Source organism: Pyxidicoccus xibeiensis (genome assembly GCF_024198175.1).
Taxonomy (GTDB): Bacteria; Myxococcota; Myxococcia; order Myxococcales; family Myxococcaceae; genus Myxococcus; species Myxococcus xibeiensis.
This window is the reverse complement of the sequence record NZ_JAJVKV010000002.1, coordinates 287,924-518,609: the sequence shown is the minus strand read 5'-3', so window position 1 is coordinate 518,609 and position 230,686 is coordinate 287,924. Positions and strand designations below refer to the sequence as shown.

Here is a 230,686-nt window from a genome sequence, read left to right as displayed (position 1 = left end):
CGCGTCACCGCGCAGGAGGACGGCACCCACCGGCTGGAGACGCTGGAGGGCCGGGTGGCGCTCATCGCGAAGAAGGGCGACCTGGACGTCATCGAGGGCTACGGCTCGCGGGCACTGCCGGACAGCGCGCCGGAGCCGCCGCGTCCGCTGCTGAAGGCGCCGACGATGGTGGACCCTCGCGACGGCACCTTCGCCGCGCCGCCCCGGCTGACGTGGGGTGCGGTGAGCGGCGCCCGGGCGTACCGGGTGGAGCTGGCCCGCACGGCGGACTTCGCCGCGGGCGTGCGGACGCACGAGGCCCCGGCCGCGGAGCTGGCGGTGACGAACCTGGACCAGGGCAAGTGGTTCTGGCGGGTGGTGGCGTTGGATGGCGAAGGCTTCGTGGGCTTCCCCTCGAAAATCTTCGCCTTCGACGTCCGGCCCTGAGCGTCCCCATGCCTCCCAGCCCCGCCGAGCCTTCCCGCAGCTCCAGCCCCAGGCCCCCACGCCCCGCCGTGCCGCGGGCGCTGGGCGCGCTGGCAGGCCTGGCCCTGGCCGTGGTGACGGCGGCGACCGGCGGCGCGCCCGGCTTCCTCGAGCGGGAACTGTACGACCAGGCGGTGAGCCGGCTGCTCCCGGCGGTGCCCCCGAGCGCGGACCTCGTGCTGGTGGAGGTGGATGACCGGGCGCTCGCGGCGCTGGGCGAGCGCTGGCCGCTGTCGCGTGCGACCTGGGCCCGGGCCTTCCGCGCCTTGGCGTCGCGGCGACCGGCGGCGGTGGCGGTGGACGTCATCTTCGACCAGCCCGGCCCTCGCGACGCGCTGGAGCTGGGCGAGGACGTGCTGGCGGCCCTGCGCGCCTCCGGACTGGCGGACCAGCCCGCGGGCGCGGCCCTGGTGGCGGACCTGGAGGCGCGCGTGCACGCCCAGGACGGGGACGCCCGGCTGGCCGAGGCGCTCTCGGAGGGTGCCGGTGTCATCCTGGGGGCAGCGGCATTGACGGACGACGTGCCGGCGATGACGCCCGTGGACGACGCTGCCGCGGCCGGTGCTTCCCTGCCCCTGCCCGCGGACGCGCTGCGGCTCCAGGCCCGGAGCCTGGCGGGCAGCCTGGCCCCGCTGCGCATGGCGGCACGCGGCAGCGGCACGCTGAACATGCTGGTGGACGGTGACGGCGTCATCCGTCGCTACCCCTACGCGGTGGGCGTGGACGGAAGGGCCTGGCCCTCGCTGGCGCTGGCCACCGCGCTGCACCTGACGCCGGAGCGGGCCGAGTCGCTGCGAGCGCTGGCTGCCACGGACCAGGGCGCGCCGCTGATGCGGCTTCCCGCGCCGGACTGGCTGCCCCGGGTGAGCCTGGCGGACGTGCTGCACGCGGACCCGGACTCCGTGGGGCTGGACCTGGCGCTGCGGGGGAAGACGGTCTTCGTGGGCGTCACCGCGACGGGCCTGCACGGCCAGAGCACGCTGCCCGGACTGGTCGCGGTACCCGGCGTGGAGATTCACGCCTTCGCCCTGGACAACCTCCGCTGGGGGCGGCTGATGCTCTCTTCGGGCCTCGTGGCGGGGGTGGGCGTGCTGGAGACGGCGGCGGTGCTGCTGGCCTTCATGCTGTTCTGCCGCCGCGCGCGCTCCCTGGGCGCGGTGCTGCGAGCGGCGCTGCTCCTGGGCCTGCTCCACCTGGCACTCGTCGGCTGGCTGGCGGCGGACCTCGGCTGGGTGGTGCCGCTGGTCCCCGTGTGGGTGGGGCTGACGCTGATGCTGCTGGTGGACTCGGTGACGCGCGCCGACGAGCTCGTCCGGCAGCGGGGCGCGCTGCGGCGGCTGTTCGTCCGCTACCCCCAGTCGACCTCGGCGGGTGCGCCCACGGTCTCCGCAGCCGCGGGCACGGCGTCGGATGACGGCAGCCGACACTGAGCCGCGCGGCTCGCGATTCCGCCGTAATCGCGAAACTCTCGTAAGCCGAGATGTTCAGGCGCCTGTCGGCCCGGCTGGTAGCGCCTGCAACGGGCCATCCGTGGCAGCATCCAACAGTCATGGCTCTGTATGCCCTCATCGCCGAGCCCGACCCTGCTCGTGCCGCCGGTCTCCTCTCGCTCATCCAGGGGGAAGGACTGGAAGGCGTCGTGGTCCGCGATGGGGCGGAGGCGCAGGAGGTGGTGCGCCAGCGCAGCGCGCCCACGCTGCTCGTCACGGACCTGGCCCTGCCCCGGGTGGACGGCTTCGCGCTGCTGACGTGGCTGCGGGAGCGTGACGACGCGGCCGGCACCCACGTCGTGGTGGTGACGGCCTTCGATGAGCTGCGGGTCCGCGCGTGGCAGCTCAAGGACGCGCTGGGCATCCACTCGCTCCTGAGCCGCCGCGCGTCGGTGGACCTGATGCGGGACACGATGCGGCGGGTGATTGCAGGCCAGCGCGCGCCCCCTCCTCCACCGCCGGAGTCCTCGGCCGAGCTGGAGCAGCAGCGGCTGGCGCGAATCGAGACGCTGAAGCTGGTGGACGAGGGGCCTCCGGAGGCGGAGCTGCAGGCGCTGGTGACGGAGGTGGCGCAGGCCTTCGGCGTGCCGGTGGCATTGCTGTCGCTGGTGCTGGGCGAGCGGCAGTGGTTCAAGGCGCACGTCGGGCTGCCGCCGTCGCTCGCGCAGGACCGGGGCACGCCGAGGGACTGGGCCTTCTGCCACCACGTGGTGCAGGGCCGCGAGCCGCTGGTGGTGCCGGACGCGACGCGACACCCGGTGTTCCGCGACAACCCGCTGGTGCGCGACGGCATCGTGGGCAGCTACGCGGGGGCGCCACTGCTGACCTCCAGCGGAGAGGTGCTGGGCTCGCTGTGCGTCATCGACACGCGCCCCCTCATGCTGGGCGCCGAGGACCTGTCGGCCCTGCGCGAGCTGGCCGGGCGCGTGGCCGGGGACCTGGAGCAGAAGGCGCGCGTGAGACAGGCGGCCCAGGGGCGGCGGGACACCGGACGCGCTCCCCTGGAGCCGGCGCTCACGGAGGCATCCGCGCTGGCGCTGCTGCGTGACGCGGTGCAGGCGCTGGATGTGGCCGTGCTGCTGGTGGCCCCCGGGCGGCGTCCCTTCGCATGCAACTCCGCGCTGGCGGAGCTGCTGGGCCTGCCCGCGGAGCGCATCCCGGCGCTCTCGTTCGAGGCGTTCTGCCAGCACGTGGCGGGCCTGACGGCGGACCCGGCGCTCGCGCTGCGGCAGCTCGACCTGGCCTCCGAGTCCTCCCGAGGCTTCCACCTCACGGTGGCCCTGGAGCGGCCCCGGCCCCGGAGGCTGCGGTGGGTGGCGCGCCCCTTCCCGGTACCGGGTGGCATCGCTCAGCTCCTGACGCTCTCCGACCTGGGCAGCGCCGCCCCCGCCCGAGACGAGCGGGAGCGGCTCTTGCGCGTGGATGCGCTGACGGGCCTGGACACGCGGCGCTCGGGCGAGGAGCGGCTGCTGCGCGAGATTGGCCGGTGCCGCCGGGACGGCGTGCCCTTCACCCTGCTGCTGGTGGACCTGGTCGGGCTGGGCACGCTCAACGCGACGCGCGGCTTCGACGCGGGAGACGCCGCGCTCCGCGACGTGGCCCGCCGCGTGGAACGCTTCGGTGCGCCATCCGGCTTCGCGGTGCGCTGGGAGGGCGGGACGCTGCTGGTGGCGCTCCCTGGCGTGGACGCGTCCGGCGCGGAGGGCCTGCGCCAGCAGCTCCGTGCCGATCCGGGCGCGCCGGAGGTGGTGACCGCGGCCATCGGCGTGGAGGGCGAAGAGGACCCACAGGGCACCCTGGCCCGGGCACGTGCGGCGCTGGCCCGGGCGAAGGCGGAGCGGAAGCCCGCCCACCCGGGGTGAGTCGACCCGGGCGGAGGGTGTATGAAGGAGGCAGCCTCCGCACGTGCCGCGGAAGGGGAGCCTCCATGTCGTCATCGGTGCCCGACCGCCTCCGCCTGCCCTTCCGCTTCGACGTGGCGGGGCTCCAGGCGGACCTCGCGAGCCTGCCGCCCGGCACCTGGGTGCCCCACTTCAACAAGGGCTACTACGAGGGCGACTGGAGCGGCGTCCCGCTGCGCTCCATCGGCGGCATGGAAGGGCGCATCTACCCCGACCCTACCGGGAGGGAGAGCTACGCGGACACGCCGCTGCTCTCACGGTGCCCGGCGTTTCGCGCCGCGCTGGCCGCATTCCAATGCCCCATCGGCTCCGCGCGGCTGCTGAAGCTGGCCGCGGGCGCGCGCATCCGCGAGCACACCGACTACAACCTGGGCTTCGACGACGGCGAGGTGCGGCTGCACATCCCCATCGTCACCCACCCGGACCTGGCCTTCTTCCTCGCGGGCCAGCGCGTGGTGCTCCAGCCGGGCGAGTGCTGGTACCTGGACTTCAACCTTCCCCACCGGGTGGAGAACCCCAGCGACACGGACCGCGTCCACCTGGTGCTGGACTGCGTGGTGGATGACTGGCTGCGCGCCGTCTTCGCCGACGCCATCTCCCAGCGAGGCCGGGAGGGCGCGAATGCCGCCTGACGACTTCGAGCGCTTTCGCCGGCTCGTCCTGGAGGACAGGGCACTGCAGGTGGCCCTCGAGGCGACGGCGGAGGTGCCGGCCTTCATCGCGCTGGCGCGGAAGCTGGGCGCCGAGCGCGGCTGCCACTTCACCGAGGTGGACATCCGGGAGGCCATCCGCTCCGCCCGTCGCGAGTGGAACGAGCGCTGGATATGACGGTGCTGACCGACGCCACGCGCCTGGAGGGCTGGGGGCCCGCTCGCATCCACGAGGACGCGGACGGCCTGCGCGTGGACTGGTGCCACCTGGGAGCGCGGCGCTTCACGGACCCGTTCTTCGACCAGACGCTGGAGCGCCGCCTCCGTCATCCCTTCGCCCTGCTCTTCCGTCACCAGACCTCGATGGAGGAGCTGGTGGCGCGGCACGCTGTGAGGCCGGGGCTGCCGGTGCGGGGGCTCGTCTTCCACATGTCCCGCTGCGGCTCCACGCTGGTGGCGCAGCTCCTCGCGGCGCTCCCGCGCCACATCGTCCTGTCCGAGGCCGGCCCGGTGGACACGGTGCTGCGGTCCCACCTGCGCAGGCCGGACATCACGGAGGCGCAGCGCATCGAGTGGCTGCGAGCGGTGGTGGGGGCGCTCGGCCAGCGGCGACATGCCGAGGAGGAGGCCGTCTTCCTCAAGCTGGACGCGTGGCACACGCTGGAGCTGCCGCTGCTGCAGCGGGCATTCCCGGGCGTGCCGTGGCTCTTCCTCTACCGGGATCCGGTGGAGGTCATGGCGTCGCACCAGAACCACCGCGGTGCGCACATGCTGCCGGGGCTGCTGGAGCCCACGCGGCTCGGCGTGGAGCGCGAGTCGCTGGAGGGAATGCCCCTGGAGGAGTACGGCGCGCGCGTCCTCGCCCGCATCTGCGAGGCCGGGCTGCGGGGCTACCGGGAGCGGCAGGCACCGGCGCGACTGCTGGACTACCGCCAGCTCCAGACAGAGGGCACGGCGCTCCTCACGGACCTCTTCGGGGTGGAGCTGACAGCGGAGGACACCGGGCGCGTGCGCGAAGCGGCGGAGCGCGATGCGAAGAACCCCGTGGTGCCCTTCGCGGATGACACCGAGGACAAGGCCCGCCGGGTCTCCGAGCGCTCACGCGAGATGGCGGAGCGCTTCCTCCGCCCCGTCTACGCTGCCTTGGAGGCAGAGCGCCTCGGCTCGGGCACCGCGCGGTAGGAGACGCCGCACGGCTTCCTTTCAGGAAGGGGCAGCGAGCGCGGGATGCGCCCCGTCCCAGCTGCGCGGAAGGCCGAGCACTTCGGGACGCGTACAACGCCGGACGCCTTCATGCGGCTCACATCCGGGCCCCGTCGGGAGACAGCGCCACGGGACCGAGCCGGGCGAGGCGGGACTCCACCTGGTCGCGGGTGGGCAGCCCCCCGAAGGCGCCCAGCCGCATCGTCGCCAGCGCGGACGCCTCGTGAGCGAAGCGCGCCGCCTCCGCCAGCGTCTTCCCCTCCGAGAACGCGACGGCGAGCGCCGCCGAGAAGGCATCCCCCGCGCCCGTGGTGTCCGCCAGCTCCACCCGCCTGTCGGGCAGCCACAGCTCACCCTCGGAGGACAGGACGAGGCTGCCACCCGGAGCGGCCACCACCGCCGCGCCCACTCCGCGCCGCAGCAGGTTCTCCGCCGCGCGCCGTGCCGAGGTCCGGTCGACGACGTCCACGCCTGTCAGCACCCGGGCCTCGTCCGCGTTGGGGCGGATGACATGCACGGCCTCCAGCAGGTCCTCCGACAGCTCTCGTGCGGGTGCCGGGTCCAGCACCACACGCAAGCCCGCCGCACGGGCGATATGGACCGCGGCGCTCACCGCCTCCAGCGGCACCTCCAGCTGGACGAGCAGCACGCGCGCCAGGGAGATGCGCTCCTCCGCCCGCAGCACATCGTCGCGCGTCAGCCGCCGGTTGGCGCCCGGCGCCCCGAGGCTCTGCGTCCCGCCCTCCTCGTCCACCATCTCCAGGGACACGCCGGTGGTGGCGCCGGGGTCTCTCACCACGGCCCCGGTGTCCACGCCCTCGCCCTCGAGCTGTTCCAGCAGCGCGCGCCCGCGCGCGTCCATGCCCACGCGCCCGACCAGCGCTACACGGGCGCCCAGCCGCGCCGCCCCCACGGCCCCGTTGGCCCCCTTCCCTCCGAGCCCTTCCAGGAAGAGATGCCCCTCCGCATGCTCTCCAGGTCCAGGGAGGCGAGAGCCCTGGACGAGGAAGTCCGTGTTGATTCCACCGACCACGACGATGTCGGCCCGCACGTCAGAAGCCATGAGGCCACCTCCCTCCAGCCCACCGCGCTCCCGGGACCCGCCACGGCCGGACGCCACGAGGGCATGCGACAGCCCTCAACGTACGCACGGCATCAGCGCGAGCCCCGGAGGGCAGCCCCCGTCGCTCCGGCTCCAGCGGACGGGACAGGGGCCTCCTCGCCTCTCCCCTCCGAAGCTCAGGTCCTGGCTTCCTCCTGAGCCACAGGCGCCGTCAGTCGCAGCATCACGAAGCCCTTCACTCCGGACAGGAGCGACCCCAGGAGGATGCCCACCTTCGCCGCGTCCAGCAGGCGCGGCTCGGGAACGCGAGCCCGGCGATGAAGAGCGCCACGGTGAAGCCGATGCCCGCCACCACACTGACGCCGTAGAGCGTCCTCGACGTCAACGCCTTCTCCTGGCTGTGGCCACCGCCTCCTGGAGCAGCTCCGCCACGCGGGTGAGGTGCTGGGGTTCACGGCGGGAGAGCACGCGCCAGGCGCCTCCCCGCGTGTTCAGCACGAGCTGGTACGAGTCCTCCGCCAGCACGAGCCGGGCGATGGAGCCGAAGACGGTCAGCGCGGCCAGGACCAGCGCTCCTTCATAGAGCCCCCTCGGCCCCGTCCCCGAGACGGAGAGCGCCGAGAGCGCGGGCAGCCCCACCGTCACGCCCAGCACCAGCGCGAGGAGCACCGGCTTCATCCGGGGCGAGCGGCGGACGGTCTCCACACTCAGCACCTCCGCCAGGGCCTGCGTGCGGCCACGGGCCACCACCCGCTCGGACGTGACGAGCACGCCACCTTCCTGGAGGAGCTGCACCTCGCCCGGGCTCGCGGGTGCGGCCTTCGCGTGTCGGGGGAACGGGAAGAGCGAGGGCAACAGCGGAACAGCCAGACGCTCCATCATGACTCGTCTCCTGGGGACGGCGGCACGGCCCCGCCGGAAGTTCTGGAAGAGAGGGCCCGCAGGCCCGGAACGTGAGCGCACAGCACCCGGCTCAGCTCGGCGAGCGGCTGGCCCAGCGCGAAGCAGTCCCGCGCGCCCAGCTTCAGCGCCAGCTGCACCAGCCGCTCATCGGCGAAAGGCACCAGCACGATGAGGGGCCCATCGCCCGTCAGCGCCCGCGCCTCCCCCAGCAGCCGGAGGATGCCTTCGCCCCGCTCCACGTGGACCAGCGTGAAGTCGGGCTGGCCCCCGTCGGGCACACCCAGGTCCAGGGCGATGCCCAGCTCCCCCAGCACGTCCGAGAGGAGCGAGGTGAGCGACGCGTCCCCTCCCAGCAGGAGGGCACGGGCTGTGTGCGCGGGCGACACGCTTTGAGCTCAAGCAATGCCCATGCCCGGCCCCCGCCCCGGGGGATGTGGCCCCCTGGCCGCGCGCCATGGCATCGCGCCACACCGGCGTGGCGGAATGCCACGGTGCCCTACCCCCGCTCGCGCTCCCGGCGGTGGATGGTGGAGACGTCGATGCCGAGCAGCTCCGCGGCGCGCGTCTTGTTGCCCCCACAGCGCCCCACCATCCACGCGATGTACTCCGCCTCCAGCCGGCGCAGCGACCACAGCTCCTGCTGGGCCAGCGCCAGCGGCTGGGACTCAGGCGTCTCGGGCGGCAGGTGTGGGCGGAGATCCTCCAGGCCCGCCGTCTCTCCCGGTGCCAGCACCACCAGCCGCGCCACCAGGTTCTCCAGCTCGCGCACGTTGCCCGGCCAGGGCATGGCGGCCAGCGCGGCCACGGCGTCGGGTGACAGGGCCTGCAGGCGTGAGCGCGGGTTGCGCGCGCGGGCGCGGGTGATGAAGTGCTCCACCAGCATCGGGATGTCCTCGCGACGCTCGCGCAGGGTGGGCAGGCGCAGGGTGACGACGTTGAGGCGGTAGAAAAGGTCCGCGCGGAAGCGGCCCTCGCGCACGCGGGCCTCCAGGTCCTGGTGCGTGGCGGCGACGATGCGCACGTCCACGGTGCGGCTGGCGTCGGCGCCCACCGCGCGCACCTCACCATCCTCCAGCACGCGCAGCAGGCGGGCCTGCAGCTCCATGGGCATGTCGCCAATCTCGTCGAGGAAGAGCGTCCCCTTGTCCGCCTCCACGAACAGTCCCCGCCGCGCCGAGGTGGCCCCGGTGAAGGCGCCCTTCACGTGGCCGAACAGCTCGCTCTCCAGCAGGTGGTGCGGCAGCGCCGTGCAGTTGACCGCCACGAAGGGCCCGGCGGCGCGCGGCCCCTCGAAGTGGAGCGCCCGCGCCACCAGCTCCTTGCCGCTGCCGCTCTCGCCGCGCACCAGCACCGCCGCGCCGGAGTGCGCCACCCGCTCGATGAAGTCATACAGCGTCCGCATGGGGGCGCTGCGGCCCACCAGCGCGCCCAGGCTGCCGCGCTCGGCCGCGGCCTGGCGCAGGGCGCGGTTCTCCGCGCGCAGGCGGCGCTCCACCAGCGCCCGCTTCAGGAAGACGAGCACCTCGTCCAGGCGGAAGGGCTTGGTGAAGTAGTGGTAGGCGCCGCGCTTCATCGCCTCCACGGCGCTCTCCACGCCGCCGAAGGCCGTCATCAGCAGCACGGGCATCTCCGGGTCCACCCCGTGCACCGCCTCCAGCACGTCCAGCCCGTCCACCTTCTCCATGCGCAGGTCGCTCAGCACCGCGTCGTACAGGCGCGTGCGCACCAGGCGGATGGCCTCCTCGCCGCCCGTGGCCAGGTCCACCGTGTAGCCCTCGTCCGTGAGCGGGTCGCGCAGCATGCGCCCCATCTCCACATGGTCGTCGACGACCAGGATGCGTCCCTCAGCTGGCATGTCTCTCCTCGACGGCCGGGGTGGCGGCGGGCCACAGCACGGTGACGCACGTCCCCTGCCCCGGCTCGCTCTCCAGCTCCAACCGTCCGCCATGGTTGCGCACGACGTGCGCCACCATCGTCAGCCCCAGCCCCGTGCCCTGCCCCCGCTTCTTCGTGGTGAAGAACGGGTCGAACACCTGGTTCAGGCTCTCCTTCGGAATGCCGCAGCCGTTGTCGCGCACGGTGACGGACACCAGCCCCCACGTGCCCGCGGCGGCGCCATCCGACGCCGAGGCCGACAGCCGCACCCGGCCCCCGTCTCCGCAGGCGTCACACGCGTTGAGCGCCAGGTTCACCAGGACCTGCTGCAGCTGGTCCGGGTCCGCGGCCACGGGCGGCAGCGTGTCCGGCACGTCCAGCTCCAGGGACACGCGGCGGCGCTCGGCCTCCAGGCGCAGCAGCTCGTACACGTCGCGGGCGATGGGCCCCAGCGCCACCGGCCGCACCGCCGTGGGCTGCAGGCGCGAGAAGTCCAGCAGCTGCCGCAGCGTGCGGCTCACCCGGTCTATCTGCTCGATGATGACCGCCACGCCCGCACCCTGCGGGTGGCCCTGGCCCAGCTTGCCGAGCACGTACTCCGCCCGCCCGCGCACCACGCCCAGCGGGGTGCCAATCTCGTGGGCGATGCCCGCGGCGAGCACGCCCACGGTGGCCAGCTTCTCCGCGCGCAGCAGCTGCGTCTCCAGGGCGCGCACGTTGCTCAGGTCCTCCACGACGAGCAGCGTGCGCACGTCCGGCTCGCGCGCCTCCAGCGGCACGGCGTGGAGGTTGAAGCGGCCTTCCTCGCCGAAGAGGGCCAGGGGCTCGCCCAGCAGGCTGCGCGTCAGCGACTCGCTGGTGGCGGCCTCCACCAGCGCGCGCAGCCTGGCCACCACGGGCTCAGGCGCCTGGGGGAAGGCGGCGGCCAGGGGCGCTCCGACGGCGCTCGCCGGCATGCGGGCACGGAGCACTTGGTTGACGGCGCTGATGCGACCGTCCTCGGTGAGGGCGAGCACGCCGGCGGGGATGTGGTCGAGGATCTTCTGCGTCTTGTCGTGCAGGTGGGCGAGCTGGTGCGCGTGGCGGCGGCTCTCGCGCAGGGCCGCCTTGCGGCGCTGGGCCACCACCACGTACACGGCGAACGTCACCAGGAAGAGCGCCACCAGCAGGGCCGCACCCGACAGCCGCCAGATGAGCCCCTGCTCGTGCGAGCGGAGCGTGGCGGTGGACACCAGCGTCGCCGCGGACCAGTGGCTGCCGCCCCGGACGCGGATGGGCGTGAAGACGGCGACGGCCTCGGCCTTTCCAAGTCCCAGCCGCTCGGCCTCCTCCTCCCGGATCGGAATGGAGCCCCGCAGCCCCTGCTTCATCCGCTCCGCCAGGGACGCGAAGCCGGGTACGAGCGCCGCGTCCGTCTCCAGCCGGCGGTGCCAGTCCGCCAGCGTGGCATCACTCGCGGAGGTCACCTGCCCGTGCGAGCCCACCAGGAGCAGGCGGGCCTCCGGGTCCGACGTGACGATGCGCAGCGGGGCGAAGAAGGACTCGGTGTCCACCAGCACCGCCACGGCGCCGGCCGGCCGGTCCTTGACCACGGGCAGCGCGGTGGCCATGACGCGAAGCCAGGCCTGGGACTCGCCCAGCGGCGGCGAGGTGGTGATGTCACCGGGCACACGCTGGAGCGAGCGCCGGGCGGCCTCCGCCATCTGCGGCAGGACGGCGCCGCGAGACACCTGACGGCCGGAGCGCCGGTCCAGCAGGCGCAGTCGCTCCGTGCCCGCCGCGTCGTACGCGACGATGACCTTGTACTGGCCCACCGCCTCCAGCAGGGCCCGCAGCTCGCGCCGGTGCTCGGCGGGAGTGCCCGGCTGGGACATCAGCTCGCCCGCGAAGCGCAGGTCCTCTCCCACGTCCTCCAGCGCCTCCGTCACCCCGCGTGTGGCCTCGTCCAGCTGGGCCTGCCGCTCCACCGCGAACTGGTGGGCCAGCGCGGCGCGGTTGCGCTCCAACAGCGTCAGCACGCCCATGCCCACGCTGGTGAGCGCGGCGCACAACAGCAGGATGGGGAGGAGTGCGTACCGCATGGGGCCGGCGAGTCTACCGACTCACGCCGGGCCCGGGGCGGTATCCCGAGGTGCCCCGCGACATCTCCGAGCAGCCCAGGGCAGGTCGCCTGCACGGCGGAGCGGGAGGCCCGGCCTGGAGTGATGTGCCCCAGAGCCGAGCAGACCTGCGCAGGTCGCCTGCGGGACCTGGCGGCATGCCCAGCCTGGAGTGATGGGCCACCGACCGGACCTCGGCGCTGGCATCCGGGCCGCCACCGCGAGCAGGCACGGTGGCGGCCCGCCGGGCGGCCTGCCCTGTACCGGGACACCCGGGCGGAGAGGCCCCCTGAAAGGGCCTGCTCCGGGAGGCTCAGCAGCCCGCGCCGTAGGCGATGAGGAACGTGGTGCGGTCGGTGCTGTCCACGGTGCCGCTGCCGTTCACGTCCGCGTTCAGGTGGCCCGCGTTCCAGGCATTGAGGAACGCATCGCGGTCCGCGGCACCCACCGTGCCGTTCGCGTCGTAGTCGGCCGGGCAGAAGAGCTGGAAGTCCAGCACCCACGTCGCGGAGGCCGTGCCGGCGACGTTGCTCCGCGCGTCCACCAGCGCGGACACGTCACCCTGCAGCGTGTACGGCCCCGCGTTCAGCCAGCCCCGGCGGCGCACCGAGTCCGTGTCCGAGTTGCCGATGTCGATGGAGATGGCGGGGACGCCGGTGTCCAGGTTGGCGATGTGCACCAGCGACGCGGAGCCGCCGAAGACCCGGCCGGCAGCGCTCGCATCCGAGTCGGCCGTCGCGTCACCCGCCGCCACGAAGCGCACGAGGCGGTTGATGCGGAACGTCAGGTAGAAGTCCGCATTGCCCGTCGCGTAGCCCCGCGCGGTGGAGGTCTGCGAGCTGCCCTCGGCGGTGGCCGACACGGACGCGGTGATGCGCGAGCCGGTGATGGCCGACGTCTGCGTGCCGGAGCCACTCGCCTCCACGTGGCTGTGCGTGTCGTCGTACTGCGGATGGGTGTTGGCGTTCAGGACGATGCTGTCCGTGAAGTCCTCGAAGCCGTACGTCCGATGGGTGTCCTCGTCGACGATGTTCGTCCCCGTATCGGTGGCGGAAATCGTCGCGCCCACCGAGCGGCTTCCCTCGACGGGCGTGAGGAACTGCGCATGGGCGGACGCGGCCGCGAACAGGGGGATGGCACCGGCCCACAGGGGGATGTGACGCATGGACTCCTCCGTGCTGCATGTCGGGGTGAGCGGCGGACGATAGGCCCCCTGCCCGACACGCTCCCTGCCAACCCCGTGACGAAGCCCCTCGCCCGGCAAGCTTCCGTAACTCCTTGAAAGTCCTTGAAAATCAGGACCCGGTGTCCCAGGCCCCCACACCGCAAGGATTGACTGCCCGCGTCGCCACGTGTTACCTACCGGTCGGTAGGCAATTGCATCCAGGAATTTTACAGCCTTACGGAAGGACCACACGTGACGCCGAGCGGACGGAAGCCGGATGAGGGTGAGCGCTACAAGGCCATCCTGGAGACGGCGGCGCGGCTCATCTGCGAGCGCGGCTACGAAGGCACGTCGATGCAGGAGATCGCCGCCGCGTGCCGCATGACGAAGGCGGGGCTCTACCACCACATCCAGAACAAGGAGCAGCTGCTCTTCGCCATCATGAACTACGGGATGGACCTGTTCGAGGAGCAGGTGCTCTCGCGCGTGCAGGACATCGCGGACCCGGTGGAGCGGCTGCGCGCGTGCATGCGCCACAACATCCTGCTGGTGACGCGGGGGTGGAGCAAGGAGGTCATCATCATCCTCCACGAGCACGCCACGCTGACCGGTGAGGCGCGCGCGTTCATCGACGCCCGGAAGAAGAAGTACGTCGACTTCCTGGAGGAGGCCTTCGCGCAGGCGTCGGCGCAGGGGCGCGTGCGCCCGGTGGACCCGACCATCGGCGCGTTCTCGTTCCTGGGCATGGTGCTGTGGGTCTACAAGTGGTTCAAGCCGGACGGGCGGCTCACCGACGAGCAGATCGCCGACGGCATGGTGGACCTGCTCTTCCCGCCCATCGTCGCCGCCGCCGTGGAGGGCCAGCCGGGCACGTCCTCGCTGCGCGTCGTTCCGCGCTCCCCTTCCGCCACCGGCACGGACGACTCCAGCTCCGGCTCCGGCCCGACGGAGAAGCCATGAAGACGGCGCGCTGGTGCTCGCTGGAGGAGGCGGTGGCCTCCATCCCAGATGGGACGTTCCTGGCCACCGGGGGCTTCATGCTCGGCCGCGCGCCCATGGCGCTGGTGATGGAGCTCATCGCCCAGGGCAAGCGGAAGCTCGGCCTCATCTCGTTGCCCAACCCGCTGCCCGCCGAGCTCCTCGTCGCGGGGGGCTGTCTGGACCGCGTGGAGCTTGCGTTCGGCGCGCTCAGCCTGGAGGGCAAGGTGCGGCCCATGCCCTGCCTCAAGCGGGCCATGGAGCAGGGCACGCTGTCCTGGCGCGAGCACGACGGCTACCGCGTGGTGCAGCGGCTGCGCGCGGCGTCCATGGGGCTGCCCTTCATCCCCGCGCCGGACGCGGACGTGTCCGGGCTGGCAGAGGCGGAGCCGCCGCGCATGGTGGTGGACCCGTTCACCGGCCAGAGCGTGGCGGTGGAGCCGGCCTTCTACCCGGACGTGGCGCTCATCCACGCGCGCGCCGCGGACGAGCGCGGCAACCTGTACATCGAGGACCCGACGACGGACCTGCTGGTGGCGGGCGCCGCCAGGCGCGTCATCGCCACGGTGGAGGAGCGCGTGACGCGGCTGCCTCGCGCCACGGTGCCGGGCTTCCAGGTGGACCGCATCGTGCTGGCCCCGGGCGGCGCGCTGCCCACGGGCTGCACCGGGCTGTACCCGCATGACGACGCGATGCTCGCGCGCTACCTGCAGCTCGCCGAGACGGGCCGCGAGGCGGAGTTCCTCTCGTCGCTGGTGGCGCGGAGGGCGGCATGAGCGCGGCGCTCGACGTGACGCCGGCGGAGACGGTCGTCTCCCTCCTGGCCCGGCAGATTGAAGACGGCGCCGTGGTGGCCACGGGCGTGGCGTCGCCGCTGGCCATCCTCGCCATCGCCGTGGCGCGGGCCACGCATGCGCCGGGCCTGACGTACCTGGCCTGCGTGGGCTCGCTGGACCCGGACATCTCCACGCTGCTCCCCTCCTCCGAGGACCTGGGCTACCTGGATGGGCGCTCGGCGGAAATCACCATTCCGGACCTCTTCGACCATGCGCGGCGCGGACGGGTGGACACCGTCTTCTTCGGCGCGGCCGAGGTGGACGGCGCCGGCTGCACCAACATGACGGCGAGCGGCAGCCTGGACAGGCCGCGCACGAAGTTCCCCGGCGTGGCGGGCGCGGCCACGCTGCGGCAGTGGGTGCGGCGGCCGGTGCTGCTGGTGCCCCGGCAGTCCCGCCGCAACCTGGTGCCTGAAGTCCAGGTCGCAACCACGAGAGACCCCCGCCGGCCGGTGACGCTCATCTCCGACCTGGGCGTCTTCGAGCTGGGCGCGGCCGGCGCCCGCCTGCTGGCTCGCCACCCGTGGGCCACGGAGGAGTCCATCTCCGAGCGCACCGGCTTCGAGTTCTCGGTGGCGGAGTCACTTCCCGTCACCTCGCTGCCCGACGCACGCACGGTGGCCGCCATCCGGGCCATCGACTCGCGCGGCTACCGCGACCAGCTCGTCGGCACCTGACACATCCACACGAAGACTTCTGGGAAGCACGGAGGCATGGAGATGAAGGCTGTCGTTCTGCGCAGCTTTGGTGAAGCGGGCAACCTCAAGATGGAGAACGTCCCCGTGCCCCGGCCGGGCCGCGGCGAGGTGCTGCTGAAGGTCCACGCGTGCGGCGTCTGCTACCACGACGTCATCAACCGCCGGGGCAACCTGCCCCGCACCAGCGTGCCGGCCATCCTCGGCCACGAGGCGGCGGGCGAGGTGGTGGAGGTGGGCCCGGAGACGCCGGGGTGGAAGACGGGCGACCGCGCGGCCACGCTGCAGCGCCTGTCGTGCGGCGAGTGCGCGCTGTGCAAGGTCGGGCGCAACAGCCTCTGCAAGAACGACAACCGCTTCTTCGGTGAGGAGCTGCCCGGCGGCTACTCGCAGTTCATGGTGGCCCCGGTGGCAGGGCTGGGTCGGGTGCCCGCGTCGCTGCCCTGGGAGGAGGCCGCGACGGTGTGCTGCACCACGGGCACTGCGGTGCACACGGTGCGCACCCGGGCGAAGGTCCGCGCGGGCGAGACGGTGCTCATCACCGGCGCCAGCGGCGGCGTGGGCCTGTCCTCGGTGCAGCTGGCGAAGCTGGACGGGGCGCGCGTCATCGCGGTGACGTCCGGCGAGGCCAAGGTGCAGGCGCTGAAGGACGCCGGCGCGGACGAGGTCATCCTCTCGCGCGGGCTGGACTTCGCGGCGGAGGTGCGCAAGCGGACGAAGGGCGCGGGCGTGGATGTGGCGGTGGAGATCGTCGGCAGCGCCACGTTCGACCAGACGATGAAGTCCATGGCGCCGGGCGGCCGCGTGGTGGTGGTGGGCAACCTCGAGTCCGGGCTGGTGCAGCTCAACCCGGGCCTGGTCATCGTGAAGGAGCTGGAGATTCTCGGCGCGTACGCCACGACGCAGCAGGAGCTGGACGAGGCGCTGCGGCTGACGGCCACGGGCGGGGTGCGGCAGTTCGTCACGGACAAGGTGCCGCTGGCGGAGGCGGCGCGGGCGCACTTCCGGCTGGAGAACCGCGAGGTGGCGGGCCGGCTGGTGCTGGTGCCGCCCGAGGCGTGAGCGCGGGCGGGGGCGCGGGTGTCTGGGATTCGAGAACGAGCCTGAGGAATCGAGGAGTGCGATGAAGAAGCGCGTTGGAATCGAAGCGTTGGCGGTGGCGGTGCCTTCCCGGTACGTGGACATCGAGGACCTGGCGCGGGCGCGCGGGGTGGACCCTGCGAAGTTCACTGCGGGCCTGGGTGCGAAGGAGATGGCCGTCACGGACCCAGGCGAGGACACCGTGGCCCTGGCGGCCTCGGCGGCGGCGCGGCTCTTGCGCCAGCAGGACGTGGACCCCTCGCGCATCGGCATGCTGGTGGTGGGCACGGAGACGGGCATCGACCACTCGAAGCCGGTCGCCTCGCACGTCCAGGGGCTCCTGAAGCTGCCGCGCACCATGCGCACGTACGACACGCAGCACGCGTGCTACGGCGGCACGGCTGGCCTGATGGCGGCGGCGGAGTGGATTGCCTCGGGCGCGGGCGCGGGAAAGGTGGCTGTCGTCATCTGCTCGGACATCGCGCGCTACGGGCTGAACACGGCGGGCGAGCCCACCCAGGGCGGCGGCGCGGTGGCGCTGCTCGTCTCGGAGCAGCCGGACCTGCTGGCGATGGACGTGGGCCTCAACGGCACGTGCACGATGGACGTGTACGACTTCTGGAGGCCGGTGGGCCGCCGGGAGGCGCTGGTGGACGGGCACTACTCCATCAACTGCTACCTCGAGGCGCTGTCGGGCGCGTACCGGGGCTGGCGCGAGAAGGCGCTGGCGCACGGGCTGGTGCGCTGGTCGGGCACGATGCCCGGCGAGCAGCTGGCGCGAATCGCCTACCACGTGCCCTTCTGCAAGATGGCGCGCAAGGCGCACACGCAGCTGCGGCTGTGTGATTTGGAGGACGCGGTGGGCCCGGGGCCCGGGACGCCGGAGGCCCGCGAGGAGGTGGCGAAGTCCTCCGCGAGCTACGACGCGCAGGTGGCCACGTCGCTGGGGCTGAACGCACGCATCGGCAACGTGTACACGGCGTCGCTGTACCTGGCGCTGGCGGGCCTGCTCCAGCGCGAGGGCGCGCAGCTCGCGGGGCAGCGCATCGGCCTGCTGTCATACGGCAGCGGCTGCATGGCGGAGTTCTACTCCGGCCTCGTCGGGGAGAAGGCCGCCGAGCGCATGGCGAAGGCGGACCTGGAATCCGTGCTTGCGAAGCGCGAGCGCGTCTCCGTGGAGGAGTACGAGCGGCTGATGAAGCTGGCTCCCGATGCTCCCGAGCCCGTGGCCCCGGCTCCGGGCGCGTTCCGGCTCACGGAGATTCGGGACCACAAGCGGCTGTACGCGGAAGGCGGCGCGGCCTGACCGGCCGCTGAAAGACGCCAGGGCCCGGAAGGGCACGACTCCCTGCTACGACGCAGGCAGGGAGTCCTGGCGGCCCCGCACCCCGGCGGCAGGCTCGGCCCCGGGGGCGGGCAGGATGCAGTGGACCAGGAGGACCCGAAGCACCGTGTCGAGGGCGAATGAAACGTCGATGCCCTCCACGGTCGTCACGAAGCCCTCCTCCGTCCGCTCCAGGCGGGACAGGAGGTGCTTCAGCGGCACGGTGCTCCCCATCAGGAGCGCCAGGTTCTCCAGATGGGTTTCGAGGTGGATTCGCACCTCGCCCGGAAGCCGCCGGAGCTGACGCTCGGCGCGCCGGGAGAACAAGAGCCGGGACATGGGAACACGCTAGGCATTGCCTGGCGCACCGTCCGCGCGGCGCCGACGCGCGTCTCCTGAGCAGGCAGGTAGGCGCCCTGCCCACGGGCAGGGGGTAGACGGCCATGACGCTCCATTCACGGCGCGGTCCCCTTTCTCGCGGGCACGATCCACTGCTCCCCTGAGCCGCCAAGAAGGCGGGTACCCCGCTGCATGCCGAACGGCATGACAGGAGCGAGAAACCATGTCCTGGAGTCACAGTGTCCCCGCAGTGGCAGTGATGCTCACCCTCGGAGGCTGCGATGGTGGCCTCGCCCTGGAGTCCGATTCACGGGGTGGCGATGGGGCACTTCGCACCCGGCGTGAGTCGCTGGCACCGCCGCCCACCGGCCTGGACCTCGCTGCGGTGGACCTGAGCGGCTCCTGCCAGGCCACCACGCTGAGCCTCTCCGCGGCCGTGAAGAACCATGGCCTCACGGGCATCGCCGCGTCCCGCGCGGGCATCTACGCAGGTGAGCCCGCCACGGGCGGCACCCTGCTGACCAGCGTGGAGGTCCCCTGGCTCTACGGCGCCGAGGCCTATCCCTTCCAGCGCACGCTCACCGTGCCGGAGGGCACCACGCAGGTCTTCGTCGTCGCGGACGATGACCGGTTCTATCCAGAGGACGACGAGGTCAACAACACCGCATCCCTCACGCTGCCTGCCCCGTGCGTGACCGACCCGGGTGAGCTGAACCAGCCTCCCGTGGCCCGCTGCCAGGACGTCACCGTCGTCGCGGACGACCTGTGCCAGGGCAGCGCCACCATCGACCAGGGCTCGTTCGACCCGGACCAGGGCCCCGGCCCGCTCACCGTCGCCCAGAGCCCCCAGGGCCCCTACCCGGCCGGCACCACGCCCGTGCAGCTCGCCGTGTCGGATGGCGAGGCCTCCAGCACCTGCACGGCCCACGTCACCGTGGTGGACACCACGGCCCCGGTGCCCGGTGCCCGCAAGGACCGTGTCCTCGCCCCCTCCGCCAGCTCCGGCTACGTCCAGGTCAACCTGAGCGACTGCGCCCTGCCCGCCAGCGACAACTGCGGCGGCACGCTGGACGTGCAGCAGTTCGGGACGTTCCTCCGCGTCACCTCCGACGAGACGGATGACGCCCTCTCCCTCCTGCGGGTGCTGGCCTGTGATGACATCCGGCTCAGCGCGGATGGGAAGTCCGTCCGCGTGCGCGCGGAGGCCGCGCTGCTGGGCAATGGCCGTGTCTATACCCTCACGTACGCGGTGAGCGATGCGGCGGGGAACAGCGCCATCGGGACATGCAAGGTCAGCGTCCCCGCGCTGCTGGGCAACCCGGCCGTCGACTCCGGCACGGCCTACTGCCAGGGCACCGACTGTCCTCCGCACACCGGCTCCGGCGGGCTCTGCTCGCTGCTGTAGCGGACCCGGGCGCGCGAGGCTGGCCAGTCTGTACGAACAGCGCGTGAGCTCATCGTGGCTCGGCGCGGGCCCCGAGGGCGTCATCTGCACTGAGCTGGGCCACCAGCGCCCGTGCCTCCCGGAGATCGGCCGAGTCCTCGCCCGCGTCGAACCGGGCGAGGACGCGCGCCAGGGGATTCCGGGCAGCCTCCGGATGCCCCATGTCTCGCAGCAGCCGCGTCAGCCCCACCATCGCGCGCAGCTCGAAGAGGAGCATCCCCTGTGCGCGCGCGACGGCGATGGCGAGGAAGAACGCACTGCGTGCTTCGCGCTCCTGGCCCCTGGCGCGCAGCAACTCCGCCAACAGGCGGCGCAGCTCGGACTCGAAGCACCGCTCTCCCGTCTTCTCCGCCTGGCCAAGCGCCTCGTTCACCTCCCTCACCCCATGACCGACCTGCCCCAGCTTCAGGTGAATCCCCGCGAGCACCGCCAGGTCGAGGGTCCATGAGCATTGGACCCCGCGTGCTCTCAGTCGCTCCAACTGACGTGACACGAGCGCCAGGGCCTCCTGCGACTGTCCCAGCTCGGCCAGCGCCCAGCCGCGGATGACTCGGGCCCAGTCGGGCCACAGCCAATGGCTTTGCTCGCTGGAGATGGCGATGACCTCGTCCGTACAGCTCAGCGCTTCCCGGACATCCCCACGCATCAAGCTGGCCAGGGCCGTGAGGGTCGTCGACATGATCTGCGTGGCGGGCTCGCCCATGCGCCGGGCCAGCAGCACCGCCTCCCGGCCGTGCTCCCGGGCCCGCTCCAACCGGCCCAGAGCCGAATGGGCCAGGCTGGAATGGGCCAGCGCCTCCACCCATAGACGCTTGTCCTCTTGGGGCACCTGCCCCCCATGCCGGGCGATGTTCGGACGAGCGAAGGCCAGCGCGCGCTCACTCGATTCCACGGCAGCCCGCGGACGTCCCCAGTAGGTACGGACGAACGCCTGCATCTGATGACTCCGGGAGAGCAGCGCCGGATCCTCGTGGCGCTCGCCATGGCGCATCACCTCCACCGACAACTCGTGGCCCCGAGAGAGGTCGGCGCGGATCGTGTAATAACTGAAGATGAGCGAGTAGCTCACCGTGAGCTGGGACGTCTCCTCCTCGACGCGAGGCAGCAGCGAACACGCCTGGGCAACCGTGCCCTCGGCCTCCGGCGAGTCGAACCCTTGAATCAACGCCTGGGAGAAGCCCAGGAAGGCCAACACCGGCAGCTCTTCCTCGGGCCTTGCGTGCGCCTCCGGCGAGCCGCGCAGGAGCTCCAGCGCCCGGAGCAGATGGCCTTCCGCTTCTGGAATGGTCTTGTGCCTGAAGGCGCGTAGGCCGGCCCTGCTCCAGAAGAGGGTGGCTGACGCGGGCTCTCCCCCTTCCGAGAAGTGGTGCGCGACGGCCTCGGGCCAGTCCTCCACCACATCCGGGAAGTGCTCCACCAGCACCTGGGCGATGCGGCGGTGATGGGCCCGCCGATCGCCACGCGTCAGGGACTGGTACGCCGCATCCTGAAAGAGCGCGTGCCGGAACCTGTACCCGGGCGCCCCCGCCTCCACCGGCTCCTCCTGGAGCAACCCCACATCCATCAGCCCCGCGAGCTCTCGTCGCACGTCGGCGGGCTCACGCCCCGTGACGATCGCGAGCAACTCCAGACAGCAGCTCCGTCCCACCACCGCGCAGAGCTGGGCCAGCGCCTTCTGTCGCGAGGGCAGCACGTCCAACCGCGACAACAGCAGGTCATGCAGGGTGGCGGGAATGGACGTCACCGCCCCACCCTCCAGGACCCTGCGAGTCATCTCCTCGATGAAGAGGGGAATCCCATCCGTCTTCTCCACCAGCTTCCGCACCGTCTCCTCTGGCAGGTCCGAGCCGTGGGCGACTTGCTTCACCAGCGTCGTCGCGAGCCCGGCCGGCAGGCGCTCCAGGGTGAGCTCGTGCACCCGAGCACGGGCCGGCTGACACCGCTGGAACTCCGGGCGGGCGCTGAGGACAACGAGCAGGGCCGCTCCTTCGATGCGCTCGACGAGGGCACCCAGGAACTCGAGCCAGGAGGCGTCAGCCCAGTGCACATCCTCGACGACCAGGAGCATGGGGCGCTGTCGGGCGAGGCGCAGGAGCAGCTCCACCAGGGCCACATGCGTCAGCTCCCGCCACCGCTCGCATGTGAGCTGGAAGACCGGGGCGCCCTTGGGAACGGGCAACCCCAGGAGCAGGCCCAGCAGTTGCGCGTCCATCCCAGGCATTCCGACCGTGTCCAGCCAGGCCTCCAGTTGCTCCAACTGCCGCTGCGGTGAGTCCTCCGGGGCGAAGCCGAGCAGGCGCTGGAGCAGCTCGGCGGCAGGGTGCTGGCCAATGGCACTGAACTGGGACCAGCACTGGAGCCGCACCCGGATGGCCGTCTCCGGGGGCACGCGCTCATGCAGCTCCTGGATGAGGCGGGACTTGCCGATGCCCGCCTCGCCGCGCACCAGGACGAACGCCCCCCGACCGTCCCGGGCCGCCTCCCAGAGCGCCAGCAGTCGTTGCAGCGCCTGCTCCCGCCCCACCAGCGGCGTGAGACCGCCCGCCACGAGCGTCCGCTCGAAGCGGACCCGGGCCTCCCGCTCGCGCAGCACGCGGTGGAGGGACAGGCTTGCCGTCCCCGCGATGCCCGAGAAGTCACGAGCACCGAGGTCCTCTGTCTCGAAGGCCCCGCGCACCTGCTTCCAGGTCGTCTCCCCCGTGAGCACCTCTCCCGGCGCGGCCTGGCGCGCAATCCAGGAGACCACCCTCGGGGCCTCGCCATGGAGCGCGCGTGTGTCCAGGACGATGCGGTCCGTGTGGAGGCCCACCCTCGTGCCCAGCCCGGAGAGGGACAGGTGCGTCAGCCTCCTCTGGAGGAGTTCCGGCAGCTCGCGCGCCAGGGACAGCGCGGCACGTGCCGCCCGCTCCGCGTCATCCTCCCGCACCTGGCGGCAGCCGAAGCAGGCGTACACCTCGCCGCCCATGTACATGTTGACGCTGCCTCCGTAGCGCTGGAGTGCCTCCACACAGCCCTGGTGGAAGGCCGTCTCGAGCTCCCCCAGGTCCTCGGCATCCAGCCGCCGCGCGAGGTCGGCGAAGCCCGTGAGCTGACAGGAGAGGAGCACCAACTGCCGGCGCTGCCTGGACAGGGGCCCCGTCTCCTCCGCTCCGGGCCTGGCCAGGCGCGCTCGCAGCTCGCGCACCTCGCGCCGGAGCTCCACCGCCGACGGGAAGCGCCGCACCGGGTCCTTCGCCAATGCGGTCGCCAGGAGCATCTCCACTTCCGGCGGCACCTCCGGGTTGCAAACGCGCACCGGGGGCATGGGCTCCGCGGACATCACCCGCGTCCGCAGCGCTGACAACGTGGGCTCCGAACACTGCACCACTCCGGTGAGCATCTCGTACAACACCAGGCCCGCCGCCCATACATCGGTGCGCGCGTCCTGCGTCTCGCCCCGCCACTGCTCGGGAGCCATGTACGCCGGTGTCCCTCCCGTGGACAGCTGCGGCACGCCCGGAGCGCCCAGGTGCGACAGGCCGAAGTCCAGCAGCTTCACCACACCCGTCGGGGTGAGGAAGACATTGCTGGGCTTCAGGTCGCGGTGGATGAGGTGGCGCTCGTGCGCATGGGCGAGCCCCGCGGCGATGCCATCGAGAATCTCCAGCGCGCGCCGTGCGTCCAGGCGGCCCCGCTTCAACAACGCGGCGAGCGACTCGCCCTCCAGACACTCCATGACCAGGAAGGGCACCTGGGGCAGCTCCGGTGAGCCCATCCACTCGGACACATCGAAGATGCGGACGATGTTGTCGTGGTCCAGCCGGGCAATCGCGCGCGCCTCCCTCAGCACCTCCGCGTCGAAGCCCTGGTGCGACAGGAGGAACTTGAGCGCCACCTCACGCTGCAGCGTCTCGTCCCGGGCGCGGAAGACCTGCCCCATTCCCCCGCCGCCCAACCAGTCGAGGACCTGATACCTGCGCCCGTCTGCTCCCCCGAGCGACTCCCCGGGGACCGGGAACCAGGCCGGCGGCGCCTCCCAGCGCAGCTCCCTCAAGAGGGAGTCGTCGAAGTCCGAATCCTCGCGGGAAGGCTCACGACCGAGCATGGGGAGCCCCTCCGACCTGCCCTCCTGATAGACGTCCTCGCGCATTCCGCTTCCCACCAGTCCTTTGGATGGAGATGGAGCCGGGGACGCCTGGATGTGACGCGACACCTTCCCGGACAGCAGTCACCGCGTTGCGTCAAACCCGCGGCTCCCGCCCCCAATGCCTCGCAGATATCGGCGGAATGGCCTTACGCAGCGTGTCATCACCCTCGACATTCCGCCTTGCGAAACACAGTCAAAGCACTCACCAGCGCGTTCCGCACTGCGAAACACAGCCATCGAATTGGCGGCTGATTGCTTTTGATTTTCTTGCGACTGTGGCTAATGTGCGCAGCGAATCTGACAGGGAGGGTGCATGCGACGGCTTGTAGTCGGACTCCTGACGGCGGCTCTCGGTTTCACGGCGTGCAAGAAGGAAGAATCAGCTGCGCCGAAGTCAGATGGCGCGCAATCGCAAGCCAAGCCTGTCTCGGACATCAAGACAGACAAGGGCGTGGACCTGGAGAAGAAGGTCGTCTACATCGGCACGCTCAACGACGAGAGCGGGCCCGGTGCCGCCATTGGCAAGCCTTTCGCCGCCGGGAAGCGCCTCCTCGTCCGGCAGGTAAATGCTGGCAACAGCGGATTGCTACCGGATGGCTGGAAACTCGAGCTCGTCGAGCGGGACCACGCCTACAACCCGCAGAATGCCGTCCAGGCGTACAGCGACATCCAGGAGCAGATCCTCTTCCTGGGCACCAGCTTCGGCACGCCCAACACGCTACCGCTGCGCGACAAGCTGGCGGCGGACGGCGTGGTGGCCTTCCCGGCCTCGCAGTCCTCGGAGATGGCGCGCAACCAGTACACGCCGCCCATCGGCGCCTCCTACAAGCTGGAGGCCATGCGCGCCATGGACTTCGCCGTGGAGCACGCGGGCGGCGCGGACAAGGTGAAGGCGGCCATCGTCTCGCAGGGGGATGACTACGGGAAGGACGGCGTGGACGGCTGGAGCGAGGCCGCGAAGTTCCACGGCGTCACCATCGTCGCGCGCGAGACGGTCGCCCCGGGCCAGAAGGACTTCGCCGCCGTCGTCACCGCGCTGAAGCAGTCGGGCGCCAACTACGTGCTCCTCACGGTGCTGCCCAGCGCGTCGGGCCCCATCCTGGGCACGGCCGCCCAGCTCAAGTTCATGCCCACCTGGCTCGGCCAGACGGCCACCTGGGTGGACCGCTTCTTCGACCCGAAGGTCATCCCTCCCCCCGTCTTCACCAACTACTACTGGGTGACGGGCCTCACCTACTGGGGCGACGACGTCCCGGGCATGAAGGACTTCCTGTCGCTCCACGCGCAGCACGCTGACGTGCCGAAGGACTTCTACACGCTGTCCTCGTACATCCAGGGCCGCGTCCAGGTGGAGGCGCTCAAGAACGCCCTCGAGTCCAAGGACGTCACCCGCGCCGGCTACCTCAAGGCCCTCAAGGCCATCAGCCGCACCAGCGCGGGCGGCATGGCCGCGGAGCCGGTGGACCTGTCCAAGTTCCCCTACGAGACGTCGGTCAGCGTCCGCATCCTGAAGCCGGACCTGGCCAACGGAAGCTGGAGCGTCGTCTCCGGCTTCGCGCCGCCGAAGGCGCTGGGGGGCTCTCCCGCGAAGGCCGCCGATGTCGGCAACAAGTAGCCCGCCGCTGCTGCGGGTGCAGAACCTCCAGGTCGTCTACCACTCGGTCGTCCGCGCCCTCCGCGGCGTCACGCTGGAGGTCCCCCAGCAGGGTGTGGTCGCCCTGCTGGGCCCCAACGGCGCCGGCAAGTCGACCGCGCTGCGCGCCATCAGCGGCCTGCTGGAGCTGCACGACGGCACCATCACCAAGGGGAAGATAGAGCTGTCCGGCAAGGACCTGCTGCCCCTGCCCGCGGACGGCAGGGTGCGCGAGGGCGTGGTGCAGATCCTCGAGGGCCGCCGCATCCTCAACGAGCTGTCCGTGGAGGAGAACCTGCTCGCGGGCGGGTTCGGCATGGGCGCCCAGGCGCGCGCGGAGCTGGTGGAGTCCGCCTTCACGCGCTTCCCGGTGCTCAAGGAGCGGCGGCGGCAGAAGGCCGGCTACCTGTCCGGCGGCGAGCAGCAGCTGCTGGCCATCTGCCGGGGGCTGATGCGGCGCCCGAAGATGCTGCTGCTGGACGAGCCCTTCCTGGGCCTGTCCCCGAAGGCCGTGGGCGAGGTGTCGGAGCTCATCCAGCGCGTCAGCGCCGAGGGCGTCTCCGTGCTCCTCGTCGAACAGAACGCCATGGTGGCGCTGAAGCTGGCCCGCTACGGGTACGTGCTGGAGACGGGCAAGGTCGTGCTGGACGGCCCGGCGGACACGCTGCGCGAGGACCCCGACGTCCAGGAGTTCTACCTGGGCTTCGGACGTGAAGGGCAGCGTGGCTACCACGAGCTGAAACGGTACCGCCGCAAGCGGCGCTGGCTGTCGTGAGGGTTGAGGGATGGCACTGCTCGAGCTCGACAACGTAGGCCTCTCCTTCTCCGGAGTGCGGGCCCTGGATGGCGTCACCTTCTCCATCGAGGCGGGGACGCTGCATGCCGTCATCGGCCCCAACGGCGCGGGGAAGAGCAGCCTCTTCAACTGCATCAGCGGCATCCACCGCCACATGGAGGGACGGGTGCGGCTGGGCGGCAAGGACCTCACGGGCGTGGAGCCCACGGAGATTGCCCGCCTCGGCGTGTCCCGGATGTTCCAGAACCTGGCGCTCTTCGAGCACCTCACCGTGCTGGAGAACCTCCTGCTCGGACGACACCAGCGCTACCAGTCGGGGCTGCTGGCCAACCTGCTGTGGACGCGCAAGGCGCGCGCACAGGAGGTGCTCCACCGCGAGAAGGCCGAGCAGGTCATCGACTTCCTGGACCTGGAGCACTTCCGGCTCATGCCCGTGTCGGTGCTGCCCTACGGCATCCGCAAGCGGGTGGAGCTGGGCCGCGCTCTGTGCATGGAGCCGAAGCTGCTGCTGCTGGACGAGCCCACGGCGGGGCTCAACCAGGAGGAGACGGAGGACATGGCGAACTACCTGCTCGACATCCGCTACGAGCTGGGCGTGACGCAGGTGCTCATCGGCCACGAGCTGCGCTTCGTGATGGACCTGGCCACGCAGGTGACGGTGCTGGACCGCGGCCGGGTCATCGCCAACGGCCCGCCGGCGGCCCTGCGCGAGGACACCCGCGTGCTGAGCGCCTACGTGGGCGGGGCGGTGGCGGCATGACCCCTGCCCTGCCCATGAGCCTGCCAGGCCAGCTCTGGCAGAAGGCCGAGCTGCACCCCGACGCCGTCGCCATCCGCGAGAAGCGGCTGGGCATCTGGCACGAGCTGTCCTTCCGCCAGTACCTGGAGCGCGTCGGCCACGTGGCCCGCATGCTGTGGGAGCTGGGCGTGCGCCCGGGGGACTCGGTCGCCATCATCAGCGACAACCGGCCGGAGTGGCTCTACGCCGACCTGGGCACCCAGGTGCTGGGGGCGCGGACGGTCGGCATCTACCAGACGAACCCGCCCCCGGACGTCGCGTACATCCTGAACGACGCGCGCTGCAAGGTCGTCATCTGCGAGGACCAGGAGCAGTACGACAAGGTCGTCACGGTGGCCGCCGAGACGCCCGCCGTCGAGCACGTCATCGTCATCGAGCCCCGCGGCCTGCGCGGCGTGAAGGACGCCCGGCTGCGCACGTGGGACCAGTTCCTGGAGCACGGCCGCGCGCTGGCCGCGCAGGACCCGTCGTGGCTGCGGGAGCAGCTCGCCCAGCGCGACCCGGATGACGCGGCGATGGTCATCTACACGTCCGGCACCACGGGCTCGCCCAAGGGCGCGCTGGTGTCCAGCCGCAACATGCTCCAGGGCTCGGCGTCCTTCACGGAGCAGCTGGGCCTGAACACGACGGACAGCGTCGTCTCGTACCTGCCGCTGTGCCACGTGGCGGAGAAGCTGTTCAGCCTGCTGCTGCCGCTCGTCGTCGGTGGGAAGGTCCACTTCGGCGAGGCGCTGGAGACGGTCCAGAAAGACGTGGCCGAGGTCTCCCCCACGGTGTTCCTGGGGGTGCCGCGCATCTGGGAGAAGATGCACGCCACGGTGGTGGTGAAGATGCGCGACGCCTCGTGGCTCAAGCGCACCCTCTTCGACACCTTCATCCGGCTGGGCGGGCAAATTCGCGAGCGCGAGCGCACCGGCCAGCGGCGCTGGTGGGACGGGCTGGCCTGGTTCGTGGGGGACCTGCTCGTCTACCGGCCGCTCCAGGAGAGGCTGGGGCTGCGCCGCTGCCGCTTCCCCATCTCCGGCGCGGCGCCCATCTCCCAGGAGCTGCTCACCTGGTTCGACAGCTTCGGCGTGCGCATCTTCGAAGGCTACGGGCAGACGGAGAGCGCCGGCACCAGCCACCTGAACATCCCCGGGGCCACGCGGCTGGGCACCGTCGGGCGCCCCGTCCCGGGCGTGGAGTGCCGGCTCGCGGAGGACGGCGAGGTGCTGGTGCGCGGCACCAACGTCTTCCTGGGCTACCTCAACAAGCCGGAGGCCACGGCCGAGGTGCGCAAGGACGACGGCTGGCTGCACACCGGCGACATCGGTGAAATCGACGCCGAGGGGTACCTGCGCATCACCGGCCGCAAGCGCGAAATCCTCATCACCTCCGGCGGGAAGAACCTGTCGCCCGAGCGCATCCAGAACGCGCTGAAGAACAGCCCGTACATCAAGGAAGCGGTGGCCATCGGCGACCGGCGCCCGTTCGTCACGGCGCTCATCCAGATTGACGCGGAGACGGTGACGGACTGGGCGCTGCGCCGGAAGCTTGCCTTCACCTCCTATACGGACCTCACCACGCGGCCGGAGGTGGTGAAGCTCATCGACGAGGAGGTGGCCCGCGCCAACGAGGGCCTGGCCCGCGTCGAGCAGGTGCGCGCCTTCCGGCTCCTCGCGCGAGAGATGACGCAGGACGCGGGCGAGGTCACCGCGTCGCTGAAGGTGCGGCGCAAGGCGGTGCTGGAGCTCCATTCCCAATTGGTGGACGAGCTGTACTCGAGGACACGCGAATGACGCAGTTGCTACAGCTCAGCATCTCGGGACTGGCGCTGGGGGCGAGCTACGCGCTCATCGCCCTGGGCTTCTCGGTGGTGTACCGGGCCTCGAAGCTCTTCAACTTCGCGCACGGCGAGCTGCTCAGCCTGGGCGCCTTCCTGATGACGGTGCTGGTGGACGTGCTGCCCTGGTGGCTCGCGCTCGCCGCCTCCGCCTGTCTCACCGGCGGGCTGGCCGCGCTCCTGGAGCGCACGGTGCTGCGGCGCATGGTGGGCCGCCCCGTCTTCACCACCATCATCCTCACCCTGTTCCTCGGGCTGCTGCTGCGCGCCGCCATCGTCATCGCCTTCGGCACGGACACGCGAGGCATGCCCACCCCGTGGGAGTCCATGGCGGAGGTACAGGTGGGTGACGCCACGGTGCTCCTGTCGTCGCTGGTGTCGCTGGGCGCGACGACGGCGGTGCTCGTCATCCTGCACACGCTGGTGCAGCGCACGCCGCTGGGCGTGGCGATGCGCGCGGCGAGCGAGAACCAGGAGGTGGCCCTGGCGCTCGGCATCCCCGTGGGCCGCGTGCTGGCCTTCACCTGGTTCCTGGCCGGGGCCACGGCCGCGGTGGCCGGCATCTTCCTGGGGATGTTCCCCCGCTCGGTGGACTCGAACCTGGGCTACGTGGCGCTGCGGGCCTTCCCGGCCATCATCGTCGGCGGGCTGGAGTCCGTGGCGGGCGCGGTGGTCGCCGCGTTCATGCTGGGGCTGCTGGAGGTGCTGTCCCAGGCGTACGTGAATCCGCACCTGGGCAACTTCGGGCACAACTTCCACGCCGTCTTCCCCTACGCCGCGATGATCCTCTTCCTGGTCCTGCGCCCGCGCGGACTCTGGGGCGAGCACGAGGTACGTCGGGTCTGAGCGCCCGAGAGACGACACCATGCCAACCCGCCCCCTGGTGATTCGCTACGAGGACGACCTCAAGCTGCTGCCGGGCCTGTGGCAGAAGGCCGGCGCCACGCTCGCGGTGGTCATTGCCCTGAGCTATCCGTGGCTCGTCAGCTCGCGCTGGCTCACCGTGGGCAACCTGGGCCTGGTGGCCATCGTCGGCGCCGCGGCGCTGATGGTGCTCACGGGCTTCGCGGGCCAGGTGAGCCTGGGCCACGCGGCCTTCCTGGCGCTGGGCGCTTATACCGTCGCGGTGCTCGGCCAGAAGTGGGGCTGGCCCTTCTGGCTGGCGCTCCCGCTGGCGGGCGCGGTGTCCGCCTTCGTCGGGGTGGTCATCGGAGCCTTCGCCCTGCGGCTCAAGGGGCTGTACCTGGCCATCGTCACGCTGGGGCTGGTGTTCCTGACGCAGCACGTGCTGCTCGCCTACCCGGAGGTCACGAACGGGCTGAGCGGCACGTCGGTGCCCATGTACTGGTGGTTCCGCGACGAGGCGGGCCAGGCCGCCACGGTGGCGGGCACCTGGCTGCTCGGGCCGGTGGTCGTCACCTTCGAGCGCAAGCTGTACTTCCTCTTCCTGCTGCTGGCCGGCGGCACGGTGTGGCTGACGAAGAACGTCCAGCGCTCCAACAGCGGCCGGGCGATGATGGCGGTGAGGGACCAGGACCTCGCGGCGGAGGTGCTCGGCGTCGCCACCACGCAGGCGAAGCTGCAGGCCTTCGGCGTCTCGTCGTTCCTGGCGGGCGTGGCGGGCGCGATGTTCGCGTTCCAGCAGCAGTACATCACCGTCGAGCCGCCGTTCGACCTGAACCTGTCCATCCAGTTCATCGCCATGATCGTGCTCGGCGGCGTGGGCACCGTCTTCGGCGCGGTCAGCGGTGCGCTGGCCTTCACCTTCTTGAGCCCCCTCGCCGAGTCGGTGGGGCACTCCATTCCGCTCATCAACCAGCTGACCTCCGCGCAGCAGGCGACGGTGCTCCTGTCCGTGGTCGTGGTGCTGGTGCTGGTGCTCGAGCCCCTGGGCCTGTTCGGCGTGTGGCTGCGGGTGAAGCGGTATTTCCAGGCGTGGCCATTCCGCTACTGAGGCCACGCGGTACCCGACGTTGAAAACGATGGAGGGAGTCACACCATGAATCGCGTACTGCTCGCTGTCCTGTTCGTGTCACTCGTGTCGGCTTCCGGAGCCCAGGCCCAGCAGGCGGACCTGCGGGACTACGAGGGAGGCTTCTACATCCCGCACCGCGGAATCGTCGCGCACACCTACCTGCGCCACGTCTCCGCCTCCGGCGATCGGGACTTCTCGCAGCTGCAGGCGGCCTTCCGGGCCACGTACGTCCTCAAGTTCGGAGACTTTGTCGTAGTGCCGTTCGACGTCAGCCTGCCGGTGGTCGACGTGACGGTGTTCCAGGCCAACCCGGCCTCGCCCGCCGCGCCCAAGACGGCGCTCCGGGCCTCGGGCGTGGGCGACATCACGTACATCCCGACCATTGGCTACGGCATCGTCCAGAACGCCGAGACGGGCACGCACACCTGGTTCGCCTTCACGCCCTACCTCACGCTTCCGACGGGCAGCTACAACAGCGACCGCTTCCTGAACATCGGCTCCAACCGGTGGACCGTGCGTCCCCAGCTCGTCGTCGGCCAGCGCTTCATGAAGGCCTTCACCCTCGAGGCAATGGCGAACGTGGCCATCCACGGGGACAACGACGAGTTCCCGGTGCTCGCCGGGGCGACGGTCTCCAAGCTCAACCTGAAGCAGGCGCCCTCCTTCGGCGCCATCCTCGCGGCGGGCATGGACCTGTCGCCCACGTTCTTCACGGGCGCCGGCTACTACCTCGACGCGGCCGGCGAGCGCACCCTCGAAACGCCTGCCGGTGAGGTGCAGGCCGGCCCGGGGACGACCACCCACGCGCTGCGCCTGACGATGGGCGTCCGCCTGGAGAAGGCGTCGACGCTGATGCTCCAGTGGCAGCCGGACATCAAGGTGTCCCGAGGCCTCACCAAGAGCCAGTTCGTCGGCGCACGCTTCACGCACGTCTTCTTCTAGAGAGCGTGCGGTGACAGCCGTCGGCGGGCAGTGAGCCGCCCGCCGACGGACGCGGCATCACTACTCGATGGCCATGGGGACGCCACAGATACGAGGACCGCCGCGAACCTTGGTCTTGATCTTCATGTCGTGCTCCTGGTGTGGGTACTGCGTGGTCTCCAGCGCGCCTTGAAGCAAGCTCCTCCGCGCGCGGAGCGGCGGAAGTAGAAGCAAGTCGCGCGGCACGCTCAAACCCAGGGGCCGGGCAACCGTTCAATGGCAAACGCCGCGCCGCGGCAGACTCGGGAGCGCTTCGGGGGCGCCTGCTTCACCAACGGAGAGGGAACAACCGCCGGCGGGCAGTGAGCCGCCCGCCGACGGACGCGCTATCAGAACTCGGCGAGAACGGGGATCGGGCCGCAACCACGGGGACCGCCACGAACCTTGGTCTTGATCTGCATGTCGTGCTCCTGGTGTGAGTGCTACGTGAGCTCCAGCACGCGGAGGAGCAAGTCCTCCACGCGTTGAAGCAGGCAGCATCCAAGCAACGACCTGCGGCGCGTTCAAGCATGTGGCAGGTAGGTCCGCGCTGAGGGACCCGCGGAGCGCCGGGACAACGTAGGGCGTCACCGCTCAGAAGAGGATGACGCCGCGGGCATTCACCCCGCTCTTCATGTCGGCGAACGCCGCGTCGAGCTGGTTGAGTGAGTAGGTGGTCGTCACCAGCTCGTCGAGCTTCAGCTTCCCCTGCGTGTAGAGGTCGAGCAGCCGCGGCATGTCCTTGTGGACGTCGGCGGTGCCGAACCAGGAGCCGAGCAGCCGCTTCTCGAACAGGGGCAGCACGAAGACGTTCAGGCTGATCTGCTCCTTCACGCTCCCCACGCCGACGACGACACAGGTGCCCGCCTTGCGCGTGGAGAGGTACGCCTGCTCGATGGTCTCCTTCCGGCCGACGGCCTCGTACGCGTAGTCCACGCCCCGGCCGCGCGTCAGCTCGCGGATGGCGGCCGTCACGTCCTTGCCGTTCGCGTCCACCACGTCCGTGGCGCCGAACGTCTTCGCGAACTCCAGCTTCCGGGGGTGGACGTCCACCGCGATGATGCGCTCGGCCCCGGCAATCACCGCGCCCTGGATGATGTTGAGCCCCACGCCTCCGGCGCCGAACACCGCCACCGTGGCACCCGGCGGCATCTGGGCCGTGTTGAACACCGCGCCCACGCCCGTCGTCACCGCGCAGCCAATCAGCGCGGCCTTGTCCAGCGGCGCGTCCGGAGGCAGCCGCACCGCCGCGCGCGCGGGCACCACCGCGTACTCCGCCAGGGCGCCCAGCGCGGAGAAGACGTTGAGCTCCTTCTCGTCCTTGCGAAGCCGGGTGCTCCCGTCCGGCATGCGGTTGGTGGCGTTGATCTTCTCGCCCAGCTCACACAGGTTCGGGCGCTGGATGCGGCAGTAGTAACATTCGCCGCACTGGGCGACCCACGAGAGGACGACCTTGTCGCCCTTCTTCACGTGGGTGACCTCCTCGCCGACCTCCTCGACGATGCCGGCGCCCTCGTGGCCCAGCACGCATGGGAGCTTCATCTTCACGGTGCCGTTCAGCACGGACAGGTCCGTGTGGCACACGCCGCACGCGGACATGCGGACCAGCACCTCGCGCGCCTGCGGCGGGGAGAACTGGATGTCGTCGACGGTCAGCACGTCCTTCTCGAAACACACAGCAGCCTTCATGGTGGCTTGCTCCAGGTGCATTGAGGAACAGCAGAGGGTCCGACTACGCGCGGCGGGCGAAGCTCAGAGCTGCATCGCCTTGTGCTCCAGGAACTCTTCCAGCCCGTACCGGCCGAACTCGCGGCCATGGCCGGACTGCCGGTAGCCACCGAACGGCGCCAGCGGGTTGAAGCGGCCGCCGTTGATGTCCACCTGGCCGGTGCGCATCCGGCGGGCGACCCGCTTCGCGCGCTCCACGTCGTTGGACCACACGCCGCCCGACAGGCCGTAGACGGTGCTGTTGGCGATGCGGATGGCGTCGTCCTCGTCCTCGTAGGGCATGACGACCAGGACGGGGCCGAAGATCTCCTCCTGGGCAATGGTCATCTCCGGCGTGACGCCCGCGAACACCGTGGGCTTCACGTAGTAGCCCTTCGTGAGTCCCTCGGGCTGCTCCGGCCCACCGGCGACGAGCCGGGCGCCCTCGCGGACGCCCTGCAGGATGTACTCGCGGACTCGCGCGCGCTGAGTGTCGGAGATGAGGGGCCCGAGCTTCGCCTCGCCCTTGAACGGGTCGCCCACGGTGAAGCCGGCGGCCAACTCGGCCGCGAGCTGCGAGGCCTCCTCATGGAGCGAGCGGGGCACGAGCATGCGCGTGTGCGCGGAGCAGGTCTGCCCGGAGTTGAGGAAGCAGTTGCTGACCACCCGCTTCACGGCGTTCTTGAGATTCACGTCGTCCAGGAGGATGGAGGCCGACTTGCCGCCCAGTTCCAGGGCCACCCGCTTGATGGTGGCGGAGGCCAGCTCCGACACCCGGCGCCCCGCGCGCGTGGAGCCCGTGAAGGACACCATGTCCACGTCGGGGTGTCGCACCAGCGCCTCGCCCACGATGGGGCCCGTGCCCGAGACGAGGTTGAAGACGCCCGCCGGGACACCTGCCTCATGAACAATCTCCGCCAGCATGAAGGCGTTGAGCGGTGCGACCTCGCTGGGCTTGAGGACGACGGTGCAGCCCGCGGCCAGCGCCGGGGCCACCTTGGCGATGATTTGATGGAGCGGATAGTTCCAGGGGGTGATGCAGACCACGACCCCCACCGGCTCGCGCACCACCAGCGAGTTCCCCACCTGCTCCTCGAAGGAGTACTCCTGGAGGAGCTGCACATAGGTGCCCGTCACGGTGATGGGCGTGCCGACCTGGATGGGCTTCGCCAGGGCGAGGGGCATGCCCAGCTCGCCGGTAATCGTCCTGGCCAGCTCGTCCTGCCGCGCCGTCAGTCCCTGCTGGAGCCGCTGCAGCACCTGCGCGCGCTCGGCGGCGGGCCGGGTGGACCAGGCCTCGAAGGCCTTACGGGCCGCACGCACCGCGAGGTCCGCGTCCTGCGCGGTGCCCTCGGGGATACGGCCGATGACCTCCTCGGTGGACGCGGACAGCACGTCGATATGCCCCGAGCCTCGGGGCGCCACCCACTCACCGTTGATGTAGAGCTTGTCGAAGTTCTGCATGGTTTCTCCCGAAGGCGAAGGAGGGCCTGAAGTCAGACCCGCTCCAGGATGGCGGCGATGCCCTGCCCCACCCCGATGCACATGGTGACGAGCGCGTACCGGCCACCGCTCACCTGGAGCTGCCGCGCGGCCGTCAGCGCCAGGCGGGCCCCCGAGGCGCCCAGCGGGTGACCGACGGCGATGGCGCCTCCGTTCGGATTCACCCGGCTGTCGTCCTCGCTCACTTCCAGCAGCTTGAGGCAGCCGAGCACCTGGACGGCGAAGGCCTCGTTGACCTCGATGACGTCCATGTCCGCGAGCGTCAGCCCCGCCCGCTCCAGCGCCTTGCGCGAGGCAGGCACCGGCCCCAGCCCCATGGTGCGCGGCGGCACCCCGGCGACGGCGGCGGAGACGATGCGTGCCAGCGGCTTGCACCCGGCCCGCTCCCCCACGCCCAGCGTCCCGACGAGCAGGGCCGCGGCCCCGTCGTTGATGCCGGAGGCACTGCCCGCGGTGACGACGCCGTCCTCGGCCAGCGGCTTCAGCGCCATCAGCTTGTCGAGCGTGGTCTCCGGGCGCGGATGCTCGTCCACCGCCACCGTGGTGACCGCGCCCCGCCGGCCCGGGAGCTCCACCGGCACCAGCTCGCCGGAGAAGAACCCACGGGCCAGGGCGGCGGCGTACTTCTGCTGGGAGCGCAGGGCGAAGCGGTCGCTCGGCTCGCGTCCGATGCCCAGGTCGCGGGCGACGTTGTCCGCCGTCTCCGGCATGGTGTCGCCGCCGAAGCGGGCGACGAGGTGCGGGTTGGGAAACCGCGCGCCCATCGTCGTGTCGTAGATGCGGGCGTCGCGGCTGTAGGCGGACTCGGCCTTGGCCATGGCGAAGGGCGCGCGGCTCATGCTCTCCACGCCGCCCGCGACGAACAGCTCCCCCTGCCCCGCCGTGGCCGCCCGGGCCGCGTCCAGCACCGCCGCCAGCCCGCTGCCACAGAGGCGGTTGACCGTCACGCCACCGACCTCGATGGGCAGTCCGGACAGCAGCGCCGCATGGCGGGCCACGTTGCGGCTGTCCTCACCGGCCTGGTTGGTGCAGCCGATGACCACGTCCTCGACGTCACCGGGCTCGAAGGGACCCCGGGCGAGCAGCGCCTTGATGACGCCGGCGAGCAGGTCATCGGGCCGCACTGGCGCCAGTGCGCCGGCGTGACGGCCGAAGGGGGTGCGCAGACCATCGTAGATGAAGGCACTCATGAGGTTCAGCGCTCCGGGGTGAGGAGGGACACGCCGAGCCGGGCCCGGCGGGACAACCAGGGACTGGCGCGGTAGCGAGGATCGCCAGAGGCGGCGTGCATGGCGTCCAGCGCCTTGAGCAACCGCCGGGGGCCGATGGCATCGCCCCAGGCCAGCGGGCCTCGGGGGTACCCGAGGCCGAGCGTGACGGCGGCGTCGATGTCCTCCGGGCTGGCGATGCGCTGCTGGGCGATGTCGCAGGCGATGTTGACGATGGTGGCGAGCACGCGCTGCGCGACGAAGCCCGTGCTGTCGTGGATGCGGGACACCGCCGTGCCATCCGCCGAGAGCAGGGCCAGCGCCGAGTCCAGGAACGCGGGCCGCGTCACCGGAGTGCTCATCACCGTGCGGCGGCGCTCGGGCCCCAGCAACAGGTCCACGGCCACCGTGCGCTCGGCGTCCACCCCGAGCATCAGCGCGGTGGTGGTGGCATCGCGGCCCAGCGGAGCGACGAGGCACAGCGACTCCGGACCGGGTCGCTCCCCGTCATCGAGGGACCAGCCCGCGCCGGGCACCAGGGACAGCAGCGTGTCTCGCCAGCCCGCCTCATCGGCGGCGACCCACACCGGCCGGCGCTCGCCCTTCGGCACCGAGGGCGCGGGGACGGGGTGCTGCTTGCCACCTTCGTATGCGTAGAACCCGTGGCCGCTCTTCCGGCCGAGCAGCCCCGCGGTGAGCCGCTGGCGCAGCACGTAGGACGGGCGGAATCGGGGCTCCTGGTAGAACTGCTCGTAGACGGACTCCATCACCGGGTGTGAGACATCGAGCCCCGTGAGGTCCAGCAGCTCGAAGGGCCCCATCCGGAACCCAGCGGCCTCGCGCAGGATGCGGTCGACTTCGTCGAACGAAGCAATGCCCTCCTGGAGGATGCGCAGCGCCTCCGTCCCGAAGCCGCGCCCGGCGTGGTTGACGATGAAGCCCGGCGTGTCCGCTGCACGCACCGGGCGGTGCCCCATCCGCTGAGCGAGCGCGACCAGCTTCTCGCCGACCCATGGCTCGGTGCGCGCGCCCTCGATGACCTCCACCACCTTCATCAACGGCACCGGGTTGAAGAAGTGGAAGCCGCCCACCCGGCCGGGGCGCTCGCACGCGGAGGCGATGGCCGTCACGGAGAGCGACGAGGTGTTGGTGGCCAGGAGGCAGTCGGGCCCGACGATTCCCTCGATGCGCGCGAACAGCTCCTGCTTCGCCGAGAGGTCCTCGACGATGGCCTCCACGACGACGTGGCAGCCAGCGAGCGCCGCTTCACTGGGGATGGGCTGGAGCCGGCCCGTCGCCTCGCGCGCTTCCTCGGGAGACATGCGCCCCTTGGTCGCCAGCGAGCTGAACATCGCGCCGACGGCCTCGCGCGCTTCCTCCGCGGCGCCAGGACGGGTGTCGAACAGACGCACTGCAATGCCAGCCTGGGCAGCGAGCTGCGCGATTCCCCGGCCCATGATGCCGGTGCCGACGACGCCCAGGATGAGCTCAGTCTCAGCCATGCGGGTTTTCCCTAATTTCGCTGTGCGAAATTGAGTTTCGCAAACGCTTGACCCGTAAATACCGTCTGCCTATCGTTCTGGCAATCCCGCTCTTTCAGGATGGCCATGCCCCGCTTCTCCCCCCTCTCGTCCCCTCCGAATGAAGTCGGCGCCGCCTACGTGGAGTCCCTGGAGCAGATAGGCGAGGAGGAGGTGAAGGACCGGCAGTTCGTGACAGCGCTGGCCCGCGGGCTGGAGATCCTGCGTGCCTTCACGCCGCAGCGGCCGATGCTGGGGAACCAGGAGCTGGCGGCCAGCACGGGGCTGCCAAAGCCAACCATCTCCCGGCTGACCCACACGCTGACGCGGCTGGGCTACCTCAACTACTCGGAGCGGCGCGGGAAGTATCAGCTGAGCACGCGGGTGCTGGCGCTCGGCTTCGCGGCGCTCTCCAACATGGGCGTGCGCGACGTGGCCCGGCCGCTCATGCAGGAGTTGGCGGACTACGCCAACGTCCCGGTGTCCCTGGGGAGCAGGGACAGACTGAACATCGTCTACGTCGAGCACTGCCGCTCCACCGCCGCGGTGACGCTGCGGCTGGACGTCGGCTCGCGGCTCCCGATGGCCACCACGGCCATGGGACGCGCGCTGCTCGCCGCCCTGCCCGAGGGGGAGCGGCGCTACCTGATGGGCCACATGGCGAAGCGCGAGCCGGAGAAGTGGCCGCGCATCCAGGCGGGCATCGAGCAGGCGCTCGACGAGTACCACACGCACGGCTTCACCCTGTCCATCGGTGACTGGGACCGGGACGTGAATGCGGTGGGCGTGCCCCTCATCTCTCCGGACGGAAGCGGCATCCTGGCCTTCAACTGTGGGGGCCCGTCGTTCCTGCTCCCCCGCCAGCGGCTGCTGCTCGACGTGGGCCCCCGCCTGGTGAACCTGGTTCGCAATGTGGAAGCGGCCCTGCTGCGGCGCTGACGAGGAAACACATCCATGGCCTGTGATGATGAGACGCTCGCCCAGCTGCTCTCCACGCTGGACCGCTTCGTGAAGGAGCGGCTGGTGCCCAACGAGCACCGCGTCGCGGACGACGACGCCATCCCCAGGGACATCGTCGGGGAGATGCGCGACCTGGGACTGTTCGGGCTGTCGACACCGACGGACTACGGCGGCATCGGCCTGAACATGAGCCAGGAGGTGCAGGTGGCCTTCGTGCTCGGGCAGACGTCGCCCGCGTTCCGCTCGCTGATTGGCACGAACAACGGGATTGGCTCGCAGGGCATCATCCTGGACGGGACGGAGGAGCAGAAGCGCAAGTACCTGCCCCGCCTGGCGTCCGGAGAGATTGTCGGCGCCTTCGCGCTGACGGAGCCCAACGCGGGCTCGGACGCCTCGGCGCTGAGCACCACGGCCCGGCGTGAGGGCGACCACTACGTGCTCAACGGCACCAAGCGCTACATCACCAACGCGCCGGAGGCCGGGCTGTTCACGGTGATGGCGAGGACGAACACCGAGGACAAGGGCGCCAGCGGCATCTCCGCCTTCCTCGTGGAGGCGGGCACGCCGGGCCTGCACATCGGTCCGGTGGACCGGAAGATGGGCCAGAAGGGCACGCACACCGCCGACGTGATGTTCGAGGACTGCCGCGTGCCGGCGACCCAGCTCCTGGGAGGCAGGGAAGGCCAGGGCTTCAAGACGGCGATGAAGGTGTTGGACAGGGGCCGGCTGCACATCGCGGCCGTCTGCGTCGGCGTCTCCGAGCGCCTCATCCGCGAGAGCCTGCGGTATGCGATGGAGCGGCAGCAGTTCGGCAAGCCGATTGCCGAGTTCCAGCTCATCCAGGCCATGCTGGCCGACAGCCGGATGGAGGCCTACGCCGCGCGCTGCATGGTCCTGGACGCGGCGCACAAGCGCGACCAGGGGCAGAACATCAGCACCGAGGCCTCCTGCTGCAAGCTGTTCGCGAGCGAGATGGTGGGCCGCGTGGCGGACCGGGCGGTGCAGATCTTCGGTGGCGCGGGCTACATCGCGGACTACGGCATCGAGCGCTTCTACCGGGACGTGCGCCTGTTCCGGCTGTATGAGGGCACCAGCCAGATTCAGCAGCTCGTCATCGCGCGCAACATGATGCGCGAGGCGACCTGAGCCGCCCTCCCCTCCCCTACTGGAGAGACCCCATGTACGTCGCCCTCGGAGTCGCCGCCGGCATCGCCATCCCCGTGCTCGCCCTGCGGCAGTGGCTGCTGCACAGAGAGTGTGAGCCGGCCAAGGCGGAGCCCTTCGAAGGGGACGTGTACCGAGTCGGCAAGGCGGCCATCGCCGAGCGGCGCGTCGAGAACCCGAAGGCCACGGTCATCTGCATGCACGGCTTCGTCTCCGACATGCGGTACTTCACGCACCACTACACCGACCCGGACCTCCAGCTCATCCTGCTGACGAGCTGCGACTACCACATCCCCATCACCAACCCGCGGTACAAGGACGCCCCCTGGGCGAAGGTGCCGACGGAGCGGGAAGGCACCATCTCCTACGACGCCGCGGTGCTGGTGCAGGCGCTGGAGCACCTGCCGAGGACGGACACCATCCGGGTGCATGGCCACTCGCGAGGAGGCGCCGTCATCCTGGAGGCCGCGTCGATGCGGCCCGACCTGTTCAAGCGCGTGGAGGTGGTGCTGGAGGCACCGGTGCTGCCCCAGGCGAAGCCCTACGCGAGCACCTCGGCCGTGCAGCTCTGGCTGCTGTCCTTCTTCGTGCCGCTGTGGCGCAGGGAGCCCATCTCGAAGCGCAACCGGGGTGCCTGGGGCCCGCTGGAGAACGAGCGGAAGAAGGAACTCATCATGGCCTTCCCGTTCAACCCGAAGCGGGTGGCCACGATGGCGGCCAACCTGCAAGGAATTGGTCACTGGATGATGGGGCGCGACACGTCCCTCTACCGGAACCTCGTGCGTGGCACGGTGATTGTGCCTGGGAAGGACCGGGTACTGGACACGCACTCCATGCTGGAGAGCGCCCGAAAGGCGGAGCCGACGCTGAACGTGGTTCAGCTGGATGGGTGCAGCCACTTCCCGCTGTGGGACCGACCCGAGTCGATTCCGCCGCTGGAGCGCACGACGGGGCACGCCGCCGCGCGCGGGTGAGCGAGCGACGAGCCTCGCGACGCTCTTGGCACGGGAGACTCCGGACAGGGCGCTGCGAGTCCCTTCGCAACGCCCACGGCACGGTGAACGGGCTCTTGGTAGGGCATAGGGCGCGGCGGAGCCCCGCTCCTCGTCACGGACCGAGCCGCTGCGGGGCGCTCAGGAGCAGGACGTGCCTTTGCCCGAGAGGGTGCCGCTCGTGCGCATCGTCGCGGCGTAGATGCGCCACGAAGAGGAGCCGCCGAAGCTCCAGCTCAGCGTCGGGCCCATGCCGAGGCCAATCGCCGAGCCATAGGCGATGTAGAAGCCGCCGCCCGACTCGTAGGACACGTACTGCGTCTCGATGGTGCCCGAGCCCGCCCAGTTGCTGGTCAGCCCCTGGCCCCGGGTGCAGGTGTAGCTCGGCGCGGGCGCGTACTGGTTGACGTTTCCAGAGGACGCCATGGCGCTGGAGTCGCCCGAGCCCATCGCCTCCGGGCCCCGCTCACACGAGCGGTACGTCTCCGTGGCGAGGAAGGGCTCATGGCCCGGGGCCGACACCTCGGACTGCACCGTCCGCACCGTGCACCGGCCCAGCGACGCGTGCTGCTCTTCCTGCTCCTGGACACGGATGACTTTCAGCTGCGCGACGATGGGGTTCTCCTTCGAGCCCGGCGCGCCCGCGGCCACCCTCTCCGGGCCCTCCGGCGACACGCCCGCCTCCAGCCCCTCGCCGCATCCCACCCCGGCCAGGACGACGCTGGACACCACCAGGAAGCCAATCCGCTTGTGCATGAGCGTTCCTCCAACTGGAGCGCGCCCCGTCATGGGACGCCGCTCCAGCAAGGATAGGCCAGAACCGACGAATACTGGTAAAACATGGAAAACAACTTTAAAAGTTCAACCTGCCAGGAACGAGTTGGCAGCTCGTTCGCAATCTACATTGAGTTTCTTTTGCTGGTTTCGGCGCACTCCGCGGCGAGCGACGGAGGCCGCGCCGAAAGGGAGGCCGTAGGCCCCGGCGGTGGTAGTCTCCGCGCCGCTCATGCTCATCAAGCGCCGACTCAAGGAGCTGCTGGCCCAGGGACTGGTCAACGGAGGCCGCCGGCTCGGGCTGCTCGATGACCCTCGGATGTTCCAGGTCTTCGAGCGGAGCGGCTACCACGTCACGCCGAACCACTTCTATCAGCCCATCCCCGACACGGGCTCGCTGCCGGAGTCGCTCTGGGGCGCGCGCTCGGAGATGGTGGGCGTGGACCTGCGCGCCTCGAGTCAGCTCGAGCTGCTGGAGCGCATCTCCGCGAAGTACCGCGACGAGTACACGGCGTTTCCGCGCGGTCCCACGGGCGCGCCGCATGAGTACCACCTGGACAACAGCGCGTTCGGGACGGTGGACGCGGAGCTGCTGTACTGCCTCGTGCGGGAGCTCAGGCCGCGCCGGCTCTTCGAGATTGGCTCGGGCTGGTCCACGCGGCTGGCCGCCCAGGCGTGCCGGATGAACGCGTCACAGGGCGCGCCCGCGTGTGAGCTGGTGGCGTTCGAGCCGTATCCGAGCGACGTGCTGCGCGCGGGCTTCCCCGGGCTGACGCGCCTGGAGCCGGTGAAGGCGCAGGACATCCCGTTGTCGGAGGTGGCGAGGCTGGAGGAGAACGACATCCTCTTCATCGACTCCAGCCATGTGCTGAAGGTGGGCAGTGATGTCCAGGTGGAGTTCCTGGAGCTGCTGCCCCGACTGAAGAAGGGCGTGGTGGTGCACATCCACGACATCTTCCTGCCAGCGGAGTATCCGCGGGACTGGGTGCTGGAGCACCGCCGCTTCTGGACGGAGCAGTACCTGCTCCAGGCGTTCCTGTCCTTCAACGACAGCTTCGAGGTGCTCTGGGGCAGCAGCTTCATGCACCTGACGCAACCGGAGCGGCTCCGTCAGGCCTTCCCCTCCTACCGGGGCGCTCCCGTGGACTGGCCCGGCAGCTTCTGGATTCGCCGGGTGAAGTGAGTCGCGCTGCCGTCTAAGTGGATTCACTTAGCACCCCCACCACAAGCATTGAAATTCATTGAAAGCCCCGAGGGGCTCGGTAATCCCTTACGCACGCCGAGTGAAAAACTCCGCCCGATACAAAACCATGCCAAACCGCGTTAAAGCGGATGTTTTATAATTTCGCGAATACTCCGTTGACTGCGAAGGAGGTCTCGCGTATTTCGTCTGTCCATTCCCGCAACCTCTTCCCGCGCTCGCCTCCTATGATGCGAGCCATTGCCGAGGTGTCACATGGTGACTGTCGAGCTGGACATCTTCTCGGGACGTCCCAACCCGAAGTGGACGCTGTCAGAGAGGGAAGTGCGGCAGCTGGCCGAGCGCATCCGCGCGGACCCCTCGCTGCTGTTGCCGCTCGACGCCGACACGGGCGGCCTGGGCTACCGCGGCTTCGTCCTGCGCGCGGAGGACACCGGGGCGGTCGATGACTGGAAGCGCCTCGGGCTGCCGTCGACGGTGCGCCTGGGTGGGCGCTTCCAGCCGGAGGCCGCGGAGAGCGCCGCGTTCCTGCTGCACACGGCGGAGAGCGCGCGGCTGGACCTGAAGGACCCGGGGCCGGTGCTGGGCGCGGCGGAGCAGACCATCATCGAGACGATGGACCTGCAGGGCCTCGCCCCCTCCTACTGCTACCCCGCGGCCCTCTCCAGCGACACCGACTTCACGTTCTGGAACGGCGCGTCGTACATGCGGTACAACAACTGCTACAACTTCGCGAGCAACTACCGCAGCAACACGTTCGCGCAGCCGGGCCGCGCCGCCGGGCAGATGTACACCGCCATCGACTGTACCAACGTGGGTGCCGCGGCGCTGCGTGACGGCTGGCTCACGACCTGCCGCTCGGACGCCAACTACAACGTCTGCCTCGTCATCTGGCCGGGCTACGACTACCACTGGTACCGGTTCTGCGCGAACAACCACTGGTGCCACAAGCCGGGCCAGACGGCGGCGCGCAACACCGACAACTCGAACCAGCTCATCACGAACCCCGAGACGTGCAACCGCGGCGGCTACACCATCTTCTGCGGCTACTACCGGGGCTTCAACCTGGTCGTGTCGTGAGGCCATCACCTCCCTTCCTGGGGCTTGCCCTGGGGCTGGGAGTGATGGCAGCCCTGGCGTGCTCCACGGGTGGAGAGCCCCCCACCCCCACGCCCGCGAGCATGGAAGAGAGGGAGGCCTTGACCCAGGCGCGAGCCAGTGTGGACATCTTCAGCGGCCGGGAGGCGCCCACGTGGGCGCTGTCGGCCGAGGACGCGCGCGCGCTGCGCCAGTCCGTCCAGGCGCTGCCGAAGGGCTCTCGGCCCATCCCCGACGTGGGGCTGGGCTACCGGGGCTTCACGGTGACGTGGGCGGACGGTGCCCAGGCGCGGGCGTACACGGATGTCATCGAGTACACCGAGGCCGGGCGCACCGTGCTGCTCGAGGACTCGGGACGGAAGGTGGAGCAGCGGCTGCTGGCCGGAGCCAGGCCCCACCTGGCGCCGGAGCTGTTCACGACCGTGGAATCGCAGGTGCAGTCAGCCAAGCCATGAGACCTGTCGGCGGGCGCTGCCGGCCCGCCGTGAGATGTTCCAAGCGAAGGAGAGAGCCATGTCTGGAGACTCGTCGAACCGCCGTAACTTCCTCAAGGCGATGGGCCTCGCCACCGCCTCCGTGATGGTGCCCGCAGGCTTCGGCGCCAGCGTCGTCAGTGCTGCTCCCGCGGCGGCCCCAGGCCTGGGCGCCCTGGAGCTGTGGCTGCTCGACACCGGCGCGAGCACGCTGGACGCCGGCCTGTACGGGGTGGCGCGCCAGGACCTGATGACCTCCCTCGCCGCGCGCAGCTAGGCGCCGCGCCGCGGAGGTGACACCGCGCGCCGGGTGGCCGTGTCCTCTCTGGAGAGGGCATGGTCACCCGTGCGCGCATTCCGTGCTTTCGCGTGCGGCCTCGCCTGGCCAGGGAAATCTTCGAGAAACCCAGGCAAGGATTCGGACGGTGCGCGTCTCTTCCGTGAGCCAAGAGCTGACGCACGGTGCGTAATGGCAATTGATACTCCGCGTAAAGTCTGATATTGGCAATCCACTCTACTTACCCAGAGGCAGAGAGGGGCGGCCCGGGAAGTATTCATGAGCTGTCGCTGATTGCTCGGGCGGATGGAGCACCTATCTGGGGGCCGCAGAGTCGTCACAGACAATGATTTCCTTCACAAGGAGCATGAGCCATGAAGCTTCCATTGTTGCCGTGGGTCAGATCTCTTGCCGTGGCGGTGCTGTTGTTCACCGGGGCCACTGCGTCCGCGCAGGTGCCCAACGAGGGCCGGTGCGCCTCGGATCAGCTCTTCAGCAACGCCGCGGCGAATGAGCGCATCGAGTGGGCGCTGCGGTGCGGGTACATCAACTCGCAGGCCGCCTTCAGCTACAGGTACTACTTCGATGTCGCCGCCTCGGCGGTGAAGCCCAAGGACCTCTTCACCTACCCGCTGTTCGGGTGGTTGACGAATATCTACAATACCCTGGTCTGGGTCGCGCCCACCGACCGGAATGCGTCATGCACGGTGCCGTACAACGCGACGTATGGTGGTAACGCCCACGTCGTGGATGAGTGCCTGGTGGGCTGCTACACGCCGGAGCAGAAGCTGCGCTTCTCCACGGGCGAGGTGGCCATCAAGGAGGCGATGCAGACGCATCGCACGGACGTCGTCACCCTGTCTCCGGACGCCACCATGGACCGGCTGTCCTTCCAGACGGGCCAGGTGGTGGCCTACGTGGCGGACGTGGTGGACGCCGAGCAGCCCATCCTCAACATCCGCACCCGGAAGGGCGGCCACCTGCGCGTCACCACCAACCACCCCGTCCTGGACAGCTCCGGCGTGATGAAGCAGGCCGATGAGTTCCGGGAGGGCGACGAGCTGGTCCGCGAGGACGGCTCGCTCGACCCCATCGACTCCATCGAGAAGGAGCTGTACTTCGGGAAGACGTACAACCTGAAGCCTTCCACGTACGACCCGGTGACCAACATCGTCGTGGCCCAGGGCTTCCTCAATGGCTCTGGCCGCTACCAGGACAAGTCGGTCACCGAGAACAGCCGGGCCCTGCTGCGCAAGAACATCCCGGACTCTGTCTTCGTGCCGTAACCCTCTGGCGCGGTCCTCCGCGCGGGGTTTGGAGGGCACCCGGACCCGTGGCAGCAATGCCGCCCCGGTTGCCCTCGCATCGTCAGCTGACGCATTGGACGGGCCGGCTTCAACGCGTCGGAGAAACAGCTCGTGCTGTTGCGTGAGCGAAGCCTCTCGCCGTCCACAAGGAGCCAGTCATGAGTATCCGTCACCTTCCGTGGGGGAAGTCGCTGCTCGTGTCTCTGCTGTTGGGGGGTACTGCGTCCGCCCAGGTGCCCAACGAGGGCCGGTGCGCCGCGGATCCGCTCTTCAACAATGCCCAGTCCAACGAGCGCATCGAGTGGGCGCTGCGGTGTGGGTACATCACCCCGCAGATGGCCTGGGGATACAGATACTACTTCGATGTGAGCACGAGCACGGTCAGGCCCAAGGCCGTCTACACCTACCCGCTGTTCGGGTGGTTGACGGATCTCTACACCTCCCTGGTCTGGGTCGCCCCCATCAACCGGAGTGCGTCGTGCCAGGTGCCGTATAGCGCGGCGCATGGTGCCTACGCCCACGTGATCACGGAATGCATCATGGGTTGATGAGCTCCAGGAGCGCGACGAGCTCATCCGCGAGGACCGCTCGCGCGCCCCCATCGTCTCCCAGGACTCTCACCGGGAAGAACCGGGTCCTGCTGCGCCAGAACATCCCGGACTCTGTCTTCGTGCAGTGACCGCGTCGCAGAAACAACTGTCGTGCTGTTGAGTGAGCGAAGTCTCTTGCCGTCCAATAGGAGCCAATCGTGAATATCCGTCACATTCCGTGGGGGCAGTCGCTGCTCGTGGTGATGCTGTTGGGAGCAACCGGAGCCTCGGCCCAGGTCGTGGAAGGAAGGTGCGCCTCGGATCAGCTCTTCAACAATGCCCAGGCCAACGAGCGCGTCGAGTGGGCGCTGCGGTGTGGGAAGATCACCGCGCAGCAGGCCTTTGACTACAGGAGCTTCTTCGATCCCAGCTCGGGCACGATCCAGCCCAAGAGCCTCTACACCTACCCGGTGTTCGGGTGGGAGGCCTCGGCGACGGCGAACGCCGCGGTCTGGGTCGCGCCCACCGACCGGAATGCGGCGTGCACGGTGCCGTATAGCGCGCCGCACGGTGGCGGCGCCCGCGTCGTGACGGACTGCGTGATCGGCTGCTACACGCCGGAGCAGCAGCTGCGCTTCTCCACGGGCGAGCTGGCCATCAAGGAGGCGATGCAGTCGCAGCGCACGGACGTCGTCACCCTGTCGCCGGACGCCTCCATGGACCGGCTGTCCTTCCAGACGGGCCGGGTGGTGGCCTACACGGCGGACGTGGTGGAGGCCGAGCAGACCATCCTCAACATCCGCACCCGGCTGGGCGGCCACCTGCGCGTCACCACCAACCACCCCGTCCTGGACAGCTCCGGCGTGATGAAGCAGGCCGACGAGTTCCGGGAGGGCGATGAGCTCATCCGCGAGGACGGCTCGCTCGACCCCATCGTCTCCGTCGAGAAGGAGCTGTACTTCGGGAAGACGTACAACCTGAAGCCTTCCACGTACGACGCGGTGACGAACATCGTGGTGGCCCAGGGCTTCCTCAATGGCTCCGGCCGCTACCAGGACAAGACGGTGACCGAGAGCAACCGGGTCCTGCGGCGGCAGAACATTCCAGACTCTGTCTTCGCCCCGTAGGCCTGGCGTAGTCTTCGGCGCGGGGGGCATGGTGAATCCGGCCCCCCGCGCGTTTGATGAGCCCCATTCACTCGTCCGTGACTCAGTCCAACACGAAGTCACAAGGGCAGGCATGATCGTGGAGCACACTCAATCCAGTTCGAGTCAATGGTGGAAGTGGGGACTTGCCGTGGTGGTGTGCGTGGCAGGCGGCGTGACGTGGGTGCAGCTCCAGGACCCCGCGCGGGATTCCCAGCCAGCGCCAACCCATGCACAGACGGTCGAGGCACCGCCTTCGGCGCCGGCACCCTCGCCGGAAGCACGGGAGCGAAGTGCCAGCCAGCTGCCCTCGGGCCAGGCGCCTGGGAGCCCCTCGCCCGTGCCGGACGCCCCCGCCCCGGGGACGCCCGCGGCGCTACCGCCCGAATACATCGGCAGCCGGGACTATGTTCGCAGGAAGGTGCTCGCGGAGAACAAGGACCTGGAGGACTACAAGTTCTTCGAGCAGAAGATCCTCCGCACGCCCGGGGAGACCCAGACCTTCCAGGCCATGCTGGCCTCGACGGAGCGGCTCGACCGGGCCTTCTCGCGCCTGACGTCCTCCGGCGAGACGGCCTACTCCAGTGAGGTCGAGCTCGAGAGGATGTACCAGGTGGACTACCTGGAGCAGGCGCTTCGCTGGAAGGAGAACCCGGAACGGGCGCGGGTGCTCGAGCTCGCGGAGCAGATCATCCTGGCCGACAACCTCGCGCCCGCGCTCCCCATCGAGCTGCGGCGCTCGCTGGCCGGAGACAAGCTCGAGCTGTACGCCGTGCTCCAGGCGGTAGCCCCGGAGCGGGCCCAGCGCATCGCTGAGCGTGCACGGGGCACCCGGGTTGAAAGACTCCTGGCCTTCGCGGGCTCGCCCCCCGCCCAGTGAGTCCAGTTGACACACGTCCACACAGGGAAATCCACCATGCGCATGAGCTGGCTTCTCCTCACCACGGGCCCCCTGGTCATCGCGACCGCCTGTGGCGGTCATCCAGACGACCCACCGCCCGTGGACGCGGGGTGTCTGGTCTCCGCCGCGGGCTCGGACTGCGTGAGCGGCCCCCCCGTGGAGTGCGCGGTGGAGCGGCCCGCCGCTGAAGGCGGCTCGCCAGTGGCTTCAGGCGCGGGGGATTCGGACGCTCCCGCCCTCATGCGCATCCACCCATGCTCGGGCGCGGTCGGGGTGGACGTGCACCCCACGGTCCGCATCGAGTTCACCAAGGAGGTGGATGGCGCCTCGCTGACGGCGGCGACCTTCGTCCTGCTGCGGGAGGGGCAGCCGGTGGAGGGAGAGGTGGAGACCCAGGGGACGACCGCCACCTTCAGGCCGCGGGAGAAGCTGGCACTGGAGCAGCCGTACGAGGTCCTCGTCACGAGCGGGGTCCGTGGCATCGATGGAAGCACGCAGGGCTCGGAGTATCGCTGGTCCTTCACCGTCAGGAGCGGCCTCTGGGTGGCCCCCATCCCGCTGGAGACGGATGATCGCGGCAGCGCCTATGACCCGCAGCTGGTGGCGGACGCACAGGGCAACGTCGTGGCGGCGTGGATGCAATATGACGGCAGCCACACCAACCTCTACTCCAGGCGCTACGACGCGGTCACCGGTTGGGCGGGACAGCGCACCATCGGAGAGGAGCGTGGGAGCGCGACCCGGTTCTCGCTCGCGATGAACGCCCGTGGAGAGGCGCTCGTCCTGTGGACCCAGTGGTATCAGTCCTTGAGCCGCCTCTGGACGAGCCGTTCCTCCCAGACCACGCAATGGACGGCGCCCGCGGTCCTGGAGCCGGAAGCAAGCCAGTCCGCCTCGCCGGGGCTGGCCATCGACCGGCACGGCAACGGCATGGCCATCTGGCTGCGGGGCAGCGCGCCCGCCCACCTGTGGTCGGGCCAGTATCTCAACAACGTGGGGTGGGTGGAGGTGCATGCCTCGGCCCCCCTCGACATTGGAGGGGCCGAGGAGCCCCAGGTCGCCTCGGATGGCTTCGGCAACATCACGGTGGTGTGGTTGCAGCGGGAGGGGACGCAGAAGGCCATCTGGATGAGGCGCTTCGCTCCCGACATCGGCTGGGGGGACGTGCAGCGGATGAAGCATGCGGAGTCACTCAATGCCATCACTCCGCGGCTGTCCGTCGACGCCAGCGGAACCGCCACCATCGTCTGGCTGAGTGTCGGCTCCCAGCAGGTGTGTGCCAGCCGGTACATGCCCGGCGTGGGCTGGGAGGCGGTCCATTGCTTCTCGCAGGGCGGGGGGCAGCTCGCCGGGCTGGCCATCGCGGGAGAGGCGGGGGGACGGGTGATGGCGGTGTGGGAGCAGCACCAGAGCCCGCGGGTGAGCGCCTGGACCGCCCGCTACGTGGCCGGTAGCGGCTGGGTCGGCGCCAGGAGCCTGGGCGCGCCTGAGATAGAGCGTTCACAGGAGCCCGCTATCGCCATGGACGGCAATGGCAATGCCGTGGCTGCGTGGTTCCAGATACATGGCGCCGTGCCCCAGCTGTGGGCAGCCCGCTACACGCCGGCCACCGACTGGGGGGCGCGTGTGCGTCTGGACACGAGCGGAAACGCCATCAGGCCCCGGGTGGTGATGGACAGCAGTGGCCGTGCCACGGTGGTCTGGTCCCAGTATATCGGCAACAACTTCGACCTCTGGACCAGCCGCTTTGAATGAAGCCTGACGGACAGGGTCGCGGCGCGGTCGTCCAGCTCATGGAAGCTCACCCGTTCATGAAACTCCTCTGGTCCATGAAATCCTCCTGGAAGCGAAGCCTCGTGGTGGTGGTGTCGAGCCTGGCCGCGGTGGGTTGTCACGACCGGGAGCCTGCGCCCGTCACGGAGGTGGACGAGCCCATCGAGCATCCGAGGAGTCCGGATGACGATGTCGAGGAGGCGCTACGCCGCCTCCCGGATGCCCAGGTGCTGGGGATGGGGGCGGCGGGAGTCCCCACCTTCGTCCGTGGTGACCTGGGAAAGGTGGACGGGGCGCGCGGGGTGGACTCCGCGCTGGAGCACATTGCCCCGGTGTTCCGGCTCTCCACCCGGGACCTCGACCTCACGCGCGCCGACTCGGACGTGCTGGGCTTCCAGCACGTCTACTATGCGCAGACGAAGAACGGCCTCCCGGTGGTAGGGGGCGAGCTGGCGCTGCACATCAACGCGGAGGGCGTCATCTACGCGGTCCATGGGACTGCCCATGACGGCGTGCCCCTGCCCTCCTCTCCCCTCGTGACGGCGGAGCGTGCGGCATGGGCGGCCCAGCGCGACTCGCTGGACCTCTCGTCCGCCAGCGTCGGCCCCTCGCGACTGGTGTACCTGCTCACGGGGGATGGAGGGATGCAGCTGGCCTGGGAGCAGGAGCTGACCGGCCTGCGAGCGCAGGAGCCTGTCCACGACGCCGTCTATGTGGATGCCCTGAGCGGGCAGGTGCTGGAGCGCCGCCCACGGATCCACTCCGCGCGCGTGCGGCAGGTGCACGACCTGGCCCAGGGAACGAGGCTGCCCGGCGGACTGGCTCGCAGTGAGGGGGCGGAACCCGTCGCGGAAGCGGCCGTCAACGTGAACTATGACCGGCTGGGTGACACCTACGACTGCTACAAGACGCTCTTCAACCGGGACTCCTTCGACAACCAGGGCGCGGCGCTGATCAGCAGCGTCCACTATGGAAACAACTTCGTGAACGCCTTCTGGAATGGCACCCAGATGGTGTTTGGCGGCGGCGATGGCGTGAAGTCAGAGAACCTGGCGAGGTCCCTGGACATCACTGCCCATGAGTGGACCCATGCCGTCATCCAGCGCACGGCCAACCTTGCCTACTCCGGTGAGCCTGGTGGCTTGAATGAGTCCATGGCGGACGTCTTCGCCAGCGTCTGCGAGTCCTTCCGCGAGGGAGGCGTCACCGGGAAGACCTGGACGATAGGAGAGGACGTCTGGACGCCGAACATCGCCGACGATGCGCTGCGCTACATGAGTGATCCCCGGAGGGATGGCGTATCGATTGACTACTACATGGACTACTACTCGGGCCTGGATGTCCATTACAGCTCGGGCATCGCCAACCTGGCCTTCCATCTCCTCTCGCAGGGGGGCACCCATCCCCGTGGGCGCTCCAGCGTGGTGGTTCCGGGGATAGGCATCGGGAAGGCACGGTGGATCTGGTACTGGGCCCTGACCACTTACATGACCTCGGGGACCGACTTCCTGGGGGCGAGGAATGCCACCCGGCAGGCCGCGGCCGACTTCTTCACGCTCGCCGAGGTGGCTGCCGTGGAGAAGGCCTGGAGCGCGGTGGGAGTGCCGCCCATCGCAGCCCCTCCCGACCATGTGATTCCCCTGAGCAACGGGGTTCCCCTGCCCGGCCTCGCCGGTGCCACGGGCAACAAGAAGTACTTCTCCCTCGAGGTCCCCGCCGGCGAGGCGGAGGTCCGGTTCGAGCTCAGCGGGGGTGTCGGCGACGCGGACCTGTACGTCAAGTTCGGCTCCTCGCCGACCATCAGCCACTACGATTGCCGGTCATCGCTCTCGGGCAACGGGGACACGTGCAGGTTCACCAACCCACCCCAGGGCACCTGGCACGTCATGGTCCATGCGTACAATGCCTATTCGGATGCCAGTGTGCGTGGGACCTTTTCCAACCCCCTCCAGGTGGTGGGCACGCTCACGAGCGGTGTCCCGGTGCCAAACCTCGCGGGCGCCGCGGGCTCGAAGAGCTACTGGAAGCTGTCGGTGCCCGCCGGACAGCCCCGCGTCACCTTTGCCATCACCGGGGTGGCCGGTGTTTCTGGCGATGCCGACCTCTATGTGCGCCGCGGCACCGAGCCCACCCTGACCACCCATGACTGCGCCCCACGCCTCCAGGGCAATCAAGAGACGTGCACCCTCACCAACCCGGCCGCTGGCGACTACTTCGTGATGCTCCACGGGTACCTCTCGTACTCCGTCGTCTCGTTGAGCGCGCAGTACCCGTGAAGCGGGCGTGCTACAGCCGCGCCCCCAGTGACACGAGGAAGCGCCGCGGGAGCACCGGACGGGCCAGGAAGAGGTCCGCCTGTGCGCCCTGTGTCTCGTCCACGCGCGGGTTGCCCTCGGTGAGGCCGGTGCTGTTGAGCGCGTTGAGCAGCTGCAGGCTCAAGGTGAACTTCTCATAGGTGTACCCCGCGCTCACGTTGAACTGGCCAAAGCCGGGCAGGTCCACCGTGTTGGCGTTGTTGGAGAAGCGGTGCCCCACGTAGCTCCAGTTCACGGTGAGGCTGGCGTTCTCGTACATGAAGGTCCCCGCCAGGTCGGCGATGACCTGCGGAATGCGGCGGATGCGGTTGCCCGAGAAGTCCTCCTCGCCTTCGAAGAACTCCGAGTAGCGAGGGCGCTGCAGCGTCAGCATTCCCTGCCCGCGGAAATACTTGATGGGCTGGACGGCCGCCTCCAGCTCCAGGCCCAGCGTCCGCGCCTGCCCCGCGTACGCGGTGACGAAGCGCGTCTCGCCCGTGTCCGGGTCCACCCGGGCATCCTGGCTGGGGAAGTTCTGGATCTGCATCCAGTAGGCCACGGCCGCCAGCGCGTACCAGGGGCCACCCACCTTGAGGCCCGCCTCGTTCTGCCAGAGGGACTCCGGCGTCCGGGGGAAGGAAGGGTCGCTCGGGTTGGTGGCGGTGAGCAGCTGGTCGAGCAGCGGCATCTTGTACCCCCGGCTGCTGCGGGCATAGACGGAGGCCGAGTCGGACAGGGCGTAGTTCACGCCGCCCGACAGCGCCCAGTCGGTGAATGACACCCCCACGCGCTGGATGCTGCCCGTGCCAGAGGTCACACTGTCATCCGCCGAGGTCGTGGGGTCCCCGAGGTCGGTCCTGGCCGTGCGCTCCACGAACTGGGTGTAGCCGTTGCGCTCGACACGGCCCGCCAGGTCGACACGCAGCTTGTCGCCCACCTTGACCTCGTCCCCGAGGAAGGCGGCGGCGATGGTCGCGTTACCGTCGCCGTTGGTGTAGTTGCTCAGGTAGTTCCGGAAGCCGTTCTGGGTGACGCTGCGAGCCACGGCGCCCGTGTCATCCAGCACCTGGAGGTCCAGGTAGTGCGGACGGTTGCGCACGTCGGTGACGACGTCGTTGAAGTACCACCTGTTCCCCGCCGTGTAGTAGCCGAGGTAGAGGCCGCCGGTGAACGTGTGCTGGGTGGGCCCCAGGTCCGCGTACTTGGTGAGCTTGAGCTGGTTGGAGATGTTGCTCATGGGCTTCTGCACCAGCCACTGCCCGCCGAGCGCCACGAGGTTGTTCTGCGACGCGCAGCCCTCGCTGCCGAGCTCGGGGTTGCCCTCCAGCCGGCTACAGACAATCCGGTAGGGCGTTCCTTCTCCCACGACGCTCCGGGCCCAGACGTCCGCGTCCTGCAGCGAGAACGGGAGCACCGCGTTCCAGCTGTGGTCGAACTGCATCGCCCGCGTGTTGTTCTGCACCTCGAACCGCCCCTCGGGGAAGTAGAAGCGCAGCTCGGCCATGGCCGAACCACCGACCTGCTGCTGGCCATTGTCCAGCGGGAGGGCGAGCCGGCCGCCGTCCGGCAGCGGCACCTGGGCATTCACGCCATCCGGCGAGGTCAGCGTGCCCTCCAGCGGGAAGCCCTCCACGAAGTCGGAGTCCGTCAGCTTGCCCTCGGAGTCGAAGCGGCCCCGCAGCGGCAGCGGCAGGTAGAAGGTGTTGCGGTCGTTGAGGTACTTCAGCGACACGCGCGCATGGCCCGTCGCGCTGTTCAGGTTGATGTTGCGCTGGACGTTGGCCTTGACCTGTCCGCCATTGGATGACGGAAAGCCCGGGTAGCGCACGCCGTTGTCGAAGCGGTAGAAGCCACCGACGGAGAAGTACCAGTCATTGCCGAGGGGCCCGTTGAGGTTGGCGTCGTAGCGGTACAGTCCGCCCGTGGCGCTGGAGGCCTTGAAGGAGCCGGCCAGCGTGTCGCCGCCCGTCTTGTTGATGAAGTTGACCACGCCGCCGGGCGCGTTGCTGCCGTACAGGGCCGAGTTGCCACCACGCACCGCCTCCACCCTGTCCAGGTTCTCGTCCACGCGCACGAAGATGTCGTTGTTGACGAAGAAGAGCTCCGTCGAGTCGAAGACGGGCATCCCGTCTTCCATCAGCGCCACATAGCGGTAGGAGCCGTCCGCGGGGAGGCCACGCACGAACAGGTTGCCGCCCACCTCACCGCCCGAGCTCTCCACGTAGAAGCCGGGGACGATGCGCATCAGGTCCGCGGTGCTGCGCGGCATGCGGGCCGCGATCTCCTCGCTGGTGAGCGTGGAGATGGCGTTGCTGGAGCGCACCTTGCGATCCGGCACCTGCGCCGTCACGACGATCTCCTCGGAGTTCAACAGGTCCATCTCCAGCGAGAAGTCGAGGGTGGCCGGGGCCTGTCCCACCGTCACCTTGCTGCGCTGGCCCTTGAAGCCGTCAGCCTGCACCTCCACGGTGTACTGCCCCGGAGGCAGGTCCTTCACGGCGTAGACACCGTCGTAGTTCGTCACGGCGCTGCGCTTGGCGCCCTGCACCACCACGATGACGCCCGGGAGCGGGTCTCCATACGAGGTGGTGACCTTGCCCTGCACCGCTCCGCCCGCGCCCTGCACTGCTCCGGCCTGCGCGGTCGTTCCCGTGCCCTGCGGTGCTTCGCCCTGAGCGCCGCCTGGCTCCTGGGCCCATGCCCCTCGAGCAGGGAGCAGCATCACCGCGGCGGCCATGCACGAAGCCATCCACCGGTGCCACGCAACGGTCGACATCCCTACCGCGACCGGGTTGGCCTTCTTACGACGGTCCAACATTCGCACGAACTCCTCCTGGTTGAGCACGGTACGGCGTCCGAGCCTTACCAGGATATCCAGACAGACGCGCATACCTTGTGCGAGGCCCTGTCCTGAAACAGAAGGAGCCGAGCCTCATCGAGGGCGGCTCGAGCCTCTGCGTGCAATTGCAATCTGAATAACAAATTCCAGGGTGCGTCCTGAGTTCGCTGTCGGCAACCCAACGGGCGCCGCCAGCACCTGACCCGACGTCCCATCTCCTTCCGAGCCGAACCTCACTCCATGCGATTCGTCAGACCTTCGTGGCTCTGGGCCCTCCTCCTGGCCCTCTCGGCATGTAACGCGAGCCCGCCCTCCCCTGCCGGCGACAGCACCCGACCTCCCGCTCCGGCCCTCACGCGCCAGGGCACCCCGCCAGGTGCCGCCACCGACAAGGCCGGCGACCTCGAGGCCCGCCAGGCCATGACGCTCGAGGCGGGTGGGAAGGGCACCGGGAGGCCCCCGCCACTGAATGTGCGAGGCTCGATGCTGGGCACCGTCCAGGTGGAGGGCCTGCTGGACGTCTCGGGCGTCCCCGTCACCGTGATGGAGACAGGCGCCACCACGACGACGGACTCGCTGGGACAGTTCACCTTCACCGGCCTGCTGCCGGGCAGCTACACGGTGACGGTCCAGAAGGAGGACTACCTCCAGGCGCAGCAACGGGTGGAGGTGTTCGCCGGCAGCGAAGCCCTGGTCACCCTCCCCCTGCGGCGTGAGCGCGGCAGCGTGGCCGGCGTCCTCCTGCTCGAGGGCGCGAGCGACCTCAGCGGCGCCATCATCACCCTCGTGGAAGCAGGCGTCATCGTGACGACGGATGCCCAGGGACGCTTCCTCTTCGAGAACGTGATGACCGGCACGTACACGGTGCGAGCGCGGCGGAACCTCTACCTCGAGGCACAGCAAGCGGTGGGGGTGCGCGCGAACGTGCGGAGCCAGGTCGGCCTGACGTTGTCGCTCCAGCGTGGTGACGTCTCCGGCACCGTCCGGTTGGAGGACGGGGCCAGCCCCACGGGCGTCACCGTCACCGTGACGCAGACGGGTGCCACCGCGACCCCGAATGCGCAGGGCCAGTTCTCCTTCACCGGCCTTCCGCTGGGCACCTACACCCTGAGCGCCCAGCAGGAGGGTTATGACGCGGCACTGCAGTCCGTGACGGTGCGCACCGGCGCCGCGGCCCCGGTCTCCATCACGCTGACCCGGCCGCGTGTAGACGTCGCAGGCACGGCCCTGCTGGAGGGCGCGAGCAACCACGCGGGCATCACCGTCACGCTGACGGAAACGGGGGCCACCACGAACACGGACGCCCAGGGCCGCTTCGTCCTCGCAGGCGTCCCCGAGGGGCACTACACCCTGACGGCGCGGAAGAGCAACTACGCGAAGGCGGGGGCGGAGCTGGACGTGAGCATTGCACGGCCCGCTTCGGTCAACGTGTCGCTGAGTCGCCTCCTCGAGGCTCCGGTGCTCACGGCGCCCGCCCTCGCGGTCCAGCGAGGGCACCTGAGGCTGACGGGCGCCCACTTCGGCGAGGAGCGCGGAACCCTCGAGGTCTCGGTTGGAGGCGTGGAGGTCGAGGAGTACGTCTCCTGGTCGGATGTGGAAGTGGTGGTGCGCGTGCCAGGGAGCCTCGCCCCCGGCGTGCATGAAGTGGCCATGGAGACCGGTGTGGAATGGCGGTCCACCGCCACCGCTTCCCTCCGCGTGCTCCGGCAGCGGACCCTGGCGTACGACGCCTATTGGGGCATTGGCGTCCTGCCGGACAATACCGTCACCGTCTGGGGCGAGGCCTACTCACCGAACGACGTCTCCCCCATTCCCTCTGGGCTTTCCGATGTCGTGAGTGTGTCCGCGGGGATGTTCTTCGCCGTGGCCCTGAAGGCGGACGGCACCGTCGTCAAGTGGGGAGGCCCCTCCCCCGTCCCGGTGCCAGCAGGGCTGTCGGACGTGGTGGACATCAGCGCGACAGGCATTGGGGTCCTCGCTCTCAAGCGGGATGGGACGGTGGTGGCCATCGGTTCCGCGGAGGCCGAGCAGATGCGTGTCCCTGAAGGGCTTCAGGGCGTGGTGGCAATCTCTGCCTCGACGTTCCACAGCCTGGTGCTCAAGGCGGACGGCACCGTCACCGCCTGGGGTCAGAACGTGTTCGGGGTCCGCGACGTCCCGGCCGGACTGAGCAACGTGGTGGCCCTTGCCAGCACGGACAGCAGCGCCCTGGCGCTGAGGGCGGATGGAACCGTGGTCGTCTGGGGATTCGGAGCGTCGTACCACGGCCTTGAGGCCACACCGGACCTCAGCGACGTCGTCGAGGTCGCGGGAGGCTCCGACCACTACATGGCGCTCCGGGCCAATGGCTCCGTCATCGCCTGGGGGAAGAACGACCATCGTCAGGCAACGCCCCCCGCGAGTCTAACCACGGGGGCGGCCGTGGCGGGCCGGGCCTACAACAAGAGCCTGGCGCTCCGGCAGGACGGCACCATCGCGAGCTGGGGCAGCCTGTCCTCCTGGTACCTGCCTCCGCCAGGCCTGGTCATACACGTCCCTGCACGGTGACGCGGACTCGGCACGGACGCTCCGTCTCCACCTCCCGGAGACGGAGCGTCGGCGCACGGCCAGTCCATCCCCCGCCGCGGGCAGGGCTTTAGCGTACCGCATGAGCCCGTGCGGGGATCGCGCCCGGTCGTTCAGCAGGCCTTGCAACCGGTGCAGATCAAGACGCCCCCCGACAGAGAGCAGGAGTTGCAGCAAAGATCTCCTCCGGCCTCGATGGGCGCCTCCATGAATGCGCTGACATCTGGCGAAGGCTGCGCGTCATCGACCTTGAAGGAAGAGATGTTGCCATGCGTCTGGCCTCCCGCCTTGAGCGTATAGGTCGAGTCCGGGTTGCGGGAGATCTGCGCATTCTGGAAGGTCGTCTTGTCGCCCTCGTTGTCGTTCTCCCGCTCCGAACCACACCCTGCAAGGCCCACAGCAACAGCGATCGCCAACAGATAACGCCGCGTCATTTGGGGTTCCCTTTCCTGCTAGGGCACAGTTGCCGCTAGCGGCTCACTTGCCGAGCCGCAACTCAAGATGGGCTGATAGTGAACACTTGCCAAACTGCCAGTGCAAGGATGCCAGGCCGGTGGGTTGGGGACTGGGAGCCGGTGCCGCGCGTCTTGGATTACCGGGCCGGGTGGCAGGAGTGCCTTTGACGTCTGTGTTTCCGTCTCGGGTGCAGAGGTCCTCCCGGAAGAGACGACCTGCAACTTGATTGTCAATTGCCGTCAGCGCTGCAGGTGCTCGACGGCGAATCCGAGCGCTCCGGAGCGCTCCCTCCAACAGCAGGGCCATTGAACCGGGCCCGGGAGTCGACCGGCCTCGGAGCAAGCAGGCAACCCGAGCAACAGGCCGGCGGGAATCGTGCAGTTCGATGGCGACTTATTGGCAAAGTGCCAATAGAGTAACCCCACCATGGGTCTTCCGGTGCGTGCCGCGCTGCTGCAGGTGGTGAACGGTCCCTTCGTCATCGACGACGTCGAGCTGGAGTCGCCGCGCACGGGCGAGCTGCGGGTGCGCGTGACGGCGAGCGGCATCTGCCACACCGACCTCACGTACCGGGCGGGCGCGGGTCGGTTCCCCTTCCCCGCGGTGCTCGGTCACGAGGGCGCGGGCGTGGTGGAGGCCATCGGGGACGGCGTGACGGGCTTCGAGCCCGGAGACGCGGTGGTGCTCAGCTACTTCTCGTGCCGTGCCTGCGGCCGGTGCACCCGGGGTCATCCGGCCTACTGCGAGCGAGGGTACGCGGGGAACTTCTCGGGCGCGCGGCCCGATGGCTCCTTCCCCATGCGGTGGCGGGGTGAGCCGGTCCGTTCGAGCTTCTTCCACCAGTCGTCGTTCGCCACCCATGTGCTGGCGCACCAGCACAACGCGGTGAAGGTCGACGCGTCGGCGCCGCTGGAGCTGCTCGCGCCGCTGGGCTGCGGATTCCAGACCGGGGCGGGCGCGGTGCTGGAGGCGTTCCGGCTGGAGGCGGGGCAGCAGCTCGCCGTGTTCGGGGCGGGCTCGGTCGGCCTCGCGGCCATCATGGCGGCGCGAATCTCGGGTGCGGCGAGCATCATCGCCGTGGACGTCAGCGAGGAACGGCTCGAGCTCGCACGCGAGCTGGGTGCCACGGACACCTTCCTGGCGCGAGAGCCCGCGCTGACGAAGACGATCCTGAAGCGCACCCGCGGCGGGGTGGACTTCGCGCTGGAGTGCGTCGGCTCGCCACAGGTGTTGCGGCAGGCGTTCGAGGTGACACGCCCCCTGGGCACCTGCGGGTTGCTCGGCCTGCCCGACCCCGGCAATGCGGAGGTCACCCTCTCGATGACCGCGCTCCTCTCCGGGAAGAAGCTGGTGGGCATCCTCGAGGGGGATGCCGACCCGAAGACCTTCCTTCCGAAGCTGGTCGCGCTCCACGCGGAAGGACGGTTTCCGCTCGAGAAGCTCAGCCGCGCGTATGACTTCGGGGCCATCAACGACGCGGTTCACGACATGGAGACGCGCAGGGCCATCAAGCCGGTGCTGCGCATGCACGGAGGAAGGACGCCATGACCCTCGACGAAGCACTGCAAGCAGGCCGTATCAGCGTGGAAGAGGCGCTCACGTGGTTCGACAGTCTGCCCACGGTCGACCTCGCGTTCATGACGGGCACGTGGAAGGGCAGCGAGCTCCAGACGGGGCACCCGATGGACGGGATGCTCGGAGCGACCGGCTGGTACGGGAAGCAGTTCCTCGACACCGAGCGCGTGCACCCGCTGCTGTTCTTCACGGAGGACCGTGCGGCGGTGTTCCCGGTGGACCCCCGGAAATGGCCATCGCCGGAGATTCGCGGCCCCGTGGGCCCGCACCGGGCAGCGGTGGAGACCGGGAAGTTCAAGGCACGGCTGCGGATGACGGAGTACCGGGGGAAGCTCAGCGCGACGATGATCTACGACGACTGGCCGACCAACGATGTGTTCCGGAAGGTCGATGGGAGCACGGTGCTCGGGCTGATGGACTCGCGAGGGATGGCGACACCGTACTTCTTCGTGCTGCGCCGCGATTGATGCCTGGGAAGGACCGGAGGGCTCGTCACCAGTTGATGGCGTAGGTGCAGGTGGCCGCGCCCTTCAGCCGGCAGTCCTGGTGCGGGCCATGCGTGAGGGTGGCCTTGGGCTGGAAGCGCTGGGCCATGCCCCGGATGAGCCCCACGTTGAAGCGGCACGGATACAGGTCGTCACACACCACGACGGCCTCGTTCTTCCCCTCCACGGGCTGATAGATGACGTGCCCGATTCCCTCCAGCATCTCCCCTGTCGCCGGGTTGAACATCACCTTGCCGTCGATGGAGTGGTTCATGTGGTAGGCGACATTGATGCCCGCGAGAGCCGAGTGGATGTCGCGGATGTTCGACGGGAAGTTCGCGAACTGGGGAATCATCGCGCCCACCTTCTCCAGGCCCCGTCCCCCGAGCAGGGTCTCGATCTTCTTGTAGACAGGCATGTAGGCGTCGAGCGGGTACCAGGCCTTCGCGTCCACGACGGGCTTGCCCTCGGCGTTGCGCGTCTGGATGTTCATCGTCTTCATCAACTCGTCGACCAGGACCGAGAAGCCCTTCACCGCATCGATGATGGTGATGGTGCTCGAGCCACTGACGGACAGGCGGGAGAAGGGGGCGAAGTCTGCCATGGGAGGGGGGTGCCGGAACCTGGGAAGGTGGAGCGGCCCGGTCCATGAATCGTTGCCCAGAACATGAATCTGTATCAAATGGGTGGGCGCCGACCCCAGAATCCCGTCGGGTTGTGAGGCATTGAGCAGGCAGGCTCCCGGCCGTTTCGTGGTGCGTTGCGTTCGGGTCGAGCAGGCAGGCAGACACCGCGATACGAGGGCGGCTGCTGGTCGGCTACCAGGTGTCGATGAACCTGCGCCGCCCCTCGCGCGTCGGCCGGGGCACGGAGCGCAGGCCCCGGAGAATCCAGGCGCGCGTCTCCGCGGGGTCGATGACCGCGTCGAGCTCCAGGAGCGACGCCATGTTGAGGGCCTTGCCGCGCTGGTGGGCCTCGGCAATCAGCGTCTGGGCCAGCTCCTCCCGCGCCACCGGGTCCTCGATGGCCTCGAGCTGCTTGCGCATCCCGATGCGCACGGCCCCCTCCAGGTTCATCCCTCCGAACTCGCCCGTGGGCCACGACACGGTGAAGACCGGTGCATGGAAGTGCCCTCCGGCCATTGCCTGTGCTCCGAGCCCGTAGCCCCGCCGCAGGACGACGGTGAAGAACGGCACGGCGAGGCTGGCGGCCCCCACGAACATGCGGGAGACGTGGCGCACCAGCGCGGTGGCCTCGGCCGGCGGGCCGACCATGAACCCGGGCGTGTCACACAGCGAGACGAGCGGGAGCCCGAACGCGTCACACAGCTGGAAGAAGCGCGCGGCCTTGTCGGCCGCATCCGCGTCGATGGCCCCGCCCAGGTGGAACGTGTCGTTCGCGATGAGCCCGAAGGGCTGCCCTTCGATGCGCACGAGCGCCGTCACCAGGCTGCGCCCGAAGTCCCGCCGCAGCTCGAGCACGGAGCCCGTGTCCGCCAGCGTCTCGATGATGGGGCGAAGCTTGTAGGCGCGGCGACGGTTCGCGGGCAGCGCCTCGCGCAGCGGCTCCTGTGCGGCGCACGCCCCCGGAGCGACCGGGCCCTGGAAGTACGAGAGGTACTTCTTCGCGACAGCCACCGCTTCCGCCTCGTCGCGCACGCGCACGTCGATGACGCCGTTGCGCGTCTGCACGTCCGCGGGACCAATCTCCTCCGGGGCGAACTTGCCGAGCCCGCCGCCCTGAATCATCGCCGGGCCGCCCATGCCGATGTTGCTGTCGTCCGTGGCGATGATGACGTCGCAGCTCCCCAGCAGCGCCGCGTTCCCCGCGAAGCACCGCCCGGAGACGATGCCCACGCGCGGGACGAGCCCCGACAGCGCCGCGAAGGCCAGGAAGCTGGGCGTGTCGAGTCCGGAGACGGTGTGCGTGTCCGTGTCGTTCGGCCGCCCTCCCCCGCCTTCCGCGAAGAGGACCACCGGCACGCGCCACTGCGCCGCGAGCGCGAGCATGCGGTCCAGCTTCCGGTGCCCCACGAGCCCCTGGGTGCCGGCGAAGACCGTGTAGTCGTAGGCCAGGACCAGGGTGCGCGCGCGCTCGTCGTCGAAGAGGGCGCGATTGACGGTGCCGAACCCGCAGACGATGCCATCGGCGGGGCTCGCGCGGATGAGGTCCTCCATGGAGCGCGTGGACCGCTGCGCCGCGAGCGCGAGCCCGCCGTACTCCGAGAAGCTCCCCGGGTCGACCAGGTCCGCGATGTTCTCCCGCGCCGTGCGCTGGCCGGTCTTCCGCCTCCGGGCCACCGCGTCCGCACGGCCGGCATCCGCCGTCGCCTCCAGGCGCTGCCGGAGCTCCGCCAGCTCGGGGCGCACCTCGCCTGACGAGGACGGCCGGTTGTCGTCTTTGACGTCACTCATGTCTTCATCCCCTCAGCTCCGCCCTGTGTGAACCCGGAGTGCGTGTCTTCGGACGCGGATGGTGTTGCATGGGCTGGAAGTTCTCCACCGTCATCCTCGGTGCTGCGTGGCATTCATCACGCTTCCGGATTCGGCGTCGCTCGGATAGAGGCGACTCATGCCCCTGTTGAACCTGCTGCTCCTCGCTCTGGGACTGGCCATGGATGCCACGGCGGTATCCATCGCGAGCGCCCTGGCGACGCCGCGCGTTCGGGCACGTGACGCGCTGCTCATCTCGTTCCTGTTCGGCCTGTTCCAGGCGATCATGCCCGTCATCGGCTGGGCCGTCGGCGCCCAGTTCGCGAACGCCATCGCCGCGTGGGACCACTGGCTCGCCTTCGTGCTCCTGGGGGGCATCGGGGCGAAGATGCTTCACGAGGCCTACACCCACCGTCACCCGGGAGCCGGCGCGGCGGAGAAGGCGGACACCGCCACCACCGGACGCAACCCGTTCCACCTGGGCCGGCTGGTCATCATGGCGTTCGCCACCAGCATCGACGCGCTGGCGGCCGGCGTGACGCTGCCCGTGCTCGACGTCCACATCGCGATGGCGGCTGCCATCATCGGCGGAGTCACCTTCGCACTCTGCCTCCTGGGCGTGAGCGTCGCCCGGCGGTTCGGCGAGTCGCTGGAGGGCAAGCTCGACATCGTCGGCGGCGTCGTCCTCATCGGGCTGGGCATCAAGACGCTCGTCGAGCACCTCTCCGCCGGCTGAGCCCCTCTCAGGGTGACCATGCCCGTGTCGAGGGTCAGTGGATGGACAAGACCTGGATGAGCCCCCAGGCCACCAGCACCAGGCCCGCGAAGCCGACGAGGCCCGCGTAGACGATGCGCAGGCCGGCGCGGCGAAGCATGCTGACGTGAGTGCCCAGCCCCATCGCCGCCATGGCCATCACCATGAGGAAGACGCTGGCGGTGGAGAGCTCGGCCTTCGCGTCGGCGGGCAGCACCCCCACCGAGCAGGCGGCCCCTACCGCGAGGAAGCCCAGCACGAACCAGGGGATGGGCGGCGCCTTCCACGAGTAGCGCACCGTCCCGCCTGCCCCGGAGACGAGCCCCAGCACGACGAGGGCGGGAGCCAGCAGCACCACCCGGGTGAGCTTCACCAGCGTGCCCAGGTCGCCCGCGGAGGTGCCCCAGGTGAAGGCCGCGGCCATCACCTGCGCGACCTCGTGGAGCGTGGCGCCCGAGAGGATGGCGAGCTGCGCCGTGCTCAGTCCCAGCAGCGGCCCCACGAAGACGAAGAAGAGCACGCCCGCCGTGCCGAGAATGCCGCACAGGCCCACCGCCAGCGTGGTGTCCTCCTCGTCGGCGCGGGTGACGGAGCTGGCGGCCACCACCGCGCTGGCGCCACAGATGGAAGTGCCCACGGCCAGCAGCGTGCCCAGCTTCTCCGGGACGCCGAACCGGCGCGCCACCCAGCGGATGCCCGTGATTCCGCCGACGATGACCACCAGCGCGAGCAACAGCACGCGCGGCCCCACCTGGGCCACGAGCGCGAAGTCCAGCCGCGCCCCCATCAGCACGATGCCCAGCCGCAGCACCGTGCGCGCCGAGTAGCGCGTGCCCTCCACCAGCAAGGCGGGCAGCCCCAGGGCCGTGCGCAGCGCGATGCCGATGAGCAGCGCCACTGTGAGCGGCCCCACCACCTTCAGGCCCGGGAGCGTGGCGAGCCAGTAGCTGACCACGGCCAGCACCGCGGCACTCGCGAGGCCCGGAAGACGACGACGCCAGACCTCTCCTGGGGGAGGCTCGGCGAGGGTGGGCGCAGGAGTCGCAAGCGGGGCAGTCATGTCGTGTTCCGGGTGCCGTACGCGCAGCTGGGACGGGGCTCATCGCACCTGCGAGGTGCTCGAATCCGGTGGGGGCCTCCCCTACCGCCTCGCTGGCGCGCCGCGCTTGTAGCACCTGGTCCAGGGACATGCCGGCGAACCTGGCGGGCATGAACGCGAGCAGCCGAGACGCACCGCGGGTGAGCGAGGCAAGCGGGGCCGCACACCTCGGGCCCTGAGACACCTTCCCACTCCACGGCGCGTCGCGTCAGTAGGCGGAGCCCTCGGCCACGCTCTCTCCCGCGAGCAGCCGGGGGAGCGCCGACACGGGGTGATGGGCCTGCTTTCCCGGAAGCCCGCAGCGCACCACGCCCTCCTCCTCGCGCTGGCGTGGGTCCCTCGCGAAGACGACCAGCGCGCGTGCACCGTCGGGCGCCGACACGAGGACGGTGTGCCGCTTCTCGGCGGCCTCGCCCAGGCCCGGGGCGCTCAGCAGCGCTTGCGAGAGGCTCGCTCCGGTCGGGTCGCGCTCCAGCACCTTCCTGGCCTCGGTGCAGAGGTCTTCACCTTCCCCCATCAACCGGCGCGCCTCCAGGAAGGGCCACGTGCTGACGAGGAGCGGCTCACGGCTCGTGGACAGCCAGCCCACGTGATGGCCGATGCCCACGGTGGCCATGGTCGCGCAGAAGAGCAGGACGAGCAGCCCGAGCAGCGACACCGTCCACCGGGCCGGCCAGGGCCGCGGGTCCTCGGGGCGTGCCTGCCGCCACACCTGGCGCGCGAAGGCATGGCCTCCGGCGCCGAGCACCACCACCACGGCCACTGTCTGCGCGATGGCGCTCCAGTCCCACGCCACCTGGGGGAGGACGCGATGGAGGAAGAAGGCCCACCCCGTGACGAGGAGGACGGGCACCTGGAAGACCCAGACCGACGCGAACACGCTGATGAAGCACAGCAGGAAGAACATCCCGGTGAAGCCGATGGCCAGCCTCTTCACCCACCGGGTCATGGCGTCCCCCCGAGCGCGGCGTGGATGTCGTCCACGGGCAGCATGCGGATGTCGCCGTCCGCGAAGAGCACCAGACGCTCGCGCCCGAAGATGCCGGGCTCGTACACCAGCGGCCGTCCCGGTGCGTCCACCTTCGTGCCCCCCACGTAGATGAAGTGCATCCCCGAGCCGCCCAGCACCTTCCAGCGCTCGTCGGGAATGCCCGCGCTGAAGTCATCCGGCGGGAACTCGCGCCCATGCGATTGCGCATAGGCCCACAGCGCCGTGCGCAGCTCCTCCAGGCGCTGCCGGCGCGCCTGTACCACCAGCTCCTTGTCGCCGGGCAGCTCGGTCCGCTTGAGCCGGTGGGTGGTGCCCGTGCGCTCCCAGGCGCCGGGGGTCATCAGCTCGCGCCCGCCGGCAATCATGGACAGGACGAGCTGGAAGCCGAGGCCCCAGAGGAACACCAGCGCCACCGCCGAGCCCAAGCCGAGCCTCGGCAGCCGGGGGAAGTCCCGCTGGACGCGGTTCCACAGCGCCTTCACGGCCAGCACCACCGCCAGGAAGACGAGGAGGAAGAAGGAGATGGCCTCCACTCGCCACCGGGCGACTTCGGAGAGGAGGTAGCTCGGCATGCCCGCGAGGGCGACAGCGGGCGCGAGCAGGACTGCGAGGGCCAGGGGACGCACCGCCCGAGTCTGCCGCAGCCCCCGCCGCCCGGGGAAGCGGGCCCCCCCCCGGACGGCGTGAGTCACTTCGCGAGGACTAATTGGCCCAGTGGACCTTGCCCAGGCCGGCGGGGATGAGGTCGCACACGTAGAAGATGTCGTCGTACGGGTAGTTGTCGTAGACGCCCCGGGCCGGGATGCAGCGCGCCGAGTTGGGGTACGGGGCGTTCAGGTCCGCGGCGAGCTGCTGGCAGTACGCGTGGTTCGACGGGTCCCCGCACTCCTCGGTGCAGCTGTCCGCGCGAATCCAGTACGGGTTGTAGAGGGGGTAGGAGTCCGCCTCCCTCCAGCACAGCCCGGACGAACACTGCGAGTCAGCGCTGCAGCCGGTACCCGTGGCATTCAGGCCCTGGCTCTGCTCCTGGACCTCCGGAGCCTGGGGAGACTGCTCGGGAGCCGAGACGCCACAGGCCACGGAGCCCAGCGTGAGCGAGAGCAGGGAGACGGACACTGCGAGGATGTTGCGCATGGATGAGGTCCTTTCCTGGTGAGGGGAAGGCCCGAAACAAACATTCCTCGCGAGCCGCGCCAAGCGCGCTTATCGCGATTTCTTATTTTCGAAGACAGAAAATGGTTTCAATTGACTCAGGCCTCAAGGGCAGCTCGCTTTCGCAGGAGTGCGCTACGCGCCGATGAGCCCCTGCCCACACGCGCGGATGGTGTTGCCGGTCAGCCCGAAGGCTCCAGGTGTGGACAGGAACGTCACCAGCTCGGCCACGTCGCGCGGCTGGCCTCCCTGCGACAGCGAGTTGAGCCGGCGGCCCACCTCGCGCGTCATCAAGGGCATCCTGGCCACCATGGCGGTCTCGATGAACCCAGGGGCCACGGCGTTGGCGCAGATGCCGCGGGGCGCGAGCCGCGGCGCGAGCGCCGCCACGTAGCCGATGAGGGCGGCCTTGCTGGTCGCGTAGTTCGCCTGTCCGAAGTTGCCCGCCACACCGCTGATGGAGGAGAGGTAGACGAGTCGCCCCTCGTCCCGCAGCGCGCCGGAGGCGAGCAGCGCTTCGTCGGCGGCGACGATGGCGGCGAGGTTGACGGCCAGCACCTGGTCCCACGCCTCGGGCGTCATCTTGGCGAGCGTGCGGTCTCGCGTGATGCCCGCGTTGTGCACCACCACGTCCACCCCCCCGTGGCGCTCCTTCAGCGTGGCCACCAGCCGCGCCGGCGCGTCTGGTGAGGTGACGTCCAGCGCGAGGGCCTCACCGCCCACGGCCTTCGCGGTGGCCCGGAGCGCCTCTTCGAGCGCGGGCACGTCGAGGCACACCACGCGCGCGCCCTCCTGGGCGAGGCGCTCCGCGGTGGCCGCGCCGATTCCGCGCGCGGCGCCCGTCACCAGCGCGACCTTGCCCCGCAGCGCCTCGTGGAGAGGCACCGCCCCCGGGGCGCGCACCTCCGCCGTCACGCGCACGGCCTGGCCGGACACGTACGTGGAAGGGGCGCAGCAGAAGAAGCGCACCACCGCCGCCAGGCGCTCCTCCGCCCCGCGAGCGACGTAGGCGAGGTTGGCCGTCACGCCGCGCCGCCCCGCCTCCTTGCCCAGGCTGCGCACGAAGCCTTCGACTCCGCGCGCGACGGCCGCGGCCGCCGGAGCCTCGGCCTCCTCGGGAAGAGAGGCCAGCACCAGGACCCGCCCGTTGCGTGCGAGCCGGCGCACCACCGGGTGGAAGAAGTCGTAGAGCGCGCGTGCGTCCGCCGGCTTCGCGAGCCCTGTCGCATCGAAGAGGACCACGTCCAGCCCCCGCCCCTCCTCCGCCGGGAGTGCCTCGAGCACCACCGCCCCGCCGCCCTGGAGCGCGCGGCGCCCCTCCGAAGTGGCGAAGCCTCCGGGCGCGCCACCGAGCAGGACCGTGCGGTCCGCGAAGGGCTGTGCCGTGGAGCCGCCCGAGGCGCGCGCAAGCGGTATCGGCGACGGCAGTCCCAGCGCCCGCACGAGTCTCCCCGTCAGCGGGCTGTTCGCGAGCTTCACCAGTGTGTCGGCCATGGGGTGGTCGCCCTGTCGGGGAAGGTGGTCAGGCCGTGAGGACGCCATGAGACATATTGCAATATGTCTCGCGGCGAGTTGGAATCGAAAAACGTTCCACCGGAAGCCGAAATGCCCTCCAGACGACGCTCCACCACCTCAGCGCGACAAGCGCCCTCGAAGACGACACGGCTGTCGCGCGTGCTCGCGGGCGCCGAGGAGCGTGCGCGCGCCACCCCGCTGGACGCCTTCCGGCTGGCGCGGCGCAAGTGGCTCGCCAGTGAGCGCATCGACATGGGCGCGCTGGCGGACGAGCTGGGCGTGGGCCGCGCCACGCTCTTCCGCTGGGTCGGCAGCCGGGAGCTGCTCCTCGGGGAGATCATCTGGTCGGTGCAGCAGCCCTTCATCGAGCGAGCCCGCGCCGAGGTGAAGGGACACGGGCCCGCGTACGTCGCGGAGGTGTGCGAGCGCGTGATGCGGGCCACCCTCTCCTTCCCTCCGCTGCGCCGCTTCATCGAGCGCGACCCCGAGTACGCGCTCCGCGTGCTCACCTCGAAGAGCAGCACGGTCCAGAGCCACAACATCGAAGCCACGCGCGCGGGGCTCGAGGAGCAGGTCGCCGCGGGCCACCTGCGGCCCACCCTGCCGCTGGACACGCTCGCCTTCGTCATCGTCCGGCTCGCGGAGGCCTTCGTCTACGCGGATGTCATCAGCGGCCGCGAGCCCGCGGTGGACCAGGCCGCCGCGGCCATTCGCGTGCTTCTCGGGGGGACGTGAGCCCCCTCCCATCCACTGCTGCCCATCCCTCCCACCCTCGAGGCTGCCATGGCTTCCACCCGACCCAATCCCCTCCTGTCGGACCGAGACGTCGCCTTCCACCTCTTCGAAGTGCTGGACGCCGAGAGCCTCACGCGCCTGCCCGCCTTCACGGCGCACAGCCGCGAGGGCTTCGAGCTGTTCCTCGACAGCTGCCGGCGCCTCGCTCGCGAGCAGCTGTTTCCGCTCTACCGGCCCATGGACGCGGAGCCCCCCGTGCTGCGCGAGGGCCGCGTGCGCCTGCACCCGCGCATGGGGGCGCTCTGGCGTGCCATGACGGAGCTCGGCCTGCTCAGCGCCGCGCGGCCCGAGGCGGTGGGCGGCCAGGGCCTGCCCGTCACCGTCTACTCGGTGGCCAACGCGTACCTCATGGCGGGCAATCTCGCGGCCCACGGCTTCATCGGGCTGACCACGGGCGCCGCGCACCTCCTGGAGACCTTTGGTGACGCGAGCCTGAAGGACGCCTTCATGCAGCCCATGTACGAGGGCCGCTGGACGGGCACCATGGCCCTCACCGAGCCGCAGGCGGGCAGCAGCCTCGCGGACGTGCGCACCACCGCCACGCCTGCGCCGGACGGCACGTACCGCATCCGTGGCAGCAAGATCTTCATCTCGGGTGGGGACCAGGACTTCGCCGAGAACACGGTGCACCTGACGCTCGCGCGCATCGACGGGTCGCCCGCGGGAACCAAGGGCATCAGCCTCTTCGCCGTGCCCGCGCGCCGGCCGGGGCCGGACGGCCAGCTGGTGCCCAACGACGTGAATGTCGCGGGCGTCATCCACAAGATTGGCTGGCGGGGCCTGCCCAGCCTCGCGCTCAACTACGGCGAGGACGGCGACTGCCACGGCTGGCTGGTGGGCACGGCCGGCCGGGGCCTCCCGCAGATGTTCCAGATGATGAACGAGGCACGCCTGATGGTGGGCATGACCGCGTGCGCCACCGCGTCCGCCGCCTATCACGAAGCGCTCGCCTACGCGCAGGAGCGCACGCAGGGGCGGCCCCTCACGACGAGGGACCCGGCGAGTCCCCCGGTGCCCCTCGTCGAGCACGCGGACGTGCGGCGCATGCTCCTGCGGCAGAAGGCCATCGTCGAGGGCAGCCTCTCCCTGCTGGCCTACACCGCGCTGCAGGGAGACCTCAGCCACCACGCGGAGAGCGAGGACGCGCGTGCCCGGGCTTCGCTCCTGCTGGACCTGCTGACGCCCGTGGCGAAGACGTTCCCCTCGGAGAAGGGCTTCGAGGCCAACGCCCTGAGCGTGCAGGTGCACGGCGGCTACGGCTACACGAGCGAGTACATGCCCGAGGCGTGGCTGCGCGACCAGAAGCTGAACACGATTCACGAGGGCACGAGCGGCATCCAGTCGCTGGACCTGCTGGGGCGCAAGGCGGTGGCCGGTGGCGGCGAGGCGCTGCGGCTGTACGCCGAGGAGGTGGCGCGCACGGTGGAGCGGGCGCGCGCGGCCGGGGTGGAGGCCGCGCAGTGCGACGCGCTGGCGGCGGCCACGGACGGGCTCACCACCCTGACGATGGAGGTCGCCAGCCGCGGCCTGGCCGGGGATGTGGAGGGCATGCTGCGCCACAGCGCACACTACCTGGAGCTCTTCAGCACGCACGCGGTGGCCTGGCGCTGGCTGGAGCAGGCAGCGGTGGCCGAGGAGGCGCTGCGCCGCGGCGCGGGTGCCACCGACACGGCCTTCTACGAAGGCAAGCGCCGCGCGGCGGCGTACTGGCTGCGCACCGAGCTGCCGCGCTGCGCGCCGCTCGCGCAGCTCATCCGCGGCAACGAGGACAGCTACGCGGGGATGCCCGTGGAGGCGTTCTAGCGGTCAAAGGGCTCGCAGCGGAGGTTGCAGGTCACCGGAGTCACAGCGGAGGTCGCCTTGAGCAATGTCGCTGACGGTCAGACGGTCAATGCGGGCAGGGTCCTTTTCCTGCTCTTCCTCGCCAACCTCCTCAACTTCTTCGACCGCACCATCCCGGCCATCGTCATCGAGCCCCTCCGCAAGGAGTACGGCCTGAGCGACCTGGAGCTGGGACTGGTCTCCGCGGCCTTCACCCTCGTGTACGCCATTGCCGGCATTCCCCTCGGAAAGCTGGCCGACACCGGCTCCCGGCGGAAGGTGCTCGGCTGGGGCCTGCTGGTGTGGAGCGCATTCACCGGGCTCAACGCCCTGGCGTGGAACTACTGGTCCTTCTTTCTCCTGCGCCTCGGCGTCGGAGTCGGCGAGGCCAGCTACGCTCCCGCGGCCAGCTCGCTCATCTCCGACATGTACCCCGCGAGCCGGCGGGCGCGTGCCACGGGCATCTACATGCTGGGGCTGCCCATGGGGCTGGTGCTGGCCTTCTTCACCGTGGGCGGCATGGTGACGGCCTTCGGCTCCTGGCGCGCCCCCTTCCTCATCGCCGCGCTGCCGGGCATGGTGCTGGCAATCTTCCTCTTCTTCATCCGGGAGCCGCAGCGCGGGGCCAGCGAGCTGACTCGCGTCTCTCAGCAGCCCGTGGCGCAGCCCATCCGCACCCTGCTGCGCATCCGCACGCTCACCTGGATCATCCTGTCCGGAGTGACGCTCAACTTCGCCACGTACGCGGGCAATGGCTTCCTGGTGCCGCTGCTGCAGCGCTACTTCGGGCTGCCCCTGGTACAGGCGGCGGTGGTGACGGGCTTCATCACCGGCGTCACCGGGCTGGTGGGGCTGACGCTGGGTGGCTGGGTCGCAGACCGGGTGCATGCGCGGTCCGAGCGGGGACGCCTCACCCTCGGGGCGGTCAGCCTGCTGGTGGGCGCGCTCGGCACGGGAGCCGCCCTGCTCGCGGGCAACGTGTCGGTGCCGCTGTTCGCCCTGTGCTTCGGGCTGGGCTGGCTCGGGGTCTACAACTACTACACGAGCGTCTACCCGGCCATCCACGACGTGGTGGAGCCGCGCCTGCGGGCCCGCGCGGTGGCGCTCTACTTCGCGGGGATGTACGTGCTCGGCGGCGCCCTGGGCCCGGCGGTGGTGGGCGGCCTCTCCGACGCCTTCACCGTGGCCGCGATGCGGGAGGCAGGGGCCGCCGAGGTGACGGAGGCCTTCAAGGCGACGGGGCTGCACAGCGCCATGCTCCTCATCCCGGTGATGCTCCTGTTCACCTCGCTGTTCATCCACCTGGCCTCACGGAGCTTCGTGGCGGACGCGCGGCGGATGCGGGAGGCGCTGGCACACGAGGAGCCGGAAGCGGCACCGGGACTCCAGGAGGTCGCATGACCAGGCTCACGGTGAGCGCCGTGAGGCTCCCGCAGAGCCTGGCCACACGTCCTACGTCGCGGCTGACGCCTCCAGGCTCCGGTGGATGTAGCGAGCAATGGCGGCGGTGTTCGGGTGCTCCATGGGCAAGGTGACGGGGAGTGGCAGGCCCGTCTCGGCACGCAGCGCATTCACCAGGTCCACCGCGAGCAGTGAGTCCAGCCCGAGCTCGTCCAGATTCCGCGTGGGCGAGACGGGGATGGCCTCGTCCAGCAGGAGCACGGTGCGGACGATCCGGTTCACGTGGTCCAGCAGGAACTCCTCGTGCCGTGTCGAAGCGACCTGGCGCAGTGCGCTCACGAGCGGAGGCTCCGTGGACGCCACGGGGCTTTGCACCTGCGGAGTCGGAGTCGACTTCGCCGCTCCACCTGGCGTCAGGTCCTCCACCAGGAGCGCCCGCACCGCGTTCCCGTCCTCGTAGCAGGACCAGTCCGCGGTCATGGCGAGCGCCCACGCGCGGTCGCCGCGCATCAGACGTCCGAGGATGTCGACGCCGAGCTCGGGGGCCATGGCCTGGAGCCAGTGCTTGCGCGTCGCAGCAGCGGTCGCGGCCATGCCGACCTGCCACGTCCCCCAGCTCACCGTGAGCGCCGGGAGCCCCCGCGCACGCTGGGTTGCGGCGAAGGCGTCGAGGAAGGAGTTCGCCGCGGCATACGCACCCTGCCCCGCATTTCCGAGCAGCGCCGCGATGGACGAGAAGCTCACGAAGAAGTCCAACGGCCGCTGCCGCGTGAGCTCATCGAGGTGGACCGCGCCGGCCACCTTGGGGGCCAGCACCCGCGCGAACGTGGAAGGGTCCTGGTTCACCAGCAGCGCGTCCTCCAACACGCCCGCTGCGTGCACCACGCCCCGGAGCGGCGGCAGCCGCGCCGCCATCCGTGACAACAGCGCCTGCACCTCTTCGCGGCGAGCCACGTCGGCACGCTCCAGCACGACACGGACACCACGCGCCGCGAGCTCCTGCTCGAGCGCGAGCGCCTCCTGGCTGCCGGCACTCCGCCCCGCGAGGACGAGACAGCGTGCGCCCTGGTCCGCCATCCACGTGGCAACGGCCCGCCCCAGCGCGCCGGCGCCTCCCGTCAGCAGGTAGCTCGCGTCCCGTCGGAACGTCACCGGCGCTGCGTGCACCGATTCTGTGCGCGCGAGCCGTGGCGTATGCCAGCCCCCACCGCGGAGCGCGGCACCTTGCGCCCAGCTGCCGCCGAGCACCGCGCGGTACAGCCACTCGGCGTCCTCCGGGACACCCGGAGCCTCCAGGTCCAGCATCCCTCCCCACAGTGACGCGAGCTCATCCGCCACGACGCGTCCCAGCCCCCACAGCGCCGCCTGCGCGGGGGTGGGCAACTCGCCAGCATGGACAGCCTGCGCCCCTCGCGTCACGACGTGCACGCGAGCTCGCGTGCTGGCTTTGGCGAGTGCCTGAACCAGCGCCACCACCGGCCAGGAGACGCGGCTCGCCCCCTCGCTGAGTGCGCCTTCCTCCTCCCGGCTGTCCAGCGCCCACAGGTGCACCACGCGCGTCAGCGGCGGCCCGCCGGCCGCCTGGAGCGCTTCGAGCACGCGGGTGTAATCCGCAGCCTTACCGGGGCGGACTCGGAAGCCGCAGGCCCCTTCGCTGAACGCCTCGCCCGGGCGGACCATGACGACCGAGGCGGATGGCGTGCCGCGAATGTGCGCCGCGAGCGCGTCCGCCACGCCACCTTCATCCGCTAGCAACAACCAGGCACCCGCGGGGGCCTCGGCCTGCTGCGGGATGGCGGCAGGGCTCCAGCGCACTTCGTACACGGACTCGCTGGCGCGCTTCCGCAGCGCGGAAGGCAGCCGCTCGCGCGCAATCCACTCGAGGCGAAGGCCCCTTGCCTCCAGCCGGGTCTGGCCCTTCCCATCCGTGAGCCACACGTCCGCAGTGGCGTCAGCTGTCCGACGCACCGTGCACGTCAGCAAGTCGCCCGGCGCTGCCGGCCTGCCGAAGACCAGACTTGCAAGCTCGCCGGGGAAGAACGCCCGAGCCTCGGCTGGGGCGTTCACGAAGGCGGCGGCCAGCAACGACGTCTCGAGGAGAAGCGGGTCCCACCCCGTCCCGTCACCCCCGGCGCGCAGCTGCGCCACCACCTCGCGCCCGTTCGACCACACGGACTCCAGTCGTCGGCCGGGCTCATGCCCCCACGTCCGGAGCTGCGCGGCTACCTGCTCGGCGCCGAGCCGTGCCCCTTCGTTCCCATCCGTCGCGATGGCCGGCGCAGGCCCGGGGGAGCCTCGAGGGAATGACAGCGTCCCCGAGGCATGCCGCTTCCACTCGGGCGGCAGGTCTCCATCGGGCGTGCGCGCGCTTGCGATCTCGAACGCGTAGCCGTCCTTCGTCGGGGTGAGCACCAGCTGGCTCTGGAGTTCGCCGGGCGCGTCCGTCACGGCCAGTGGCGCCTGGAGCCGGACGCGCTGCACCTCGACGAGCTCGCCGCCCATCACCTGTGCGGCGGCCCGGTGCACTCGTACCAGCTGAGCCGCGGAGGGGAACGCGGGCCCGCCGTCGAACCGGTGCTCCTTCGCGAAGGGGACCTCGGAACCCCTCCAGCTCGCCTCGAAGCAGACGGCGTCCCCTGCGAGCTCGCGCCGCGTGCCGAGGAATCCCGTGGTGCGAGCACCCTGGCGGTGAGGCCCCTGCCCCGCCGCTGCCTCCTCCAACCAGTAGCGCTCCCTGGCGAATGGGTAGGTGGGTAGCGGAACGCGCGGGCCGCGCTCGCCCCGGTGGAGGCCGGAGAGGTCCACCTGCACGCCTCGTGCGATGAGCTCCCCGAGCCCCTCGAGCATCCCTCGTGCCTCCTCTCGCCCTGGTTTCAGCGACGCGACCCACGTCACCGCCGCCGCATCGGGAAGGCACTTGCGTCCCAGGTCGATGAGCGCCGGTTGCCGTCCCAGCTCCACGAACGTGTCGAACCCGGCGCCGCGCAGTGCCTCCAGCGCTTGCGGGAAGCGCACGGGCTCACCCGCCTGCCGGCGCCAGTAGTCGGCGTGCGCCACCACTCCGGGCGCCGCCACCGCGCCCGTCACGGTCGATGCGAACACGCAGCGCGGTGGGCTGAAGCGCACCTGCGCCGCCGCACCCGCCCCTCGCTCGACTGCGAGCCTCAGCGCATCCTCGAGGCTCAGCACGCCCGCGACACACGCGGCGGAGAGCTCGCTGGCTCCGAATCCGAGCACCCCCTCCGGACGCACGCCAAGGGACGCCCACAGCTCGGCCAGCGCGTACTGCATGATGAACAGCGCAGGCTGAACGATGGACGTGTGTTCGAGCGAGCCCCGGCCGAGCAGCGCCTTCGTCACGTCGGCCCCGAGCGCTGGCCCGAGCAGTCGTGCGCAGCGCTCCACGGCTTCGCGGTACACGGGTTCGGTCTCGTAGAGTGTTCGTCCCGTGGCGGTGAGCGGCGCGAGCTCGCCCGTGAAGAGGAACGCCACCCGCGGCCGCCGCGACGCGGACGCCTCACCGGACACCACCGTGGGCGAGGGCTTTCCCGTCGCGAACGCGCTGAGCGCTTCCTGGGCCTCTTCCCGCCTCTCCGCCACCACCGCCAGGCGGTGCGAGAGCAGCGCGCGTCCCAGGTGCGTAGACCGCGCGACGTCCGCGAGCGCCGCCCCGCCCGAAGCCTCGAGCAGCGCGGCGTAGCGACGCGCGAGCTCCCGGAGGGACGCGGACGACTTCGCCGAGAGGGTCAGCAGTTGCACCGGCCGGCCCGCGGACACCGGGCGCTGCTCGCGCACGGGCGCCTCCTCCAGCACGATGTGCGCGTTGGTGCCAGACAACCCGAAGGAGCTCACGCCCGCGATTCTTGGGGCGCTCGCACGCTTCCACGGCTGAAGCGACGTCGGGATGCTGAACGGCGACCCCGCCAGCTGGATGCGCGGGTTCAGCTCGGTGAAGTGCAGGTGTGGGGGGATGGCCTCGTGCTGCAGCGACAGCGCCGCCTTGATGATTCCGGCGATTCCCGCCGCCGCCTCCAGGTGCCCCAGGTTGGTCTTCACGGACCCGAGCCCGCACTTCGAGCCGTCCTTCCGGCTCGCGAACAGCTCCTTGAGCGCGTCCACCTCGATGGGGTCCCCGAGCGGTGTCCCCGTCCCGTGCGCCTCGATGTAGCCCACCTGCTCAGGCCTCACGCCCGCGTTCGAGAGCGCCTCGGTAATCACCGCCTTCTGCGCCTGCGCGTTCGGCGCCGCGAGCCCCGTGCTGCGCCCGTCGTGGTTGACGGCGGAGCCGCGAATCACCGCGAAGATGCGGTCCTCCGCCGCGAGTGCATCCGGCAGTCGCTTGAGGACGACGACCCCGCAGCCCTCGCCGCGCGCGAACCCGTTTGCGCGGATATCGAACGACTTGCAGCGGCCATCCGGAGACAGGGCGCCCAGTCGCGACAACATCACCATGCTCTCGGGCGCCAGGAGCAGGTTCACCCCCGCTGCGAGCGCCACGTCGGACTCACCGCCGCGCAGGCTCTGACACGCCAGGTGGAGCGCAACGAGTGAGGACGAGCACGCGGTGTCCACCGTGAGGCTGGGGCCGTGAAGCCCGAGGAAGTGCGACAGGCGGCCGGCCAGCACGCTCGACATCCCGCCCGTCACCGAGTGGGCTTCGAAGCGCTCCGGACCGCGGCGCTGCGCGAGGATCTCGTAGTCATGGGTGCAGCTGCCGACGAAAACGCCCACCGCGCGCCCCTTGAGGCCCTCCGGCGGCAGACCCGCGCTCTCCAGTGCCTCCCAGCCCACCTGGAGCAGCAGCCGCTGCTGCGGGTCCATCAGCTGCGCCTCACGCCCGGAGATTTCGAAGAACGGCGCGTCGAACCGGTCCACCTCGTCGAGGAACGTGCCGTACCGGGTGACCATCTTCCCGGGCGCCTGGGGGTCCGGGTCGTAGTAGTCGTCCACGTTCCAGCGCTCGCGCGGGACTTCGCGCACGGCGTCTGTCCCCGCGCGCAGGAACTCCCAGAAGCGCTCGGGGTCGTCGGCGCCGCCCGGGAAGCGACAACCGATGCCGACGATGGCGATGGGGCTCGGAGCCTTCCCCACCATCGCAGCGAGCGCGGCGCGGTCCTCGGGTGTCAGCTCCGCCAGGATGTCCGAGATGGCCTGTAGCGCTTCATTCATTGCGACTCACCCTCCGTGGGGGATTTCTTCTTGAGCTTGCGAAGCGCCGACAGGATGCGCGCGGCTCCTGCTTCGGAGACCTGCGCCGCCGGAGCTTCGGTCGTGGTGTCGTTCGCGCCCGCGGGCGCGGCGATGGCAGCGGGCAGCCCGGCAGCCTGCGGTGCTGCATTCTCGAGGGGGACTTCGAGCAGCGCCGCCAGGCGGACCGCGAGCGCCGAGACGTTCGGGTATTGCCAGACGATGGACGTACTGAGGCCCACGCCCAGCCCGCCCTCCAGCCGGTTGCGGAATTCGATGGCCATGAGCGAGTCCACGCCGAGGTTCTTGAACGGCGCCGACGGCTCGATGCGCGACGGCGCGCAGCGCAACACGCGCCCGAGTTGTTCCTGCAGGTAGCTCTCCAGCACCCGCGAGCGGTCTCCCGCCGGATGCCCGAGCAGCTGCTCTCGCCACGTGCCGCCCGACGCGGAAGCTCCGCCCTGGGCCTCCTCGAGCAGCGCAGCCAGGAACGGCGAGCGCGCGGACGCCAGGTGGGACTCGCGCCACTGGCGGACATTGAGCCGCATGGCGCTCACCTGCGCGGCGGCTCCCGTCAGCAGCCGCGCGAAGACCTCCGCGCCCTGCTGCGGCGTGAAGCTCTCGACGCCGCTCATGGCGAGGCGTGCACCCCGGTTGGACTGAGCGGCGGCGAGCCCCACCTCCGCCCACGGGCCGTAGTTGATGCTCAGGCCCGGCAGGCCGAGCGAGCGCCGGTGGTGCGCGAGCGCATCGAGGAACGCGTTCGCGGCGCAGTAGTTGCCCTGGCCCGGCGAGCCGAGCACCGACGCCACCGACGAGCACAGGACGAAGCAGCCGAGCTCGTCCCCTCGTGTGAGGGCGTGCAGGTTCCAGGCGCCGAGAATCTTCGGCGCCGCGACCCGGCGCATCTGCTCGGGGGTGAGCCGCAGCAGGGTCGCGTCGTCGAGGACCGCCGCCGCATGGATGACGCCCCGGAGGGGAGGCAGGCGCTGTCGGAGGTCCGCGAGGACCGCCGCCAGTGCGCCCGCGTCGGCCACGTCGGCGTGCGCGAACTCCACCCTCGCCCCCGAGGCGCGAAGCTCCTCCGCTACCTGGAGCGCTCCGGCGGGCGGCTCGCTGCGCCCGAGGAGCACCAGGCTCCTCGCGCCCTGCGCGACCAGGGAGCGCGCCAGCTGGAGCCCCACGCCGCCTGCTCCACCGGTCAACAGGTACGTGCCGTCGGGACGGATGGCCGCCCCGGACGCCGCCGCAGGCAGCACCGTCGAAGGGGCGCTCTCGCGGTCGAACGACAGCACCAGCTTCCCGACGTGCTCGCCCTGCGCCATCGCGCGCATCGCCTCGGCCACGCGCGAGACGGGCAGGACCTTGACGGGCGGCAGACGGAAGGCGCCAGAGGCGAAGCGGTCCAGGACCTCCGCCAGCAGCCGCTGGACGAGCGCGGGGCGGGCCCGGGTCATCGAGCGGAGGTCCACCAGCGTGAAGCTCAGCTGCCGCAGGAACGGCTTGAGCCCCAGGGGATGGTCCTGGACGTAGTCGCGCTTGCCAATCTCCACGAAGCGGCCGTAGTCGCGCAGCACGCCGAAGCTCGCGGGGATGAACTCGCCTGAAAGCGAGTTGAGCACCACGTCCACGCCCTCGCCGCCCGTGCGCGCCCGCACCTCGTCCGCGAACGCCAGCGAGCGGGAGTCCATCACGTGCTGGATGCCCATGGAGCGCAGGAGCGCCCGCTTCTCCTCGGTGCCCGCGGTCGCGAAGATCTCCGCGCCTGCGAGCTGCGCGACCTGAACGGCCGCGAGCCCTACCCCGCCCGCAGCGGCATGGATGAGGACCCGCTCGCCCGCGCGCAGCCGCCCCACGTGCTCCAGCGCGTACCACGCGGTCAGGAAGGCCACAGGGATGGCGGCCGCGTCCTCCATGCGCATCCCGCTCGGAAGTGGCGCGACGAGCTGGCTGGACGTCGTGACGAACGAGTCGAACGCGCGCGGGGCGATGCCGACGACTCGATGTCCCACCTCGAGGCCGCTCACGCCCTTTCCGACGGCGCTGATGCGTCCCGCGCACTCGAAGCCCAGTGGAGGCCCGCCCGAAGCCTGGCCGGTGTCGTCCTCCATCATCCCGAGCGCGAACAGGACGTCGAGGAAGTTGAGCCCCGCGGCGCGGACCTCGATCTCCACCTGGCCCTCGCCCGGGGGCTTGCGCCCGGACATACGGAAGGCCACCTCGTCGAGCACGCCGGGCCGGGCCGTCTCGACACGGAACGGCAAGTCCGCGGACCGCACGACAGCCCGGGGCGGCGCCGATGGGACGGACCGCTTCAGGCGCGCCACATACCGCGCGTCACCGCTAAGGACGAGCTGGTCCTCGCGGCCATCCCCGTCCAGGAGCTCCCGCTCGAGCGCCTCCAGCTCCAGTGCCGACGGCCTGGGGGACAGGTCCAGACAGGACGTCCTCAGCTCCGGGAGCTCGTGCCCGAGGGTGCGAGCCAGCCCCCACAGCGGCGCCTGCGCGACGGCGAGCCCCGGGGAGGCGTCCAGCGGATGCACGCCCGCGGTCAGGAGCCACAGCTTTGGAGGGTCCCGGCGACCCGCTCGCGCGAGCGCCTGCACCAGCCGGAGCGCACTCTGCGCCCCCAACTGCTGCGCCTCTTCGAGCGACTCGGCACCGAGGTCCTCGGCACCCGCGGCATCCAGCGACCAGGCATGAACCACCCCGGCCAGCGGAGGCGCTGACGCAAACGCCTCCTTCACCAGGCGCTCCAGACCCTCCGCGTCAGAGACGTCGAGCTCACGGCGACCGTGCTCCGGCACGGACGACCGAGCGCTCCGGAAGGCGAGCAGACACCGCTGGCCGCGCGCCTCGAGCCGCTGCGCGAGCGCCTCCGCCGTCCCGCCCTGGTCCGCGAGGATGAGCCAGGTCTGCGCCTGCACCTCTGCACGGGCCGTGCTGGCGGGCTGCGCGTCCCACTCCACGGCGTAGAGCGTGTCGCCGAGCGCGTCGCGCTTCTGGCCCGGCAGGTAGCGGATGAGCAGCCCTTCGACCTCCAGGAGGCGCTCGCCCGTCGGCCGGTACGCGAAGACGTCCACGCGCATACCGTGCGTGTCGCTCGCGCGGCACACCGCGTGGCAGAGGACCTCGCCTTCGAGCGCGGCGCCGCGCTCCAGCCGCGAGATTCCGACCGGCAGGGCGCGCATTCCCTCCGCCGGCTTCGCGAGCCCACCGGCGACCTGGAGGAGCGCATCCAGGAGCGCTGGATGCATGTGGTAGGGCCCCTCTGCCGTGGCCAGCGCCTCCGGCAGGCGGACGCGCGCGAGCGCCTCGCGTTCTCCGCGCCACAGCTCGAGAACGCCCTGGAACGCAGGGCCGTATTCGAGCCCCAGCCGCGCCAGTGCCTCGTAGTGGGCTCCGGCCGCAACGGGCTCGCGGCAGCGGCTGCGCAGCGCGTCGAGCGTGCTCACGGCCGAAGCCGCCGGCGTGCCACGGGCCTTCAGCACGCCGCGCGCGTGACGCGTCCAGGCCTCCGTCTGCGACGTCCTGGCGAAGACCTCGAACTCGAAGCGGCCCTCGCCCGCGGGGCCCACCACCACCTGCGTGGACACCGGCGCCTCGGTCAACGTGAGCACCTGCTCGAAGCGCACGTCGACAAGCGCGCCAGGCGCCCCGAGGACCGGCTCCGCCGCGGCGAGCGCCATCTCGACGTAGCCCGCCCCTGGGAACACCACGCTGCCATCGACACGATGGTCCGAGAGGAACGGCAGTCGCGCCAGGCGCAGCTCCGCCGCGAAGTAGTGACGGCGACCGACGGCCTCCAGGTGGCGCCCGAGCAACGGATGGCCCCCTGCCTCCGCGCCTTCGCGCGCGGACGCGTCCTCGTCCTCGAGCCAGAAGCGCTCGCGCTGCCACGGGTACGCGGGGAGGTCGGCCAGGGAGGCGCCGCCCGAGCCGAGCTGCTCGAACGCCACGGGCTGGCCGGCGGCGTAGAGTCCGCCGAGCGTGGCCAGCATCGCCGCGCGCTCGTCCTCGTCGCGCTTCGCCGTGGGGAACGCCAGGGCGCGCTGGCCCAGCGAGCCGAGCCCTTCCTCGAGCGCCGGTACGAGCACCGGATGCGGGCTCACCTCGACGAACGTGCCATGCCCTTCCCGAACCAGGCGTTGGACGACGTCCCAGAAGGCCACGGGCTGGCGCAGGTTGCGCGTCCAGTATTCCGCGTTGAGCTCGTCGCCGCGCACGTACTCGCCCGTCACGGTGGACAGCATCGGCACCTGCGCCGGCATCGGCTGGAGGCCACGAAGGCCGGCAAGCAGCCCGGACGTGAGCGGCTCCATCTGAGGGCTGTGTGACGCGTACGTCACCTTCACCCGGCGGCAGAAGATGCCCTCCGCTTCGAGGCGCGCGAGCAGCGCCTCCAGCGCCTCCACGTCGCCCGAGACGACGCTCGACCTCGGCCCGTTCTGGGCTGCGACTGAGAGCAGTGACTCCTGGCCCTTCAGCCGCGGCTCGAGCTGCTCACGCGACAGCTCGACCAGCGCCATGCCGCCCCGCCCCTCGACGGTTGTGACCGCCGCGCTGCGCAGGCAGATGATGCGCGCCGCGTCCTCGAGCGAGAGCGCGCCCGCCACGTGCGCGGCGGCGACCTCGCCCATGCTGTGCCCCACCACTGCATCCGGCGTCAGGCCCCACGCGCGCCACTGCGCCGCCAGGGACACCTGCATCGCGAAGAGCAGCGGCTGCACCACCTCGACCCGCTCCAGCAGCGCGGGCAGCCCCTCGGACGCGAGCACCTCGAGGAGGTCCCACCCCACGTGCGGCCTGAGCGCCTCGGCGCAGCGCGAGAGCGCTTCACGGAAGGGGGCCTCCGCCATCAACCGGCGCCCCATCCCGACCCACTGGCTCCCCTGCCCCGGGAACACGAACACAGTTCCACGGCCCGTGAGTGCGCCGGCTCCCCGCGCGCATCCCGGACGGGACTCCCCTCGTGCGAGCGCCTCGAGCCGCTCACCCAGCTCCTCCGCGCTCGTGCCGACGACCGCGAAGCGGTGGGTGTGGTGACTGCGCCGCGCCCCCGCCGTAGCGCAGAGGTCCCGAAGCCTCGCGCGGTCCGCGCCCGAGACGTGACGTGAGAACGCGAGCGCCCGTTCACGGAGCGCCGGCTCGGTCTTCGCGGAGAGCGGCAGCAGGAGCGCGCCGTCTTGGACCGCTGCGCTGGCCACGGGCACCTGCGACGGCGGCTCCTCGAGCAGCACGTGTGCGTTGGTCCCGCTCAAGCCAAACGAGCTCACCCCCGCGACCCTCGGCTGAGTCCCCTTTCGCCAGGCCCGCGGCGCGGAGGCGATGGCGAACGGAGTGCCCTCCAGCGTCATGCGCGGGTTGAGCGCCTCGAAGTGCAGCTGCTTCGGGATCTCCTCGTGCTGCAGCGCGAGCACCGCCTTGATGAGGCCCGCCATCCCCGCTGCGGCCTCCAGGTGCCCGAGGTTCGTCTTCACCGAGCCGATGGTGCAGACGGAGCCGTCGCTCCGCGCTCCTCCGAGCACGTTGGCGAGGGCCTCGAACTCGATGGGGTCGCCGAGCGACGTGCCGGTCCCGTGAGCCTCCACGTACCCCACGTGCTCCGGCTTCACGCCCGCGGCCTCCAGGGCCGTGCGCAGGAGGGACTCCTGGGCGCGTCCGTTCGGCGCCGTGAGCCCGCTGGACTGCCCGTCCTGGTTCACCGCCGAGCCCTTCACCACCGCCCAGACGCGGTCCCCGTCTCGCACGGCATCCGAGAGCCGCTTGAGGACCACCACACCGCAGCCCTCGCCGCGCACGAAGCCGTTCGCGCGCGCGTCGAATGCGCGGCAGCGGCCGTCCGGCGACAGCGCCTGCGTGCGCGCAACCACCTCCATCGACAGCGGCGACAGGATGAGGTTCACGCCCCCCGCGAGCGCGAGGTCACTCTCGCCGCTGCGCAGGCTCTGACATGCCAGGTGGAGCGCCACGAGCGACGAGGAGCACGCGGTATCCACCGAGAGGCACGGGCCCTGCAGCCCGAGCAGGTAGGAGATGCGGCCCGCGGCGAACGCGTGCCCGTTGCCGGTGCTCGAGTAGATGTCGAGCTGGTTCGCCGGCAGCGCGAGCGTCCGCAGGTTGTAGTCCTGGCTCATGATGCCGACGAAGACGCCGGTCTTGCTGCCCACGAGCCGGTCCGGGACCTGGTGCCCGTGCTCGAGCGCCTCCCAGGCGACTTCGAGCAGCAGGCGGTGCTGCGGGTCCAACCCGGCCGCTTCACGCGGTGAGACGCCGAAGAACCCCGCATCGAAGCCGTCCACCGCCTCCAGCAGCGCCGCCCACCGTGCACCCGCGTGCGCGGGCGTCCGCCCTCCGGGCCACCTGGAGGCGGGAATCTCCTTCACCGCATCCACGCCGTTCTCGAGAAGCTGCCAGTAGGACTCCGGATCCTTCGCGCCGCCCGGGAAGCGACACCCGAGCCCCACGATGGCGATGGACTCCCGGGCAGAGGGAGTGGTGGGCGCGGGCTTCGGGGAGGGGGCGCTGGGCACCGCTCCGGACTCCTCCGCGAGCGACCCGGCCACGCGGCCGAGCAGGTGCTCCACCAACCCCGCGAGGTGCGGAACCGAGAACGCGACCGTCGCCGGAAGCTTGAGCCCGAGGCCTGCCTCGAGCCGGTTGCGCAGCTCGAGCGCCATCAACGAGTCCAGCCCCAGGCTGCGCAGGGGCGTGCCGCGCGCGATAGCCTGGATGTCGTCGTGCCGCAGCACCTGGCCCAGCTGCTCGCGCACGAACTGTTCCATGAGCGCGGGCCGCTGGCCCGACTGGGCGCGACGCAGCGACGGCAGGAGCACCGCGGCCCCCTGCGCGGAGGGCGCCGAGGTGGCCTGCGCGGTGCCCTGGAAGAGGTCCGCCAGCCGCCGGCTCGCCGCCACCTGCGGGTAGAACTCGCGCCACTGCCGCCCATCGAGGTCCATCAGTGCGAGCTGTCCTTGGTCGGCCCCGAGGATGCCGTCGAGCAGGGCCGTCCCTTCCTCGGGGGCGAAGCTCCGCAGTCCGCGCGCCGCCAGCCGCCGTCCACGCTGCTCCTCGGCCGCAGCCAGCCCGACGCCCGAGAACGGGCCCCAGTTGATGCTCACGGCCGGCAAGCCCTGGGCGCGCCGTGCGAGGCACACCGCGTCCACGTAGGCGTTGGCCGCGGCGTAGTTGCCCTGACCGGGTGAGCCCAGGACCGACGCCACGGACGAGTATGCGACGAAGAAGTCGAGCGCGTGCCGCCGCGTCAACCGGTCCAGGAGCCTCACCCCCTGCACCTTCGGGCGCGCCACGCGCTCGAAGTGCGCGGCGTCCTGGGCCTCGAGGAGCGCGTCGTCGATGACACCTGCCGCATGCACCACGCCGCGCAGCCGCTCGCCGAGTCGCTCCAGGAGCCGCGTGAGCTCCGCCTCGTCCGCGACGTCCACGCGCGCCACTTCGACCTGGACTCCGAGCGCGGTGACGGCCTGCTGCTGCTCGGGCGTCCGCGCGCCCTCGCGGCCAAGGAGCACCAGGTTCCGCGCGCCCCGGGCCACGAGCCACCGCGCCGCCTCGAGCCCCAGCCCGCCGAGGCCGCCGGTCACCAGGTAGACGCCCGCAGGGTCGAGGTGCAACGTGCGCGGTGCGCCGCCTCGGCGGATCCGCCGGAGCCGTCCCACGAAACGCGCGCCCTCCCGCAGCGCCACCTCTTCGTCGGGGCCTGCTGCCAGCACTTCCCTGGCGACCTGGGCGCCATCACCTGGCCGGCCCTCCACGTCCACCCGCATGCAGTGCAGCTCGGGATGCTCGTAGGCCACGGTGCGCGCGAGCCCCCACGCCACGGCTCCGTCGGGACGGACCGCGTCGCTCGGCCGCACCTGCTGCGTGCCTTGCGTGACCACCCACAGGCGCGGCACGTCCCTGAGCTCGGCCCCGCCAAGCGCCTGCATCCAGGAGAGCGCCGTCGTGTACGCAGCGGCGTACGTCCCTTCCCCGCCGTCAGGCACGACGACGACTCCACTCAGCCCCTCCCCTTCGCGGCGCAGACGCTCGGCGCTCGCCGCAACGTCAAGACGCTCCACGTGCGCGCCAGCCGCTTCGAGTGCGCGCCGGACGTCGTCCGTGAGCTCCGAGCCGTCACCGTGCAGCCAGTACCGGCCGCCCTGCGTCCGCGCTGTCGGCGGAGCGGCCTGCTCCCAGCCCATCTCCCATGCCCACTGCTGCCACGCACGGGCGTCGCTCCGCAGGGCCGCCGGGTCCGCGCGCTTGAGCTGCAACCCCTCGAATTCCAGCACCAGCTCGCCGGCCTCGTCGAAGGCGCGGAGGCTGCCGACACACGCCTCCTCGGAGACGCTGCGCAGCACCGCGTGGCAGAAGCGCGGGCCTCCGCCGCGGCCGAAGAAGCGCAGCCGCTCGAGCGCGAAGGGAATGAATGCCTGGCCCGCTGGGAGCGAGGGCGCCGCGGCGACCAGCGTCTGCAGGCACCCATCCAGCTCCAGCGGGTGCAGCAGGCTCCCGCGCTCGGGCTCCGCGAGCTCGAGCCTTCCGAGCGCCTCGCCAGGAGCGCGCCACAGCTGTCGCACCGATTGGAACGAGGGCCCGAGCCCGATGCCGCGACTCGTCAGCTCTTCGTACAGCTGCGCGGTCTGCGCCTCCTCCGTGCACCGGGTGCGGACGGCCTCGAGCGGCTCGGAAGCTCCGACCTGCGCTCCGACGCTGACGGTGCCCCTGGCGTGCGTGAGGAAGGTGTCCGAGGCCGTGCTCGCAGTGGAGAACGTGTGGGCGGAGCCCTGTGCGTCGGGCGTCAGCAGCACGTGCAGACGCGCCGTCTCCCCTTCGGCAAGGAGCAGCGGCTGCGGCAGCTCGGCCTGCTCCAACGTCAGCGCGGTGGCGCCGAAGGACTCGGCAGCGGCGCTCATGACGGCGGCCAGGTGGTACGCGCCCGGAACGATGAGCTGGTCGTGGACGCGGTGCTCGCCGAGGTACGGCTGCCTCGCCGTGCCCACGCTCGACACAAAGAGGACTTCGCGCCCGGGGCTACTCACGCGCCTGCCGTGTAGCGCGCTGCCCGCTTCCACGGCGGCGGCTTCTACGCGGTCCACGGCGCGCGGGGCGCTCCACCAGAAACGCTTGCGGTCCCACGGGTAGCCAGGGAGCGGGACGGGCTTCGCACCCTCGCCGAACAGCGCCTCCAACCGGACGGGGTGCCCCAGCGCATACGCAGCTCCCAGCGCCGCGAGCATCGAAACGGACTCGTCGTCGTCGCGCCTGAGCGTGGACAGGTCCGCCGCCTCCACGCCGAGCGAGCTGAGCCCCTCCCGGATGGCCGGCAACAGCACCGGATGCGGGCTGACCTCGAGGAACGACGCGCAGCCCTCCCGCGCGAGCGCCTGCACCGCCCCCCAGAAGCGCACCGGCTCGCGCAGGTTGTCCACCCAGTACGTCGCCGTCAGCTCCTCCCCTGCCACGCGCTGCCCGGTGACGGACGAGAGCATCGGCACCTGTGCGCGCCGCGGCGTGACGCCCGTGAGCTGCGCCAGCAGCGGGGCCTTCAGGGCATCCATCTGCGGGCTGTGGGAGCCGTACGTCACCTTCACCTTGCGGCAGAAGACGCCGTCCTTCTCCAGACCCGCGAGCACCTCGTCGAGCGCCTCCAGGTCACCCGAGAGCACGCTGGTGCGTGGCCCGTTGTCCGCGGCCACCGCGAGGCGGTCTTCGTACCCGCGCAGCCGCGCTTCGGCGGCCTCTCGGCCGAGCTCGACCAGCGCCATCCCGCCCTGTCCCTGCACCCTGGCCACCGCGGCGCTGCGCACGCAGATGATGCGCGCCGCGTCCTCGAGCGAGAGCGCCCCTGCCACGTGCGCCGCCGCGACCTCACCCATCGAGTGTCCGAGCACGACGTCCGGCTCCACGCCCCATGCCCGCCACTGCGCGGCGAGCGCCACCTGCATGGCGAACAGGAGCGGCTGCACCACCTCGACCCGCTCGAGCTGCGCCGCCAGGTCCGGCGCGCGCAGCAACACCACCGCGTCCCAGCCGGTGAGCGGCTGGAGCACGCGCGCGGTGGCCTCCAGCGCGGAGCGGAACGCAGGCTCGCGATCCAGGAGCTGACGCCCCATCCCGACCCACTGGCTGCCCTGGCCCGGGAAGACCCAGACTCGCAGGCCCGTGGGCCGCTCGCCGGGGCTGCGCGAGCAGAACGCCGGTGACCCGCCCGCCGCCAGAGCTTCGAGGCGCTGCCTCAGCTCCTCCGGCGTCCTGCCAACCACGGCGAGCCGATGCGCGTGATGCGTCCGCCGCGTCGCGGCGGTGAAGCACACGTCCGTGGCGGGCGTGGACTCGAGATGGCGCGCGTAGCGGGCCGCCAATGAGGTCAGTGCCGCCGGGCTGCGACCGGACAGCGCCAACAGGAAGGCAGCGGGGCTGCCGGCCGACGGGGGCTCCGTGGCGGGGCGCGGTGCCTCCTCGAGGACCAGGTGCGCATTGGTCCCGCTGAGGCCAAACGACGAGACGCCAGCGATGCGGCGCCGTTCCCCCTCGGGCCAGCGCAGCTCCTCCGTCGGGATGACGAACGGCGTCCCCTCCAGCGACATGCGCGGGTTGAGCGCCTGGAAGTGCAGGTGCCTCGGAAGTACGCCGTGCTTGAGCGCGAGCACCGCCTTGATGACCCCGGCCACGCCGGCTGCGGACTCGAGGTGCCCGATGTTCGTCTTCACGGAGCCGAGCACACACGGCTGCCCGTCGGAGCGCGGCTGTCCGAGGACGTCCTTGAGCGCCTCGAACTCGATGGGGTCTCCGAGCGACGTGCCCGTGCCGTGCGCCTCCACGTAGCCGACCTCGGCTGGCGCGACGCGCGCGTTCTTCAGCGCGTCCTGGAGCAGCGCTCGCTGGGAGAGGACGTTGGGCACGGTGAGCCCGGTGGAGCGCCCGTCCTGATTCACCGCGGAGCCGCGGATGACGGCCCAGATGGGGTCGCCGTCCGCGAGCGCGTCCTGGAGCCGCTTGAGCACGAGGACGCCGCACCCCTCGCCCCGCACGAAGCCGTTCGCACGCGCGTCGAACGTGCGGCAGCGCCCGTCCGGCGACAGCGCCTGCGTCCTCGCCACCATGTCCATCGAGTGCGGCGAGAGGATGAGGTTGACGCCGCCGGCAAGCGCGAGCGCACTCTCTCCGGACTTGAGGCTCTGACACGCGAGGTGCACCGCCACCGCGGAGGACGAACACGCGGTGTCGACCGAGAGCGAAGGGCCCTGCAGCCCGAGCGTGTACGACAGCCGCCCCGCCGCGAAGCTGTGGCCGTTGCCGGTGGTCGAGTAGACGTCGCGCTCCTGCGGCGCCAGCGCGAGCCCCTCGAGGTTGTAGTCGTCGTTCATCAGCCCGACGAACACTCCCGTCTTGGATCCCACGAGCCGCTCGGGCAGTTGGTGCGCGTCCTCGAGCGCCTCCCACGCCACCTCGAGCAGCAGGCGCTGCTGCGGGTCCATCGCCATCGCCTCGCGCGAGGAGATGCCAAAGAACGCGGCGTCGAAGCCCTCGACGTCGTCGAGCAGGGCCGCGTACTGCCCCCCGGGCGCGAGCGGCATCCGCCCGCTGGGCCAGCGAGACGGAGGCAGCGGCTTCACCGCATCCACCCCTTGCGACAGCGCGCGCCAGTACGACTCGGGGTCCACTCCGCCGCCCGGGAAGCGGCAGCCCATGCCGATGATGGCGATACCGTCCATACTCGGCTGCACGGCAGCGGCCCCGGTGGCAGGGAGTGCAGCGGTGCTGGCGGCAGCCTCCACGCGCACCGCGAGCTCCACCTCGACGCGCGTCGAGAGGTAGCCAGCGAGCGCGCCGAGGTTCGGGTAGGTCCAGACGAGCGTCGCCGGGAGCCGCTGCCCCAGCGCGGCCTCGAGCCGGTTGCGAAGCTCGAGCCCGACCAGCGAGTCCAGGCCGAGCGTCTTGAAGGGGGCATCGGCCGCGATGGAGCGGCTTTCGATTCGCAGCACCTGCGCCAGCAGCTCACGCAGCCACTCCTCGAGCAGCGCGGGGCGCTTGGAGGGCTCGGCCGCCGCGAGCCGCTGCAGCACCGCGCGGCTCGACTTCGGGGAAGGCCGCGCACTGCGCGGCGCCAGCAGTCCCCGCAGCCACGACGAGCCCGCGGCCTGCGGGTAGAACTCCATCCACTGCCGCTCGTCGAGGTCCGCGACGATGGCCTGCGCACCGCGCACTCCGAGCGCGCGCCCGAGCAGCGTCATGGCCTCGCCCGCGGAGTAGCTGCGCAGCCCTCGTGAGGCCAGCCGCGCGCCACGATTCTCCTGGGCCGCCGCGAGCCCCACGTCGGCGAACGGTCCCCAGTTGATGCTCAGTGCCGGGAGTCCCAGCGTCCGGCGGTGCCGTGCGAGCGCATCCAGCGAGGCATTCGCCGCGGCGTAGTTCGCCTGGCCCGGCGAGCCGAGGACGGACGTCACCGAGGAATAGAGGACGAAGAAGTCCAGCGGGAGGTCACGGGTGAAGCGGTGGAGTTGGTACGCACCGAGCACCTTCGCGGCGGCCACACGGCGGTACAGCTCGACGTCCTGGCCCACGAGGAGCGCGTCCTCGAGCACGCCCGCCGCGTGGATGACGCCCTTGAGCGGAGGCAGCTGTCGTGCGAGGTCCGAGAACAGCCGCTCCACCTGGGCAGCGTCGGAGACGTCGCAGGACAGCAGATGGACGGTGGCGCCTTCCTGCTCGAGCGCGCGGATGGCCTCACGCTGCTGCGCCGTGTGCGTGCCGCTCCGCCCTGCGAGCGCCAGGTGGCGCGCCCCGTTCTCGACGAGCCACCGCGCGGCAAGCAGCCCGAGACCGCCGAGACCACCGGTGACGAGGTACGTGGCATCACCAACGAGCGTCGGAGGTGGCAGCACCCGGCGCGTGGCCCGCACCAGCCGGCCTACGTGGCGGCCCGTGGTACGCAGCGCGACCTCTTCCTCCGCGTCGTCGGAGAGGAGCTCGGCCGCGAGGGCGTCCGCCTCTGTCTCGAGCGGCGAGGCGGGAAGGTCCACCCGGGCGCACCGAAACTCCGGGTGCTCGTAGGCCACCGTGCGACCGAGCCCCCAGAGCACCGCGAGCTCCGGCAGGACTACCTCGTCCCCCGGGGCCTGCTGGGTCGCCCGCGTCACCAGATAGAGGCGCGGCGGATCCCGGCGCGCGGCCCGGGCCAGCGCCCGGATGCAGGCGACGGCCGAGCCGAAGGCCTCCGCGTCGGAGCTGTGGCCCGCCATCACCACCACACCGCGCAGCATTCCCTCAAGCGCCGCTGAGACGTCGCCGCCCGACAGGGGGAGCCGCAGCACCTCGTCGGCACCGTGCGAGCGGAGCGCCTGTGCCAGCGCGTCGGCAGGGCCCGCCTCGTTGGCACACAGCACCCACCGCCCCGGCTCGCGTGCCGCCGCTTTCGCCCGGTCCTGCCGCAGCCAGGTGACTTCCAGCGCCGTCTCCGTCTCGACGGCCTCCTGCGCTGCCCCGAACTGCTCCCGCGCGGCCTGCTTGAGCTGAAGTCCTTCCACCTCGGCGACGACCCTCCCTGCTTCGTCGAAGACGCGCAGGTCTCCGAGGCAGGCCTCGCCCGAGCTCGTGCGCACGACAGCGTGGCAGAAGGCCGGCCGTCCGGCGCCACTGCTCACGGTCAGCCGCTCCAACGCGAAGGGAACGAAGGCCTTCCCTGCCTCCAGCTCGGGCGCTGCCGCAATCAACGTCTGGATGCACGCGTCCAGCTCGACCGGGTGAAGCGGTGCCCCATGAAGGTCCAGCTCCGCATCGGGCTCGAGCCTCGCGAGCGCCTGCGCCTCTGAGAGCCACAGCTGGCCGATGCCCTGGAACCGCGGGTGCAGCTCAATCCCACGCTCCGCGAGGTCTGCATAGAACCGCTCGGGGTCCGCCTCGCGACGGCAACGTGCCTGCACGACAGCCAGGGACTCACCATTCCCGAGCACCCTGCCCTGCGTCAGTCGCGCTCGCGCGTGCCGCCTCCAGGGCTCCTCCGGGTCCGCGCCCGCCGTGGACGCCGAGACGTCGTGCGTCGCACCGGCCTCGTCCGGCGTGAGCAGCAGGTGGAGGCGCTCCGAGCGCCCTCCCGTGAGGGGCAGGGCCCGTGGAATCTCCACCTGCTCGAGCGTCACCTCCGTCCCGGCGAGCACCTCCGTGGCCGCGGACACCAGCGCCGTGACGTAGAAGGCCCCCGGCACCACGACGTCGCCGAAGACGCGGTGGTCCGCGAGGTACGGCTGATGTTCGACGCCTACCGGGCACACGAAGAGCGCATCGCGCCCGGGGCTCTGCACGCGCCGACCCTGCAGCGCGTGCGTCGGCCCTGCCTCCCCCGTCGCGGGCTCGAGCCAATACCGGGCCTTGTCCCAGGGATAGGTGGGAAGCGACACGGCCCGGGCGCCCGGTGGCGAGAGCCGCTCGAACGCGACGTCGACTCCGCGGGCATACAGCACCGCCAACGCCGCGAGCAGCTCACTCCGCTCGTCCTGACCGCGCCGAAGCGAGGCGAGCACCCGCGCCGCGGAGCCGAGGTGGCGCACGCTCTGCTCGAGGGCAGGGATGAGGACCGGATGCGGGCTGAGCTCGACAATGGCGTCGAAGCCCTCCTCCACCAGCGCACGCACCGCCGGATAGAACTGGACCGGCAGGCGGATGTTGTCGAACCAGTACGCGCCGGACATCTCGCGCCCGTCCGTCCACGCGTCGGTGACCGTCGAGCGGATGGGCACGGTCCCCGCTTGCGCGCGCACGGAGCCCAGCTCGCCGAGCATGTCCTCCCGGAGCGCATCCATCTGAGGGCTGTGAGACGCGTAGTCCACCTTCACGCGGCGGCAGAAGACACCCTGCGCCTCGAGCGTCGCGAGCAGCGCGTCGACGGCGTCCGCCTCGCCCGAGACGAGCGTCGTCGAGGGCCCGTTGATCGCCGCCACCGAGACCTTGTCTCCGACGGGGGCCAGGTGCGGCCCCAGCGCGTCAGCGCTCAGCTCCATCAGCGCCATCGCACCGTGGCCGCTGGTGCGCTTCGCCAGCCGGCTGCGCGCGCAGATGATGCGGACTGCGTCCTCCAGTGACAGCACGCCAGCGACGTGCGCCGCGCCCACCTCGCCCATGCTATGGCCCACCACCGCGGCCGGCTCCACGCCCCACGCGCGCCACTGGGCGGCCAGCGCCACCTGCACGGAGAAGAGCGCCGGCTGAATCACCTCCACGTCGCCGGTGAGGCGGGACGTCTGCTCGGGCGAGCGCAGCTCCTCGAGCAGCGACCAGCCCGCGATCTTCAGGATGGCCGCGTCGCACCGATGAAGCGCGTCATGGAAGACGGCCTCCTCCTGCATCAGCCGGACGGCCATCCCGACCCACTGCGAGCCCTGTCCCGGGAAGACGAAGGCGACGCGGGGCCGCCGCCCGGGAGGAGGCTTCACGGAGTCCTCGTCGGTGGCGAGCCACGCCTCCAGCGCCCCCGCCAGCTCGCGGCGGGTGCGCCCCGTCACGGCCACCCGCAGCTCGTGGTGCGTGCGCTTCACCCCCGCGGTGAACGCGAGGTCCACGGGCGACTCGCCCTCGGGCGAGCGGAGGAGTTCGCCAAAGCGCTGCGCGAGCAGGCGCAGCGAGCCCGGGCTCTTCGCGGACAAGGGCAGCACCACCGCGGGCCCTGCCGGCGCGTCCACGTCCGGCCGTTGCGCCCGGAGCGCCTCGGGCAGCGGCTGAGCACGTACACCCGGATAGACGCCGTCCCAATCGGGCGACACGCCCCGCTCGTACAGCGCCCCGAGCGTGGAAAGGAGGCCCCCGAGCGCGTCCTCGCCGCGCCGGAACGACGCGAAGACGGGCGTGGCGGCGCCTTTCGGGCTGTTCTCCTGGACGAGACGCTCGAGCGTCGCGTGCGGGCTCACCTCCACGCAGAGCGCCCCTGGGCGCGCGAGCACCGTGCCGATGGCGGCGGAGAAGCGCACCTGCTGCCGCAGGTTCCTCGCCCAGTAGGCCGCATTGCACTCGGGCCCGGCGAGCGCGGCGCCCGTGACGGTGGACACCATCTCCACACGGCGCTCGCGAGGCCGAATCCCGGCGAGCCGCTCCTCGAACCGGGCGAGCAGCACGTCCATCTGCGGGCTGTGCGACGCGAACGCGATGTTCACGCGGCCACCGCGAATCCCGCGCGACGCGAGCGCTGCGAGCAGCGTCGCGAGGGCCGCCTCTCCACCGGACAACACGCTGGAGCGCGGGCCGTTCTCCGCGCCGAGCACCAGCTCCACGCCAAGCTCGCGCACGAGCGCCAGGGCGTCCTGCGCCCCCAGCGCGAGCCACACCATCCCGCCCTTCCCCGCCAGCTCACGCGTGAGGACCCCGCGCTCGTGGATGACCTTCACCGCGTCTTCCAGCGACAGGATGCCCGCGACGTGGGCCGCGGCGACCTCGCCCACGCTGTGCCCGACGACCGAGTCCGCATGCACGCCGAAGGAGCGCCACAGCGCCGCGAGCGCCACCTCGATGCCGAACAGCACCGCCTGGACGACATCCACCTCCGCCAGGCGCGAGCGCGACGGCGGAGCTACCAGCTCGTCGAGCAGGGACCAGCCCGCGAGCGGCTGGAACAGCCGGTCGCACGCCTCCAGCTCGGCACGGAAGCGTGCGGAAGAGGCCAGGAGGTCCCGGCCCATGCCCACCCACTGCGCGCCATGGCCCGGGAACAGGAGACACACGTGGGGGGCGCCACTCACCGCCACGGTGCGGCCGTCCCGGAGGCGCGCGGACAGCAACTCCACCAGCTCGCCAGGGCCTCGAGCAACGAACGCCGCTCGCGCCGGGCCCTCCGCGAGCGAGAGACCCGCTGCCCTGGCCACGCCTCGGAGCTCTTCCGTCTCGTGGAGCCCCGAAACAGCGTCCAGGAGCTCCAGCACGCGGCGTCGCAGCGTCTGCGCGTCCGGGGCACCGAGCGCCAGCAGCGTGGCGGGGCTCGCGGGGCCAGCCTCCAGCACGGCGTGCGCGTTCGTCCCGCCGAAGCCGAACGAGCTCACCCCTGAGGCCGGCACCTCGCCCGTCACCGGCCAGGGCTCGCGCTCGGTCTGGACCTTCAGCTTGAGCCGCTCGAAGTCGATGTGCGGGCTGGGCGTCTCGAAGTGGAGGTTCTTCACCAGCGCGCGGCGTTGGAGCTGCAGCGCGACCTTGGTCAGGCCGGCCATGCCGGCGGCGGCCTCCAGGTGCCCCAGGTTCGTCTTCACCGAGCCGATGCGCAGCGGCTGCTCCGGCCCCCGCCCCGCTCCGAGCACGGCGCCCAGTGCGCCGGCCTCGATGGGGTCCCCCAGCGCAGTCCCCGGCCCGTGGGCCTCCACGAAGTGAACCTTCTCCGGCGGCACGCCTGCGCGCGCGTATGCCTCGCGCAGGACTGCCTCCTGCGCCTGTGGGCTCGGCGCGGTGAGGCCGTTGGAGAAGCCGTCGTTGTTGATGGCGGTGCCGCGCACCACGCAGTAGATGCGGTCGCCGTCGCGCAGGGCGCGGGAGAGCGCCTTGAGCACCACCACGCCCCCACCCTCGCTGCGCACGTAGCCGTTGGCGCGTGCGTCGAATGCCTTGCAGCGCCCGTCCGGCGCCATCGCGCCGAACTTGGACATCGCCACCGTGCTGAGCGGGGACAGGATGAGGCTGATGCCGCCCGCGAGCGCCACGCTCGCCTCACCGCTCCGCAGCCCCTGACACGCCAGGTGCAGCGCGACGAGCGACGAGGAGCACGCGGTGTTGACCACCAGGCTCGGCCCGCGGAGCCCGAGCACATACGACAGGCGGCCCGCGAGGATGCTGGTGTCCTGGCCCGTGGCCGTGTACGGGTCCACCTGCCGCTCGCCGGCCAGACGGGCGTAGTCACTCCACATCGCGCCGAGATAGACGCCGGTGGGGCTCTCGCGCAGCGACTCGGGGACGATGTTCGCGTCCTCCAGCGCCTCCCATGCCAGCTCGAGCGCGAGCCGCTGCTGCGGGTCCATCTGTGCGGCTTCACGCGCGTTGATGCCGAAGAAGTGCGGGTCGAACCGGTCCACCCCGTCCAGGAACCCGCCCCACCGGGTGCTCATCTTCCCGGGAGCGGCGAGGTCCGGGCTGAAGTACTCAGGGAGGCTCCAGCGGTCCGGGGGCACCTCGCCAATGGCGTCCGTGCCACTGCGCAACAGCTCCCAGTACGCCTCGGGCGAATTCGCACCGCCAGGGAACCGGCAGCCGACGCCGACGATGGCGATGGGCTCGTCCTCCCCGGAGGCCCGGGCCCCTTCGGCCACCGGCGCCTTCACGGACGGGCCCGCGCCCGTGCTCGCGGACAGGTGGGCGGCGAGCCGCTCGAGCGTCGGGTATTCCCACGCGAGCGTCGGCGGCAGCGCGCGCTGCAGGTGCGCGGACAGCCGGGCCACGAGCTCGGTGGCGCGCGCGGAGTCGAGCCCGAGCGTCTTGAAGCGCGCCGTCGGGTCCAGCGCGTCCGGCGCCACCCCGAGCAGCCCTCCCAGCTGCGCGCGCAGCCAGCCCTCGAGCTGCGACCTCTGCATGTCTCCCACCGGTGGCCTCATTCCGGGTTCACCGCAAACACCGGGAAGAACCCGACGTTGCCTTCGAGAAACTTCTGGGACAGCGCGGGCACTTCATCGAACGCGTGAATCCGCGCGTCGATGGTGGGCATCCAGCCCTCCCGCTCGCCGTATTCGATGGCCGCGACGACTTCCTCGCGCGTGCACATGTGCGTGTGGATGTACTGGTGGCGCTCGATGCACTCGGTAGCGCGCATGAAGGAGGTGGCCATGCCCTCCTTCCAGCCGGCGGTGGTGATGACGCCCTCGCGCGAGAGCACCCGCCGCGTGACGCGGAAGAAGGGCGTGCCGATGTAGTCGACGAAGATCTGCACCATCCGCTTGTCGGTGCGCTCCTCCACCTCGCGGAGGAATGCGGCCTCCGCCTGCTGGTACGCACGGCGGTACGCGCTGTCGGTCCCCGCGCGCAGCTCGTCGTAGTAGAGGTCGCCGAACCGACGCCGGTCGAGCGCGGTGATGCCACTCTGGCGGATGAGCGCGAGCCGCTCGTCCGACGCCGACATCATCACCGTGGTGCAGCCATGCCTGCGCGCGAGGTCCAGCTCCGCGAGCGTGGTCCCTCCGCCCCAGCCCCAGACCTGGGGCGAGGGGTTGCGCTCGTGGGGCACCATCAGCCGGTACGTCCCGAACGCCAGCCGCCAGTTGGACCACGCCGTGGTGTAGCGCGCGGAGAACGCTGCCCACTGGGCGTAGGAGTACCGGGTCTTCTCGGGCAGCGGCACGAGGTCACGCGCCGGAAGCACCATGCGCGTGGACAGGAAGCCCGTCGTCCCCGCCATGTCGTACGCGAACGCCTTCATCGGGTAGCCCCAGGGGTCCAGCGCCGCGTCGGGGAGGATGAGCGCGCACTGCCCCTCCTTCCAGCCCTGCACCTCGGCGCCCACGCTCAGCACGCGCACGACGCCCGCGTTGCCGATGACGACGCGCTCCTCGCCGCGGAACCGGGCAACGTCGATGGGCTTGCGCTCGACGCAGTGGCCCATGTTGCCCTCCCAGGAGCCGTAGAGCGGCTCGACGAGCACGTCGCGCGGACCGGGGTCCGGCAGCGTGAGGTCACCGTAGACGAGCTCGGCCGGACGGCCCACGCTCGCCGCGTCTGCTGCGTAGAGGAACCACGCCTTCGCGTTCTGGCTCACGTCTCTCCCTCGCTCTTCCTCACGAAGCCACCTTCGCCACGCCCCGCTCGAGCTGCGCCAGGTGCCGCGAGAGCTCGTCGCGGACCACGTCGAGCACCGCCTCCGGCGCCGTCCGCACGAACAGGTGCTCGCCCTGAATCATCCTCAAGGAGAAGTCGGCGACGGTGTGGTGCGACCAGCTGGCGGCGTTGTCGCGTGTCATCAGCGGATCCTGCGTGCCGCACAGGGCCGTGATGGGACAGGCGAGAGGCGGCTCGTCGTTGTACTGATAGCCGCGCACGAGCCGCAGGTCCGCGTAGAGCGGCGGCAGCACCAGCTCGAGCATGTCCGGGGAGGCGAACAACGCATCCGGGACGACCTTGAAGCGTCGCAGGAGCGCCGGGTCCGCGCCGTGCACCCCGGTGCGAATCAGCTCCGCGAGCGGCGCGGACGGCCCGCGGTGCGGCGCGTACGAAGCCGCGGTGAACAGCCGCACGGGCGACACGCCCCGGCGCGCACGGACCCGCCGCGCCAGCTCGAACGCGAGGAGGCCGCCCATGCTCGTGCCGAAGAACGCGAAGGGCAGGTCCAGCAGCGGAGCCAGCTCACGCTCCAGGGTGTCGAGCAGCACGGAGAGCTGCTCCACGGGCGGCTCGCCGTACCGGCTCTCCCGGCCGGGAAGCTGGATGCGGCACACGTCCACGCCGCGCGGCAGCGCCTTCTCCCACCCGCGGTAGGTGGACGCCCCGCCTCCTGCGAACGGGAAGCAGAACAGGCGCAGACGCGCCTCGTCCGTCAGCGGGCGCTCCGACCGGACAAGCCACTCCCCGGCCTGCGTGGGCGTGGAGACACTCACGGGTGCGACCGCGACGGGCTCTGGTGCCAGCCGCGCCGCGAGCGCCGCGGCCAGGGCACGCGGGCTGGCGGTCGCCGTGAGCTGCTCCGCGGGCAGCTCCACGTCGAGGTCCTTGCGTATCCACCCTCGCAGCTCGGTGAACTGGATGGAGTCGAAGCCGAGCTCCCCCAGCGAGGCCTCCGGCTCGAGTCCGGGCACGGGCGCGCCGTGGAGCGCCTCCATCTGACGCAGGAGGTACGCCTCCAACAGCCGCGAGCGCTCCGGCCTCGCGGCCGAGAGCAGCTGCGTGCGGTCCAGCCCGCCAGCGCGCGCTCGCTTCGGACGCGACGTCAGCCTCCGGAGCACCTCGGGCTGGATGGGCGCGTAGCTCAGGCCCTCGTACGTCGTGATGACCCGGCCGTCCGCGTCGAGGAGCCGCACATCCGCGAAGAGCCGCGTCTCCCCGGGCGCTGACGGACGCATGCGCGCGTGACCGAAGCGCTTCCCGCGCACGGACGTGAGCGTGGCGCGCGAGCGCTGCATCCCCACCCCCAGGTAGGCGCGCGAGGCGAACTCGGGCCCCTTCGGGCGCAGGACCTTCATCGACTGTGCACACGCCTCCGCCGCACAGGCCTCCGTCAGCACACGGCCGGCGAGTCCCGAGGCCTCGGGCTCGGCGAGGCCCGTCTCCGTCGGGTCGATTTCGGCAAGCAGCTCGCCATCGCCCCACCACACGCGCGTCAGTCCCTTGAAGCTCGGGCCGAACGACTGGTCCGTGTCCGACCAGCACGTCCGGTAGAACGCTTCCGCCGAAAGCTCGGTGGTGCAGCGGGCGCGGATGTCGTCCACCGTCGCCGCTTCGCCGGCCGGCTCCCCGCCCTCGTCACTCATGCGCAGCGTCCCCGCGCAGTGGCGCTTCCACTCCGGCGCGCGCCCCTGCGACTTGGGCGCGCTGTGGAGCTCGAAGCGAGCCTGTCCCGCCTCCGGGTTCGACAGCAGGAGGCGGACGCGCACCGGAGCCTCCTCGTCGAGCGTGAACGGCTCGAAGAAGACCAGGTCCGAAATCTGCGCCTGCCCCTGGCCGCCCAGCACCTCGGCCCCGGCCAGGATGGCGAGCGAGACCTGCACCACGCCGCTGACGACGATTGTCCCGAACACACGGAAGTCGCGCAGCACGGCGAGGTCCGAGGCGCGCACCTCGGTCTCGAACACCGGGCCGTCTGGCGTCTCTGTGCGGATACCCAGGAGCGGATGCCCCTCCCGGGCATGCCGGACCGGCGTCGCCGGTGCCCTGCCCTGCATCCAGTAGCGCTGCCGCTGGAACGGATACGTCGGCAGCTCGAGCCGCCGCAGCCCCTCCGGGAAGAGCCCTTCCCAGCGGAGGTCGGCGCCGCTGGCGTAGAGCCGCGCCACGCTGCCGAGGAACGTCGCCGTGTCGTCGCGCCTGCTCTTGAGTGAAGGGAGCCAGCGGTGAGGCCCTTCGGGCAGGCAGGCGCGCGCGAGAGAAGACAGCGTGGGGGACGGGCCCAGCTCGATGAACGTGTCCACCCCGAGCTCGGCCAGCGCCCTCACGCCGTCCGAGAAGCGCACGGGCTCGCGCAGCTGCCTGCGCCAGTAGGACGCGCCCGTGGCCGCTGCGCCGTCGAGCCGCCCCGTCAATCCGGAGACCCATCTCAGCCGGGGCGCCTGGAATGAGAGCTTCGAGACTGCCCGCTCGAAGTTCTCGAGGATGGGCTCCATGCGTGCCGAGTGGAACGCGTGCGACACGGGAATTCGCCGGGCCTGGATGCCCTGCGACTTCAGCGCATCGACCACTTCGGCGACCGCCCGTTCTTCCCCCGACAGGACGGTCTCCGCGGGCCCGTTGAGCGCGGCGATGCTGACATCCGGCCCGCGCGTGGCGAGCACGGCCTGCACCACTTCCTCACCGCACGCCACGGCGAACATCGCGCCGCCGGGGGGCAACGATTGCATCCGCTTCGCACGCTCGGCCACGAGCGTCACCGCGTCTTCGAGGGACAGCACTCCCGCGACGCACGCTGCCGCCAGCTCGCCGACGCTATGCCCCAGCACCGCGACCGGCTCGACGCCGAGCGAGCGCCAGAGCTCCGCGAGCGCATACCCGAGGGAGAAAAGCGCGGGCTGCGTGAACGCAGTCTGGTTCAGGAGGCTCTCCGCACCGGCCTCCTCCGCATGCATGACGGAGAGGAGCGGCTGGCTCAGCCACGGTCCGAACAGCTCCGCGCAGCGGTCGAGGGCCCGGCGGAAGACCGGCTGCGTCTGGTACAGGCCCCGCCCCATCCCCACGTACTGCGAGCCCTGTCCGGTGAAGAGGAAGGCCACCCTGGGCCGCGCTTCGCCGCGCACCACACCCGAGACGACGCCCGCCTCCTCCCGGCCCTGCACGGCGCCCTGGAGCAGCGCGCGCAGCTCGGACGCGCTCCGCCCCACCACCGCGAGCCGGTGCGGCAGGTGCGCGCGGCCGGTGTTCGCGGTGAAGCAGAGCTCCGGCAGGGAGAGCGCGGGGTTCTCCGCAAGGTACGCCTCGTACCTGGCAGCGAGCGCCCGGAGCCCCTCCTCCTGCTTCGCCGAGAGCGTGAGCACGTGTGCGCGCTCCTCACCAGACATGGCAGGGCTGGCTGGCGCGTCTGGCGCTTCCTCGAGCACCACGTGCGCATTGGTCCCGCTCCCACCGAAGGAGCTCACGCCGGCAAGGCGCCGTCCGCCGTCGCGCTCCCACGGCCTCAGGGCGTCGTTCACCTGCAGCGGGAGCGCGTGCCAGGTGATGTCCGGGTTCGGCCGCGTGAAGTGGAGGTGCGGCGGCAGCTGCCCGTGGCGCAGCGCGAGCACCGTCTTGAGCAGCCCGGCGATGCCCGCCGCGGACTCGAGGTGCCCGAGGTTCGTCTTGACGGAGCCGACCCACAGCGGGCGCTCGAGGGCGCGCCCTTCGGCGTAGACCTCCCCGAGCGCTCGCATCTCGATGGGGTCTCCGAGTGCGGTGCCCGTCCCGTGCGCCTCGACGCACTGGACGTCCGAAGGGCGCACGCCGGCGTTGGCGAGCGCGGCGCGGATGAGCTCGGTCTGCGCCGTCGGGTTGGGGACCGTGAGCCCGCTGCGGTGGCCATCCTGGTTCACCGCAGAGCCGCGGATGACGGCAAGGATGGGGGAACGCCGCGCGAGCGCGTCCGACAGTCGCTCGAGTACGACGACGCCACCGCCCTCCCCGCGCCCATACCCATCCGCGGACGCGTCAAACGCCTTGCACCGTCCGTCTGGCGCCAGCGCCCGCGCCTTGCACAGGAGCAGCGTGCCGTCGGGCGACAGGATGAGGTTCACCCCACCCGCGAGCGCGAGGTCCGTCTCTCGCGAGCGCAGGCTCTGACAGGCCAGGTGGACCGCGACGAGCGACGACGAGCACGCGGTATCCAGGGCCACGCTCGGCCCGCGCAACCCCAGCATGTACGAGAGCCGGCCCGCGATGAAGCTCGTGGCGTTGCCGCCAATCATCAGCGGGTCCGCCTCGGTGGGCTCCACACCGCCCGGCGGGTACTCGTGGTTGCTGATGCCGACGTAGACGCCGGTCGCGCTACCCGCGAGCCCGAGCGGCGCACGGCCCGCGCGCTCGAGCGCCTCCCAGCACAGCTCCCAGAACATCCGGTGCTGCGGGTCCACTGCGGCAGCCTCTCGCGCCGAGATGCCGAACAGCCCGGCGTCGAAGCGGTCCACGCTCTCGAGAAAGCCTCCGCGCCGCACGTAGAGCTTGCCGGGCGTCTCGGGGTCCTCGTCGTAGAGCGGGTCCGCGTCCCAGCGCTCCTTCGGCACCGACGACGTGGCATCGACGCCATCACGCAAGAGGCGCCAGAACGCCTCCGGCGAGTCGGCGCCACCAGGGAAGCGGCAGGCCATCCCAACGATGGCAATCGGCTCGCGCTTCTCGCGCTCGGCGGCCTGCGCCTTCACTCGGAGGTGTTTGATCTCCGCGAGCGCCTTCGCCAGCACCTCCTGGCGGTTCAGCTCAGGCTTGATTTCACTCATCGACCTGCACTCCCAATGCGGCGAGCTCGTCGGCGAGCTGGCGCACCAGCTCGTCCTCGGACGGACCGCTCTCGATGACCTTTGGCTCTTGCGCCAGCGCCGCCGCCGCGTGAACGGGCGCGGGGGTGTGAGGGGCGGGCTGCGCCGCCACGACGGCGCTCCGCAGATACGCGGCGAGCGCTTTGACTGTCGGGTGCTCGAACACCATCGTCGGCGGTAGCTTCTGTGCCAGGTCCGCCTCCAGCCGCGAGCGCAGCTGCACGCTCATGATGGAGTCCATGCCCAGCTGGAAGAAGCCCTGCCCGGACTGCAGCGCGCTCTCGTCCTCGTAGCCCATCACCTCGGCGACACGCCGCCGCACGTGTGCCTCCAGCAGTGCGGCGCGCGCGTCCGGGTCGATGGCGGCCGCCACCCGCGCGAGCAGCTCGGCGCTTCCAGTCGCCTGCTGCGTTGCGGCTTCTCCCGTCACGATGAGGTCCAGCAGCGGCCTTCTGCGCCTGGCCTCGAAGATGGGCTTGAAGCGCGCCCAGTCCACGTTCGTGAGCACGCGCTGCGCGGCGTTCGAGCCCATGAAGCGCCCGACGAGCTCGAGCGTCGGCGCGGGCGACATCACCGAGTAGCCCATCTGCGCGAAGAGCTTCTTGAGCTTCGGGGCCTGGGCGAGCGCGGCGCCCATGCCGCCGCCGGCCCACGTGCCAAGCCCGACGCTCGTCGCCGTCAGCCTCTTCGCACGGCGGTGGCTCGCGAGCGCGTCGAGGAAGTGGTTCGCCGCGGAGTATGGGCCGAGCGAGGCGGCGCCCCACGTGCCCGCTACCGAGGACAGCAGCAGCATGAAGTCCAGTGGCAGGTCCGCGGTGAGCTGGTGGAGATTCCAGCCTCCACGCACCTTGGACGCGAGCACGGACTGCAGCGTGGCTGCATCCACCCGGGTCAGCGGAGCGGCGCGGTTGACGCCGGCTGCGTGGATGACGCCACGCACGGGCGGGCCCTCGAGTTTGAGCGTGTCGAACAGCGCCTGCATCTGCGCTGCGTCCGCCACGTCCGCGGCGTGCACCCTCACCTGCGCACCCTCGGCCTCCAGCGCGCGAACCGCCTGCACTGCCTGGTGCGACTCCGAGTCCGGAGCGAGCGCCGCCCACTCCGCGCGCGCCGGCAGCCGCGTCCTCCCGGTGAGCACCAGGTGGCGCGCCCCCCTCGCCACCATCCACCGCGCCAGGTCGAACCCGAGTCCACGCAGGCCGCCGACGACGAGGTACGTCGCGTCCGCATGGAAGGTGACGGCGGCCGGAAGCTCCCCGCCCCCAGTGGGGACGAGCCTCGCCACCTTGCGCTCCCCGTCACGGTAGGCGACCTGGTCCTCGCCGTCCGCGTGCAGCAGCTCCGCCGCGACGTGCTCCGCTTCCTCGGGCGCGCGCCGTGGGTCGAGGTCGAGGAGGCCGCCCCATAGCTCCGGATGCTCGAGCGCCACCACGCGCGCCATGCCCCACAGCGGCGCGTGCGCCACGGCCAGGGGCTCCGGGCGCGAGGACGCAGCCTGTGCGCCGCGCGTGACGAACCACAGCGCCGGCTCCTTCGCCCGCGCGGCCGTGAGTGCGCGGAGGAGCGGAGGGATGGCGCCCACACCGACGCCCTGAGCCTCCTCGAGGGCAGCTGCACTGAGGGAGTCCGCTCCACCCGGCGCATCGAGGCCCCAGAGGTGGACCACCGCACGGACCGCTCCCGCCCGCTCCAGGAGCCACTTCCAGTCCTCGTCGCTCGAGGGGTCCACGAGGAAGGAGCCGGCGCCGAGCTCCCCGCGCGAGCCAGGAGCGGCCGTGATGACGTGCTGGCCCGCGGCGACGAGCCGGGCGGCGAGCCGCTCCCCGAGCCCGGAGCGGTCAACGAGCAACAGGTAGCTTCCACCCGGCGGCACCGCTCCCCGCTTCAACGGCGGCACGGCACGCCAGGAGACCTCGTACAGCCACTCGCGCGAGGCACGGTCGGCGGCGGCGTTGGTCAGCGGCGCGGAACCCTCCGTCAGCTGGACGGAGTGGACTTCGATGACAGGCCGGCCGCCCTCGTCGAGGACGCCGAAGGCCACACGACCCTTGCTGAGCGAGCGCGCGTACAGCCAGCAATGACCGCCCGTGAGACGCCGGTGCAGCCGCACACCGTCGAACCGCACGGGCATCCTCGCGTCCTCGCCCGGAACGTCGCCCGCGCCGAGGCGCAGGGCCGCCTCCACCAGCGAGGGGTGGACACGGAAGGCGCGGGTGGCCGAAGCCTCTGCGGGGCGGAACAGCGCGAGCCATTCGCCCTCGCCCTGCCAGACGCGCTCGAGCCCGGAGGCGCTGTCGCCGTATTCGAGGCTGCACTCCTTCCAGCGGGCGAGGTGCTCAGCCCCCCCGGTATCGTTGACGCAACGTGCGCGGACCTGTGAGACGTCGACGGAGGGGGGCGTGACGGCGTCCCCGGGCTCGCGCCGGATTGACCCGGAAGCTCGAAGCCGCGAGTCGCTCTCACCGGAGTAGAGCTCGAACTGCACCGGCCCCGTAGGGTCCTTGCCGGGCCCGGACGGAATCAGCACCAGCTGCCCGGACAGTGTCGCGTCGTCACCCAGCAGCACCGGCTCGTGCACCGTCAGCGACTCGAGCACCAGCGCGCTCGTCCCGAGTGCCTCGGCTGCGGCCGCGAGGATGGCCTCGAGGAGCGCGGTCGCTGGGAGGAGCCCGACACCGGAGACCCGGTGCTCGCGCCACAGCTCCAGTTCCTGGGGGCGCGACGACAGCGCGAAGAAGTGCTCGCCGGAGGCGCGCGCGGACTTCACGTGTGCCCCAAGTAGCGGGTGGGCGCGCGCCTGTTCCTCGCGGACCGCCGCTGCGCCACCCGTCCTCGGCGGCGCGGCCCAGAAGCGCTTGCGCTGCCAGGGATACCGTGGCGCATCGACCACCCGCGCTCCGGTGTCGCAGAGTGCCCGGAAGTCCACCGGTGCGCCCGCCGCGAACAACTGGGCGACGGTCTGCAGCAGGACGGTCCGGTCATCGTCAGGCCGGCGCAACGACGGGAGCACCACGCCCTTGACGCCCACCTGGTGCAGCCCCTGTTCAATGGGGTTGAGCAGCGAGGGATGGACGCTGAGCTCGAGGAACCCGTCCACGCCGTCCTTCAGCAGGCGCTCCACCGCCGGCCAGAAGTGGACGGGCTGGATGAGGTTGCTCGCCCAGTACGCCGCGTCGAAGGCCGGTTCGGTGTCCTGCCCCCCGACGGACGAGTAGAACGCCACCTTCGGACGCTGAGGCTTCAGCGACTCGAGCTGGCGGAGCATGTCGCCTCGCACGGCGTTCAAGGCCGGGCTGTGGCCCGCGACATTGGTGGCCAGGCGCTGGCAGAACACGTTGCGTGACTTGAGGGCTTGCAGCACCTTCTCGAGCTCCAACGGAGGCCCCGCGAGCACCGTCAGCCGTGGCGCGTTCGCCCCTGCCACGGACACGGTAGCGGACACGCCGAGCTCCTCAAGGACCCGTGGCACCTCCTGGAAGGGCAGCTCCACCACCATCGCGCCGCCGCGCGCTCCGGAGGTCTGCATCCGCCGGATGAGCTGGCTGCGCGTCGTGATGACGGCCGCCGCATCCTCCAGCGACAGCGCGCCCGCGACGTGCGCGGCCGCCACCTCGCCCATGCTGTGGCCGACGACCGCGTCGGGCTCCAGGCCCCAGGAGCGCCAGAGCGCCGCGAGCGATACCTGGATGGCGAACAGCGCGGGCTGCACCACGTCGAACGAGTCCGGGCGGACCTGGCCCTGGGTGACGAGCTCCAGCACCGAGAACGGAGCGACGCGCGCGATGGCCGCCGAGCAGGCGGTGAACGTCTCGCGGAAGACGGGCTCGTCACGCAGCAGCGCGGCAGCCATCCCCGGCCAGGGCGTCGTCAGGCCGGAGAAGACGAAGGTCCAGCGCCGCTTCACCGTGGGTGCCGGGTCTGCGCCCGGCTGGGAGAGGACGCTCCGCAGTGCCGCGGTGAGCTCGTCCTGGGTGCGCCCCACCACCGCCGTCCGGAAGGCGTGGTGGCTGCGACGAAGCGCGGCCGTGAAGCACACGTCCTCGACGCGTGCACTTCCCTCGGAAAGCGAGCCCTGCGACAGCGCCGACACGTAGCGCTCCGCCAGTGCGCGCAGCGCTTCCGGGCTCCGCGCGGAGAGCGGCAGGCAATGCACGCGCGGCGGGTGCGCGGAGACCGGCTTCTTCGCGGGACTCTGGCTTGGGGCCCGCTCCAGCACGACGTGCGCGTTGGTGCCGCTCATGCCGAAGGAGCTCACCCCCACCACGCCCTCGCGCCCCTCACACGGAAGCCGTTGCGTGGGCACCCGGACGGGCAGGCGTTCCCAGGGAATCAGCGGACTCGGCGTCTGGAAGTGGAGGTGCGGCGGAACCTCACCGTGCTCCAGAATCAGCACACCCTTGATGAGGCCCGCAACGCCAGCGCTCGCTTCGAGGTGGCCGATGTTGGTCTTCACAGAGCCGACGAGGAGGGGGCGCTCCGCATTGCGGCCGTCACCCAGCGCCGCCGCGAGTGCCTGCATCTCGATGGGGTCGCCCAGCGGCGTGCCGGCGGCGTGCGCCTCCACGTAGGCCACTCGCGCGGGCTCCACGCCAGCATTCGCGTAGGCCTGGCGGATGACTGCCTCCTGCGCGGGCCCGTTGGGGACGGACAGCGCGCTCGTGCGGCCGTCATGGTTGACCGCGGAGCCGCGGATGACGCCGCGGATGCGGTCCCCGTCCCTGAGCGCGTCCGAGAGGCGCTTGAGGACGACGACGCCGCAGCCTTCGCCGCGCGCGTACCCGTCCCCGGCAGCGTCGAACGTCTTGCAGCGCCCGTCCGAGGCAAGCGCCCCCGCCTGGGAGAAGTAGATGAAGGGCTCGGGCGCGAGCATCATGTTGACGCCGCCCACGAGCGCGACGTCCGCCTCTCCGTTGCGCAGCGCCTGGCAGCCCAGGTGCGCCGCGACGAGCGACGAAGAGCACGCGGTGTCGATGGAGAGACTCGGTCCCTGCAACCCGAGCGTGTACGAGAGCCGTCCCGCCGCGCAGCTGTGCGCGTTCCCGGTGACCATGTACGGCTCGAGCCGCGTCAGGGGGCCCTGGTTCTGGAGGCCGAGGTAGTCGGAGCTGGCGATGCCGACCATCACCGCGGTGCGCGTCGCGGCGAGCTGCTCGGGGACGCAGCCGGCGTCCTCCAGCGACTCCCAGGCGACCTCGAGCAGCAGCCGCTGCTGCGGGTCCATCGCTGCGGCCTCCCGGGGCGCCGTGCCGAAGAACTCCGCGTCGAAGCCGTCGAACGGGACGCCACTCAGGAAGCCGCCGCGGCGCGTGGACATCTTCCCCGGCGTGCCGCGCTCCGGGCTGTAGAACGCATCCGTATCCCAGCGCTCCGCCGGCATCTCGCTCGTGCCGTCCACGCCGTCGCGGAGCAGGGACCAGTAGCCCTCGAGATCATTGGCCCCGCCCGGAAAGCGGCAGGCCATGCCGACGATGGCAATGGGCTCGCGTACGTGCTGCTCGGACACAGCGGGAGTGGCGGCACTGGAGCGTGCCACTGCCTCCGTGTCCTTCAGGTACGGCAGCTCCCGGAGGAGGAACGCAACCATGGCATCGACCGTCGGATGGTCGAAGGTCACCGTGGCGGAGAGCGGGTGCTCGAGCGTCGTCATCAAGCGCTTGCGCAGCTCGGTGGACATGAGCGAGTCGACGCCCAGCGTGACGAAGCCCCGCTGTGGCTCGACGGACTCTGCCGGGCCCAGGGCCAACACCGCACGCAGTGCGGCCTCGACGTGCGCGGTGAGGAGCTCGCGGCGCTTCCTGGGCGAGGCGGCCCGGAGCGCTTGGATGTGTCCTGCCGCGTCGAGCTGCGGCGGGCCCCCCGCCTGCGCCTCCGAGGGCACGTCCGCTTCGCTGTCGCTCCGCTCGGGCCGGGTGGCAGCCACCCAGTAGCGCTGCCGCTGGAACGGATAGGTCGGCAGCGTGGTGAGCCGGTGTCCGCGGCCCAGATGAACCGCTGTCCAGTCGATGGCGACTCCACGCGCGTACAGCTCTGCGAGCGTCGTGAGCAACTGCTCCTCGTCACGCCCCTCCCGCGTCAGGGAGCCAAGCCATCCGGAAGCTGAAGCCGCCCCCAGCTCGAGCACCGGACCTGCTCCGAGCGCCTCGAGTGCCTTGCCCGTCGACTCGGGACGAGACGGCTCCCGGGCCTCGGCACACCACGCGTGCGCGTCCGTCCTCCCCTGAGTGTCCACAGGGTGGCCGGTGACATGCGACACCACCCTAAGCGAGCCGGGTGAGCTGGCCGCGGCGCGAGCGGCCTCCTCGTACCGCGTCCACTCGGGCGTCCCGGGCGCGGCGAAGGAGCACCGGGCCCGCGCGAGCACCAACCCGAGCGCGGACTCGAGGCTGAGCGCACCCGCGGCGCACGCGGAGGCCAGCACACCCACGCCGTGGCCCATCACCGCGTACGGCGTGACGCCCCACGAGCGCCACAGCGTCCACAGCCCGTACTCCACCGCGAACAGCGCCGCCTGCGCGCACAGCGGCTCCTCGTGCCCTGGGGCCGAAGCACCCTTCTCGGGGAAGAGCACCGAGAGCAGCGGCACGGGCAGCTCGGTCCGCAGCACTGCGTCGCAGCGCGCGAGCGCGTCGCGGAACACGGGCTCACTGTCGAACAGGCCGCGACTCACCCGAACGGGGCCGCTCCCCTCCCCCGGGAACACGATGGCGAGCTTCGGCGGCTCGGTGCGTGGGGAGCTTGCTGACAGTCCTCCCGACTGAGCCAGGGCCCGAAGCTTCTCACGGAACTCGGAGACTGACGCACCGAGCACCGCGGCCCGGTGCTCGAAGTGGCCTCGGCCGGTGCTGGCCGTGAAGCAGAAGTCGCCCTCGCTCCCGGACGCCAGCGCGGCCCCGTACTGCCCCGCGAGCGCTTCGAGCGCCGCGCCGCTCTTCGCCGACAACGTCAAGAGGTGCAGCGGGCGCTCCCGGCGAGCGGCCGTGAGCGGCGGAGGTGGCTCGCTCGCCGCCACGAGCACGTGCGCGTTCGTCCCGCTCATGCCGAATGAGCTGACCCCCGCGATGCGGCGGACGCCGTCGCGCCAGCGCGTGGAGGCCCCCGCCACGCGCACCGGGAGCCGGTCCCACGCGATGTGCGGGTTGGGCTCGCGCAGGTGCAGGTGCGGGAACAGCTCCCCGCCCTGCACCGCGAGCACGGCCTTGAGCAACCCGGCCATGCCCGCCGCGGACTCCAGGTGCCCCAGGTTCGTCTTCGCCGAGCCGACCCACAGCGGAGCCGCCGTGCCGCGGCCTTCGCCGTACACTGCCGCCAGCGCGTCGATTTCGATGGGGTCTCCGAGCGACGTGCCAGTCCCGTGCGCCTCGACGTAGCCCACCTCCTCCGGCTTCACGCGCGCGGCACCGAGCGCCTCACGGATGACCGCCTGCTGCGCGCGCCCGTTGGGCACGGTGAAGCCGCTGGACGCGCCGTCGTGGCTCACCGCGCCGCCGAGCAGCGTCGCGAGGATGCGGTCGCCGTCGCGCTGCGCGTCCGAAAGCCGCTTGAGGACGACGACGCCACAGCCCTCGCCTCGCGCGATGCCGTTGGCCTGCGCGTCGAACGTCTTGCACCGCGCATCCGGGGACAGGGCGCGCAGCCGCGAGAGCATCACGAACGACAGCGGCGACAGGAGGAGCATCACGCCGCCGGCGATGGCCGTGCTGCACTCGCCCGCGCGCAGGCTCTGGCAGGCCAACTGGACGGCCACCAGCGACGATGCGCAGGCGGTGTCCAGGGCCATGCTCGGCCCCTGGAGCCCCAGCGTGTAGGAGATCCGGCCCGCAGAGAACGCGAAGCCCCAGCCGGTGGCGGTGTACGGATCGATTCCCGAGGGGTCGGTGCCGCTCAGGAACGAGTAGTCGCTGACGCTGATGCCCACGTAGACGCCGGTGCGCGAACCCGAGAGCCGCTGCGGCGGCAACCCCGCGTTCTCCAGCGCCTCCCAGCTCACCTCGAGCAGCAGCCGCTGCTGGGGGTCCATCTGGTTCGCTTCGCGCCGCGAGATGCCGAAGAACCCCGCGTCGAACTCGGCCACCCCCGGGCCCTGCAGGAAGCCGCCCGAGCGCGTGTACATCTTCCCGGCCACGTCCGGGTCCGGGTGGTACCAGCGGTCGATGTCCCAGCGGTCCTTGGGGACCTCGATGATGGCGTCGCGCCCCTCGCGCAGCAGCTGACGGTACGAATCGAGGTCGCTCACGCCTCCGGGGAAGCGGCACCCCGCACCGACGATGGCGATGGGCTCGCGCTGCGCGTGCTCGAGCGCGTCCACCTTGCCCTGGAGCTTCTTGAGTGCCAGCAGCGTGCGCTTCTGCTGCGCGATGTCGGATGTGTCGCTCATTCGCCGAGTTCTTCCTCAGACAGCACGCTGCGTGTCAGCTCGAGCAGCGCGGACGAGACTTCGTCCGCGGACAGCCCGTCGACCTCAGCCGCCACCGCGTCCGTTCGCGGCTGCGGCGCCACGGGCGCGGATGTAGAGACGGGCGCGGGCGCATCCGGGAACAGGCGCTCCTTGAGGTAGCGGGAGAAGCGCTCCACGGTCGGGTGGTCGAACACGGCCGAGGTGGCCAGCGGCACATCGAACGCGGCCTCCATGCGGCGCCGGAAGTGGACCGCGGAGAGCGAGTCCATCCCCAGCTCGTAGAACCCGCGCCAGGGCTCCGGCGGTCGCGAAGGCGGGTGCCCTAGCACCTCGCCGAGCTCACCGCGCACGTGGGCCACGAGCAGCTCGTCCACCTCGTGCGGCGCTGCTGCCTTGAGGCGCTCCACCGTCCGGACGGCCGCAGGCGACCTCCCGGCCGCCCCTGCCCGTCCCGCCGCGAGCTCCGCGAACAGCGCGGGCGGCCGCCGGGCGTCCGAGAATACGCCGTCCCAGTCCACCTCAGCGACGGCGACTTGCGGCCGGCCGCTCCCGAGCGCGGCCCCGAGCGCACCGAGCGCGGCTTCAGGGGACATCGGACGGAGCCGGTGCGCGGCCCACCGTGCGGCGTCGAGCTTGGAGGACATCCCCGCCCCCGCCCACGGCCCGAAGTCCACGGCGGTCGCCGGGAGCCCGAGCTGGTGCCGGTGGTGCGCGAGCGCGCCGAGGAACGCGTTGGCGGCGCCGTAGTTCGCCTGGCCGGGCGCACCGAAGACGGCACCCACCGAGGAGAAGAGCACGAAGAGCTCCAGGGGCTGCCCCGCCGTCAGCTCATGCAGGCTCCAGGCACCGTCGACCTTCGGAGCCATCACGTTGCGGAGCCGCTCGGGCGTGAGCTGGGGCAGCATCGCCTCGTCCAGGACGCCGGCCGCGTGCACCACCCCGCGCAGCGGAGGCATGGACTTCGCCACGTGCGCCAGTGCGTGAGACAGCGCCTCGCGGTCGACGATGTCGACGCTCGCCACGTGAACGTTGGCGCCCTTCGAGCGGAGCCGCTCCAGGACCTCCGAGTGCGCTGGCGACACGGAACGCCGCGCGAAGAGCGCGAGGTGCCGGGCCCCGCGCTCCACCATCCACTCCGCAACCTGGAGCCCGAGCGCGCCGAGGCCGCCGGTGACCAGATAGGTGCCGTCCGACCGCAGCGACGGGCCGTGCCCCACGGCGGCCCGCACGCGCTCCAGGCGCGCCACGTACCGCCGCTCGCGACGCCAGGCGGTCTGCGGCTCCCCGTCCGCGCTGAGCTCCGCTAGCAGCTGCCCGGCGAGCGAGGTGCAATCCCCCGCGCCGAGGTCCACAGCCCTACACGACAGCTCCGGCAGTTCCTGCTGCACCGAGCGCGCGAAGCCCCAGAGCGGCGCCTGCGACACGTTCACCGCGCCCCCTTCGACAGCCTGGCCTTCCCGCGTGACGAGCCAGAGCCGCGTGAGCGGCGTCACCCCGGCCGCCTGCAGCGCCTGGACGAGGCGCAGCGCGCTCCCGGTGCTCCGCACCTCGGCCGCGCGGAGCGCTTCGAGCCCCGTGGCCGCTGCGTCGAGGCTGCACGCGTGCACGACGCCCAGGGTGCCAGCCCAGCTGCGTGCCTGGGCGACGTGCCCCTCGAACGGAGCCGCAGCGTCGAGCTCGCGCGTGACCTCGTCCACGGTGAGGGACAGACACCGCTCGCCACGTGCCTCGATCGCCTGGACGAGCGACGCGCCGACACCACCTGCGTCGCAGAGCACGAGCCAGCCGGCCACGCCGCTGCTCCCGGCGACCGGCGCGGGCGCACTCCGCCAGGAGAGGGCGTACGTGATGTCGGGTGCCTCATCGCTCCGGCCGACTGGCGCCTCGGGGCCACTGCGACCCGGAAGCGGGTCATCCACCCAGTAGCGCTCCCGCTGCCACGCATAGCCGGGCGCCGCCACGCAGCGGTGCGCAGAGCCGTGCAGGGCCCGCCAGTCCAGAGCGACGCCCTGGACGTACAGCTGGCCTGCGCTCTGCATCAACGTCTGCCACGCGTCGCGCCCACTTCTCAGGCTCGCGAGGCAGAGGGCCTCGGAAGGCAGGATGCTGGCCGCGAGGCCGGAGAGCACCGGCTGGGGCCCCACCTCGAGAAACAGGCGGCGCCCAGCCGCTGCGAGCGTCTGCACGCCCTGCGCGAACCGCACGGGCTCGCGCAGCTGTTGCTCCCAGTACTGGGCGGAGATGGACGACGCCTGCTCACCCGTGAGGTTGGTGACCCACGCCACCTTCGGCGGGCGATAGCTGACGGACGCCGCCGCACGCCCGAACGCCGGGAGCGCCGGCTCCATCAGTGCGGAGTGGAACGCATGGGACACCGTGAGCGCACGGCTCTTGATTCCGCGCGACTCGAGCGCGCGGACGACCGCGTCGACGTCCGCCGCTGGCCCCGACAGCACCACGCTCCTGGGACCGTTGAAGGCCGCGAGCGACACCGCCGGGTGCGCGGCCAGGAGCGGCTGGACCTCCGCTTCCCCTTCCTGCACCGCCACCATCACGCCGCCCGCTGGCAGCTGCTGCATGAGGCGCGCGCGCTCGGCGACGAGCCGGATGCCCTCCTCCAGCTCGAACACGCCGGCAGTGCACGCGGCGGGGAACTCGCCCACGCTGTGGCCGAGCACCGCATCCGGCACCACGCCCCACTCGCGCCACACCTCTGACAGCGCGTACTCGAGCGCGAACAGCGCCGGCTGCGTGTACTGCGTCTGGTCCAGCGGCGCACCCTCGCCGAAGAGCACCTCCGTGAGTGGCAGCGGAAGCACGCCCTCGAGCGCCCGCACGCAGCGGTCGATGGCCTGGCGGAACGTAGGGTGCGACTCGTAGAGCCCGCGCCCCATCCCCGCGTACTGGGAGCCCTGTCCGGTGAACAGGAACGTCAGCTGCGGCCGCTGCTCCGCCTGGGGCGCCCGGCCCGCGACGACGTGGCCGTGCGGAGTGCCCTCTGCGTACGCGTCCAACGCCTCGGCGAGTTCGTCGTGGCTCCTGCACACCGCGGCGAGCCGGAAGGTGTGGTGCGCTCTCCGGACGCCAGACGTGAAGCAGAGGTCCGCGAGCGCCTCGCGCCGGCCCGCTTCCGAGCGCAGGAAGGCGGCGTGCGAGCGGGCCTGCGCACGCAGCGCGGGCTCGCTGCGCGCAGACAGGGTGAACAGGCTCCAGGGCCTCGCCGCCACAGCGGAGCGCGCGGCCGGGGCCGGCGCCTCCTCCAGCACCACGTGCGCATTGGTGCCGCCAATGCCAAACGAGCTGACGCCCGCGCGGCGCGGGTGAGCGCCCTTCGGGAAGGGCTGCGCCCGCGGGGGCACGAAGAACGGCGTGGAGGGGAAGTCGCAGCCGGGATTGGGCTCCTGGAAGTGTGCGAGCGGGGGTAGCTCCCCGTGCTCGAGCACGAGGACCGCCTTGATGAGGCCGGCGATGCCGGCGGCCGACTCCAGATGCCCGAGGTTCGCCTTCACGGAGCCCACGGCGCAGCTGCCACGCGGCACGCCCGAGAACACCTCCGCGAGCGCCTGGAGCTCCAGTGGGTCTCCCACCCGCGTCGCGGTGCCGTGGCACTCGAGGTACCCCACCGTCGCGGGCTCCACGTCCGCGAGGCTCAAGGCCTCGGAGATGACGCGCGCCTGGCCCTCGTGGCTCGGCGCCATGTAGCCCACCTTCGAGGCGCCATCGTTGTTGATGGCGGACCCCTTGATGACGGCGCGAATCGGATCGCCGTCCTTCAGGGCATCCGCCAGGCGCTTGATGACGATGACCCCCAGGCCGCTGCCCTGGATGGTCCCCGCGCCACGCGCGTCGAAGCTGCGGCAGCGCCCGTCGGGCGAGAGGATGCCGCCCTCCTGGTGGATGTAGCCCACACGCTGCGGGACGCGCAGGCACACGCCCCCCGCGAGCGCCATGTCCGACTCGCCGTCCAGCACGCTCTGACACGCGAGGTGCACCGCGACGAGCGACGTGGAGCACGACGTCTGCACACAGAGGCTCGGGCCGCGCAGGTTCAGCTTGTAGGAGACGCGGCTGGCCAGGTAGTCCTTGTCGTTGGCGACCTGGAGCTGGAGGTGCTCGATGACCGGCATCGAGCCGGCCTCGCGCAGGAACTTGCGGAGCAGGTACGTGGAGTAACTGGTGCCCGCGAAGACGCCGATGGCGCCCGGATAGCGGCCCGGGTCCACGCCGCCGTTCTCCAGCGCCTCCCACGCGCACTCGAGGAACAGCCGGTGCTGCGGGTCGATGAGCTCCACTTCCTTCGGGCTGAACCCGAAGAACTCCGCGTCGAACGTCTCGATGTCGTCCAGGACAGACGCGCGGCGTACGTACTTCGGGTTGCGCAGGGACGCCTCGCTGACGCCCGCCGCACGGAGCTCCTCGTCCGTGAGGTCGCTCACGCAATCGACGCCGCCGCGGATGTTCTCCCAGAAGCGCTCGAGCGTGCTCGCGCCCGGGAACCGTCCCGCCATCCCGATGATTGCCAGGTCCGAGCCGCTCATCCCTCTGCCCCCTTGCGGCGCCCGCGCGCCTCACGCCGCGCTGCCGCGCGATCCGCTCCCGACTGCACCGCCGCCGCGGGCCCGCTCCCCTTCTGCGCCAGGAAGGCCGCGAGCGCGCGCACCGTCGGGAAGCGGAACGGGTCCGTGGCGCGCACGTCGAGCTTCAACGTCTCGCGCAGCGCCGCGGTGATGCGCACGATGATGGTGGAGTCCGCGCCCAGGTCGAAGAACTGTCCGTCCACGCTGAGCTCGGGGAGCCCGAGCTCCTGCTGGACGAGCCGGCTGATTTGAAGCTCCAGCTCGCTGCCCGGCGCGACGAACGCGGCCTTCGGCTGCGACTGCTTGAGCGCGAGCTCGGCCAGCGCCTTGCGGTCCACCTTGCCGTTCGCGCTGAGCGGCAGCGAGTCTCCCAGCACGAGCGTGGGGAGCATGTGCGAGGGGAGCCGCTCCCGCAGGAACTCGAGGAGTGTCTCCTCGGACGCCTCCTGCTTGGTGGACACGAACGCGACGAGCCGCTTCTTGCCGCCGGCAGGCGCGACCACCGTCACCGCCGCCACCCGGACCGCCGGGTGCTGCGACAGTGCCGCCTCAATCTCCCCAAGCTCGATGCGGTGGCCCTGGATCTTCACCTGCAGGTCCTCGCGCCCGAGGAACTCGATGTTGCCGTCCGGGAGCAGGCGGCCCAGGTCGCCGCTGCGGTACAGGCGCTCTCCGGTACCTGGATGCTCGATGAACTTCTGCCGCGTCTTCTCCGGGTCCCCCCAGTAGCCGAGTCCCACGCCGACGCCCGAGATGTACAGCTGGCCGGGGACCCACGTCGGCCGCGGCTCGAGCTGCTCGTCGAGCACGTGGTAGCGCGCGTTGGTCATTGGCCGTCCGTAGGGGATGCTCGGCCACGACGGGTCCACCGTCCCCACCGGGTAGCAGATGTCCCAGACGCAGGTCTCCGTGGGCCCGCCCGCGGAGATGACCTGCACCTCCGGCGCGAGCGCGCGGATGCGGTTCGGCAGGGTGACGGGCACCCAGTCCCCCGAGAGCACCACCTTGCGCAGCGTGGTCGGACGCGGCTGGGACGGGTCGCGCTCGAGCGTCTCGACCAGCATCTCCATGAAGGCGGGCACGCTGTTCCAGAACGTCACCCGCTCGCGCGTCAGGAGCTCCACCCAGTGGAGCGGGTCCTTCACCGACGCCGCGTCCGGCATCACCACGCAGCCGCCCGCCGCGAGCATCCCGAAGACGTCGTAGACGGACAGGTCGTGGTTGAGCGCGGTCAGCGCGATGTTCCGGTCCCCGGGGCCGATGCCGAAGCGCGCGTTGACGTCGAGCATGCGGTTGACCGCGTTGCGGTGGCTGAGCATCGCCCCCTTGGGCAGCCCGGTGGAGCCGGACGTGTAGATGACGTACGCGAGATCCTCCGGCGCGGGAGGTGCCACCGGGCGCAGGGTTTCCGGGCCCTGCGGCTGGGCGTCCTCCACCCGGACACGCTCCAACCCCGACGGCCAGGAGACCCTCGCGTCGATGTCCTGCCGCGTGAGCACCACGCGCACCTGCCCCTGCTCGAGCAGGAGCTTCAGCCGCTCGGGGGGCAGCTCGGGGTCCACCGGCAGGTACGCCGCACCGCATCCTTGAATAGCGAGCACGGAGACGAGCTGCTCCCACCCCTTCTCCAGCACCACGCCGACGAGGCTGCCCTTCGCGCAGCCGACGGCCCCGAGCCGGTGGCTGAGCGCGTTGGCGCGTGCATGCAGCTCCCCGTAGGTCAGCGTGCGGCGCGGGCTGATGACGGCCTCGGCTTGGGGACGCGCCTGTGCCTGCGTCTGGAAGAGCGAGTAGAGCGTCTCGGTGGAGACGGGCGCGTCCGTGGCGTTGAGCTCCGCGAGCAGCCGCACTGTGTCGGCTGGCAGCGCCACGCGCCGCGCACGGACCTCCGTCCAGGCCGCCTCCTCCGTCGCGAGCTGCTCGAGCAGGAGCCGGTAGCTCTCGAACATCTGGTCCAGCATGCCGGCGGGGAACAGCTCCTCCACCGAGTCCCAGGACGCGGCGAGCCCGCCCTCCTCCTGCTGGACCTGGTTGTCGATCCACAGTTGCGGCGTCTGGGTCAGCGTGAAGACCGGCTCGGAGATCTGCTTCCACGCGGACGCCCAGTCGGCGTAGCCCTCGGAGCGCAGGCTGAGCAGGCTGGCGAAGACGATGGGCAGCGACGCGTTGGACGACTTCTGGACGCGCGCGAGCTCCCGCAGCGCCTGCACCCCGCTGATGTGCTGCGTGTGCTCGATGTCCTGCCACAGCTGGGCCTGGGTCCGCTGGACGCGCGACTCGAAGCTCTCCGGGACGGAGAGGTCCAGCCCCAGGAGGACCATCGAGGTGAAGTCGCCCAGTAGCTCGTTGACCTGCGGGTGCATGGGCATGCGGCTGAAGAGCGGGATGTTGAGCGTGAAGCGCGGGCTCTTGCTCCAGGCCGCGAGCACCTCGGCGTAGACCGAGCTGAGGACCGACGAGAGCGTCAGTCCGCGCGCCTTCGCCCTCGCCTGCAGCTGCGCCCAGCGCGTCGCATCCAGCCGTGCCACCCGGCGCTTGAACCGGCTCGTCTTGAGCGACGAAGGCGCGCGGGCCAGCGGGAGCTCCGGAGCGGGCGGCAGCTCGCGCACGCGTGAGCGCCAGTACGCCAGGGACTGCTGCGCCGTCGCGCTGTCGTGCAGCTTGCGCTCCGCCAGGACGTAGTCCCGGTAGGAGATGTCCAGGGCCGGCAGCTCCGTGTCCGGGTGCTGGTACGCCCGGGCAACGTCGTACGCGAGCAGCGCGAGGCTGCCGCCGTCGAGCTGGACCAGGTCGACGCTCTGGTGGAGCCGGGTGACGCCGCCGGGCAGGCGCGTCGCGCGGACCTCGACCTGCGGCGCCCGGTCGAGCGGGAGGACCTGGTGCGAGAGCGCGTCGCGCACCTGCGCGAGGCCGGCCTCGACCTCCGCGGGCGAGGCCTGACTCAGGTCGAGCACGGTGATGCGCAGCGGCGGGACTTCGCGAAGAATCTGCTGACGCCCGTCCGGGAGGATGACCGCCCGGAGCATGTCGTGCCGGGCGATGACCTTCTGCCAGGCGCGCTCCATCCGGGGCACGTCCAGGGGATGGAAGTCGTGCTCCCAGTACACGTGGATGGACACGTCGCCCATGTCCACGGCGCCGCCCCGCCCAAGCCAGTACGCCTGCTGGATGTCGGTGAGGGGGAATGGCTCGTAGCGGTTCGCGGGGTCGGAGACGAGCGGAGGGACCTCGGGCTCGACCGGCTGCGCCTTGCGCGCCCGGAGCAAGGCGAGGAGCTGCGGCTTGTGCTCGGTGAGGCGCTGGCGGACCTCCGCGGTGAGCGCCCCCTTCGGAGCGTTCACGGACAGCTGGTCGCCCTCGCCGAGCGAGAGGTGAATCCCCTGCTGCGCGAGTCCGGTGAGAAGTTCAGTGACACTCATAGCAGGATGACCTCGCGCTCCTCGGTGTCGGGGCCGTGAGCGATGGGTGGCGGCCCTCCGGCCAGGGCACTGGATGCCGCCAGGTGGTGCTCGATGTCCTGCGCGAGGTCCGCGATGCCCGCGCCCGTGAGCAGGCGCGCCACCGCGAGGTTGAACCCGAACTCGGACTTGAGCTTGCGTCGCAGCTCCACCGCCATCAGCGAGTCGAGCCCCAGGAGGACGAGTGACTTGTTCGCGCTGAGCTCGTCGGCGGCAACGCGCAGCGCCTTCGCGAGGTGCGCCGTCAGGTGGGCCTGCAGGAGCACGCGATGCTGTGTGGCAGGCGCTGCAAGGACACGTGCCGCCGTGTCATCGGCACGCGTGGGCTCGATGGGCTCCGAGCCGTCCGTCGGCCGGTGGAGCCAGAACCGCCGGTGCTGCCAGGAGTGCCCGGGGAACGCCACGACGCGCCGCCCATAGGGCCGGTCGAAGCTCCGCCAGTCGAGGTCGACGCCGCGCTCGTAGAGGCGCGCCACGCACTCGACCAGCGCATCCCAGTCCCCCCACCCTGCCCGGAGCGAAGGCAGAAAGCCGGGCTCGCCGAGGTGGCCGGGCTTGCTCTGCGCCATGCCGAGCAGGAGGGTGACCTTCTGCCCCTCGAGCGCTCGAGCGAGGTCCGTCCAGCGAAACGGTGGGAGCGCCTCGTGTACCGGGTACCCGACGCCGTCCGCCCGCGAGGGCCGCGCTGCGAGCGTGCGCACCGCCGTATCGAGATCGATGGCCCCTGCCACGCACGCGGCTGTCACCTCGCCGACGCCCATGCCGAGCACCACCGCCGGCCGCACGCCCCATGACTTCCACAGCTCGGCGAGCGAATACCCGAGGGAGAACCGGGTCTGCTCCGCGGCGGGCACCTCCCGCTGCGCGCCCGAGGCCGCGAAGGCGGCGGTGCAGCGGTCGAGTGCGTCGCGGAACACAGGCTGCGTCGCGTACAGCTCCTGCCCGTGCGTGCCCTGCGGGAGGGGCTCGTCCTGGAAGAGGAACCCCACGTGCTGCCGCTCGCGGCGCTCAGCCGGCGCCCCACCTCGCCAGGCACGGAGCCCGTCCCTCAGCTGCGCAGGAGTCCGACCGGTGACCGCGAGCCGGTGTGAGAAGTGGGCGCGTGCGGCGTTCGCAGTGAAGCAGAAGTCTCCGAGCGACGGCTCGGGGGTCGCGTCGAGCAGCGGTGCCACGCGCTCCACCTGCGCGGCGAGGGCTTCGGCTGAGCTCGCGGACAGCGTGAGCACGTGCACAGGCCGTCGCGCCGTCACGTCCGCAGCGCTCCGGAGCGGCGGCTCCTCGATGAGCACGTGCGCGAGGGCGCCGCTCAGGCCGAAGCCGGTGACCCCCGCGATGCGCCGCCGGGCCCCTCGCGGCCACGGCTGCGGCTGCGTGGGGATGACGAGCGGCGTGTCCGTCAGGGGGACGCGCGGGTGCGGCGTCGAATAGTTCAGGTTCGGAGGGATGGCCTCGTGCTGGAAGGCGAGGATGACCTTGATGACGCCCGCGGCGCCGCCGGCGTATTCCAGCTGCCCGAGGTTCGTCTTCACCGCGCCGAGCACACACTTCGTCCCGTCGGGCCGTGGCGATCCGAAGACGTCCTTGAGGGCCTGCAGTTCGATGGCGTCCCCAGCCCAGGTGCCCGAGCCGTGCGTCTCGACGTAGTCCACGTCCGCGGGGGTGAGCCCCGCGCTCGCGAGCGCATCGCGCATCACGCGCCGCATCGCCGGCACGCTGGGCGCCGAGACGCTCGCGCCGCGGCCCGTGCTGGTGGAGGCCGAGCCGCGCAGCAGCGCGAGCACCGGGTTGCCGTCGGCGAGCGCCTGCGAGTAGCGCTTGAGCACCAGCAAGGCACAGCCCTCGCCCCGGACCGCGCCGTCCGCCTTCGCGTCGAACGCCTTGACGCGACCGTCCCGGGACATGAGCTCGAGCTTGCAGAAATGGAAGGAAATCTCTGGCTGCAACAGCAGCGTCACGCCGCCGGCAATCGCGAGGTCCGACTCCCCTCGCCGCAGGCTCGCGGCGGCCAGGTCCAGCGCCACCAGCGACGAGGCACACGCGGCCTCGATGGACAACGTCGGCCCGTGGAACCCGAACACGTGGGACAAGCGGCCGCTGGCGACACTGGTGAGGTGGTCCGTCACACCGTAGTCGTCCAGGTGCCCTGGCTCGCGAACGCGGTTGTAGCCCTGGTCCGCGAGCCCCACGAAGACGCCCGTGCGGCTGCCAACGAGCCCCGTCGGAGACTCGCCCGCGCTCTCCAACGCCTCCCAGCAGACCTCCAGGAGCAGGCGCTGCTGCGGGTCCATCCGCGCCGCTTCCTCATCGGTGATGCCGAACGGCTGCGGATCGAACTGGTCCGCGCCCTCGAGGAAACCACCCCAGCGGCCGTACATCTTTCCGCGAGCGTCCGGGTCCGGGTGGAAGAGCGCATCGATGTCCCAGCGGCTCTTCGGGATCTCGGTGATGCCACTCCTTCCTTCCTGCAACAGACGCCACAATGCCTCAGGGGAGCTGGCGCCGCCCGGGAAGCGGCCCGCCATGCCGACTACGGCCACCGGGTCGCCCTCCTGCTGCTCGCGTTGCAGCAGCGCGAGGAGGCTGGACCGCTCTTCCGAATCGAGGCCGGAGAGCAGTCGCGCCATGGCACCACGTACCTCATCCTTCATCACCCTCTCCTCCCGCATGAGCTGTGCGGCCACTTGCGGGGCGCTTGAAAAAAGCAGCCACGCCGTCACCAGGGTTCTGAGGTGGGCAGAACCAACTGGAAGACGGCCCGAAAGGGCGACCGACCCGCCAAAATGCAACGAATGTCGCGCACCCTACAGTCTCAGATAAATCGCTGTAAACGACGCGAGATGTCTGGGCTTTCGCAAGGCTGAGCCAGACGCTTCACGTTGCGAACACGCTGAGACAACTCCCGCACGTAGCGGGTTGCGCGAGCCCGGGCCGGAGGCCGTGGTACCGTAGGCAAGCCGCTTCTTCGTCAGGCGCCTCGCGTCGTTCGCCGCAGGGACCTTTGGAGTAGAGTTCGCCACCAGCCCAGGCGTCGGGCAGCGTTCCGCAACGAGGCCGGAGCCACGAAAAAAAGGCCGGCCTGACGTCCAACGGAGCCAAAGACTTCCACCAGGATCGCCTACCTACGAGCGGACGCTTAACCAGGCGGTAAGCGTCGCTTCATGATGCGGGACGACTTCGAGGGGGCGAGCCATGGGATGGTGAGCGCCACCGCATTCCCGGGGCGTCCCCCGAAGGCACCTCCTCTCCCTTAGGAAGAAACATGCTCAAACCCATCTCCCTGCCGCCCTGGGGACAGGTGCACCCCATCCAGAAGAGCGGGCGTGCCACGCACACCTGGCAGCATCTCTACCACCTGGGGCAGCGCTGGGATGAGTTGGTGGGCGCGGACATCCACGTGCTCCGCCACGAGGCCGAGCGGTGCACCTGCCCTCCCCCACCAGGAGCGGAGCGGAAACCGCTGCCCGAGGTGGCGCCCTCATGCCTCGCGCTGCTGGAACGGCACCATGACTGCTACTACGGCCCCGCCTACCTGCGAGAGCTCGCTCGCAAGGACACACGCGTCGGCAGGCAGTTGCGCGATTCCCAGCGCCTGCTTTGCTTTACGCCCCGTGGCATTCTTGTCTCGGTAGGGCTGACCCCGCCGATCTCCGTGCTGACAGCGTTCCGCCCGGACCTGCCTCTCAAGAGCAGCACCGGAACAGACGAGGAGTACTTTCAGGCCGCCGACCAGCGGTGGAGAAGAGGGGTGAGCACCATGTCCAGCCCGGGAACCTGGAAGGCCGAGGTGCTCCGAGCGCTCGAGGTGGCCAGTCAGCACCCCCCCACCCAGCCGGCGGAGGCCTGGGCCCTAAGCTGGGCCATCGGCCATTGCCGGGCGCTCTCCGCGGGGGAGCCGGAGGTGGCGGGACTGCTCCGGAAGGCTGAGAGGCTGCTGGCTCAGTACCGGCCGCAGCTCGTGGCGCTTCTGGAGGAGGAGCTCCGCGTGGCGCCCCTGCTCGCCGGGCTCAAGTCCTCGCTGGAGACCGGGCTTCCGGAGGAGGCCCAGGACCAGTTGCTGGCCCTCGAGGACATGCTGGTGGTGGCGGAGGTTCTCGGCTTCGAGGCGCACATCCAGCACATCCTCACCGAGGTCTCCCGGCTCGCTTCGCGCTGGCCCCCCGCGATGGCCGGTTTCGACGCGCTGGCCCGCCAGCGACTGGGCTCCTCGGGCCGGGCCGCCAGCTCGCTCTGGAACACCATGCTCACGGTCACCACCCATGCGCCCGCTCCCCGCCTGCCGGGGGTGCTCCAGTCCTGGCTTGAGCGCCTCGACGAGGCCAGGGACCTCCTTGGCCGTGGCGCCCGTAGCCTTGACGAGCGCCTCGGCCTGACCCAGGTCCGCCTGATTCCCCAGGCGGTCCTGGGCCATGCCCCCCCTGCGTTCGACGTGCACGTGGAGGGGGTCTGCCCCCCCGACTGGCCGCTCCGCCTCTTCATCGTCGACGCCCTGCACTCACGGGGCGAGCTCCTCCACGAGGGCGAGGACTATCGCCGCGACGGGGAGCGCTGGATCTTCGATGGGTGGCGCCTGGAGGAGGCGGAGGTCCCCGCGCTCCTCATCGCCCTCGCCGCGCCCTCGCTGCCCGAGCCCGCATCGCTCGAGCAACTTCTGAAGGCGGACCTTGCCGGCGCCTGGCTGACGGAGTTGCTGCTCAGCCCATCCAGTGGACGAACGCCCTGATCGACCACGCCTGCTCTTGCTCGCGCTGGGCCTTGCTCCGGCGTCCCAGGGCAGGCCCGCTCTCCGGGGCCTGCAGGCGCCCGAGTTCCACGGACAGCTGCGCCCCGCTCGCGAGGGTGCGCAACACGGCATTGCCCACTGCGAGGGCCGGGTCGAGCAGCACGGGCCAGAGGGGAGCAATCACGTTCCGGGCACCTCCCGCCAGCAGCGCACCGGCCAAGCCCGCCGCCTGATGAATCCAGTCTCCTACCCGCCCCGTCTGGCATGAGAGCAGGATGACCGTAGTGCCGGCCACACGCCGGGGATCCTCCGCGAGGCGCTCCATGCCTAGAGGCACCAGGGCGCCTGTGCCATCCACCAGGAGCAGCCGGGCCTGCCGAGGGCCATCCACTTCGCCGTGGCACAGCAGCATCGCCACATCGACCTCGGCGAACTCGCGGAGGATGTCGTCGGGAGAAGCAGGTCCCTCCACCAGAGCCGGGCATGGAATTCCCAGGGCCTGGCCGCAGGCGGCGCCCCGGCTCATGCGCACGCGCAAGGGCCCGAGGTCCTGAGCCATGCGGGCCAGCAGCGCGCCCATCTCGATGGAGTTGGGAATGGACCGCGGGGTACCGGGGCCGGGGTCGGCCACGGCCAGCAGCGTGCGCCGGGGTCGCGAGGGCGCGGGCCTCGTCTCCAAGTCGAGCCTGACGGCGCACGTGACGGGGACGGTGGGCCAGAGGTCCGCGGGCGCCAGCACCCGCAGCGCGCCGGTGGGCACCCAGAGAAGCTGGGAGGGATTGCGCGACAGCAGCCCCTGCAGCGGCCCGGCGATGTGCCGTCGCGCCCACTCCAGCAGGGTATGGTACTCCTCGCTCGGACCACCTGCGGTGAGCCCGCGAGCCACGGTGGCCTCGTCGTACGGGGGCGCTCCCGCGTCGAGCCGCGCGATGAGCACGCGCTTGTGTCCATCATGGGTAAGGACGGCGGCGAGCATGTCCCGCTCGCTTCCCAGCACGGCGACTACCGCTGCGCCGGGGCGGGAGCGCAGCCAGCTCCAGGTCCCCTCGAGCTCCGGCTCGCCCCGGAGAAACGCGGGCGCCTCGCGGCGCAAGACATCCAGCGCTCGCTCTATGGTCCGTCGGTCCCCGCTGCGAATGGCGGCGAGCCACTCCACCCAGCTGTGATGGGAGGCCCCCACTGGGCGGGCCGTGCGACCCGCGAGGCGCCGCTGCGCCGAGCCAACGGCCCGCACCATCCACCGCAGGACGAACTCCGCCCGCTCCCCCGAGAGCACGAAGCCGAGCCCATCGGCAACCCCCACCAGATTGTCGTCGGCGAGCCGGTCCGCCAGCACGCGGGCCACTGCCACTCCCAGGCGCGCTTCCAGGGCACCCGCACGCTCGTCGAGCAGCAGATAGGGACGGGCCTCATCGAGTGCGCTCCAACCCTCGCCTGCCGCCGCCTCGAGTGTGGCAATCGACGGAGCCACGCGGGCCAGCTCGAGGAGTGCCACCGCCGACTGCATGAGCCTCTCGTGGCTGCCAATCCGCCGCGCGGCCGCGAGTGCGCCGCGCAGGGCCTTCCGGCCCTGCTCCCAGAGCGTCCGGGAGTACGTGGCGGATAGCGACAGGCCGCTGTCGCGGGACAGGAGCAGAACGGCCACCGCCCTGCCGATGTTCTCGCAGGTCTCCCAGTGGTGGGCGGGGCTACGCTCCAGGGTGCGGATCTGGAGAATCTTCTCCGAGAGGTCCAGCCCCTCTAGGACCTGGGCAAGCGTGGACCCGGTCCGCACCCGCAGCAGCATGTCGGCCAGGTTATGGGCCGTGTAGGCCCAGACCTGCTCTGGCACTGACCGTCCCAGTGACTCCAGCCGCTGGCGCCAGAGGTAGATGGCCTCCTCATGGTTGCCCATGAGTTCGGCCAAATCCGCGAGGCAAATGGTACTGTAGTTGTCCGCGCTGTACTGGTCGGACGGGGACAGGCGGGTGCGGTCGATCTGCGCGAAGTGCTCCCGGGCCTCGCGAAGCAGTTCCTCCTTTCGCGGTGAGGGCAGTTGTGAGCCCAACATCGTCAGGGGCACCGCCAAGTTCAGCCGGGCCTTGGCCTGCTGGTCGGGCGAGTGGATGACCTCTAGGCGCTCCCGGGCCGCGTCGATTCCAGTCTGCAGATCCTCAAGGTACGTCCCCGTGCGGCGCTCGGCGCGCAGCTCGGCGAGGTTCATCCGCAGGTGCGCGGCCACGTCACCCTCGCCCGCAGCCTCGTACTCGCGAACACACCGTGTATAGAGCTGATCGGCCTCTCGCAGATGCTCGGCGATGTCGCCATCCGTGCGGTAGCGAGTCGCACGGGCTAGGGATTGCAGGGCCGAGCGGGCAGTCGATTCGCCCGGCTCACTCGACTCCATCACCTCGCGCGCCAGCTCCGCCGCCCGCCGGAAGTCGCGGACAGGATGGCTGTAGTGATTGCCCGGTGCCCACACATGAGACAGCTCGAGCAGCAGGATTCGCCGGACCTGACCGGCCGGCATCTGCCGGACGAGCTGCTCGGCCTCCCGGGCCACGTGCTCGACCTCCTCCCGCTGGGACAGGCTATGCTCGGCGACATGCGCCAGCAGGCACGCCCGCGCCACGGCGATCCCCGGCAGGGCTTGCGGCTCACGCTCGTGAGCAAGCTGGTCCGCCAGCGCACGAATCCCCTGGGGCGAGGAGTCTTCTCGCAGGTGGGCCTCTTCGAGACGCTGGCGGGCCTCGCTGGGGTCCTCTCCCCTGCTGCGAGCCATCCGCTCCGCCAAGTCCAGGTCGGGACCTCTCAAGCAGAAGAGGGCCTTGAAGAAAGCCCTGCCTGCGGGGTGGTCCAGAGCGGTCATCGCCGCGCTGGTGACATCATCGGGGACGGGGGTCTCCTTGCCCTGGATGGCGCGCCTGGCATTGTCCGCCAGCTCGGAATGGCGCCGTCCCAGCTCCTCGATGCGACGGATGAACTCGCGGTTGCCGGGCTGAAGGTGGACGAGCCGGGCCAGGAGCTTGAGCTGGATGCTGGCGGCCATGAGCAGAAGAGGCCCGTCGGCATGACGCGCTGCTTCTTCGAGCCTGTCGATGGCGCGGCGCAGGCGGACCGGCGCCTCCCGGCCCGGCAGGTCGTGCTCGGCCCTGGCCGCCGAGATGAGTGCCTCGGCCCGGAGGGAGCCCCAGTCGCGAACCTCCAGGGACCGCTCTAGGAGTGCCAGCGCCGCTGCGGCATCTCCCTCGCCCCCTCGCTCAAGCAGCGCATCCGCCATCACCTTCCAGAGCCTGGCGGACTCATGCGGGATGGGGCTTCCCATGGCTTCTGCCTCGGCATACAGCGCCAGGGCCCTCTGGATGTCTGGCGCCTCGCCCTTGCGCCAGGCATTGCCCGCGGACACCAGCAGGGAGAACATCTTCCCGTCATCCCACTGGATTCGTCGGGCCTCCTCAAGGGCTTCGCCCAGGACTTGGCGCGCGGCCGCGTACTGATCGGAATCCATGCGCTCGATGCCCTTGAGGATCTTTGCCTCGACTCGCTCCTCGGGCGTTCGCGCGAAGGCGAGCAGTGCATCCACGGCACGCTCGTAGGAGGCCATGTCGCCGGACACGGCCAGCTTCCGGCGGATCGTGACACGCAGCCTCAGGAGCCGAAACGAGGGCGTGCTAGCGGCGACCTTCTCCACCCGGTCCAGCAGCCCCTTGCCGGAGCCACCCGAGGCCTGGGCAACCTCGTCCGACAGCCGGTCGAGCAGGTGGGGATCGTCATTCTCCGAGAAGAGCCACTCCAGCACCGCCTCGGAGCGGTCGGGCCGTACCTCGGCGACGGCCAGGGCCATGCCCAGCGCCTCGCTCGGGAGGACTCTGCCTGGCGAGGGGAGTTCGCCCTGAGCGAGCGCCACGACCCAGCTAGGCACCGCATCGAGTCCTCCTTGGATCTCCTCGGGCATGCCGGCGGGCCGGACCGGAGGAGACCGGGGCGACTCCAGGCAGGCGCGTATCCACTGCAATCGGGTGCTCAGCGCCCGGGCCCTGTCGTTGGGGGGCACTAGCGCGAGCAGCTGCTCGGCCAACGCGGGTGTCCCGGGATGCGTCAGCGGGCCCGTGGCGAGCAGGCAATACACGACATGGCACCGGTAGCCAGAGAGCTCGTTGGCGGGGAGCAGGAGTTCGCCCGTGAACCATGTCGCGAACTCCTGCTGGGCCGGGGAGGACTCCAGCGCCAGCGCCGAAACCTGGTCGAGGCGGATCCGGGTACGGATGCGCAGGTTACGCTCCAAGGCGTCGGGTTCGATGTCAGGCGTCACGGCTCCGGCCTCCGCATGGCGCCAGGCACGCTCAAGCAGTCGCGGCTCCTGGCGCCCACACCTCCAGAGCGCGTCAGACAACGCCGAGCGGCTGTAGGCGTTGTCGCGGGGGCCTTCCAGCAGCAGCTCGACCTCGTCGCACCAGCGCAGGAGCTCAAGGCGGCGCTCCACGGGGGGCAGCAGTGCCAGCAGCAGGACGGCCGCGTTCAGCCGGGCATCCGGCTCTCGCGCGCTGGAGAGGAAGCCGCGGAGCAAATCGATGGCCTCCTCCTCCCGCTTCTCGAAAGCCAGGAGGTGGGCCCGGACCACCACATCTCGGAGGAAACGCTCCCCCTGCCGCAGGAGGTCCTGGCGGATGTCCTGTGGGAGGTGGCGGGCATGGTGTCCCATCAGGGCCTGGAGTACTTGGTCGGATTCCGCGTCGGTGGCGAGTTGGCCGGCGAGATAGCGGCGGATGAGCTCGATGAACTCGGCGGAGGGAGGCTCTCCGGGTCGCGGCCGGAGCCGCTCCAGGGTGAGCGCGGTCTGGTCGGCGGTGCCGGCCAGTTCCGCCTCAGCTTCAACGAGCCGTTGCCGGGCGCGGTCATCCTGCCCACCCTGCCGGTCGAGCAGGACGAGATACCGCGTGGCCTCGGCCTGGACGGCCTGATCGCCGATCTCCCGCGCATCCTCGAGTGCCAGCTCGCAGTGGTGGCGGGCATCGTCCAGCCGCTCCTGCTCCAGCAGGGACTTCGCTAGGCGAAGGCGAATGAGGTTGCGGTTGAAGCTGGGCCCTTGGCGAGCCAGCAGCCCGAGCGCGAACTGGAGGTGCTCCATGGCCTCGGTGGCCCGGCCCTGGCGGAGGAGCGCATAGCCCAGAGCGGCATGGGCCGGGACAGCGTGGAGGTCGCCAGCATCCGGAGGCAGCGTGGCCACAGCCTCCCGGGCCAGGGGGGCGGCGGCGGCTTCGTCCTCGGGGGTGCCCTGCTTGAACAGGAGTTCCGCGAGGGAAGCCAGGCGGAAGGCCTTCACCCAGGGCTCCCGCGCGAGGTCGGCGGCCCGGCGCCCATGGTGGATGGCCCGGGACAGGGCCTCCGGCTGGCCCTGCTCGATGCGCTTGACCTCCAGATCGCTCACGATGTCGTGCACGCGGTCCGCCATGCCCAGCGGCTCGGCTCGTGGGAGCAGGGCTACGAGCCGAACCACCCTCTCGGAGACCGCCTCGGGTAGAAGGGCCCGGCCTGGGTGCGAGGTAAGGAGCTCGGCTCGCGCCAGCACGCACTCCGCATTGATCTCCGCGAGGGCGTGCCCTGACGCACGGCCAAGCTCGACGGCGGCCCGCAGGTCCTGGAGCGCGGCGTCGTACAGCTCCGGCCTGTCATGCGCGAGGGTTAGGAGGGTATTGCCACGCCGGAAGCGCAGGTCAGACTGCTCCGCCGGGTCCAGGTCCAAGACAAGCAGGCCGTCAATCAAGGACAGCCGGAAGGGAAGCAGCTCCTGGCGGCCCAGCGCATGAATAGCCTCGATGGCGCTCCGGGTGAAGCGATACACCTCGACAATCATTGACGGAGTGCCGCTCAGCCAGCGCAGGCACTGCATGCACAAGAGCAAGCGCGGGAGCGTGTCAGCCTCATCGAGGTGCGCATGGATTTCCTCCAGCAGCGCCCCGTCCAGCGCCGGCGCCGGCTCCGCATCGACAGCCTGCTTGAGGGAGCCGAGCGTGACGCCATGGGGACCGCCCGCCTGCTGGGCGAGCACGACCGCGCGAGCATGGAGCTGCCTCCAGGAGGAAATATCTCGGGCCATTCACTGGCACGATAGTGCAGCGGCGACAGAGCTGCCTGGCCATGATGGGTCGCGAGTGCCCTGGCAGCACAGCTCACACGCACCTAGCCTGAAGCGGATGTGAGAGGCCCCGGAGCACAAAAAGGCACGGTAAGCCACGCCCCCAGCCTAGCCCGGATCGGTCACACCGGGCGCTGACACTGGGTGGGTGTTGCAGCGTAACCTGACGGTGGCCGCGCGCTTGGCCTCGCATCGGTTCTGGTTCCGGCAACGGGCAAAGCCCGGCCCTCTCCTGCCGGAGCCGGACCCGCGCGAGATTGTCAAAGAGCCGCGAGCGTCAGGAGGGAGTGGGGACGTCGCGCAGTTGCTCCGCGATGCGTGTGAAGAGGCCTTTCACTGGGGCGGCAGCGATCAACGACAGGACGACGCGGCGGATGCTCACGCGGACGACGGCGGCCACCTTCAGCAGCTTGAGCCGGAGGGTGCCCGCCTGCGCACGCTCGAGTTCGGTGCCTTTCAGGCCGAAGTGCCGCAGCAGGTTGAGCAGTACGTAGGCCACGGAGGCGAACCACAGTCGCAGCTGGTTGGCCCGCATCGTGTGGGCGCTGGTTCGGTCAGCGAAGAGGCCCAGCTGCTGCTCCTTGATGCGGTTCTCTATGTCACCTCTGGCGCAGTACAGCTCCTCGTAGAGCGCCCGCGCTGGGTGCTGCTCCTCGCAGAGGGACGTCACGACGAAGCGAGGGTTGTGCTCGTCACCCAGCCACTCGGCCTTGGCCACCACGCGGCGCTCCCGCGTCCAGGAGTTCCCCCGACGTTTCGCCTTCAAGACAGCTACTCCCGTGGGGCGTCGGGCTCCGTTACCCAACAATTCCCCCAAAGGCCCAAATGAAAAAGGCCGGCTGCCCTTGGGGCAACCGGCCTTTTTCTGTTCTGGAGCCGACATCCGGATTTGAACCGGAGACCTACTGATTACGAATCAGTTGCTCTACCAACTGAGCTATGTCGGCGAAACGAAAGGTGGGCGCGAAGTACCATGGGGGTTTTGCGGGGGCAAGGAGAAATGATCAGCCCCGTTTCACGCGCCATCCCCGCTCCCCTGCCCGCCCCTTTGATCTGCAACCGCTCCCGCCACCCCACCGTGACAGCCATGACACACCGCGTCTGCCCCCGGTGACACAGCGCGTTGCCATAAGTGCCCGTCATCCCTCCAGATTCTGGAGGAACAGGCGCTGCTTGGCGCGGTTGAAACCTCCCAGCGGCTATGAGCATAAGGGCCGCCATCCAACGCGTGCCCCCCTCCTTTTGGTGGGGCCCACAAGGAGCGGTTCCCGTCATGGCCAGCGAAGAGAATTTCATGCGCGCCCCGGCCCCCTCGCCCAAGCGCACCGTCTACACCGAGGCGATGGAGATCTTCCATCGCGCCGCGGACCTCATCAAGCTGGACAAGCGCGTCCGCCTCGAGCTGGAGGAGCCGGACTACGAGCACATCTTCTACGTCACGGCCAAGCTCAAGGACCGCCTCGTCCCCCTGGCACCGGACCGCGCGAAGTCCTTCTCCGACCTCCCGGAGACGCAGGTCCGCAACAAGGAAGGTCTGGAGCTGCTCGCCAACGGCAACATCATCCTCAACGGCCGCGCCCTGCTCGGCTCTGACGTGGCCATCCGCCAGGGCCACCTGCGCCTGCCGGACGGCAAGGTCTACCAGTTGGTCCCCGGTGAGTCGCAGCGCTTCAAGGCCTACCGCGTCCAGCACAACCAGGCCCGCGGCCCCTACAAGGGCGGCCTGCGCTACCACCGTGAAGTGTCCCTGGACCTCTTCAAGGCGCTGGCCGCGGAGATGACCTGGAAGACGGCCATCTCCGAAGTGCCGTTCGGCGGCGGCAAGGGCGGCATCCAGATCGACCCGCGCGAGTATGGCAAGGAGGAGATCGAGGCCATCACCCTGCGCTTCATGTACCGGCTCAAGAGCCTCATCGGGCCGAACATCGACATCCCCGCCCCGGACGTGGGCACCAACCCGGACATCATGGCGCTGCTGTACCGCCAGTTCTCCGACGGTGAGCGCGAGCGCCACAACCTGCGCGGCATCGTCACCGGCAAGGACGTCCGCATCGGCGGCTCCGAGGGCCGCGGCAAGGCCACCGGCCAGGGCGTCGCCTACTGCATCGAGGACTACTACGCCGACCGCGGCGAGTCCGTGAAGGGCAAGACGTTCGTCCTCCAGGGCTTCGGCAACGTGGGCAGCCACGCCGCCCTCATCCTCGGCCACATGGGCGCCCGCCTCCTGGCCGTCAATGACTCCGACGGCACCATCTACAATGGTGACGGCATCGACGTGAACGCCCTGGCCGCCTATGTGGCGGACCCGAAGAACCTCAAGCGCAGCGTGCTCGGGTTCCCTGGCGCCCAGAAGATTGAGAAGAAGGACCTCTGGGACGTCCAGGCCGACATCCTCGTCCCCGCCGCGCTGGGTGGCGAAATCACCGCCGACGTCGCCGAGCGCCTCAAGGTGAAGCTCATCGCCGAGGGCGCCAACGGCCCCACCACCCCGGAAGCCGACCGCGTCCTCCAGAAGCGCGGCATCGAGCTCATCCCGGACATCATCGCCAACGCCGGCGGTGTGACGGTGAGCTACTACGAGTGGATCCAGAACAAGCGCATGGAGCGCTGGAGCGAGGCCGAGGTCGACCAGCGCCTCGAGCGCGCCATGAAGCGCAACTACCGCATCATCCGCGACATCTCGCGCAACCAGCCGCGCAAGACGGAGATGCACGACAGCCGCCAGTACTGCATCGGCGAGGCCGTGGACACCCGCTGCGCCGCCATGATTCTCGCGCTCAAGCGCATCGAGGCGCACTACCTCCTCGAGGGCTTCTCGCAGTAGTCCTCCGCGAGCTCCCACCGCTGTAACGACGAAGGGCACGGCCTCCCACGTGGAGGACGTGCCCTTCTCGCTTCCAAGGCCCGGACCGTGCTTTCGCGGCCCCCGCGTTCCGGGAGCGACGGGCCGCGCAGCCCTTCACGGGCCCCGGCAGTGCTTCAGTGCATCACCCGCTCGCGGTCCACCAGGAGCAGGGGCGCGTCGTCCTGCGTCTCGTAGGCCACGATTCGCAGCCCCACCCCGCGGCTGCTGCCCTCGCGCCCGTCCTTGCGCCCGAAGGCCAGGGCCACCTGGTAGCGGACCTCGCACAGGCACGTCATCTCCGTGCCGTCCTCGCCGGCGAAGGTGACTTTGAGCTTCTCGCCCAGGCCCACCGAGTCACGCACCTCCACGAACATGCCCCTCGCGCTGATGTTGCGCCCCACGCCCCGCATCATCCCGTCCTGCGTGGTCAGGTAAACCGTGAAGACCTTGTCAAAACGAAGGTGGGTACGACGCTCCTGCGGACGCTCGAACACTGGGGGCTACCTCCCGGAACAGGTGGTGACAGGCACACCCTACATGGTAGCCATATGTAGGCAAGTTCTTCACCTACATCCACCCCCACCCACCCACGAACCCATCCACGAGACAGGTGCCGCGCTCCAGTCCCAATGGCACCATGCCAGGCTGAACCCCCGTTCCCCGGAGTCCCCTCTCGTGAGTCGCTTCCTGGTTGCCGCCGTCTCCCTCCTCCTTCCCGCGCTGGCCCTGGCCGACGTGGACTCCCGCTTCGCGAAGCTGCGTGACGAGTCCGAGCCGCTGGGCGGGCTGGGGGCCTTCCTGGAGAAGTACATCGGCGCGTGTGAGGGCGCGCTCGTGGACCCGCAGTGCAAGGCGCAGGCGGAGGCCTTCCGGAAGAAGTACCAGGGCAAGCGGCTGTACATGATCGTCACCGAGGACGACGCCACCATGCTGGCCCCCGGCCCCTACGACCCCGGCACGGGGGACTACACCATCAACATCACCCCGTTCTTCCCGGGTGGCCGCTACGCCCTCACCCACGGCACGCCGAAGAAGACGGACGCCAACGGCAACCCCCTCCTCCCGTTCCTGACCGTCACCGGCACCGTCCCGGAGGGGTGGAACGCTCCGATGTTCTCCCGCCTCTTCTCCATGCGGGGCGTGCGCGTGCAGGTGGTCTTCACCCCGCAGGGCGTGTGGAGCCTGCCCAAGAAGGGCGGCGGGAAGAACCATGGCGTCACCGCCCGGGTGGAGGGCCTGCTCGTCTCGGAGGGCCGCACCGGCAATCCGCTCGGCCTGTGGCTCAACGGCAAGGACGCCAACAAGCAGTAGCGCTTCAGCGGGCGATGGCGACGTACTGGAGCGCGTCGCCCCGCTTCACACGCAGCAGGATGCTGGCCCCGGCGCTGCCCTTCGCGAGCGCCGCGCGCACCCCGGCCGCGTCCTTCACCCGGCGGCGGTTGACCTCGGTCACCACGTCGCCCACGCGCAGGCCGGCCTCGTCCGCCGGCCCCCGCGGCGTGAGCGCCGACACCAGCGCCCCGGACCAGGCCTCCGCGCCCAGTGGCGCCGCCACCTCGGGCGTCAGGTCCGTCAGCACCATCCCCACCTGCTGGTCGCTGGTGGTCCGCCGCAGCAGCCCCTCCGTGACTTCCTGCGCGGGCCGGACGGTGAGCCGCACCGACACCTCGCGCGTGGCGCTCCCACGCAGCAGGGTGAAGCGCGCCTCGGTGCCGGGCGCCAGCAGCGCCACCTTGCGCAGCAGCTGCAGGTACGAGCCGATGGTCCGCCCGTTCACCGCCACCAGCCGGTCTCCCGGGCGGATGCCGGCGGAGGCGGCCGGGCTGTCCTGGTAGACGTCCCGCACCACCGGCGCACGGCGCTCGCCGCTCTGGCCGTCGTCGATGATGTCCACGCCCAGCCAGCCGCGCTCCAGCTTCCCGTTCTCCCGGAGGTTGGGCAGCAGGTCCTTCACCAGGTTGATGGGCACCGCGAAGCCGATGCCCTGCCCCTGGCTGATGATGGCCGTGTTCACCCCCACCACCTCGCCCTTCATGTTGAAGAGCGGGCCGCCGGAGTTGCCGGGGTTGATGAGCGCGTCCGTCTGGATGAAGTCGTCGAACTGGCCCACGCCCAGGATGCGCTCCTTGGCGGAAATCATCCCGTGCGCCACCGAGTGGTCCAGCCCGAAGGGGTTGCCGATGGCCACCACCCAGTCGCCCACCTCCAGCCGGTCCGAGTCCCCCAGGTACAGCGCCGGCAGGCTCTCCGTGTCCGCCCCGCTCAGCCGCAGCAGCGCCACGTCCGTGGAGGCGTCGCGGCCCACCACCCCGGCGGCGAACTCGCGGCCGTCCGATAGACGCACGGCAATCTGCCGCGCCCCCGCCACCACGTGGTTGTTGGTGACGACCAGGCCGTCCGGCGTCAGCACGAAGCCGGAGCCCGTGGCCTTCTTCATCCCCCCCACGCCATTCTCACGGGGGGTCATCGTGGTGATGTTGACGACGCCCGCCTCCACCGCGCGGATCAGCGGCGCCAGCGACGTGGGAGGCACGAAGTCGGGGATGCCGGACTGCCCCGGGGCACGCTCGCGCCACAGGGCAGGCGTCCCCGGCCTGGGCTCAGCGGTGGCCGGGCCCTGGCTCCCCTGCCCCTGCGCGACGAACCAGGCGGAGTGCTCGCGCACCCGCGCACGGAGCCAGGAGTCGAGCGGACCCTCGGCGGCACCGGCCACGGGGGCGAGCGCCAGCACGAGACATACGGAAAGCAGTCGGGAGAGCACGGGGGGACAGCTTACACGGCGGGCCATGGCGATCCGCCCCAACAGTCACCCTGGCCGGCCACTTCCCGAGCCACGGGCGGCGTGCACCGCCCTTGCCGAGCCACGAGCGGCTTCCACCGCCCTTGCCGAGCCACGGGCGGCTCCCACCGCCCGTCCCAGGGGGCTCCCCGACGGGCCTCAGGCCTGGGCCGGGGCCACGTACTTGGCCACGCGCACCTGGGCGGGGCGTATGACGCGGCCCTTCAGCTTGTAGCCGGCGCGCAGCTCCGCCGTCACGCGCTGGTCCTCGTCCGGGGAGGTGGTGATCTCCATGTCCGCCGCCTCGGCCACGTTGGGGTCGAAGGGCAGGCCCACCAGCTTGAGGCGCTCGATGCCGGTGTTCTGCACCTTCACCAGCAGCGCCTCGCGAATCATCCGCACGCCCTGGGCCAGCGGCGACGTGTCCTGGGCGCTCGCGGACAGGCAGCGGTCCAGCTCGTCGATGGCCTCCAGCAGCGTGGAAGCCACCTTGCCGCGCTCCACGTCCATCATCTGCTCGCGCTCGCGGGTCAGCCGCTGCTTGAACTCCTCGCGGTCCCGGTTCACGTCCTGGTAGGCGCGGGCGAGCTGGTCGTACTTCTTCCGGGTGGCCTCCAGCTCCGTCAGCAGCCGCTCCTTCTCCGCGTCGGCCTTCGGGGCAGCGCTCTCGGCCGAGGCGCGCTCCTCCGGGGCCTGGGGCTGCTGCGAGGCGGGCTCCCCGTTACCCTGGGCAGGCCCCCCACCGTTGGCGGTCTGGGCCTGCTGGGCTTCCGGGGTGGCGTCGGTACGGGTGTTGCCGTCCATGTCGAACCTGAGGCGATGGTGGGTGCGCCGTGGCGCGCGGTGGTGGGTTTGTGCCCGGAACGTAACCGCGACGGCGCACCTGTCAACGCGGGTCCGCTGCTAATGCTCCTGTGGCGCGGCGGGTGACTCGGCCATGAAGCCGTGGTCCACCTGCCCGGTCACCTCGTCTACGATTTCCACCTGCGCGGCTCGCAGCGAGTAGTAGAGGAGCCAGCGCTCCGCCGCCGTCAGCGTCCCCGCGGGAAGCGCCTCCTCGATTTCCTGCACCGTGAGCCGCCCCTCCTTCAACCCCTTGGCGAAGAGGGCCTTGCGGGCCACGTAGCTCTTGCCGATCCGATTCTCCACGGCGACGCCTCCTTTCGGGCTCAAGATAATTTCGCCCACCGGACACCGCAGGCTGATGCGGCGTCGGTGGGCGAAGGCACGGCAGCAGGGCAGGCGCCCGAGCGTCTCTCAGGAATCCAGGGGCGCCTTGCTGGTGTGCTGGGTCGGCGGCGTCTGCTCCTCGTTGCCACCCACCCCTACTGGATGCGCGGAGATGACCTGGCGCGCCTCCGGGTGCAGCAGGCCCCGCTGGGCCACCACCTTGGGGCCGAGGATGGCCGCCATGGTGTCCTCTTCGATGACCTCCGTGGCCAGGAGGCGGGCCGCCACGGCCTGCACCTTGTCCTTGTGCAGCGTAAGCACCTCGCGGGCCCTGTCCAGCGCCTCGCTGACGAGCTTGCGGACCTCCTCGTCAATCATCCGCGCGGTCTGCTCGGAGTAGCTGCGCGTCTCGGGCACGCCCGCGGAGCGGAGGAAGCCCGGTCCGTGGTCGGCGCTCAGGGCCACCGGGCCCAGGGTGCTCATGCCGTAGTCGCGCACCATCATCCGGGCCATCTCCGTGGCCTGGCGGATGTCGTTGGAGGCACCGGTGGAGATCTCCCCGATGAAGATCTCCTCCGCGGCGCGGCCGCCCATCATCCCCGCCATCTTGTCGCGCAGCTCCTCCAGCGACATGAGGTAGCGGTCCTCCAGCGGCAGCGACATGGTGTAGCCCAGCGCCGCCAGCCCGCGCGGGATGATGGACACCTTCGTCACCCGCTCTGCGTGCGGCATCATCCAGCCCACCACCGCGTGGCCCGCCTCGTGGTGCGCGACGATTTCCTTCTCGCGCTCGTTCATCCGGCGGTTCTTCTTCTCCAGACCCGCCACCACGCGCTCAATCGCCTCCTCGAAGTCCGCCCGCATCACCGCGTCGCGGTTGCGGCGCGCGGCCAGCAGCGCGGCCTCGTTGACCACGTTGGCCAGGTCCGCGCCGGCGAAGCCCGGCGTGCGGGACGCAATGGACTTGAGGTCCACGTCCGAGCCCAGCTTCACGCCCTTCGAGTGGATCTCCAGCACCCGCTCGCGGCCCCGCTTGTCCGGCCGGTCCACCAGCACCTGCCGGTCGAAGCGACCCGGGCGCATCAGCGCGCTGTCCAGGATTTCCGGCCGGTTGGTGGCCGCGAGGATGATGAGGCCCGCGCGGCTGTCGAAGCCGTCCATCTCCGCCAGCAGCTGGTTGAGCGTCTGCTCGCGCTCGTCATGGCCGCCGGCCACGCCCGCATTGCGGCTCTTGCCGATGGCATCCAGCTCGTCGATGAAGATGATGCACGGCGCCTTGGCCGTGGCCTGCGCGAAGAGGTCTCGCACGCGGGCGGCGCCCACGCCGACGAACATCTCCACGAACTCGGAGCCGGACAGGCTGAAGAAGGGCACGCCCGCCTCGCCCGCCACCGCTCGCGCCAGCAGCGTCTTGCCGGTGCCCGGAGGGCCCACCAGCAGCACGCCCTTGGGGATGCGGCCGCCCAGACGCCGGAACTTCTCCGGCGTCTTGAGGAACTCGACGATTTCGCGCAGCTCGTCCACGGCCTCGTCCACGCCGGCCACGTCCTTGAAGCCCACGCCGGTGTCGGCCTCGGCCTGCACCTTCGCGCGCGTCTTGCCAAAGCTCATGACGCTCTGCGGGCCCTGGCCCATGCCGCCGGCCACCCTGCGCATCATGAAGCTCCAGAAGAGGAAGAACAGGCCCAGGGGCAGCAGCCATATCCACAGCGCCTCGCCCAGGCCGGACTGGGGCACCGCCTCGAACTGGATGCCCTTCTCCTCCAGCATGGGGACGAGCCCCTCGTCACCCGCCACGCGGTACGCCATCCATGGCAGGGCGCTGGGCTCGCTGCGCAGCGCGCGGTCCCCGGACGGCGGCGGCTGCGCCGTGTCCTTGAGGAACCCCTTCACCCACTCGTTGGAAATCTGGACGCGGCTGAAGTTGCCCGCCTCCACCGCATCACGGAACTGGCTGTAGCTCACACGCCGCACGCCCGCGTCCTGGAAGACGTTGCGGAACAGCAGGAAGCCCAGGACCAGCAGCAAGATGTAGCCCAGCGGCGACCCGAACTTGAACCCCCGTCCCGTCGGCGCTGGCTTGTCCGTCTTCTTTCCGCGCGGGCCCATACCCGGCGGCAAATCCTGTGGCTTCATCGTCGGCACGCTCGCCCTCCCCCTCCTCCGCACAACAGGGACACCGTGTCCATGTGGCGGCACCCCTGGCTGTGGCCAAAGATGTTCACCGTCGCCATACCGTCAACCCGGCAGGCGGGCTTCACGGTGTGTGGAGTGGGATGCGCCGGATCACCGACATCCGGTGCGGTACAGGGGTTGACTGGTGAACTCCGAGCCCAGCAGGTAGCCGTTGCCGTCCTGTAGAAAGGTAATGGCCTCGGCCTGTGCCTGGCTCGCGGACGGCACCTCGACGAGCTGGCCCTTGAGGAGGTCTTCCAGGCGAGCGGCGCCCGGCTGGCGCAGCTCCCACGCCCGCGTATAGGTGCGCAGCAGCAGCCGCTGGCCGGATGGGTGGAGCGAGGCGGCGGTGGTGGCCGCGTCCAGCCCTCCGGCCACCTCCAGCGTGCCCAGCTTCGTCGCCCTGACGGGCGTGCCCGGCCGCAGCCCCTCCAGCGCGAAGACGTCCCCCAGCGACACCCGCGACTTGGTGATGATGGCCAGGCGTCCCGAGCGCACGTCCATCACCAGCGATTCGGCATCATGGGGGCCGCCCTCGTAGGTGAAGGGCAGCACGTCCGCGGCGAGGGTGGCGTCGGCGAGCGTCTCGGGCTCGGGGAAGCGGAAGAGGTACACCGTGTCGCGGCGCTCGAAGTTGTCGCCGATGTCCGCCAGGAAGACGCAGGAGCGCGAGTCACCGGGGGCGCAGGGGCCCACCGTCACGTCCTCGATGTCCCGGGGGTTGGCGCCGGTGAGCGTCAGCCGCGCGCGGACGGCGCCCGTCTCGTCCAGGGCGAACGCCTCGAAGTCGTTGCCGGAGTCATTGGTTCCCCAGAAGACGCCGGGGTGGCGCTGGCTGGCGGCCAGGCCGGACAGCTCGGGCAGCACGTCCGGACTGGTGCCTGTCTGTCGGGGCTCGCCATACAAGGTGCAGCCGGGCACGCCCTCCGCGGGCACCTGGGAGCCGGCGTCCGGTGCGGTGTCGACGACGGGCACGGGCTTGGAGCCGGAGCACCCGGCGAGCACCCCCGCGAGCACTGCCAGGACCAGGGGCCGCGCCACGTCAGGCGTCCAGGCCCAGCAGCTTCGCGAGCGTCTTGGCGTCCGCGTCCGGGAAGCGGTACTTCGACATCTCCTCCAGCTTGACCCAGCGGTGGTCATGCACGCGCAGGTGGCGGATGTGGTCCTCGGGCTCCGCCAGCCGGCAGTGGAACACCCGGAAGTCGATGTCGTAGGTCGGGTACTCGTGGCGGGTGTGCATGGCCTCCTCGAGCACCGTGACGGCCACGCCCATCTCCTCGCGAATCTCGCGGGCGAGCGCGGCGGCATCTTCCTCGCCCTCCTCCACCCGGCCACCGGGAAACTCCCAGAGCAGGGGCAGGGATGCTTTGGGGGGGCGCTGGGTGATGAGGTAGCACCCCTGCTCGTTCTGGAGCATTGCACCGACGACGCGGACGTGGCGGCGGGCCATTCGCTTCTCCTGTCTCCTGAGCAGGGACACCGGGGACGGGCGACCTAACACAGCACCCGCCCGGCGCCAATGCCACAGCCCATCCTCCCACCCTGCGCACGGCCCGACGGAGCGGCCACCCTGGCGCCGGGCAGCACAGTTCCCGCGCACGGGCGGGGGGCTTGCGTCCGGGCCCGGGGCACCCCGTAGACACTGTTCGAGGCCGTGCGTCGTCGCTGGGGCATGTGGTGAATTGGATGACGGAACGGCCGGATGGCGTCATGCTCGGGGGTATGACGACGAGTCGGAGGGAAAAGGCCGAGGTGCTCGGCGCGGCACTCAAGGCCGCCCGCCAGCAGGCGGGGCTCGGCATGGAGGAGGTCGCCGAGCGGCTGGAGATTCCCGTGGAGGTCCTTGCCCGGGTGGAGCGAGGGGTCATGGTGCCCACCATCTCCACGCTGACGCGGCTGTGTGTGATTCTGAAGCTGGACCCGGACACGCTGCCCGAGCTGCCGGAGATGTCTGATTGATGATTCGCCGGTCCTGAGCGGAAGCCGGCCTTCCGGCCTCCGGGCTCCCCCCGATGCGTTGTCCCACCTGTCACCGCCGCGTGGCGGAGCGCTGTCCCCTCCATCCCCCGGCCGAGCCACGCCCACCGGAGCCCCCGGCCCGGCCTCCGGACGTGTACGGCTTCGCGGTGGGAGCCGCCCTGGGACGCGGCGGTTTCGGGCGGGTGTTCGCCGCCCGGCGGGAGGAGGACGGGCGCGAGGTGGCCCTCAAGGTGCTGGAGCCGCTGGCCAGCGAGCGCCTGGAGCGGGAGGTCGAGGCGCTGCGGCGGCTGGGCCCTCCCACCGCGCCGGAGCTGCTGGGGGAGGTCACCACGACGACGGGCGAGCCCGTGGTGGTGATGGAGCGGATTGAGGGCGTCACCCTGGCGCGAGCCATGGCGGAGCGGCCCGGCACGGGGGCGTGGCCATGGCACGAGGCGGGGCCCGTCATGCTGGCGCTGGCGGAGGCGGTGGCGCGGATGCATGCGTCGGCCGTCGTGCACCGGGACCTCAAGCCGGAGAACGTGATGCTCGCCGGGGCGCGGCTCGTGCTGCTGGACTTCGGGCTGGCGCGGCTGGGGGCGGGGGACGACGCGACGGCGCCGCCGACGACGCTCACCCGGACCGGGCAGCGGCTGGGCACCCACGAGTACATGGCGCCCGAGCAGTGCCGGGACGCGCGGGACATCGACGCGCGGGCGGACCTGTACAGCCTGGGCATCATGGCCTTCGAGCTGGTTTGCGGACGGCCGCCCTTCGTGGGGGACACGGCCGCGGTGCTCCAGGCGCATGTCTCACGGCGGCCTCCCGCGCTGGCGGGGCTCGCGCCCGGGCCTGTGCCCGCCGAGGTCGAGGCGCTGGTGCAGCGGCTGCTCGCCAAGAATCCGGAGGAACGGTTCGAAAGCGCGCAAGCGCTGGCGAAAGCGCTGCGCGGGGTGCTCGACGATACAGCGCGCGCGATGGAGCTTCCGGCCCCGTCCCCTACCGAGGCCCCGAGTCCTCTTCATGCAACGTCAACCGATGGGCGCCAGGACGCGCCCATGGCCCCGCCCGGAGATGAAGAGGCCCCGGTATCCCTCCCTCCACAGGGCGGAAGGAGCCCGCGCGAAGTCGCCCTGCTGGGCGTGAGGACGTCGCTGGACGTGCCCGCGCTGCTCGTACACCTCGCCGGCTCCGGCGCGGAGCTGGCGCGAGTAGAGGCCGGGCTCGCCCTCTTCGCCTTCCCCCATGCGACCACCATAGAGGCCGGGCTGCGCACGGCGCTCAAGGCAGCAGACGCGCTCGGACCGAGCCTGCCCTCCGGCTCGGTGCGCGTCCTCCACCGCGCCCCCTTGCGCCTGCGCGAGCGGACCGGACGGGTGACGGTGGGCGGCGCCGCCGTGGAGCACCCCGAGCGGTGGTGGCCCTCCCCCGCCGCTGCTTCCGAGACACCGCCCTCCCCCATCGGGCACCTCCTCTTCACCCCCGAGGCCCAGGCCTCCCTTGGCAACGCTCCGCCGGGCCGCACGCCGGTACCGGAGGTCGTGCTCCTGCCCGTCGCCGTCACGCTGGGCCGGGACGCGGAGCTGGCCTGGCTGAGGGACGGGCTCGCACGTGTCCGCGACAGTGGAGCCCCCGCCCTGCGGACCCTGCTGGGCGAGGAAGGTCAGGGCAAGACGCGGCTGCTGACCACGTGGCACCGCGAGCTGCGAAGCACCCCCGGCGTGTCGGCCCTCTTCGTGGAAGCCGTCCCCGACGAGGGCAGCGCCAGTGACAGTGGCCTGCGCAACCTCATCACCACCGTCCTCGGCCTGCCTCCCTCCACGCCTCCCGACGAGACGGTGGGCCACCTCCTCGCCGATGCCGGGCCCTCGGTGGAGACCGCCACGGCCCATCCGGCCGCGCGCCGCCAGCTCATCGCCCGGGCCCTGGCTTCACGGCTGTGGCGGCTCGCGTCCGAGCGCCCTCTCGTGCTGCTCGTGGACGATGCGCACACGCTGGACCCCACCGCGCTGGATGCGTTGGAGCTGGCCACCCTGGCCGGCGTCCGGGCCCCGCTGTGCATCGTCCTCGCCGGGCGGCACCGGCTGCTGGGACTCCGGCCGTACCTGGGAGAGCGCGCCAGGGACGCGGCGCAGTGGGACCTGCCTCCACTTTCCGAGGGCGCCGCGCGCGAGCTGCTGCGCGAGCTCTTGCGTCCCGTGGACCTGCTCGCCGAGGGCGTGGTGCGCGAGCTGGTGGACCGGTGCGGAGGCTCGCCGCTGCGCATGATGGAGACGGTGCGCGCGCTCCGTGCGGCGGGCGCCATCCGCGCACCGGCCGGTGGAGGCGCCTACCTGGCGGCGGACGCGCTGCACGGCCTGGCGACGGACAGCACGCGGCCGGATGAAAGGCTCGCGGAGCGGAGCCTCGCGTCGCTGCCCTCGGGCCTGCGCTCGCTGCTCCAGGTCGGCGCGCTGCTGGGGGACGAGGTCCGGTTGGAGGAGCTGTCCGCCACGCTCGCCCACCTGGACGCGGGCGCGGAGCTGGACCTCTCCCTGGACCCGGGCGTCGCCCTGGAGCGGCTGGCGAGAGCGGGCATGCTGGAGCCTCGCGGTCCCCGGCGCTGGCGCTTCGAGCACCCGTCCCTGCGCGAGGCCTTCGGAGCGCTGCTCCCCACAGCGGTGCGACGGCGCATCTGCGCCGCGGCGCTGCGAGCCCTGCCGGACGCCGCGCCCATCCGAAAGGCCCGGCTGGCGGAGGCCGCGGGGGACGTGGCCCTGGCCTTCGAGCTCCACCGCACCCTGGCCGAGGCCCACCGCCGCGCGCACCGGCTGCTGGAAGCGGAGCGACACTCCTCCGCCGCCCTGGACCTGCTGCCGCACGGAGACGACGTCCTCCGGCTAGAGCTGCTGTCCGGACGGGGCCGCGTGCGCTACCGGCTGCAGCGCATCGACGACGCACTGGAGGACCTGCGCGCCGCGAGGGCGCTGGCCGAGGCACGCGGCGACACCGTGCGCGAGGCCGACCTGCTGCTGGAGGAGGCTACCGCGCTGGACTGGCGGGACGACGCGGAGGGCTCCACTGCCCTGCTGGCCCAGGCCCTGCGCCGCCTCGGTGACACGGTGCCGCCGGAGCTGGCCGCGAGACATGCCCTGGCCCAGGCCCGCGTGGTCGTGAGGAGCGAGGACATCACCGGCGCGGTGCCCCCGCTGGAGCGGGCCGTGCAGATGGCACGGGCCACGGGTGACGCGGAGACGGAGGCCATCGCCCTGGCCATGCTCGGCGCGATGCTGGCCTGGACGGGCCAGCTCGAGGACGCGGCCCGGCGCTTCGACGAGGCCATCGCGCTCTGCGAGGCCACGGGAGACACGCTGCACCTGGGCGTGACGCTCAACAACCGGATGGTGCTGCACGTGCAGCGCCGGGACGTGGAGGGCGCGCGGACGGACCTGGAGCGCGCCGTGTCCCTGGGGCGCGAGCTGGGCAACGTGCAGATAGAGCGGACCTCGGCCTTCAACCTGGCCCTGCTGCTGCTCTACCAGGGCCGGGCCGCCGAGGCGCTCGGCCTGGCTCGGCGGGCAGGCGTGCTCAGCCAGCGCTTCTTCCAGGCCTCGATGACGCAGGACGCGCTGCTGGTGGCGCGCCTGTGCTGCGAGCTGGGTGACATGGCGGAAGCGGCGCGCCAGCTCGCATGGCTGGAGGAGCTGGCCCCCACCGCGCGCATGCCACCCGCGGACCGGCTGATGCTGTCGGTGGTGCACCGCGTGGTGGGAGAGGCGCGCGGGGCGCTGGCCTATGGGGCGGACGAGTGGGCGCGGCTGGTGGAGGAGGCACGCCAGCAGGCCACCCCGGACGAGCGGCTGGAAGTCCTCGTCTGGGCGGCGCGAGCGGCCCGCGCCGCGGGAGACGAGGCCACCCTGCGAGCCCGCGTGGAGGAAGTGGACGCCACGGTGAGCGAGGCGCCCCTCTGGACGGAGCGCGTGCGGATGCTGGTGCGGGAGCCGCGCGGGAACACGTAGGCGGCTCGTGCTAGTGATGGCCCATGGCCGGACGCGACGACACTGCTCCCGGGGCGGAGGTGGCCCTGTACGGTGACGAGCTGGAGCGCGGAGCCCTCGTGGGCCCGTGGGTGGTGGAGGCACGCGTCCACCCGGGGGTCACCGCGTGGCTCTACCGCGCCAGCCATGCCTCCACGCACCTGCCCGCCGCCGTGAAGGTGCTGCGCGAGCAGTACAACCACACACCCGAGGTGCTGCGCCGCTTCAAGCAGGAAGCGGACACGCTCCAGGCCCTGCGCCATCCGCACATCGTGGAGGTCCTGGAGTACGGCGAGCTGCGGGACGGCCGCCCGTGGCTGGCCATGGAGTGGCTGCCCGGAGAGAGCGTGGACCGGTGGCTCGCGCAGCGGGGGCCCTTCTCCACCGAGGAGGCGCTCACGGTGATGGAGGAGCTGGGCGCGGCGCTGCACCACGCCCATGTCCGGGGCGTCCTGCACCGCGACCTCAAGGCGCAGAACGTGATGGTCATCCCGCGCGCGGAGGGCTTCACGGTGAAGCTGGTGGACTTCGGCATCGCCCGCGTCCAGGTGCCGGAGGGGCTGTCCGGCCTGACGAGCGCGGGCGCGGTCCTGGGCACGCCGGTGGCGATGGCCCCAGAGCAGATTCGCGGACAGGCCGTGGATGCGCGCACGGACCTGTACGCGCTGGGCGTGCTCCTCTATCAGCTCCTCACGGGGAGGCTCCCGTTCGAGGGAGCGAGCGCGGTGGAGGTCGAGGAACAGCACCTGCACGCCCCACCACCGCGACTGGGAGAGCGCGTCCAGGCACCGCCCGCGCTGGAGGCCGCGGTGCGGCGCTGCCTCGCGAAGCGCCCCGAGGAGCGCTGGCCGGACGTGCCCTCCTTCCTCGCGGCCCTGAGAGCGGTGCTCGCGCCAGCCACGGCCTGGCCCTGGGCCGCGGGTATCCATGTGGACGTGCGGTTCTCCGACGCTCATGAAGAACCCTCGGACGAGGACCTGGACGCGAGAGACGCCGCGCTGGACGCGGCCCGCGCTGCGCTGGAGTCCTCGGGCTGGGTGTTCGCGCTGGAGGGCGGCAACGCCTTGCTGGCCTGGCGCGCGCTGCCCGAAGACGCAGCGGCACGTGTCCCGTCGATGCAGGAGGCCCGAGCCCTCGCGGAGGAAGTCCTCACCCGGGCCCAGGCGGCTTCCGGCAGGGTGACCGAGGTGCGGGTCTACCTGCACGCGGCGCCGAGCGAGCTCGCCCCCGATGCGCAGGGGCGTCCGAAGCTGGCGGGCGGAGAGCTGCTGCGGCTGGAGCGCTGGGCCACGGGCGGCAGGGCCGGCACCGTGACCTGAGCGGCGCACTCACCCCGCGCGCCGGGGAAGCTCGAGCGGACGCAGGCTCTCCTCGATGAACCGCACGAGCGTGGACGTCAGTCGCTTGCGCTCCTGGCTCTCACCGAAGATGGCCAGCTCGATTTCTCCGAGCTCCGGATAGCCCTCCTCGGGAGGCAGCGGCAGCAGCCCTCCCGTCACCGCGCTCTCCGGGAGCACGGCGACGCCCAGGCCTGCTCGCGCCGCGGCGATGACGCCCATCACGCTCTCGCACGTGTAGAGGACCCGCCAGGGCCGGCCGATGGACTCCAGCCCCGCGAGGGCCCGCGAGCGGAAGACACACGGAGGCGGCAGCATGCAGAGCGGGAGCGGCGACGCGGCGTCGCTCCGGAAGTCCGGTGCCGCCGTCCACAGCAGCCGCTCGCGGCGCACGACCCGTCCGCCCCGGCGCGGCTTCTCGGTCCGGCAGATGACGACGTCCAGCTCGCCGCGCTCCAGGGACTCGAACAGGCTGTCGTTCAGCCCGACCTTCACCTGGATGTGGACGCGGGGGTACGTCTGCGTGAAGCGGGACAGGACGACGGGCAGGTGCTGCGGCACGAAGTACTCCGCCACGCCCAGCCGGAGCTCGCCCTCGCTGTCCGGCTCGCTGAAGCGCTGCACCGTCTCGTCATTCAGCTTCAGGATCTGCCGCGCGTAGCTCAGCAGCAGCTCTCCATCCGGCGTCAGCAGCGGCGAGCGGCTGCTCCGGTCGAAGACCTGCCGCCCCAGCACGTCCTCCAGTCGCTTGATGCGGATGCTCATCGCCGCCTGCGTACGGCCGAGCCTCGTCCCCGCGGCGGTGAACCCGCCCGCGTCGACCACCGTCACGAAGGCCCGCAGCAGGTCCATGTCCAGGTCGGTGTAGAGCACCCACGTCATATGCGGCGCTTATGTTGATGATGTCAACTATCAATGGCCGATATCACGCGACAGGCCCATTCTTCCCCTCGCCAAGGAGAAGCCCATGAGAGCCATTGCCTACCGCCAGAACCTGCCCATCGACCATGCCCAGAGCCTCATCGACGTGGAGCTCCCCACCCCGAAGCCCGCGGGACGGGAGCTGCTGGTGCGCGTCGAGGCCATCTCCGTCAACCCGGTAGACGTGAAGGTGCGAGCCGGCGTCGACCCGAAGGGCCAGGACAAGGTGCTCGGCTGGGACGCCGCGGGCACGGTGCTCGCCGTGGGCCCGGACGCCACGCTGTTCAAGCCTGGCGATGAGGTCTTCTACGCCGGCTCGCTGGACCGCCCCGGCGCCAACGCGCAGCAGCACCTGGTGGACGAGCGCATCGTCGGTCACAAGCCTCGGTCGCTGAGCTTCGCCCAGGCCGCCGCGCTCCCGCTCACCAGCATCACCGCGTGGGAGCTGCTGTTCGACCGGCTGGGAATCAGCAGGGGCAAGCCCGTGAATGCCGGCTCGGTGCTCATCCTCGGAGGCGCGGGAGGCGTGGGCTCCATCGCCATCCAACTGGCGCGGCGGCTCACGGGCCTGACGGTGATTGCCAGCGCCTCGCGGCCGGAGACGCAGGCCTGGGTGCGCGAGCTGGGCGCGCACCACGTCATCGACCACTCCAGGCCCTGGGTGGAGCAGGTGAAGGCCGTGGCGCCGCGCGGCGTGAAGTACGTGCTCGGGCTCACGCACACCGAGGAGCACTTCGATGCCATCGTCGACGCGCTCGCGCCCCAGGGGGCGCTGGCCATCATCGACGACCCGGCGAAGCCGCTCCCCATCAACAAGCTGAAGTCCAAGAGCGCGTCGCTGCACTGGGAGTTCATGTTCACCCGCTCCCGCTTCGAGACGCCGGACATGGTTGCCCAGCACCACCTGCTCGACGAGGTGGCCAGCCTGGTGGACGCGGGAGTCCTCCGCACCACGCTCAAGGAAGACCTGGGCCCCATCAACGCGGCCAACCTGAAGCGCGCGCACGCGCGGCTGGAGAGCGGGCGCACCCTGGGCAAGGTCGTCCTCAGCGGGTTCTGAGTCAGGTCCGCAGCCTGTGCCGGCGCAGCAGCCGGTACAGGTACACGCGGTCCATGTCCGCGGCGGTGGCCGCCTGCGCCACCTTGCCGCCGTGGAGCTTGATGAGCGCATCCAGGTACTCGCGCTCGAAGGCCTCCAGGGCGCGGCGGCGGGCCTCGGCATAGGGCTGCTTCGGGTCCACCAGGCTGCGCAGGACGCCCTGGGGGCTCACCTCCTCGGAGGCGGGCGACATGGCGTCCTGGAAGACGAGGCAGCGCTCCAGGTGGTTGCGCAGCTCACGCACGTTGCCGGGCCACGCGGCATGCTGGAGCTGGCCGATGAACTCGGGCGTGCTGAGCGACGCCACCTGCTCGGGCGCGGCGCCGAACGACGCGAGGATGCGCTCGGCGATGAGGGGGATGTCCTCGGGGCGCTCGCGCAGGGCGGGGATGAGCACGCGCACCACGGCGAGCCGGAAGAAGAGGTCCGGACGGAAGCGGCCGGCGTTCACCTCGGCGCGCAGGTCCCGGTGCGTGGCGGCGATGACTCGCACGTTGACGGGAAGGTACGTGTTGGCGCCCAGCCGGCGAATCTCCCGGTCCTCCAGCACGCGCAGCAGCTTGGGCTGCAGCTCCGCGGGCAGCTCGCCAATCTCATCCAGGAAGATGGTGCCGCCGTCGGCCTCCTCGAAGGCCCCCACGCGGCGCTGGAGCGCCCCGGTGAAGGCGCCCTTCTCGTGGCCGAACAGCTCGCTCTCCAGGAGGTTGCCGGGAATGGCGCCGCAGTCCACGGTGAGGAACGGCCCCTCGGCGCGAGCGCTGGCACGGTGGATGGCCAGGGCGGCGCGGCTCTTGCCCGTGCCCGTCTCGCCCTCCAGGAGCACCGTGGCGTCGCTGGTGGCGGCGCGCTCCATCAGCGCGAAGCTGGCGCGAGTCACCGCCGAGGTGCCCACCAGCTCACCGAAAGTGGTGCGCTCGGAGATGAGGAGCCGGTTGCTCTCCGCGCTGAAGTCGAAGCGCACGCTGATCCGGCCCAGGCGGAGCACGCTGCCACCGCGCAGCCAGGCCTCGCGGATGTGCACACCGTCGAGCACCGTGCCGTTGCGGCTGTCCAGGTCGCGCACGCGGGCGCCGTCCCGGTCGATCTTCACCTCGCAGTGGAAGCGCGACACGGTGGGCTCGTCGAGGACGAGGTCGTTGAGCGCATGCGAGCCGATGGAGAAGGTGTCCGCGTTGGAGTCCTTGGTGAGGCCGGGCTGGGGCCCTTCCAGGAGGGTGAAGCGGAAGCGCCGGACGGCACCGGAGAAGCCGGGCCTGCCCGGGCCAAGGGGGCGGGTCTGCTGGACATCCTCGGAGCCCTCGGGTGGACGGCCGGCTCCCGGGGGGCGCTCGGAGTTGCTCATGGGCGATACACGTTATCACGCTAGAGTGGCCCCATGGCCTCCCTCCACTTCCTCGGTGCAGCAGGTACGGTGACCGGCTCCAAGTTCCTCCTCGAGCACGATGGCCGTAAGGTGCTCGTGGACTGCGGCCTCTTCCAGGGCCAGAAGTCCCTGCGCCAGCGGAACTGGCAGCCGCTGCCCGTGCCCGCCGCCAGCCTCGACGCCATCGTCCTGACGCACGCGCACATCGACCACACGGGCGGGCTGCCGCGCGTGGTGCGCGACGGCTACGACGGCCCGGTGTACTCCACGCCCGGCACGCGAGACCTGGCGGCGCTGCTGCTGCCGGACTCGGCGCACCTGCACGAGGAAGAGGCGCGCTACGCCAACAAGGAGGGCTTCTCCAAGCACCACCCCGCACAACCGCTGTACACGGTGGCGGACGCGAAGCGGGCGGTGGGCCTGCTGGAGACGTTCGGCTACGAGCGGCCGAAGGAGATCCTCCCGGGCATCACCCTCACCTTCTACCGGGCAGGCCACATCCTGGGCTCGGCGGTGTGCGTGTTCGACTTGAAGAGCACGCGGCAGCGGGTGGTGTTCAGCGGCGACCTGGGGCGCTACCAGGCGCCCATCCTGAGAGACCCGCAGAGCGTGGCCTCGGCGACGACGCTGGTGGTGGAGAGCACCTACGGCGACCGCCAGCACCGCGAGACGAAGCCGGTGGAGTCGCTGTGCGAGGCGGTGCAGGGCGCGTTCGAGCGCGGGGGCGTGGTGGTCATCCCGGCGTTTGCAATCGGACGGACGCAGGAGCTGCTCTTCCACCTGCGCCAGCTGGAGGACGCCAAGCGGATTCCGGTGGTGGACGTGTTCGTGGACTCGCCAATGGCGTGTGACGCGACGCCCATCTACCTGATGCACCCGGAGGAGCACGACCTGACGATGACGGCGATGGTGGAGCGCGGCGGCTCACCGCTGGCCACCCGGCGCACGAAGTTCGTCACGGCGGCGAAGGACAGCATGCGGCTGAACGAGCATCAGGGCCCGGCCGTCATCATCTCCGCGTCGGGAATGGCCACGGGCGGGCGCGTGCTGCACCACCTGAAGCACCGGCTGCCGGACCCGCGCAACACGGTGCTGTTCGTGGGCTACCAGTCGGTGGGCTCGCGCGGGCGGCGGCTGCTGGATGGGGAGAAGGAGGTCCGCATCCATGGGCAGATGGTGCCGGTGGCCGCGGAGATCCGCACGGTGAGCGGCTTCTCCGCGCACGCGGACTGGACGGAGACGCTGCGCTGGATGGAAGGCTTCGAGTCCCCTCCCCGCCAGACCTTGCTGGTGCACGGCGAGCCGGAGGCCCTGGAGGCGCTCAGCCGCCGCGTCCAGTCGAAGGGCTGGAAGACCTACGTGCCGGACTACCTGGAGAAGGTGGAGCTGGCCTCCTCGACGTGAGTGAGCAGACCGAGCGCCTTTGGAAAGCCTCACAAGACCTGCATCCTTGACACTCCTGCCATTGCGAAACGACAGTCTCCAGCCATCAAAAGCAGCTCAGGAGACACGGCATGGGACATGGACGGCAGCGCGTGAGGCGGTGGTGCTCGGGGTCATGGGTGGCGGCGGTGGCGCTATGGAGCCTGTCCTGGGGATGCCAGGACGCCACGTCCGAGTCCCCTGACGGGTCGCGCGAGGACCGCCAGGCCCTGGCCGTCCCCGGCCTGGTTGCGGCCTATGGGTTCGACGAGGGCAGCGGAACGACGGCCGGGGATGCCTCAGGGAACGGGCTGAACGGCACGCTCTCCGGACAGACGTGGACCATGGGCCGATACGGCGGGGCCCTGGCCTTCAGCAACAACTACCTGACGGTGCCGGACTCCAACCTCCTGGACCTGACGCGGGGGATGACGCTGTCGGCCTGGGTGTACCCCACGGCGGCGCTGCAGCGCTGGCCGACCGTCGTCATGAAGGAGAAGCCCTCGCAGATGGCCTACGTGCTCTATGCGAACTCCGACATGAACCGCCCCAGCGCCTTCTTCGTCTCCGGAGGCGTCGAGCACGGCGTGCTGGGTGGCTCGGGACTTCCGCTCAACACGTGGACCCACCTGGCGGCGACCTACGATGGCGCGGCGTTCTCGCTCTACGTCAACGGAGCGCTCGTCTCCAGCGTCGCGCAGACGGCCACGATGGACGTCTCGACGAACGAGCTACGCATCGGAGGCAACCGGGTCTGGGGCGAGTACTTCCCCGGGCGCATCGATGAAGTGCGCATCTACAACCGCGCCCTCACCCCGGCGGAAATCCTCAGCGACCGGGACACGCCCATCACCCCGGTGACTCCGGACACGACGCCCCCAACGGTGAGCCTCACGGCACCGGGCGCGGGCAGCACGCTCTCCGGGCTCGTCACCCTCACGGCCTCCGCGTCCGACAACGTGGGCGTCTCCAGCGTCACGTTCCTCGTCGACGGCGTCCCACTCGGGAGCGCGGACACGAGCCCGCCCTACGCCATGTCCTGGAACACCACGGCGGCCGTCAATGACACCCACACGTTGACCGCCGTCGCCAGGGACGGCGCGGGCAACACCACCACGACCACCGGCACGCAGGTGCTGGTGAACAACGTGGCGGCCACCTCACCGTATCCCCTGAAGCGTATCGCGGGCCTGCGCTACCTCGTCGGACAGGACAATCAGCCCTTCTTGCTCCATGGAGACTCCGCCTGGTCGCTGTTCGTGGGCATCAGCAAGGAAGACGTGGAGCTGTACCTGGAGGACCGGCGCCAGAAGGGCTTCAACACCGTCCTGGCGAACCTCATCGAGCACAAGTTCGCGGCGAATCCGCCCCTCAACTTCTACGGCGCCAGCCCCTTCACCGGAACGCTCCCCTCCAGCACCCTGGCGGACTTCACCACGCCCAACGAGGCCTACTTCGCGCATGTCGACTGGGTGCTCCAGAAGGCGGCGGAGAAAGGCATCCAGGTCCTCCTGCTCCCCGCCTACCTGGGCATCAACGGCGGCTCGGAGGGGTGGTACCAGGAGCTGACGGCCAACGGCGCCGCGCGGCTGCGGACCTACGGCGAGTTCCTGGGTGCGCGCTACAAGGACTTCCCCAACATCATCTGGGTCCAGGGCGGTGACTACAACCCGCCCGCTTCCGGCAAGGACCTGGTGCGCGCCATCGTGACTGGCATCAAGTCCCACGATGCCAATCACCTCCACTCGGTCCACTGCGCCCCGTACACCTCCGCGCTGACACACTGGTCCGGAGAGAGCTGGCTGGATGTCGGCAACATCTATACCTACCCGGCCAACAGCAACCTCCCGACCATGGTCCAGGCCCGTGCCCTGGTCGAGTACCAGCGCGCTTCGTGGCTCCCGTTCTTCCTCACCGAGTCGTTCTACGAGAACGAGCACGCCACCACGACGCAGGTGCAGCTCCGCCAGCAGGCGTACGAGGCCCTCCTGTCGGGGGGCATGGGGCAGGTCTTCGGCAGCAACCCCATCTGGAACTTCAACAACCGCCCCATCTTCGGCACGTCCGTCTCCTGGAAGACCCAGCTCCACGCCCGCGGCTCGCTCGACATGGTGCACGTGAAGGCGCTCTTCTCGAGCCGCCGGTGGGAGAAGCTGGTGCCGGACGCGGCGCATACCTTCCTCACCGCGGGCCTCGGGACGCCCGGGCTGGACTCCGCGGTCGCGGCGCTGGCCGGTGACGGGTCCTTCGGCATCGCCTACCTGCCCAGCCTCCGCACCGTCACCATCGACATGTCCCGAATGAGCGGGCCCGTCACGGCACGGTGGTTCGACCCGACGCAGGGGACGCAGACCACCGTGAGCGGCTCTCCCTTCCCCAACAGCGGCACCCGCACCTTCACGCCCCCTGGCAACAACGGCACGGGTACGGGTGACTGGGTGCTCGTCCTCGAGAGGTAACCTCAGAGGCGCGGGCGCCGAGCCGAAGCTCAGCTCAGCGTCCCGCAGTCGGCGATGCGCTGCACCCGAAGCGCGGCCAGCCGCTCCAGCGGCGCGGCCGCCTCCGGGCCCTCGAGCATCGCCACCGCGCGGGCAATCGCATCCAGGGTGGACATCCCCGAAGGGTGCGAGGGCTCGCGGAGCCGGAGCAGTCCGGGAGCGGGCGGCGGCAGCACCAGCCGTGGGAGGGCTCGCAGCGCGGCGAGCCGCTGGGTCATCCGCCGTGCCTGGGACCAACTCCCGTCCAGCACCACCAGCTGCCTCGGCGCCGGCGCATCCGGGGGCGCGGTAGGGCCATCGGGGAAGAGCAGCCAGGTGCCCGGCTCGGAGAGCGGGCCGCTGTCGAAGGGCTCGGCTGGCGAGCCGTGGGTGAGCAGCCGGGCATTCGCGAGGGCCAGCGCGGCCACCCTACCCGTGTTGCTCTTCTTCCCCAGCTCCATCACGTGCTGGACGAGGACGAACCGGGTGCGCGTCTCCACTCGCGGAATCTCGGCACACAGGCACAGGTGCTGCGCCAGGAAGCAACGGTGACAGCGGGGGCGGAGGGCGGCGCGATGAGACATCCGCCAGCATCCTGTTCCAGGGGCCGCGGGAAGAGAAGCGCTCGCGCTTGCTGACACGCCTGGAGCACATCCTGGCGCCCAGGCGCGCGCCAGGAGCTGCTGCCACGCTATCTTCCCGCGCTCTTGCCACACCCCACTGGAGAGAAGATGAGCGCAGGCGCCGGTACCGAGTTCGACTTGATGAGCGAGAGCTTCTTCGCCAATCCCTTCCCCACCTTCGAGCGGCTGCGCACCCAGGCCCCTGTCTATTTCCTCGAGCCCATCCAGGGCTTCGTCATCACGCGCGGCGCGGACATCGAGGCGCTCGCCAAGAACCCGCAGTTCACCTCGAAGCGCGCGAACGAGATGCTGGGGAGCCTCGGGCTGCTGGGGGAGGATGCGGCGTCGAAGGACATGCTCGCGACCTGGTCCCGGCTCGCCTTCTTCCAGGATGCGCCCCGCCACCCGCTGCTGCGTCAGCTCATCATGAAGGGCTTCACGCCCGCGGCGCTCGAGCGCTTCCGCCCCCGGCTCACGGCGCTCGTGGAGAAGGCCCTGGAGAAGGGCCTGCGTCAGGGCGAGATGGACGTCGTCGTGGACTTCGCGGAGCCCATCGCCATCAACGCCATCGCCGAGCTGTTCGCGCTTCCCGAGGCGGACCGGCCGCAGTTCAAGCGCTGGGCGAAGGACCTGCTCAAGCCCGCGGCCGCGGCAGTCGGCACGGACGACGTGAGGACCTCCATCCGGCGGACCTCCAGTGACATGGTGGCCTACCTGAGGGACCTCGTGGAGAAGCGCCGTGCGGCGCCCGGGGACGACCTCGTCAGCCAGTTCATCGCGGCCGAGGACGGCAATCCCCAGCTCGCGGGCGAGGCCGTCATCCAGTCCTTCCAGATGATTGGCGCGGGCTTCGTCACGTCGACGAACCAGCTCACCAACACGGTCCTCGCGCTCATCAAGCACCCCGAGCAGCTGCGCGCGCTGCGGGCGAACCCCGGCCTCATCCGGGGCGCCATCGAGGAGAGCCTTCGCCACGAGCCGGCCGTCCTCTCCATCAACCGGCTGTGCGTGGAGGACACGGAGCTCAGCGGCACGCGCATCCCCAAGGGACGGTTCGTCCACGCCATGGTCGCCGCGGCCAATCGCGACCCCGAGGTGTTCTCCGACCCGGACCGCTTCGACATCACCCGGACCTCCAACCGGCATGTGACGTTCGGCGTGGGCGCCCACTACTGCCCGGGCGCCTCCCTCATCCGCCTCGAAGTCGAGGAGGCCCTGCGCGCGCTGCTCACGTTCCCGAGCTGGGAGCTGGTCGGCAAGCCCTACAACTACCAGGGCTCCAACTTCCAGGACCGCGGGCCCAGCTCGCTCCACGTGCGCTTCACGCGGAGCTGAGCGCGCCGCGGCAGCTCAGGGCGCTGGCGGAAGCTGGAGGCGTTCGTCCGCAAGCTTCTCGCCCCGCAGGAAGGACTTCATGCGCTCCAGGATGCGCGGGTCCGACTGGAACAGGCCGTCATGGCCCGCGCCCTCCAGCACCAGGTGCACGGCGTTGGACAGGCCAGGGCGCAGGGCCTCCGCGTTGTCGGGCGCGGTGCGGCCATCCAGCGTGCCGCTGATCATCAGCACGGGAGTCCGGGCCTTCAGCGGCCCCCGGAAGCCTTCACCCAGGTCCACCACGCCGGGGAGCCAGGCAGCCTCGACCATGCCCGCGTTGACCGCGTTGCCCAAGAGAGCCGTGCGGGCCTCGCGGGCAATCCGGGCGCGGCGCGCGGGGCTGATGCCGGAGGCCGCATCCATGGCCACCGACATGGGCGCCCATGCTCCATCCCGGAAGCCCGCTGCGAACGGGGCCACCAGCTCGTAGCTCCCCGCCTCCAGCGCCGGCAGCAGCATCAGGAAGCGCTGGAAGGTGGCCGGGTCTCGCATCGACTCGAACACCAACCGCTGCACGTCGAACCGGGTCGCCATCCACGTCCGCTCCGCGCCCGTCTTCGAGTCGGTGAACTTCACGGCGCGAGGACGGCGCCCCAGCGCGTCCAGCAGCGTCCGCAGCCGGGCCCGGAGTCCCGGACCCTTCGCATCCTTGGCGCGCAGCACCGCATCCCAGCGGTCCAGCAGCGCCTCGGCATGCGCGGGGCGCTTCCAGGTGTCGTCCGGCCCCTCCACTCCCGCGAGGATGACGCGGTCCACCCGGTCCGCATGGCGCCGCAGGTATGCCAGCCCCAGGTGCGTTCCATAGCTGATGCCCCAGAGGCTCAGGCGGGGAACGCCCAGCGCCTCACGCAGGGACTCCAGGTCCTCGGCGCTCTCCACCGTGGTGTAGGCGCCCAGGTCCACGCCCGCCGCCGTCCACGCCTTCGCGGCCTCGGTGGCGGACGCCTTCACCTTCGCGGTGAGCATCGCCTCGTCCATCGGGCTGTCCAGCGGCACCGACCAGGCGTGGCTCAGCTCGGCGTGGAAGGTGGACTGGCCCGTGCCGCGCTGGTCCAGCGCGATGACGTCCGCCACCTCGCGCAGCGCGAGGAAGAGGTCATGGCGGACGTATTTCGCGGCGTCGATGCCCGAGCCGCCCGGCCCGCCCGCCAGGTACACGATGGGCGCCCCGGGCGTGGGGTTCGTGCTCTTGAAGCGCACGAAGCGCAGCGTCAACGACGGGCCTTCGGGCCGGGCGTGCCGCACGGGGACCGTCAGGCTGCCCAGCTCAGTCTCCACCGTCCGTCCATCCTTCGCGTGGAAGGTGTGGGGTTCGAAGCGAAGGCCCTCGGCATGTGCCAGGACCAGGGGGGTGAGCAGGGTGAAGAGCAGCACGGCTCGCATGGATGTCCTCCAGTGGGTGTGCGCCAACACTAGGAGTCGTCCGAGGCCCGCAGGGGCGGGCATCGCCCAACGGCTCGTGGCGTCGCCCAGCTGCGAGGCGGGCGGCACCGGACTGCGTATGCTGGCGTCATGGCTTGCTGGCTGCTCATCGCGTCGCTGGGACTCCTCCTGCCCGCCCAGACGCCGGGGCCCGCGGTCGACGCGGACCTGGTGGAGGTCCATGCGGAAGACCTTCCCGTGGAGCGCGCCCTGGACCCGGGTGGTGAAGGCTGGCGCACCGTCGACCGGTCGCGCATCTCCGAGGGACCAGGGCCCTTCTGGCTTCGCCTCCGCGTCGACGTCCCTCCGCGAGCGCCGGACGCGCCCACGCCCGCCCTGGCCCTCTCCCTGCTGGGCTCGTGGGAGGCGTGGTGGGACGGTGCTCCTCTCGGCCGCAACGGTCGCGTGGGGCGCACACCCGCGGAGGAGCTGCCCGGCATCGTGGACGTCCTGCTTCCCCTTCCACCGGAGCACGCCACGCCGGGCCCGCACCTGCTGGTCATCCGCGGCTCCGCGCACCATCGGGGGTTCCAGCCCGTCGGCACGCTGTACCAGCTGCGGGTGGGCGAGGCATCCCAGCTCGCCCGGGGCCGCCTGCTCTGGCTCGTGCCCTCCCTGGCCATGCTGGGGGCGCTGGTGCTGATGGGCCTGCACCACCTCGCGCGGTACTTCATGGAGCGGCGCAATCGCGCTACCCTGCTCCTCGGGCTGCTCTGCCTCGCCGCCTCGGCGCAGCTGCTCCTCGAGGCGTGGCGGGGGCTGGCGAGCTATCCCTATCATCTGCACATCGTCCGGCTCTGGCTCCTGTTCGCCTCCGTTCTGGCAGCGGCCGTCCTGCTTCCCGCCACCCTGCACGCGGCCTTCCGCGAGCCGCGCCGGGCCCCCTGGTGGGGCGCGCTGGCCGTGGGCCTGCTGCTGCTCACCGGCGTCGCGGGCTTCGATGGCAGGAACACCGTGGCCCTGGGGCTCTCGCTCGTCGTCTCGCTCGTCATCGCCCTGCGGGCCCGGTGGCGGCGGGAGCCGGGCGCGTGGGCCGCCCTGGGAGGGCTGGGCTTCGCGATGGCGCTCTACCTCGCGTCGCCGATGGTCTTCGCCGAGCGTGGCTTCTTCATCGCCTTCGGAGGCCTGCTGCTGTGCCTGGGGGCGGCCCACGCGTACCAGCTCCGGCGCCAGCACCAGCGGCTGGAGTCGGCCACTCGCGCCTCGGAGCGCCTGCAGCTGGAGCTGCTCAAGCGCAGCATCCAGCCCCACTTCCTGATGAACACCCTGGGCGCGGTGAGCGAGTGGGTGGAGACGGAGCCCGCCCAGGCGGTGCGCTTCATCGAGTCGCTGGGCGCGGTGTACCGGCACCTCCTCGGCGTGTCGGGTGAGCGGGACATCCCACTGGCACGCGAGCTGGAGCTCTGCCGCGCCTATCTGGAGGTCATGGGCTACCGCCACGGCCTCGCCTTCACCCTGGAGGCCCCGAACGTGGATGGCGAAGCCCGCATCCCTCCGGCCGTGCTTCAGACGCTGCTGGAGAATGCCTTCAGCCACAACCGCTACACGACGCCGGTCGCCTTCCGGCTGCAGGAGGGACGCGCGGGAGGGCGCCGGCGCTACACCTTCAGTGCCCCCGCCGGAGCGAAGGCCACGCCGGGCCTGGGGGACGGCACGGGCACCCGCTACCTCGAGGCGCGGCTGGACGAGACGTTCCCCGGCGCGTGGAGCCTGGTGGCCGGGCCTACGGAAGCGGGCTGGACGACGGTGATGGAGGTCCCGGCATGAGGGTGCTCATCGTGGAGGATGAACCGATGGCGGCCCGGCGCCTGGCGCGGCTCTGCCAGGAGCTGATGCCCCAGGGCACGCCGCCCCCGCTGGTGCGCGACAGCCTCGCCGACGCTCAGGAGGTTCTGGCCGGCCGCACCGTGGACCTGGTGCTGCTGGACCTGAACCTCTCGGGGGAGGACGGCTTCCAGCTTCTGGACGAGGTGACGGCGGGCTCCTTCCACACGGTGGTGGTGTCGGCCAACACGGACCAGGCCCTGCGCGCCTTCGAGCTGGGGGTGCTGGACTTCGTGGCCAAGCCCTACACACGGGAGCGACTGGAGAAGGCCCTGTCCCGCGTCCAGGGGCGAGCCGCTGGGCCCCTGCGGACCCTGGCCGTGCGCAAGGGCGGCAGCATCCTCCGCGTGCCGCTGGAAGAGGTGGCCTACATCCAGGGCGCCGGGGACTACGCGGAGCTGGTGCTGAGAGACGGCCGCACCGAGCTGAGCGAGAAGAGCCTGGACCGGCTGGAGGCGCTGCTGCCTACAGATTTCGTGCGCATCCACCGGTCGCACCTGGTGCCGCTCCAGGACGTGACGCGCCTGTGGACCCTGGAGGGCTCCCGCACGGCAGTGGAGCTGAAGGACGGAACCCGGCTTCCCGTGGGCCGGAGCCGGGTGAAGGCCCTCAAGGCGCTGCTGGGAACACCGTTGATTTAACTCGGCTTAATTCAACCCGCGTTCGATTGGGCGCGACACTTGGACAGGAAGGCTTGTCCTGGAGACAGGCAGTCTTCGTCAGAGAGGTCGCCCCGCCATGATCAAGTTCCCCCGCTTCGCGCCGCCGCCCCCGCCTCCCGCTCCGGCCCCCGCGCCCGCCAAGGCCGGCCCCGCGCAGCAGCAGCCGGCGGCGGCACCCCCGCCGTTCCAGTTCGCCTCGACCTCCCAGTTCGTGCCCTCCTCCCCCGCGGGGAGCAGCCTGCACACGGAGCAACTGGGAGACGGACGCGCCAACTGCCTCGAGAAGGCCGTGGGCCTGGCTCGGCCCGGAGACTCCATCGTCCTCATGAAGGACTCGCGCGACGGCGTCGGTCACGCCCTGGTGCGCAGGCCGGACGGCTCCGTGGTCGACCCCAACCACCCGCAGGTGCGCTACGAGACCCTGGGCCAGTGGCAGGCCATGCATCCGCAGTACTCCCAGCCCGTCTCCATTCCCGCCGCCCAGGCCAGGCAGGTCCTCTCCACCCCTCCGGGGCCACAGCGCGAGGCCCTCATCCAGCAGCTGGGCCTGTCCGGTGTGGCCAGCCGCCAGGTCGCGGACGGCGAGCGCTGGGTCACCCCGACGGGGGCCGTCACGGTCCGTAGCACCGCCGCCCCGGACTCGGCAGTCACGACCTACCAGAAGGCGGGTGACCGGCTGCTGGTGCTCTCCGAGAGCAAGGACAAATCCCGGTTGCTGGTGCAGATGCAGGATGGAACCCAGGGCTGGATATCCGCGACGGACGTCAACGAGACGGTGCCCCCACAGCCGCCGCGCTTCCCCCAGTGGTTGGCCGAGGGTACCCGCCCCCCCGAGCTGGAGCGGGTCATGTGGGACGCCCTGGGGCCGGACGGCCAGCAGCAGTTCATCCAGGCCGAGCGGGAGAAGGCCGTGGCGCAGGACTGGCCGATGCCGGAGTTCAACGTCGACGGCCCCCCGCCCCCCTCCATCGACCCACAGACGTGGAACCACCTGCCGCCCGAAGACAAGCAGGCCATCTTCCGCGAGCAGTGGCAGGCCGGTGTGCGCGAGCAGACGGCCCTGCTCTTCAATGACGACCCCGAAGCCAAAGCCAGACTCGACGCCGGCGTGGTGGTGACGAGTCCGTTCCTCGGCGTGGACAGTGATGTGGGCAGAGGGCGGGTGGGCCAGTGGAGTCGCTATATCGAGCCGAAGAGCAACGCCGCGCAGTACTTCAACCTGGCGAAGGTCTTCGGCAAGGGATGGGAGGTGATCCACAACAACCTGTGCGGTCCGCTGGCGGTGGCGGCCTCGCTCGGCCTGACGCCCCAGCAGGCGCTCACCCTGTTCAAGAACTCCAATGTCCCGTTCAGCGAGACCTCACTCAAGAACGAATCCACGACCGACGGTGGGGAGCTGGGCAAGATGTTCACGGCGGCGGGCTGGACGTCGGAGACACAGGCCAAACATCAGCTCCCGGAAGAGCTGATGATGTTCCTCGAGGACGGCAAGCAGCTCATCGCGCTGGTGAACATCGACACCAAGGGCGCGGACGGCAGGCTGCGCGACATGAGCGTCAGCACGAAGCAGGTGGCGCACTGGGTGAACGTGCGCGCGGTGGAGCAGGACGCCAACGGCGAGTGGATGGTCCGCGTCTACAACCCCTTCGAGAACCGTGAGGAGGTCTATTCCTGGAGTACTTTCGAAGCCTCGTGGAGCAAGACGGCGGGCAACACGCCCTACGGCATGGTCGTCGCCACGCCCCCGGCAGCGACAACGGAATAGCGGCTCTGGAAACGGGCGGGCACTTGAGTGCCGACCGAGACAACAGCACGGATTTAACTCGGCTTAATTCAACCGGTGTCGGTTTGGGCGCGACACTTGAACAGGAAGGCTTGTCCTGGAGACAGGCAGTCTTCGTCAGAGAGGTCGCCCCACCATGATCAAGTTCCCCCGCTTCGCGCCACCGCCCCCGCCCCCCGCCCCGGCGCCCGCGCCCGCCAAGGCCGGCCCCGTGCAGCAGCAGCCGGCGGCGGCACCCCCGCCGTTCCAGTTCGCCTCGACCTCCCAGTTCGTGCCCTCCTCCCCCGCGGGGAGCAGCCTGCACACGGAGCAGCTGGGAGACGGACGCGCCAACTGCCTCGAGAAGGCCGTGGGCCTGGCTCGGCCCGGAGACTCCATCGTCCTCATGAAGGACTCGCGCGACGGCGTCGGCCACGCCCTGGTGCGCAGGCCGGACGGCTCCGTGGTGGACCCCAACCACCCCCAGGTGCGTTACGAGACGCTGGGCCAGTGGCAGGCCATGCACCCCCAGTACTCCCAGCCCGTCTCCATTCCCGCCGCCCAGGCCAAGCAGGTCCTCTCCACGCCTCCGGGGCCGGGGCGCGAGGCCCTCATCCAGCAGCTGGGCCTGTCCGGTGTGGCCAGCCGCCAGGTCGCGGACGACGAGCGCTGGGTCAGCCCGACGTCGACCGGGAACACCAACATCCGCAACAGCCCGGGCACCCAGGGCACCACCATCATCGACACGCAGCAGGCGGGTGACCGGATGCAGGTGCTCGGCCAGAACCCGGACGGCACCTGGCTGAACGTGGAGCTGCAGGATGGCACCGTGGGTTGGGTGTCCGCGGACCTCGTCGTCGACAGCACGCCGCCCCGCTTCCCGGAGTGGCTGGTGGAGGGCACCCGGCCCCCTGACCTGGAGCGGGTCATGTGGACCGCCCTGGGGCCGGAGGGCCAGCAGCGATTCATCCAGGCCGAGCGGGAGAAGGCCGTGGCGCAGGACTGGCCGATGCCGGACTTCGACCCCAACGGCCCACCTCCGCCGTCCATCGACCGGCAGACGTGGCACCACCTGCCGCCCGAAGACAGGCAGGCCGTCTTCCAGGAGCAATGGCAGGCGGCCGTGCGCGAGCAGACCGACCTGCTCTTCAACGGCGTCACCGAGGGCGGCGTGCGCGTGAAGAGTCCATTCCTCGGCGTGGACAGCGAGCTGGGCCGGGGGCAGGTGGGCCAGTGGAGCCGGTACGCCGTGCAGGACGGCGCCTCCGCGCAGTACTTCAACCTGGAGACCGTCTTTGGCGAGGGCTGGCGCAACACCCACTACAACCTGTGCGGCCCCCTCGCGGTGGGAGCCTCGCTCGGCCTGACGCCCCAGCAGGCGCTCACCCTGTTCAAGGATTCCAACGGAGCAACGAGCGCGAGCGTGCTCAACAGCGGGAACTCGACCTCTCGCGACGACCTGATGGCGATGTACGGGAAGGCGGACTGGACGTCGAGGTACGTGGCGGGCGAGACGAGGCCGCCGGCGGAGCTGGCGCGGCTCCTCGCCGAGGGCAACCAGCTCATCGCGCTGGTGAACATCGACACCGCGGACGCTTACGGCAAGCTGCGCGACTTCGGCGTCAGCACGAAGCAGGTAGCGCACTGGGTGAACGTGCGCGCGGTGGAGCAGGACGCCAACGGCGAGTGGATGGTCCGCGTCTACAACCCCTATGAGAACAGCGAGGAGGTCTACTCCTGGGCTGACTTCGAGGTGGCGTGGAGCAAGTCCGGCGGGAAGAACGCGAAGGGCGTCGAGTGGACGAACAATCCCTACGGCATGGTCGTCGCCACGCCGCCTTCCGAGGAGACGGAGTAGCGGTCATCCCGCACACAAGGGCTTCCTGAGCCCCCTCGGTCCTGGAATCATGGGGGCCCAGGAGGAGCCCTACGCGCATGTCCGAGAACGAAGCCCACCGGAAGATGCTCAGCAGGGACGAGGTCGCGGACCAGCTCCGCGCCCTCGGAGTCAAAGCGGGCGGAGTCCTGCTGGTCCACACGTCCTTCCGCGCGGTGCGGCCCATCGAAGGAGGGCCCGCGGGGCTGCTCCAGGCGCTCCGTGACGTCCTCGGTCCCGCCGGGACGCTGGTCACCCCCGCGTGGACGGGCAGCGACGAAGAGCCGTTCAATCCGGCAACCACGCCCGCCTCGCCGGACCTGGGCGTCGTACCGGACACCTTCTGGCGGCTTCCCGGTGCCGTGCGAAGCAGCCACCCGTTCGCCTTCGCGGCGCTCGGCCCGAAGGCGGAGGCCATCACCTCCGGTCCGCTCCCGACGCCGCCCCACGTCCCGGAGAGCCCCGTCGGCAAGGTGTACGAGCACGACGGGCAGGTGCTCCTGCTCGGAGTCGGCCACGACGCCGACACCACGCTCCACCTCGCCGAGCTGCTCGCGCGCGTTCCGTACGGCACGCCGAAGCACATCACCGTCCTCCAGGACGGGCGCCCGGTCCGCGTCCACTACCGGGAGAACGACCACTGCTGCGCGCGCTTCGCCCTCGCGGACGGGTGGCTCCGGGAGCGGGGCCTCCAGTCCGAAGGCTCCGTGGGACATGCACATGCCCGGCTCATCCGCGCCCGGGATGTGGTGGCGGTGGCCCTCGAACGGCTCGCCCAGGACCCGCTCGTGTTCCTGCATCCTCCTGACGCGGGCTGCGACGAGTGCAACGAGGCGAGGAGCACCGTCCGCTGAGGCCGGAGCTCCCTGCTCGCGTCCCAGGCCATCGTCGTCAAGCGTGTCGAGCACGGCGGCGTCGCCCTTCCCGACCGTGGTTCGTTCATCGCGCGAATGAATGAGGTCTTCGGGGACCTCAATGCCGCGCGAGTGAGCTCAACGCCGGAAGAGTCGGCCCGGGTCAGCGTCCAGGTGGCCACGGCTGCGGCGCTCCAGCTGCACGTCTGGCGAGGCGGGTTCTCGTCGACGCGGCACACGACGCACCAAGTCATGTTCACGGAGGGGGCCGCACGTTGACAGTCCGACTTTCACGCGACTACTTTGTTCGGGCAACAAAGAAAGTCTCCCGGGCGTCACGGCATCCTCGGAGCGCCCGCCCTGTCCTTCCCATCCGCCTCCGCAGCACCCCAGCCTCGCTGGAGCGTGAGTTGAGTGATGACCCCACACAATCGACTGGTTGCGTCCTCGCTGCTGCTGACCGTCCTTCTCCAAACGGCATGCGGCGACACTGATGAAGCCGTCCCCACCATCATTCCCGCCCGTCCCGAGGTGACGAGCGTGAGCGTGACGCCGGCCACCGTCACACTCAACCGCGGCGGCACCCAGCGGCTCACCGTCACCGGCACCTTCGCCGACGGCTCGTCGAGGGCCTTCACGTCGTCCGCCAACTACGTCTCGGACACGCCCGCCACCGCGACGGTGAGCGCGACCGGCGTAGTGACGGCGGTTGCCGCGGGAACGGCGCGCATCACCGCGACGGTCAACGGCCAGAGCGCCACGACCACGGTGACGGTCAACTCGTCGCAGACGGAGCCGACGCTCTCGTCCATCGCGCTTGGCCCCACTCCGGCCTCGGTGGCCAAGGGCGCCACGCTCCAGCTCACCGTGACGGGCACCTTCAGTGACAACACCACCCAGGCGCTGACCTCGACGGCGACCTTCAGCTCCAGCGCGACGGGGACCGCCACCGTCAGCAACACCGGCCTCGTCACCGGCGTGGAGGTGGGCAACGCCACCATCACCGCCACGGCGGGCGGCAAGACGGCCACGCTGGCCGTGTCCGTCACCGGCGCGGCGGCGCAGCCCGGCGCGAACCAGGTCGTCTTCTACGACGGCTACGGCGCGGGCGTGGCCTTCGCGGACTTCGGCGACTCCGCCAACAACGTCACCGTCGACGCCACCGAGACCTTCAACGGCCGAAAGGTCATCAACTTCCAGGTCACCAGCACCGGTAACTACTCCGGCGGCGCCTGGTACACCACGACGCCCCGCGACCTCTCGGCCTACAACGCGCTGACCTTCTGGGCGAAGGCGAGCAAGGCCGAGTCGCTCAACGTGACGGGCATCGGCAACGATGCCGGCATGGGCGCCGGCACCGGCTTCGGCAGCGAGCGCGCGAGCGTTGCGCTGACCACGACCTGGCAGAAGTTCACCATCCCCATCCCCAACCCGGCGAAGTACACGAACGTGGGCGGCCTCTTCCACGTCGCCGACGCACCGGACGGCTACACCCTCTATCTCGCTGACGTCATCTACGAGAACCTCGGTGCGGGCGTCCTCGGCGCGGGCGTGGCCAGCATCGCCAGCGGCAACACCACCGCGGGCTCGGTCGCGACGGCGGGGACGTACAACATCGACCCGGTCCAGAACCAGGTCGTCTTCACCGTCGCGGGCGACCCGGCCAGCCCGGTCACCGTGAAGCCGGTCGCCAACGCCTTCTTCGACTTCACCTCGTCGAACCCGGCGGTCGCCACGGTCAGCGCCACCGGCGTCGTGACGGGCGTCGGCGCGGGCGGCCCGGCGACCATCTCCGCCACGCTGGGTGGCGTGGCGGTCACCGGCGGCTACGCCATCACCGTGACGGGCGTCCTCGGCCAGCCGACCACGCTGCCTCCCGCGCCCACCCTGGCGCCGGGGGCGGGCGTGTACTCGCTCCACAGCTCCGTGACGGGCGGCTACACGGGCACGGCCTCCGACCAGAGCGCCAAGGTGGACACGTGGCTGACGGGCTGGAGCGCCGGTTCCGGCGGGACGCCGTTCGCCATCACCACCGAAGGCGGCACCGCGTCCCCGCGCAGGTACGTCTTCGCCAACACGGCCAACTACATCGGCATCGAGTTCATCGGCACCGCCGGCGCCAACCAGATCGACGCGACGGCCCGGGGCCTCACCACGCTGCACCTGGACCTGTGGACGCCGGACAACGCGACCAACTTCCAGGTGAAGCTGGTCGACTTCGGGGCCAACGGCGTCTTCGGTGGCGGCGACGACACCGAGGGGATTGCCACCCTCACCGTCGAATCGACGCCTCCGCTCGCCACCGGGACCTGGCTGTCCTATGAGCTGCCGCTGGCCACCGCCTTCCAGGGGCTGGCGAACAGGAGCCACCTGTCCCAGATGGTCCTGGTTGCGCCCAACGGCGGCACGATGTTCATCGACAACCTCTACTTCCATTAGAGGCGTCGCGGTCTCCGGCGCCGGGCCTCGATGGGGCCCCGGCGCCGGCAGGCTCAGCGCAGCACCCACTCCACGACGAAGTCAGGTGCGCCCTGCTCCGCCCGGGTTCGCGCCAGTGCCTCGGGGCGCTCGTCGCCCACCCACAGGCCCACCAGGTCGCCCATCAGCCATTGCGCCAGCGGGCGGGCCGCGCGCTGCACGTCCTCGCGGCGCACCCCGGACACCGAGCGCTGCGTCTCCATCAACCCTCGCACCAGGCGCGCGGGCACCAGCCAGCACTCGGCGCGGGGGAACGGCGGCGCCAGGAACAGGCAGAACGCGGCCTCGGTTCGCTGCAGCAGCGCATCCACGTGCTCACGCCCGAGCCGGAATGAAGGCAGCCACTGGCCTTCTCCCCGCTGCTCCAGCTTCACGACGCGGACGAACGCCACCCGCTCCGTGCGCAGGAAGCCCTCCACCTCCACCTTGAGGACGAGGGCCACTTCCACGCTCGCGGTCCGTGGCGTGGGCTGGGGAGCCACAGGGTGGCGCTCGGGGGCCTCCGGTGACGCTTCGACGTGCGGCTGCCCGCCGGCTTCAGGCTCCACGGGGACGGCCTGCTCCACGCTGGCTTCAGGCTCCGCGGGCGTGGGCCGCACCCGCCGGACGGTGAAGCCCAGCTCCCGAGGCGCCGACTGCCCAGGCGCCAGCAGCGCGGCCAGGTCCGCGTTCACTCGCTCCAGCTCGGCGCGCAGGCCTTCCAGCAGCCCCGCCACCAGCTCCGCCGTGTCCTCGCGGAAGCGCTCCGGGTAGCGCGTGGCGAAGTCCGCCTCCACGCGCGCCAGGGCCCCGAGCAACAGCTCCTCCAAATCCCGGTCCCTCAGCCACGTCCGTCCACTCAGCGGCACGGCCCGCGTCACGTGCAGGTGCCGCAGCGCCTCGGTGAGCGAGGCCGGCCCAGCGCCTCCCGAGGGCGCCACCGGAGCCGCGCCCTCCCCCGCCTTCCCGCTCCCCTGCAGCCACGTCTGCAGCGTGCGCACGCGGAAGCGCACCCGCGAGGACGGATGCTCCTTCAGCTTGCGCACCTGCCGCCGGTCCGTCTCCGTGCGCACCAGCGCCAGCACGGTGAGCTCCGCCTCGGACGACGCGGCCTCCGGCGCGCACCAGAGGAAGAACTCGATGGAGGCCTTGCGCAGCACGGGCTTGCGCCCCATCCGCGAGGCCACCTCCTGCCGCCACGCCACCAGCTCATCCAGCCCCGGCCGCACGCCGCCCGCGCCGAAGCGGGGCCACAGCTCCGCGCACTCCTCCGCCAGCCAGCACAGGTGCTCGAAGCCCGGCACGCCCGCCTTCAGCTTCTCGCGCACCCGGCTCCGTCGCTCGAATGCATCCGCCAGGCCCCGGCGCACGGCCGTGCGGAACAGCCGTTCCTCCAGCCACAGCAGCGCCAGCACCAGCCCGGGCTCGCCCTTGCGCAGCGTGGCCCGGCAGTGGTCCAGCACGAAGCGCACCGGCCCCAGGTCCGCCGCGGACTCGAAGTCGCCGCCCACCAGCGCGCCGAGCGCCCCGCGCAGCCCATCCACCGGCGGCGCATCGAAGCGGGCCAGCAGCTCGCACAGGTTCTCCACCACCGCTGGCGGCCCACCCGCCTCCAGCGTCCGCGACAGCAGCATCCCCGCGCGTGCGCACCAATCCGGCTCGCGGCGCCCGCCCGGGTAGCACGCCAGGAAGCCGCTCATCCCACTGCGGCCCTCTGGTGACGTCGCCAGCGCGAACAGCCGCTCGGCCAGCACCTCCGACGCCTCACGCCACGGAATCCGTGCCGCGCGCGAGCGGATGAACTCCGCCAGCCGGTCGCGCCCCTCCGCCGGAGTCGTAGGCAGCAGCGCCCGCAGCTGCTCCAGCAGGCTGATGGACTTCGCGCCCGTCCCCAGCACCTGCTTGAGGTCCACCTCCACCGCGCCCTGGAAGCGCAGCGCGCGGCCGTCGAAGGTACACGGCGTGTCCCCTACCAGCGCCTGCAGCGACTCCGGGTGGCGCTTCAGGTAGCGCGTGAGCACGGTGGACACGACGGCGTCCGTCTCCCGCCGCACCCGCTCCGAGCCCTCCGCGTCCCCCGCCTCGCTCAGCGCCCCCACCACCGCCTCGCGCCGCCACAGCAGCCGCCCCAGCAGCCCCGGCGGCGGCGCCGCGTACGGCCAGAGCAGCTCGCCACAGGACGTCAGCAGGAACAGCAGCTCGCCCGGAGTCCGCTCACCAGCGTCCAGCCGCGCCCAGGCCGCCGCCTGCGCCACGGTGCGCTCCTCCAGCGAGGCCCCGCGCACCCACTGCGCGAAGGACTCCCGCCACTGCACGGAGGCGGCCACGGCCTGCGCGGCAGGTGTGCCCGCCACGCCCTCGTAGAGGGGCCGCAGCGACTCCGGCCAGCCTGCTTCACGGGACATCGGCATGTCGCTCTCGAGCCTCACGAGACGGTGCCTGGAGTCAGGGCCGGAGCGTCCGAGGACGGGGAGAGGCTGATGACCACGGACTTCGACGTGGGCGTGCGGCTCTTCTCCGCGAAGCTGTCCACGGGGACCAGCACGTTGGCCTCCGGGAAGTAGGTGGCCGCGCACCGCCGGGGGATGTTGTACGGCACCACGCGGAAGTGCCGCGCCACGCGCGTCTCGCCCTGGAAGTGGCTCGTCAGGTCCACCAGCTGCCCTTCCGACAGGCCCAGCTCCTGGAGGTCCTTCGGATGCAGCAGCACCACGCGCCGCCCGTTGCGGATGCCCCGGTAGCGGTCATCCAGCCCGTACACCGTGGTGTTGAACTGGTCGTGCGTGCGAATCGTCATCATCAGCAGCTGTCCGGGCGCCAGCTCCAGCCGGGGCAGCGCGTGCACCGTGAAGTGCGCCTTGCCGCTCTTCGTGGTGAACCGCCCCTCGCGCGGGCCGTTCGGAAGATAGAAGCCCGCGGGCTCGCGCACACGCCGGTTGAAGTCCTCGAAGCCCGGGATGACGCGGGAGATGAGCTCGCGGACGCGGTCATAGTCCTCCACCAGCGACGACCACGGCACCTTCGAGCGCCCGCCCAGCACCGCCGCCGCCAGTCGCGCGACGATGACCGGCTCGCTGAGCAGGTGCTCCGACGCCGGAGCCACCGAGCCCCGCGACGCCGTCACCACGCCCATGGAGTTCTCCACCGTGACGAACTGCGGCCCGGTGGCCTGCACGTCGTGCTCGGTGCGGCCCAGGCACGGGAGGATGAGCGCCTGACGCCCGTGGACCAGGTGCGCGCGGTTGAGCTTGGTGGACACGTGCACGGTCAGGCGCGTGCGGCGCAGCGCCTCGGCGGTGAGCTCCGTGTCCGGCGTCGCCGAGAGGAAGTTACCTCCCAGCGCGAAGAACACCTTCACCCGGCCGTCGTGCATGGCTCGGATGGTGTCCACGGTGTCCATGCCGTGGTGACGCGGGGGCTCGAAGGCCAGCTCGCGGGCCAGCGCGTCCAGGAACTCGGGCTTCGGCCGCTCCCAGATGCCCATGGTGCGGTCGCCCTGCACGTTGCTGTGGCCGCGCACCGGGCACAGGCCCGCGCCCGGCTTGCCGATGCTCCCGCGCAGCAGCGCCAGGTTGACGATCTCCTGGATGTTGGCCACCGCGTTGCGGTGCTGGGTGAGCCCCATGGCCCAGCAGTAGATGGTGCGCTCGGAGCGCGCGAGGATCTCCGCCGCCGCGTGAATCTGCTCGCGAGCAATCCCGCTCCCCTCCACCACGTCCTCCCAGCGCACCGTGCGCAGGTGGGCTGCGTACGCCTCGTACCCGAGCGTCCTGTCCTCGATGAACGCCCGCGCCACCACCGTGCCCGGCCGCGCGTCCTCCAGCTCCAGCAGCGCCTTGGCCAGGCCCTGCAGCAGCGGCACGTCGCCGTTGATGCGCACCTGGAGGAACAGGGTGTTGAGCGCCGTGCCGGGCCCGATGAGGTGCAGCACCTCCTGCGGGTGCTTGAAGCGGTTGAGCCCCGTCTCCGGCAGCGGGTTGATGGAGACAATCTCGCAGCCCCGGCGCGCGGCGGCCTGGAGCGAGGTGAGCATGCGCGGGTGGTTGGTGCCCGGATTCTGACCGATGACGAAGATGGCGTCGGCCTTGTCGAAGTCCTCCAGCGTGACGGTGCCCTTGCCGATGCCAATCGTCTCGGAGAGCGCCGTGCCGCTGGACTCGTGGCACATGTTGGAGCAGTCCGGCAGGTTGTTGGTGCCGAACTGCCGCACGAAGAGCTGGTAGAGGAACGCGGCCTCGTTGCTCGTGCGCCCCGACGTGTAGAAGCAGGCCGCGTCCGGTGAGTCGAGCGCGTTCAGCTCGCCCGCCACCAGCGCGAAGGCCTCGTCCCAGGAGAGGGGCGTGTAGTGCGTGGCGCCCTCGCGCAGCACCATGGGGTGCGTGAGGCGGCCCTGCTTGCCCAGCCAGTGGTCCGTCTGGTGCGACAGCTCGGCCACGCTCCACTGCCGGAAGAAGTCCGGCGTCACGCGCGCCTTCGTCCCCTCCTCCGCCACGGCCTTGGCGCCGTTCTCACAGAACTCGGCCACGGAGCGGTGGCCCGGGTCCGGCCACGCGCAGCCCGGACAGTCGAAGCCGTCCTGCTGGTTGACCTTGAGCAGCAGCCGGGTGCCGCGCACCGGGCCCATCTCGCCCCAGGCGTGCTTCATCGTGGAGACCACGGCGGGCAGGCCGCCTGCCACCTCGGCCACCGGGCCCACGTGGGGAGGGCACGGCTCCTCGGGCGGCTGGGCGCTCGGAAGCCCGGGCGCGAGCGTCGCCGCCGCTGCGTCCTGGGTTCCCTGCTCGTCCCGCTGTCGCTCGTCCATGACACGCCCTCCGGGCGCTCGATGGCCGGATGCCCGGCCGCGGCGCTCGCGAGTCTACCTATCCCGAGACGCGTGCGAACGCATGGCCCACCTGTCACAGGCCCACCTGAGAGCCTACACCCGGAGTACGGCCTGGCCCCCGGCTTCGTGGAGCCTCGAGGTGAAAGCCTGGAGCAGCACTCGCGCCGCGAGCCCCGGGGGCCCGCCGCCGCAGCAACCCTCCGGCCGCGGGCCTCAGGCACTTCCCGCCGTCATGTGGCGCTGTCGCGATTCATTCCGGGCAGGTTCACGCCTGTCGGGGCTGGGGGCAGGGCGGGGGCGCGTTGCCGGGGGCACTCAGGGTCAAGAACGTGTGGAGTCGAAGCAAGGGCGAACGCGACACGTAAGGAGGCGACGCGATGAGTGGCAGGCGCGACGACGACCGCCAGCGGCGGTCCGGCAACGAGGAGCTGCGCAGGGGGGAACGGGCGGACTACCAGGCGGGACGGCGCGGGGAATACGGCCGGGACTGGGACGAACACGGCTACGAGCGCGGCCCCGAGCGGCGGGCGTGGGGTGGCCGCGACGAGCGGGGCGCGGACGAGAACCTGCGCCGCAACGACGGCCGCGAGGCCCCCAACCACGGGCGCGGAGAGGACCGGGACCTGGGACGCATGGAGTGGGGCGACGACCGGGACTACCAGTACCAGTCGCGAAACTTCGACCGGGACCGTGACTCCAGCAGCCTCGACGGGGACCGGGACTCGCGTGACTACGAGCGGGACCGGGACTTCGGCCGCGCGGCAAGGGACCTGGACCGTGCGAGGGAGCCGGGCCGGGACTTCGACCGCGACCGGGAGCTGGACCGCCGTGCCCGGGACTTCGACCCGGAGCGCATCGCACGCCGCCCTGGCTACAGCCCGAGTGGCTCCTTCCGTGCCTTCCAGGACGAGCCAGGCGCGGAGCGCGAGCGCTCCAGGCGCTACGGGGACCGCACCCGTCCCACGAGCCTCGACGTCGACACGGACCGCTGGGGCTCCGGCCAGTACGGGCTCGGCGCGGGCGCGGGCCGCGAGCCGGGCGGTGGGGGTGACATGGAGCGCTACGGCGGCGACGTGGGCCGGAGCGGGCGGGAGCGCGGACGTTACGGCACCGGCACGCGAGGCCCCAGCGGGCAGGACCCGCGGCGCCCCGTGGGCCGCGACTTCAGCATCAGCGAGCGGGGCGTGCGCGGAGGCACCGGCCGGGTGCCCGAGGAGGACACGCGCTACGGCGGCACGCAGCCCGGAGGCCATGGCCCGGGCGTGGAGAACATGGCGCCGCCCGCGGTGGGCTACAGCACCAGCCCCTCGCGCCGGGACGACCATGAGATGGGGCACGGCGGCTACATGGGCGGCGCCTCCCGCTCCGCCACCCCGGGCAGGGCCCAGACGCCCGCGGGGCGCGGCCCGAAGAGCTACCAGCGCGGGGATGACCGCATCCGCGCGGACCTCTGCGACCGGCTGATGCAGGGGTGGATGGACGCCGGGGACGTGGACGTCAAGGTGAACGACGGCGAGGTCACCCTGTCCGGCACGGTGCGCAGCCGCGACGAGAAGCGCGCCATCGAGGACCTGGCGGAGGAGGTGCTCGGGGTGAAGGAGGTCATCAACAACATCCGCATCAACCGCGCGGAGGGCGTGCTGCGTCATCAGGCCTCCCAGGAGCCCGTGCAGCGGCCCGGCGCCGACACGGGCGACGAGCGCGGGCTGCACTCGTAATGACGCGGAGGGCGCTCCGGGACTCCCCCGGGGCGCCTCGTCCGGGGAAGTCCCGGGGGTGTCCGGTGGACGAAGTGGCGGGACGGGCATCACCACGCTGTGCCCCCGCCGCGCGGGTTCGGGTAGTGTGCCGGGCCTTTCCGTCAGCCTGACCCCAGGAGCCTGTTCATGTCCCGCGTCATCCGTGCCCCCCGTGGTTCCACCCTCTCGTGCAAGGGTTGGGTCCAGGAGGCCGCGCTCCGGATGTTGATGAACAACCTCGACCCGGACGTGGCCGAGGCCCCCCAGGACCTCGTCGTCTACGGCGGCACCGGCAAGGCCGCCCGCGACTGGCCGTCCTTCGACCGGATTGTCTCCAGCCTCCAGAGCCTCAGCGACGAGGAGACGCTGCTCGTCCAGTCCGGCAAGCCCGTGGGCATCATGCGCACGCACCCGGACGCGCCCCGCGTGCTCATCGCCAACTCCAACCTCGTGGGCCACTGGGCCAACTGGGAGCACTTCAACGAGCTGGAGAAGAAGGGCCTGATGATGTACGGCCAGATGACCGCGGGCTCGTGGATCTACATCGGCACGCAGGGCATCCTCCAGGGCACCTACGAGACGTTCGCCGCCGCCGGCCGCTTCCACTTCGGCAGCGAGGACCTGGCCGGCCGCCTCATCCTCACCGGCGGCCTGGGTGGCATGGGCGGCGCGCAGCCGCTGGCCGCCACCATGAACAACGCCGTCCTCCTCGGCGTGGAGATAGACCCCGCCCGCGCCCGCCGCCGCGTGGAGACGCGCTACCTGGACGTCGTGGCCAAGGACCTGGACGAGGCGCTCGCGCTGGCGAAGGACGCCCAGCAGAAGCGCGTGGGCCGCTCCATCGCCATCATCGGCAACGCGGCCTCGGTGTTCCGCGAGCTGTACCGCCGGGGCATCAAGCCGGACCTCGTCACGGACCAGACGAGCGCGCATGACCCGCTCAACGGCTACATCCCCACGGACCTGTCGCTGGAGGCCGCCGCCGAGCTGCGCCGCAGGGACCCGGAGGCGTACGTGCGCCGCGCGCGCGAGTCGATGATCATGCACGTGGAGGCGATGAACGACTTCCAGCGCGCCGGCAGCCACGTGTTCGACTACGGCAACAACCTGCGCGGCCAGGCGAAGCTCGGCGGCATGGCGAACGCCTTCGAGTTCCCCGGCTTCGTCCCCGCGTACATCCGCCCGCTCTTCTGCGAGGGCATGGGCCCGTTCCGCTGGGTGGCCCTCTCCGGAGACCCGGAGGACATCCGCCGCACGGACAAGGTCGTGAGCGAGCTGTTCCCGCAGAAGGCGTCGCTCCAGCGCTGGCTGGGCATGGCGGGAGACCGCATCGCCTTCCAGGGCCTGCCGGCGCGCATCTGCTGGCTGGGCTACGGCGAGCGCGCGAAGGCGGGCCTCGCCTTCAACGAGCTGGTGCGCAAGGGCGAGGTGAAGGCGCCCATCGTCATCGGCCGCGACCACCTGGACTGCGGCTCGGTGGCGTCGCCCAACCGCGAGACGGAGGCGATGAAGGACGGCACGGACGCGGTGGCGGACTGGCCCATCCTCAACGCGCTGGTGAACGCGGTGAACGGCGCCTCGTGGGTGTCCTTCCACCACGGCGGCGGCGTGGGCATGGGCTACTCGCTGCACGCCGGCCAGGTCATCGTCGCGGACGGCACGCCCGAGGCCGCGCGCCGGATTGAGCGCGTGCTCACCAGCGACCCGGGCATGGGCGTGCTGCGCCACGCGGACGCGGGCTACGACGAGGCCATCGACGTGGCGAAGCAGCGCGGCGTGAAGATTCCCGGCATCACCGTGTGAGCCTGGAGGCCGCCATGCACCGCTCGAGTCACTGCTGGCTGCTGCTGGCCGCCGCGCTCGGCGCGCTGGCGGGGTGTGCCCCCACGGCCATGGGGCCCATGGTGATGCGGCTGGGGCCCGGGGCCCCGGACCGGACGCTCGCGCAGGTGGGCGTGCGCACGGGCCCCCGGCTCAGCGCGCCCATCTCCGGCTCCCAGCCTTTCATCGGCGAGGGAGACCGGTTCCGGGGCGACGAGGCCAGCTTCTCCACGCAGCAGTGGGGCATGGTGCTCGACGCCGCGATGACGTGGCCGCTCACCGAGCGGCTGCACCTGCACACCGGCCTGCAGGGGGAGTTCTTCCTGCCCCTGCCCCTGCCCGGCTACGGGCTGTATGCGGGCGCGTCGTACTACGTGGGCTCGGAGCGGCTGGGCCTGGCCCCCGCGCTGTCGCTGCGCGGGGCCTCGGACTTCGGCATCGACAACAGCCGTGGCGGCCCGGGCAGCATGTTCGGCGCGGAGGCGTCGTGTGCCTTCACCGTGCAGCCGGAGAAGAACGTGTCGCTGGGCCTGGTGCCCTTCTTCGCGTGGAACACGGTGTCATCGAGCGGAATCAGTGACAGCTCCGTGTATTACGGCGGAGTGGTGGCCGCGCGGTTCACCCTGAGCTGGCTGGAGAGCGCGGAGCTCTCCGGCGGCTTCGGCCGGGTGAAGGCGGACGGCGGGGCCAGCTGGAATGTCCCCATCATGGGCGTGCGCGGAGGTCGCTGACACATGGACGCGCTGGAGCTGTGGGTTCGCAACACCTCCGAGGTCCTCACGGTGGAGGGCACGCACCGCGAGCGCGCGGAGGCCGCCCTCACCCCCCGCCCCGGCGCCTGCGTGGGCGTGCGCGGGGGCCGCATTGCATACGTGGGCCCGGAGGCGGGCCTGCCCCCCGGCGCGCTGGGCCCCGGCACCGAGGTGGTGGACGCCCAGGGCGGCTTCGTGGGCCCCGGCTTCGTGGACCCGCACACGCACCTGGTCTTCGCGGGCGAGCGCTCCGCGGAGTTCGACCTGCGCAACCAGGGCGCCACGTATCTGGAGATTGCCAAGGCGGGTGGCGGCATCGTCAGCACGGTGCGGGCCACGCGCGCCGCCAGCGAGGACGAGCTGGTGCGGCTCGCCCTGCCCCGCATCCACCGGCTGCTGGCGCACGGCGTGACGGTGGCGGAGGTGAAGAGCGGCTACGGGCTCGACGTGGAGAACGAGCTGAAGATGCTGCGCGTGGTGCGGCGGCTGGGCGCGCTCACGCCGATGGAGCTGGTGCCCACGCTGCTGTGCGCGCACGCGGTGCCGGAGGAGTACAAAGGCCGGCGCGAGGAGTACGTGCGGCTGTGCATCGACGAAATCCTCCCCGCCGTGGCGCGTGAGGGCCTGGCCCGCTTCTGCGACGTCTTCGCGGAGGACAGCGCCTTCACCGTGGACGAGGCCCGCCGCATCCTCACCGCCGCCCGCGCGCTGGGCATGACGCCCCGGCTGCACGCGGACCAGCTCACTGCCTGTGGAGCCTCGGAACTCGCGGCGGAGCTTGGAGCCGCAACGGCTGACCACCTGGAGCAGGTGACGGACGCGGGCATCCGCGCGCTGGCCGCGGCCAACGTGTCCGCCGTCCTGGTGCCCACCTCCACCCTCTTCCTGCGCATGCGGCCGTACGCCCCGGGCCGGAAGCTGCGAGACGCGGGAATCAACGTCGCTTTGGGTTCAAACGTGAATCCGGGCTCGGCGATGAGTGAGAACGTGGCCCTGGTGCTGGGCCTGGCCTGTCTGGAGAACGGGCTGAGCGCGGCGGAGGCCTACTGGGCTGCTACCCGAGGCGCCGCTCTGTCGTTGGGACTGCAATCACATGGACGGCTGACCGAGGGAGACCCAGGCGACCTGGTGGTCTACAGCTGTGCCTCGTATCGGCACCTGCCCTACCATCTAGGGGTAGGTCACGCGCGAGTGGTGGTGAAAGCCGGACGTGTCGTCGTCCGGCAGGAGATGAATTCCTGCGCGTGAAGTGGCGTCGCTTTGACACGCGACACCGCCCGGTGAGACATGAGAACTTCTCCTGTGGGCCGGGCGTTATAAATACCTGCCGCTGCCATGTGCCGACTATTTGGATTCCGCTCCTCGATTCCCGCTGCCGTCCACCCCGCGCTGGTGACGGAGAAGAACTCGCTGCTCATCCAGTCGCGAGAGCACAAGGACGGATGGGGAATCGCCGCATACGGTGCCGAGCCGCTCCCACTGGTGGCCCATGGTGTGGGCCCGGCGCACAGCGACCCTGACTTCGAGCGTGTGAGCAGCCGTGTGTCCTCGCACACGGTGGTGGCGCACATCCGGCTCGCGTCGGTGGGCGCGGTGGAGCTGCGCAACTCGCACCCCTTCCACCATGGCCGCTGGTCCTTCGGACACAACGGGACGCTGCGCGAGTTCGCGAAGCACCGGGCGGCCGTGGAAGCGCTCATCAGCCCGGCCCTGCGCGGTCACATCCGCGGCACCACGGACAGCGAGCGCTGCTTCTACCTCTTCCTCACCCGGCTGTCGGCCAGGCACTCGCTCGAGCACTCGGTGCCCGTGGAGGGCGTGGCGCGCGCGGTGGCGGAGACCATGTCGCTGGTGGCGGCGATTACGGACGCGCCCGGCGTGGAGGTCCGCTCCGCGATGAACTTCCTCGTCACCAATGGCGAGGTGATGGTGGCCTCGCGCCGCAACCGCACGCTGCTGGTGTCCACGGGCCCGACGCGCAACGTGGTGGATGGGCTGCCGTCCGTGGGCACCCGGGTGGAGCAGTTCATCGTCGCCAGCGAGTCGCTGTGCGGCGGGCCCTACTGGGCCCCGGTGAACGAGGAAGACGTCATCGCCGTGGATGCGAGCCTCGTGTTCCACCGCTGGCGCGTGCACGAGCTGGCCGGGGGCGACCTGTTCCCTCCCGTGAATCCGGGTGCGCCGCGCAACGCGGCGTGAGGGTGGCGGCGGCTTCCCGACGGTGCACTTCGGTGGCAGCGTGCAGGGGTCATCATCCCTGACGCGTACCGCAGTCACCGTGCGCAGGAGGCAGCCCCGTTGATGCGCGCCGAGCAGCTCGTCGCACGGTGGAACACTCCTGACGGCCAGCGTCGGCGCGAGCAGCTCATGGCCATGGGCCTGTGCGGCGCCTGGCGTGACGTGCTCGCGGGGTTCCCGGGGACGGAAGCGCTGGGCGACAACCGGGGCGACCTGCGCGGCATCGACCTGACGCAGCAGGAGCTGTCCGGTGCGGACCTCGTGAGGGCCCGGCTGGACGGTGCGCTGCTGGATGACTGTGGCCTGCAGGAGGCGCGGATGGAGCTCGCCACACTGTCCGAGGCCTCGCTGACCTATGCGCGCCTGGAGCGGGCAAACCTGACGGCCTGCGTGGCCCTGGGGACGCGCTGGGACGATGCCAGCCTCGAAGGGGCGGTGTTCACCGCGTCGAACCTGGCGCGAAGCTCGTTTCGCCGCGCGCGGCTCCGGGATGCGCGGTTCGACCGGGCCTCGCTGAACCACGCGGACCTGCGCAACGCCGACCTGCGGGACACGAGCCTGTACCTCTGTGATCTGGAGGACGCGCTCCTCACGAACTGCCAGTTCGACCCGCCGCGCGTCTATCCGCGCACGGACCGGGACTTCGTCCGCCACGCGCGACGGGTGGGCTTCCCGTCATTCGTCGAGCCATTGCTGATGGCGCCCCGGTTTCAGCTTGTCCGCCTCACGCACCGGGACGCCCTCCTCCATGTGGAGGCGGGCGTGGAGGCCAGCACCAACCTGCAGGCGGAGGTGGCCGCGCTGTGGAAGGAGCGGCTCTGGCACATCGACCTGATGGCGGCGACGGCCATGGTGCTGGGTGGAACGAGCGAGCACACCTTGACGGCCCTGTGGGAACGCCTGGACCACGGGACCTGGGTTCTTCCCCAGCTCACGGTGGTCGCACTCCTGACGGACCCTGACTTCGCAACCCGGGCACGAACGCGGGTCGAGGCGAGCCGTTCAAGGCCCACCCGGTTGGCGCCGGACCGCGGCCCGGAAGCACCGCAGGTCCGCGAGTGCCTGGAATGGGCCCTCCAGTTGCGGGAGCAGCCCAGCGAGTCGTCAGGAGCGCCCGCGAGCGTCTCCGCGCAACAAGCCCGCCAGTGGTTGAAGCGCCTGCAGGAGCAGGTCGACCCGAGAATCCAGGCGGACTGGCATTTCACACCACCCCGGTTGGAGTAAGCGGCGGGGCTGCGGAACCAGCCTGGCTGGCGAAGTAGGCTGTGACGCAATGCTCTTCCGCCAGAAAGCCCCGAGGACGCGCTCCGAACTCGTCGCCGAGGCGGATCGCGCGCGCGCCAAGGGTCGGGTCAAGAAGGCCATTGCGGCGTATCGCAGGGCGCTGGAGCTGGAGCCCAAGGACCCCGTCGTCCACGGCAAGCTTGCACCGCTGCTGGCGCGAGCCAGACAGCCCGAAGCCGCGCTCCAGAGCTTCCACACCGCGGCGCAGGCCCACCTGGACAGGGGCTTCGCGGACAAGGCCATTGCTGTCTATACGCAGGCCGCGGACACGTTCCCCCACCAGATAAGCCTCTGGCAGCAGCTGGCGCAGCTCAACCTCACCAAGGGCTACCGCGCGGACGCGGTGCGGGCCCTGCTCCGAGGACGCTTCCACTTCCGCCGCCGGAATGAGCGGCGCGACGCCATCACCCTCCTGCAGGAGGCGCTGGCCTTCGAGCCGACGCTGTTCGAGCCGAAGCTGGACCTGGCCCTGCTGCTCGCGCGTGAGGGACAACGCTCCGAGGCGTTGGCGCTGCTCGAGCCGCTGGCCCACGGGCCCGGGGGACCGCAGCTGGCGCGGGTGCACTGGACGCTGCTGCGCATCTCGCCGGGCGTGGGAGCCGCGTGGCGTTGGGTGCGCTCGACGCTGGCGCGACGCTGACGACGCAGCCGGCGCCGGTGCACCGCCGCCCCGCGCTTGCGACCCGCCTCAGGGCATCCACGCGGCGAGCAGTGCCGCAGGCCGCGCACCGAACGCCTCGGCCGAAAGCTCCCGCACCTCGCCGCCCGCGTGCTTCAGCGTGAGGCGCAGGTGCTCACGGGGCGCAGCCTCGGGGATGCGGTCCAGCCACTCCACCAGCACGGCGCCGTCGCGCCCCTCCACCAGGTCCAGGAAGCCTGTGGAGTACAGGTCGTCGTAGTTCGCCAGCCGGTACAGGTCCGCGTGGTACAGCGGAATCCTTCCCGAGTACGGATACACAATCGCGAACGTGGGGCTGGCCACCTCCGAGCGAGGCACCTCCGCGCCCTCCGCCACGCCCCGCACCAGGTGCGTCTTCCCCGCCCCCAGGTCGCCAATCAGGCCCACGAAGTCACCGGGCTGGAGCAGCTTCCCCAGCCGCACGCCCAGGGCATGCGTCTCCTCGGGTGACGACAGCTTCAGCGTCCGGACCGTGCTCATCGTCCCCACCGGACCCAGACCTCGCAGAGGCCCTGCTCGATGAGGTCCCCGGCCACCAGCCCCAGCTGACCCCGCCGCGCCGCCACCAGGTCTCCCGCGAGCCCGTGGGCATACACCGCCGTCCAGATGGCCTCCGGAACGGGAATCCCCTGCGCCAGGAACGCGCCACACACGCCGCCCAGCACGTCCCCCGAGCCCCCCGTGGCCATGCCCGGGTTCCCCGTGGTGTTGATGAACACGCGCCCGTCCGGGTGCGCCGTCAGCGTCCTGTCGCCCTTGAGCACCACCGTCACCCCGACTCCGGCGGCCAGCTGCTTCACCAGCTCCAACCGCCGTGTCTGGACCTCCTTCGTGGACCGCCCCGTCAGCCGGGACATCTCCCCCGGGTGCGGCGTGAGCACCACCGGCCCCTTCGCCCGGCGCAGCACCGACAGGTCCGAGGCCACCGCATTGAGCGCGTCCGCGTCCAGCACGGCGGGCAGCTCCAGCCGCGACAGCAGCTCGCCAATCAACGCGCCCGTCTCCGGCCCCCGAGGAATCCCCGGCCCGATGACGAGCGAATCCTTGCCCTCGGCCGCGGCCAGCAGCGCGTCCAGGTCTCCCATCGCCAGCGGCCCCGAGGCCTCCAGCGGCACCCCCATGATCTCCGCCGAGTGCGCCTGGATGCTGTCCAGCGCCTCCCCACGCGAGGCCACCGTGACGAGCCCGGCGCCTGAGCGAAGCGCCGCCTTGGCCACCAGCGCCGCCGCGCCCGTCTTCCCCCGGCTCCCCGCCACCACCAGCACGTGCCCGTAGGTGCCCTTGTGCGTGTCCGCCTTCCGCACCGGCAGCGTGTCGCGAGCGTCCGCCTCCTCCACCACCAACAGCCTGGGCCCGGCGAGGTCCTTCGCCGACTCGCCCCCCATGCCGATGTCCACCCGCCGCACCCGCCCGCACAGCGAGGCCCCGGGCTCCAGCACCTGCGCCGGCTTGAGGAAGCCGAAGGCCACCGTGACATCCGCCTCGACGCACGGAGCGAAGGGCTCGCCCGTGTCGCTCTGCAGGCCGGACGGCACGTCCGCCGCCACCACCTTCGCGCCTGCCCGCCGCCAGCGGGCAATCACACCGATGGCCTCCGCGAAGTCGCCCGCGGGCGCGCGGCTCAGGCCCGTGCCGAACAGCGCGTCCACCACCACGTCTCCGTGCCCCAGCTCCGGCAGCGCGGCCAGCGCGTGCGGCACCACGCCGAAGCCCTTCAGCGCCTCCAGATTTCGCCGCGACTCGGCCGTCAGCTTCGCCGCGTCCCCGACCAGCGCCACCCGCACCCGCGCCCCGCCCTCCTGGAGGAAGCGCGCGGCCACCAGCCCGTCGCCGCCGTTGTTCCCGGGGCCGCACACCACCGTGAAGCGCCCTTCCGGCCCGGCCACGCTCCGGGCCACCTCCGCCAGCCCGCGCCCCGCGTTCTCCATCAGCAGCGCGGACGGCATCCCGTGACGTTCTTCCGCGGCCTGCTCGGCCTGACGCATCTGGGCGGCGGTGAGGACGCGCTGCATGGGCTCACTCCCCTCTCTTCTGGAGAACCACCGTGGCCGCGGCCACGCCGGCGTCATGGGACAGCGCGAGGAAGGCCTCCAGCCCCCGCGCATCCATCACTTCCTTCGCCACTCCGGACAGCGCGAAGTACGGCGGGCCACCGTCCCGCCGCACCTCCATGTCCTTCCAGCGGATGCCCGGCGGCGCGCCCAGCGCCTTCACCAGCGCTTCCTTCGCCGCCCACCGCGCCGCGTATGCGCTGGCGGCGTCATGCCGCTGGCCACACACCGCGCGCTCCGCCTGCGTGTACACGCGGTTCAGGAAGGCCTCCGCGCGAGGCCCGCTCATGATGCGCTGGATGCGGTCGATGGAGCAGATGTCCAGGCCCAGCCCGACGATTCCCATGCCGCGCTACCCCGGGTTGCGCATCAGTTCCAACATCTCCCGCACCGCCCGCTCGAAGCCCACCAGCACCGCGCGCCCGACAATCGCGTGGCCGATGTTCAGCTCGTCGATTTCGGAGATGCGGGCAATCGCGTGCACGTTGTCGTAGTTGAGCCCGTGGCCCGCGGCCACGCCCATGCCCAGCTTCGTGCCCGCCTTGGCCGCGTCGACGATGCGCGCCAGCTCCCGCGCGCGCTCCTTCTCGTTGCGCGCCTCGCAGTAGCGGCCGGTGTGCAGCTCGATGCGGTCCGCGTTCACCTTGTGCGCCGCCCGCACCTGGTCCAGGTCCGGGTCGATGAACAGCGAGACGGCAATCTCGCCGTCCTTGAGGTTCTTGATGATTTTCGCGACGTGCTCGCGCTGGCCCGCGACTTCGAGGCCGCCCTCGGTGGTGAGCTCCTCGCGCCGCTCGGGCACCAGCGTCACCACGTCCGGCTTGTGCTCGTAGGCGATCTTCACCATCTCCGCGGTGGCCGCCATCTCCAGATTGAGCAGCGTCTGCACGGTCTCGCGGAGGATGCGCAGGTCGCGGTCCTGGATGTGGCGCCGGTCCTCGCGCAGGTGGATGGTGATCTGCTGCGCGCCGGCGAGCTCCGCCATGGCCGCCGCCGTCACCGGATCCGGGTACGTGGTGCGCCGCGCCTGCCGCAGCGTCGCCACGTGGTCTACGTTGACACCCAGTCGCTGTCCCATGGACCGCACCTCGCTTGACGCGCGGTCCCGGGATTGTCGATGGCCCCGGTACGCGCCGGCCCCTCTATTCGTGGCCGGCGTCCGGAAGTCAACCGTCCTGAAGCCTGCTCAGCCGTTGCACGCCTTGGACAGGGCCTCGGCGATTTCCCGCGCGAAGGCCTCGTTGCGGACGGCGTCCTCGCCCTCGATGAGGACGCGGGCCTTGGGCTCCGTGCCGGAGAAGCGCACCAGCACGCGGCCGGCATTGCCCAGCCGCTGCTCCACGCTCTTGATGATCTTCATCACCTCCGGCAGCTCGCCCAGCTCCTTCTTCTGCTTCACCACCACGTTGACCAGCGTCTGCGGCACGGGCTCGAAGATGGAGGACAGCTCGCTGAGGGGCTTGCCCGAGCGGCACATGACGGCCAGCAGCTGCAGCGCGGCCAGGGTGCCGTCGCCGGTGGTGGTGTGGTCCAGGAAGATGAGGTGGCCGCTCTGCTCGCCGCCCAGGTTGTAGCCGTTGCGGCGCATCTCATCGACGACGTAGCGGTCACCCACGCGGGTGCGGGCCACCTTGACGCCCATGCGGGCCACCGCGCGCTCCAGGCCGATGTTGCTCATGACCGTGGTGACGAGCGTCTTCTTCTTGAGCAGCTTGCGCGCCACCAGCTCGTCCGTGCAGATGGCCATGATGGCGTCGCCGTCGACGACCTTGCCCTTCTCGTCCACGACGATGAGGCGGTCCGCGTCGCCGTCCAGCGCGATGCCCACGTGGGCGCCGTGCTTCACCACCGCGCGCGCCAGGTTCTCCGGGTAGAGCGCGCCGCACTTGTGGTTGATGTTCTTGCCGTCCGGGTTGACGCCCAGGGTGATGACCTTGGCGCCCAGCTCCTCCAGCACCAGCGGCGCCGTCTTGTAGGCCGCGCCGTTGGCGCAGTCGACGACGACAGTCATCCCTTCCAGGGTCAGCTCCCGCGGGAAGGTGGCCTTGAGGAACACGATGTAGCGGCCGCGCGCGTCCTCCATGCGGAACGCCCGGCCAATCTTCGTCGCGGTGGGGCGGATGGAGTCGATGGCGCCGCTGGACAGCAGGTCCTCGATCTTCGCCTCCGTCTCGTCCGGCAGCTTGAAGCCGTCGCGCCAGAAGAACTTGATGCCGTTGTCCTCGTACGGGTTGTGGGAAGCGGAGATGACCGCGCCCGCGTCCGCCCGCATGGAGGTGGTCAGGTTGGAGATGCCCGGCGTCGGCAGCGGGCCCACCAGCTCCACGTCCACGCCCATGGAGGTGAGGCCGGCCGCGAGCGCCTGCTCCAGCATGTAGCCCGACAGCCGCGTGTCCTTGCCGACGATGACGCGATGCCGGTGCGGTCCGTTCCGGATGAGGTAGGCGAGCGCGCGCCCGAGCTGCATCGCGACCTCGGCCGTCATCGGGTAGACGTTCGCCTTGCCGCGCACGCCGTCGGTTCCGAACAGCTTCTGCGACGCCCGCTCCTCCTTGGGAGGCATATTCATCCTGTACGCCATGTGTGCCGCTCCACCTTTCCCACGCCGGGCCTGCCTGCGCCGGCCCTCGACGTCGGGGCTTATACCCCGCCCTCGGTACGAGCCCGAAGCTACGGACCCGGTGCTCCCTGGGCAACCGCCCAGGCATGCAGGCTTATCAGCACAAGAGAGGTTGCGAAATCAGTACCAACGTCAGATCGGGGCCCCCGCCGGGCGCTGGAGGAGGGTCCCATGAGAGGGATGACCACTCCACAGAGCCTCCCTGCCCGCCCTCCGGTGGTGCCCGGAAGTCCACAGGGCGAGGACTGAAAGACACACCAAATTACCGTCCGTACAGTGCGCCGCCCTCCACTCCTTGCCGGAGGGCGTCCGCCACGGCCAGCGCGTCCCGGGCCTCCGCCACGTCGTGCACCCGGACGACGTCGGCTCCGCCCACCACTGCCACCGCGGCCACGGAGCCCAGCGTGGCCGCCAGCCGCTCGGCCGCCGGCTTTCCGCCCGTCAGCTTCCCGAGGAAGCCCTTGCGGCTGGTGCCCACCAGCAGCGGCAGCCCCAGCACGCGCAGCTCGCCCAGGCGGCGCAGCAGGAAGAGGTTGTGGTCGAACGTCTTCCCGAAGCCGATGCCCGGGTCCAGCAGGACACGCCCGCGCGGCACGCCCGCCGCCACCGCCCGCGCCACGGCGCCCTCGAGGAAGGCCAGCACCTCGTCCACCAGGTCGTCGTAGCGCGGCGCCTGCTGCATGGTGGCCGGAGTCCCCTGGATGTGCATGAGGCAGCACGCGGCGCCCGCCTCCGCCACCACGCGCGGCAGGTCCGGGTCGGTGGTGAAGCCGGTGATGTCGTTGATGAGGTGCGCGCCCGCCTTCAGGGCCTCGCGGGCCACCGCCGCCTTGGTGGTGTCCACCGACAGGGGAACTGGAGTGCGCGCGCGCAGGCCCTCCAGGACGGGCAGCACCCTCGCCAGTTCCTCCTCGGCGCTCACCGGCTGTGAGCCGGGGCGGGTGGACTCTCCACCCACATCCAGCAGGTCGGCGCCGGCCTCCGCCAGGGCCATGCCGTGGGCGATGGCGGCCTCGGCGCCGAGGTAGCGCCCGCCGTCGGAGAAGCTGTCCGGCGTCACGTTCACGATGCCCATGATGTAGGTGCGCGAGCCCCACTCGAAGGTGCGCCCGCCCAGCACCAGCGCCGCGGGGGCCTTCCCCGCCTCCAGCGCCCGCTCCAGCGCGGTGGCCAGCTCGGGAGGAACGCCGGGCTCGGCGCGCACCGCGGCCACCAGCCGGTCGAACTGCTCCTTGCGGCCCGACAGCAGGCCCGTGCCCGGCCGGGCCTTCGCGTCGCCGGCAACCCAGGCGGGGTACTCCTCCTGGCCCGGCGCGGTGGCGCGCTCGTGGAGGGACTGGAGGAAGCGGCCAGTGTCCTTCGTCAGCCCGGTGAGGAGCAGCTGCGCGTGGGGCAGCTTCTCCAGCAGGTACTCGCGGGCGGAGGTGGGCAGCCCCATCCGCCGGAAGGCCAGCACCAGGTCCTCCGGACGGTCGACGGTGATGGGGCGGGCACGAAGCATGGTGGCGGCTCCGGAGTCGAAGGAACGGGACGCACCCTACCCCGGGCCTGTTTAGATGGGATGGGCTGGATGCGCCGCGCCAGCCGTGGAACAACGGAACCACACATGGACCTCAACGAGCTCCTCGTCTTCGCCAAGGTCGTCCAGGCCGGCAGCTTCACCACGGCCGCGCGGGGCTTGCGGATGCCCAAGTCCACCGTGAGCCGGAAGGTGTCCGAGCTGGAGCAGCGCGTGGGTGCGCAGCTGCTGCAGCGCACGACGCGCAAGCTGCGGCTCACCGAAGTCGGACAGGCGTACTACGAGCACTGCGCGCGCATCGTCGCCGAGGCGGAGCAGGCCGAGCTGGCCGTGACGCGGATGCAGGCCACGCCGCATGGACTGCTGCGCGTGACGACGCCGCTCACCTTCAGCTTCCTGGGGCCGCTCATCGCGGAGTTCATGAAGCGCTACCCCGAGGTGCAGCTCGAGCTGGTGTGCTCGGACCGCACGGTCGACCTCATGGAAGAGGGCTTCGACCTGGCCGTGCGCGCGGGCCGGCTGGCCGACTCGTCACTGATGGCCCGCAGGCTCGGCAACCTCGAGCGCGTCGTCGTGGCCTCGCCCGGCTACCTCGCGGAGCGCGGCACACCGAAGGCGCCCAGGGACTTGGAGAAGCATGACTGCCTCCTCTTCGGCTCGGGCCTGGCCTCCAACGTATGGACGCTGACCTCCGGGAGCCGGTCGGTGGACGTCTCCGTGCGCGCACGCATGGTGGTGAACGAGCCGGACATGCTCCATGCGGTGACGGTGGCGGGCTCCGGAATCTCGCTGCTCCCCACGCTCCACTACGCCACGGATATCACCGCCGGGCGGCTGCAGCGCATCCTGCCGGACTGGAGCTCGTCCGGCGCCCCGGTACACGCGGTCTACCCGAGCACCCGTCACCACTCTCCCAAGGTGATGGCCTTCGTGGAGTGCCTGCGCGAGCACTGGCCCGTCCCGGCGTAGGAATCCGCGCCGTTCGTTCCGCTGGTGGAACGATGCTTCCCAGCTTCACCGGCTAATAACCCGGGGGCGCCACGCACATCATGAGCATCGAAACGGAGCAAGCCACTCCCGGCACCGCTCCGACGAAAGGACTCATCATGATGACCGTACGCCCTTCTGAAGCCCGCGGACATGCGAACCACGGCTGGCTGGACTCCCACCACACCTTCTCGTTCGCGAGCTACTACGACCCCGACAACATGGGCTTCCGCGCCCTGCGCGTCATCAACGAGGACCGCGTCACGCCCGGCGAGGGCTTCGACACGCACTCGCACCGCGACATGGAGATCATCACCTACCCGCTCAGCGGCGCGATTGCGCACCGTGACAGCACGGGCGGCCGCGAGGTGCTGCGCGCGGGCGAGGTGCAGCGGATGACGGCCGGCACGGGCGTCATGCACAGCGAGTTCAACGGCGCGGACGAGGAGCTGCACTTCCTGCAGATCTGGATCATCCCCGACCAGAAGGGGCTGAAGCCCGGATATGAGCAGAAGGCCTTCCCCGAGAGCGAACGCAAGGGACGCTGGCGGGTGCTCGCCAGCAAGGATGCCCGCGAGGGCAGCCTCACCGTGCACCAGGACGTCGCACTCCTGGGCACGCTGCTCGGCAAGGGCGAGCAGACCGAGTACACGCTCGCGCCGGGCCGCCACGCCTGGTTCCAGCTGGTGCGCGGCCGGGGCACGCTCAACGGCGTGGAGCTGAAGACGGGAGACGGAGTGGCCATCTCCGATGAATCGCGGCTGGTACTGTCCGCCACCGAGCCTACCGAGGCCCTGCTGTTCGACCTCGCCTGACCCGCAGCACCGGGAGCACCGCATGAACACGGATGACTCGAACGAGGCGCAGCTCCCTCCGTCCCTGGAGCACCTCATCGTCGCCCCCACCAAGGACCTCGGTGATGGCTTCGAGGTGCGCAGGGCGCTGCCCTCGGCCCGGCGCAGGATGGTCGGGCCCTTCATCTTCCTCGACCAGATGGGGCCCGCCGTCTTCCGCTCGGGCCATGGGCTGGACGTGCGCCCACACCCGCACATCGGCCTGGCCACCGTGACGTACCTCTTCGAGGGCGAAATCCTCCACCGGGACAGCCTCGGTACGGTGGAGACCATCCGCCCCGGAGAGGTGAACTGGATGACCGCGGGGCGCGGCATCGTCCACTCCGAGCGCACCGGCCCACAGACTCGCGCCTCCGGCGGAAAGCTCTTCGGCATGCAGGCGTGGGTCGCGCTCCCCAAGCAGCACGAGGAGCACGAGCCCACCTTCCTCCACCACGACGCGGACACGATGCCCTTCCTCGACGGCGAGGGCGTGCGGCTGCACCTCATCGCCGGAGCGCTGCACGGCAAGCGCTCCCCCGTGAAGACGCTGTCGGACCTGTTCTACGCGGACGCGGCGCTGGAGGCGGGCGCGCGCCTGGTGCTCCCCGCCGACTACGAGGAGCGCGCGCTGTACCTCGCCCAGGGCTCGGTGGAGGTGGACGGCCAGACGTTCAGCCCGGGCGGGCTGCTCGTCTTCCGTCCCGGCAGCGAGCTCACGATTCGGGCCACCACCCCCGCGCGGATGCTCCTGCTGGGCGGCGAGCCCATGGACGGGCCCCGGCACATCTTCTGGAACTTCGTCTCCAGCTCCCGCGAGCGCATCGAGGACGCGAAGGAGGACTGGCGCGCGCGCCGCTTCGCCGCCGTTCCCCAGGAGACGGAGTTCATCCCGCTGCCCGACGACCCGCCGCCCGTGCGCTACCCGTAGGCCGCGGGTGCTGCGAAAAGCAGAAGGCCCTTCCCGGGAGTGGGAAGGGCCTTCGTTGCTTCAGGGCTTGGAAGCCGGTGCTACGCCTTCTTCGGCTCCATCGTCGGCAGGCCCTCGAGCGCGTCGAGGATCTTCCGCTTGTCCTTCTTCTCCGTCGCCTTCGGCGGAGCGTTGACGCGCGGAGGCGGGCGCTCACGGGTGAGCTGGCCGCCCTGCAGGAGGATGTTCACGTCCTCGGCGTCCAGCGTCTCGTACTCCACCAGGGCCTCGGAGACGCGCTTGAGCGCCTCGAAGTGCTCGGTCAGCAGCGACCGGCCGCGCTCGTAGCAGCCCACGACGATGGCGCGCACCTCGGAGTCAATCTGCCGGGCGGTGTCCTCGGAGTAGTCCTTGGACGAGTTGAAGTCGCGGCCCAGGAACACCTCACCGTCGCTCTTGCCGAACGCGAGGGGCCCCAGCTTCTCGCTCATGCCCCAGCGGCACACCATGGCGCGCGCCGTCTCGGTGGCACGCTCGATGTCGTTGGAGGCGCCGCTGCTCATCTCGTTGAACATGAGCTCTTCGGCGATGCGGCCGCCCATGGCCATGGAGATCTGGTCGAGGATCTGCTTCTTGTACCCGTTGACCTTGTCCTCGGTGGGCAGGCTCCAGGTGACGCCGAGGGCCTGACCGCGCGGGATGATGGTGACCTTGTGGAGGGGGTCGCAGCCCGGCAGCAGCTTGGCCAGCAGCGCATGGCCCGCCTCGTGGACGGCCGTGTTCCGCTTCTCCTTCTCGGTCATGATCATGGACCGGCGCTCCGGGCCCATGAAGACCTTGTCCTTGGCGGCCTCGAAGTCGCTCAGGTCCACGCGCTCCTTGTTCTGCCGCGCGGCCATCAGCGCCGACTCGTTCACCAGGTTCTCCAGGTCCGCGCCCGTCATGCCCGGCGTACCGCGAGCGATGACGTCCAGCTCCACCTCGGGCGCCAGCGGCACGCGGCGGGTGTGGACCTTGAGCACGCCCAGGCGGCCCTTCAGGTCGGGACGCGGCACCACGATGCGCCGGTCGAAGCGGCCGGGGCGCTGGAGCGCCGGGTCCAGCACGTCCGGACGGTTGGTGGCGGCAATCAGGATGACACCGTCGTTGGACTCGAAGCCGTCCATCTCCACGAGGAGCTGGTTGAGCGTCTGCTCGCGCTCGTCGTGTCCACCGCCGAGGCCCGCGCCACGGTGACGGCCCACGGCGTCGATTTCGTCGATGAAGATGATGCAGGGGGCGTTCTTCTTGCCCTGCTCGAAGAGGTCGCGCACGCGGCTGGCGCCGACGCCCACGAACATCTCCACGAAGTCCGAGCCGGAGATGGAGAAGAACGGCACGCCAGCCTCGCCGGCCACCGCGCGGGCGAGCAGCGTCTTGCCCGTGCCCGGCGGGCCCATCATCAGCACGCCCTTGGGGATGCGGCCGCCCAGCTTGGTGAACTTCTTGGGGTCCTTGAGGAAGGCGACGATCTCCTCCAGCTCCTCCTTGCACTCGTCCACGCCGGCCACGTCAGCGAAGGTGACCTTGTTGTGGCTCTCGCTCAGGAGCTTGGCCTTCGACTTCCCGAAGGTCATCGCCTTGCCGCTGCCGCCCTGGAGCTGGCGCATGAAGAAGATGAAGAAGAGGAACAGGAAGACGACCGGCATCCACTGGCCGAGGATGGTGAGCCAGAGGCTGTTCTGCTCCTCCCGCTCGTACTTCACGTCCACCCCATTGGAGCGGAGCTGGTTGAGCATGGCCGCGTCCGGCGCAGGGCCCGTCGTACGGAACTTCTCGCTCGTATCGACGAACTTGCCGGAATAGGTGTTGCCCTTGACCGCAACCTCTTTGACCTTCTTCTCTTCCACCTTCGACAGCAGCTGCGTGAAGGAGGGCTCCTGGACCTGGTCATTGCCCTGGGAGAAGAAATTATAGAAGGCGACAAAGAGGACGATCAGGATGACCCAGAGCCCGATGGTCTTGTAGGTCGAACGCACGTGTCAGCTGCCCTTTCGGTACTCGGCGGGATGAGGGCCGCGCTGGGAAGAACCCCAGCTTTTTCCATCATTTGGCCGACACCAGGCGAGCTACCCGGCGACGGACCGTATCAGCAACAGCAAAAAGCCCTCAACTATTTAGGGGTCCGCGGCCATCCCCCGACTTCAGTCCTTCGACTCTATAACGAAGGGGTCCGCTGAATGCTCGGACCCGGAGGCACCGCCCAGAGGTACTGTCCGCAGGCCCCCCCGGGTGGCGGAGGTGCCCACAACCCGGGGAGCCACAGCACCTGTCCCCCAGCATCCGTCACCACCGGCCGCGAGTCCCGCTCCTCCGCGGGCACCCGAAGATCCACCAACAGGTCCTGGAGCTTGCGTTGTCCCGCCGCCGCACGCACCCGGTCGCCTGGCTGGCGGGTACGCACGGTGAGTGGCCAGTGGGTGCCTTCCGCGAGCGCCAGCCCGAGCACGCCCACCGGTGGCGGCCCCACCTCCGCGGAGAACGTCCACCCGCGCGCCCACGCCCCACGCGCGCCGGCGCCCTCCAGCCGCAGCACGCTGCGCGCGGCGCCCTCCTCCATGGAAGAATCCAGGGAAGGCTCCAGCCGGACGCACCGCACGCGCCCGCTCGCCGCGCGCAGTTGGAGCTCCCGGCCGAGCGAGGCCGTCCCTCCGCGCTCCACCGCGCGCAGCACCCGCGCCAGCGTGGCGTCCTCCACGAGCACGCCCGCCTCGCTCAGCAGCCGGGCGAGCACGCGCCGGCGGAGCGGCGCTTCCAGCGCGCGCACGCCCACGGCCTCCAGGCTTCCATCCTCGAGCCGGAGCCTCCGCCAGGCTTCCTCGGCAAGTCCCGCCAGCAGCGCGTCGTCCTCCGCCGCCAGCCGCGCGAAGGACGCCAGGCGCTCCTCCACCGGGAAGCCCGCGGCCCGTGACAGGGCCGGCAGCACGTCGTGGCGCACGCGCGTGCGGAACAGCGCGGGGTCCGCGTTCATCGGGTCTGTCGAATAGGAGACACCTTCGGCGGCCAGGAAGGCCACCACCTCCTCGCGCGTCAGCTCCAGGAGCGGGCGGACGAGCCCGGCACGCGCCTCCTGGATGCCGCCCGCGCCCCGGAGCGCGGTGCCTCGCGCGAGCCGCATGAGCAGTGTCTCCGCCTGGTCGGTGGCCGTATGCGCGGTGGCGACGGCGCGAAGGCCGCGAGCCTGCCTCAGCGCCTCCAGCGCCGCGTAGCGGGCCTCGCGAGCACGGGCCTCCAGGGCGGCACCGGAGCGCAGTCGCAGCTCGCGCACGTGGCACGTGAAGCCCAGGCTGGCGGCCAGCCTCTCGACTGTCCGCACCTCTTCCGCTGACTCGGGGCGCAGGCCGTGGTCGAGCGTGGCGACCTCCACGTGCAGGCGAAGCCGCTCGCGAACCTTCGCGGTGCCCACCAGCAGCGCGGTGGAGTCCGCCCCTCCCGACACCGCCAGCAACACCGAGCGGCCCTCGAGTCCGAGGCGTCTGTACGCCTCGTGAAGCACGGCGGTCAGCAATCGCTTTCGGGGGTGGTTGGGAGCCATCTGACAGGGGAGGAATGGAATGTCTGGTAACAGGGTTACAGAGTCGCGTGCGGTTGAAGGTAGGGGGGTCGGTTCTTATGATCGTCACACCGGATGGGGCTGGACGCGGGAGCGGAAATAAGCGCGCCCGCAGGCGTTGTTGAGTGGACGGTTCGAATTCTTGATGTTGGGCCTAGGGGTCCCCCCCCTCCCCCTCTGGGCCCACGGGACCGCCAGGAGATGCACTCCCGGCGGTCCCTCTTTCCGATGCGCCCCGGACTTCCGCTTTTTGGAGGTCCGGGGCGTTTCCTTTTTCGCGCCCTGCTGCACACGTCAGGTGCGACTGCAAGTGTCAGGGCCTGGACCGTGCAGCGGCGGAATCAGTCCTCCGAAACCGTTGACCCTCTTGGGAGTCTGTCGGATAACGACCCCGGTGTGTTCAGGTCGTCACCTCGAATCCGCCCCGGAGACCCAGGTATGGCAGGCACTGACAAGCGCAAGCAGTCGCTGTACTTCCCCGAGGAAATGCTGAAGGAGATCCAGGAGGAAGCGACCCGCCAGGACCGCTCCCTGTCCTGGGTCGTGCAGCAGGCGTGGAAGATCGCCCGTGAGCGCATCAAGTCCTTCCCCGCCGTCAACGACGTGACTGGCGACGAGCGCCAGGACCCGCGGGAGGAGTAGAGCCGGCATGGCGACGACAGACCATCGCAAGCAAAGTCTCTACTTCCCCGAGGACATGCTGGAGGAAATCCAGCGTGAGGCCACGCGGCAGGACCGCTCCCTGTCGTGGATCGTCCAGCAGGCGTGGAAGGTGGCGCGCGGCGACATCCGGAAGATGCCTTCCGTGAACGACGTGCTCAGCCCCCCGCCCCGTCCCGTAGCGGTGGCCCCTGTGGCTGCCGCGGCGCCGACGCCCTCCGCCCCGCCCCTGGTGGCCGTGGCGGCGGCTCCGTCTTCGGACGAGCCCAAGTAGTCGCAGCATCCCGGGCCCGCGCCCGGCCCACCGGCGATTACCTGCCGGAGGGCCGCGCGGGCAGGGCGCAGTTCACGAACACCACTCGCGGCTCCTCGACGAGCGCCTGCACGGGCGTGGGGTACTTCTCCTTCATGTACGCCGACGTGAGGTTGGCGTCCGTGCCGCCCAGCTTGCGCGCCTGCACCGGGTTGCGGTCTGGGTCCTGTCCCGCGTTGCCCAGCGCCGCGCCGTAGCCGTCGCCCCCCTCCAGGATGAACGTGGGCATGGCCACCCGGTAGCGGACCGAGGCGTCCTGGCTGGGCGGCAGCGTCACCGCCCTGCCGCCGACCTTCAGCTCGCGCACGCGCTGGCCCCGGGGCATCGCGCAGTCCACGCGCAGCGAGCTGCCGGCGGACACGTGGAGGAAGGCGCCGGAGGGCGAGGCAATCTCCTGCCCCTCCCGGTAGAGGCTGCCCACGGAGTGCTCCAGCATGTCCACGAGCTGCCGCTCGGTGAGGTCCACCGTCACCACGAGGTTCTCGAAGAGGATGAGCTCGTGGAGCACGCCGTCGGTGAGCGGGCCCTTGCGCAGCGAGGTGCGGGTGACGCACAGCCCCTCGTCGCGCAGCGAGCCGCCGTTGATGATGCCCAGCACGGCGGGCCGGGCGGAGCTGTCCTCCGCGTGGAGGAAGGCATCCGCGGCCACCTGGGCGAGCGCGTTGTTGTCGTGCCGGGTGAAGGCCCTGTCGAGCAGCACGTCCTGGCCCAGGTAGCCGACGACGGCGTCCGGGTCGTCGACGAGCGGCTGGCACGAGTCGTTGTAGGCGATGCAGCCGGAGAGCGGCGCGGCGAAGGCGAGCGCGGCGGCGAGGAGTCTGGCGGAGAAGCGCTGGAGTCGCATCAGTAGCGGGCCCTCACGGTGAGGTAGCCGGACATGCCCTCGCGCGGCAGCAGGCCGGGGACGCGGTCCGGCCGGGGCACGTCGTCGCGGAGGTCGTTGTCGAAGAGGTTGTGCGCCACCACCGCCACGTCCCAGTGGTCCAGGATGGGCTCGGTGCGGAGCTGCGCGGTGATGAGGCTGTAGGCGGGAATCTTGTAGCGGCGGATGAGCTCCAGCACGGAGCGGCTGTTGTTGCGCCGCTCGGCGCCCGCGCGCACCACCACGTCGAAGTTCACCCACGCGCCAATGGGCATGGACACGCCGGCGTTGAAGCGGGCCTGCGGGGTGTCGGTGAGGAGGCGGGACTGGGACGGCAGCTCCAGGTCCTCCGCGCGGGAGATGCTCGCGTTGAGCCAGGCGTGGGCGCGCTTGGAGGCCTCCAGGCGGGCCTCGCCCTCCACGCCGTACACGCGCACGCCCAGCTCGCGGTTGCGCAGCGGGACGATGTTGCCCGTGGTGTCCACCGGGATGATGGGCGAGTCGAACAGGGCGATGAAGGCATTGGCGCGCAGCCGCACGCGCGCATCGCCCGCGGACTGGATGAGGTCCGCGCCCAGCTCGAAGGTGTCCACCGTGGAGGGCTGCAGCCGCGGGTTCCCCTCGAAGCGGCCCTGGTTGTAGTCGGTGTCGGGGATGCGCTCGACCAGCTCCTGCAGCGTGGGAGGACGGAAGGCGCGGCCGTACAGCGCCTTGAGCACCAGCGCGTCCGTGGCGGAGAAGACGAGCCCCACGCGCGGGTTGATGCGGGGCACGAAGCTCGTGCCGGTAATCGCGCCGGCCGCGTTCACGGTGGGAAGCTGGGTGGCGTCCAGACGCACGCCGAAGGTGAGCGTCAGGGAACTGACGACGGTCCACTGGTCCTGCGCGAACAGGCCCACGGTGAGGCGCTTGGACGCGTCGCCGCCGGCCAGCGATATCAGGTCCTCCAGCCCCTCGGGCCGGGCCAGCCCCTCGGGGCGCGGCCGGGCATCCAGGGTGTAGTTCGTCTCGTACTCGTACTCGCCCAGCGACTGCTGCTCCACCACCGCGCCCAGGGACAGGCGGTTGCCGGAGCCGAGCACCACGTCCGCGTCCACGCTGCCGGTGAGCGAGCGGACGGAGACGCGCGTCTGCTCCAGCATCCCGTCCTCGAAGAGGAGGCCGTCACCGGTGCCGGTGCGGAAGCCCCGGGGGGTGAGCTGGAAGAAGCGGTCGGTGGACTGCTGGTCGAAGCCGGCGCGGGCGCGCAGCGACACGGAGGCGCCGAACGTCCGCTCCCAGGTGAGGTCCGCCATGAGGACGTTCCAGCGCAGCTCGGAGTCCTCGCCCACCGCGTCGAACAGGCCCAGGAGCGCACCGCGCTTCTCGGAGAGGATGCGCGCGGAGGCGCCCAGCCGGCCGGCGCCGCCCAGGGCGTAGGAGAGGCCTCCGCCCGCGTTGACGAGGAAGCGCTCGTCGCGGGTGCGGCCCGCGGGGTCCTCCACGTCGCGCAGGCCCTGCGAGCGCGCCTCGTCGTCCAGCGAGTCGTTCTCGATGACGGTGGAGTCGCCGGCCTGGCTCCACACGTCCACGTCCGCGAAGAGGCGCAGGTCTCCGGAGGTGTGCCCGGCGGAGGCATGGCCGTCCACGGTGGCGGCGAGCCGGTCATCCCGCTCGAAGAAGCCGCCGCCGGACACGGCCGTGCGCACGCCGTCGGTGCGGTCGGTGACGATGTTGACCACGCCCAGGAAGGCGCCCGCGCCATAGAGCGCGGAGCCGGGGCCGCGGATGACCTCCACGCGCTCCAGGTTCTCCACCGGCAGGTTCATCAGCGCCTTGCCGTCGAAGAAGTTGTTGAGGCGGTGGCCGTTGAGGAGGAAGAGCAGCTCCGCGTCGTTGCGCAGGCCGCGCACGGAGGTGCGGTGGAAGCCCTGCACGTCGCGGCTGACGTAGAGGCCGGGCACCACGTCCAGCACGTCCGCCACGGTGCGGGCGCCCAGCGCGTGAATCTGCTCGCGGCCGAACGAGGCACCAATCGCGGGCACCGTCCTCACCGTCTCCTCGTGGCGGGTGGCCAGCGCCAGCGTGTCCTCGGCGCTGTAGAGGGCCAGGTCCTCCTCCATCTCGGTGCGCGCGGGGGCGTCGGCGGCTGCCCCCTCGTCCGAGGACCGGGGCTCCCGGGTGGCCAGGCGCGGGCGCTCGTCGCGGGCCACTGGCGCGTCAGCGGAGGCCCGGGGCTCGCTCGCGGACGCGGTGTCTCGCGGAGTCGGGGTCGCCGGCCGGGCGGTGCGCGCTGGCGGCGGGGGCTCGGTGGGCACATCCGAGGGAAGGTCCGCGGTGAGCGCGGCCATGGAGTCATCGCGCGAAGCCGGCGGCGTGGACGGGGACGGCCGGGTGCGCTCCACCGGAGGGGGCCGCGTCGTGGCAGGCCGGCTCTCCGGCGTCGCGGCGGGCCGGGACACAGGGGGCGTGACGGTGGCGGTCGCCGCGGGAGTTTCCCCGCCCACGAGCACGCGCGCGGGACGGGCGGCGGACTGGAACAGCGGGATGCGCTCACCGTCGGTGGTGAGGCCCTCGACGTAGTACTCGACGCCGGGCGGCACCATGTGCCCTGCGGGGATGATGCCGCGGTAGAGGTCGCCGTACTGCCGCTCCATCGCGACCCGGGCGAAGGGCTCGCCGGGGCCCCGGTAGCGGACGTACAGCTCCAGGACACGGCGGCCCTCCACCAGCGTGCCGTCCAGTTGCAGCGCCGCGTTGGGCTCTGCACGGGGAGGCGCGGAGTGGAGGAGCACCGGCTCCTCGGCGCGGGCAGACGCCGCAACGAGGAGCACGAGGCAGAGGAGGGTCGCGCGAGCGGATGCGGTCTTCACGGCTGCGAGTGATGGTCCTTTGCCCGGATCAGTGAGTCAAGGAAGGGGCCGAATCTCCATATCTCTCATGCGCGGGCGACCAGGCGAGCCCTGGACCTCGAAGACCCGAGCACGGCCGCGAGCGCGCCACTCCGCTCCCCTCTCGGTGTCGTTTTTTTGCCGGGTCCCCTGCGCCGTGCGAGGGATCTGCGCAATCCATGCGCGACTCGCTCGCACTGCATCTCGCACTGTTCCGCCGGCAGAGGGCGCAAATTGCCCGAGTGGTGGACGGTCAGACCGACTCCTTCCGGGCCTATGAGGCCCGCTACAGGCGACGCACCAGCAGCTATCAGCGCATCGTGGCGCTGCCGGCGGTGCACCAGCACGTGCAGGCCGCCGACGTCGTCTACGTGGGCGACTACCACACGCTCCCGCTCGCGCAGGAGACGTACCTGGCGCTGGTGGAGCGCGCGCTCGCCTCGGGCCGCCGCGTCGTCCTCGCGCTCGAGTGCGTGGAGGGCCGCCACCAGTCCACCGTGGACGCCTGGCGTGCCGGACGGCTCTCCGAGCGCTCGCTGCTGGCGAAGCTGGGCCCCGCCGCGAGCGCGTCCGGCTTCGGCGCCGGCACGGGCACCCGCGCCCTGCTCTCCTTCGCGCGGCGGCACAAGCTGGAGGTCGTGGGCATCGACCGGCGCGCGCACGGCGAGCGCTCGCTGGAGCTGAGAGATGCCTATGCGGCCGAGCGCATTGCCCGCATCGCCCGCGCGGAAGACCGGCCGCTGGTCATGGTGCTGGTGGGCCAGTACCACGTGGCGCCCTGCCATCTTCCGGCGCAGGTGGAGCGGGCGCTCGGCGCGGACACCCGGCGGGGCCTGGTCGTGTACCAGAACGCCGAGGGCGTGTGGTGGCGGCTGGCGCGCGAGGGCCGCGTGGGCGCAGCGGAGGCGGTGGAGCTGGCGGACGGTGCGCTGTGCCTCCTGAATGCCTCGCCGGTGGTGTGCCAGCAGAGCTTCCTGGACTACCTGGAGGCGGAGGCCGGAGACGCGCCGCTGGTGGACCGGAGCGCCGCGGAGCGGTTCCGGGAGATGTCCGCGCTGATCGGCCGGCTGGCCGGCGTGCCCGTGGGGCGGGCGCTGGAGTCGGTGGAGGTGACGACGGCGGCGGACGAGGACGTGCTGGCGCGCATCCAGCAACGCGGGCGCTTCACGCACACGGAGCTGGCGCAGCTGCGACGGCACATCCTGTCGCGGGAGAGCGGCTACATCCCCCGGGCGCGGACGGCCTACCTCGCCTCGCTGTCGCTGAACCACGCGGCGGAGGAGGCGGCGCACTTCGTCCGGCACTGCGCGGTGGGAGACGCCATGGAGGCACCCCGCCGCGCGTCCGAGGCGTTCTACGCGCGCTGTCTGGAAGAGGCGCTGGGCTTCTTCGGCTCCAAGCTGGTGAACCCGCGCCGCACGTGTCCGGGGCTGGTGGAGTGGGCGCGGCGCTTCGGTGAGGGCCGGGGCGTGGAGCGCCAGATTGCCGCCTTCGTCCTGGCGCACAAGGCCGCGGAGACGGAGGGCGCCGAAGAGGCCGTGAAGCTGCTGCCCCTGCGCAAGGACCGGCTCTTCCACGGCGTCAGCCACGCGCTGGGCTACCTGCTCGGGGACAGGCTGTACCAGGCCTTCGACGCGGGCCACGTGGCGAAGGCGGAGGTGCAGGCGCTGTTCAGGGACCCCTTCGAGGACCCCCGGGGCGCCTACTTCGCCTGGACGGGGCGCCTCAGCGGCTGAGCTACAGCTGCTTCGTCGGCTGGGCGCCCTGCGCGTCCTTCGGCTTGACGACGCTCTTCACCTTGGCGCGGAACGCGCGGATCTTCTCCCGCATCTGCGTCTTCTGGTCGTCGGTGAGCTGCCCGCCCGCGGCCTCGCGCTGAGCCTTCAGCTCCTCGCGGAGCTGGCGCCCCTCGGCCTTGAACACGTCGGCCTGGGCCTGGGTGAGGCGGCCCTCGGCCACGGCCCGGTCGAGCCGGTGCTCCATCCGCAGGAACTTGCGCTCATGCTTCTCGCCCTTGTGGTGGCGCCGTCCACCATGCTCACGGGTGCCCTGCTCGGGGGCCGGGGTGGGCGCGGGCGCGGTCTCAGCGGCGAGCACCGGAGTGGCGAGCAACAGCGAGGCAGCAACAACGGACCGCAGGGCGGACGTCAGACGCATGATGGGATTCTCCTCGGGTACGTGAGGACTCCGGGACTCGGCCTCCCGTTGCCTCTTGCCTGGAGAAACCCCGCGCGCGGGAAAAGGTTAAATCCGCCCCTGGCCCGGGCCCCGGAACCCCGGGCCCGAGCCTGCTCCCCTGCCCTACCGGGTCGCGAGCTTCAGCGCACGCGTGGCCATGAAGGTGGCGAGGTACTCGGACAGCTTGTCCCCAGGCACGTGCTTGTCCTCGAAGAGGCCGACGATGGCGAAGCCCGCGTCGGTCTGCCCGCCGAGCTGGTCCTCCAGCGAGTGCGCGTAGCACAAGGGCTCGTCCGCGTAGCGCGCGCGCTCCTCGTCCGTGAGGCTGGTGAAGTCCGAGTAGGGCATCTTGTACTTGAGCTGGAGGACTCCCTGCTGCTCCAGCACCGGGTCCAACAGCATGTTGATCGGGTTGTTGAAGCCCGACAGCAGGATGCCTCCCGGACGCAGCACGCGGTACGCCTCGCGCCACACCGGGCGGATGGTGTCCACGAAGCAGTTGGAGCACGGGTGGAAGATGAGGTCGAAGCTCGCGTCGGCGAAGATGGACAGGTCGCGCATGTCGCCCTCCACCAGCCGCAGCTCCAGCCCCTCGCGCTCGGCCACCTTGCGGTCCTGCCCGAGCTGGGCGGGCGAGTTGTCCAGCACCGTCACCCGCGCTCCCGCAGCCGCGAAGATGGGCGCCTGCTGGCCGCCCGCGCCCGCGAGGCACAGCACGTCCCTGCCTGCGATATCGCCGAACCACTCGCGAGGCACCGGCTTGTTGGGCGTCAGCACCACGCTCCACTCGCCGCGGCGCGCGGCGGCGATGACCTCCGGGCCCACGGGCACCGTCCACCGGTCGCCCTTCGCCACCTGCCGGTTCCACGCCTCGCGGTTGTACTGCCGCACGTCCACGTCAAGAGTCATGTAGCACGCGTCCTTCCATGCCTCCGGCCACGGTGATGACCTCACCCGTCACGTGGCCGGAGATGCGATCCGATGCGAGAGACACCACCACGCGCGCCACGTCCTCCGGCTGCCCCACCTTCCGCAGGGGCATGGTCCGGGTGACACGCTTCACGAACCCCGGGTCATCCAGCTTGTCGCGGTGGCGGTCCACCGCCGTCCATCCGGGGCACACCACGTTGACGCGCCCCATGGGGGCAATGCGTCCCAGCTCGTTCTTCAGGCTCTTGACGAAGCCGCCCGCCAGCGCGCCCTTGGCTGCCGCGTAGTCCGCGTGCCCCGCCTCGCCGAACAGCCCCGCCGTGGAGCTGATGATGACGATGTTGCCCGTGCCCGTCGTGGCCACGTGCTTCAGGAACGCACGGCAGCAGAGGAAGACGCTGTCCAGGTTCTCCGCCAGCGTGCGGCGCCAGCGCTCCAGCGACATCTGCCACACGGGTTCATCCGGCTTCGGCCACACGCCCGCGTTGCACACCAGCACGTCCAGCCGGCCCAGCCCCGCCACCGCCGCGGGCACCAGCGCGTCCACGTCCGCCTCCACCGTCAGGTCCGCCCGCACGGCCGCGCCGCCCACGTCCCGCGCGAGCGCCTCCCCGCCCTTCGCATTGGAGTGGTAGTGCACCGCCACCTTCGCGCCCTCCTCGGCGAAGGCGCGAGTCAGCGCCGTGCCGATGCCACCCGCGCCACCCGTGACGAGCACACCCCTGCCCTTCAGCTCCGTGTCCATTTCGTGAAGGCTCCTCCCGCTCCCGCGCCGTGCGGGAACCGGGGCGGCATGATGCACGACTCGTGAGGGCCGGACAGCGTTGCGTGACGGGCGCGCACGTACGACGAAAGGTCAGGGCCCGACCTGACGGCCCCGCAGTCCGGCGACGAACACGTCCAGCCCGAAGGCGAAGCGCGCGTCGAAGTCGGGGTCGACCAGCGAGTCCACCGCCGCGGCGACATGGGGAAAGCGGGCCGTGGCCAGCGCTCTCAGCCGCTCGGCCACCGGGGGCGCCTCGCCTTGCGGCATGCCGAAGGCCTGCTCCTCGAGGGTGAAGCCGAGCACGTAGTCGAGCACCGCGAGCGCGGCCCAGCCCGCCTCTCGCGGCTTCAGGCCCGCCCGGCCCAGCGCGCCGATGAGCAGGTCGCTGACGCGCAGTGTGTTCTCCGACACGACGAAGGTGCCCGCGTACACCCGGGCCCCATCGCGATGCGCCAGGAACGCGCGCCGCAGCTCGCCCGCCACGCCCTTCACCACCGCATCCCACGGAGCCGCCGGGTCCGTCGCGCGGCCCACGTCCTGGAGCAGCGCGTCCGCCATCGTGTCCAGCAACGCCTGCTTGCTCGGGAAGTGCCAGTAGAGCGACGGCGCCTGGATGGAGAGGGCCTGCGCCAACGAGCGCATCGTCAGCCCTTCCACGCCAATCTCATCCACCTGCGCCCACGCCGCCCGGACCACCTGCTCTCGCTGGATGCGCATGCGCCTGCCTCCTCAGCCTGGCTTGACAACCTAACAGCGTTAGTTATTCCCTAACACCGTTAGATTGCGTGGCTGGAGGCCCGTCATGGAGGAAGTCATCGAGGTGGCAGTTGTCGGAGGGGGACCCACAGGGCTGCTGCTCGCCTGTGAGCTGGCGCTCGCGGGCGTCCGCGTCCGGGTCTTCGAGCGCCGCAGCGCGCCCGTTCGGGAGTCGCGTGCGCTGACCATGCACCCGCGCTCCCTCGAGGTCCTGGCCCTGCGCGGACTGGAGGAGCGCTTCCTGAGCCGCGGCCGGCCGCTGCCTGGCGGGCACTTCGCCCTGCTGGACACGCGGCTGGACTTCTCGGTGCTCGACACCCGGTTCCAGTTCACCCTGTTCCTTCCCCAGGCGCTCACGGAGTCGCTCCTGGAGGAGCGGGCCCGGGAGCTGGGCGTGGACCTGCGGCGCGGCCATGCGGTGGAGGCGATGCGCCAGGACGCAGAGGCCGTGGAGCTCACCGGCACCACCGGGGGCCAGCCGTTCCGCTGCCGCGCGAGGTACGTGGTGGGCGCGGATGGCGCGCGCAGCGCCGTGCGCCAGCTCGCGGGAATCGCCTTTCCCGGCACCGACGGCACCCGCACCTCGATGCTGGGAGACGTGACGCTCGGCACGCCACCGGCGGCACCCTTCCTGGCCATCACCAACGAGCGGGGCAACGTCGCCATCGTCCCGCTCGGCCCCGGCGTCCACCGGGCCATCGTCACGGACGCCGAGCGTGAGGGCACGCCGCTGAAGGAGCCCGTCACGCTCGATGAGCTCCGGGCCAGCCTCCAGCGAATCGCCGGCTCCGACTTCGGCATCCGGGAGCCCCGGTGGCTGTCGCGCTTCGGCAACGAGACGCGGCTGGCGGAGACGTACCGGGCCGGCCGCGTGCTGCTCGCGGGCGATGCAGCGCACATGCACTATCCGGCCGGTGGGCAGGGCCTCAACGTAGGCCTGCAGGACGCCATGAACCTGGGCTGGAAGCTCGCCGCCGTGGTGCGGGACGGTGCTCCGGACTGGCTGATGGACAGCTACCACCGGGAGCGGCACGGCGTGGGCCACGCCCTCCTCCGCAACACGCAGGCGCAGTCCGCGCTCATGGGCTTCACCCCGGAGACGCTGGCCCTGCGCGAGCTCATGTGCGGCGTCCTGAAGAACCCGGAGGTCAACCGGCGGCTCGCGGAGCACCTCGGCGGGCTCGACGTGGCCTACCCGGCGCTGGAGTTGCCCGCGCCCGAAGGAGCGGCTCCCCTGCTCCCGGACTGGACGGGCCGGAGGCTTCCCGACCTGGACCTGCGGCTCAGCGCGGGAGACAACCGGAGGCTCTACACCGCCCTGCACCCAGGCCACTGGCTGTGGCTCCACTCGACGGAGGCCACGCGCCCGGCCCCTCGGTGGGAGCCGGGCTGGGCGCCCCGCGCGAGTGTCCTCCACGTGAGCCCCACCGGCGGGAGCGAGCGGCTGCGCGGCGTGGGCGGGCTGCTCGTCCGTCCCGACGGGCACGTGGCGTGGGCCTGGGCGGCATGAGCGCCCGGCCCACTCACGGGTGACGGCTCAGCTCAGGCGCAGCAGCTTCCGGGCCTGCTCCGGCGTGGCGGGCTCACGGCCGTTGGCCCGCGCGCGCTTCACGGCCTCGGCGACGAGCTCCCAGTTGCCCTTCGCGAGCACGCCCTTGGACACGTAGATGTTGTCCTCCAGGCCCACGCGCGCGTTGCCGCCGCGCTTCGCCGCCTCGTCCACGTAGGGGAGCTGGTGCCGGCCCACGCCCGCCACCGTCCAGGTGGAGCCCTCCGGCAGCGCGGCAATCATGAAGTCCAGCACCTCGGGCCGGGGCTGCAGCGTCCCCGGCACCCCGAGCACGAAGTCGAAGTGCGCGGGCAGGTCCACCAGCCCTTCCTTCGCCAGGTAGCGGGCCTCGTCAATCATGCCCACGTCGAAGCACTCCAGCTCCGGCTTGAGGCCGAGCGCGCGGATGCGCCTGGCGATGTCGCGCACCAGCGGGCGGGGATTCCAGAAGACCTCCTCGCCGAAGTTCACCGTGCCCGTCGTCAGCGTGGCCATGTCCGGCCGGTCCGCGCCGGTGAGCGTCAGCGGGCCGCAGCGCTGGTCCACCGTCATGCCCACCGCGCCGCCGGTGGACGTCTGGATGAGCACGTCCGTGCGCTTGCGGATGGCTCGGATGGCGGCGCGGAACAGCTCCGCGTCCTGGGACGGCTTGCCGTCCGGCGTGCGCACGTGCAGGTGCACCATGGCGGCACCGGCCTCGCGGCAGCGCACCGCGTCCTCGGCAATCTCCTCGGCGGTAATCGGCAGGTGCGGCGTCTGCTCGCGCGTCGTCTCCGCGCCGACCATCGCGGCGGTGATGACCATGGGAGTGCTCATCGCTGACCTCGCTGCTTGTCCTTGGGAACCACGCAGGTGCCCGAAGCCCGGCACACCACCACCGGCTCCTGCAACAGGTCCGCCGCCGAATCGTTCACATCCGGGCGCGGCCGGATGACCTTGCGCGCCTCGAAGCGCATCTTCCGGGACGTGTTGCCCGCGCTGACAATCTCCCCTTCCGCCTCGATGAAGTCCCCGGCGTACACCGGCGCGAGGAACTCCACCGAGTCGTAGGCGCGAAACAGGCCCTCGTCGCCGTCGCTGCGGATGCACAGCTCCGTGGCCACGTCGCCGAAGAGGCCCAGCATGCGCGCGCCGTCCACCAGGTTGCCGCCGTAGTGCGCGTCATGGCTGCTCATGCGCAGGCGAATGATGGCCTTCGTTCCCGTGCTCACGTGGGCTCTCCCTGGTAGTGCATGCCCTGCGGCTCCTTGCCTTCCTTCTTCAGGAGCGCATGGACGATGTAGTTGGCCACGTCCGATGGCTTGGTGCCCGGGCCGAAGCCCGCGTCGAAGCCCAGCTCCAGCGCCAGCTTGTGGTCCACGCGGGGGCCGCCCAGCAGGAGCTGGACCTTCCCGTGGATGCCCGCCGCCTTGGCCGCGTCGATGAACTGGCGCGAGTTGTCCTTGTGCACGTCGCGCTGCGTGACGACCTGGCTCACGAGAATCGCGTCGGCGTTCTTCGCCATCGCCTTCTTGATGAGCTCCTCGTTGGGCACCTGGCTGCCCAGGTTGTACGCCTCGAACCAGGCGTAGCGCTCCAGGCCGTAGTCGCCCGCGTAGCCCTTCATGTTCAGGATGGCGTCGATGCCCACCGTGTGCGTGTCCGTGCCCGTGCACGCGCCGAACACGACGATGCGCCGGCCCACCTTCTCCTTGATGAAGGCGTTGAGGTCGTCGAAGGACATCTTCTTGACGATGACCTCGGGCACGTCGATTTCGGCGTAGTCCAGGTACATGCCCGAGCGGGCGTAGACGACGAAGAACGTGTAGTTGTCCGCGGCGCGCTCGGCGGCGGCGACCTTCACGTCGGAGAACCCCATCTTCTTCGCGAAGACGGCGGCGGCCTCCTTGGCCTTCTCGGACAGCGGCACCGGCAGGGTGAAAGACAGCTGCACCACGCCGTCGTCGCGACGGTCGCCGTAGGGGCGGATGATCTGCTTGCTCGGCTTCACCATCGGCTCATTTCCCCCCGACCCGCTGAATCTTCACGCTGGTGCCCACCTTCTGCGCCAGCGGAGCGAATCGCTCCTTCTTGCCCTGCTCCAGGTGGAAGACGACGGACCACGTCGTCTTTCCGTCACAGCCCACGTACGTCACCGTGTCCACCGCGCCGCCGCCCGGCGAGTTGTCCGAGTCCAGCCGCTTCGCCGCCGGCTGGCCGCCCACCTTGAGGGCCTCCCAGTTGGCGCCGCCGATGGAGGCGACAATCTTGTCCACGCAGACCTGCGCCTTCATGCCGGCCGTCTGCACCGCGCCCACGTCCACCAGGAAGTAGGCGTCGCCGCTGGGCGCGGCGAACTTGTTCGAGCCGTCCTGCACCGAGCGCGACCACGCCGCGGGCACCTGGAGCGACACGTTCTTCACCTGGAACTGCGCCAGCGCATCCGCCGAACCACCAGCGGCCATCACCACGGTCAGGATGGTACCGAGCATCATGTCGCCTCCAGGATTTCAAGGAACGGGTTGAAGTAGTCCGGCGCCTTCTCCAGCACGCCATCCAGGCCCTTGCCGCCAGTCTCCTCGCGCTTCACGTCGCCGAAGTGACCCTTGCCGATGGCCGCCACCATGCCCTCGTCACGGCATTCCTGGAGCAACTGCATCGCCCGGCCGAACACCTCGCGGGCGCGGTTGGCAATCTTCCCGTCCTCGCGGACGGTAAACTCCTCGTCGATGCCCCGCGCGGCGCGGTGGATGTACGACGCGGACTTGAGCGCCACGTACCGGTCCGCCAGGAGCGGCGTGTGCATGGCCTCGGTCATCATGCCCAGCAGTTGGATGCCCTGCCGCGTCCAGATGGCCACCAGGTCCGCCATCACGTCGTACGCGTGGCTGAAGAAGATGTCCGTCTCCTTGTGCTTGGTGGGCGGCATGTACTTCAGCGGCGCGTCCGGGAAGCAGCGGCGCACCAGCATGGCCTGCGACAGCTCCAAGAGGAGCGTGTCGTCGCGGTAGGGGTCGATTTCGTACGAGTGGCCGATGCCCAGCTGCCAGTCCTTGAGGCCGGCGCGCTTGGCGAAGCACTCGTTGATGAACTGGCTGGCGATGACGGTGTGGGCCGCGTCGTATGCGTCCGCGGTGGTGATGTAGTTGTCCTCGCCGGTGTTGATGATGATGCCAGCCAGGGCGCAGATGCGGCGGCTGAAGTACTGGTCGATGAACGTCCGACGCATGTTGATGTCACGGAAGAGGATTCCGTACATCGCGTCGTTGAGCAGCATGTCCAGCTTCTCGTAGGCCGCGCAGAAGGCGATCTCCGACATGCAGAGGCCGGACGAGTAGTTGGTGAGCTGGATGTAGCGCTTGAGCTTGCGGCTCTCGTCATCCAGGGCCTCGCGCATGATGCGGAAGTTCTCCTGGGTGGCGTAGGTGCCGCCGTAGCCCTCCGTGGTGGCGCCGTGGGGCACGTAGTCCAGCAGCGACTGGGCGGTGGACCGGATGACGGCGATGACGTCCGCGCCGGCCTGGGCCGCGGCGCGCGCCTGGTCCACGTCGTCATAGATGTTGCCCGTGGCCACGATGACGTACTTGTGGGGCGCGGGCGACATGGGGAACTCCTTGCGGAGCGCCTCACGCTGGGCGATGCGGGCCTTCAAGTCCTCCAGGGCGGCACGGGCCTCGGCGCGGACCTCGTCGCGCAGGCTCTGCTCCTGGTCGGGCGGGAGGACCCCGAGCTTCTCGGTGGGCAGCGCCGTCAGCCGCTCCACGGCCTCCAGCGGGCTCTTGGCGCCCAGGCGTAGCGCCCGGCCGTACCAGTAGGCGGCGCCCTTGTTGAGCACGCCGGCGGCCTTGAGCCTGTCGACCATCAGGTTGGCGAGCGGCACGCCGCGCGCCCCGGCACCGGAGATGCCGAAGAAGCGCAACACGGTGCGCTCGGTGGATACAGTGGTGTTGCGGCGGATGAGGTCGAAGATCGGGTTGACGATCTCCTCCGCCAGCTTGCGCGCATGGGCAATCTGCGCGTCTTCGATGAACGGGCCTGGCATGGGCGCACCTTACCCGCCCGACAGGCCACCGGAAGCCAGGAAGAACACGCGGTTATGCTGCCGCACCGCATTATCGGTTCCGGACGGAAAGCACACCGACGGGCCGGTGAAGTCAAACACCGAAAGGTCGGTGATGACACCGACTTTTCGGTGGAGCCATGGATAGCACATGCATAACCCCCTGGACTCATTGAAGATGATGAGACGGCACGGGCCCTGCTTTGCAGCGCGGCGTCTCATCCCCGAAACGAGGAAGACCCCGTGCAAACCCGCTCTCTTCTACTGACGGCCCTGCTGTTCAGCGCCCCCGCGCTGGCCAACACTCCGCCCCCCCTCACCACCGACAGTGGCGCTCCGGTTGGCACCAATCAGAGCTCCAAGACGGCCGGCCCCCGCGGCGGCGTGCTGCTGGAGGACTTCCACCTCATCGAGAAGCTGGCCCGGTTCGACCGGGAGCGCATCCCGGAGCGCGTGGTCCACGCACGTGGCACCGGCGCGTACGGCACCTTCGAGAGCTACGACAACTTCTCCAAGCTCACGCGCGCGTCCATCTTCTCCGCCAAGGGGAAGAAGACGCCCATGTTCGTGCGCTTCTCCACCGTCATCCCCGCGCAGGGCTCGCCCGAGGCGGTGCGCGACCCTCGCGGCTTCGCGCTGAAGTTCTACACGGACGAGGGCAACTGGGACCTGGTGGGCAACGACCTGCCCGTCTTCTTCATCCGGGACGCCATCAAGTTCCCGGACATGGTGCACTCGCTGAAGCCGTCGCCCATCACCAACAAGCAGGACCCGAACCGCTTCTTCGACTTCTTCTCGCACCACCCCGAGTCGACGCACATGCTGACGCAGGTGTACTCGGACCTGGGCATCCCGGCGAACTACCGCCAGATGAACGGGCACGGCGTGCACGCGTTCAAGTTCGTCAACGCGAAGGGCGAGTACAAGTACGTCAAGTTCAACTGGTTCACGCAGCAGGGCGTGAAGGGCCTCAACACCCCCGAGGAAGTGGCCCGCGTCATCACCAGCGACTACCAGCACGCCACCACGGACCTGTACACCACCATCGGCGCGGGCAAGTTCCCCTCGTGGGAGCTGACGGTGCAGGTGCTGGACCCGAAGGAGCTGGACAAGTTCCCGTTCGACCCGCTCGACCCGACGAAGGTGTGGCCGGAGGACCAGGTTCCGGCCATCAAGCTGGGCCGGTTCACGCTCAACAAGATGCCCGACAACTTCTTCCAGGAGACCGAGCAGTCGGCGTTCTCCCCGGGCGTGCTGCCGCCGGGCATCGAGCCGTCCGAGGACCGGCTGCTGCAGGGCCGCCTCTTCTCGTACGCGGACACGCAGCGCTACCGCATCGGCGCCAACTACCAGGCGCTGCCCGTCAACCGCGCCAAGGCCCCGGTGAACAACAACAGCCAGGACGGCGCCATGAACTTCGCCAACACGAAGTCGGACGTGAACTACGAGCCGAGCGTCACCCGTGAGACGCAGGACGTCCCGGCCTACCTGCTGTCCAGCGCGCCGCTGAGCGGCACCACGCAGCAGCGGGCCATCGACAAGACGGACAACTTCTCCCAGGCGGGCGCGTTCTACGCGGCGCTCGACGCCGGCGCGAAGGAGCGGCTGGTGAAGAACCTCGCCGCGGACCTGGGCCAGGTGAAGGACGCCCGCGTGAAGGCCCGCATGGTGGGGCACTTCTACATGGCGAACCCCGACTACGGCACGAAGCTGGCCAAGGCGGTCAACGTCAAGGTGGATGACGCCAAGGCCGCCGTGGCGCCGCTCGCCGCTCGCTGACGTCTCTGTCGTACCGGGCCCCGGCGCCATGTGCCGCCGGGGCCCCGTGGTTCCCCTCTCCGCCTGAGAGAGGGCCGGGGTGGCGGGAAGTCCGGTGCTCCCCCGTGCCGCCATCCTTCATCCCGGCCCTCTCTCATGTGGAGCGGTCTCCGCTCTCCCCTCCTGGAGGACTCCATGATTCGCAAGCTGCTGCTCGGAACGCTCGGTCTCGTGGTGCTGGTGGGCGTGCTGCTCACCGCGGCGTGGATGTCGCTGCGGTCGACACCCGCGCCCCAGGGCCGGCTGCTGGCCACGAGCGAGGCGGAGCGCTACCTGCTCGCCGCCGCGCGCGTGGGTGACGTGGAGGTCGTGACGGGGCTCATCAAGGCGGGCACGCCCGTGGAGGCCCGCGACGCCCGGGGCTTCTCGCCCCTCATCCTCGCCGCGTACCACGGCCACACGGACACGGTGCGCGCGCTGCTCGCGGCGGGCGCGGACGCGTGCGCCGGCGACAACAACGGCAACACCGCGCTGATGGGCGCGGCCTTCAAGGGCTATGCGGAAATCGTCGGGATGCTGAACCAGCAGCCCTGCACGGTGGACCAGGCCAACCGCTTCGGCCAGACGGCGCTGATGTTCGCCTCCCTCTTCGGCCGCAAGGAGGTGGTGGAGCAGCTGCGCAAGCAGGGCGCCTCTCCCGAGGTGCGCGATGCGAGCGGCCGCAGCGCGACGGACTGGGCGGCCACGCAGGAGCCCCGCGCGCCCGTGCCCTCAGCGCCCGCGCCCATGGAGACCGCCGCCTCCGCGCGGTGAGCGGGCGGAGGCTCGCGCGCTGGCGAGCCTCCAGACCTCGCTTCCGTCAGACGTAGCGCGTGGCGAAGAGCTGGAGCAGCTCCGGCTCGGTGCGCAGCAGGTCCAGCGTCAGCGCGGCATGGCCGGGCACGTAGCCGTTGCCCACCACCATGGTGACGTCCTTGCCCACGCCCTCGGCGCCCAGCGCGGCGGTGGTGAAGCTGGTGGCCATGGAGAAGAAGATGGCCGTGCCGCCGTCCTTCACGGACAGGATGGTGGCCATCTCCGTGTTGCCCACGCTGGCGCAGTTGACCACCAGGTCGCAGAGCTGGCCGTCCGTCGCCCGGCTCACCGCCTCCATCACGTCCACGCCCTGCGTGGCATCCACCTTCAGCGCCACGTCCGCCAGGCCGATGGCCGAGAGCAGATCCAACGCGCCCTGCGACACGTCCAGCGCGATGAGCTTGCCCCGGCTCTCCAGGTTGCGCCGCGCCTGCGCCAGGCACAGCGCGCCGCTCTTGCCCGCGCCCAGCACCGCCACCGTCATGCCCGGCCGCACGTGGCGCGCCACCAGCGCGGGAGCGCCGCACACGTCCAGCGCCGCCAGCGCGAGCGTGTCCGGCATGTCCGCCGGCAGCTTCGCGTAGATGCCGCTGGCGAACAGCAGCGCATGGCCCCGGATGTCCACCCGGTCGATGTCCGCGTGCACCGCCTTCACCTCTTCAATCACCAGCGGCGTCAGCGTGAGGCTCACCAGCGTGGCGATGCGGTCCCCCACCTTGAGCAGCTCGCCCGCGGGGTGCTGGGGCCCGATTTCCTTCACCCGGCCAATCAGCATGCCGCCCGAGCCCGTCACGGGGTTCTGCATCTTCCCCCGCTCGCCGACGATTTCCTGGATGCGCGCGCCGATGCGCGCCGGGTCTCCGCCCACCTCGCCCTTGATCTGCTTGAAGGACGCCGCGTCGATGTTGAGGCTCTCCACGTCGATGAGCAGCTCGGCCTCGCGGCACGGCAGCGAGGCGTCCAGCTTCCGCGCGCGCTGCGGCAGCACGCCCTTCTCTCCGACGACGCGGGACAGCCCGTAGAGGTCGATGCCCATGTTCCCGTCTCCCCTGAAGTTCCAAGCGCCAGGCCACAGGCGCGCACGCTGCTGCGTCTATCCGCTCCCCCCGGGGAAAGGCCAGCCCCACGTCACCAGGCCCCCTGTCTTCCGTCCAACATCGGCCGCCCGGCCACACCGCGCGGCCCGCCAGCCACAGGACGCCCCCCAGCCTCCGCCAAGGCCGCGAGCTTCCTCGGGATTCACGGGAGGAGGCGGCTGGCCCGGGGGCTGCAATCCAGCTCCGGCATGACCCCTGCCCGCGTCTCCCGAGTCCTCTCCAGCGCCCTCGCCCTGACGGTGCTCGCCCTGCCCCTCGCCGCCTCCAGCATGGAGGTCATGCCGCAGCGCGCGGACCTCCCCGACGCGGTCCTCCGCGACGTCACCCACGTCGTCTGTGTCACCTACCCCGAGGAGCTCGCGAGCGAGCTCGCCGTGTACTCGCGGGAGGGCGGCGACCTGCGACGCACGGGCGTCATCCCCCGGGCGCAGACGGGCCCGGTGAGTCGCTGGGACGACGACGATGGGTGGAAGGAGGACTGCTTCCCCGCCTACGCGGAGGTCCGGGTGTTGGAGGTCGGCGGCGACGCCCGGTACGCCCACGTCCTCCTCGACGTCCAAGTCCGGGACGGCCGGAAGGTCTGGCTGCGCGAGGGGAGCGAGCGCGGCCCCGACGCGCCCTGGGTCACCATCGAGAGCGTGCGCACGCTGGAGGCCTTCGAGGACAAGCGCATCGACTTCCTCACGCTCCGCCTCGGGGACCAGCCGCTGGTCGTGCGCGCCGAGCCTCGCGACGAGGCGAAGGAGCTGCCCACCGAGCTGCCCGTCGACACCATCCTCGGGCAGCGCGTCGGGGACTACGCGGAGGTGCTGTCCTACACGCCCGGCCAGGGCGGCTACGTGCCCCTCGGCTGGGTCCGCGTGGTGGACGCGCGGGGCCTGTTGCTCCTGTGGCCCACCCACTTCCCCCGGCACGGGTGCTGACCGTCTCCGGCCAGCCCCCACGCGAGGGCGCTACTCCCGCGACAGCTTCGGCACCAGCACCGCGAGCGAGCGCTCGAAGCGGTACGAGACGCCGGAGTGGCCGTCCTCGAACTCCTCGTGCACCAGCTCCACGCCGGCGCCCTTGAGGTCCTCAGCCAGCATGCGCGTGCCCCAGCGGATGTTGAACTCGTCGCGCGTGCCGCAGTCGAGGAACACCGTCTTGAGCTTGCGGAACGAGTCCAGGAACTTGGGCACGAAGCGCACCGGGTCGTGCACCAGCCACCGGTTCCACACGTCCAGCTTCATGCGGCCCGTCTGCGCGTCGAAGGGCAGTTCCAGGTTCAGCGGCTCGCCCTTCTTCGGCGAGTATGCGGCCGCCATCGCCAGCGTGTTCACCACCGGGAAGTCGTCGCCGCGCATCTTCGTCTCGCGCACGCGCTTGCGGAACTCGCCGTGCCAGGCGTCCACCCCGCCCGACTTGAGCAGCGACGTCGCCGCCTTGGGCAGGTCCGGGAGGTAGCAGTACTCGAAATACGAGTCCGCCGCGTGCGCGCCCAGGTGCGAGAAGAGCTCCGGGTGGTAGCGCCCCATCACCAGCGCGCCATAGCCACCGGAGCTGTGGCCCACCACCGCGCGCGAGGCCGGCTTGGGCAGCGTGCGGTACGTGCGGTCCACGAAGCCCAGCACGTCCTTGGCCAGGTAGTCTCGGTAGCGGCCGATGGCGTCGCTGTTGATCCACTGGCTGCCGCCCAGCGACGTCCACGCGTCTGGGAACACGCCGATGACCGGCGGAATCGCCCCGGACTCGATGAGCGCGTCCAGCCGCTCGGGAACGGTGGGCCCGAAGCCCGCGGCGTTCGTCCAGGTGCCGCCGCTGCTGCCGAAGGCGTGCAGGAAGTAGACGACAGGGTAGCGCCGGTCCCCCTCGCCATAGCCCGGAGGCAGGTACACGGTGAGGCGGCGCCGGGCCGGGTCGCCCAATGGGTTGGCCTCCAGCGCGGGCGAGTGCAGCTCGCGCGACTCCAGCAATCCCTTCATCGTGACTCCCCCTCCGAGGGGCCGCCGCTAGGCGCGCGAGCCCGGTTGCTTGCCGAGAACCTTCATCACCGCCTGCAGGTCCTCCCACGCCTTGCGCTTCTCCGCCGGACTGCGCAGCAGGTACGCGGGGTGGAAGGTGGGCATCAGCTGGATGCCCTCGTACGTGCGCCAGTTCCCGCGCATGCGGGTGATGGGCGTGCTGTCGCGCAGCAGCGTCTGCGCCGCGAACTTGCCCAGCGCCACCACCACCTTCGGCTGGATGGCCGCCAGCTGCGCGCGCAGGAACGGCTCACACGCGGCAATCTCGTCCGGCTCCGGGTTGCGGTTGCCCGGCGGCCGGCACTTCACCACGTTGCAGATGTAGACGTCGTCGCGACGGAAGCCCATCGCCTCGATCATCTTCGTCAGCAGCTCACCCGCCGCGCCGACGAAGGGGACGCCCTGCAGGTCCTCCGTCTCGCCCGGGCCCTCGCCTACGAAGACCAGCTCCGCCCGGGGGTTGCCCGAGCCGAACACGATGTTCTTGCGGCTCGTGCACAGCTTGCAGCGCTTGCAGTCGCCCAGCTCGCGGCGGATTTCGTCCAGCCGGGGGCGCTGCCCGTCCACCATGCCCGGCAGCGGGCCCGAGGAGCCCGGCGCCTGCGCTGGCACGTCGAGGAGCAGCCCCGCTCCTCCCGTGGGAGCCGGCTGCGCGGCGGGGCTCCGGGCCGCCAGCGGCGGCACCGTGGGACGTGCCACCTCGGGAGCGCTCACCGAGCCATTGGACGTCCCAGGTCCATTGGGCCCGGGGCGGGCCGGCGGAGGAGCGACGGGCGTCCGGGCAGGCGGGGCCTCCGGGGCCACGGCCCTGGGAGCGGCCACGGCGGGACGTGCCGGCGGAGCAGCGGCCTCCGGTGCGCCATTGCTTCGGGGAAGGAACGACCGCAGCGAGGGCGCGGAGCGCTGGAGCTCCTGCGCCCCCTTCGCGTCGACCAGGAGCAGCCGGCCGGCAGCTTCCTCCTGCCAGAGCAGATGGCGGCGGACGTCGTCCAGCACGGCGCTCAGTTCCTGCGAGGAATCGTGCAAGTCGTCGGTCACGGTCCTGGATCGGTAGCGGAGGAAGGGCTCCGGCGCAAGGAAGCGGACGGTGGCCCCGACAGTACGCCTACCTCGGGGGCGAGCCCGCTGCCACTCCCGGAGTCGTTTCCTCCTCTGAGGGAGGTCTTCACCCTTGACATGGGGGTGGAGGAGCACCCCGGACAGCAAGTGACGCCGCGCGCCCTACTTCGGCGACACGAGCAGCAGCTCGAGGATGGCGCGCGCGACGTCCTGCTTGGAGCCCTTCAGCTCGCGCTGCAGGCCCGTGCGGGTCAGCAGCGTCACGTGGTTGGTGTCCGTGCCGAAGCCCGCGCCGGGCGCCGTCACGTCGTTGGCGACGATGGCGTCCAGCCCCTTGCGCTCCAGCTTCTGCCGGGCGTGCTCCAGCACCTTCTCCGTCTCCGCCGCGAAGCCCACCAGCACCGGCCGCTTCGCCAGCCCCGCCACCTTCCGCGACGCCTCCGCCAGCACGTCCGGCGTGCGCACCAGGCGCAGCGTCTCCGGGGTGGCGGACTCGCCCTTCTTCACCTTCTGCGGCGCGCGCGTCTCCGGCCGCCAGTCGCTCACCGCCGCGGTGGCGATGAACGCGTCCACGCCCTCCACGCGCGCCAGCACCTCGCGCGCCATGTCCTCCGCGCCCACCACGTCCACCACCGTCAGCCCGCCGCGCTCCACCGCGCCCACCGGGCCGAGCACCACCGTCACCTCCGCGCCCAGGCCGCGTGCCGCGTGCGCGAGCGCGAGCCCCATCTTCCCCGTGGACGGGTTGGAGATGAAGCGCACCGGGTCCAGGAACTCACGCGTGGGCCCCGCCGTCAGCAGCACCTTCCTGCCGGCCAGCGGCCCGGCGCCGAAGCGCGCCGCCACCGCCGCGACGATGGCCGGCACGTCCGCCAGCCGCCCCTCCCCCACGTCGCCGCAGGCCAGCAGCCCCGCGCCCGGCCCCACCTGGGAGAAGCGCGGGCGCGCCACCAGCGCCGCCACGTTCTCCTGCGTCATCGGGTTGTCCCACATGGCCACGTTCATCGCCGGGGCCAGCACCACCGGCCCTCGGAAGGCGAGCAGCGACGTCGTCACCGCGTCGTTGGCCATGCCCGCGCGCAGCCGCGCCAGCAGGTCCGCGGTGGCGGGCGCCACCACGAAGGCCTCCGCCCAGCGCGCCAGGTCCAGGTGGCCGAAGTTCCCCTCCTGCGCCGGGTCGAAGTAGTCCGTGAGCACCGGGTGCCCGCTGAGCGCCTGGAAGGTGAGCGGGGTGACGAACTGGCGCGCGGCCTCCGTCATGGCCACCCGCACCTCCGCCCCGGCCCGTCCCAGCTCGCGCACCAGGTCGCACGCCTTGTACGCCGCGATGCCGCCGCCCACGCCGACCACCACCCGGCGGCCCTTCAGTGCCGTCACGTCCATGGGGCTTCCTAATGCGCCCGCCCGCAGGCTCGCAACCCGAGCCGCACGGCGGACGCCACCGCCTCAGCGGCCCAGCGCCACCTCGGCCTGCGAGGGCACGTCCACCATGCGCACCTCCGGCCCGCCAGGCGTCTCCACGTGGAAGTGGCTCCACACCAGCGTGTACCGCCCCGGCGGCAGGCCGCTCAGCACCACGTGCTCCCCGCGAGGCTGGTAGACGAGCTGCGCCCAGCGCGAGCGCATCAACGCCATGGCCGGCGGGTTGCCCACACTGGCCAGCTCTCCTGACACCACCCACAGCGCCCTGCCACGCTCGGGCTTGAGGCGCACGGTGAGGGCCGACGTGCCCGGTGCGGGCCCCAGGTCCAGGCGCATGTCCGTGCCCGCCACCTGCACCACCAGCGCCGGCTCCCCGGAGAACTCGCGGTTGGCGCCCAGGGCGAAGCGGTAGTTGCCCGGTGACACCTCCACGCTGTAGCCGCCGTCGGGTCCAGTGACGATGGTGAGCGGCTCGCTGCGGTCCGCGTTCACCGCCTCCACCTCGAAGCCCGGCGCGGGGCTCCCATCCGGCAGGTACACCCGGCCGCTCAGCCGCGTCGCCTGGCGCAGCGTCAGCTCCACCGGGCCCTTCGAGCCGCGCTCCACCTGCTGCGTTCCGCTCAGCCGGCCCTTGCGCGCCGAGAGCGTGAAGCGCGGCACGTACGGCGGACTGGCCAGGGAGAAGCGGCCATCCGGCCCCGTCATCACGGAGTCGTCGCACACGTCACACGTCACCACGGCGTCGGGCACCGGCCCGCCGCTCGCGTCGCGCACCAGCCCGGAGATGCTGGGCAGCTTCTCCAGCACCAGGTCGCCCAGGTCGGGCGAAGCGGGCCGGTCCACCATCATCGGCTCGTAGCCGGGCGCGTCCACCGCGGCGATGACGCGCTCGCCCGCGGTGGGCAGCGGCAGCTCGAAGCGGCCATCCGGGTTGTTCACCTCGTGCTCGTCCACGCGGAAGCGGCGCACCGGGGAGCCGTCATCGCCCATCACCCGGCCCCGGAAGACGTCGCGGCGCTTGAGCACCACGCGCACCGGCGGGCCGCCCGCCTTGCCCTCGGCGCGCTCCACCTGGTCATAGCCCGTGTGCTTCGCCTCCAGGCGGTAGCTCCGCTCCGGGCGCAGCGAGCGGAACTCGAAGTGGCCGCGCGCGTCGCTCTGCACCGGCTCCGCGGCGCGAGGCACCACCACCAGCGTGGCGCCCGCCACCGGGGCACCCTGCCCGTCCACCACGTCGCCCGTCAGCGGCGCGCCGGGCTTCAGCTCCGCCTCCAGCTTCAGCGTCTGCCCGTCCTCCAGCGTCACCTGCTTGCGGTCCGAAGGCAGGTAGTCCGGGTGCGAGGCCACCATCGAGTACGTCCCCGCCGGCATGCCCCGCATGGGCACCACGCCATCCGAGCCCGACGAGCGGTCGCTCCGGAAGATGCCGTCCTGCTCCACCCACAGCACCACGTCCGCGCCCTCCACCCGGCGGCCCGCGGACGACACCGTCACCTCCAGCGCCGCGCGGGGCTCCAGCGCCAGCTCCACGCCGGTGGCCGGCGCCGACACCTTGAGCTGCCCGCCGCCCCACTCCGAGTGGTGCGCATGCAGCTCGTACAGGCCCGGCGTGGGCACCTGCGCCGCGAAGGCGCCATCCTCGTCCGCCAGCACCGTCTCACCGGTGGGCTGCACCAGGACGGACACGCGCGGCGCGGGCCGGCCGTACTCGTCCAGCACCCGGCCGCTGATGACAGTGGCGCGCTCCATCTCCAGCTCGAGCGTCGTCTCGCCCTGCACCACCTTCGCGGGGAGCTGCGCGTCGCGGAAGCCCTGGGCCTGCCCCTCCAGCACGTAGTCGCCCACGGCCAGCGGGCCCAGCTCCACCAGCGCTCCCGTGCTCGCGCGCTCGCGGCGGATGAGGTCGCCCCGGGGCGTGCGCAGCAGCAACTGCGGCTGGGGCACCGGCTCGCCTTCCGCGTCCACCACCGTGACGAGCAGCCTGCCCGCGGCCTCGAGCTCCAGCGTCACCTGGGTGACGCGCTCGTCCAGCGTCAGCGTGCGCGGGGCGGCGCCCAGCCCCGGGGCCTCCGCCGTCACCACCACCTCGTCCGGGTACAGGTCCGTGAAGCGCAGCGGCTGGCCGTCCGTGCGCTGCTCGCGCGACAGGTGGTCCGCGCGCAGCCGCACCGTCGCCGCCGCGGGCGAGCCATTCCGGGTGACGCGCACCTCCAGCGTGCGCGCGGGCGTCAGCTTCAGCCGCACCGGCTGCGGGCCCGCCTCCACCTGCGACTCGACGGCGGGCAGGTAGCCCTGCGCCGTGGCCAGCACGTAGAAGGGGCCCTCGCCCAGCCCGTCCAGGGAGAAGGCGCCGTCCGCGCCGGACACCGCAGTGAAGGGCAGCGGCACGCGGCGCGACACCGCGTGGACGCGAGCGCCCCGCAGCGGCTGGCCCGCATCATCCACCACCTGCCCGCCGATGCTGCGCAGCGGGGGCAGGTACAGCTCCACCGGGTCTCCGGGCGCGGCCCGCTCGCGCAGCGCCACGCCCAGCCCGGTCGCCTTCGCCCAGACGGAGAAGGACACGCCCGCCAGGTGCTCGAAGCGGAAGCGCCCCTGCGCGTCCGTGGTCGCCGTGGCGCGCGGGGTGAGGAAGCCGTGCTGCTGCTCGAAGAAGGCCAGGGTGTGCAGCGCCGTCTCGCGCGCGGAGCAGGACAGCAGCGCCAGCTCGCACTCGTCACAGCGCACGTCCGCGAGCGTCCGCTCCGCGCTGGCCGACAGGAAGACCTCGGCGCCCGCCACCGGACGCCCCGCCGAGTCCAGCACCCGCCCCGTGAGAGCGAGCCCTTCGCCGGTCCCGGACGACACGTCCACCGCGGAGAACTCGGGCAGGGCGGCGGCCGGCGCCTCGGACGTGGAGCCCTGGGTCCGAGAAGAGGAGGCAGAGCCCGACCAGAGCCAGGCCGCTCCGGCCACCAGCAGGGCCGCCGTCACGCCTATGACAATCCAGATGCGCATGCGCACGCCACGCGGACCTTAGCCCGCGGCCGGCCCCCGGAACGGACGATTCCCGATGGAAATTCCGGACGCGTCGTCGAAAGGACGCTCCTCGGACTGGCCGCTTCGTGCCGCGCTAGCCCTTGCCCTCGAGGGCATCCAGCCGCTTCTCCACCCGGTCGAAGCGCTCGCTCGTCGACTCCGCCAGGATGCCCAGCAGCCGGGTCATGCGACCGGCGTTCGACTCCATGCGCTGGATGCGCCCCGCCATGGAGCGCAAGCCCACCAGCATGGACTCCATGCTCACCATCATCGCCTCGACGCTGGTGGTGATGTCCCGCACGTCATCCTGGGTGGCGCGAAGCTCCTGCCTCAGCTCCGCCACCTCGCCCATGAGCCGCACCACCACGTCCCCGCCAGTCGCCCTCGCCATGCGTCCTCCAGAAACAGAGCGCCGAGAGCGTACCCGGGCGGTCTGACGTCCAGCGGACACAGCGGAAGGGGCCTTCGGGAGACGTGGGCTCATGGCGCGCCTGTCACTCCTCGGCGAACGGCTGGATGGCCTGGGCCACGGCGAGCTCCTGCCGGGCCTCGCTCAGCTCCGAGTTCGTGGCGCGCAGCCGGTCGCTCAGCACCTGCACGAAGCTCCAGAGCATCTTCACCGCGAGGATGGACTCGCGCTTCATCAGCCCCATCAGGTCCGGGCGCGAAATCACCATGGTGCGCGTGGGCTCGGTGGCCCGCACCGTCGCCGAGCGCGGCGCGTTGTCGATGAGCCCCATCTCCCCGAAGTGGCCGCCGGCGCGCAGCTCGGCGATCTCCACCCCGTTCTTCTCAATGGCCACCCGCCCGCGGATGACGACGAAGAGCTCCTCGCCCGGCTGCCCCTCCACGACGATTTCCCGGCCCGCCGGGTACGTGCGCGTGGTGGCGATGGACAGCACCGCCGTCTGCTCCTTGTAGGTGAGGTGGCGGAAGAGCGGAATCTTGCGCAGCGCCTCCATGCGCGACTGCGCCTCGCTCGTCTCCTCGTTGGCCGTGGCGCCCTCGCCGGCCACCTTCACCACCACCGCGGTGATGTTGTCCTTGCCACCGCGCTCGTTGGCGATGTCGATGAACCGCTTGGGCAGGTCCGCCGGCTGCATGCCCGACACCAGCGGGAGGATCTCCTCGTCCTCCACGTAGCCGTGCAGGCCGTCCGAGCAGAGGATGAACATGTCCCCCGGCACCAGGTCCACGATGAGCGTGTCGACCTGGACGGACTCCTGGATGCCCACCGCCCGCGTAATCACGTTGCGGTACTGGGAGTTGGCCGCCTGCTCCTTGGTAATCGTGCCGGCCTTGAGCTGCGCGGCCACCAGGGTGTGGTCCTCGGTGAGCCGGTGGCACTGGCCGTGACGCACCAGGTAGACGCGGCTGTCGCCCACATGGCCGATGACGCCCTTGTTGCCCCCCACCGCGAGGCACACGAACGTCGTGCCCATGCCGCGCTTCGTCGCGTCCGTCATGGCCGTGCGGTAGATGTCCGCGCACGCGCGCTGCACGGCGACTTCGACCAGGGCCGCCGCCGCCGAGCGGCTGTCCGCCGTGGGGTTGTTGCCCAGGTCCTTCAAGAGATGTCGGTTGGCCGTGATGTGCTGCTTGACGACCTCCGTGGCGCGCTGGCTGGCGACCTCGCCGGCCGCGTGGCCACCCATGCCGTCGGCCACGATGTAGAGGCCCAGTGGCGTGTCCACCAGCATCGCGTCTTCGTTGTGCTGCCGCTTGCGGCCGACATCGGTCAGTCCGAAGGCTTCTGTGGTCAAGGCCACCGCGAACACTCCCGTGTGTGACAGAGGGCGACTCCGCACGTTACGCAGGCCCCCGAAGACGTGGCAAGGCTCAGGGAGCCATCCTCACCGCCAGCATCCGGACAAAGCTGCTGGCCGTGTAGAACGCTACTTCCACCTGCCCGAAGCGCAGCCGGGCCCCATCCTCCACGGGCACCGGCCGGCGGGGGGTGAGCCGCGCCCCGCCCACCCAGGAGCCATTCTTCGAGCCGGCGTCCGTCAAGAGGAAGCCCTCGCTCCCCTCCTCGCGGCCGAACCACGCGTGGAAGCGGGACACACTGCCGTCGTCCAGCACCACGTCGTTGTTGCTCGTGCGCCCCACGGTGATGCCCCGGCCAAAGGCGTTGGTCCGCGACTTCAGCAGGGGGAACACCACCGCCTCGCTCGCACCCAGCGTAGGAGTCCCCGCGTTCGTCACCGTCTTGAGACGGTACTCGTCCTCGTCCTCGGGGCCCCGGGCCGCCGAGGACGGAGAGAAGACGAGCAGCGCGGGGGGCAGGTAGCGCTCGAACTCGCCGCGGTTTCGAAGGTACCGCGACACGTGGGCACTGAGCAGCTCGGACATACCGGGGGTGCGGGGGTTGGGCCGCGCACCCACTCTACGCGGAGTCTAGCGCCAATCCACGAACAACCCGAACATCGGGCCACCGATATAGGAGCGCGCCAGGCTGCGGCGCTTGAGGCCGAAGGGCTCCGCGTAGCCCAGCGCGGCCCCCACGGCCGTGGCGCCCAGCTGGTAGCCCAGCTGGAAGCGTCCCTCGACGATGCCGCCCGTGCGCTTGTCCGGAGGCGCGGCCCCGTCGAAGTGGGCCCCGTAGAACACGGGGCCGCCCGTCACCTGGAAGCCCCAGTGCGCGCTGCCGGGCAGGTGGTTGCGGTAGCCGACGCCCACCTGCGCGGTGTGCTCGTAGTAGGAGCCGAGGAGGCTCTCCGGCTTGCCCGCCTCGCGGTCCGGCATGGTGAGCCCCCATCCCACCCCGCCTTCGACCAGCAGTGCGAAGGCATCTTTCCGGTCCTGGAAGAAGGTGAGCTGCCACTGCACCTTCGCGCGGGGTGTGATGACGCCCTTGCGCGCCGAGGCCCCCAGGAAGACGCCCCGGGGCAGCCAGGCCGGGGTGGGAGACTTGTGCTCCGGGGGGCGCACGGGCTGGGCGCCTGCGACGGAAGTGAGACCCAGAGAGAAAACCAGCAATACGAGGAGCTTGCGGTTCATGAACTCTCCTTCCCGCCACGCGGGAGGATGCTTGTCAACGAAGTGTTCGGTTGGCTATGACACGTTCGTTACCTTCGGATGGGCCGGGGCCGGATGACACCGGAAACCACCCGCCGCGGGACACAAGGAGCGGGACACCGCATGCCAGTCGTGACAGTCCGGGCGCGCCAGAACAAACGCCCGGGAGAGTTCGACGCCCTGGTTCGCAAGTGCACGGAGAAGGCCTCCGACTTGCTCGAGCAGAGTGACAGGGTCCTCGTCGTCTACGAGAAGGGGGGCGCGAGCCTCTACTACGAGGGGGATGGCGCGAAGCCGGCCGGCGTCCCCTCCCCCGTCCGGGCTTCCTGATTCGGAAGACCCCGACATCTCGCTGAAGCCCTCGAGGCTCGCGGGAGGCAAGGAACCACGGAAACCCCGCGCGCGTCCTGGAGGGCACTCGATGCCAACGCCCTCCCTTGAAAGGACCTCTGTGCGCGCGTTCCTGCTGGTTTCGCTGTGCGTCATCACCTGTTCCTGCGCTGGCGGTGCGCCCATGCGGCGCGCGGAGGCGCCGGAGGTGTCCTCCGCCTCCAGGGCCCCGGGGGCGCTCGAGGTGAGCCGGTCCATCATCCGCACGGCCTCCCTGGAGGTGGAGCGGGATGACCCGGAGCAGGGCCCGGCGCAGGCGGAGGCCCTGGCGAAGACGCATGGCGGGTATGCCCAGAGTGTCACGTCGGAGTCGGCCACGGTGCGGGTGCCGGCGGAGCGGCTGGACGGGTTCCTCGGGGCCGTGCCCGCGCTGGGGAAGGTGGCGCGGCAGACGGTGACGGCGGATGACGTGACGGAGGCACACCAGGACCTGAAGGTCCGGCTGGCCAACCTGGAGCGCATCCGGGACCGATACCTGGAGCTGCTGCAGCGGGCCGTCACGGTGGAGGACACGCTCAAGGTGGAGCGCGAGCTGGAGCGCGTCACCGCCGAGTACGAGCTGTACAAGTCGCGGCTGGAGGGGCTGGAGAGCCAGGTGACGCTGGCCACGGTGAGCCTGCACTTCGAGCGGCCCGTGCGCCCCGGGCCCGTGGGCTGGGTGTTCTATGGATTGGGCAAGGCCGTGAAGTGGCTGTTCGTCTGGGACTGACGGGGCAAAAATCGCTGTAATTTCATCGACTTAAGTGCGCACAGAGATGCAGTGGCGAGCGATCTCGCGCACTTAAGTGGCGCCAAATTGGCGCCAAGCGGTTGACGGCGGGGCCGTGACGGGGGGAGTCTGTCCGGGCAGCAGGCGGGCACGCGCTCGCCACTACCCCGGAGAACCCGCCATGCGCCGCCTCCCCTTGCTGTTCCTTTCCTTCGCCGTGCTCGCGTGCGGCTCCAACGTGGCGCCGCCCGTGCGCTACGCCGAGCCGGTGCCCGCTCCCGTCCAGGTGGCGAGCGCGCCTGAGCCCGCTGCGGTGTGCCCGGAAGCGCCCGTGTGCCCCAAGGCTCCGGAGCCCCCCACCTGCCCGCCCCCGCCCGAAGTGCCGGCGTGCCCGCCCCCGCCTGCACCACCTCCGCCTCCCGCTCCCATCGTCCTGGACTTCAACGCGGAAGCGTCCGGCCCTCTCCGCTCGGACGTGGCCATCACCTGGAAGGTGAGCGGATGCACGCCGTCCCGCGTGGAGGTCGTCGGGGACGGAGGGCTTGACGTGGACGTGCAGTCTCCGGCCCGCGTGCCCGTCATCGAACTCACCCGCCCAGGCTCGCCCTTGCTGGAGCGCTTCAACGTGTTCGCCCGCGTCACGTGCAACGACGGACGGACGCACCTTGCCGGCCCCTTCACCGTGACCGACGCCGTCCGCGCGGCCCACGTCACGCCGCTGGCCATGGATAAGAAATACGTGGTGGAGCATTTGACCGCGCTCCCTAGCGGCGGATGGGCTGCTATAGCCGGCCGCGTCTCTACCGACCCCGCCATCACCTTGTATGCTTTTTGGGTGTTCCGTCCCGACGGCAAGTCTGTGAGCGGTGACCTCGGATTGCGCATGTCTGAACGCGCCACCGGTCAACCGCTCGCCGTCCACCCGTGGGTTGAGGGGGACCGGCTGGTGCTCGTTACCCACGTCCCCATTGCCCCGTACTATTTGCACTACCGGCACTTCTGGAACGCCGTCACTGGGGAACGCATCCTGCCCGACGTATTCAGCAATAAGCCGTTGCCGGCCGCTGCGACGACGTTCCCGCCCCTTCCCGCGAAGCTCACCGGCTGGCGCGGCACGTGGTCCCCAACCCCGGATGCGCCCCACCTCGTATGGGTGGAGCGGGACAGGACTGTCGGCCTCGTCAACCTTGCAGAGTGAACCCGGAGAACATGCCATGACGACCTACCCCCGAAGCGTCCAAGCGACCTGCCGAATCACAGACGAGGGCCGCGTCTGCGCCGAGCGCGGCGCGGTGGGCATCGTGCTCGACGCGCAGACCTACGCGGACGGCACCCAAGCGTTGACCGTCGCCTTCCCAGACGCGCCGTGTGCCACTACCTGCGTCGTCGGCGAGGACGTGAAGAACGCGCCCACGCTCGCGGCGTAGGGCTCGCATCGAATCCGCTACACCGCAGGGGCTCGACACTGGAAGGTGTCGGGCCCCTCGCGTTTCTGGCTTACGGTGCGCGCCTCACCGGCCCAGCACGATGAATGCAAACTCATACGCGCCGACGCCAGGGTTTATGAGCGCGTTGGAACCGTCAAAGCCGCGCACGGCGAAGGACGCTGCGCTCACCGAGTGGAACCCCACGCTGCGATTCGCCGTTGTGGCCGCGTCGATGATTTGCGAGCCCGTAACGGTGTAGTTCCCGTCGCTCATCGGCGACGCGAACGTCACCGTCAGATTGCTCCCGGACGTGATTGCCACGCTGGCCAGGTTGAATCCGTCGCGGATCGTAATGACGCCCGCGACCACGGAGACACGCCCATGGGCGCGCGGGATGTTGGACGGCGTCACCGCGCTCGTGAATCCCGTGTCGCGCGTGGGAGCGATGCCCGTCAGGGCGATGTTCTCACCCACGGACAGCCCGCCTAGGAGCTGCCCATTCTGCCCGGAGACGTTGCCGCCGAAGCTCGCGTGTCCGCTTGCGGCGAGATCTCCGCTACAGTCTACGTCCCCCGTCGCGTTGATGCTGCCACACGACAGGGCTCCGCCGTTCATGTTGACGGCGCCGAACGTTTCGAGCCCCCCGCCGATGGAACCGGCGCCGTTCACGTTCAGGGTACCTTCCAGGAGGATTGCGTCCTGAACGCTCAACGTCTCGTCCACCGTCACCGAGCCGTTGACATCGATGTTGCCGCCGACGGTCAGTGACCCGCCGACGTTGACACCCTGCTCGAACTCCTGCGTTTCGGTCCAGGCGTTCTCTCCGCCGAGCCGGCCGTACGTCGCGTTGAGCGCGGTTTGCAACTGGGTGTTGGTTCCTTTCTCGAGCTCCACGCCGGCCGCCACGATGACGTGGCAGAGCTCCCCCTGGACGGCGTTGAGCCAGTCCGCCGCGACGACGGTGCCCTCGGCTCCGGGCGTCTCGGGGTCGATGTTCGCGAACGTGTTCTCCGGCGTTGCCCCATCACTGTCAATCTTGTGCATCGCTTCTCCCTGGGATTACGGCGTGGGGTTGTTGTCGGTGAGCGGCGCGGCGTCGTCGGCCTGGCTGTCCGGCGGCATCGCCGCGCGAACGCTGGGAGCTCGGGGGCGGATGCGGTCGCCGACGCGGGCGACGCCAGAGGTTCGCGGGGTGCGCTGCACGGGGAGCTGCTTCGTCTCGTCTGTCTTCATCGGTGGTGCTCCATGGGAAAGGAAGTGCGACGGCGTCCCCTCCCCGATGCACAACCGCGCGAGCGCGGCCGGGGGGCAGGGAGGGGACTGCGGCGCCGTCGCGCGCCGTAAGGAGATGCCCCCCGGAAGGAGGGCGGGGCAGGCTACGGACCTCAATCACAGGCCCGGAGCCTGCCGCGCCCGGGAGCGCGAATCACGCGCCGTTGTTCTTGTAGAGCCCGGCCGCGTCGATGATGGCCGCGCCGAAGTCGAGCCGGCACTTCCACGCGGTGCCGTCCACGGCGTGCCCCACGTGCTCGATGATTTCCGGGCCGTTCTGGCCGTCGAGGTGGCTGTGCTCGATGGCCGGCGTCTCGTTCGGGTCGCTGGCCAGGTACCACGCCGTCGCGCTCACCGCGTCGAGACGAGGATCCACGAGCACTTCGAGCCGGCCGGTGCCGCCGAACGGATTCACGTGGCTGGACTGGGCCGCGTTGATGCTCGCGACGTGCTGAAGCGCGACTACCTCCAGCGCGGCCGGCACCACCAGGAACTTGGGGGCGATGTTCGCGGGGATGTTGGAGCCCAGGCACTTCTGGGTCCGCATGGCGCGGACAGCCTCGCCGATGGACGCGACGGAGATGATGGAGCCGGACGCGTCCAGGTTGCCGCGCGAGGCGTGGAACACCGCCAAGCCATCGGACATGAGCGGGTTGGAGACCAGGAGTGCCACGAGCGTGCTCGCCTCCAGCTCCGCCGCCGCACGGCCGAACTTCCGGATCATGTCAAAGCTTCCCAAGTCGTCATTCAGGATCGCCTGACGCGTGAGAGAGAAGATGCGGCCGAACGTCTCCAGGCGGTAGCTCTCCTTCGTGGAGGTCATGGACCCGTGCTTGTACTCTCCGTGCTCGCTCACCTTGAGCAGCTCCGGGGCCTCGCTCAGCTTGAGGAGCGACTTCGCGCGGAAGTCCACCAGCGAGCCCGCGCGGGAGACCTGCCGGATGCCGCTGGGATACGCGGCGTAACCGTCCATCAGGGAGCGGTTGCCCGCCTCGCCCAGCAGCGCGGGGAACTCACTGGTCGTCGAGTAGGCCCGCTGGACGATCTGCGACTTGCCCATCAGCGACGTACGGACTCCGCGCGCCTCCAGGCACATCCGCGCCATGTCCACGATGCCGAGCCGCGCGTACTGCGCCGCGCCCTCGGGGATGTTCGCCTTGACGCCCACGCGCTGGGCCAGCGCGGCGCCCATGTTCCGCGCCATGTCGTTGAGGGCGCCGTGGCTGTTGCCGCGCTCCACGGCTCCGCTCGGCACCTGGCCGGGGCCGCCGTGCCCGTCGCTGCGCGTGGCGAGGGCCTCCAGGATGACGGCACGCGCCGCGTCCATGTTCGTCCCCTCGCGGATGAGCTTGTCCGCCAGCTCGGCGGGAAGCGCGTTGCGGCTCACCAGGGAGGTGATGGTCGCCGCACGGGTTCTCTCGGCGGTGATGATGTCGTTGCTGGGATTGTTCTGGGGCATCGCGGTTTCCTCGTGCGGCGAGTCGCCGCGGGTGATGACTTCACAGGGATTCGTTTGGACGGGGGATGCGCTCCGGAAGCCGGCGCCGTCGTCCGCGCCGATGGCCACGGCCGACACCTCATACGGGGTCCAGGAGATGGCCCGATACACCGGGGTTCCGTCGTCGCTGTCGGCGACCTTCTCCATCTTGTGGACCCTGTACCCGACAGATACTTTCGTGCAGACCCCGTCGGCGATTTTCTCGAACAGCTCGTCCGCTTCCTCATCGACGCCAGCGCGGACGAAACGCACGAGCGCGCGACCCTCACCAGCCGTCACGCTCGCGGACTCCACCACTCCGCGCACGGCGCCAACGCTCCAGCTCGCGTGGTCCGCGAGGAAGGGAGCGCCGTTGCGGAGCCGGTCCAGGTGGACGTGTGCCGGGTCCAAAGACAGCTCCTCATAAAAGGTGCCGTCGCTCCACGTGTGCCGCAGCACGCGCGCCCCCGTCGTCCAGGTCAGCTCGACGGTGCGAGCCTCCCTGTTCACCGTGCCCGGAACGAATGAGCCGCGCACGGTCAGGGGCGGCATGTCTCGCGTTTGTGTGTTGTCTGCCATGCCCCATCAATGACAGGGGTTGTTTGCAATTACTACTCGGCCAAAATTCAAGCCTCCAGCACTTTGCGCAGCTGCCGCACGTTCGGGACGCGGTCCCGGGCGAGCAGCGCGAGCGCTATGCAACCTTCCAACGTGCTCCCGTCCGGATGCGCCGGCCGCGTCGAGCGCGCCATCGTGCTCATCGCGGAGTGCAGGCGCCGCACGCGCTCGGACATGCTCAGGCCGTCGGGAAGGAATTCGGCAGCCGCCCGGAGACACCTATCCCGCTCAGCCATCCGGGCGGCGTAGCTCAAGCCGGAGCGCATCACCTCCAGCGCCCAGCCGCGCAAGTCCTCGCGCAGGATGTTCGCCGTCTCGCGGGCGAACGCTTCATACATGACGGGGTCAACGTGCATGGCCGTCCCCTCAGTTGAAGTGCGCGCGAGCGGGAGCGGGGCCCATCACCACCAGCACGGCCACGCCCATGAACTCCTGGATTGCCGCGCACGCCTCATCGAACGGGACCGCGTCGCGGATGAGCGGGTGCGCAAGCTTCCGCGCCGCAGTCACGAGCTGCCCGCGCTGAATCGCGGTCGGCTCCGGATAGCCCCCGCTCTTGAGCAGGTTCGCCGTGGCGACGCCGGCCACGTGCGCCAGCTCGAGCCCCAGCGCGAGGGGGTCCGGGTCCGGCGTGGAGCTCGGCGTTGGGATGATGCCCAACACCTCGCCGATGACCTGCAACGTACTGGCGGCCGTGAGCAGGTCCAGGGCGGCCGTCTCCTCGTGGGCGTGCAGGTCGGCCAGGATGGCGCCCAGCCGCTCCATCACCTGGGCGGTCTGCTCCGTCGTCAGCTCGATTCCCAGCGTCGCCGCGTGCGATGCCGCGGCGGACATCGCCCCCGCCATGATGGACTTGCGTTGTGCATTCTCTTCCTCAGTGAATTTCATCGGTGCGTCTCCTTTGACGGTGCGGCTGTCATTGGTATCGCCCGGAATCGCAAACGCGTCTACTCGGGCCCGGCAGCTTCCGCCCGACGCGGGAGCCGACACCCGACGCGCCCTGGAACCCGTGGAACAGAGCCGGAACCCGCTGTCAATCCAGGCGTTTGCACGCACCGGGGAGCATTCCAGCGCACGCCGGCGCACTGGTGAGCCGGGCACCTACATCCCCGTAACCCCCTGGTAACACGTCTCGCGCACCCCCAGTAGATGGGAAGCGCGCTCTCTGGCACCCGTAGTATGGGGGTGGGACGGAAGAACCTACATGTAGGGGGTGGGTGTATGTCTATGTGCGCACATGCATGACAATGCGCGGTGTTGGGGTGAGTCGCACTGAGACGCGACACACTGCACTGCACGCCCCGGGGAAGTCTTTACGTATGCGTTTCAGCGGGGTGTATATATTAATATTAGTAAATATACCCACCTTCTCCTTTTCAATTTCGTTTCTGACTGGCCTGCAATGGTCTGTGTCGCGACTCACTGCGACTCAGGCCGGACGCGCCATGAACGCGAAAGCCCCCCGGGGATGCTCACCCGAGGGGCCACGGTGCCACGGCATGGCGGCTGTCTATGGAGCCTTGAGCCGGATTCCCGCGTACTGGCGGACCTGCGAACCATCCGCCGCACGCGGGCGCGTGGTGCCAATCCCAGGGAACGCGGCCGACAGGTTGCGGCCGAACATCTGCGCCGTCCCCGGATGCTCCCGACCCTGGCTGGAAGCGTGCAGGCACCACGCGGTGAACAAGTCTGCGCACGCCACGGTGGCGCCGGGCTTCACTTCGCAGCACTCCTCTACGAACGCCTTGACGGGGCTGCCCAACGTCTCCAACTGGCGGAACATCTCCTGGCCGCTCGCTGGCTGGCGGAAGTAGCCTCGGGCGCGCAGGCGGTCCAGGCCCGCCAAGCTCCAAAGCAGGATGCTGGGCAGCTCAGCCAGCAGCCTCGCGGTAAGGCCGCGGTCCTCCTGCCCGAAGAAAGACGCCGTCATGCGCAGCACCACGAACCGCGACGCGAGCGCGCCGCTCTGGTCCAGCAGCGCCGGGACTTCGTTGGAGAGAATGAGGAATCGCGTGGACAGCTTCACGTTCCAGTCTTCCCGGTGCTTGCGCGGGACGCTGATGGTGTCCTCACCGGAGACGCGCAGGAGGTTTTCCGTCACGGTGCCCAGGTCCGCCCGTCCGCCCAACCGCGCGTCACTGATGACGGCGAGCGTCTTCCCGATGAGCGGCTCAAGCCCGAATTGTTGCCCGAGCCCGCTAAGCGTCGGCGCCGAGTGGTTGGCCTCGCCCACCAGGGATTGAAGCACGCGGGCGATGGTGCCTTTCCCCGAGCGCTTGGGGCCCACCATGAGGAAGATTTTCTGAAACGACGTGTCCCCGGTGAGCGCGAGCCCCATGAACTCCTGCAGCGTCTCCACGCTCTCCGAATCGTCGGGCCAGACTTGCGCGAGGAACGCGAGCCAGGCGGAAGGCGCGGGGGCGCTCGCCTCATAGTCGAAGCTCAGCGCGTTGAGGTTGAACAGGCGCCGCGTCGGCGGGCGGAAGGTGCGCGTGGGGACGTGGAGCAGGCCGTTAGGGAAGGCAACGATTTCGGCCGGCTCGTGGTCGCCGTCCACCTTGCGAATCCACGCGGGCGCGGTGCGTGCGTCCAGGGCGGCTGCCGCCGTGGCCGCGTGGGCGACCGTCTCCACAAGCTGCCTGTCCGGCTTCACAGGTGCATTCGTAACAAGGTTGCGCTTGCCATCCGTGAACCGGTAGAGGTCGGCCCTCACCGCTTCGTCCGTGCAGGGTGCGTAGTGCGAGCCTTGCGCCTTGAAGAATGCACCCTGCCAGCGCCTGAGCGCGGGCATTCCTTCCGCGTCCGCGCCAGACGCCAGGAAGCGCCGGGCCACGTCGAGCGGCGCGGAAGGGTCAATCAACGCGGCATCGCTCCCGTCCTCGTATGCGCGTTGCCGCTCGGCTCGCGCCGCTGCTTCCTCCCTGTCCACGGCGGGGGGCAAGTCCAGCTCCCGCAGGCCGATACCCGTTGCGGCTCTGAGCTCCCGAGCGATGAGCGAGCGCACCGCGTTGTCGTCGGTGGGCACCTTGCGAGCGGCGACCACGAGCGCCATCGGGTCGTCGCTCCCGTTGGCCTGCCAGTCGGCGATGAGCTTGCGCACCTGCGCGAGTGCATCCATGGAGCGCCGGCACCCGTAGGCGGCTTTGCCGTAGCGCCGGCCGCGCTCCAGTCGTTCGCGCAGCTCGTCTTCACTCCACGGCGGAGTACGCGTTTCGTTCCACTCGCGGAGGAGTCCCATGCACTCGTCATCGTCGAGGGCAAAGTCGTGGCTCAGGATGGAGCACGCCTGGACGGTGTGCTGTCCGCCACCTTCCCCATTCACACGCGCCGGCCCGGGGCCGTGGCGCTCCAGCGCCTCGCGGGCCTGCTCCAGCACGGCGGCGGACGCGGGCGGGAAGTAGCCGCGGGCCTCCTCGCTCGGCGCGGGGGCGGATGGACCGCGCGACAGCGCAGCCAGGAGCCAGGCGGGGGCGTCAGCGGGCGGAGTCTCCCAGGGTGGGCGCACCCAGCGGTACTGACCTTTCGCGCTCCTGGAAGGCGCCACGACGATTTGGCCGCCATTGGCGCGCGTGTCGAGGCCGCGACCGATGCGGGACGCGGAGTTCGACAGCGGGTAGGCGGGCAGGTTGAAGAGGTAGTGCGCCCCACCGCTCCCGGTAATCGCGTGCGTGGTGAGCGGTAGCGGGCCGTGCTCGGCGATGAGCGCCGCGAGGCTGTCGGCGCCGCCCTTGTCCGGGTCCACGTCCAGGACGAAGAACCCCGACGCTTCGCCCGTGGCAACGCCCAGGTTCGCGTCGGGCCACTGGCGGAACCAGCCGTTGATGACGTCGAGGTCGTCCGTGGCTTCGTCGACCCAGTCGTTCAAGCGCGGGTGTTTCCCAGACGACTTGCACGCGGCGCCCTTGGAGCACGAGCAGGACCCGTCAGTGCGCGCGGAGTTCACCGGCAAGAGGTGCCAGCCCAGGCGGGCGAGGAGAAGAGCAGCCTTCTCCGTGCG

154 protein-coding genes, 1 tRNA gene and 2 pseudogenes (2 of these 157 cut by a window edge) are annotated in these 230,686 nt (G+C 70.9%); 76 read left to right on the top strand and 81 right to left on the bottom strand.

Going from position 1 to position 230,686, the window contains the following annotated elements:
* From LXT23_RS10125 to LXT23_RS10100, 6 genes are all read left to right on the top strand, one after another.
* A protein-coding gene (locus LXT23_RS10125) for a FecR family protein (protein WP_253979909.1) crosses the window boundary here: on the top strand, positions 1-426 show its final stretch. It extends 744 nt beyond the left edge of the window; the window shows 426 of its 1,170 coding nt (coding positions 745-1,170); its start codon lies beyond the left edge, outside the window; it ends in the stop codon at positions 424-426.
* 8 nt (positions 427-434) lie between these two features.
* The gene (locus tag LXT23_RS10120; protein WP_253979908.1) at positions 435-1,895 is read left to right on the top strand and encodes a CHASE2 domain-containing protein; all 1,461 of its coding nucleotides are present in this window, start codon (positions 435-437) and stop codon (positions 1,893-1,895) included.
* 119 nt (positions 1,896-2,014) lie between these two features.
* A complete protein-coding gene (locus tag LXT23_RS10115; RefSeq protein ID WP_253979907.1) occupies positions 2,015-3,817 on the top strand; it encodes a diguanylate cyclase domain-containing protein in 1,803 nt (600 codons plus the stop codon).
* 65 nt (positions 3,818-3,882) lie between these two features.
* Positions 3,883-4,488: an aspartyl/asparaginyl beta-hydroxylase domain-containing protein gene (locus LXT23_RS10110; RefSeq protein WP_253979906.1), complete on the top strand. Its 606-nt coding sequence runs from the start codon at positions 3,883-3,885 to the stop codon at positions 4,486-4,488.
* Entirely contained in the window at positions 4,478-4,684 is a 207-nt protein-coding gene (locus LXT23_RS10105; protein ID WP_253979905.1) for a Nif11-like leader peptide family natural product precursor, read from the top strand. Before LXT23_RS10110 ends, LXT23_RS10105 begins: the two co-directional genes overlap by 11 nt.
* On the top strand, positions 4,681-5,688 hold the full coding sequence (locus LXT23_RS10100) for a sulfotransferase family protein (protein ID WP_253979904.1): 1,008 nt from the start codon (positions 4,681-4,683) through the stop codon (positions 5,686-5,688). Before LXT23_RS10105 ends, LXT23_RS10100 begins: the two co-directional genes overlap by 4 nt.
* 118 nt (positions 5,689-5,806) lie before the next feature.
* Here the strand turns inward: LXT23_RS10100 and LXT23_RS10095 are convergent, their stop codons facing one another.
* The 7 genes and pseudogenes from LXT23_RS10095 to LXT23_RS10065 form a co-directional block, all read right to left on the bottom strand.
* Entirely contained in the window at positions 5,807-6,772 is a 966-nt protein-coding gene (locus LXT23_RS10095) for a ribokinase (protein ID WP_253979903.1), read from the bottom strand.
* A gap of 176 nt (positions 6,773-6,948) precedes the next feature.
* Positions 6,949-7,142 (bottom strand): annotated as a pseudogene (locus tag LXT23_RS10090) (Na+/H+ antiporter NhaA); the annotation flags it as partial.
* An 11-nt stretch (positions 7,143-7,153) separates the two neighbouring features.
* Positions 7,154-7,654, bottom strand: coding sequence for a DUF6232 family protein (locus tag LXT23_RS10085; protein ID WP_253979902.1), 501 nt, complete (start codon positions 7,652-7,654; stop codon positions 7,154-7,156).
* Positions 7,651-8,061, bottom strand: coding sequence for a DNA-binding response regulator (locus tag LXT23_RS10080; protein WP_253979901.1), 411 nt, complete (start codon positions 8,059-8,061; stop codon positions 7,651-7,653). Before LXT23_RS10080 ends, LXT23_RS10085 begins: the two co-directional genes overlap by 4 nt.
* Before the next feature lie 110 nt (positions 8,062-8,171).
* Positions 8,172-9,530, bottom strand: coding sequence for a sigma-54-dependent transcriptional regulator (locus LXT23_RS10075; protein WP_253979900.1), 1,359 nt, complete (start codon positions 9,528-9,530; stop codon positions 8,172-8,174).
* Positions 9,520-11,631: a two-component system sensor histidine kinase NtrB gene (locus tag LXT23_RS10070; protein WP_253979899.1), complete on the bottom strand. Its 2,112-nt coding sequence runs from the start codon at positions 11,629-11,631 to the stop codon at positions 9,520-9,522. Before LXT23_RS10070 ends, LXT23_RS10075 begins: the two co-directional genes overlap by 11 nt.
* Positions 11,632-11,962: 331 nt before the next feature.
* Entirely contained in the window at positions 11,963-12,814 is an 852-nt protein-coding gene (locus tag LXT23_RS10065; protein WP_253979898.1) for a GC-type dockerin domain-anchored protein, read from the bottom strand.
* Between the two features lie 252 nt (positions 12,815-13,066).
* Between LXT23_RS10065 and LXT23_RS10060 the strand changes: the two genes are divergently transcribed.
* The 5 genes from LXT23_RS10060 (at position 13,067) to LXT23_RS10040 (ending at position 17,709) form a co-directional block, all read left to right on the top strand.
* Positions 13,067-13,774 (top strand): TetR/AcrR family transcriptional regulator, encoded by a 708-nt coding sequence (locus LXT23_RS10060; protein WP_253979897.1) that lies wholly within the window; start codon positions 13,067-13,069, stop codon positions 13,772-13,774.
* On the top strand, positions 13,771-14,568 hold the full coding sequence (locus LXT23_RS10055; RefSeq protein ID WP_253979896.1) for a CoA transferase subunit A: 798 nt from the start codon (positions 13,771-13,773) through the stop codon (positions 14,566-14,568). Before LXT23_RS10060 ends, LXT23_RS10055 begins: the two co-directional genes overlap by 4 nt.
* Positions 14,565-15,305, top strand: a complete 741-nt coding sequence (locus LXT23_RS10050; protein ID WP_253979895.1) for a CoA-transferase subunit beta — start codon at positions 14,565-14,567, stop codon at positions 15,303-15,305. The genes LXT23_RS10055 and LXT23_RS10050 overlap by 4 nt, the downstream gene beginning before the upstream one ends.
* 42 nt (positions 15,306-15,347) lie before the next feature.
* Positions 15,348-16,385: an alcohol dehydrogenase catalytic domain-containing protein gene (locus LXT23_RS10045; protein ID WP_253979894.1), complete on the top strand. Its 1,038-nt coding sequence runs from the start codon at positions 15,348-15,350 to the stop codon at positions 16,383-16,385.
* Positions 16,386-16,446: 61 nt separating this feature from the next.
* Positions 16,447-17,709, top strand: coding sequence for a hydroxymethylglutaryl-CoA synthase family protein (locus LXT23_RS10040; protein ID WP_253979893.1), 1,263 nt, complete (start codon positions 16,447-16,449; stop codon positions 17,707-17,709).
* Between the two features lie 45 nt (positions 17,710-17,754).
* Here the strand turns inward: LXT23_RS10040 and LXT23_RS10035 are convergent, their stop codons facing one another.
* Positions 17,755-18,066 (bottom strand): hypothetical protein, encoded by a 312-nt coding sequence (locus LXT23_RS10035; RefSeq protein WP_253979892.1) that lies wholly within the window; start codon positions 18,064-18,066, stop codon positions 17,755-17,757.
* Between the two features lie 223 nt (positions 18,067-18,289).
* On the opposite strand from LXT23_RS10035, the gene LXT23_RS10030 reads away from it, so the two are divergent.
* On the top strand, positions 18,290-19,471 hold the full coding sequence (locus tag LXT23_RS10030; protein ID WP_253979891.1) for a hypothetical protein: 1,182 nt from the start codon (positions 18,290-18,292) through the stop codon (positions 19,469-19,471).
* A 49-nt stretch (positions 19,472-19,520) separates the two neighbouring features.
* Here LXT23_RS10030 and LXT23_RS10025 read toward each other — a convergent pair whose 3' ends face one another.
* The gene (locus LXT23_RS10025; protein ID WP_253979890.1) at positions 19,521-23,594 is read right to left on the bottom strand and encodes a protein kinase domain-containing protein; all 4,074 of its coding nucleotides are present in this window, start codon (positions 23,592-23,594) and stop codon (positions 19,521-19,523) included.
* A 493-nt stretch (positions 23,595-24,087) separates the two neighbouring features.
* On the opposite strand from LXT23_RS10025, the gene LXT23_RS10020 reads away from it, so the two are divergent.
* From LXT23_RS10020 to LXT23_RS09990, 7 genes are read left to right on the top strand one after another with little or no spacing between them, the layout of a single operon-like run.
* Positions 24,088-25,251 carry an ABC transporter substrate-binding protein gene (locus LXT23_RS10020; protein ID WP_253979889.1) on the top strand — a complete coding sequence of 388 codons (1,164 nt, stop codon included), beginning with the start codon at positions 24,088-24,090 and terminating at the stop codon, positions 25,249-25,251.
* On the top strand, positions 25,235-26,044 hold the full coding sequence (locus LXT23_RS10015) for an ABC transporter ATP-binding protein (RefSeq protein ID WP_253979888.1): 810 nt from the start codon (positions 25,235-25,237) through the stop codon (positions 26,042-26,044). The genes LXT23_RS10020 and LXT23_RS10015 overlap by 17 nt, the downstream gene beginning before the upstream one ends.
* Positions 26,045-26,054: 10 nt before the next feature.
* On the top strand, positions 26,055-26,825 hold the full coding sequence (locus tag LXT23_RS10010; protein WP_253979887.1) for an ABC transporter ATP-binding protein: 771 nt from the start codon (positions 26,055-26,057) through the stop codon (positions 26,823-26,825).
* Positions 26,822-28,642 (top strand): AMP-dependent synthetase/ligase, encoded by a 1,821-nt coding sequence (locus LXT23_RS10005; RefSeq protein WP_253979886.1) that lies wholly within the window; start codon positions 26,822-26,824, stop codon positions 28,640-28,642. Before LXT23_RS10010 ends, LXT23_RS10005 begins: the two co-directional genes overlap by 4 nt.
* Positions 28,639-29,532: a branched-chain amino acid ABC transporter permease gene (locus LXT23_RS10000; protein ID WP_253979885.1), complete on the top strand. Its 894-nt coding sequence runs from the start codon at positions 28,639-28,641 to the stop codon at positions 29,530-29,532. Before LXT23_RS10005 ends, LXT23_RS10000 begins: the two co-directional genes overlap by 4 nt.
* Positions 29,533-29,551: 19 nt before the next feature.
* Positions 29,552-30,640: a branched-chain amino acid ABC transporter permease gene (locus LXT23_RS09995; RefSeq protein WP_253979884.1), complete on the top strand. Its 1,089-nt coding sequence runs from the start codon at positions 29,552-29,554 to the stop codon at positions 30,638-30,640.
* Between the two features lie 45 nt (positions 30,641-30,685).
* Positions 30,686-31,603, top strand: a complete 918-nt coding sequence (locus tag LXT23_RS09990) for a transporter (protein WP_253979883.1) — start codon at positions 30,686-30,688, stop codon at positions 31,601-31,603.
* A gap of 612 nt (positions 31,604-32,215) precedes the next feature.
* On the opposite strand, the gene LXT23_RS09985 is transcribed toward LXT23_RS09990, so the two are convergent.
* The 4 genes from LXT23_RS09985 to LXT23_RS09970 all read right to left on the bottom strand — a co-directional run bounded on the left by LXT23_RS09985 (position 32,216) and on the right by LXT23_RS09970 (position 37,541).
* Positions 32,216-33,310, bottom strand: a complete 1,095-nt coding sequence (locus tag LXT23_RS09985) for a Zn-dependent alcohol dehydrogenase (protein ID WP_253979882.1) — start codon at positions 33,308-33,310, stop codon at positions 32,216-32,218.
* 63 nt (positions 33,311-33,373) lie between these two features.
* Positions 33,374-34,792, bottom strand: a complete 1,419-nt coding sequence (locus tag LXT23_RS09980) for an aldehyde dehydrogenase family protein (RefSeq protein WP_253979881.1) — start codon at positions 34,790-34,792, stop codon at positions 33,374-33,376.
* Positions 34,793-34,824: 32 nt separating this feature from the next.
* A complete protein-coding gene (locus tag LXT23_RS09975) occupies positions 34,825-36,021 on the bottom strand; it encodes a 3-oxoadipyl-CoA thiolase (protein WP_253979880.1) in 1,197 nt (398 codons plus the stop codon).
* Positions 36,022-36,026: 5 nt separating this feature from the next.
* Positions 36,027-37,541, bottom strand: a complete 1,515-nt coding sequence (locus tag LXT23_RS09970) for a 3-hydroxyacyl-CoA dehydrogenase (RefSeq protein ID WP_253979879.1) — start codon at positions 37,539-37,541, stop codon at positions 36,027-36,029.
* A gap of 105 nt (positions 37,542-37,646) precedes the next feature.
* On the opposite strand from LXT23_RS09970, the gene LXT23_RS09965 reads away from it, so the two are divergent.
* From LXT23_RS09965 to LXT23_RS09955, 3 genes are read left to right on the top strand one after another with little or no spacing between them, the layout of a single operon-like run.
* Positions 37,647-38,498 (top strand): IclR family transcriptional regulator, encoded by an 852-nt coding sequence (locus LXT23_RS09965; RefSeq protein WP_253979878.1) that lies wholly within the window; start codon positions 37,647-37,649, stop codon positions 38,496-38,498.
* 15 nt (positions 38,499-38,513) lie between these two features.
* A complete protein-coding gene (locus tag LXT23_RS09960) occupies positions 38,514-39,665 on the top strand; it encodes an acyl-CoA dehydrogenase family protein (RefSeq protein WP_253979877.1) in 1,152 nt (383 codons plus the stop codon).
* A 32-nt stretch (positions 39,666-39,697) separates the two neighbouring features.
* Entirely contained in the window at positions 39,698-40,657 is a 960-nt protein-coding gene (locus tag LXT23_RS09955; protein WP_253979876.1) for an alpha/beta hydrolase, read from the top strand.
* A 159-nt stretch (positions 40,658-40,816) separates the two neighbouring features.
* Here the strand turns inward: LXT23_RS09955 and LXT23_RS09950 are convergent, their stop codons facing one another.
* The gene (locus tag LXT23_RS09950; protein WP_253979875.1) at positions 40,817-41,431 is read right to left on the bottom strand and encodes a hypothetical protein; all 615 of its coding nucleotides are present in this window, start codon (positions 41,429-41,431) and stop codon (positions 40,817-40,819) included.
* 250 nt (positions 41,432-41,681) lie between these two features.
* On the opposite strand from LXT23_RS09950, the gene LXT23_RS09945 reads away from it, so the two are divergent.
* The 10 genes from LXT23_RS09945 (at position 41,682) to LXT23_RS09900 (ending at position 52,430) form a co-directional block, all read left to right on the top strand.
* On the top strand, positions 41,682-42,632 hold the full coding sequence (locus LXT23_RS09945; protein ID WP_253979874.1) for a class I SAM-dependent methyltransferase: 951 nt from the start codon (positions 41,682-41,684) through the stop codon (positions 42,630-42,632).
* A 273-nt stretch (positions 42,633-42,905) separates the two neighbouring features.
* A complete protein-coding gene (locus tag LXT23_RS09940) occupies positions 42,906-43,730 on the top strand; it encodes a hypothetical protein (protein WP_253979873.1) in 825 nt (274 codons plus the stop codon).
* Positions 43,731-43,849: 119 nt separating this feature from the next.
* Positions 43,850-44,203: a hypothetical protein gene (locus LXT23_RS09935; protein WP_253979872.1), complete on the top strand. Its 354-nt coding sequence runs from the start codon at positions 43,850-43,852 to the stop codon at positions 44,201-44,203.
* 58 nt (positions 44,204-44,261) lie between these two features.
* The gene (locus tag LXT23_RS09930; protein WP_253979871.1) at positions 44,262-44,498 is read left to right on the top strand and encodes a hypothetical protein; all 237 of its coding nucleotides are present in this window, start codon (positions 44,262-44,264) and stop codon (positions 44,496-44,498) included.
* Between the two features lie 413 nt (positions 44,499-44,911).
* Positions 44,912-45,784 carry a Hint domain-containing protein gene (locus LXT23_RS09925; protein ID WP_253979870.1) on the top strand — a complete coding sequence of 291 codons (873 nt, stop codon included), beginning with the start codon at positions 44,912-44,914 and terminating at the stop codon, positions 45,782-45,784.
* A 179-nt stretch (positions 45,785-45,963) separates the two neighbouring features.
* Entirely contained in the window at positions 45,964-46,353 is a 390-nt protein-coding gene (locus LXT23_RS09920) for a hypothetical protein (RefSeq protein WP_253979869.1), read from the top strand.
* A gap of 200 nt (positions 46,354-46,553) precedes the next feature.
* Positions 46,554-47,462 (top strand): Hint domain-containing protein, encoded by a 909-nt coding sequence (locus LXT23_RS09915; RefSeq protein ID WP_253979868.1) that lies wholly within the window; start codon positions 46,554-46,556, stop codon positions 47,460-47,462.
* Positions 47,463-47,820: 358 nt separating this feature from the next.
* Positions 47,821-48,360 carry a hypothetical protein gene (locus tag LXT23_RS09910; protein ID WP_253979867.1) on the top strand — a complete coding sequence of 180 codons (540 nt, stop codon included), beginning with the start codon at positions 47,821-47,823 and terminating at the stop codon, positions 48,358-48,360.
* 42 nt (positions 48,361-48,402) lie between these two features.
* Positions 48,403-50,136 (top strand): Ig-like domain-containing protein, encoded by a 1,734-nt coding sequence (locus LXT23_RS09905; RefSeq protein WP_253979866.1) that lies wholly within the window; start codon positions 48,403-48,405, stop codon positions 50,134-50,136.
* 74 nt (positions 50,137-50,210) lie between these two features.
* The gene (locus tag LXT23_RS09900; protein ID WP_253979865.1) at positions 50,211-52,430 is read left to right on the top strand and encodes a M4 family metallopeptidase; all 2,220 of its coding nucleotides are present in this window, start codon (positions 50,211-50,213) and stop codon (positions 52,428-52,430) included.
* A 10-nt stretch (positions 52,431-52,440) separates the two neighbouring features.
* On the opposite strand, the gene LXT23_RS09895 is transcribed toward LXT23_RS09900, so the two are convergent.
* Entirely contained in the window at positions 52,441-55,266 is a 2,826-nt protein-coding gene (locus LXT23_RS09895; RefSeq protein WP_253979864.1) for a TonB-dependent receptor, read from the bottom strand.
* Between the two features lie 261 nt (positions 55,267-55,527).
* On the opposite strand from LXT23_RS09895, the gene LXT23_RS09890 reads away from it, so the two are divergent.
* Positions 55,528-57,834: a carboxypeptidase regulatory-like domain-containing protein gene (locus LXT23_RS09890; protein WP_253979863.1), complete on the top strand. Its 2,307-nt coding sequence runs from the start codon at positions 55,528-55,530 to the stop codon at positions 57,832-57,834.
* A gap of 131 nt (positions 57,835-57,965) precedes the next feature.
* On the opposite strand, the gene LXT23_RS09885 is transcribed toward LXT23_RS09890, so the two are convergent.
* Positions 57,966-58,286 carry a hypothetical protein gene (locus tag LXT23_RS09885; RefSeq protein ID WP_253979862.1) on the bottom strand — a complete coding sequence of 107 codons (321 nt, stop codon included), beginning with the start codon at positions 58,284-58,286 and terminating at the stop codon, positions 57,966-57,968.
* 448 nt (positions 58,287-58,734) lie between these two features.
* Here LXT23_RS09885 and LXT23_RS09880 point away from each other — a divergent pair, with 448 nt between their 5' ends.
* Positions 58,735-59,856, top strand: a complete 1,122-nt coding sequence (locus tag LXT23_RS09880) for an NAD(P)-dependent alcohol dehydrogenase (protein WP_253979861.1) — start codon at positions 58,735-58,737, stop codon at positions 59,854-59,856.
* On the top strand, positions 59,853-60,350 hold the full coding sequence (locus LXT23_RS09875) for a DUF4334 domain-containing protein (protein WP_253979860.1): 498 nt from the start codon (positions 59,853-59,855) through the stop codon (positions 60,348-60,350). The genes LXT23_RS09880 and LXT23_RS09875 overlap by 4 nt, the downstream gene beginning before the upstream one ends.
* A 25-nt stretch (positions 60,351-60,375) precedes the next feature.
* On the opposite strand, the gene LXT23_RS09870 is transcribed toward LXT23_RS09875, so the two are convergent.
* Both LXT23_RS09870 and LXT23_RS09865 read right to left on the bottom strand, forming a co-directional pair.
* Positions 60,376-60,972 (bottom strand): hypothetical protein, encoded by a 597-nt coding sequence (locus LXT23_RS09870; protein WP_253979859.1) that lies wholly within the window; start codon positions 60,970-60,972, stop codon positions 60,376-60,378.
* Positions 60,973-61,186: 214 nt separating this feature from the next.
* Positions 61,187-62,782: an acyl-CoA carboxylase subunit beta gene (locus LXT23_RS09865; protein ID WP_253979858.1), complete on the bottom strand. Its 1,596-nt coding sequence runs from the start codon at positions 62,780-62,782 to the stop codon at positions 61,187-61,189.
* Between the two features lie 157 nt (positions 62,783-62,939).
* Between LXT23_RS09865 and LXT23_RS09860 the strand changes: the two genes are divergently transcribed.
* On the top strand, positions 62,940-63,536 hold the full coding sequence (locus LXT23_RS09860; protein WP_253979857.1) for a manganese efflux pump MntP: 597 nt from the start codon (positions 62,940-62,942) through the stop codon (positions 63,534-63,536).
* A gap of 34 nt (positions 63,537-63,570) precedes the next feature.
* On the opposite strand, the gene LXT23_RS09855 is transcribed toward LXT23_RS09860, so the two are convergent.
* The 5 genes from LXT23_RS09855 to LXT23_RS09835 form a co-directional block, all read right to left on the bottom strand.
* Positions 63,571-64,614 (bottom strand): YeiH family protein, encoded by a 1,044-nt coding sequence (locus LXT23_RS09855; protein WP_253979856.1) that lies wholly within the window; start codon positions 64,612-64,614, stop codon positions 63,571-63,573.
* A 247-nt stretch (positions 64,615-64,861) separates the two neighbouring features.
* Complete coding sequence (locus LXT23_RS09850; protein WP_253979855.1) at positions 64,862-65,602, bottom strand: hypothetical protein; 741 nt, start codon at positions 65,600-65,602, stop codon at positions 64,862-64,864.
* Complete coding sequence (locus LXT23_RS09845) at positions 65,599-66,270, bottom strand: hypothetical protein (RefSeq protein ID WP_253979854.1); 672 nt, start codon at positions 66,268-66,270, stop codon at positions 65,599-65,601. The genes LXT23_RS09850 and LXT23_RS09845 overlap by 4 nt, the downstream gene beginning before the upstream one ends.
* A 76-nt stretch (positions 66,271-66,346) precedes the next feature.
* Positions 66,347-66,778 carry a hypothetical protein gene (locus LXT23_RS09840; RefSeq protein ID WP_253979853.1) on the bottom strand — a complete coding sequence of 144 codons (432 nt, stop codon included), beginning with the start codon at positions 66,776-66,778 and terminating at the stop codon, positions 66,347-66,349.
* A 153-nt stretch (positions 66,779-66,931) separates the two neighbouring features.
* A complete protein-coding gene (locus LXT23_RS09835) occupies positions 66,932-68,290 on the bottom strand; it encodes a 3-oxoacyl-ACP reductase (RefSeq protein ID WP_253979852.1) in 1,359 nt (452 codons plus the stop codon).
* Positions 68,291-68,401: 111 nt separating this feature from the next.
* Between LXT23_RS09835 and LXT23_RS09830 the strand changes: the two genes are divergently transcribed.
* From LXT23_RS09830 to LXT23_RS09820, 3 genes are read left to right on the top strand one after another with little or no spacing between them, the layout of a single operon-like run.
* Positions 68,402-69,046 carry a QsdR family transcriptional regulator gene (locus LXT23_RS09830; RefSeq protein WP_253979851.1) on the top strand — a complete coding sequence of 215 codons (645 nt, stop codon included), beginning with the start codon at positions 68,402-68,404 and terminating at the stop codon, positions 69,044-69,046.
* Positions 69,047-69,094: 48 nt separating this feature from the next.
* The gene (locus LXT23_RS09825; protein ID WP_253979850.1) at positions 69,095-70,909 is read left to right on the top strand and encodes an acyl-CoA dehydrogenase; all 1,815 of its coding nucleotides are present in this window, start codon (positions 69,095-69,097) and stop codon (positions 70,907-70,909) included.
* Between the two features lie 57 nt (positions 70,910-70,966).
* Positions 70,967-72,328 (top strand): spinster family MFS transporter, encoded by a 1,362-nt coding sequence (locus LXT23_RS09820; protein ID WP_253979849.1) that lies wholly within the window; start codon positions 70,967-70,969, stop codon positions 72,326-72,328.
* A gap of 51 nt (positions 72,329-72,379) precedes the next feature.
* On the opposite strand, the gene LXT23_RS09815 is transcribed toward LXT23_RS09820, so the two are convergent.
* From LXT23_RS09815 to LXT23_RS09780, 8 genes are read right to left on the bottom strand one after another with little or no spacing between them, the layout of a single operon-like run.
* On the bottom strand, positions 72,380-77,497 hold the full coding sequence (locus LXT23_RS09815) for a type I polyketide synthase (RefSeq protein WP_253979848.1): 5,118 nt from the start codon (positions 77,495-77,497) through the stop codon (positions 72,380-72,382).
* Positions 77,494-96,051, bottom strand: a complete 18,558-nt coding sequence (locus tag LXT23_RS09810) for a type I polyketide synthase (RefSeq protein ID WP_253979847.1) — start codon at positions 96,049-96,051, stop codon at positions 77,494-77,496. Before LXT23_RS09810 ends, LXT23_RS09815 begins: the two co-directional genes overlap by 4 nt.
* A gap of 17 nt (positions 96,052-96,068) precedes the next feature.
* Positions 96,069-97,226, bottom strand: a complete 1,158-nt coding sequence (locus tag LXT23_RS09805; protein WP_253979846.1) for an MDR/zinc-dependent alcohol dehydrogenase-like family protein — start codon at positions 97,224-97,226, stop codon at positions 96,069-96,071.
* A 19-nt stretch (positions 97,227-97,245) separates the two neighbouring features.
* Positions 97,246-102,075 (bottom strand): type I polyketide synthase, encoded by a 4,830-nt coding sequence (locus tag LXT23_RS09800; RefSeq protein ID WP_253979845.1) that lies wholly within the window; start codon positions 102,073-102,075, stop codon positions 97,246-97,248.
* Positions 102,068-110,488 (bottom strand): type I polyketide synthase, encoded by an 8,421-nt coding sequence (locus LXT23_RS09795; RefSeq protein ID WP_253979844.1) that lies wholly within the window; start codon positions 110,486-110,488, stop codon positions 102,068-102,070. The genes LXT23_RS09800 and LXT23_RS09795 overlap by 8 nt, the downstream gene beginning before the upstream one ends.
* Positions 110,485-115,047 carry a type I polyketide synthase gene (locus LXT23_RS09790; RefSeq protein WP_253979843.1) on the bottom strand — a complete coding sequence of 1,521 codons (4,563 nt, stop codon included), beginning with the start codon at positions 115,045-115,047 and terminating at the stop codon, positions 110,485-110,487. The genes LXT23_RS09795 and LXT23_RS09790 overlap by 4 nt, the downstream gene beginning before the upstream one ends.
* Positions 115,044-118,505: a non-ribosomal peptide synthetase gene (locus LXT23_RS09785; protein WP_253979842.1), complete on the bottom strand. Its 3,462-nt coding sequence runs from the start codon at positions 118,503-118,505 to the stop codon at positions 115,044-115,046. The genes LXT23_RS09790 and LXT23_RS09785 overlap by 4 nt, the downstream gene beginning before the upstream one ends.
* Positions 118,502-121,168: a type I polyketide synthase gene (locus LXT23_RS09780; protein WP_253979841.1), complete on the bottom strand. Its 2,667-nt coding sequence runs from the start codon at positions 121,166-121,168 to the stop codon at positions 118,502-118,504. The genes LXT23_RS09785 and LXT23_RS09780 overlap by 4 nt, the downstream gene beginning before the upstream one ends.
* A 635-nt stretch (positions 121,169-121,803) precedes the next feature.
* Between LXT23_RS09780 and LXT23_RS09775 the strand changes: the two genes are divergently transcribed.
* Complete coding sequence (locus LXT23_RS09775) at positions 121,804-123,264, top strand: hypothetical protein (RefSeq protein ID WP_253979840.1); 1,461 nt, start codon at positions 121,804-121,806, stop codon at positions 123,262-123,264.
* Here LXT23_RS09775 and LXT23_RS09770 read toward each other — a convergent pair.
* From LXT23_RS09770 to LXT23_RS09760, 3 genes and pseudogenes are all read right to left on the bottom strand, one after another.
* The gene (locus LXT23_RS09770) at positions 123,236-129,292 is read right to left on the bottom strand and encodes a CHAT domain-containing protein (protein ID WP_253979839.1); all 6,057 of its coding nucleotides are present in this window, start codon (positions 129,290-129,292) and stop codon (positions 123,236-123,238) included. The two genes, LXT23_RS09775 and LXT23_RS09770, sit on opposite strands and share 29 nt — an antisense overlap.
* Before the next feature lie 364 nt (positions 129,293-129,656).
* Positions 129,657-130,124 (bottom strand): annotated as a pseudogene (locus tag LXT23_RS09765) (transposase); the annotation flags it as partial.
* A gap of 126 nt (positions 130,125-130,250) precedes the next feature.
* Positions 130,251-130,326 (bottom strand) — tRNA-Thr (locus LXT23_RS09760).
* Positions 130,327-130,652: 326 nt separating this feature from the next.
* Here LXT23_RS09760 and LXT23_RS09755 point away from each other — a divergent pair.
* Complete coding sequence (locus LXT23_RS09755; RefSeq protein WP_323378867.1) at positions 130,653-132,203, top strand: Glu/Leu/Phe/Val family dehydrogenase; 1,551 nt, start codon at positions 130,653-130,655, stop codon at positions 132,201-132,203.
* 155 nt (positions 132,204-132,358) lie between these two features.
* Here the strand turns inward: LXT23_RS09755 and LXT23_RS09750 are convergent, their stop codons facing one another.
* A complete protein-coding gene (locus LXT23_RS09750; protein WP_164000386.1) occupies positions 132,359-132,718 on the bottom strand; it encodes a PilZ domain-containing protein in 360 nt (119 codons plus the stop codon).
* A gap of 181 nt (positions 132,719-132,899) precedes the next feature.
* Here LXT23_RS09750 and LXT23_RS09745 point away from each other — a divergent pair, with 181 nt between their 5' ends.
* On the top strand, positions 132,900-133,535 hold the full coding sequence (locus LXT23_RS09745; RefSeq protein WP_253979837.1) for a DUF6066 family protein: 636 nt from the start codon (positions 132,900-132,902) through the stop codon (positions 133,533-133,535).
* A 4-nt stretch (positions 133,536-133,539) separates the two neighbouring features.
* Here the strand turns inward: LXT23_RS09745 and LXT23_RS09740 are convergent, their stop codons facing one another.
* The 6 genes from LXT23_RS09740 to LXT23_RS09715 all read right to left on the bottom strand — a co-directional run bounded on the left by LXT23_RS09740 (position 133,540) and on the right by LXT23_RS09715 (position 139,798).
* Positions 133,540-135,012: a trypsin-like peptidase domain-containing protein gene (locus LXT23_RS09740; protein WP_253979836.1), complete on the bottom strand. Its 1,473-nt coding sequence runs from the start codon at positions 135,010-135,012 to the stop codon at positions 133,540-133,542.
* A gap of 150 nt (positions 135,013-135,162) precedes the next feature.
* Positions 135,163-135,807, bottom strand: a complete 645-nt coding sequence (locus tag LXT23_RS09735; RefSeq protein WP_253979835.1) for a nucleotide exchange factor GrpE — start codon at positions 135,805-135,807, stop codon at positions 135,163-135,165.
* 99 nt (positions 135,808-135,906) lie between these two features.
* Positions 135,907-136,152 carry an RNA polymerase sigma factor region1.1 domain-containing protein gene (locus LXT23_RS09730; RefSeq protein ID WP_095959442.1) on the bottom strand — a complete coding sequence of 82 codons (246 nt, stop codon included), beginning with the start codon at positions 136,150-136,152 and terminating at the stop codon, positions 135,907-135,909.
* A gap of 108 nt (positions 136,153-136,260) precedes the next feature.
* Positions 136,261-138,309 carry an ATP-dependent zinc metalloprotease FtsH gene (gene ftsH, locus LXT23_RS09725; RefSeq protein WP_407692882.1) on the bottom strand — a complete coding sequence of 683 codons (2,049 nt, stop codon included), beginning with the start codon at positions 138,307-138,309 and terminating at the stop codon, positions 136,261-136,263.
* Positions 138,310-138,459: 150 nt separating this feature from the next.
* Positions 138,460-139,389, bottom strand: a complete 930-nt coding sequence (locus LXT23_RS09720) for a hypothetical protein (protein ID WP_253979834.1) — start codon at positions 139,387-139,389, stop codon at positions 138,460-138,462.
* A 1-nt stretch (position 139,390) separates the two neighbouring features.
* A complete protein-coding gene (locus LXT23_RS09715) occupies positions 139,391-139,798 on the bottom strand; it encodes a (deoxy)nucleoside triphosphate pyrophosphohydrolase (RefSeq protein ID WP_253979833.1) in 408 nt (135 codons plus the stop codon).
* Positions 139,799-140,034: 236 nt separating this feature from the next.
* On the opposite strand from LXT23_RS09715, the gene LXT23_RS09710 reads away from it, so the two are divergent.
* From LXT23_RS09710 to LXT23_RS09700, 3 genes are read left to right on the top strand one after another with little or no spacing between them, the layout of a single operon-like run.
* Entirely contained in the window at positions 140,035-140,307 is a 273-nt protein-coding gene (locus LXT23_RS09710) for a helix-turn-helix domain-containing protein (RefSeq protein WP_253979832.1), read from the top strand.
* A 53-nt stretch (positions 140,308-140,360) separates the two neighbouring features.
* Complete coding sequence (locus LXT23_RS09705) at positions 140,361-144,305, top strand: serine/threonine-protein kinase (protein WP_253979831.1); 3,945 nt, start codon at positions 140,361-140,363, stop codon at positions 144,303-144,305.
* Positions 144,306-144,328: 23 nt separating this feature from the next.
* The gene (locus LXT23_RS09700; RefSeq protein WP_253979830.1) at positions 144,329-145,642 is read left to right on the top strand and encodes a serine/threonine-protein kinase; all 1,314 of its coding nucleotides are present in this window, start codon (positions 144,329-144,331) and stop codon (positions 145,640-145,642) included.
* A 9-nt stretch (positions 145,643-145,651) separates the two neighbouring features.
* Here the strand turns inward: LXT23_RS09700 and LXT23_RS09695 are convergent, their stop codons facing one another.
* Positions 145,652-146,542 (bottom strand): LysR substrate-binding domain-containing protein, encoded by an 891-nt coding sequence (locus tag LXT23_RS09695; protein ID WP_253979829.1) that lies wholly within the window; start codon positions 146,540-146,542, stop codon positions 145,652-145,654.
* Positions 146,543-146,627: 85 nt separating this feature from the next.
* Between LXT23_RS09695 and LXT23_RS09690 the strand changes: the two genes are divergently transcribed.
* The gene (locus tag LXT23_RS09690) at positions 146,628-147,641 is read left to right on the top strand and encodes a zinc-binding alcohol dehydrogenase family protein (RefSeq protein WP_253979828.1); all 1,014 of its coding nucleotides are present in this window, start codon (positions 146,628-146,630) and stop codon (positions 147,639-147,641) included.
* Between the two features lies 1 nt (position 147,642).
* Here the strand turns inward: LXT23_RS09690 and LXT23_RS09685 are convergent, their stop codons facing one another.
* Entirely contained in the window at positions 147,643-149,022 is a 1,380-nt protein-coding gene (locus tag LXT23_RS09685; RefSeq protein WP_253979827.1) for a sigma 54-interacting transcriptional regulator, read from the bottom strand.
* Positions 149,023-149,055: 33 nt separating this feature from the next.
* Between LXT23_RS09685 and LXT23_RS09680 the strand changes: the two genes are divergently transcribed.
* On the top strand, positions 149,056-150,447 hold the full coding sequence (locus tag LXT23_RS09680) for an MBL fold metallo-hydrolase RNA specificity domain-containing protein (RefSeq protein WP_253979826.1): 1,392 nt from the start codon (positions 149,056-149,058) through the stop codon (positions 150,445-150,447).
* 110 nt (positions 150,448-150,557) lie between these two features.
* Positions 150,558-152,924: an apiosidase-like domain-containing protein gene (locus LXT23_RS09675; protein ID WP_253979825.1), complete on the top strand. Its 2,367-nt coding sequence runs from the start codon at positions 150,558-150,560 to the stop codon at positions 152,922-152,924.
* Positions 152,925-152,953: 29 nt separating this feature from the next.
* On the opposite strand, the gene LXT23_RS09670 is transcribed toward LXT23_RS09675, so the two are convergent.
* Positions 152,954-153,526 (bottom strand): tRNA-uridine aminocarboxypropyltransferase, encoded by a 573-nt coding sequence (locus tag LXT23_RS09670; protein WP_253979824.1) that lies wholly within the window; start codon positions 153,524-153,526, stop codon positions 152,954-152,956.
* 147 nt (positions 153,527-153,673) lie between these two features.
* Between LXT23_RS09670 and LXT23_RS09665 the strand changes: the two genes are divergently transcribed.
* The gene (locus LXT23_RS09665) at positions 153,674-154,900 is read left to right on the top strand and encodes a cytochrome P450 (protein WP_253979823.1); all 1,227 of its coding nucleotides are present in this window, start codon (positions 153,674-153,676) and stop codon (positions 154,898-154,900) included.
* Positions 154,901-154,915: 15 nt separating this feature from the next.
* On the opposite strand, the gene LXT23_RS09660 is transcribed toward LXT23_RS09665, so the two are convergent.
* Positions 154,916-156,322: an alpha/beta fold hydrolase gene (locus LXT23_RS09660; RefSeq protein ID WP_253979822.1), complete on the bottom strand. Its 1,407-nt coding sequence runs from the start codon at positions 156,320-156,322 to the stop codon at positions 154,916-154,918.
* Positions 156,323-156,451: 129 nt separating this feature from the next.
* On the opposite strand from LXT23_RS09660, the gene LXT23_RS09655 reads away from it, so the two are divergent.
* The 6 genes from LXT23_RS09655 (at position 156,452) to LXT23_RS09630 (ending at position 165,778) form a co-directional block, all read left to right on the top strand.
* Positions 156,452-158,128 (top strand): sensor histidine kinase, encoded by a 1,677-nt coding sequence (locus LXT23_RS09655; RefSeq protein WP_253979821.1) that lies wholly within the window; start codon positions 156,452-156,454, stop codon positions 158,126-158,128.
* Positions 158,125-158,826, top strand: a complete 702-nt coding sequence (locus LXT23_RS09650) for a LytR/AlgR family response regulator transcription factor (protein ID WP_253979820.1) — start codon at positions 158,125-158,127, stop codon at positions 158,824-158,826. The genes LXT23_RS09655 and LXT23_RS09650 overlap by 4 nt, the downstream gene beginning before the upstream one ends.
* Positions 158,827-158,923: 97 nt before the next feature.
* Positions 158,924-160,612 carry an SH3 domain-containing protein gene (locus LXT23_RS09645; RefSeq protein WP_253979819.1) on the top strand — a complete coding sequence of 563 codons (1,689 nt, stop codon included), beginning with the start codon at positions 158,924-158,926 and terminating at the stop codon, positions 160,610-160,612.
* A 154-nt stretch (positions 160,613-160,766) separates the two neighbouring features.
* A complete protein-coding gene (locus LXT23_RS09640) occupies positions 160,767-162,467 on the top strand; it encodes an SH3 domain-containing protein (RefSeq protein ID WP_253979818.1) in 1,701 nt (566 codons plus the stop codon).
* Between the two features lie 77 nt (positions 162,468-162,544).
* Positions 162,545-163,339, top strand: coding sequence for an AAC(3)-IV family aminoglycoside N-acetyltransferase (aac(3)-IV, locus tag LXT23_RS09635; RefSeq protein WP_323378865.1), 795 nt, complete (start codon positions 162,545-162,547; stop codon positions 163,337-163,339).
* Positions 163,340-163,879: 540 nt separating this feature from the next.
* Positions 163,880-165,778, top strand: a complete 1,899-nt coding sequence (locus LXT23_RS09630; protein WP_253979817.1) for an Ig-like domain-containing protein — start codon at positions 163,880-163,882, stop codon at positions 165,776-165,778.
* Between the two features lie 53 nt (positions 165,779-165,831).
* Here LXT23_RS09630 and LXT23_RS09625 read toward each other — a convergent pair whose 3' ends face one another.
* Together LXT23_RS09625 and LXT23_RS09620 are read right to left on the bottom strand one after the other, a co-directional pair.
* On the bottom strand, positions 165,832-168,207 hold the full coding sequence (locus LXT23_RS09625; RefSeq protein ID WP_253979816.1) for a hypothetical protein: 2,376 nt from the start codon (positions 168,205-168,207) through the stop codon (positions 165,832-165,834).
* A gap of 14 nt (positions 168,208-168,221) precedes the next feature.
* Positions 168,222-170,600, bottom strand: a complete 2,379-nt coding sequence (locus tag LXT23_RS09620; protein WP_253979815.1) for an FdhF/YdeP family oxidoreductase — start codon at positions 170,598-170,600, stop codon at positions 168,222-168,224.
* A gap of 398 nt (positions 170,601-170,998) precedes the next feature.
* On the opposite strand from LXT23_RS09620, the gene LXT23_RS09615 reads away from it, so the two are divergent.
* The 7 genes from LXT23_RS09615 to LXT23_RS09585 all read left to right on the top strand — a co-directional run bounded on the left by LXT23_RS09615 (position 170,999) and on the right by LXT23_RS09585 (position 179,095).
* A complete protein-coding gene (locus LXT23_RS09615) occupies positions 170,999-172,339 on the top strand; it encodes a BON domain-containing protein (protein WP_253979814.1) in 1,341 nt (446 codons plus the stop codon).
* Positions 172,340-172,507: 168 nt separating this feature from the next.
* On the top strand, positions 172,508-174,163 hold the full coding sequence (gene hutU / locus LXT23_RS09610; protein ID WP_253979813.1) for a urocanate hydratase: 1,656 nt from the start codon (positions 172,508-172,510) through the stop codon (positions 174,161-174,163).
* A gap of 14 nt (positions 174,164-174,177) precedes the next feature.
* Positions 174,178-174,912: a hypothetical protein gene (locus LXT23_RS09605; RefSeq protein WP_253979812.1), complete on the top strand. Its 735-nt coding sequence runs from the start codon at positions 174,178-174,180 to the stop codon at positions 174,910-174,912.
* A 3-nt stretch (positions 174,913-174,915) separates the two neighbouring features.
* Positions 174,916-176,181, top strand: coding sequence for an imidazolonepropionase (gene hutI / locus LXT23_RS09600; RefSeq protein WP_253979811.1), 1,266 nt, complete (start codon positions 174,916-174,918; stop codon positions 176,179-176,181).
* An 87-nt stretch (positions 176,182-176,268) separates the two neighbouring features.
* Complete coding sequence (locus LXT23_RS09595; protein ID WP_253979810.1) at positions 176,269-177,132, top strand: class II glutamine amidotransferase; 864 nt, start codon at positions 176,269-176,271, stop codon at positions 177,130-177,132.
* Between the two features lie 102 nt (positions 177,133-177,234).
* Positions 177,235-178,395 carry a pentapeptide repeat-containing protein gene (locus LXT23_RS09590; protein WP_253979809.1) on the top strand — a complete coding sequence of 387 codons (1,161 nt, stop codon included), beginning with the start codon at positions 177,235-177,237 and terminating at the stop codon, positions 178,393-178,395.
* Between the two features lie 49 nt (positions 178,396-178,444).
* Positions 178,445-179,095 (top strand): tetratricopeptide repeat protein, encoded by a 651-nt coding sequence (locus LXT23_RS09585; protein ID WP_253979808.1) that lies wholly within the window; start codon positions 178,445-178,447, stop codon positions 179,093-179,095.
* Between the two features lie 48 nt (positions 179,096-179,143).
* On the opposite strand, the gene tsaE is transcribed toward LXT23_RS09585, so the two are convergent.
* From tsaE to folP, 6 genes are all read right to left on the bottom strand, one after another.
* Positions 179,144-179,614: a tRNA (adenosine(37)-N6)-threonylcarbamoyltransferase complex ATPase subunit type 1 TsaE gene (gene tsaE / locus LXT23_RS09580; RefSeq protein ID WP_253979807.1), complete on the bottom strand. Its 471-nt coding sequence runs from the start codon at positions 179,612-179,614 to the stop codon at positions 179,144-179,146.
* Positions 179,611-181,146 (bottom strand): NAD(P)H-hydrate dehydratase, encoded by a 1,536-nt coding sequence (locus tag LXT23_RS09575; protein ID WP_253979806.1) that lies wholly within the window; start codon positions 181,144-181,146, stop codon positions 179,611-179,613. The genes tsaE and LXT23_RS09575 overlap by 4 nt, the downstream gene beginning before the upstream one ends.
* 4 nt (positions 181,147-181,150) lie before the next feature.
* Positions 181,151-181,531 carry a holo-ACP synthase gene (gene acpS, locus LXT23_RS09570; protein WP_253979805.1) on the bottom strand — a complete coding sequence of 127 codons (381 nt, stop codon included), beginning with the start codon at positions 181,529-181,531 and terminating at the stop codon, positions 181,151-181,153.
* A 6-nt stretch (positions 181,532-181,537) separates the two neighbouring features.
* A complete protein-coding gene (locus LXT23_RS09565; protein WP_253979804.1) occupies positions 181,538-182,263 on the bottom strand; it encodes a pyridoxine 5'-phosphate synthase in 726 nt (241 codons plus the stop codon).
* Positions 182,264-182,371: 108 nt separating this feature from the next.
* Complete coding sequence (gene glmM / locus LXT23_RS09560) at positions 182,372-183,766, bottom strand: phosphoglucosamine mutase (protein WP_253979803.1); 1,395 nt, start codon at positions 183,764-183,766, stop codon at positions 182,372-182,374.
* Between the two features lie 301 nt (positions 183,767-184,067).
* Positions 184,068-185,306, bottom strand: coding sequence for a dihydropteroate synthase (folP, locus tag LXT23_RS09555; RefSeq protein ID WP_253979802.1), 1,239 nt, complete (start codon positions 185,304-185,306; stop codon positions 184,068-184,070).
* A 105-nt stretch (positions 185,307-185,411) separates the two neighbouring features.
* On the opposite strand from folP, the gene LXT23_RS09550 reads away from it, so the two are divergent.
* The 3 genes from LXT23_RS09550 (at position 185,412) to LXT23_RS09540 (ending at position 188,075) form a co-directional block, all read left to right on the top strand.
* A complete protein-coding gene (locus tag LXT23_RS09550; protein WP_253979801.1) occupies positions 185,412-186,293 on the top strand; it encodes a LysR family transcriptional regulator in 882 nt (293 codons plus the stop codon).
* Positions 186,294-186,430: 137 nt separating this feature from the next.
* Positions 186,431-187,126, top strand: a complete 696-nt coding sequence (locus LXT23_RS09545; protein ID WP_253979800.1) for a pirin family protein — start codon at positions 186,431-186,433, stop codon at positions 187,124-187,126.
* A 22-nt stretch (positions 187,127-187,148) separates the two neighbouring features.
* A complete protein-coding gene (locus LXT23_RS09540) occupies positions 187,149-188,075 on the top strand; it encodes a pirin family protein (RefSeq protein WP_253979799.1) in 927 nt (308 codons plus the stop codon).
* 80 nt (positions 188,076-188,155) lie between these two features.
* On the opposite strand, the gene ftsH (LXT23_RS09535) is transcribed toward LXT23_RS09540, so the two are convergent.
* The gene (ftsH, locus tag LXT23_RS09535; protein WP_253979798.1) at positions 188,156-190,072 is read right to left on the bottom strand and encodes an ATP-dependent zinc metalloprotease FtsH; all 1,917 of its coding nucleotides are present in this window, start codon (positions 190,070-190,072) and stop codon (positions 188,156-188,158) included.
* A gap of 179 nt (positions 190,073-190,251) precedes the next feature.
* Positions 190,252-191,628: a tRNA lysidine(34) synthetase TilS gene (tilS, locus tag LXT23_RS09530; RefSeq protein ID WP_253979797.1), complete on the bottom strand. Its 1,377-nt coding sequence runs from the start codon at positions 191,626-191,628 to the stop codon at positions 190,252-190,254.
* 456 nt (positions 191,629-192,084) lie between these two features.
* On the opposite strand from tilS, the gene LXT23_RS09525 reads away from it, so the two are divergent.
* Together LXT23_RS09525 and LXT23_RS09520 are read left to right on the top strand one after the other, a co-directional pair.
* Complete coding sequence (locus LXT23_RS09525; protein ID WP_002638649.1) at positions 192,085-192,288, top strand: TIGR04563 family protein; 204 nt, start codon at positions 192,085-192,087, stop codon at positions 192,286-192,288.
* A 7-nt stretch (positions 192,289-192,295) separates the two neighbouring features.
* Positions 192,296-192,580: a TIGR04563 family protein gene (locus LXT23_RS09520; RefSeq protein WP_253979796.1), complete on the top strand. Its 285-nt coding sequence runs from the start codon at positions 192,296-192,298 to the stop codon at positions 192,578-192,580.
* Between the two features lie 37 nt (positions 192,581-192,617).
* Here the strand turns inward: LXT23_RS09520 and LXT23_RS09515 are convergent, their stop codons facing one another.
* Both LXT23_RS09515 and LXT23_RS09510 read right to left on the bottom strand, forming a co-directional pair.
* Positions 192,618-193,463 carry a 5'-nucleotidase C-terminal domain-containing protein gene (locus LXT23_RS09515; RefSeq protein ID WP_253979795.1) on the bottom strand — a complete coding sequence of 282 codons (846 nt, stop codon included), beginning with the start codon at positions 193,461-193,463 and terminating at the stop codon, positions 192,618-192,620.
* Entirely contained in the window at positions 193,463-196,333 is a 2,871-nt protein-coding gene (locus tag LXT23_RS09510; protein ID WP_253979794.1) for a TonB-dependent receptor domain-containing protein, read from the bottom strand. Before LXT23_RS09510 ends, LXT23_RS09515 begins: the two co-directional genes overlap by 1 nt.
* 197 nt (positions 196,334-196,530) lie before the next feature.
* Here LXT23_RS09510 and LXT23_RS09505 point away from each other — a divergent pair, with 197 nt between their 5' ends.
* Positions 196,531-198,087, top strand: coding sequence for a ChaN family lipoprotein (locus LXT23_RS09505; protein ID WP_253979793.1), 1,557 nt, complete (start codon positions 196,531-196,533; stop codon positions 198,085-198,087).
* A 1-nt stretch (position 198,088) separates the two neighbouring features.
* Here LXT23_RS09505 and LXT23_RS09500 read toward each other — a convergent pair whose 3' ends face one another.
* From LXT23_RS09500 to LXT23_RS09485, 4 genes are all read right to left on the bottom strand, one after another.
* Positions 198,089-198,508, bottom strand: a complete 420-nt coding sequence (locus LXT23_RS09500; protein ID WP_253979792.1) for a hypothetical protein — start codon at positions 198,506-198,508, stop codon at positions 198,089-198,091.
* 144 nt (positions 198,509-198,652) lie between these two features.
* Entirely contained in the window at positions 198,653-199,438 is a 786-nt protein-coding gene (locus LXT23_RS09495; RefSeq protein ID WP_253979791.1) for a class I SAM-dependent methyltransferase, read from the bottom strand.
* The gene (locus tag LXT23_RS09490) at positions 199,428-200,204 is read right to left on the bottom strand and encodes an SDR family NAD(P)-dependent oxidoreductase (RefSeq protein WP_253979790.1); all 777 of its coding nucleotides are present in this window, start codon (positions 200,202-200,204) and stop codon (positions 199,428-199,430) included. Before LXT23_RS09490 ends, LXT23_RS09495 begins: the two co-directional genes overlap by 11 nt.
* 111 nt (positions 200,205-200,315) lie before the next feature.
* A complete protein-coding gene (locus LXT23_RS09485) occupies positions 200,316-200,942 on the bottom strand; it encodes a TetR/AcrR family transcriptional regulator C-terminal domain-containing protein (protein ID WP_253979789.1) in 627 nt (208 codons plus the stop codon).
* Positions 200,943-201,027: 85 nt separating this feature from the next.
* Between LXT23_RS09485 and LXT23_RS09480 the strand changes: the two genes are divergently transcribed.
* Positions 201,028-202,491: an FAD-dependent monooxygenase gene (locus tag LXT23_RS09480; RefSeq protein ID WP_253979788.1), complete on the top strand. Its 1,464-nt coding sequence runs from the start codon at positions 201,028-201,030 to the stop codon at positions 202,489-202,491.
* 27 nt (positions 202,492-202,518) lie between these two features.
* Here the strand turns inward: LXT23_RS09480 and kce are convergent, their stop codons facing one another.
* The 5 genes from kce to kamD are packed head-to-tail and all read right to left on the bottom strand — an operon-like array spanning position 202,519 to position 206,551.
* Positions 202,519-203,346, bottom strand: coding sequence for a 3-keto-5-aminohexanoate cleavage enzyme (gene kce / locus LXT23_RS09475; protein WP_253979787.1), 828 nt, complete (start codon positions 203,344-203,346; stop codon positions 202,519-202,521).
* Entirely contained in the window at positions 203,343-203,741 is a 399-nt protein-coding gene (kal, locus tag LXT23_RS09470; RefSeq protein ID WP_253979786.1) for a 3-aminobutyryl-CoA ammonia lyase, read from the bottom strand. Before kal ends, kce begins: the two co-directional genes overlap by 4 nt.
* Entirely contained in the window at positions 203,738-204,523 is a 786-nt protein-coding gene (kamE, locus tag LXT23_RS09465; protein ID WP_253979785.1) for a lysine 5,6-aminomutase subunit beta, read from the bottom strand. The genes kal and kamE overlap by 4 nt, the downstream gene beginning before the upstream one ends.
* A gap of 4 nt (positions 204,524-204,527) precedes the next feature.
* On the bottom strand, positions 204,528-205,004 hold the full coding sequence (locus LXT23_RS09460; RefSeq protein ID WP_253979784.1) for a hypothetical protein: 477 nt from the start codon (positions 205,002-205,004) through the stop codon (positions 204,528-204,530).
* Entirely contained in the window at positions 205,001-206,551 is a 1,551-nt protein-coding gene (gene kamD / locus LXT23_RS09455) for a lysine 5,6-aminomutase subunit alpha (RefSeq protein ID WP_253979783.1), read from the bottom strand. The genes LXT23_RS09460 and kamD overlap by 4 nt, the downstream gene beginning before the upstream one ends.
* Before the next feature lie 261 nt (positions 206,552-206,812).
* Between kamD and LXT23_RS09450 the strand changes: the two genes are divergently transcribed.
* Complete coding sequence (locus tag LXT23_RS09450; RefSeq protein WP_323378856.1) at positions 206,813-208,348, top strand: catalase; 1,536 nt, start codon at positions 206,813-206,815, stop codon at positions 208,346-208,348.
* 174 nt (positions 208,349-208,522) lie between these two features.
* Entirely contained in the window at positions 208,523-209,140 is a 618-nt protein-coding gene (locus LXT23_RS09445; protein ID WP_253979782.1) for an ankyrin repeat domain-containing protein, read from the top strand.
* A 46-nt stretch (positions 209,141-209,186) separates the two neighbouring features.
* On the opposite strand, the gene kdd is transcribed toward LXT23_RS09445, so the two are convergent.
* Positions 209,187-210,218 carry an L-erythro-3,5-diaminohexanoate dehydrogenase gene (kdd, locus tag LXT23_RS09440; RefSeq protein WP_253979781.1) on the bottom strand — a complete coding sequence of 344 codons (1,032 nt, stop codon included), beginning with the start codon at positions 210,216-210,218 and terminating at the stop codon, positions 209,187-209,189.
* Between the two features lie 249 nt (positions 210,219-210,467).
* Here kdd and LXT23_RS09435 point away from each other — a divergent pair, with 249 nt between their 5' ends.
* Entirely contained in the window at positions 210,468-211,202 is a 735-nt protein-coding gene (locus LXT23_RS09435; protein ID WP_253979780.1) for a hypothetical protein, read from the top strand.
* Between the two features lie 30 nt (positions 211,203-211,232).
* Here LXT23_RS09435 and LXT23_RS09430 read toward each other — a convergent pair whose 3' ends face one another.
* From LXT23_RS09430 to LXT23_RS09395, 8 genes are all read right to left on the bottom strand, one after another.
* Positions 211,233-212,240 carry an alpha/beta hydrolase gene (locus LXT23_RS09430; RefSeq protein ID WP_253979779.1) on the bottom strand — a complete coding sequence of 336 codons (1,008 nt, stop codon included), beginning with the start codon at positions 212,238-212,240 and terminating at the stop codon, positions 211,233-211,235.
* Positions 212,241-212,267: 27 nt separating this feature from the next.
* Positions 212,268-213,275, bottom strand: a complete 1,008-nt coding sequence (locus tag LXT23_RS09425) for a uracil-DNA glycosylase (protein ID WP_407692878.1) — start codon at positions 213,273-213,275, stop codon at positions 212,268-212,270.
* A 225-nt stretch (positions 213,276-213,500) separates the two neighbouring features.
* Positions 213,501-214,721: a bifunctional phosphopantothenoylcysteine decarboxylase/phosphopantothenate--cysteine ligase CoaBC gene (coaBC, locus tag LXT23_RS09420; protein WP_253979777.1), complete on the bottom strand. Its 1,221-nt coding sequence runs from the start codon at positions 214,719-214,721 to the stop codon at positions 213,501-213,503.
* Positions 214,722-214,784: 63 nt separating this feature from the next.
* On the bottom strand, positions 214,785-217,757 hold the full coding sequence (locus LXT23_RS09415) for a carboxypeptidase regulatory-like domain-containing protein (RefSeq protein WP_253979776.1): 2,973 nt from the start codon (positions 217,755-217,757) through the stop codon (positions 214,785-214,787).
* A 115-nt stretch (positions 217,758-217,872) separates the two neighbouring features.
* Positions 217,873-218,169, bottom strand: coding sequence for a hypothetical protein (locus LXT23_RS09410; RefSeq protein ID WP_253979775.1), 297 nt, complete (start codon positions 218,167-218,169; stop codon positions 217,873-217,875).
* A 103-nt stretch (positions 218,170-218,272) separates the two neighbouring features.
* Positions 218,273-219,556, bottom strand: coding sequence for a Stp1/IreP family PP2C-type Ser/Thr phosphatase (locus LXT23_RS09405; protein ID WP_253980418.1), 1,284 nt, complete (start codon positions 219,554-219,556; stop codon positions 218,273-218,275).
* Between the two features lie 61 nt (positions 219,557-219,617).
* Positions 219,618-220,130 carry an FHA domain-containing protein gene (locus tag LXT23_RS09400; protein ID WP_253979774.1) on the bottom strand — a complete coding sequence of 171 codons (513 nt, stop codon included), beginning with the start codon at positions 220,128-220,130 and terminating at the stop codon, positions 219,618-219,620.
* A 45-nt stretch (positions 220,131-220,175) separates the two neighbouring features.
* Positions 220,176-220,778 carry a hypothetical protein gene (locus LXT23_RS09395; RefSeq protein WP_253979773.1) on the bottom strand — a complete coding sequence of 201 codons (603 nt, stop codon included), beginning with the start codon at positions 220,776-220,778 and terminating at the stop codon, positions 220,176-220,178.
* A 141-nt stretch (positions 220,779-220,919) separates the two neighbouring features.
* On the opposite strand from LXT23_RS09395, the gene LXT23_RS09390 reads away from it, so the two are divergent.
* From LXT23_RS09390 to LXT23_RS09375, 4 genes are all read left to right on the top strand, one after another.
* Complete coding sequence (locus LXT23_RS09390; protein WP_253979772.1) at positions 220,920-221,126, top strand: hypothetical protein; 207 nt, start codon at positions 220,920-220,922, stop codon at positions 221,124-221,126.
* 184 nt (positions 221,127-221,310) lie between these two features.
* The gene (locus tag LXT23_RS09385) at positions 221,311-221,895 is read left to right on the top strand and encodes a DUF4349 domain-containing protein (RefSeq protein WP_253979771.1); all 585 of its coding nucleotides are present in this window, start codon (positions 221,311-221,313) and stop codon (positions 221,893-221,895) included.
* 547 nt (positions 221,896-222,442) lie between these two features.
* Entirely contained in the window at positions 222,443-223,093 is a 651-nt protein-coding gene (locus LXT23_RS09380; RefSeq protein WP_253979770.1) for a hypothetical protein, read from the top strand.
* A gap of 16 nt (positions 223,094-223,109) precedes the next feature.
* A complete protein-coding gene (locus tag LXT23_RS09375) occupies positions 223,110-223,322 on the top strand; it encodes a hypothetical protein (RefSeq protein WP_253979769.1) in 213 nt (70 codons plus the stop codon).
* A gap of 84 nt (positions 223,323-223,406) precedes the next feature.
* Here the strand turns inward: LXT23_RS09375 and LXT23_RS09370 are convergent, their stop codons facing one another.
* The 6 genes from LXT23_RS09370 to LXT23_RS50345 all read right to left on the bottom strand — a co-directional run.
* Positions 223,407-224,366: a hypothetical protein gene (locus tag LXT23_RS09370; protein ID WP_253979768.1), complete on the bottom strand. Its 960-nt coding sequence runs from the start codon at positions 224,364-224,366 to the stop codon at positions 223,407-223,409.
* A gap of 15 nt (positions 224,367-224,381) precedes the next feature.
* Positions 224,382-224,555 carry a hypothetical protein gene (locus LXT23_RS09365; RefSeq protein ID WP_253979767.1) on the bottom strand — a complete coding sequence of 58 codons (174 nt, stop codon included), beginning with the start codon at positions 224,553-224,555 and terminating at the stop codon, positions 224,382-224,384.
* A 193-nt stretch (positions 224,556-224,748) separates the two neighbouring features.
* A complete protein-coding gene (locus tag LXT23_RS09360; protein ID WP_253979766.1) occupies positions 224,749-226,623 on the bottom strand; it encodes a prohead protease/major capsid protein fusion protein in 1,875 nt (624 codons plus the stop codon).
* A gap of 74 nt (positions 226,624-226,697) precedes the next feature.
* Entirely contained in the window at positions 226,698-227,045 is a 348-nt protein-coding gene (locus tag LXT23_RS09355) for a hypothetical protein (RefSeq protein ID WP_253979765.1), read from the bottom strand.
* A gap of 10 nt (positions 227,046-227,055) precedes the next feature.
* A complete protein-coding gene (locus LXT23_RS09350) occupies positions 227,056-227,577 on the bottom strand; it encodes a hypothetical protein (protein WP_253979764.1) in 522 nt (173 codons plus the stop codon).
* Between the two features lie 622 nt (positions 227,578-228,199).
* Positions 228,200-230,686, bottom strand: partial view of a phage/plasmid primase, P4 family gene (locus LXT23_RS50345; protein ID WP_323378853.1) — the 3' portion only. It continues 27 nt past the right edge of the window; the window shows 2,487 of its 2,514 coding nt (coding positions 28-2,514); its start codon lies beyond the right edge, outside the window — the gene reads right to left on this strand; its stop codon occupies positions 228,200-228,202.

Excerpts from the sequence above, each read along its gene's own strand:
- LXT23_RS10115 (WP_253979907.1), top strand. The coding sequence starts at position 2,015 with ATGGCTCTGTATGCCCTCATCGCCGAGCCCGACCCTGCTCGTGCCGCC.
- LXT23_RS09605 (WP_253979812.1), top strand. The coding sequence starts at position 174,178 with ATGCACCGCTCGAGTCACTGCTGGCTGCTGCTGGCCGCCGCGCTCGGC.
- LXT23_RS09545 (WP_253979800.1), top strand. The coding sequence starts at position 186,431 with ATGATGACCGTACGCCCTTCTGAAGCCCGCGGACATGCGAACCACGGC.
- LXT23_RS09355 (WP_253979765.1), bottom strand. The coding sequence starts at position 227,045 with ATGCACGTTGACCCCGTCATGTATGAAGCGTTCGCCCGCGAGACGGCG.
- LXT23_RS09715 (WP_253979833.1), bottom strand. The coding sequence starts at position 139,798 with ATGGCCCGCCGCCACGTCCGCGTCGTCGGTGCAATGCTCCAGAACGAG.
- LXT23_RS09620 (WP_253979815.1), bottom strand. The coding sequence starts at position 170,600 with ATGGACGAGCGACAGCGGGACGAGCAGGGAACCCAGGACGCAGCGGCG.
- glmM (WP_253979803.1), bottom strand. The coding sequence starts at position 183,766 with ATGGCGTACAGGATGAATATGCCTCCCAAGGAGGAGCGGGCGTCGCAG.
- LXT23_RS09975 (WP_253979880.1), bottom strand. The coding sequence starts at position 36,021 with ATGAGTGCCTTCATCTACGATGGTCTGCGCACCCCCTTCGGCCGTCAC.
- LXT23_RS09945 (WP_253979874.1), top strand. The coding sequence starts at position 41,682 with ATGCTCATCAAGCGCCGACTCAAGGAGCTGCTGGCCCAGGGACTGGTC.
- LXT23_RS10010 (WP_253979887.1), top strand. The coding sequence starts at position 26,055 with ATGGCACTGCTCGAGCTCGACAACGTAGGCCTCTCCTTCTCCGGAGTG.
- acpS (WP_253979805.1), bottom strand. The coding sequence starts at position 181,531 with ATGGGAATCGTCGGGCTGGGCCTGGACATCTGCTCCATCGACCGCATC.
- LXT23_RS09940 (WP_253979873.1), top strand. The coding sequence starts at position 42,906 with ATGGTGACTGTCGAGCTGGACATCTTCTCGGGACGTCCCAACCCGAAG.
- LXT23_RS10035 (WP_253979892.1), bottom strand. The coding sequence starts at position 18,066 with ATGTCCCGGCTCTTGTTCTCCCGGCGCGCCGAGCGTCAGCTCCGGCGG.
- LXT23_RS10070 (WP_253979899.1), bottom strand. The coding sequence starts at position 11,631 with ATGCGGTACGCACTCCTCCCCATCCTGCTGTTGTGCGCCGCGCTCACC.
- LXT23_RS10120 (WP_253979908.1), top strand. The coding sequence starts at position 435 with ATGCCTCCCAGCCCCGCCGAGCCTTCCCGCAGCTCCAGCCCCAGGCCC.
- LXT23_RS09795 (WP_253979844.1), bottom strand. The coding sequence starts at position 110,488 with ATGAGCGACACATCCGACATCGCGCAGCAGAAGCGCACGCTGCTGGCA.
- LXT23_RS09375 (WP_253979769.1), top strand. The coding sequence starts at position 223,110 with ATGACGACCTACCCCCGAAGCGTCCAAGCGACCTGCCGAATCACAGAC.
- LXT23_RS09995 (WP_253979884.1), top strand. The coding sequence starts at position 29,552 with ATGCCAACCCGCCCCCTGGTGATTCGCTACGAGGACGACCTCAAGCTG.
- LXT23_RS09810 (WP_253979847.1), bottom strand. The coding sequence starts at position 96,051 with ATGCAGAGGTCGCAGCTCGAGGGCTGGCTGCGCGCGCAGCTGGGAGGG.
- LXT23_RS09675 (WP_253979825.1), top strand. The coding sequence starts at position 150,558 with ATGGGACATGGACGGCAGCGCGTGAGGCGGTGGTGCTCGGGGTCATGG.
- LXT23_RS10005 (WP_253979886.1), top strand. The coding sequence starts at position 26,822 with ATGACCCCTGCCCTGCCCATGAGCCTGCCAGGCCAGCTCTGGCAGAAG.
- LXT23_RS10015 (WP_253979888.1), top strand. The coding sequence starts at position 25,235 with ATGTCGGCAACAAGTAGCCCGCCGCTGCTGCGGGTGCAGAACCTCCAG.
- LXT23_RS10050 (WP_253979895.1), top strand. The coding sequence starts at position 14,565 with ATGAGCGCGGCGCTCGACGTGACGCCGGCGGAGACGGTCGTCTCCCTC.
- LXT23_RS10095 (WP_253979903.1), bottom strand. The coding sequence starts at position 6,772 with ATGGCTTCTGACGTGCGGGCCGACATCGTCGTGGTCGGTGGAATCAAC.
- LXT23_RS09640 (WP_253979818.1), top strand. The coding sequence starts at position 160,767 with ATGATCAAGTTCCCCCGCTTCGCGCCACCGCCCCCGCCCCCCGCCCCG.
- LXT23_RS09785 (WP_253979842.1), bottom strand. The coding sequence starts at position 118,505 with ATGAGTGTCACTGAACTTCTCACCGGACTCGCGCAGCAGGGGATTCAC.
- LXT23_RS09850 (WP_253979855.1), bottom strand. The coding sequence starts at position 65,602 with ATGACCCGGTGGGTGAAGAGGCTGGCCATCGGCTTCACCGGGATGTTC.
- LXT23_RS09505 (WP_253979793.1), top strand. The coding sequence starts at position 196,531 with ATGCGCGACTCGCTCGCACTGCATCTCGCACTGTTCCGCCGGCAGAGG.
- LXT23_RS09520 (WP_253979796.1), top strand. The coding sequence starts at position 192,296 with ATGGCGACGACAGACCATCGCAAGCAAAGTCTCTACTTCCCCGAGGAC.
- LXT23_RS09880 (WP_253979861.1), top strand. The coding sequence starts at position 58,735 with ATGGGTCTTCCGGTGCGTGCCGCGCTGCTGCAGGTGGTGAACGGTCCC.
- LXT23_RS09575 (WP_253979806.1), bottom strand. The coding sequence starts at position 181,146 with ATGCAGCGCGTCCTCACCGCCGCCCAGATGCGTCAGGCCGAGCAGGCC.
- LXT23_RS09690 (WP_253979828.1), top strand. The coding sequence starts at position 146,628 with ATGAGAGCCATTGCCTACCGCCAGAACCTGCCCATCGACCATGCCCAG.
- LXT23_RS09685 (WP_253979827.1), bottom strand. The coding sequence starts at position 149,022 with ATGAGCAACTCCGAGCGCCCCCCGGGAGCCGGCCGTCCACCCGAGGGC.
- LXT23_RS09970 (WP_253979879.1), bottom strand. The coding sequence starts at position 37,541 with ATGGCTGAGACTGAGCTCATCCTGGGCGTCGTCGGCACCGGCATCATG.
- LXT23_RS09825 (WP_253979850.1), top strand. The coding sequence starts at position 69,095 with ATGGCTTCCACCCGACCCAATCCCCTCCTGTCGGACCGAGACGTCGCC.
- LXT23_RS09755 (WP_323378867.1), top strand. The coding sequence starts at position 130,653 with ATGGCCAGCGAAGAGAATTTCATGCGCGCCCCGGCCCCCTCGCCCAAG.
- LXT23_RS09495 (WP_253979791.1), bottom strand. The coding sequence starts at position 199,438 with ATGACTCTTGACGTGGACGTGCGGCAGTACAACCGCGAGGCGTGGAAC.
- LXT23_RS09550 (WP_253979801.1), top strand. The coding sequence starts at position 185,412 with ATGGACCTCAACGAGCTCCTCGTCTTCGCCAAGGTCGTCCAGGCCGGC.
- LXT23_RS10105 (WP_253979905.1), top strand. The coding sequence starts at position 4,478 with ATGCCGCCTGACGACTTCGAGCGCTTTCGCCGGCTCGTCCTGGAGGAC.
- LXT23_RS09780 (WP_253979841.1), bottom strand. The coding sequence starts at position 121,168 with ATGGCGCGACTGCTCTCCGGCCTCGATTCGGAAGAGCGGTCCAGCCTC.
- LXT23_RS09565 (WP_253979804.1), bottom strand. The coding sequence starts at position 182,263 with ATGGGACAGCGACTGGGTGTCAACGTAGACCACGTGGCGACGCTGCGG.
- LXT23_RS09585 (WP_253979808.1), top strand. The coding sequence starts at position 178,445 with ATGCTCTTCCGCCAGAAAGCCCCGAGGACGCGCTCCGAACTCGTCGCC.
- LXT23_RS10045 (WP_253979894.1), top strand. The coding sequence starts at position 15,348 with ATGAAGGCTGTCGTTCTGCGCAGCTTTGGTGAAGCGGGCAACCTCAAG.
- kdd (WP_253979781.1), bottom strand. The coding sequence starts at position 210,218 with ATGGGCATCGACCTCTACGGGCTGTCCCGCGTCGTCGGAGAGAAGGGC.
- LXT23_RS10110 (WP_253979906.1), top strand. The coding sequence starts at position 3,883 with ATGTCGTCATCGGTGCCCGACCGCCTCCGCCTGCCCTTCCGCTTCGAC.
- ftsH (WP_407692882.1), bottom strand. The coding sequence starts at position 138,309 with ATGAAGCCACAGGATTTGCCGCCGGGTATGGGCCCGCGCGGAAAGAAG.
- LXT23_RS09665 (WP_253979823.1), top strand. The coding sequence starts at position 153,674 with ATGAGCGCAGGCGCCGGTACCGAGTTCGACTTGATGAGCGAGAGCTTC.
- LXT23_RS10075 (WP_253979900.1), bottom strand. The coding sequence starts at position 9,530 with ATGCCAGCTGAGGGACGCATCCTGGTCGTCGACGACCATGTGGAGATG.
- LXT23_RS09660 (WP_253979822.1), bottom strand. The coding sequence starts at position 156,322 with ATGCGAGCCGTGCTGCTCTTCACCCTGCTCACCCCCCTGGTCCTGGCA.
- LXT23_RS09695 (WP_253979829.1), bottom strand. The coding sequence starts at position 146,542 with ATGACGTGGGTGCTCTACACCGACCTGGACATGGACCTGCTGCGGGCC.
- LXT23_RS09360 (WP_253979766.1), bottom strand. The coding sequence starts at position 226,623 with ATGCCGCCCCTGACCGTGCGCGGCTCATTCGTTCCGGGCACGGTGAAC.
- kamE (WP_253979785.1), bottom strand. The coding sequence starts at position 204,523 with ATGGTGAAGCCGAGCAAGCAGATCATCCGCCCCTACGGCGACCGTCGC.
- LXT23_RS09350 (WP_253979764.1), bottom strand. The coding sequence starts at position 227,577 with ATGAAATTCACTGAGGAAGAGAATGCACAACGCAAGTCCATCATGGCG.
- LXT23_RS09800 (WP_253979845.1), bottom strand. The coding sequence starts at position 102,075 with ATGAGTGAAATCAAGCCTGAGCTGAACCGCCAGGAGGTGCTGGCGAAG.
- LXT23_RS09790 (WP_253979843.1), bottom strand. The coding sequence starts at position 115,047 with ATGAGCGGCTCGGACCTGGCAATCATCGGGATGGCGGGACGGTTCCCG.
- hutI (WP_253979811.1), top strand. The coding sequence starts at position 174,916 with ATGGACGCGCTGGAGCTGTGGGTTCGCAACACCTCCGAGGTCCTCACG.
- LXT23_RS09525 (WP_002638649.1), top strand. The coding sequence starts at position 192,085 with ATGGCAGGCACTGACAAGCGCAAGCAGTCGCTGTACTTCCCCGAGGAA.
- LXT23_RS09855 (WP_253979856.1), bottom strand. The coding sequence starts at position 64,614 with ATGACTGCCCCGCTTGCGACTCCTGCGCCCACCCTCGCCGAGCCTCCC.
- tilS (WP_253979797.1), bottom strand. The coding sequence starts at position 191,628 with ATGGCTCCCAACCACCCCCGAAAGCGATTGCTGACCGCCGTGCTTCAC.
- LXT23_RS09865 (WP_253979858.1), bottom strand. The coding sequence starts at position 62,782 with ATGAGTGACGTCAAAGACGACAACCGGCCGTCCTCGTCAGGCGAGGTG.
- LXT23_RS09900 (WP_253979865.1), top strand. The coding sequence starts at position 50,211 with ATGAAATCCTCCTGGAAGCGAAGCCTCGTGGTGGTGGTGTCGAGCCTG.
- LXT23_RS09885 (WP_253979862.1), bottom strand. The coding sequence starts at position 58,286 with ATGACGCGGCGTTATCTGTTGGCGATCGCTGTTGCTGTGGGCCTTGCA.
- LXT23_RS09815 (WP_253979848.1), bottom strand. The coding sequence starts at position 77,497 with ATGAATGAAGCGCTACAGGCCATCTCGGACATCCTGGCGGAGCTGACA.
- LXT23_RS09400 (WP_253979774.1), bottom strand. The coding sequence starts at position 220,130 with ATGTCCGAGCTGCTCAGTGCCCACGTGTCGCGGTACCTTCGAAACCGC.
- LXT23_RS09615 (WP_253979814.1), top strand. The coding sequence starts at position 170,999 with ATGAGTGGCAGGCGCGACGACGACCGCCAGCGGCGGTCCGGCAACGAG.
- tsaE (WP_253979807.1), bottom strand. The coding sequence starts at position 179,614 with ATGAGCACGGTCCGGACGCTGAAGCTGTCGTCACCCGAGGAGACGCAT.
- LXT23_RS09905 (WP_253979866.1), top strand. The coding sequence starts at position 48,403 with ATGAGCTGGCTTCTCCTCACCACGGGCCCCCTGGTCATCGCGACCGCC.
- LXT23_RS09680 (WP_253979826.1), top strand. The coding sequence starts at position 149,056 with ATGGCCTCCCTCCACTTCCTCGGTGCAGCAGGTACGGTGACCGGCTCC.
- LXT23_RS09775 (WP_253979840.1), top strand. The coding sequence starts at position 121,804 with ATGCTCAAACCCATCTCCCTGCCGCCCTGGGGACAGGTGCACCCCATC.
- LXT23_RS09430 (WP_253979779.1), bottom strand. The coding sequence starts at position 212,240 with ATGAAGGGATTGCTGGAGTCGCGCGAGCTGCACTCGCCCGCGCTGGAG.
- LXT23_RS09415 (WP_253979776.1), bottom strand. The coding sequence starts at position 217,757 with ATGCGCATCTGGATTGTCATAGGCGTGACGGCGGCCCTGCTGGTGGCC.
- LXT23_RS09370 (WP_253979768.1), bottom strand. The coding sequence starts at position 224,366 with ATGCACAAGATTGACAGTGATGGGGCAACGCCGGAGAACACGTTCGCG.
- LXT23_RS10025 (WP_253979890.1), bottom strand. The coding sequence starts at position 23,594 with ATGCTCGGTCGTGAGCCTTCCCGCGAGGATTCGGACTTCGACGACTCC.
- LXT23_RS09705 (WP_253979831.1), top strand. The coding sequence starts at position 140,361 with ATGCGTTGTCCCACCTGTCACCGCCGCGTGGCGGAGCGCTGTCCCCTC.
- LXT23_RS09930 (WP_253979871.1), top strand. The coding sequence starts at position 44,262 with ATGTCTGGAGACTCGTCGAACCGCCGTAACTTCCTCAAGGCGATGGGC.
- LXT23_RS09625 (WP_253979816.1), bottom strand. The coding sequence starts at position 168,207 with ATGCCGATGTCCCGTGAAGCAGGCTGGCCGGAGTCGCTGCGGCCCCTC.
- LXT23_RS09950 (WP_253979875.1), bottom strand. The coding sequence starts at position 41,431 with ATGCACAAGCGGATTGGCTTCCTGGTGGTGTCCAGCGTCGTCCTGGCC.
- LXT23_RS10000 (WP_253979885.1), top strand. The coding sequence starts at position 28,639 with ATGACGCAGTTGCTACAGCTCAGCATCTCGGGACTGGCGCTGGGGGCG.
- hutU (WP_253979813.1), top strand. The coding sequence starts at position 172,508 with ATGTCCCGCGTCATCCGTGCCCCCCGTGGTTCCACCCTCTCGTGCAAG.
- LXT23_RS09385 (WP_253979771.1), top strand. The coding sequence starts at position 221,311 with ATGCGGCGCGCGGAGGCGCCGGAGGTGTCCTCCGCCTCCAGGGCCCCG.
- LXT23_RS09395 (WP_253979773.1), bottom strand. The coding sequence starts at position 220,778 with ATGAACCGCAAGCTCCTCGTATTGCTGGTTTTCTCTCTGGGTCTCACT.
- LXT23_RS09365 (WP_253979767.1), bottom strand. The coding sequence starts at position 224,555 with ATGAAGACAGACGAGACGAAGCAGCTCCCCGTGCAGCGCACCCCGCGA.
- LXT23_RS09645 (WP_253979819.1), top strand. The coding sequence starts at position 158,924 with ATGATCAAGTTCCCCCGCTTCGCGCCGCCGCCCCCGCCTCCCGCTCCG.
- LXT23_RS09830 (WP_253979851.1), top strand. The coding sequence starts at position 68,402 with ATGCCCTCCAGACGACGCTCCACCACCTCAGCGCGACAAGCGCCCTCG.
- LXT23_RS09895 (WP_253979864.1), bottom strand. The coding sequence starts at position 55,266 with ATGTTGGACCGTCGTAAGAAGGCCAACCCGGTCGCGGTAGGGATGTCG.
- LXT23_RS09740 (WP_253979836.1), bottom strand. The coding sequence starts at position 135,012 with ATGGCCCGCCGTGTAAGCTGTCCCCCCGTGCTCTCCCGACTGCTTTCC.
- LXT23_RS09460 (WP_253979784.1), bottom strand. The coding sequence starts at position 205,004 with ATGATGCTCGGTACCATCCTGACCGTGGTGATGGCCGCTGGTGGTTCG.
- LXT23_RS09595 (WP_253979810.1), top strand. The coding sequence starts at position 176,269 with ATGTGCCGACTATTTGGATTCCGCTCCTCGATTCCCGCTGCCGTCCAC.
- folP (WP_253979802.1), bottom strand. The coding sequence starts at position 185,306 with ATGCTTCGTGCCCGCCCCATCACCGTCGACCGTCCGGAGGACCTGGTG.
- LXT23_RS09410 (WP_253979775.1), bottom strand. The coding sequence starts at position 218,169 with ATGGCGAGGGCGACTGGCGGGGACGTGGTGGTGCGGCTCATGGGCGAG.
- LXT23_RS09390 (WP_253979772.1), top strand. The coding sequence starts at position 220,920 with ATGCCAGTCGTGACAGTCCGGGCGCGCCAGAACAAACGCCCGGGAGAG.
- LXT23_RS09890 (WP_253979863.1), top strand. The coding sequence starts at position 55,528 with ATGCGATTCGTCAGACCTTCGTGGCTCTGGGCCCTCCTCCTGGCCCTC.
- LXT23_RS09500 (WP_253979792.1), bottom strand. The coding sequence starts at position 198,508 with ATGCGTCTGACGTCCGCCCTGCGGTCCGTTGTTGCTGCCTCGCTGTTG.
- LXT23_RS10085 (WP_253979902.1), bottom strand. The coding sequence starts at position 7,654 with ATGATGGAGCGTCTGGCTGTTCCGCTGTTGCCCTCGCTCTTCCCGTTC.
- LXT23_RS09980 (WP_253979881.1), bottom strand. The coding sequence starts at position 34,792 with ATGCAGAACTTCGACAAGCTCTACATCAACGGTGAGTGGGTGGCGCCC.
- coaBC (WP_253979777.1), bottom strand. The coding sequence starts at position 214,721 with ATGGACGTGACGGCACTGAAGGGCCGCCGGGTGGTGGTCGGCGTGGGC.
- LXT23_RS09875 (WP_253979860.1), top strand. The coding sequence starts at position 59,853 with ATGACCCTCGACGAAGCACTGCAAGCAGGCCGTATCAGCGTGGAAGAG.
- LXT23_RS09990 (WP_253979883.1), top strand. The coding sequence starts at position 30,686 with ATGAATCGCGTACTGCTCGCTGTCCTGTTCGTGTCACTCGTGTCGGCT.
- kamD (WP_253979783.1), bottom strand. The coding sequence starts at position 206,551 with ATGCCAGGCCCGTTCATCGAAGACGCGCAGATTGCCCATGCGCGCAAG.
- LXT23_RS09960 (WP_253979877.1), top strand. The coding sequence starts at position 38,514 with ATGGCCTGTGATGATGAGACGCTCGCCCAGCTGCTCTCCACGCTGGAC.
- LXT23_RS09835 (WP_253979852.1), bottom strand. The coding sequence starts at position 68,290 with ATGGCCGACACACTGGTGAAGCTCGCGAACAGCCCGCTGACGGGGAGA.
- LXT23_RS09965 (WP_253979878.1), top strand. The coding sequence starts at position 37,647 with ATGCCCCGCTTCTCCCCCCTCTCGTCCCCTCCGAATGAAGTCGGCGCC.
- LXT23_RS09445 (WP_253979782.1), top strand. The coding sequence starts at position 208,523 with ATGATTCGCAAGCTGCTGCTCGGAACGCTCGGTCTCGTGGTGCTGGTG.
- LXT23_RS10065 (WP_253979898.1), bottom strand. The coding sequence starts at position 12,814 with ATGCGTCACATCCCCCTGTGGGCCGGTGCCATCCCCCTGTTCGCGGCC.
- LXT23_RS09840 (WP_253979853.1), bottom strand. The coding sequence starts at position 66,778 with ATGCGCAACATCCTCGCAGTGTCCGTCTCCCTGCTCTCGCTCACGCTG.
- LXT23_RS09670 (WP_253979824.1), bottom strand. The coding sequence starts at position 153,526 with ATGTCTCATCGCGCCGCCCTCCGCCCCCGCTGTCACCGTTGCTTCCTG.
- LXT23_RS09485 (WP_253979789.1), bottom strand. The coding sequence starts at position 200,942 with ATGCGCATCCAGCGAGAGCAGGTGGTCCGGGCGGCGTGGGCGCAGGTG.
- kce (WP_253979787.1), bottom strand. The coding sequence starts at position 203,346 with ATGAGCACTCCCATGGTCATCACCGCCGCGATGGTCGGCGCGGAGACG.
- LXT23_RS09735 (WP_253979835.1), bottom strand. The coding sequence starts at position 135,807 with ATGGACGGCAACACCCGTACCGACGCCACCCCGGAAGCCCAGCAGGCC.
- LXT23_RS09655 (WP_253979821.1), top strand. The coding sequence starts at position 156,452 with ATGGCTTGCTGGCTGCTCATCGCGTCGCTGGGACTCCTCCTGCCCGCC.
- LXT23_RS09435 (WP_253979780.1), top strand. The coding sequence starts at position 210,468 with ATGACCCCTGCCCGCGTCTCCCGAGTCCTCTCCAGCGCCCTCGCCCTG.
- LXT23_RS09650 (WP_253979820.1), top strand. The coding sequence starts at position 158,125 with ATGAGGGTGCTCATCGTGGAGGATGAACCGATGGCGGCCCGGCGCCTG.
- LXT23_RS09700 (WP_253979830.1), top strand. The coding sequence starts at position 144,329 with ATGGCCGGACGCGACGACACTGCTCCCGGGGCGGAGGTGGCCCTGTAC.
- LXT23_RS09920 (WP_253979869.1), top strand. The coding sequence starts at position 45,964 with ATGAGTATCCGTCACCTTCCGTGGGGGAAGTCGCTGCTCGTGTCTCTG.
- LXT23_RS10030 (WP_253979891.1), top strand. The coding sequence starts at position 18,290 with ATGTCCTGGAGTCACAGTGTCCCCGCAGTGGCAGTGATGCTCACCCTC.
- LXT23_RS09480 (WP_253979788.1), top strand. The coding sequence starts at position 201,028 with ATGGAGGAAGTCATCGAGGTGGCAGTTGTCGGAGGGGGACCCACAGGG.
- LXT23_RS10055 (WP_253979896.1), top strand. The coding sequence starts at position 13,771 with ATGAAGACGGCGCGCTGGTGCTCGCTGGAGGAGGCGGTGGCCTCCATC.
- LXT23_RS09490 (WP_253979790.1), bottom strand. The coding sequence starts at position 200,204 with ATGGACACGGAGCTGAAGGGCAGGGGTGTGCTCGTCACGGGTGGCGCG.
- LXT23_RS09955 (WP_253979876.1), top strand. The coding sequence starts at position 39,698 with ATGTACGTCGCCCTCGGAGTCGCCGCCGGCATCGCCATCCCCGTGCTC.
- LXT23_RS09985 (WP_253979882.1), bottom strand. The coding sequence starts at position 33,310 with ATGAAGGCTGCTGTGTGTTTCGAGAAGGACGTGCTGACCGTCGACGAC.
- LXT23_RS09590 (WP_253979809.1), top strand. The coding sequence starts at position 177,235 with ATGCGCGCCGAGCAGCTCGTCGCACGGTGGAACACTCCTGACGGCCAG.
- LXT23_RS09540 (WP_253979799.1), top strand. The coding sequence starts at position 187,149 with ATGAACACGGATGACTCGAACGAGGCGCAGCTCCCTCCGTCCCTGGAG.
- LXT23_RS09710 (WP_253979832.1), top strand. The coding sequence starts at position 140,035 with ATGACGGAACGGCCGGATGGCGTCATGCTCGGGGGTATGACGACGAGT.
- LXT23_RS09860 (WP_253979857.1), top strand. The coding sequence starts at position 62,940 with ATGCCCCTGTTGAACCTGCTGCTCCTCGCTCTGGGACTGGCCATGGAT.
- LXT23_RS10100 (WP_253979904.1), top strand. The coding sequence starts at position 4,681 with ATGACGGTGCTGACCGACGCCACGCGCCTGGAGGGCTGGGGGCCCGCT.
- LXT23_RS10040 (WP_253979893.1), top strand. The coding sequence starts at position 16,447 with ATGAAGAAGCGCGTTGGAATCGAAGCGTTGGCGGTGGCGGTGCCTTCC.
- LXT23_RS09515 (WP_253979795.1), bottom strand. The coding sequence starts at position 193,463 with ATGCGACTCCAGCGCTTCTCCGCCAGACTCCTCGCCGCCGCGCTCGCC.
- LXT23_RS09870 (WP_253979859.1), bottom strand. The coding sequence starts at position 60,972 with ATGGCAGACTTCGCCCCCTTCTCCCGCCTGTCCGTCAGTGGCTCGAGC.